This is a genomic window from Dyadobacter sp. CY323 (assembly GCF_021390245.1).
In the GTDB taxonomy this organism is placed as follows: Bacteria; Bacteroidota; Bacteroidia; order Cytophagales; family Spirosomataceae; genus Dyadobacter.
Genome location: NZ_JAJUXH010000003.1, coordinates 403,700 through 634,385 on the forward strand (window position 1 = coordinate 403,700; position 230,686 = coordinate 634,385).

209 protein-coding genes and 3 tRNA genes (2 of these 212 cut by a window edge) are annotated in these 230,686 nt (G+C 44.0%); 113 read left to right on the forward strand and 99 right to left on the reverse strand.

The genetic code is table 11. The features are described from left to right. From LZG72_RS07890 to LZG72_RS07915, 6 genes are all read right to left on the reverse strand, one after another. Positions 1-379: the beginning of a toprim domain-containing protein gene (locus LZG72_RS07890; protein WP_233869877.1), read on the reverse strand. 551 nt of this gene lie to the left of the window's left edge; 379 of the gene's 930 nt are visible here — the first part of the coding sequence; its start codon is at positions 377-379; its stop codon lies off the left edge, out of view. A gap of 49 nt (positions 380-428) precedes the next feature. Next, positions 429-623 carry a helix-turn-helix domain-containing protein gene (locus LZG72_RS07895; protein ID WP_310590549.1) on the reverse strand — a complete coding sequence of 65 codons (195 nt, stop codon included), beginning with the start codon at positions 621-623 and terminating at the stop codon, positions 429-431. A 281-nt stretch (positions 624-904) separates the two neighbouring features. After that, positions 905-1,948, reverse strand: a complete 1,044-nt coding sequence (locus LZG72_RS07900) for an adenylate/guanylate cyclase domain-containing protein (RefSeq protein WP_233869883.1) — start codon at positions 1,946-1,948, stop codon at positions 905-907. Between the two features lie 148 nt (positions 1,949-2,096). Beyond that, entirely contained in the window at positions 2,097-3,269 is a 1,173-nt protein-coding gene (locus tag LZG72_RS07905) for a phage integrase central domain-containing protein (protein WP_233869886.1), read from the reverse strand. Positions 3,270-3,966: 697 nt separating this feature from the next. Beyond that, a complete protein-coding gene (locus LZG72_RS07910) occupies positions 3,967-5,238 on the reverse strand; it encodes a Y-family DNA polymerase (protein ID WP_233869889.1) in 1,272 nt (423 codons plus the stop codon). After that, on the reverse strand, positions 5,216-5,653 hold the full coding sequence (locus LZG72_RS07915; RefSeq protein ID WP_233869892.1) for a LexA family transcriptional regulator: 438 nt from the start codon (positions 5,651-5,653) through the stop codon (positions 5,216-5,218). Before LZG72_RS07915 ends, LZG72_RS07910 begins: the two co-directional genes overlap by 23 nt. 409 nt (positions 5,654-6,062) lie before the next feature. On the opposite strand from LZG72_RS07915, the gene LZG72_RS07920 reads away from it, so the two are divergent. Beyond that, the gene (locus LZG72_RS07920; RefSeq protein WP_233869895.1) at positions 6,063-6,542 is read left to right on the forward strand and encodes a hypothetical protein; all 480 of its coding nucleotides are present in this window, start codon (positions 6,063-6,065) and stop codon (positions 6,540-6,542) included. 27 nt (positions 6,543-6,569) lie between these two features. On the opposite strand, the gene LZG72_RS07925 is transcribed toward LZG72_RS07920, so the two are convergent. The 5 genes from LZG72_RS07925 to LZG72_RS07945 form a co-directional block, all read right to left on the reverse strand. After that, complete coding sequence (locus tag LZG72_RS07925) at positions 6,570-8,330, reverse strand: UvrD-helicase domain-containing protein (protein WP_233869898.1); 1,761 nt, start codon at positions 8,328-8,330, stop codon at positions 6,570-6,572. Continuing rightward, a complete protein-coding gene (locus LZG72_RS07930; RefSeq protein ID WP_233869901.1) occupies positions 8,327-10,378 on the reverse strand; it encodes an ATP-dependent endonuclease in 2,052 nt (683 codons plus the stop codon). The genes LZG72_RS07925 and LZG72_RS07930 overlap by 4 nt, the downstream gene beginning before the upstream one ends. Before the next feature lie 70 nt (positions 10,379-10,448). Beyond that, positions 10,449-14,108: an Eco57I restriction-modification methylase domain-containing protein gene (locus LZG72_RS07935; protein ID WP_233869904.1), complete on the reverse strand. Its 3,660-nt coding sequence runs from the start codon at positions 14,106-14,108 to the stop codon at positions 10,449-10,451. Positions 14,109-14,366: 258 nt separating this feature from the next. Then, positions 14,367-15,230 (reverse strand): relaxase/mobilization nuclease domain-containing protein, encoded by an 864-nt coding sequence (locus tag LZG72_RS07940; protein WP_233869906.1) that lies wholly within the window; start codon positions 15,228-15,230, stop codon positions 14,367-14,369. Beyond that, positions 15,208-15,672 (reverse strand): plasmid mobilization protein, encoded by a 465-nt coding sequence (locus LZG72_RS07945; protein ID WP_233869909.1) that lies wholly within the window; start codon positions 15,670-15,672, stop codon positions 15,208-15,210. Before LZG72_RS07945 ends, LZG72_RS07940 begins: the two co-directional genes overlap by 23 nt. A gap of 177 nt (positions 15,673-15,849) precedes the next feature. Here LZG72_RS07945 and LZG72_RS07950 point away from each other — a divergent pair, with 177 nt between their 5' ends. Continuing rightward, positions 15,850-17,574 (forward strand): type IV secretory system conjugative DNA transfer family protein, encoded by a 1,725-nt coding sequence (locus LZG72_RS07950; RefSeq protein WP_233869912.1) that lies wholly within the window; start codon positions 15,850-15,852, stop codon positions 17,572-17,574. A gap of 41 nt (positions 17,575-17,615) precedes the next feature. On the opposite strand, the gene LZG72_RS07955 is transcribed toward LZG72_RS07950, so the two are convergent. From LZG72_RS07955 to LZG72_RS07980, 6 genes are all read right to left on the reverse strand, one after another. Then, positions 17,616-18,398 (reverse strand): DUF6602 domain-containing protein, encoded by a 783-nt coding sequence (locus tag LZG72_RS07955; RefSeq protein ID WP_233869915.1) that lies wholly within the window; start codon positions 18,396-18,398, stop codon positions 17,616-17,618. Between the two features lie 101 nt (positions 18,399-18,499). Continuing rightward, positions 18,500-19,129: a hypothetical protein gene (locus LZG72_RS07960; protein ID WP_233869917.1), complete on the reverse strand. Its 630-nt coding sequence runs from the start codon at positions 19,127-19,129 to the stop codon at positions 18,500-18,502. Positions 19,130-19,674: 545 nt separating this feature from the next. Next, on the reverse strand, positions 19,675-20,262 hold the full coding sequence (locus LZG72_RS07965; protein WP_233869920.1) for a hypothetical protein: 588 nt from the start codon (positions 20,260-20,262) through the stop codon (positions 19,675-19,677). 2 nt (positions 20,263-20,264) lie between these two features. Continuing rightward, positions 20,265-20,603 carry an STAS-like domain-containing protein gene (locus LZG72_RS07970; protein WP_233869922.1) on the reverse strand — a complete coding sequence of 113 codons (339 nt, stop codon included), beginning with the start codon at positions 20,601-20,603 and terminating at the stop codon, positions 20,265-20,267. A gap of 104 nt (positions 20,604-20,707) precedes the next feature. Continuing rightward, positions 20,708-21,568 carry a hypothetical protein gene (locus LZG72_RS07975; RefSeq protein ID WP_233869925.1) on the reverse strand — a complete coding sequence of 287 codons (861 nt, stop codon included), beginning with the start codon at positions 21,566-21,568 and terminating at the stop codon, positions 20,708-20,710. Between the two features lie 179 nt (positions 21,569-21,747). After that, positions 21,748-21,820: transfer RNA gene (locus tag LZG72_RS07980), tRNA-Phe, on the reverse strand. 236 nt (positions 21,821-22,056) lie between these two features. Between LZG72_RS07980 and LZG72_RS07985 the strand changes: the two genes are divergently transcribed. The 4 genes from LZG72_RS07985 to LZG72_RS08000 are packed head-to-tail and all read left to right on the forward strand — an operon-like array spanning position 22,057 to position 25,260. Continuing rightward, entirely contained in the window at positions 22,057-23,397 is a 1,341-nt protein-coding gene (locus LZG72_RS07985; protein WP_233869928.1) for a (Fe-S)-binding protein, read from the forward strand. A gap of 32 nt (positions 23,398-23,429) precedes the next feature. Continuing rightward, on the forward strand, positions 23,430-24,227 hold the full coding sequence (locus tag LZG72_RS07990) for a (Fe-S)-binding protein (RefSeq protein WP_233869931.1): 798 nt from the start codon (positions 23,430-23,432) through the stop codon (positions 24,225-24,227). Positions 24,228-24,265: 38 nt separating this feature from the next. After that, complete coding sequence (locus LZG72_RS07995) at positions 24,266-24,766, forward strand: hypothetical protein (protein WP_233869934.1); 501 nt, start codon at positions 24,266-24,268, stop codon at positions 24,764-24,766. 11 nt (positions 24,767-24,777) lie between these two features. Then, on the forward strand, positions 24,778-25,260 hold the full coding sequence (locus LZG72_RS08000) for a gliding motility lipoprotein GldH (protein ID WP_233869937.1): 483 nt from the start codon (positions 24,778-24,780) through the stop codon (positions 25,258-25,260). Positions 25,261-25,267: 7 nt separating this feature from the next. Here the strand turns inward: LZG72_RS08000 and LZG72_RS08005 are convergent, their stop codons facing one another. Then, a complete protein-coding gene (locus LZG72_RS08005) occupies positions 25,268-26,491 on the reverse strand; it encodes an AI-2E family transporter (protein WP_233869939.1) in 1,224 nt (407 codons plus the stop codon). On the opposite strand from LZG72_RS08005, the gene LZG72_RS08010 reads away from it, so the two are divergent. Continuing rightward, the gene (locus LZG72_RS08010) at positions 26,490-27,329 is read left to right on the forward strand and encodes an esterase-like activity of phytase family protein (protein WP_233869942.1); all 840 of its coding nucleotides are present in this window, start codon (positions 26,490-26,492) and stop codon (positions 27,327-27,329) included. The two genes, LZG72_RS08005 and LZG72_RS08010, sit on opposite strands and share 2 nt — an antisense overlap. Positions 27,330-27,417: 88 nt before the next feature. Continuing rightward, positions 27,418-28,128 (forward strand): response regulator transcription factor, encoded by a 711-nt coding sequence (locus tag LZG72_RS08015; protein ID WP_233869945.1) that lies wholly within the window; start codon positions 27,418-27,420, stop codon positions 28,126-28,128. Position 28,129: 1 nt separating this feature from the next. On the opposite strand, the gene LZG72_RS08020 is transcribed toward LZG72_RS08015, so the two are convergent. Beyond that, on the reverse strand, positions 28,130-30,643 hold the full coding sequence (locus LZG72_RS08020) for an AsmA-like C-terminal region-containing protein (protein WP_233869948.1): 2,514 nt from the start codon (positions 30,641-30,643) through the stop codon (positions 28,130-28,132). 215 nt (positions 30,644-30,858) lie between these two features. Here LZG72_RS08020 and lysS point away from each other — a divergent pair, with 215 nt between their 5' ends. Beyond that, positions 30,859-32,574: a lysine--tRNA ligase gene (gene lysS, locus LZG72_RS08025; protein ID WP_233869951.1), complete on the forward strand. Its 1,716-nt coding sequence runs from the start codon at positions 30,859-30,861 to the stop codon at positions 32,572-32,574. Between the two features lie 62 nt (positions 32,575-32,636). Here lysS and LZG72_RS08030 read toward each other — a convergent pair whose 3' ends face one another. After that, entirely contained in the window at positions 32,637-32,831 is a 195-nt protein-coding gene (locus LZG72_RS08030) for a cold-shock protein (RefSeq protein WP_026629450.1), read from the reverse strand. A 351-nt stretch (positions 32,832-33,182) separates the two neighbouring features. Here LZG72_RS08030 and LZG72_RS08035 point away from each other — a divergent pair, with 351 nt between their 5' ends. Then, a complete protein-coding gene (locus tag LZG72_RS08035) occupies positions 33,183-33,404 on the forward strand; it encodes a PspC domain-containing protein (protein ID WP_233869954.1) in 222 nt (73 codons plus the stop codon). Here LZG72_RS08035 and LZG72_RS08040 read toward each other — a convergent pair. The 4 genes from LZG72_RS08040 to LZG72_RS08055 form a co-directional block, all read right to left on the reverse strand. Beyond that, the gene (locus LZG72_RS08040) at positions 33,385-34,413 is read right to left on the reverse strand and encodes a glycosyltransferase family 2 protein (protein ID WP_233869956.1); all 1,029 of its coding nucleotides are present in this window, start codon (positions 34,411-34,413) and stop codon (positions 33,385-33,387) included. The genes LZG72_RS08035 and LZG72_RS08040 overlap by 20 nt on opposite strands. A 3-nt stretch (positions 34,414-34,416) precedes the next feature. Beyond that, a complete protein-coding gene (locus tag LZG72_RS08045; RefSeq protein ID WP_233869959.1) occupies positions 34,417-34,764 on the reverse strand; it encodes a YbaB/EbfC family nucleoid-associated protein in 348 nt (115 codons plus the stop codon). A 54-nt stretch (positions 34,765-34,818) separates the two neighbouring features. Further along, complete coding sequence (locus LZG72_RS08050) at positions 34,819-36,618, reverse strand: gliding motility-associated C-terminal domain-containing protein (RefSeq protein ID WP_233869962.1); 1,800 nt, start codon at positions 36,616-36,618, stop codon at positions 34,819-34,821. A 282-nt stretch (positions 36,619-36,900) separates the two neighbouring features. Continuing rightward, on the reverse strand, positions 36,901-38,847 hold the full coding sequence (locus tag LZG72_RS08055) for a gliding motility-associated C-terminal domain-containing protein (protein ID WP_233869965.1): 1,947 nt from the start codon (positions 38,845-38,847) through the stop codon (positions 36,901-36,903). A 181-nt stretch (positions 38,848-39,028) separates the two neighbouring features. Here LZG72_RS08055 and LZG72_RS08060 point away from each other — a divergent pair, with 181 nt between their 5' ends. Genes LZG72_RS08060 through LZG72_RS08070 form a run of 3 tightly spaced genes read left to right on the forward strand, consistent with a single transcriptional unit; the run spans position 39,029 to position 41,730 of the window. Continuing rightward, positions 39,029-40,270 (forward strand): bifunctional 3,4-dihydroxy-2-butanone-4-phosphate synthase/GTP cyclohydrolase II, encoded by a 1,242-nt coding sequence (locus tag LZG72_RS08060; protein ID WP_233869967.1) that lies wholly within the window; start codon positions 39,029-39,031, stop codon positions 40,268-40,270. A gap of 2 nt (positions 40,271-40,272) precedes the next feature. Further along, complete coding sequence (locus LZG72_RS08065) at positions 40,273-40,701, forward strand: GNAT family N-acetyltransferase (protein ID WP_233869970.1); 429 nt, start codon at positions 40,273-40,275, stop codon at positions 40,699-40,701. Between the two features lie 51 nt (positions 40,702-40,752). Continuing rightward, positions 40,753-41,730, forward strand: coding sequence for a bifunctional heptose 7-phosphate kinase/heptose 1-phosphate adenyltransferase (locus LZG72_RS08070; protein ID WP_233869973.1), 978 nt, complete (start codon positions 40,753-40,755; stop codon positions 41,728-41,730). A 41-nt stretch (positions 41,731-41,771) separates the two neighbouring features. Here LZG72_RS08070 and LZG72_RS08075 read toward each other — a convergent pair whose 3' ends face one another. After that, the gene (locus LZG72_RS08075; RefSeq protein ID WP_233869976.1) at positions 41,772-42,752 is read right to left on the reverse strand and encodes a hypothetical protein; all 981 of its coding nucleotides are present in this window, start codon (positions 42,750-42,752) and stop codon (positions 41,772-41,774) included. 124 nt (positions 42,753-42,876) lie between these two features. Here LZG72_RS08075 and LZG72_RS08080 point away from each other — a divergent pair, with 124 nt between their 5' ends. Further along, entirely contained in the window at positions 42,877-44,640 is a 1,764-nt protein-coding gene (locus LZG72_RS08080) for a DUF4153 domain-containing protein (protein WP_233869979.1), read from the forward strand. A 138-nt stretch (positions 44,641-44,778) separates the two neighbouring features. Further along, positions 44,779-45,777, forward strand: a complete 999-nt coding sequence (locus LZG72_RS08085; RefSeq protein WP_233869982.1) for a polysaccharide deacetylase family protein — start codon at positions 44,779-44,781, stop codon at positions 45,775-45,777. A 6-nt stretch (positions 45,778-45,783) separates the two neighbouring features. On the opposite strand, the gene LZG72_RS08090 is transcribed toward LZG72_RS08085, so the two are convergent. From LZG72_RS08090 to lpdA, 3 genes are all read right to left on the reverse strand, one after another. After that, positions 45,784-46,383, reverse strand: a complete 600-nt coding sequence (locus tag LZG72_RS08090; RefSeq protein ID WP_233869985.1) for a DUF6036 family nucleotidyltransferase — start codon at positions 46,381-46,383, stop codon at positions 45,784-45,786. A gap of 35 nt (positions 46,384-46,418) precedes the next feature. Then, the gene (locus LZG72_RS08095) at positions 46,419-48,188 is read right to left on the reverse strand and encodes a response regulator (protein WP_233869987.1); all 1,770 of its coding nucleotides are present in this window, start codon (positions 48,186-48,188) and stop codon (positions 46,419-46,421) included. A 145-nt stretch (positions 48,189-48,333) separates the two neighbouring features. Then, complete coding sequence (lpdA, locus tag LZG72_RS08100; protein WP_233869990.1) at positions 48,334-49,731, reverse strand: dihydrolipoyl dehydrogenase; 1,398 nt, start codon at positions 49,729-49,731, stop codon at positions 48,334-48,336. A 210-nt stretch (positions 49,732-49,941) separates the two neighbouring features. On the opposite strand from lpdA, the gene LZG72_RS08105 reads away from it, so the two are divergent. The 6 genes from LZG72_RS08105 (at position 49,942) to LZG72_RS08130 (ending at position 54,616) form a co-directional block, all read left to right on the forward strand. Further along, positions 49,942-50,316: a four helix bundle protein gene (locus LZG72_RS08105; protein WP_233869993.1), complete on the forward strand. Its 375-nt coding sequence runs from the start codon at positions 49,942-49,944 to the stop codon at positions 50,314-50,316. Positions 50,317-50,386: 70 nt separating this feature from the next. Then, positions 50,387-51,461, forward strand: a protein-coding gene (gene prfB, locus LZG72_RS08110) for a peptide chain release factor 2 (protein ID WP_233869996.1) whose coding sequence is annotated in 2 segments (ribosomal slippage) — positions 50,387-50,446 and positions 50,448-51,461 — 1,074 coding nt in all. Because the reading frame shifts where the segments join, the coding sequence is not laid out codon by codon here. 255 nt (positions 51,462-51,716) lie between these two features. Next, complete coding sequence (locus LZG72_RS08115) at positions 51,717-51,983, forward strand: type II toxin-antitoxin system RelE/ParE family toxin (protein WP_233869999.1); 267 nt, start codon at positions 51,717-51,719, stop codon at positions 51,981-51,983. 10 nt (positions 51,984-51,993) lie between these two features. Then, positions 51,994-52,770: an alpha/beta hydrolase gene (locus LZG72_RS08120; protein WP_233870002.1), complete on the forward strand. Its 777-nt coding sequence runs from the start codon at positions 51,994-51,996 to the stop codon at positions 52,768-52,770. Positions 52,771-52,794: 24 nt separating this feature from the next. Continuing rightward, positions 52,795-54,090 carry an MFS transporter gene (locus LZG72_RS08125; RefSeq protein WP_233870004.1) on the forward strand — a complete coding sequence of 432 codons (1,296 nt, stop codon included), beginning with the start codon at positions 52,795-52,797 and terminating at the stop codon, positions 54,088-54,090. Positions 54,091-54,181: 91 nt separating this feature from the next. Further along, a complete protein-coding gene (locus tag LZG72_RS08130) occupies positions 54,182-54,616 on the forward strand; it encodes a DoxX family protein (protein WP_233870007.1) in 435 nt (144 codons plus the stop codon). On the opposite strand, the gene LZG72_RS08135 is transcribed toward LZG72_RS08130, so the two are convergent. The 5 genes from LZG72_RS08135 to LZG72_RS08155 all read right to left on the reverse strand — a co-directional run bounded on the left by LZG72_RS08135 (position 54,617) and on the right by LZG72_RS08155 (position 59,403). Then, positions 54,617-55,492 (reverse strand): AraC family transcriptional regulator, encoded by an 876-nt coding sequence (locus LZG72_RS08135; protein WP_233870010.1) that lies wholly within the window; start codon positions 55,490-55,492, stop codon positions 54,617-54,619. Positions 55,493-55,642: 150 nt separating this feature from the next. Further along, positions 55,643-55,966: an RNA polymerase sigma factor gene (locus LZG72_RS08140; RefSeq protein ID WP_233870013.1), complete on the reverse strand. Its 324-nt coding sequence runs from the start codon at positions 55,964-55,966 to the stop codon at positions 55,643-55,645. A gap of 8 nt (positions 55,967-55,974) precedes the next feature. Beyond that, positions 55,975-56,955 carry a dihydrodipicolinate synthase family protein gene (locus tag LZG72_RS08145; RefSeq protein WP_233870016.1) on the reverse strand — a complete coding sequence of 327 codons (981 nt, stop codon included), beginning with the start codon at positions 56,953-56,955 and terminating at the stop codon, positions 55,975-55,977. A gap of 52 nt (positions 56,956-57,007) precedes the next feature. Then, positions 57,008-58,591: a sodium:solute symporter gene (locus tag LZG72_RS08150; RefSeq protein ID WP_233870019.1), complete on the reverse strand. Its 1,584-nt coding sequence runs from the start codon at positions 58,589-58,591 to the stop codon at positions 57,008-57,010. 125 nt (positions 58,592-58,716) lie between these two features. Continuing rightward, the gene (locus LZG72_RS08155) at positions 58,717-59,403 is read right to left on the reverse strand and encodes a TVP38/TMEM64 family protein (protein ID WP_233870021.1); all 687 of its coding nucleotides are present in this window, start codon (positions 59,401-59,403) and stop codon (positions 58,717-58,719) included. 181 nt (positions 59,404-59,584) lie between these two features. Here LZG72_RS08155 and LZG72_RS08160 point away from each other — a divergent pair, with 181 nt between their 5' ends. Together LZG72_RS08160 and LZG72_RS08165 are read left to right on the forward strand one after the other, a co-directional pair. Further along, a complete protein-coding gene (locus tag LZG72_RS08160; RefSeq protein ID WP_233870024.1) occupies positions 59,585-60,724 on the forward strand; it encodes a cystathionine gamma-synthase in 1,140 nt (379 codons plus the stop codon). Positions 60,725-60,804: 80 nt separating this feature from the next. Then, a complete protein-coding gene (locus LZG72_RS08165; protein WP_233870027.1) occupies positions 60,805-61,161 on the forward strand; it encodes a DUF3127 domain-containing protein in 357 nt (118 codons plus the stop codon). A gap of 85 nt (positions 61,162-61,246) precedes the next feature. Here the strand turns inward: LZG72_RS08165 and LZG72_RS08170 are convergent, their stop codons facing one another. The 4 genes from LZG72_RS08170 to LZG72_RS08185 form a co-directional block, all read right to left on the reverse strand. Further along, entirely contained in the window at positions 61,247-61,900 is a 654-nt protein-coding gene (locus LZG72_RS08170; RefSeq protein WP_233870030.1) for a helix-turn-helix domain-containing protein, read from the reverse strand. Positions 61,901-61,969: 69 nt separating this feature from the next. Next, complete coding sequence (locus LZG72_RS08175) at positions 61,970-62,191, reverse strand: DUF2795 domain-containing protein (protein WP_013927448.1); 222 nt, start codon at positions 62,189-62,191, stop codon at positions 61,970-61,972. Positions 62,192-62,350: 159 nt separating this feature from the next. After that, a complete protein-coding gene (locus LZG72_RS08180) occupies positions 62,351-62,728 on the reverse strand; it encodes a type II toxin-antitoxin system HigA family antitoxin (protein WP_233870033.1) in 378 nt (125 codons plus the stop codon). 3 nt (positions 62,729-62,731) lie between these two features. After that, on the reverse strand, positions 62,732-63,028 hold the full coding sequence (locus LZG72_RS08185) for a type II toxin-antitoxin system HigB family toxin (protein ID WP_310590550.1): 297 nt from the start codon (positions 63,026-63,028) through the stop codon (positions 62,732-62,734). Between the two features lie 143 nt (positions 63,029-63,171). On the opposite strand from LZG72_RS08185, the gene LZG72_RS08190 reads away from it, so the two are divergent. The 4 genes from LZG72_RS08190 to LZG72_RS08205 all read left to right on the forward strand — a co-directional run bounded on the left by LZG72_RS08190 (position 63,172) and on the right by LZG72_RS08205 (position 67,464). Beyond that, positions 63,172-63,900: a copper homeostasis protein CutC gene (locus LZG72_RS08190; RefSeq protein WP_233870037.1), complete on the forward strand. Its 729-nt coding sequence runs from the start codon at positions 63,172-63,174 to the stop codon at positions 63,898-63,900. Positions 63,901-63,937: 37 nt separating this feature from the next. After that, on the forward strand, positions 63,938-66,382 hold the full coding sequence (locus tag LZG72_RS08195) for a penicillin acylase family protein (RefSeq protein WP_233870040.1): 2,445 nt from the start codon (positions 63,938-63,940) through the stop codon (positions 66,380-66,382). 9 nt (positions 66,383-66,391) lie between these two features. Beyond that, positions 66,392-66,778, forward strand: a complete 387-nt coding sequence (locus tag LZG72_RS08200; protein ID WP_233870043.1) for a hypothetical protein — start codon at positions 66,392-66,394, stop codon at positions 66,776-66,778. 68 nt (positions 66,779-66,846) lie between these two features. Next, positions 66,847-67,464, forward strand: coding sequence for an OmpH family outer membrane protein (locus tag LZG72_RS08205; RefSeq protein WP_233870046.1), 618 nt, complete (start codon positions 66,847-66,849; stop codon positions 67,462-67,464). Positions 67,465-67,542: 78 nt separating this feature from the next. Here LZG72_RS08205 and LZG72_RS08210 read toward each other — a convergent pair whose 3' ends face one another. The 4 genes from LZG72_RS08210 to LZG72_RS08225 all read right to left on the reverse strand — a co-directional run bounded on the left by LZG72_RS08210 (position 67,543) and on the right by LZG72_RS08225 (position 72,715). Beyond that, entirely contained in the window at positions 67,543-68,307 is a 765-nt protein-coding gene (locus LZG72_RS08210; RefSeq protein ID WP_233870049.1) for a succinate dehydrogenase/fumarate reductase iron-sulfur subunit, read from the reverse strand. 24 nt (positions 68,308-68,331) lie between these two features. Continuing rightward, the gene (locus LZG72_RS08215; protein ID WP_233870052.1) at positions 68,332-69,924 is read right to left on the reverse strand and encodes a glycosyltransferase family 39 protein; all 1,593 of its coding nucleotides are present in this window, start codon (positions 69,922-69,924) and stop codon (positions 68,332-68,334) included. 65 nt (positions 69,925-69,989) lie between these two features. After that, positions 69,990-71,978, reverse strand: a complete 1,989-nt coding sequence (locus LZG72_RS08220; protein WP_233870055.1) for a fumarate reductase/succinate dehydrogenase flavoprotein subunit — start codon at positions 71,976-71,978, stop codon at positions 69,990-69,992. Positions 71,979-72,043: 65 nt separating this feature from the next. Next, positions 72,044-72,715: a succinate dehydrogenase cytochrome b subunit gene (locus LZG72_RS08225; protein ID WP_233870058.1), complete on the reverse strand. Its 672-nt coding sequence runs from the start codon at positions 72,713-72,715 to the stop codon at positions 72,044-72,046. Between the two features lie 375 nt (positions 72,716-73,090). On the opposite strand from LZG72_RS08225, the gene LZG72_RS08230 reads away from it, so the two are divergent. The 5 genes from LZG72_RS08230 to LZG72_RS08250 all read left to right on the forward strand — a co-directional run bounded on the left by LZG72_RS08230 (position 73,091) and on the right by LZG72_RS08250 (position 79,639). Next, entirely contained in the window at positions 73,091-76,000 is a 2,910-nt protein-coding gene (locus LZG72_RS08230) for a gliding motility-associated C-terminal domain-containing protein (protein WP_233870061.1), read from the forward strand. Between the two features lie 125 nt (positions 76,001-76,125). Beyond that, entirely contained in the window at positions 76,126-77,001 is an 876-nt protein-coding gene (fabD, locus tag LZG72_RS08235; RefSeq protein WP_233870064.1) for an ACP S-malonyltransferase, read from the forward strand. A 66-nt stretch (positions 77,002-77,067) separates the two neighbouring features. After that, positions 77,068-77,138: transfer RNA gene (locus LZG72_RS08240), tRNA-Gln, on the forward strand. 280 nt (positions 77,139-77,418) lie between these two features. Then, positions 77,419-78,024: a TetR/AcrR family transcriptional regulator gene (locus tag LZG72_RS08245; RefSeq protein WP_233870067.1), complete on the forward strand. Its 606-nt coding sequence runs from the start codon at positions 77,419-77,421 to the stop codon at positions 78,022-78,024. A gap of 115 nt (positions 78,025-78,139) precedes the next feature. Further along, positions 78,140-79,639, forward strand: coding sequence for a lipopolysaccharide biosynthesis protein (locus LZG72_RS08250; protein ID WP_233870069.1), 1,500 nt, complete (start codon positions 78,140-78,142; stop codon positions 79,637-79,639). 6 nt (positions 79,640-79,645) lie between these two features. Here the strand turns inward: LZG72_RS08250 and LZG72_RS08255 are convergent, their stop codons facing one another. Next, a complete protein-coding gene (locus LZG72_RS08255) occupies positions 79,646-80,392 on the reverse strand; it encodes an ABC transporter ATP-binding protein (protein ID WP_233870072.1) in 747 nt (248 codons plus the stop codon). 28 nt (positions 80,393-80,420) lie between these two features. Further along, complete coding sequence (locus LZG72_RS08260) at positions 80,421-81,149, reverse strand: ABC transporter permease (RefSeq protein WP_233870075.1); 729 nt, start codon at positions 81,147-81,149, stop codon at positions 80,421-80,423. Between the two features lie 62 nt (positions 81,150-81,211). Here LZG72_RS08260 and LZG72_RS08265 point away from each other — a divergent pair, with 62 nt between their 5' ends. The 4 genes from LZG72_RS08265 to LZG72_RS08280 all read left to right on the forward strand — a co-directional run bounded on the left by LZG72_RS08265 (position 81,212) and on the right by LZG72_RS08280 (position 84,566). After that, a complete protein-coding gene (locus tag LZG72_RS08265; protein ID WP_233870078.1) occupies positions 81,212-81,922 on the forward strand; it encodes an SDR family oxidoreductase in 711 nt (236 codons plus the stop codon). A 72-nt stretch (positions 81,923-81,994) separates the two neighbouring features. Further along, positions 81,995-82,903, forward strand: a complete 909-nt coding sequence (locus tag LZG72_RS08270; RefSeq protein WP_233870081.1) for an ROK family protein — start codon at positions 81,995-81,997, stop codon at positions 82,901-82,903. Positions 82,904-82,953: 50 nt separating this feature from the next. Next, positions 82,954-83,664: a glycosyltransferase family 2 protein gene (locus LZG72_RS08275; protein ID WP_233870084.1), complete on the forward strand. Its 711-nt coding sequence runs from the start codon at positions 82,954-82,956 to the stop codon at positions 83,662-83,664. 125 nt (positions 83,665-83,789) lie between these two features. Beyond that, entirely contained in the window at positions 83,790-84,566 is a 777-nt protein-coding gene (locus tag LZG72_RS08280) for a class I SAM-dependent methyltransferase (protein ID WP_233870087.1), read from the forward strand. A 116-nt stretch (positions 84,567-84,682) separates the two neighbouring features. Here LZG72_RS08280 and LZG72_RS08285 read toward each other — a convergent pair whose 3' ends face one another. The 3 genes from LZG72_RS08285 to murB all read right to left on the reverse strand — a co-directional run bounded on the left by LZG72_RS08285 (position 84,683) and on the right by murB (position 89,023). Continuing rightward, entirely contained in the window at positions 84,683-86,683 is a 2,001-nt protein-coding gene (locus LZG72_RS08285; protein WP_233870090.1) for a T9SS type A sorting domain-containing protein, read from the reverse strand. Positions 86,684-86,755: 72 nt separating this feature from the next. Beyond that, a complete protein-coding gene (locus LZG72_RS08290; protein WP_233870092.1) occupies positions 86,756-88,000 on the reverse strand; it encodes a hypothetical protein in 1,245 nt (414 codons plus the stop codon). A 6-nt stretch (positions 88,001-88,006) separates the two neighbouring features. Then, positions 88,007-89,023 carry a UDP-N-acetylmuramate dehydrogenase gene (murB, locus tag LZG72_RS08295; RefSeq protein ID WP_233870094.1) on the reverse strand — a complete coding sequence of 339 codons (1,017 nt, stop codon included), beginning with the start codon at positions 89,021-89,023 and terminating at the stop codon, positions 88,007-88,009. Between the two features lie 111 nt (positions 89,024-89,134). Here murB and LZG72_RS08300 point away from each other — a divergent pair, with 111 nt between their 5' ends. Together LZG72_RS08300 and gmd are read left to right on the forward strand one after the other, a co-directional pair. Beyond that, positions 89,135-89,698 carry an SPOR domain-containing protein gene (locus LZG72_RS08300; protein WP_233870096.1) on the forward strand — a complete coding sequence of 188 codons (564 nt, stop codon included), beginning with the start codon at positions 89,135-89,137 and terminating at the stop codon, positions 89,696-89,698. Positions 89,699-89,775: 77 nt separating this feature from the next. Further along, on the forward strand, positions 89,776-90,888 hold the full coding sequence (gmd, locus tag LZG72_RS08305; protein ID WP_233870098.1) for a GDP-mannose 4,6-dehydratase: 1,113 nt from the start codon (positions 89,776-89,778) through the stop codon (positions 90,886-90,888). Positions 90,889-90,954: 66 nt separating this feature from the next. On the opposite strand, the gene LZG72_RS08310 is transcribed toward gmd, so the two are convergent. After that, on the reverse strand, positions 90,955-91,422 hold the full coding sequence (locus LZG72_RS08310; RefSeq protein ID WP_233870100.1) for a thioredoxin fold domain-containing protein: 468 nt from the start codon (positions 91,420-91,422) through the stop codon (positions 90,955-90,957). Between the two features lie 154 nt (positions 91,423-91,576). On the opposite strand from LZG72_RS08310, the gene yihA reads away from it, so the two are divergent. From yihA to LZG72_RS08335, 5 genes are all read left to right on the forward strand, one after another. Beyond that, positions 91,577-92,185, forward strand: a complete 609-nt coding sequence (gene yihA / locus LZG72_RS08315) for a ribosome biogenesis GTP-binding protein YihA/YsxC (protein WP_233870102.1) — start codon at positions 91,577-91,579, stop codon at positions 92,183-92,185. 94 nt (positions 92,186-92,279) lie between these two features. Next, on the forward strand, positions 92,280-92,816 hold the full coding sequence (locus tag LZG72_RS08320) for a DUF5606 domain-containing protein (RefSeq protein ID WP_233870104.1): 537 nt from the start codon (positions 92,280-92,282) through the stop codon (positions 92,814-92,816). A 75-nt stretch (positions 92,817-92,891) separates the two neighbouring features. After that, the gene (gene deoC, locus LZG72_RS08325; protein WP_233870107.1) at positions 92,892-93,551 is read left to right on the forward strand and encodes a deoxyribose-phosphate aldolase; all 660 of its coding nucleotides are present in this window, start codon (positions 92,892-92,894) and stop codon (positions 93,549-93,551) included. Next, on the forward strand, positions 93,548-94,666 hold the full coding sequence (locus LZG72_RS08330; RefSeq protein WP_233870110.1) for a glycosyltransferase: 1,119 nt from the start codon (positions 93,548-93,550) through the stop codon (positions 94,664-94,666). Before deoC ends, LZG72_RS08330 begins: the two co-directional genes overlap by 4 nt. 144 nt (positions 94,667-94,810) lie before the next feature. Further along, complete coding sequence (locus tag LZG72_RS08335) at positions 94,811-95,755, forward strand: 3-oxoacyl-ACP synthase III family protein (RefSeq protein ID WP_233870113.1); 945 nt, start codon at positions 94,811-94,813, stop codon at positions 95,753-95,755. Positions 95,756-95,824: 69 nt separating this feature from the next. Here the strand turns inward: LZG72_RS08335 and LZG72_RS08340 are convergent, their stop codons facing one another. Then, the gene (locus LZG72_RS08340) at positions 95,825-97,819 is read right to left on the reverse strand and encodes a M1 family metallopeptidase (RefSeq protein WP_233870116.1); all 1,995 of its coding nucleotides are present in this window, start codon (positions 97,817-97,819) and stop codon (positions 95,825-95,827) included. A gap of 133 nt (positions 97,820-97,952) precedes the next feature. On the opposite strand from LZG72_RS08340, the gene meaB reads away from it, so the two are divergent. Further along, on the forward strand, positions 97,953-98,960 hold the full coding sequence (gene meaB, locus LZG72_RS08345) for a methylmalonyl Co-A mutase-associated GTPase MeaB (RefSeq protein WP_233870119.1): 1,008 nt from the start codon (positions 97,953-97,955) through the stop codon (positions 98,958-98,960). 81 nt (positions 98,961-99,041) lie between these two features. Continuing rightward, a complete protein-coding gene (locus LZG72_RS08350; RefSeq protein WP_233870122.1) occupies positions 99,042-99,524 on the forward strand; it encodes a lipocalin family protein in 483 nt (160 codons plus the stop codon). Positions 99,525-99,577: 53 nt separating this feature from the next. Here the strand turns inward: LZG72_RS08350 and LZG72_RS08355 are convergent, their stop codons facing one another. Continuing rightward, positions 99,578-100,012 (reverse strand): DUF4440 domain-containing protein, encoded by a 435-nt coding sequence (locus LZG72_RS08355; protein WP_233870125.1) that lies wholly within the window; start codon positions 100,010-100,012, stop codon positions 99,578-99,580. 160 nt (positions 100,013-100,172) lie between these two features. On the opposite strand from LZG72_RS08355, the gene LZG72_RS08360 reads away from it, so the two are divergent. Together LZG72_RS08360 and LZG72_RS08365 are read left to right on the forward strand one after the other, a co-directional pair. Continuing rightward, positions 100,173-101,045, forward strand: coding sequence for a diacylglycerol kinase family protein (locus LZG72_RS08360; RefSeq protein ID WP_233870129.1), 873 nt, complete (start codon positions 100,173-100,175; stop codon positions 101,043-101,045). 33 nt (positions 101,046-101,078) lie between these two features. Then, a complete protein-coding gene (locus LZG72_RS08365; protein WP_233870131.1) occupies positions 101,079-101,411 on the forward strand; it encodes a translation initiation factor in 333 nt (110 codons plus the stop codon). Positions 101,412-101,417: 6 nt separating this feature from the next. Here LZG72_RS08365 and LZG72_RS08370 read toward each other — a convergent pair whose 3' ends face one another. Continuing rightward, the gene (locus LZG72_RS08370) at positions 101,418-101,864 is read right to left on the reverse strand and encodes a hypothetical protein (protein ID WP_233870134.1); all 447 of its coding nucleotides are present in this window, start codon (positions 101,862-101,864) and stop codon (positions 101,418-101,420) included. A 59-nt stretch (positions 101,865-101,923) separates the two neighbouring features. Beyond that, positions 101,924-103,165: an ABC transporter permease gene (locus LZG72_RS08375; protein WP_233870137.1), complete on the reverse strand. Its 1,242-nt coding sequence runs from the start codon at positions 103,163-103,165 to the stop codon at positions 101,924-101,926. 127 nt (positions 103,166-103,292) lie between these two features. Here LZG72_RS08375 and ggt point away from each other — a divergent pair, with 127 nt between their 5' ends. Next, positions 103,293-105,059, forward strand: a complete 1,767-nt coding sequence (gene ggt, locus LZG72_RS08380; protein ID WP_233870140.1) for a gamma-glutamyltransferase — start codon at positions 103,293-103,295, stop codon at positions 105,057-105,059. 16 nt (positions 105,060-105,075) lie between these two features. Here ggt and LZG72_RS08385 read toward each other — a convergent pair whose 3' ends face one another. Further along, on the reverse strand, positions 105,076-105,582 hold the full coding sequence (locus LZG72_RS08385) for a cupin domain-containing protein (RefSeq protein ID WP_233870143.1): 507 nt from the start codon (positions 105,580-105,582) through the stop codon (positions 105,076-105,078). A gap of 110 nt (positions 105,583-105,692) precedes the next feature. Between LZG72_RS08385 and nudK the strand changes: the two genes are divergently transcribed. Then, a complete protein-coding gene (nudK, locus tag LZG72_RS08390; protein WP_233870146.1) occupies positions 105,693-106,301 on the forward strand; it encodes a GDP-mannose pyrophosphatase NudK in 609 nt (202 codons plus the stop codon). Positions 106,302-106,340: 39 nt separating this feature from the next. Here the strand turns inward: nudK and LZG72_RS08395 are convergent, their stop codons facing one another. The 3 genes from LZG72_RS08395 to LZG72_RS08405 form a co-directional block, all read right to left on the reverse strand. Beyond that, a complete protein-coding gene (locus LZG72_RS08395; RefSeq protein ID WP_233870149.1) occupies positions 106,341-106,670 on the reverse strand; it encodes a YtxH domain-containing protein in 330 nt (109 codons plus the stop codon). A 95-nt stretch (positions 106,671-106,765) separates the two neighbouring features. Then, positions 106,766-107,497, reverse strand: coding sequence for an SIMPL domain-containing protein (locus LZG72_RS08400; RefSeq protein WP_233870152.1), 732 nt, complete (start codon positions 107,495-107,497; stop codon positions 106,766-106,768). A gap of 222 nt (positions 107,498-107,719) precedes the next feature. Then, positions 107,720-108,154: a MarR family winged helix-turn-helix transcriptional regulator gene (locus LZG72_RS08405; RefSeq protein WP_233870155.1), complete on the reverse strand. Its 435-nt coding sequence runs from the start codon at positions 108,152-108,154 to the stop codon at positions 107,720-107,722. Positions 108,155-108,308: 154 nt separating this feature from the next. Between LZG72_RS08405 and LZG72_RS08410 the strand changes: the two genes are divergently transcribed. The 3 genes from LZG72_RS08410 to LZG72_RS08420 are packed head-to-tail and all read left to right on the forward strand — an operon-like array spanning position 108,309 to position 111,282. Further along, positions 108,309-109,241: a glycosyltransferase family 2 protein gene (locus LZG72_RS08410; RefSeq protein ID WP_233870158.1), complete on the forward strand. Its 933-nt coding sequence runs from the start codon at positions 108,309-108,311 to the stop codon at positions 109,239-109,241. Between the two features lie 21 nt (positions 109,242-109,262). Then, complete coding sequence (locus LZG72_RS08415; RefSeq protein ID WP_233870161.1) at positions 109,263-109,796, forward strand: dTDP-4-dehydrorhamnose 3,5-epimerase family protein; 534 nt, start codon at positions 109,263-109,265, stop codon at positions 109,794-109,796. Positions 109,797-109,818: 22 nt separating this feature from the next. Beyond that, positions 109,819-111,282, forward strand: a complete 1,464-nt coding sequence (locus LZG72_RS08420; protein WP_255700970.1) for a lipopolysaccharide biosynthesis protein — start codon at positions 109,819-109,821, stop codon at positions 111,280-111,282. Here the strand turns inward: LZG72_RS08420 and LZG72_RS08425 are convergent. From LZG72_RS08425 to rpsU, 3 genes are all read right to left on the reverse strand, one after another. Continuing rightward, entirely contained in the window at positions 111,257-113,842 is a 2,586-nt protein-coding gene (locus LZG72_RS08425) for a phosphoenolpyruvate carboxylase (RefSeq protein ID WP_233870166.1), read from the reverse strand. The two genes, LZG72_RS08420 and LZG72_RS08425, sit on opposite strands and share 26 nt — an antisense overlap. 66 nt (positions 113,843-113,908) lie before the next feature. Next, positions 113,909-114,781: a tyrosine-type recombinase/integrase gene (locus LZG72_RS08430; protein WP_233870484.1), complete on the reverse strand. Its 873-nt coding sequence runs from the start codon at positions 114,779-114,781 to the stop codon at positions 113,909-113,911. Positions 114,782-114,887: 106 nt separating this feature from the next. Further along, positions 114,888-115,082, reverse strand: coding sequence for a 30S ribosomal protein S21 (rpsU, locus tag LZG72_RS08435; protein WP_026629542.1), 195 nt, complete (start codon positions 115,080-115,082; stop codon positions 114,888-114,890). Positions 115,083-115,240: 158 nt separating this feature from the next. Between rpsU and LZG72_RS08440 the strand changes: the two genes are divergently transcribed. From LZG72_RS08440 to LZG72_RS08450, 3 genes are all read left to right on the forward strand, one after another. Then, on the forward strand, positions 115,241-116,176 hold the full coding sequence (locus LZG72_RS08440; protein WP_233870169.1) for a phosphatase: 936 nt from the start codon (positions 115,241-115,243) through the stop codon (positions 116,174-116,176). Positions 116,177-116,254: 78 nt separating this feature from the next. After that, positions 116,255-118,834: a zinc-dependent metalloprotease gene (locus tag LZG72_RS08445; RefSeq protein WP_233870172.1), complete on the forward strand. Its 2,580-nt coding sequence runs from the start codon at positions 116,255-116,257 to the stop codon at positions 118,832-118,834. Between the two features lie 57 nt (positions 118,835-118,891). After that, on the forward strand, positions 118,892-119,575 hold the full coding sequence (locus LZG72_RS08450) for a peptidoglycan DD-metalloendopeptidase family protein (protein ID WP_233870175.1): 684 nt from the start codon (positions 118,892-118,894) through the stop codon (positions 119,573-119,575). 2 nt (positions 119,576-119,577) lie between these two features. Here LZG72_RS08450 and LZG72_RS08455 read toward each other — a convergent pair whose 3' ends face one another. From LZG72_RS08455 to LZG72_RS08465, 3 genes are all read right to left on the reverse strand, one after another. Further along, positions 119,578-120,330 (reverse strand): SDR family NAD(P)-dependent oxidoreductase, encoded by a 753-nt coding sequence (locus tag LZG72_RS08455; RefSeq protein ID WP_233870178.1) that lies wholly within the window; start codon positions 120,328-120,330, stop codon positions 119,578-119,580. A 33-nt stretch (positions 120,331-120,363) separates the two neighbouring features. Then, a complete protein-coding gene (locus LZG72_RS08460) occupies positions 120,364-122,067 on the reverse strand; it encodes a S41 family peptidase (RefSeq protein ID WP_233870181.1) in 1,704 nt (567 codons plus the stop codon). Between the two features lie 136 nt (positions 122,068-122,203). Then, positions 122,204-124,153 carry an acetoacetate--CoA ligase gene (locus LZG72_RS08465; RefSeq protein ID WP_233870184.1) on the reverse strand — a complete coding sequence of 650 codons (1,950 nt, stop codon included), beginning with the start codon at positions 124,151-124,153 and terminating at the stop codon, positions 122,204-122,206. Positions 124,154-124,451: 298 nt separating this feature from the next. On the opposite strand from LZG72_RS08465, the gene LZG72_RS08470 reads away from it, so the two are divergent. Beyond that, the gene (locus tag LZG72_RS08470; RefSeq protein WP_233870187.1) at positions 124,452-126,128 is read left to right on the forward strand and encodes a pseudouridine synthase; all 1,677 of its coding nucleotides are present in this window, start codon (positions 124,452-124,454) and stop codon (positions 126,126-126,128) included. A 67-nt stretch (positions 126,129-126,195) separates the two neighbouring features. Here the strand turns inward: LZG72_RS08470 and LZG72_RS08475 are convergent, their stop codons facing one another. From LZG72_RS08475 to LZG72_RS08495, 5 genes are all read right to left on the reverse strand, one after another. Further along, positions 126,196-127,728 (reverse strand): Do family serine endopeptidase, encoded by a 1,533-nt coding sequence (locus LZG72_RS08475; RefSeq protein WP_233870190.1) that lies wholly within the window; start codon positions 127,726-127,728, stop codon positions 126,196-126,198. A gap of 214 nt (positions 127,729-127,942) precedes the next feature. Further along, on the reverse strand, positions 127,943-128,374 hold the full coding sequence (locus LZG72_RS08480) for an Hsp20/alpha crystallin family protein (protein ID WP_233870193.1): 432 nt from the start codon (positions 128,372-128,374) through the stop codon (positions 127,943-127,945). Positions 128,375-128,599: 225 nt separating this feature from the next. After that, positions 128,600-129,346 (reverse strand): ribonuclease III, encoded by a 747-nt coding sequence (gene rnc / locus LZG72_RS08485; RefSeq protein ID WP_233870196.1) that lies wholly within the window; start codon positions 129,344-129,346, stop codon positions 128,600-128,602. Positions 129,347-129,360: 14 nt separating this feature from the next. After that, on the reverse strand, positions 129,361-130,614 hold the full coding sequence (gene fabF / locus LZG72_RS08490) for a beta-ketoacyl-ACP synthase II (protein WP_233870199.1): 1,254 nt from the start codon (positions 130,612-130,614) through the stop codon (positions 129,361-129,363). Positions 130,615-130,659: 45 nt separating this feature from the next. After that, positions 130,660-130,896, reverse strand: coding sequence for an acyl carrier protein (locus tag LZG72_RS08495; protein WP_233870202.1), 237 nt, complete (start codon positions 130,894-130,896; stop codon positions 130,660-130,662). Between the two features lie 219 nt (positions 130,897-131,115). Here LZG72_RS08495 and kdsA point away from each other — a divergent pair, with 219 nt between their 5' ends. The 3 genes from kdsA to LZG72_RS08510 all read left to right on the forward strand — a co-directional run bounded on the left by kdsA (position 131,116) and on the right by LZG72_RS08510 (position 133,138). Continuing rightward, entirely contained in the window at positions 131,116-131,928 is an 813-nt protein-coding gene (kdsA, locus tag LZG72_RS08500; protein ID WP_233870204.1) for a 3-deoxy-8-phosphooctulonate synthase, read from the forward strand. Then, positions 131,925-132,593, forward strand: coding sequence for a phosphatase PAP2 family protein (locus tag LZG72_RS08505; RefSeq protein WP_233870207.1), 669 nt, complete (start codon positions 131,925-131,927; stop codon positions 132,591-132,593). Before kdsA ends, LZG72_RS08505 begins: the two co-directional genes overlap by 4 nt. A gap of 89 nt (positions 132,594-132,682) precedes the next feature. Next, a complete protein-coding gene (locus tag LZG72_RS08510; RefSeq protein ID WP_233870210.1) occupies positions 132,683-133,138 on the forward strand; it encodes a hypothetical protein in 456 nt (151 codons plus the stop codon). Positions 133,139-133,198: 60 nt separating this feature from the next. Here the strand turns inward: LZG72_RS08510 and LZG72_RS08515 are convergent, their stop codons facing one another. Beyond that, positions 133,199-134,005: a glycerophosphodiester phosphodiesterase family protein gene (locus LZG72_RS08515; RefSeq protein WP_233870213.1), complete on the reverse strand. Its 807-nt coding sequence runs from the start codon at positions 134,003-134,005 to the stop codon at positions 133,199-133,201. Positions 134,006-134,107: 102 nt separating this feature from the next. Next, the gene (locus LZG72_RS08520) at positions 134,108-135,025 is read right to left on the reverse strand and encodes a PfkB family carbohydrate kinase (RefSeq protein WP_233870216.1); all 918 of its coding nucleotides are present in this window, start codon (positions 135,023-135,025) and stop codon (positions 134,108-134,110) included. 197 nt (positions 135,026-135,222) lie between these two features. On the opposite strand from LZG72_RS08520, the gene LZG72_RS08525 reads away from it, so the two are divergent. The 3 genes from LZG72_RS08525 to LZG72_RS08535 are packed head-to-tail and all read left to right on the forward strand — an operon-like array spanning position 135,223 to position 138,217. Next, a complete protein-coding gene (locus LZG72_RS08525) occupies positions 135,223-135,609 on the forward strand; it encodes a DUF5618 family protein (protein ID WP_233870219.1) in 387 nt (128 codons plus the stop codon). Positions 135,610-135,639: 30 nt separating this feature from the next. Continuing rightward, a complete protein-coding gene (cysS, locus tag LZG72_RS08530) occupies positions 135,640-137,142 on the forward strand; it encodes a cysteine--tRNA ligase (RefSeq protein ID WP_233870222.1) in 1,503 nt (500 codons plus the stop codon). Positions 137,143-137,188: 46 nt separating this feature from the next. After that, positions 137,189-138,217, forward strand: a complete 1,029-nt coding sequence (locus LZG72_RS08535) for a M28 family peptidase (RefSeq protein WP_233870225.1) — start codon at positions 137,189-137,191, stop codon at positions 138,215-138,217. A gap of 130 nt (positions 138,218-138,347) precedes the next feature. Here the strand turns inward: LZG72_RS08535 and pbpC are convergent, their stop codons facing one another. Continuing rightward, on the reverse strand, positions 138,348-140,648 hold the full coding sequence (gene pbpC, locus LZG72_RS08540; protein WP_233870228.1) for a penicillin-binding protein 1C: 2,301 nt from the start codon (positions 140,646-140,648) through the stop codon (positions 138,348-138,350). Between the two features lie 95 nt (positions 140,649-140,743). On the opposite strand from pbpC, the gene glpK reads away from it, so the two are divergent. From glpK to LZG72_RS08570, 6 genes are all read left to right on the forward strand, one after another. After that, the gene (glpK, locus tag LZG72_RS08545; RefSeq protein ID WP_233870231.1) at positions 140,744-142,243 is read left to right on the forward strand and encodes a glycerol kinase GlpK; all 1,500 of its coding nucleotides are present in this window, start codon (positions 140,744-140,746) and stop codon (positions 142,241-142,243) included. A 315-nt stretch (positions 142,244-142,558) separates the two neighbouring features. Continuing rightward, positions 142,559-143,368 carry a 3'-5' exonuclease gene (locus tag LZG72_RS08550; RefSeq protein ID WP_233870234.1) on the forward strand — a complete coding sequence of 270 codons (810 nt, stop codon included), beginning with the start codon at positions 142,559-142,561 and terminating at the stop codon, positions 143,366-143,368. A 123-nt stretch (positions 143,369-143,491) separates the two neighbouring features. After that, entirely contained in the window at positions 143,492-143,827 is a 336-nt protein-coding gene (nuoK, locus tag LZG72_RS08555; RefSeq protein ID WP_409017681.1) for an NADH-quinone oxidoreductase subunit NuoK, read from the forward strand. Positions 143,828-143,866: 39 nt separating this feature from the next. After that, positions 143,867-145,783 (forward strand): NADH-quinone oxidoreductase subunit L, encoded by a 1,917-nt coding sequence (gene nuoL / locus LZG72_RS08560; RefSeq protein ID WP_233870237.1) that lies wholly within the window; start codon positions 143,867-143,869, stop codon positions 145,781-145,783. Between the two features lie 19 nt (positions 145,784-145,802). After that, positions 145,803-147,251 carry a NuoM family protein gene (locus LZG72_RS08565; RefSeq protein WP_233870240.1) on the forward strand — a complete coding sequence of 483 codons (1,449 nt, stop codon included), beginning with the start codon at positions 145,803-145,805 and terminating at the stop codon, positions 147,249-147,251. A gap of 7 nt (positions 147,252-147,258) precedes the next feature. Then, on the forward strand, positions 147,259-148,656 hold the full coding sequence (locus LZG72_RS08570; RefSeq protein ID WP_233870243.1) for an NADH-quinone oxidoreductase subunit N: 1,398 nt from the start codon (positions 147,259-147,261) through the stop codon (positions 148,654-148,656). Between the two features lie 102 nt (positions 148,657-148,758). On the opposite strand, the gene nagB is transcribed toward LZG72_RS08570, so the two are convergent. Next, positions 148,759-150,699 (reverse strand): glucosamine-6-phosphate deaminase, encoded by a 1,941-nt coding sequence (gene nagB, locus LZG72_RS08575; protein WP_233870245.1) that lies wholly within the window; start codon positions 150,697-150,699, stop codon positions 148,759-148,761. Between the two features lie 351 nt (positions 150,700-151,050). Between nagB and glyA the strand changes: the two genes are divergently transcribed. The 5 genes from glyA to serS all read left to right on the forward strand — a co-directional run bounded on the left by glyA (position 151,051) and on the right by serS (position 156,728). After that, on the forward strand, positions 151,051-152,355 hold the full coding sequence (glyA, locus tag LZG72_RS08580) for a serine hydroxymethyltransferase (protein WP_233870247.1): 1,305 nt from the start codon (positions 151,051-151,053) through the stop codon (positions 152,353-152,355). Positions 152,356-152,497: 142 nt separating this feature from the next. Next, positions 152,498-153,199, forward strand: a complete 702-nt coding sequence (locus LZG72_RS08585; RefSeq protein ID WP_233870250.1) for a tetratricopeptide repeat protein — start codon at positions 152,498-152,500, stop codon at positions 153,197-153,199. Between the two features lie 102 nt (positions 153,200-153,301). Next, positions 153,302-153,805 (forward strand): 6,7-dimethyl-8-ribityllumazine synthase, encoded by a 504-nt coding sequence (ribH, locus tag LZG72_RS08590; protein ID WP_233870252.1) that lies wholly within the window; start codon positions 153,302-153,304, stop codon positions 153,803-153,805. A gap of 226 nt (positions 153,806-154,031) precedes the next feature. Beyond that, positions 154,032-155,390, forward strand: coding sequence for an aspartate kinase (locus tag LZG72_RS08595; RefSeq protein WP_233870254.1), 1,359 nt, complete (start codon positions 154,032-154,034; stop codon positions 155,388-155,390). 45 nt (positions 155,391-155,435) lie between these two features. Then, on the forward strand, positions 155,436-156,728 hold the full coding sequence (gene serS / locus LZG72_RS08600) for a serine--tRNA ligase (protein WP_233870257.1): 1,293 nt from the start codon (positions 155,436-155,438) through the stop codon (positions 156,726-156,728). A gap of 26 nt (positions 156,729-156,754) precedes the next feature. Here serS and LZG72_RS08605 read toward each other — a convergent pair whose 3' ends face one another. The 3 genes from LZG72_RS08605 to LZG72_RS08615 form a co-directional block, all read right to left on the reverse strand. Continuing rightward, positions 156,755-158,098 (reverse strand): MutS-related protein, encoded by a 1,344-nt coding sequence (locus tag LZG72_RS08605; RefSeq protein WP_233870258.1) that lies wholly within the window; start codon positions 158,096-158,098, stop codon positions 156,755-156,757. 62 nt (positions 158,099-158,160) lie between these two features. Continuing rightward, entirely contained in the window at positions 158,161-159,402 is a 1,242-nt protein-coding gene (locus tag LZG72_RS08610) for a hypothetical protein (protein WP_233870262.1), read from the reverse strand. Continuing rightward, positions 159,399-160,670, reverse strand: coding sequence for a hypothetical protein (locus tag LZG72_RS08615; RefSeq protein WP_233870264.1), 1,272 nt, complete (start codon positions 160,668-160,670; stop codon positions 159,399-159,401). The genes LZG72_RS08610 and LZG72_RS08615 overlap by 4 nt, the downstream gene beginning before the upstream one ends. 185 nt (positions 160,671-160,855) lie before the next feature. Between LZG72_RS08615 and LZG72_RS08620 the strand changes: the two genes are divergently transcribed. From LZG72_RS08620 to LZG72_RS08630, 3 genes are all read left to right on the forward strand, one after another. Then, positions 160,856-161,995 (forward strand): acyl-CoA dehydrogenase, encoded by a 1,140-nt coding sequence (locus LZG72_RS08620; RefSeq protein WP_233870490.1) that lies wholly within the window; start codon positions 160,856-160,858, stop codon positions 161,993-161,995. Between the two features lie 172 nt (positions 161,996-162,167). After that, entirely contained in the window at positions 162,168-163,097 is a 930-nt protein-coding gene (locus tag LZG72_RS08625) for an AraC family transcriptional regulator (RefSeq protein WP_233870267.1), read from the forward strand. A gap of 125 nt (positions 163,098-163,222) precedes the next feature. Next, on the forward strand, positions 163,223-164,359 hold the full coding sequence (locus LZG72_RS08630) for a polysaccharide biosynthesis protein (protein WP_233870269.1): 1,137 nt from the start codon (positions 163,223-163,225) through the stop codon (positions 164,357-164,359). Between the two features lie 12 nt (positions 164,360-164,371). Here LZG72_RS08630 and LZG72_RS08635 read toward each other — a convergent pair whose 3' ends face one another. Further along, complete coding sequence (locus LZG72_RS08635) at positions 164,372-165,265, reverse strand: alpha/beta hydrolase (protein ID WP_233870271.1); 894 nt, start codon at positions 165,263-165,265, stop codon at positions 164,372-164,374. Positions 165,266-165,715: 450 nt separating this feature from the next. Between LZG72_RS08635 and LZG72_RS08640 the strand changes: the two genes are divergently transcribed. The 5 genes from LZG72_RS08640 (at position 165,716) to LZG72_RS08660 (ending at position 170,333) form a co-directional block, all read left to right on the forward strand. Further along, complete coding sequence (locus LZG72_RS08640; RefSeq protein ID WP_233870274.1) at positions 165,716-166,489, forward strand: alpha/beta fold hydrolase; 774 nt, start codon at positions 165,716-165,718, stop codon at positions 166,487-166,489. Positions 166,490-166,575: 86 nt separating this feature from the next. Next, positions 166,576-167,247, forward strand: a complete 672-nt coding sequence (locus LZG72_RS08645; RefSeq protein WP_233870276.1) for a CBS domain-containing protein — start codon at positions 166,576-166,578, stop codon at positions 167,245-167,247. Between the two features lie 76 nt (positions 167,248-167,323). Then, positions 167,324-168,199: an NAD kinase gene (locus LZG72_RS08650; RefSeq protein ID WP_233870278.1), complete on the forward strand. Its 876-nt coding sequence runs from the start codon at positions 167,324-167,326 to the stop codon at positions 168,197-168,199. Between the two features lie 32 nt (positions 168,200-168,231). Continuing rightward, entirely contained in the window at positions 168,232-169,254 is a 1,023-nt protein-coding gene (locus LZG72_RS08655) for a dipeptide epimerase (protein ID WP_233870281.1), read from the forward strand. Between the two features lie 146 nt (positions 169,255-169,400). Beyond that, the gene (locus LZG72_RS08660; protein WP_409017679.1) at positions 169,401-170,333 is read left to right on the forward strand and encodes an aminotransferase class I/II-fold pyridoxal phosphate-dependent enzyme; all 933 of its coding nucleotides are present in this window, start codon (positions 169,401-169,403) and stop codon (positions 170,331-170,333) included. A gap of 15 nt (positions 170,334-170,348) precedes the next feature. Here LZG72_RS08660 and tatC read toward each other — a convergent pair whose 3' ends face one another. Both tatC and pdhA read right to left on the reverse strand, forming a co-directional pair. Beyond that, a complete protein-coding gene (gene tatC, locus LZG72_RS08665) occupies positions 170,349-171,224 on the reverse strand; it encodes a twin-arginine translocase subunit TatC (protein WP_233870284.1) in 876 nt (291 codons plus the stop codon). A gap of 135 nt (positions 171,225-171,359) precedes the next feature. Continuing rightward, positions 171,360-172,391, reverse strand: a complete 1,032-nt coding sequence (pdhA, locus tag LZG72_RS08670) for a pyruvate dehydrogenase (acetyl-transferring) E1 component subunit alpha (protein ID WP_233870285.1) — start codon at positions 172,389-172,391, stop codon at positions 171,360-171,362. 128 nt (positions 172,392-172,519) lie between these two features. Here pdhA and recF point away from each other — a divergent pair, with 128 nt between their 5' ends. Further along, positions 172,520-173,623: a DNA replication/repair protein RecF gene (gene recF, locus LZG72_RS08675; protein WP_233870287.1), complete on the forward strand. Its 1,104-nt coding sequence runs from the start codon at positions 172,520-172,522 to the stop codon at positions 173,621-173,623. A gap of 171 nt (positions 173,624-173,794) precedes the next feature. On the opposite strand, the gene LZG72_RS29130 is transcribed toward recF, so the two are convergent. Together LZG72_RS29130 and LZG72_RS08680 are read right to left on the reverse strand one after the other, a co-directional pair. Further along, positions 173,795-173,920, reverse strand: a complete 126-nt coding sequence (locus LZG72_RS29130) for a hypothetical protein (RefSeq protein ID WP_255700976.1) — start codon at positions 173,918-173,920, stop codon at positions 173,795-173,797. Between the two features lie 94 nt (positions 173,921-174,014). Then, the gene (locus LZG72_RS08680; RefSeq protein WP_233870288.1) at positions 174,015-175,082 is read right to left on the reverse strand and encodes a mannose-1-phosphate guanylyltransferase; all 1,068 of its coding nucleotides are present in this window, start codon (positions 175,080-175,082) and stop codon (positions 174,015-174,017) included. A 282-nt stretch (positions 175,083-175,364) separates the two neighbouring features. Between LZG72_RS08680 and LZG72_RS08685 the strand changes: the two genes are divergently transcribed. Further along, entirely contained in the window at positions 175,365-178,445 is a 3,081-nt protein-coding gene (locus LZG72_RS08685; protein ID WP_409017680.1) for a carboxypeptidase-like regulatory domain-containing protein, read from the forward strand. Between the two features lie 7 nt (positions 178,446-178,452). On the opposite strand, the gene upp is transcribed toward LZG72_RS08685, so the two are convergent. Continuing rightward, positions 178,453-179,097, reverse strand: coding sequence for a uracil phosphoribosyltransferase (gene upp / locus LZG72_RS08690; RefSeq protein ID WP_233870290.1), 645 nt, complete (start codon positions 179,095-179,097; stop codon positions 178,453-178,455). 126 nt (positions 179,098-179,223) lie between these two features. Between upp and LZG72_RS08695 the strand changes: the two genes are divergently transcribed. The 6 genes from LZG72_RS08695 to LZG72_RS08720 all read left to right on the forward strand — a co-directional run bounded on the left by LZG72_RS08695 (position 179,224) and on the right by LZG72_RS08720 (position 187,114). Next, positions 179,224-181,002, forward strand: coding sequence for a capsule assembly Wzi family protein (locus tag LZG72_RS08695; protein ID WP_233870292.1), 1,779 nt, complete (start codon positions 179,224-179,226; stop codon positions 181,000-181,002). 14 nt (positions 181,003-181,016) lie between these two features. After that, the gene (nadC, locus tag LZG72_RS08700; protein ID WP_233870294.1) at positions 181,017-181,880 is read left to right on the forward strand and encodes a carboxylating nicotinate-nucleotide diphosphorylase; all 864 of its coding nucleotides are present in this window, start codon (positions 181,017-181,019) and stop codon (positions 181,878-181,880) included. A gap of 24 nt (positions 181,881-181,904) precedes the next feature. Continuing rightward, positions 181,905-184,013 carry a helix-hairpin-helix domain-containing protein gene (locus tag LZG72_RS08705; protein WP_233870297.1) on the forward strand — a complete coding sequence of 703 codons (2,109 nt, stop codon included), beginning with the start codon at positions 181,905-181,907 and terminating at the stop codon, positions 184,011-184,013. Between the two features lie 55 nt (positions 184,014-184,068). Further along, positions 184,069-186,219 (forward strand): DNA helicase RecQ, encoded by a 2,151-nt coding sequence (gene recQ / locus LZG72_RS08710; protein ID WP_233870300.1) that lies wholly within the window; start codon positions 184,069-184,071, stop codon positions 186,217-186,219. A 45-nt stretch (positions 186,220-186,264) separates the two neighbouring features. Continuing rightward, positions 186,265-186,648, forward strand: coding sequence for a RidA family protein (locus LZG72_RS08715; protein WP_233870303.1), 384 nt, complete (start codon positions 186,265-186,267; stop codon positions 186,646-186,648). Positions 186,649-186,796: 148 nt separating this feature from the next. Beyond that, on the forward strand, positions 186,797-187,114 hold the full coding sequence (locus tag LZG72_RS08720; RefSeq protein WP_233870306.1) for a hypothetical protein: 318 nt from the start codon (positions 186,797-186,799) through the stop codon (positions 187,112-187,114). Between the two features lie 10 nt (positions 187,115-187,124). Here the strand turns inward: LZG72_RS08720 and LZG72_RS08725 are convergent, their stop codons facing one another. The 5 genes from LZG72_RS08725 to LZG72_RS08745 all read right to left on the reverse strand — a co-directional run bounded on the left by LZG72_RS08725 (position 187,125) and on the right by LZG72_RS08745 (position 194,290). Further along, the gene (locus LZG72_RS08725; RefSeq protein WP_233870309.1) at positions 187,125-190,907 is read right to left on the reverse strand and encodes a DEAD/DEAH box helicase; all 3,783 of its coding nucleotides are present in this window, start codon (positions 190,905-190,907) and stop codon (positions 187,125-187,127) included. Between the two features lie 88 nt (positions 190,908-190,995). Beyond that, positions 190,996-191,436 carry an NUDIX domain-containing protein gene (locus LZG72_RS08730; protein ID WP_233870312.1) on the reverse strand — a complete coding sequence of 147 codons (441 nt, stop codon included), beginning with the start codon at positions 191,434-191,436 and terminating at the stop codon, positions 190,996-190,998. A 234-nt stretch (positions 191,437-191,670) separates the two neighbouring features. After that, on the reverse strand, positions 191,671-192,264 hold the full coding sequence (gene lpcA / locus LZG72_RS08735; protein ID WP_233870315.1) for a D-sedoheptulose 7-phosphate isomerase: 594 nt from the start codon (positions 192,262-192,264) through the stop codon (positions 191,671-191,673). A 68-nt stretch (positions 192,265-192,332) separates the two neighbouring features. Further along, complete coding sequence (gene mnmD, locus LZG72_RS08740) at positions 192,333-192,989, reverse strand: tRNA (5-methylaminomethyl-2-thiouridine)(34)-methyltransferase MnmD (protein WP_233870318.1); 657 nt, start codon at positions 192,987-192,989, stop codon at positions 192,333-192,335. Between the two features lie 32 nt (positions 192,990-193,021). Beyond that, positions 193,022-194,290 carry an aspartyl protease family protein gene (locus tag LZG72_RS08745; RefSeq protein ID WP_233870321.1) on the reverse strand — a complete coding sequence of 423 codons (1,269 nt, stop codon included), beginning with the start codon at positions 194,288-194,290 and terminating at the stop codon, positions 193,022-193,024. A 298-nt stretch (positions 194,291-194,588) separates the two neighbouring features. Between LZG72_RS08745 and tpiA the strand changes: the two genes are divergently transcribed. Continuing rightward, complete coding sequence (gene tpiA / locus LZG72_RS08750; RefSeq protein ID WP_233870324.1) at positions 194,589-195,350, forward strand: triose-phosphate isomerase; 762 nt, start codon at positions 194,589-194,591, stop codon at positions 195,348-195,350. A 114-nt stretch (positions 195,351-195,464) separates the two neighbouring features. On the opposite strand, the gene LZG72_RS08755 is transcribed toward tpiA, so the two are convergent. From LZG72_RS08755 to LZG72_RS08770, 4 genes are all read right to left on the reverse strand, one after another. Continuing rightward, positions 195,465-196,703 carry an OmpA family protein gene (locus tag LZG72_RS08755; RefSeq protein ID WP_233870327.1) on the reverse strand — a complete coding sequence of 413 codons (1,239 nt, stop codon included), beginning with the start codon at positions 196,701-196,703 and terminating at the stop codon, positions 195,465-195,467. Positions 196,704-196,793: 90 nt separating this feature from the next. Further along, complete coding sequence (locus LZG72_RS08760; RefSeq protein ID WP_233870329.1) at positions 196,794-197,552, reverse strand: DUF5672 family protein; 759 nt, start codon at positions 197,550-197,552, stop codon at positions 196,794-196,796. 14 nt (positions 197,553-197,566) lie between these two features. Further along, positions 197,567-198,553: a glycosyltransferase family 2 protein gene (locus LZG72_RS08765; RefSeq protein WP_233870332.1), complete on the reverse strand. Its 987-nt coding sequence runs from the start codon at positions 198,551-198,553 to the stop codon at positions 197,567-197,569. Between the two features lie 75 nt (positions 198,554-198,628). After that, a complete protein-coding gene (locus tag LZG72_RS08770; protein WP_233870336.1) occupies positions 198,629-199,906 on the reverse strand; it encodes a hypothetical protein in 1,278 nt (425 codons plus the stop codon). A gap of 96 nt (positions 199,907-200,002) precedes the next feature. On the opposite strand from LZG72_RS08770, the gene LZG72_RS08775 reads away from it, so the two are divergent. The 6 genes from LZG72_RS08775 to LZG72_RS08800 all read left to right on the forward strand — a co-directional run bounded on the left by LZG72_RS08775 (position 200,003) and on the right by LZG72_RS08800 (position 206,263). Continuing rightward, positions 200,003-200,554 (forward strand): hypothetical protein, encoded by a 552-nt coding sequence (locus LZG72_RS08775; RefSeq protein ID WP_233870339.1) that lies wholly within the window; start codon positions 200,003-200,005, stop codon positions 200,552-200,554. A gap of 31 nt (positions 200,555-200,585) precedes the next feature. Continuing rightward, entirely contained in the window at positions 200,586-201,374 is a 789-nt protein-coding gene (locus tag LZG72_RS08780; RefSeq protein WP_233870342.1) for a nicotinamidase, read from the forward strand. A gap of 115 nt (positions 201,375-201,489) precedes the next feature. Continuing rightward, positions 201,490-204,354 carry an excinuclease ABC subunit UvrA gene (uvrA, locus tag LZG72_RS08785; protein WP_233870345.1) on the forward strand — a complete coding sequence of 955 codons (2,865 nt, stop codon included), beginning with the start codon at positions 201,490-201,492 and terminating at the stop codon, positions 204,352-204,354. A gap of 51 nt (positions 204,355-204,405) precedes the next feature. Continuing rightward, positions 204,406-204,831, forward strand: a complete 426-nt coding sequence (locus LZG72_RS08790) for an antitoxin Xre-like helix-turn-helix domain-containing protein (RefSeq protein WP_233870348.1) — start codon at positions 204,406-204,408, stop codon at positions 204,829-204,831. A gap of 11 nt (positions 204,832-204,842) precedes the next feature. Further along, positions 204,843-205,310, forward strand: a complete 468-nt coding sequence (locus LZG72_RS08795; RefSeq protein ID WP_233870351.1) for an RES family NAD+ phosphorylase — start codon at positions 204,843-204,845, stop codon at positions 205,308-205,310. Between the two features lie 116 nt (positions 205,311-205,426). Further along, positions 205,427-206,263, forward strand: a complete 837-nt coding sequence (locus LZG72_RS08800; protein WP_233870355.1) for a fumarylacetoacetate hydrolase family protein — start codon at positions 205,427-205,429, stop codon at positions 206,261-206,263. A gap of 55 nt (positions 206,264-206,318) precedes the next feature. Here the strand turns inward: LZG72_RS08800 and LZG72_RS08805 are convergent, their stop codons facing one another. From LZG72_RS08805 to era, 3 genes are all read right to left on the reverse strand, one after another. Further along, entirely contained in the window at positions 206,319-206,699 is a 381-nt protein-coding gene (locus LZG72_RS08805) for a hypothetical protein (protein WP_233870358.1), read from the reverse strand. Between the two features lie 325 nt (positions 206,700-207,024). Beyond that, positions 207,025-208,335: a ribosome biogenesis GTPase Der gene (der, locus tag LZG72_RS08810; RefSeq protein ID WP_233870361.1), complete on the reverse strand. Its 1,311-nt coding sequence runs from the start codon at positions 208,333-208,335 to the stop codon at positions 207,025-207,027. Between the two features lie 61 nt (positions 208,336-208,396). Beyond that, the gene (era, locus tag LZG72_RS08815; protein WP_233870364.1) at positions 208,397-209,320 is read right to left on the reverse strand and encodes a GTPase Era; all 924 of its coding nucleotides are present in this window, start codon (positions 209,318-209,320) and stop codon (positions 208,397-208,399) included. Positions 209,321-209,504: 184 nt separating this feature from the next. Between era and LZG72_RS08820 the strand changes: the two genes are divergently transcribed. The 7 genes from LZG72_RS08820 (at position 209,505) to LZG72_RS08850 (ending at position 214,991) form a co-directional block, all read left to right on the forward strand. Beyond that, a tRNA-Met gene (locus tag LZG72_RS08820) sits at positions 209,505-209,577 on the forward strand. 260 nt (positions 209,578-209,837) lie between these two features. Continuing rightward, the gene (locus LZG72_RS08825; RefSeq protein WP_233870367.1) at positions 209,838-211,253 is read left to right on the forward strand and encodes a hypothetical protein; all 1,416 of its coding nucleotides are present in this window, start codon (positions 209,838-209,840) and stop codon (positions 211,251-211,253) included. Between the two features lie 69 nt (positions 211,254-211,322). Continuing rightward, complete coding sequence (gene rpmH / locus LZG72_RS08830; protein WP_015813300.1) at positions 211,323-211,481, forward strand: 50S ribosomal protein L34; 159 nt, start codon at positions 211,323-211,325, stop codon at positions 211,479-211,481. 94 nt (positions 211,482-211,575) lie between these two features. Then, positions 211,576-211,992 carry a ribonuclease P protein component gene (rnpA, locus tag LZG72_RS08835; protein ID WP_233870370.1) on the forward strand — a complete coding sequence of 139 codons (417 nt, stop codon included), beginning with the start codon at positions 211,576-211,578 and terminating at the stop codon, positions 211,990-211,992. Between the two features lie 6 nt (positions 211,993-211,998). Then, complete coding sequence (locus LZG72_RS08840) at positions 211,999-213,651, forward strand: S41 family peptidase (RefSeq protein ID WP_233870373.1); 1,653 nt, start codon at positions 211,999-212,001, stop codon at positions 213,649-213,651. Between the two features lie 36 nt (positions 213,652-213,687). After that, positions 213,688-214,380, forward strand: a complete 693-nt coding sequence (gene tsaB, locus LZG72_RS08845; RefSeq protein WP_233870376.1) for a tRNA (adenosine(37)-N6)-threonylcarbamoyltransferase complex dimerization subunit type 1 TsaB — start codon at positions 213,688-213,690, stop codon at positions 214,378-214,380. Between the two features lie 77 nt (positions 214,381-214,457). Further along, positions 214,458-214,991 carry a DUF2480 family protein gene (locus LZG72_RS08850; protein ID WP_233870379.1) on the forward strand — a complete coding sequence of 178 codons (534 nt, stop codon included), beginning with the start codon at positions 214,458-214,460 and terminating at the stop codon, positions 214,989-214,991. On the opposite strand, the gene LZG72_RS08855 is transcribed toward LZG72_RS08850, so the two are convergent. From LZG72_RS08855 to LZG72_RS08870, 4 genes are read right to left on the reverse strand one after another with little or no spacing between them, the layout of a single operon-like run. Then, positions 214,952-215,578 (reverse strand): ribonuclease HII, encoded by a 627-nt coding sequence (locus tag LZG72_RS08855; protein WP_233870382.1) that lies wholly within the window; start codon positions 215,576-215,578, stop codon positions 214,952-214,954. The two genes, LZG72_RS08850 and LZG72_RS08855, sit on opposite strands and share 40 nt — an antisense overlap. After that, positions 215,578-216,594: a VWA domain-containing protein gene (locus LZG72_RS08860; protein WP_233870385.1), complete on the reverse strand. Its 1,017-nt coding sequence runs from the start codon at positions 216,592-216,594 to the stop codon at positions 215,578-215,580. The genes LZG72_RS08855 and LZG72_RS08860 overlap by 1 nt, the downstream gene beginning before the upstream one ends. Positions 216,595-216,602: 8 nt before the next feature. Next, positions 216,603-217,505: a hypothetical protein gene (locus LZG72_RS08865; RefSeq protein ID WP_233870388.1), complete on the reverse strand. Its 903-nt coding sequence runs from the start codon at positions 217,503-217,505 to the stop codon at positions 216,603-216,605. A 1-nt stretch (position 217,506) separates the two neighbouring features. Next, entirely contained in the window at positions 217,507-218,397 is an 891-nt protein-coding gene (locus tag LZG72_RS08870; protein WP_233870391.1) for a DUF58 domain-containing protein, read from the reverse strand. 85 nt (positions 218,398-218,482) lie between these two features. On the opposite strand from LZG72_RS08870, the gene LZG72_RS08875 reads away from it, so the two are divergent. Continuing rightward, positions 218,483-218,842, forward strand: a complete 360-nt coding sequence (locus LZG72_RS08875) for a DUF4296 domain-containing protein (RefSeq protein WP_255700977.1) — start codon at positions 218,483-218,485, stop codon at positions 218,840-218,842. Between the two features lie 54 nt (positions 218,843-218,896). Continuing rightward, on the forward strand, positions 218,897-219,634 hold the full coding sequence (locus LZG72_RS08880; protein ID WP_233870397.1) for a polyprenol monophosphomannose synthase: 738 nt from the start codon (positions 218,897-218,899) through the stop codon (positions 219,632-219,634). On the opposite strand, the gene LZG72_RS08885 is transcribed toward LZG72_RS08880, so the two are convergent. Further along, positions 219,624-220,817 (reverse strand): M20 family metallopeptidase, encoded by a 1,194-nt coding sequence (locus tag LZG72_RS08885; RefSeq protein WP_233870400.1) that lies wholly within the window; start codon positions 220,815-220,817, stop codon positions 219,624-219,626. The genes LZG72_RS08880 and LZG72_RS08885 overlap by 11 nt on opposite strands. Positions 220,818-221,004: 187 nt before the next feature. On the opposite strand from LZG72_RS08885, the gene LZG72_RS08890 reads away from it, so the two are divergent. The 5 genes from LZG72_RS08890 to LZG72_RS08910 are packed head-to-tail and all read left to right on the forward strand — an operon-like array spanning position 221,005 to position 225,338. After that, on the forward strand, positions 221,005-221,886 hold the full coding sequence (locus tag LZG72_RS08890) for a class I SAM-dependent methyltransferase (RefSeq protein ID WP_233870403.1): 882 nt from the start codon (positions 221,005-221,007) through the stop codon (positions 221,884-221,886). Between the two features lie 37 nt (positions 221,887-221,923). Beyond that, positions 221,924-222,859 (forward strand): hypothetical protein, encoded by a 936-nt coding sequence (locus LZG72_RS08895; RefSeq protein WP_233870406.1) that lies wholly within the window; start codon positions 221,924-221,926, stop codon positions 222,857-222,859. A gap of 22 nt (positions 222,860-222,881) precedes the next feature. Continuing rightward, the gene (locus tag LZG72_RS08900) at positions 222,882-223,700 is read left to right on the forward strand and encodes a phytanoyl-CoA dioxygenase family protein (RefSeq protein ID WP_233870408.1); all 819 of its coding nucleotides are present in this window, start codon (positions 222,882-222,884) and stop codon (positions 223,698-223,700) included. A 3-nt stretch (positions 223,701-223,703) separates the two neighbouring features. After that, positions 223,704-224,534: a glycosyltransferase gene (locus tag LZG72_RS08905; protein ID WP_233870412.1), complete on the forward strand. Its 831-nt coding sequence runs from the start codon at positions 223,704-223,706 to the stop codon at positions 224,532-224,534. Positions 224,535-224,573: 39 nt separating this feature from the next. Further along, the gene (locus LZG72_RS08910) at positions 224,574-225,338 is read left to right on the forward strand and encodes a glycosyltransferase family 2 protein (protein WP_233870415.1); all 765 of its coding nucleotides are present in this window, start codon (positions 224,574-224,576) and stop codon (positions 225,336-225,338) included. 2 nt (positions 225,339-225,340) lie between these two features. Here LZG72_RS08910 and LZG72_RS08915 read toward each other — a convergent pair whose 3' ends face one another. The 3 genes from LZG72_RS08915 to LZG72_RS08925 are packed head-to-tail and all read right to left on the reverse strand — an operon-like array spanning position 225,341 to position 228,481. Next, complete coding sequence (locus tag LZG72_RS08915; RefSeq protein WP_233870419.1) at positions 225,341-225,790, reverse strand: hypothetical protein; 450 nt, start codon at positions 225,788-225,790, stop codon at positions 225,341-225,343. Further along, complete coding sequence (locus LZG72_RS08920; RefSeq protein WP_233870422.1) at positions 225,791-226,951, reverse strand: 1-deoxy-D-xylulose-5-phosphate reductoisomerase; 1,161 nt, start codon at positions 226,949-226,951, stop codon at positions 225,791-225,793. Between the two features lie 27 nt (positions 226,952-226,978). Further along, the gene (locus LZG72_RS08925; RefSeq protein ID WP_233870426.1) at positions 226,979-228,481 is read right to left on the reverse strand and encodes a GH3 auxin-responsive promoter family protein; all 1,503 of its coding nucleotides are present in this window, start codon (positions 228,479-228,481) and stop codon (positions 226,979-226,981) included. Positions 228,482-228,655: 174 nt separating this feature from the next. Here LZG72_RS08925 and LZG72_RS08930 point away from each other — a divergent pair, with 174 nt between their 5' ends. The 3 genes in view from LZG72_RS08930 to LZG72_RS08940 are tightly spaced (at most 46 nt apart) and all read left to right on the forward strand, a layout consistent with a single transcriptional unit that may run on beyond the window. After that, the gene (locus LZG72_RS08930; RefSeq protein ID WP_015813280.1) at positions 228,656-229,681 is read left to right on the forward strand and encodes a rod shape-determining protein; all 1,026 of its coding nucleotides are present in this window, start codon (positions 228,656-228,658) and stop codon (positions 229,679-229,681) included. Positions 229,682-229,727: 46 nt separating this feature from the next. Further along, positions 229,728-230,570 (forward strand): rod shape-determining protein MreC, encoded by an 843-nt coding sequence (mreC, locus tag LZG72_RS08935; protein WP_233870429.1) that lies wholly within the window; start codon positions 229,728-229,730, stop codon positions 230,568-230,570. Continuing rightward, a protein-coding gene (locus LZG72_RS08940; protein ID WP_233870432.1) for a hypothetical protein crosses the window boundary here: on the forward strand, positions 230,567-230,686 show its beginning. It continues 384 nt past the right edge of the window; the window shows 120 of its 504 coding nt (coding positions 1-120); its start codon is at positions 230,567-230,569; its stop codon lies off the right edge, out of view. The genes mreC and LZG72_RS08940 overlap by 4 nt, the downstream gene beginning before the upstream one ends.

A 230,686-nucleotide genomic window follows, 5' to 3' on the forward strand; every position in this document is an offset into this window, starting at 1 on the left:
GAGCTGGATGCTTTAACGGCTTCACAGAACGAATTGACAGTACTGGATCAGTTTCGACCAGGTCAACATGATTGAACTGCATCGGAGAAATACCGGAATGAACAGACATGTTCTTGATCCAGCGTAATGCATCAGCAGTAGTATGATCTTCCCGATTGGATTTGAGATAGTGTCTGACGAAATCAATCAGATCACCCCCAGCAGCTTCGCCATAGTCGTACCAAGTGTTTGTTTTGAGATAAACCCAAAAGCTGGGTGTTTTTTCGTTGCGTAATGGTGAGAGGTACAAGGCCTTGTCTCCGCTAATACGTTTCGGATGCCTGTCTAGTTTCGCCAGAATTTCAGGCATAGGGATAGATTTGGCATGATCGATGTTCATGTCAGTCTCCGTACAAAAATGGAAAAGGATGGCTTGACGTTGCTAATGATTACCGGATCAGGCGATCTTCAAGAAATTGGTCGAGATCGGAACGGCGGTACCGCACTGCTCGTCCCACTTTTATCGGTTTGAGGTTGTAGCGTTTGGTACAGTCCCAAACAGCAAGGGTGCCAGGGGAAACTGATAAGTATCTGGCTGCGGCTTTACGGTCGAGAAGCGGTTCTTGGTTTAAATCCATTTGCATGATGATCTCCCTGTGAGTATTACTCCCATCTGTTGAACTTACTTAATAGGAATATATTCATGATATAAGGAATTAATACCTATGGTCAAGCAAAATCGGATTACGTTAATAACAAATAAGAAGGGAGAAATTGGGTTTATTCCAGTCTATGGATTATCTAAAACGCCCTGTTGATGCGGAAATAGAGCGAGAATTTGATTGTAAGGCCAAGTATTAATGCAATAAGGGCCTAATGAAAATAGTTGGAAAGCATAGATTTTCTGGTAATTCTTAAATGGGCATTATTTTTCAAGTAGGGAGTACCATTCTGGACTCCGAACAGAATTATGTTCTTCATTTGACAATTTTATCTCGTAAGCTGCAATTTCTCCCTCATGTTTCAAATCAATAACTACCTCCTTGATCATTATTGATGACAATGTCTCGATAGTGAGCTTTTCGAGAGCAGGCTGGTTTAGCAATGTTGTGTTCGGGGATGCAGATGATAGCCTACAAGCGTAAACGACTGGAATTCCAACAACCGTTAACTCGCTTCCATTGTTTATCAATGTCACCATACCATAATCGACACCTATTCCCAATCCAACATTCTTTAAAACGACATTGAAATCTCGCCGATGTGCATAATAATGATCGTTGAATATTTGGTGACATGCTTCGGCCGCTTTCAGCGCAAGCCTCACTGAATCAATTCCACTAAAAAAATCGGGAAAAAACGCCAAAATTCCATCACCCGTAAACTTGTCCACAATCCCAAAATTGCTTTTTATAGTACTAGATAACTCTTGGGATAATTTAGTAATAAAAGTTGCGTAGCTTGATGCGGTTCGGGCGTTCAACATCAAACTTGTAGATCGCCTAATGTCAATGGATATTACTGTCGATTTTAGTTCTGAGAGATTTTGGAAATTATCTTTGAAAATTCCATCTCCACGAATTAAATATTCAGCAGCTTCGGTCCTGACGCGTGGTAAGATGTTTGCTAACTCAAGCTTTCGAAGAAGTTCGTCTAGGTTTCGTTTTAATTGCTCTAGTTCCTTTTCCTTTTTCTCTGATTTTCTCTTTTCAGAAACATACTTATTGACCTGTGAGGAAAAATCCGTCTTTAACTTGCCTATCTCGGTATATAAATTAGATATTTTCTCTGCATTTTCGAAATAATAATCGGAGAGAAATGGATGTCGGGGCCGCGCTGCCTCTACTACCTCCGATAATGCTTTATCCAGTATTTCGTTGTCTCGATAACCTGGCATTCCATGCAGGAAATCGCGAAGTTTTTCTGGAGATAATATATAATCCTCAAAATTATCACTTTCTGAAGCCATTGGTGAATCGTATTATATTGCAAATTATTTTCGCAATCTCACTCTATAGTTTTGAAAATCCTATCTGCTATTTTCGGTTATAGTCTTGAGAATCAACATATGCTATAGCGAGTATTTAGACGAGCGAATAGTCATGAAGTTTAACAACCTAAACTTTGTCGATGTAATCAGCGTAATTCTGCATCATTTTTATACGCTGAGGCAAAAATAAGGCTCGATCATACGCACGGTCAATTCCGCTTTTTGGAACGTGCGCTAGTTGCCTATCTGCAATGTCATGAGAATAGCCCAACTTTTCTTTTAGTATTCCTAATGCGAGAGATCGAAATCCGTGGCCGGTCATTTTACCGCTGTAACCCATTCGTTTAATAGCAACAAGCATCGTGTTCTTGGACATATGCGTCCTGGTATCGTAGTAGCCTGGAAAAATTAATTTATTGTTTGAATGCATGTTCTTCAATTCTCGAAACATAGCCAACGCCTGGCGCGATAGCGGCACGACATGTGGAAGCTTCATTTTCATGCGCTCGGCAGGTATAACCCACATCGCTCTATCAAAATCAATTTCCTTCCATTCTGCTTCCACGAGTTCGCATGTACGGACGAAGGTGAGAAGCAGCAGCTTAAGAGCAAGGAAGGTTTGGCGATGTACTTTGCTTTCGTAATTATTGAGACAGACTAAAAATTCGGGAAACTCATCAACAGAAATTGAGGCATAGTGCCCTCGCTTAAATTTTCGCATTGCTGCCTCTAACCCATATGTCGGATCATTATCTGCACGACCTGTAGCAATGGCGTATTTAAAGATGTGACCACACAACGCTTTCATTCGGCGCGAAAGGTCGGGAGCAGTCTTTTCTATTTTTTGAAGGCAGCTCAGCATCATCAGTGGCTTTATGTCTGCAAGCGGAAAACTACCCAAAGAAGGGAATACATATTTTTCAAGCCGATGCTTTACGATGGTGGAGTGTGTTGGCTTCCATAGAGAAATTTGCTTCGAATGCCATTCCATTGCCATTGATTTAAAATCAAGTTGTGAGATAAATGACTGCATTTGAGCCGTCTGCAGACGCTTAGAGACAGGATCAATACCGTCGCGTATGTCCTTCTTGATTACTTCTTTCGCCTTACGAGCTTCCGCAACTGAAGTAGAAGGATATGCTCCGATTGATATCCGCCTTTCTTTTCCGTGAAGCCTGTATTTTAACCGCCAAAATTTTGTGCCGTGCGGAGTGACTTCCAGATATAAGCCTTCACCGTCTGAAATTTTGTATGGCTTTGTTTTTGGTTTTGCTGACTGACAGGTTAGATTGGATAACATTACTATCGACCTCCCTGATTCGCGAAGCGAGAAACTTGCTGCGTTGCTACACGTTTCATGCCCCCAATCATGCCCCCACTTTGTCTTAGTATGGGTGAATGATAGGAATATATTGATAAGGTCAGTTTAGCGTTAACCGGCTGCGAAAATTGAATTTTTCGCGTTTCGGTAACAACAAATAATGTCAGTAAAAAAAAGAGTGGTGCCGGATGTCGCATCGCATTTTTCCTTGTAAGTAATTGAGTTCATTGCCATTTTTACGGATTATCTCTCTGAGTGCCCCCAACTATGCCCCCATTTACACTTAACGTCCGTATAGACAGTATATCAAATCTCAGATTCAGGTGCAACTTATCCGTTGCGCCACAATCGTGGCTGGACGGACTAATTATTGTGAAAAAGATATGCTTGTTAAGCGGCCTGCAACTCCGTAACCACCAAAACTCAAACCAGGTAATGCCTAATTCTGGCTAGGGTGCATCACTTCATCGTTGCGCCTGAGGGTATCCAAGGTGTGCTTTGAGATATCGACTCCGGCAATAAGTTTTGGTAGTCGTTTCATTGGCCTGAAGGTCAGCTAATTACAAGCTAAAATAAAAAACGAATCGCAATTAAACCAAATCATGCCTTCACTATTAGTAGTTCGTTCCAGTCCGTCGTGAATTAGCTGATTTCTTATTCACTTGGATTTGCACATTTAACCCCTCACCGGCATTAAGTCAGTCCAAGATGTTGTGTACTGGGGTGATCTATTATCAACCCTCGTCCCCCAGTCCCTCTTAAAACCTGCACTGCCTAATACCACCGTCTCGCGTCCATACCGGTTATTGAGTTTATCCAAAGTCTGCATTAGCACTTTCGCTCGTTCCGAATCTCCACAACTGAACAGATCGTCCTGAACTGAATCTTCCGGTCTTAGGAATGAGAGCATAATTCCGGCTTTGTGATAACGAATTCCTGGGCGAAATGTCTTTTCAAGCGATCTTAAAACAGCTGATGTCAGCTTGCATGTATTACTAGTTGCGACTGGTAGTGTTATCGACTGACCAGTTGAAAAGTATGGGTAAGTTTTGCTGAAGGGGTTGCTATGGATGAAGTAGGATATCTGCTTGGCTATCGACCCTTCTGCGCGAAGCTTAGCTGCACCCCGCGCCGTGTAGACTGACAAAGCTTCTGCTAGTTCATCTTTTGATGTAACAATTTTGCCAAATGCCCTGGTGGCAGCGATATTTTTCTTAGGCTCTTGAATTAATTCAAGCGGTAAGCAGGAAAGACCATTTAACTCGTGGACTAACCGAACGCCAACAATACCTCCCAGGTTTTTTTGAGCCCAATCCTTGCGTACTGTTGAGAGGTCATATGCTGTGTGTATCCCAACGGCATTCAGCTTTGCTAGATATTTTCTTCCAACTCCCCATACGTCATCAACACCAATTGTTTTGAGAACTTCAATTCTCTTTTCAGGGCTGTTGATAAAAAACACCCCGCCATACTCCGGATACTTCTTGGCAATCTTGTTTGCAATTTTCGCAAGCGTCTTCGTACTGCCAATTCCGACGCCGCAGGGTATACCAACATTCTGCCTCACCGTCTTTTTGATCAATTGCCCATAATCATTAAGATTAAAGTGATCGAATCCTGACAAACTAAGGAAGCACTCATCAATTGAGTATATCTCCATTTCAGGTGAAAACTCTCCCAAGGTTTGCATCATTCTTGCAGACATGTCGCCATACAAAGTGTAGTTACTTGAAAAAACCTTTACGCCGTTCGCAGTTATAATGGATTTAACTTTATGCAGAGGAACACCCATTGGTATTCCTAATGCCTTTGCCTCACCGCTTCTCGCAATGATACATCCGTCATTATTTGAGAGTACAACAATTGGCTTTCCTTCAAGCCTAGGATTGAAAACACGTTCACAGGAGGCGTAGAAGTTATTTCCATCAATCAAAGCGAACACGACCATTCTCCCAGTGTTTACGAACCACGCCGATGACCACTCCCCAGATAGCAAAATCTAAGTGTTCGCCAATATGAATAGGAGGATACTGAGGATGCGCAGCTTCAAGCCACACGCCATTCGGGTCAATGCGAAGCCTTTTGACTAGACATTCGCCGTCAATACAAGCAATGATGACACTACGATCAACTGCCTTTTCTGATCTATCAATGACAAGCACATCGTTATCATAAATGCCAATTCCTCGCATGGACTTCCCCTTCGCTCTGACCAGAAAAGTAGCTGCAGGTTTTGTTACTAAAAATTCGTGCAAATTTAAATCATGGTCCAGATAGTCATCAGCTGGCGAAGGAAAGCCCGCAGAGACCTTGGACATGGATAAGGGAATCGTTTGGCTGTGGAAGTCGGATGAGTGGATCATAACTATTAGGATTATGATTCTTTTCCTAAAAAGCAAGAACAAAATGAGAACATATTGCTAAGTGTAGGAATTAAAACGGATATTTAATCCTTTGGAATAAGTCGCCTCAAATCGGATGTCGCATCGCCATTTCCTTCCCAAGTAGTTGAATTGTTTATTAGTTGAATGGATAATTGTTCTAGGTGCCCCCAATTATGCCCCGGACCCCATTAATATCCGTACAATTCATCTGACCCTTTGGGTATTCATAATGCACTAAATTTGTGCAGGATTTGCGTTTGGTGTTCCGCCCGTACACACATTGACCAGGAAATACATGACAAAAAGTAACAACCAGGACTTGTACGGTATCATCTGAGATTAATTCTCTATAAATTGCTTTGAATAATATATCTAAGGAGGCGACAGTATGGCACTTTCAAATAAACAGGTTGAGTTAGCCCGTAGACTTAGACAAGAAAATCCTCTTTTCGATGAATATTCTCGTGAGTGGAGAAGTTTTAACGCCTGCTATAATGGAATGCCTGGCAAAAGTGAAAGACTACGTGTTATGAACACGGTATTCGCAAATATCGCTGAAGACTCCGCTGCAGGAATATTAGCGGCTTTGCCAAACGAAATCAATTATTTTACCTATCTCCCGCCGGGTAATTTGTTCCTAGGCGCTGCCGATCCAAAATTCCGATCGACAACTACCGCTGATCTACAAATCATTAATGACCCGAATAGCACCGCTGTTAAGCGGCTTTCTCATTTCGCAGCAGTCCTTTATCAAATTCGATGCAATATCACACATGCTGGGAAAGATCCGATTGATGCAAGAGATAATGATTTACTTAGGTTCGCGCTCGCCGGTCTTAAGTTAATTTTAGCAATTCTTTTAAAATAAATAAGCAGCCGAATGGGTGCTAAGAATTCACAGTTCAATCGGTGAAATTACCTTTCCAAACCAACCCTCAAGTGCGAGTAAGGCATTTGGCGATAATTGTTGGGTGAATAAAACGCATAACCGTTTCCTTGGCCTTGAACAAGCAACATAGAACAAATTTCGATTTCGTTCGTATGCATCTCGATTTGCATCTGTAATGTTTCCGGATTGTACCAATTCTAGAAACTGGTTCCAATTATATTGATTCCATCCTCGTCCTAACACAACGATCACATTTTCAAACTCAGCGCCCTTAACTCCATGCTTCGTCGAATAAAGAGTTTTGTCATCAATATACTTGGTCAAATTTGAGATCTCAGGATACGGGATTGATCGTATGTTCTGAATTTTTGTTGCAAAACTTCTGTCGCCGTCTTCAAGGTCTGCCTCAGGTATGTTATTTATGCTCGCGAAACGTTGTTCTTTTTCTTCTAATTTTCTCGGCAACCTTGGCTTATTTGTAACTTTAAGTAAATCTATAACTGTCCCAACCGTTCCATTTTGGCGAGCGGCATTCAATTGTATCATACAATCGTGCCAAGTTTGCTTGTCCGCATGTTTGCGTATGCGGGTAGTATTTATTCTAAATGCTTCAATCATCGCACCATATCTACGTTGCTGAAAGGCATCCGAGCCGATTTCTACAACATCTGACAAGAATGAAATATAATCATCGTTCTTTTTGAGATAGTCATCATTTTCGGAGAAAGTTCTGGCAATATTCTGATAACCCTGCTCCGATGCTAGGACATTATTTGTAAGCATAAGAACTTTCGTCGTTTTAGACGATATATCCCACCCTTCTGCTGTCAGTTTTTTCTTGGTTGTTTCCAAGAATTCATGTGCGACATCCTCGGGTAAATCACCGTTCCAATGAGCGCCAGTACGACGCACTCCAACCCAATTATTTGTATGAAAAGCGACAACATCACCAGATGACGCCGGCTCATATTCAAATTGTTTCAACTCTGGACGCATCCGATTTAGCACTTCTACAATATTCCTATCTGAACGGAAATTTGCCTGTTTTCCAATGAGGACTAACTTTCCGGCAGTAGCCTGAATTAACCCGCAGGAATCGGTCCCATAAATTTTTTGCCAGTGATCACCGAAGAACCCAATGAGAGAACCACTTGCAGGTTCAATAAAATTTCTCACAAGTGCATCCGCTAATGCCTTATTTGTATCTTGATACTCATCAATTAAGACAATGGGATACTTGCCTGAAAATATTCTTCGAAACTTTCCGTCTTGTAATAAAGATGTGAATAGTTTTATCACGTCATTATGATGAAGAAATATTTCGTTGTCTGTTATTTTTGGATAACCTAGGTTATAGATAACCTGTTGGTGGGTTATTCCGCCAGCATCGGCAATACGATCTACCCATTTATCGCCCAAATCACCCATTCTCTCACGCAAAGCACTTTGAAATCCTTGTATGACTTCCCATGCAAATGCATGAATGGTATCGGCAAGTACAATTGGGTGATTGTCAGTCCTAGACCTGATCTCATCCTTAGCCACATTTGTATAGGTAATACAGGCGATTTTCTTGCCAGTCTTTTCGTATGTCGTATCATATTTACCAATCAAGTACTTTAACGCCTTAATAAGGGTATACGTTTTTCCAGCACCGGCTCCGGCCTCAACAAGAAAGTTTTTCTTCTCATCAATTGCTTTGTAAACCTTGGCAAGACACTCTACCGAGGCAAGCTCCGCAGGATTGACTTCAATTTCAGACATCATTTATCTCTTAATTCAATAATTGCTTCTTCCACTACATCAGACGGTTTGTTTGGTTTTTTGGCTAACCATTGTAATCCTTCAACAATATACCTCGGGGCGACCCATCCTGTATCAATCAGGGCGTACTTGAGAGCAAATTCCGTTTTTCCTTTATTGTCCGGTGCTAAGTCCTCAGCTAACTTTTCTATTGTTCCGGGCAAACCGTCCGTGATACCAAAATGTTTTCGATTTGCTAAAATTAACGCCTCCTCAAAACTACGGCCAGTGCCCTTCTCACCATTCTCCGGTATTTGATAAGCAATTCTTCTTGATCCAGCGACCTTCTCTTCTGAAGTTTTCGCAACGCATTCAGATAAGCCGTAATGACCATCAGTACCCTTGGAAAACCAGTTTTTTATTCCAGCATTTGATGTGTGGGATCCAGCAGCAACCAAGGAACTATCATATGTAGTAGTCTTTTCCTTCACTGTTTTAAAAACTGAATCTATGTCGGTGATTATTAGAGATCTAAGTTCTAAAAAGTCCAAAAACTTGTAAAAATGATGTGCATATGCTCCTCCAACCTCAATTGTCGTAACATATTGTACTCCTAATGGCGGGTTCTTAGCATCTGCGGCGTCGCTTTTTTGTATTAGTAGCGGGATCATTATTCGCTCAACCGTGCCTTCAATAAGAATTGCCTTATCAGCAAAGTAAAGATCGCACTTAGTCAATGTTAAGTATTTGTGTAAAAAGTCTTTGTCTTCCTTTAACTCCTTAGCCTTAAATTCCTTTCTAAGATCTTTAACGGTTGTTTCCCGTTGCTCGTTATTAGATGTGAGGAAATATCTTATTGCCTCAAATTCAGCTTCATTGGCGATGTGGGTAGAATGAGTAGTGACCACAAATTGTACTGTCCATTGTTTCCCACCATTTAATTTAGCAGAAAACTCATTTGCAATTTCATACAGTTTTTTTATAAAAATTTGCTGCATCTGTGGATGCAAATGCGCCTCAGGCTCTTCAATAAAAATAATATCTAAACTATTGGACAAAGTTCTGCTTTGATACCCACGAAAAAATTCAAAAAGCTGAAATAAGATGTAAATCAGATTTCTCGACCCAAGACCGTTATACGTTTCTGGTAAAAATAAATCATCTCCCTGCTTGTACCGTATCTTTGTATGGCTATCTAAAATGTTAGAGATGTTCAAAGTCGTCTCGGTGCTGAGATTAGGATCTGCAAGGCCTGGATAACCAAATAAAGCCAGAGCGGGCAATAATTTGTCCAAATGCGAATTGAAGTCCGTATCAACTTTCGCCTGGATTTCTTCTATTATCACTTGCAAGGCATCAGATCTTTCCTTCATATCCACAGGGGCAGATTGCGATTTTGAAGTCTTGAATAATTGAGCGAGAACTTTCCCCAGCACATCCTTTTCGGCATGTGTGATATCGTCTAATCCTCTCTGGGCATTAATAAAGCCCGCACTTATGACGGATTTAAACTTAGAATATTCCATCAAGCTAATGTTGGATGGATCGTTAGGATCTTGCGCTAAAATTTTGGTTTCAAAGAGGCTGGGAATTCGATCACTAAGGGATTTCATGAAGACCTTAACACTCGAGGCACTTTCGTCAAGAATACCCTCAAAAAGAGCCTCAATTTTCCCGTCGCGGAGAGAATACTGCACTATAATTACTGCTGTGTTACAATTGATATCGAGATCTATAACAAAATCTCCAAGTGCACCAAGATCCTCTGCGTCAGTCGGATACTCAATCGTAATCTTTATTTCAATGGATGGGATAACTTCGCGGATTTCCGCATCCCCTTTACCTTCTAACTTTCTTTTTAAAGCAGTTTTGAATCCACTTATTGAGGGAATGCTAAAATCATATAATGAAAAAGAGGGATTTTTGTCGCCAATCAATCTTCGAAAGACTTCAGTCAGTGACGTCTTGCCAGAATTATTTCTTCCGACAATCACAGTCGTACTGTCTTCTAGCGAAAGCGTTACATCTTTCAGTAGGCGAAAATTCTTTATATCAACAGATTTGATTTTCATGAAGTTTTCCGGAAGGTAAGAAGAAAATATGTCCTAAATATTTGAAAACTGTAACTTAACGAGTTTGTACTTAGCCAGTTAAACTTTTAACTAATAAAATCTCATCGGGCGTTAACCCGAAAATATCATAAACTAAACAATCCAGTTCATCCTGGTACTTCAGTGCATTTACAGTATCATCAACCTTTTTAGATTGCATGATCATATCTACCAAGTTGACAATAGGCGACTGTAAATCGGAGGAGATAATTGGAATGGGAATATTTTTGACCGAAGCCAACTTAATCTCTATATCTGTATCATAGTTTTTGTACCATATATTAATCAAATGGGAATTTAACAGTGCCACGACGTATTTCAGATTCAATGTCGCATTGGCTTTTGGATATATCACAGAACAAGTGTATAGTCCGTGAAAAGTCTCATCATCGTAGGCAGCAACAATTCTAGGAAACAGCGAAATTTTTCTCATTCTTTGAAAGTAGATCTTTGGACTACTTACGATGCTCTGTTCCAAGCAAGAGTGTAAATCTGTACTCCTCAACACAAAATCGTGCTCCCAATTTATACTAAACGGAGCTAGATTACGACCATTTAGTGCGCGTTCCCAAGGGTATCCTTTATCAGTTTTTGACAAAAGCAACTTTTCCTTATTGTCTTTCTCGCCATATGGTTTAGTACCCTGTTTAAGTAGGAACTGATCATCAAGTCGCGGATAAGTATTCATCTTAGTTAGAATAAAATCCAACCGAAAATCACGTCGCAAGTTAATTTTCTTTTCCTCGTCCTGGGCAAATGTTGATATGGGGATATTCTGGTCGATCATCCACTTGCTACCGTCAATATCTGTATATTTAACATTTGGGAAGGCTACTTTTACTGGAAAATTGTATGAATCATTTCTGGAATATTTAAGAATTAAAATAACCGTCACAACGTCCGGGGCATCTTCAAAAATATTCTTTCTCAGTTCAACGGCTTTTTTAATAGTTGTGTTGGCAATAATGGATGAACGAAGGCTCTTCGACTGAACATTATATAAAAACGTATTAGGTGCTATGAAAGCCTGAAAATAATTCTTCTTTAAAAGTCTGAAGGATTGTTCATAAAACAATTTATACGAATCCATTTTTCCAATACTAGAAATCGGGAAAATCGACTTAAGATAGGCTTTTTCACCATCACTAAAATCCACTCCATAAGGAGGATTAGCGATAACGATATCAAATCCAACAAACTTCCCCTTCTCGTCAAGAACCTCAGGAAATTCAAAAAGCCATTCAAAAGCGTTCTCAAAAATCTTATTGGACTTTATTTCATCTATTTCCGTCTCAAGCTTATCGACCTCATTTTGAAGTTTTAGAACAAGCAAATTCTTACTTTTCTCTTCTGCTTTGGACAATTCAAAAAGGATGCGCTGATTGAGGATATTATCTAACTCTCCTCTTTTAGATCGCAATTTTCTGACCTTAGGGTCACTATTACTAATCTCTGTACGGAAATTATTCTTAATCGTAGATATCAAGTCCTCCATATCATCACGCTCTTCCTTAGACTGAGCATGTTGGTAGTTTTGGACGGCCTGTTTGTAACTTGATATCGTAATCTTTGCTTTTTTTAAAGCATGACTCAAATCAGTACCCAGCTGATTTCTGCTTATCAACGAGTTTCCACATTTAATATTGATGTCGATATTAGGCAAGGTCTCAAGCTCGCTAAAATCTCGATCTGCCTTGTAGTAGGCACTTTTTAGTAATTCAATCCACAACCTAAGCCGGCAAATTTTAACCGAATTAGAATTTATATCGACACCGAAAAGACAATTCTCAATAATCGTCTTTTTTTCATTGAAGAGTGTTTCTTGAACGCGCTGGCTCTCAGGGTTTCTCGAACTGTATTCAAAGAGAATTCCATCGGAATGAATTGAAAGTTCATCATTATCAACTTCAATTTGATAGTCTCTTAAAGTCCGACCATCCTTATCCATCAAAATTTTCAAGTCGGACTTTAACGCTATTATCTCATTCAGGGCAGATACCAGAAAATGTCCTGAGCCGACCGCTGGATCACAGATCCTCAGACTATTAATGATTGCGTTAGCTTCCTTTTTATCGGTAATTTTATCATACAATTGATCGATAGTTTTACATTCCCACCCTTTAGCATCATAGAATTTTTGCAATACAGCTCCGCGGATGGTTTCCCGACACATGTACATTGTTATAAATCCAGGTGTAAAGAATGACCCATCTTTATAACCATTAATTTTTTCAAAAATAAGTCCTAGTACTGAAGCGTTGATCAAGGTCTTATTTTCCTCTTGGATTGCCTCGGATCCTTCGCTACTGAAATCAAAGCTGTCGAGGAATGTAAATAGATAGTCCAAAGTTTTCATCTTGCCAGATTTTCTCTGACCATTGCTGTCTTTTAAAACTGTTTTTGAAAATATTGGAATTTCTTTATTGTCTTTCAATTGACTAATAGAAAAACATCGCTGCTCCAGCTCAGTTGGTACAAATAGGGAACTGTTGAGGTATGGGACTTTACTAAAAGGCTTCTTGTAAACGTCCTCTCTATGCTCAACTCTCATTGCCAAGACATCAAAGAAAAGACTATCTAATTCATCATAACTTTTGATCCGGTCACTATTTAAAAATTTAAAATCGTTATCGCCTTTATTATAAGTTAATAGTTGAGCTTCAAGCAATTTCAGAAAAAGAACACGATTAATCCAGGTGATCGACAATTCAAGACCAACATTGAAATACCTCTCGACATTATTTGCACCAAAAAGACTTGGTTTATCTAGACGTTTTAACTTATTAAGAGACTCCAATAAATGGATAGTATTCTCAATAAGAGATCCGTTATCCCGTTTACTCTCCTCCTTTCGATCTATTAATTTCTTACCACCATCACTTACCTCCGTGAGGCCTATGATATGTAATAATTCTCCATAAAACCCTTTATCGAGGCTATTGCTATCATTTTTAAAGGGTTGTTTTAGTAAATGCTCAGGCGAGAATATTTTATATAGGGCAATCAGCTTATTATCATCATCTGGGTTATTATTACGAAGGATCTTATCATATTTGCTAACATCGAAATGAGTGTAATAAACTTCTTTTCCGGCTTTTGATAATCCAGATAAAAATTTGTCTATTGCGGGTGCTGCGATAGACTTGTAGAAAAATTCGGTATTATTATTTACTAGACGCTTCTCTTCGAAATTCTTAAATTGTCCGACAAGATCATGATCCTCAGCAAAGGCTTTTTCAAATGTTTTTGCATCAAAAATAAACCACTCATATATATTAGTAGCAACAATATATTTTAATGAAATGTTATTAAGCGTTATTCTTTCGCGCAAATAATATAAAAGTAGCTCATGAAAGGCTTTCGTATTTAGATTGGTAACCTTAAGCATTTCATTTTTATTCGTAGGCTTTTTTGCTTCTATAATAACTGCAACCGGACTTTTGTTATCTTCCAGATGAATTACTAAATCTTTCCTGTCCTTTGTATTAATATAATGTTTTCCATCATAATATGTTTTTTCTAAGAATTTAGAAATTATAAATTTGTGATGCTCTTCACTTTCTTTTTCATTAATACTGTCCAGGAGGTGAATTAAGTGTAGTTTGAATTTTTCAATATCTTTTCTGTTAGGTTTTACCTTTAGGAAAGATTTATTCAAAGAAACTCTTGGTTCGCGTGGTAAAACGATCATAAAATTCATTCTTGTTGTAGCCTACCGAGTACATTTAATGTACTAGTAAACAAGGATTATTGCAATATCCCGTTTATTCAATCAGTAAGCCGTATTTACGTGAAAAGTTTATTAAACGGGTGGCTAAGAATCCCTTCAAGAAGTATTCTTCCCTCTATACAGTAAAGTCGCTTTTACAAGGTCTTTACCGCTCCTACGGTGTAATCCTAGGATTACTTAATAACAGTAGACTGAATAACTGTCGGTTACGTTAGCCAACTAATATTCCATTTGCCTATTCCGCCTTTGTTGTTTCATCTCGTCGAGTTGTTTTTGTAAGCTTTCGAAGACACTCTGAGTGTTTTTTTGTTCAGGTAAAATTTCTATATATGTCCCAAAACGTTGATGATGCATTCTCAGGGCAGCTGCTTCGGTTGGAAGAACATATCCGTTAAATCTGGCTTCAAAGTCTCGCTTTTTGTATCCTTCAAGATTTCGAATTAAATCTATACTTTTACCCTCAGGCGTAATGGCTCGGTATGGCCTTCTATCAAGCCCTTGCCCTATCTCGTATCCAGAAGCCTTTGCGCTTGCAACAAAATCCGAAGCGTTGTCCGTTAGTTTCCAAAGATTGGTCAGCTGCTCTTTATGCCAGGGTTCCAAATCTTTGTTGCGCTTGAGACTCGTGCGATTATGGTCAAACTTAATTTCTAAATCAGCGCGAGCCGAATTGTGCTTATAATAATTGTATTTATCAGCCCGCAGTTTGGAAGTTTGATAATCGAACCGCGACCAAACAACATGTAAGTGAGTTCGACCATTTTTTGTATGCAAAACCATCAACCGAGGTAATTCATCAAACTGCATCCATTTCTCCAGGATATTGGCGGCCTGCTCCCAGTCATCCTGGGACATATCCAGGGCTTCGTTTTTGCGTGGATTTAGAATACAGTGGTAAAATGGCTTCGTTGATTTACTCAGAAGTGCTACGTCCAACGAAGTGTTAACCAATGATGCAACCGGATCGATATCAGCAAAACCACGAGTTTGCAAAACCAGTGGCTGAATATCATTATCCCTTTTTGCAAGAAGATAAGCTGCTAACTGCTTCCCGTTCCCCCTACTTTTTCCCCGAATGACCATGCCGTAACATATTTAATACCTCGGTATTTACTTCCTGAAGCTGCTCAATAACAGTTTTTGCCTCCAAAATTGTTGACGCAGTTTGAGTGTCCCTTAAACTTATAATCAGATTTTGTAAGTTGTTTCCAGTCCGGCCAATTTCACCCCTAATGAAAACCAAGAGTTCCGCATCCCCTAATCTGGGATGTGGAATAAACTTCCGGTTCAAGCAAATTGCTCTAATGAAGTCACTTAAGTTCATCCCTGCTGCATCTGCCCTTTCCACAAGTAGCTGATCTTCGGATTCAGTTAAACGGATCAATCGCATGATTTTTCGCAATTGACCGTCAGTCTTTCTTGGTCGTGCCATTTTTAATTTTGTTATGATCTGGTTGAAGGGGTGCAGGGGATTTGTCCCCTGCCAAGACTCGTTTCTGATATACAGAAACATGTCTTGCATCATTTTGTTTATTGTTGTGGAACTACTGCTTGCATAGTGTTCACATTTTTCACCAAATGACGGATTAAAGGGCCATCAGAAACATGAAATTATTACAAGATAAAATATTGTCATTTCACATTTGTGTTACAATGGCATATTCTTAAATTGCAGATACTCAGTTACTCAATCCCCTCCTCTATGTACCACTTTATATTCGTGCTTTGTGCAGCATTCTTCGGCTACAACTTTTATCATACCATCAAGGGCACTTTGCCAAGATACATTGAAGTGATGGTCTTTAATTTAAGAAAAAGAGGCACAATAAAAGACTATCTTGAAAGAAATGACTCTCCTATTGGATCGTTCACAAAAACATATGGTCTGCTTAACATGTTGACGTTATTTGTTATACTCATTTATTTCATTGGATGGTCAACACTCTCAAATAACATATGGCTGTTCGGAATTGCTTCCTTTGGAAGCCTGGGAGTTGCCATATTAATGAATCGCAATCTAGGCAAGTGGATAAATTACTATACAGGCGAATTCAGCCACGAAGAGAAGAAGGTCGAAATTAAAAAAGCCTATGGTGTTAAAGGCTGGGCAAATCCAGAGCAATTGAGAAGAGCTCTTGGGGATGTAGAAACGGATACCTCTTTCCACTTGCACATTGGCTCAGGCTTTTATTGGAAAAACCAAGGTCACATCATGACAATTGGTGGTTCCAGGGGTGGTAAAGGGGTAAACTTGATATTACCCGCCCTGCTTAATGATGGAATTGAAGAACCTGATGCGTCCTCCTTCGTTATACTTGATCCCAAAGGGGAAAATCTAGCTGTTGCGGGAAACTACCTAAGAAAATCAGGCTATGATGTTCTTGCGGTCAATCCGTTCTTGATTCCAGAAATATCCTCCTTTGGGAACGCGCGGTTTAATCCTTTTGATTTATTCTCAGGCAATGACCCCGATTTTGACAAGTACGCTGATATGATTTCTTATGCCCTTATTCCTCCAACTACACATTCTAACGACTATTTTGATCAGGCAGCGAGAGGATATATTTCACTGTATATCCGACATATGATGACTCAGAACGTTGAACCGAAAAATTTTCGAACATTATACAAATGGCTTCGCTTGGCTGGATCTGAACGAACTGGATTATTGCTTCAAATGTCCAAAAATGAATCTTTTGACGGTGACGTCAAAGATGAAGCAACAGCAATATTTGGCCAATTAGTCAATGACGGCGGAAAAACGGTGGAAAGCATATACTCAACCGTTCGCAATGCTACGGATGTATTTAAGGATTTACAGCTTCGTGAATCTGTATCAGGGTCAGATCTAGACATTAAAACCATTGCACACCGGAAAACCGCAATCTTCGTATGCTTAAGTCCGTCTGATTTAGAGAGATGCCAAACCTGGCTTCGCCTCTTTTTCGGCTCTGTAATGCGAGGATTAACGAAATACTACAATCCTGCAAGGAAGGTCGTGCTTCTTATGGATGAATTTCCAACATTGGGAACCTTAAAGGAATTTGAGCAAGGTGCGGGCTTTCTGGCCGGATATAACGTCACTTTGTGGCCTGTCATGCAAGATTTGACCCAGCTCAAAAATCTTTATCCAAATAGTTGGGAAACTTTTGTTAATAATGCAATTATTCGGCATTATCTGGCGATAGGGGATAATTTTACAGCAGATTATATTTCGAAACGTATGCCCTCTGATATACGCTTTGTTGGTAATAATGCAGATGGAAGTCCTCGTGAAATTCAAAAACCACTACTAGAACCTTCAGAAGTCATGTCATTTCCGGATATTATATTGGAAGTAAAAGGAATGGATCGTCCCACACATCTTAGTAAGGTGCCGTATTGGGAAATAAACAGTAATGCCAGTCCAAACCCCTTCCGATCTTAAATTTAATAGAGACCTGTCGGTTGAATAAATCTGGCAGTTTATTACATGAAGAATAATTCTATTGCCGACACACTTACTAGCTTGTTGTCGTTTTTTATAAATACGTCGCCAATCTTGTTGCCTTGTTTAGTTTTTGAAGATGAATGATTAAAGATGTGTTCAAAAATATCTCTATAAAACAGTTCTAATGAACTAATTGCTTTATCCGTATTATCACGATAGTTATATGATGTGTATCCCATCATATCTCTTTCAGAAAAAGTCACGTAGTCCTTTTTCAGATGGTACGATGAATTGATGCCGGTTATAGCATCCGGCAGATGATGGAATGTATCATGATCAAATTCTTGATAGCTTCCAGAGTGTTTAAATGACCTAAAATATGAATCCAGCTTTTGCACATCCGCTGAATTGTATATAAATAGATATTTAGCAATACTTGGATTTAATTGTTTAGATATTGAATAGAAGTATTCAATGATTTTATGAAATTCGGTTTTACCTATGACAGTAGTTTTTACTTCGACTACAGCCAATACTGCTTCATTCGGAACTACAACAATATCATTAATTCTATAATACGGGGCGTATGACTGGCTATCATAAATCAATATATCAACTTGCTTTGATAATTCACCGTTACTTCCAACTACAAAACCTTGTTCAACAGATACACTTTTAGGTAAAAAAGTCGATAAAAACTTTCTCAGAATTTCCTCAGTTAAAATACCAATAGTAGGATTGTGCTTTTTTATAAACGTTTTTACTTGTGAAAGCTCATTAAGCAACTCTTCCGCCTTCAAGCGATAATATTCGTTAAACATATTTAGAGTGCTATTTGGTTAAACTGCCTGTGTGCCAACCAGAATTATGATGATAATTCATTGATGCAAGATCCTTTAAAATGACTTTAGCAAAGCAATGGTCAACGTTCAGGCTCTTGGCGCTTTGTAAGTTGTTGAGCATTTTGCCTCATTAATTCCTCCATGATATTTTTTTCCGTTTGCTTCGCTGCCCTCGCTTCATCCATGACCCTTTGCTCAGCCGCTCGTTGCTGTTGAATAAATTGTTCCATCGACGGTTGTTCTTTCGGGGTGATTGCCGGCGACAGTTGACCATTTAAACGCTCTATCTCTTCCTTCTGATCCCGCTGATAGGCCGCTTCACTAATTGTCTGATTAATTCGTTCCGTTTCTTGCTCGGGTGTTTCAACTGGTGCATCCGCCATCAAATCATTTGCCAACTTAATTTCATGTGTATCGTATAGTTCACCGTTTGCTCCTTGCTCTCGGAGTGCTGTTTGGCGTTCGATATAATCTTCATTTCTTAAAAACTCTGGACAATCAGGATGCATCTGGGCTTCGTGAAAATGCTTTCCTCTTAACCAATCAAGGTGCGCCTTATCATTAATCTCCGCCTGATAGGCGACTGCGATAGGAACATTGCCGCCCCCGCCCCAGGCATTTTGTAAGTCGCTAAAATATGTCTCGCGCGCCTTCATTGTCTGTTCAACCTCAAGTTGTTGTCTTGCTTCAAGCTCTTTCCAAGTTTCCATGAAAAAATATGTTGATCATTATGAAAATGTATGATATGGTCACAACATGGAGCCTAAAAAGCCAAATTTTGCTAATGACAACTGTCATGATCCATTTGAATGGAACTTCCTCCATGATTTCCTAGGCTTTTGGCTTGACTGCCAAAATATTCCTTTTAATAAATGGCCACACGATCGCTCTATTCATAAGATGTATGAAATGATGAATAGACCTTGGCTCGATAGAGCAGTCCGGCAAGACGATGTACTGACTTGGCTCCGTAGAGAAGCTAGATCACTAGGCTACTCTCCGCGTTTCCTAAACGACAGCGATTTAGTTCGGATGTAACGCTTTGGGATTTTTAAACTGCACCTTTAATGGTGAACTTACGCAACAAAAATAACACTACCAGGCAGCACTAAAACATCACCGGCTAAGTCATGAAAAGTCATTTCGTTATATGATTCAATTGTGCTTGAATCTTCGTATCACCGAGTATTTGAAAAAAACGATGCTAAAGAACTTAAGTAAAGTGCTCTCTTGCATAAGCTAAACGAGAAAATTCTCATGTTGTTCCCAAAAGTCCACGATTTACGGTAAGGATGTCGTTATCGCCTCCTTTAAAATCTCCATCATCTGTGACAATCACGAGCTGGTTGTCCTTCGCCAACTTCGATATTGTATAATCCGTGAAATCAAGTTGGGTTGGAGGGTTGTCCATAATATCATTCAAAGAGGTTCCAGCAAAATTATCGGACACTGTAACAATATGCTGCCCATAAGCATTCATATCCGCTAACAGCATTCCAAAATCTTCATCGTATTGACGGTGAGCTCTATAAGAATGCTTGTATAATAAGTTTGGCTTAGAGGCAAACCTAGGATCTATTGCGGTTGGAAACTTTCTAGCAAATTCATTCATGAAAACGTCCTTCATCATCCTATTGACTACCTCAGACAATATACATGACGGCAAAATTATTTTCGATCGCCCATCAGCATTCATTCGAGGAATCTTACCCACGAAATCAATATAGGACTGTTGATATGACTTCTCGGTTCCCCCGAGTAGGAATATCCAAACATTTGCATCTAACAAATAATCCGTATGCTTTTTAGGGGAAGCTCCTCGTAAATTAGTAATGGAAGCCATTACTATGCGATTTCAAGTGCTGAGGAAATTATTGCGGAATAGGCTTGAGGATTTAATGACCTCTCTATCACACGATTTAACATCGATCCAAGATAACTACCTGCTTCGATACCATCATAAGTAAGCAGCGCCTCAATCTGGTTTTGAGGGAACTTCTTATATAACCTACCAATACTCGCATTTAAGAATAGGGTAGAACAATTTTCGATTCCTACAAAAGATAAAACCGTCCTATGGCCTTGTACAATTTCAGCTTCAAGCAATAAGTACACTTGATTCCCCTCGTCCTGAAATGCCGCAGTCTTACTTTGAATCACGTCAAAGATTTCTATCGTGTTCATATTCAAGGAGCTAATGTTATTTATATTCAAAGTCAAAATTTATGTGAACTTACTAATAAAACGAAATAAAAAAACAAATAGTTTGTCCATTTGTAAAACGGTAATCAACAAGCGAAGTGTATATTGATCACTGTCCCCATTGTATTTCCGGTAAAATTCATGCCAATATGTTGGTTGCTATTTACGCAACTTGTTTCCCAGTATCCGTCTCCGGTAGCGATTTGAAGACAACCCTTATTAGTCAGGCAATAATCCTTAATGCCTTCCAAGCCCAATCCAGCAGGCATCTCCTCTTGATTAGGCTTAGTTGAATTTCCAGCAACAGCCCACCGGATAGAGTCCAGCGCATCGATTACTTTTCCTTCAGTAAACTTAGATATTGCCGGCAAAAATCCTACCCCCAAATCTGACATCGTAAACATTAGCTTTTTATCTCTCGGAAAATATTGACCACAAACGAAGAAGGGATAAGCCGACTTTGAGTGCTGAATGTAGTTGTTGAACACTTCTAAGAGGTCGTTAACTACCGCCTGTTTTACATCTGGAAGTATTTTAGCAAATGCTCTGTGCTGAAACAAATCTACCTCCACATAGTCCTTAAACTCAGTCAGCTGCGCACTGGTAAAATATTTGCATGAAACAGTGCTTTTACGATCATCAAGCACTTCCGAATTTGTCTTAATTAAACCATTTCTGATCAGCACATGAAGATCTTTCTTAATCTGACTAGCATCTACATGAAAACTCAGCCGGTTTTCAGTAGAGAGTTTATAGATCATTGCCAGTAATAGTGATGACAAATTTGCGTCAAAAAATGTCGTGCAAGAGAAATCAAGAAGAATGTGTTGGTCTACCTCGTCTTTCCAATGGTGATAAAACGAGTTCAATGCACGGATACCGGAAAAGCTAGTATGTAATTCAGATGGGAATTGATAAGATTTTGCCCTTAGATCATAAGTCAACACTAGAACGAGAGTTTGTTAAAAACTACCAAAGATGTCGACAAAACTTAGATTTTACAACATTTATCCAAGATACGAAATTGACACCTTGTTAGTGAAATGTTGTTTTCTATATGTTTACTAATAGTTTACGATAAAAAAGAGGCTGTCACAAATTGCTTCGTAACAGCCTCATATTCAGGTGGTGATGGACGGAATCGAACCGCCGACACAAGGATTTTCAGTCCTTTGCTCTACCGACTGAGCTACATCACCAGGCTCAATTGGTTCCTTTCGGGAGTGCAAAAATAGAAACCTGACTTGGTTTTACAAATAATTTCAGAAAATATTTCTTAATTCACTTTCTCGCCGGCTTTATTCGCCTGATAGCCTTAACCTTACGAAAACTGGCTCATTAATTTTATTTCCAAAGCATTTGCAGCAACATCCTTTTTTGCCATATTTGTTTATGGTATGCTTGCATACTACTTGACGAAAAAGCAAAATTATTCATGGCAATTGTTCAGCAAATCCTATTTATCGGCATCCTTGGGTTCACCGGCTGGTTCGTGTTTCGAAGGGTTGCTATCATTCGCAAGACGATTTTGCTGGGCAAAGATGATGACAGAACGGACCAGCCGCAAAGAAGGCTTTCGGTTATGCTCCGCGTCGCATTTGGTCAGAAGAAAATGTTCGACCGTCCATCGATTGGCGTTTTGCATCTTGCTGTTTATCTGGGATTTATCCTCATCAATATTGAGATTCTGGAAATTGTTCTGGATGGCGTGCTCGGCAAACACCGGATTTTTGCTCCGCTTTTAGGTTCATTTTATCCGCTTTGGATCAGTTTTTTTGAATTTCTGGCACTCGCCGTGTTAATCGCTTGCGTTGTTTTTCTGCTAAGACGCAGCATCGTAAAAGTTGAGCGACTACAACCGGAGAGACATCGCGAAATGGCAGGCTGGCCGCAGCTGGATGGGAAGCTGATCCTGGTTTTGGAGATCGTGCTAATGATTGCAATTCTGACCATGAATGCCGCTGACTCGGTTTTACAGGATCGAGGAAATGCGCATTATACGATTACCGGCGCATTCTTTTTCAGTCAGTTTTTGAAACCGGTTTTCAATGGAGTTAGCGAACCGGCGCTGGTTGTAATTGAGCGAATCGCCTGGTGGTTTCACATTCTGGGTATTTTTGTTTTCGCCGTTTACGTGACTTACTCCAAGCATTTGCACATTATTCTGGCATTTCCGAATACGTATTTTGCGAGGCTCTCGCCGAAAGGTGAGATGAACAATATGCCCGAGATTACAAAAGAAGTGCGGATTATGCTCGGGTTGGAAAACCAGACCGGCGAAGCTTCGGAGGTTCCGGAACGTTTTGGAGCAAAAGATATAACGGATCTCAACTGGAAGAATCTCATGGACGCATACTCCTGCACCGAATGCGGCCGATGTACTGCGGCCTGTCCGGCGAACATTACCGGTAAAAAACTTTCTCCACGCAAGGTCATGATGGATACGCGTGACCGGCTCGAAGATGTAGGACGCATTATGCTGGCCAACAAAGGTGAATTTATTGCAGATGGAAAAAGCCTGATCGGGGACTACATTCTGGAAGAAGAGATTCTCGCGTGTACCACGTGTAATGCATGCGTGCAGGAATGCCCGGTACTGATTAATCCGCTGGATATTATTTTGCAATTACGCAGGCATAAGGTAATGGACGAGGCGCACGCGCCAGGTTCCTGGAATGCGATGTTTCAAAATCTGGATACCAATCAGGCTCCGTGGAAATTTTCTCCGGCGGACCGGTTTAACTGGGCATCGGGTTTGAAACAGGATGAAGTTTAATGTTGATCTTCATGTGATTGTTTGAAATAAAAATGGCAGAACTAACATATAAAGTCCCGACAATGGCGGAAATGGCGGCCGTAAATGAGTCTCCGGAAGTGCTTTTCTGGGTGGGATGCGCAGGGTCTTTTGATGATCGTTACAAAAAGGTCACGGTCGCATTTGTCAAAATCCTGAACAAGGCCGGGATCAAATTTGCAGTGCTCGGAACAGAGGAAAGCTGCACAGGTGATCCGGCCAGACGTGCAGGAAATGAGTTTACCTTTCAAATGCTGGCGATGTCCAACATTCAGGTCCTGGATATGTATGGGGTGAAAAAAATCGTCACGGCGTGTCCCCATTGTTTCAATACACTCAAAAATGAATATCCTGAACTCGGCGGAAATTATGAAGTGATCCACCATTCGGAATATTTGCAGCAACTTATCCGGGAAGGCCGGGTCCGCACAGAAAAAGGGCAGGAGTTTAAAGGAAAAAAAATCACTTTTCATGATTCTTGTTACCTGGGCCGGGCAAATGACATTTATGAAGCACCTCGGCATGTCCTGGAATCGCTGGATGCGGACCTGGTAGAAATGAAACGTTGCCGCACCAAAGGACTTTGCTGCGGGGCTGGCGGGGGACAAATGTTTAAAGAACCCGAGCCAGGAAAAAAAGACATTAATATTGAGCGCATCGAGGAGGCATTGCAAACAGGCGCCGATACCATTGCGGTTGCCTGTCCGTTTTGTATGGTAATGATGACGGACGGGATCAAAAACAAGGAGAAGGAAGATTCCGTCAAAATTTATGATCTTGCTGAACTGATTGCACAAGCCGACGGGTTATAAAAAGACGTCAGACTTACGTTTTATATCGCAAACATATCATGTACATACCTTTCAGTAATATCGATCTTCAATCCCGGGTTTGGATTTATCAGGCTAACAGGAACTTAACTGACGAAGAAACAGGAATCATAACCGAAACTTTAAAAGCATCTCTGGATTCGTGGGAAGCTCACGGCAAAAAACTCACTGCTTCCGGAAAGATTTTTGAACATCGTTTCGCCGTAATTGCAGTAGACGAACGGTATGAACTACCCAGTGGATGTTCCATTGACACGTCGACGCATTGGTTTAAAGAAATTGGCCAGCGGATGAACATCGACTTTTTCGATCGGTCGATGGCTTATCTGGACGAGAATGACGAAGTTCAGACAATTCCCGTTCCCAAGATCAAACAGGCAGTAGCCGACGAAGTTATTCAGCCGTATACGACGATTTTTGATAATCAGGTAAGTACCAAGGCTCAATGGATGAAACGTTGGAAGATTCAAGCGTCAGATTCCTGGTTAAATCGTTATTTTACCGAACAAACCAGCTCATAACCCCGATTTTCATGAAGTTTTTCCAGGCTGCTGCCGCCTTTTTATTTTGCCTGACACTGTCAGCTTGTGACGAAAATGTGGTTTACAAAGCCCATGAAGATATTGATGACGGCTTGTGGTATATCAAAAATCAGCCGACCTTCAAAGTGGAGATTACAGATACAACTCAGACTTACAACCTGTACTACTTATTGCGAAATGCATTGCAGTATCCGTATTACAATTTATACCTGACAAAGCATTTCACCGGCCCCGACCAGAAAGTGATTTCCCATACATTGGAAGAGGTTTATATCTCCAATGAAACCACAGGCAAGCCTTATGGGAATGGATTAGGTGATCTTTTTGACCATAAAATTCCTTTTCAGAAAAATTATCGTTTCCCAAGATCCGGGACTTACACATTCACGATTTCGCAATCCATGCGCCAGAATCCGTTACCGTTTATTTTGAGCATCGGAATTAGTGTAGAGAAGGTCCCTGTCAACAAATGAGGCAGTACTAGATCGCCGGCGGAGGTGGTATTTGCGGAGTTGTACCTTCCGGCCTTTTTCTTGGCTTGTTGCGATAACGGCGATAGGGTTTCTTTTTAAACTCTTTTGTTTCTTCGTCTTCTTTCAGACTCTCAACTTTTTCCGCTTCCAATTCATGTACCGGTTCGCCCAGTAAAAAACCGTATGGTTCCAAACTTGGAATGGTATCGAGGATTACTTTCAATATCGCGGTAACGGGTAATGCCAGAATCAAACCCGACAAACCCCACAGCTGGCCGCCCAGAAACAATGCGACGATCGCAGCAAGTGGATTTACACTTACTTTCGAACCGACGATATTGGGTGTGATAAAATTACCTTCCAGAAACTGCACGAAACTCATTATACCGATCACACCTACTGCATACCAGGGAGAATCCATAGTGACAATGCTCAGCAAAGCCGGCAGGATAGAGCCTATTAAAATACCTATATAAGGAATCAGAATCAGAAATCCGGCAAGAAAACCGAAGAAAATCGCGTGCGGAACGCCGAGTAACAGTAAACCAATGCTGTTTAAAACCCCGACAATTAAAATCACTAAAAATAATCCCGACAAGTAGCTCTGTATTACGTCATAGATTTTTTTAAGCAGGATATTCAGGTCTTCGTTCGGGACATTTTTAATGGCTTTATGAACGAACATCCTGAAAAAATCACGGTAAAGAAGGAAAAAGAAAATGTACAGTGGGATTAAGACAAAAGTCGAAAGTGCGCCGGTTGTCGTTACTAATGTGCTCAAAAGAAATGCGCGACCTTCTGTAAGTGCATTGATCAGGTATTTTTTACCCTCGCTCACCTGCTGAGTACGGCTGATGTTCAGATACCGTTCGCCCATTGTAAGTGTCTGATCCAAAATCACTTCGGCTTTTTCCGTAATCCTGGGTAACTCCTCGGCAAAACTTCCGATTTGAAGGGAAACCACATATCCCAGTATGACGATCACCGTAAACAAGGTCAGAATGCTCAGCAGAATCGCGCCAACCCTAGGAACTTTATGCTTTTCCAGCCAGCCACAAACGGGATAGAGCAGAATTGCTAGCAAAATGGAGAATGCGAGCGGGATAATCGTTTCCCGTAACGTAAAAAGAATGTACACCGTGGCGATCACGGCGACAAGAACGCTGGCCAATTTCTGGTAAACAGGTGTTTTTCTATCTTTGTCTGGAAGCGGACGTAACGTTGAGTTCATGAATAAATTGATGTATCTGTGGTTTGCTGTCAAAACCGTATTCTGCACCTGCGCGCCTGACCATAAGGCGAATGATTTCAAGAAAGTTAGGTCTCAATACAAAATTAATAAAATAGGCAAGCTTCCCGCCGTTGCTTCCGAAAGTTCAGGGCTGGCGGGAGCCAATGCATCCGGTACTTTCTGGACAAACAATGACAGCGGTGGAAAACCGGAGTTATATGAATTTGATCTGGCCGGGAAACTTGTTTCGACAAAAAGCATACCTGATTCCAAAAACCACGACTGGGAGGATCTTGCCAGAGATAGCGATGGTAACATTTATATCGGCGACTTTGGTAACAACTCCATGCCGCGGACACAGTTTGAGATCTATAAATTTAATCCCTCGAAATCTGCGACTGAGAAGATCACATTTAAATATGCTAACCAGGGTGAACAGGCTGGATCTCCCGAAAAACCGCTGTTCGATTGTGAGTCATTTTTTTATCACGAAGGCCAGCTATGGCTTTTTTCGAAAAACTGGGGCAAAGACCACATTGTAAAGTTATACCGGTTGTCGGCTCAGCCCGGCGATTATCAGCTCACGCCTCTGGATAGTATTGGCATTACGTCGCAGATTACATCCGCAGACATCAGTCCCGACGGGAAGACTTTCGCACTGTTAACTTACGGGAAGGTGTTGCTTTTCGGCGTCACCGGGAAAGACATTAATTTCAGGAAACCACTCGGGTGCTTCAGGCTGGTAAAAAAACAGAATGAAGCCATTGTATTTTTGAACAATACCGATATGCTTGTTACAAACGAGCAGGGTAACATTTACCGCATTACCCGTCGTTGATGTTATGTTTGTGTTAACAATTTATTATCTCATATCATGTGATTGTCACATCCGCTAATTTCGAATCGTTTTTTAATCAATAAAAACAATGAGCACTAATAAATCTGCTGCGACAGCCCCGAAAGTATTGGTTGTTGATGACGATTCGGACATTGTAGAACTCCTCGAATATAACTTAACCAAGGAAGGCTATTCTGTATTGACCGCCTCAAATGGCAAGAAAGCCATCGAAATTGCCAAGTCATTTATCCCTGACCTTATTCTGCTGGACATTATGATGCCTCAACTCGACGGCATCGAAACCGGCCGTTTGCTGCGCCAGAATCCTGATATCAATCACACTTACATTCTGTTTCTCACCGCACGATCGGAAGAGTATTCGGAGGTTGCGGCATTTGACGCCGGCGCCGATGATTACATTACAAAACCCATTAAACCGCGGGCATTGATGAGCCGGATTAATGCATTATTCCGGAGAGAGGCGCAAAAAGCGGAATCGGGAGATACGATTGAAATCCTTGATCTGTCCATTAACCGAAAAAATTATACGGTGACTCAGGCCGGAGAAAAGTCGGTCATTTTGCCAAAAAAGGAATTTGAGTTGCTGTTTTTTTTAGCTCAAACCCCAAACAAGGTATTCAGCCGGGACGAGCTTTTGCAAAAAATCTGGGGGGTAGATATTTACGTTCTCGAAAGGACCGTAGACGTTCACATCCGAAAACTTCGTGAAAAATTGGGAGAAAAATACATTAAGACGCTAAAAGGCGTAGGTTATATGTTTAGTAACGAGAAGGAATAGACTATTTCTGGATCTCTTCCGTCGTTAATCCCTCTTCCTCACGCTTTGCTTTATCCTTGTCTTTTTCCTTATCCTTCGAGTCTTTTTTCTTGCGGAATGCAAGCTTGATATTCACTTCCCCATTCTCGTCGATCGCCCGGAGAAAGATTTTTGAGCCTTCTTTCTTTTCGCGATTGTTCGGGTCGAGAACATAAGTTGAGTCGCGCTTTTTAAGGTTACTTAGCGGAATCTGGATATTCATATCTGTTTTTCTCCCGAAACTGTAAATACCATCGAGGTAAAGTGTCAGGACATTTGATTCGATTTCCATCGGCGCGATTTCAATTTCCTGGCCTTTCAATTTAACCTCATTATGAATGGGTGCAAACTTGACCTCTTCAAAATTTCGCCTTTTAAAAATCAGTTTTTTCATTTTCATAAATGGCTCAAAATTACTGATAGAGCCATTCCTAAGATTGAAATGCAACACGCCTCGCATGGTTGATGGGATAAGCCTCACATTATTGTTCAGGTGGGACTGAAAGTCGAAATCGGTGGAAAGTATCCCATTCAGATTTTCATGCGTAATGGTTTTTTGTCCAAAGTTGTCGAAGGAATAGAAAACGGAATGTACGTCCGCATTCACAATCTTACCTCGTAACGCCATTTGGGGGAACTGACTCTTCCCCGAATTGTCCATTTCGCCGGAAATTCTGAAATTTCCTCCACCAAATGCCTTCATCTGGAAATACTCAATATTCACCGCATTATTTTTGATTGTAAACTGTCCCTTCACATCTTTCCCCGTAAAACGACGGTAGGTAAGTTTTTTGGAATCGAGCTTAGCGGTAATTTCCATCTTGTCGATCGCATCGTCCAGCAACTCCGAGAGTTTCAGCTTTTTCTTGTTTTTTCTGGCAATATTAGCCCGGGGTGCGAGCAAGGTTTCGAGCCAGTTAAGCTGCCAGCTTGGGATGTTCAGGTCCACACTTGCCCGCAGTGGTTTTGGAGAACCAAATAAGTACGGAATCAGGTCAACCAGTTTTCCACGCAGATAAAGCATATTTACCCCGTCGTAAAAATGCAGATCAGGAAATACTACCGCCTTTTCATTAAATGTAAAATCACCTTTGATTTTCGACAGCCGCACCTTTCTGGGCAGATAATCCATTCCAATGTCATTCAGAGAAACCTTCCCGAGAATCTTACCGTCAAACTGATCTGTATCGGGGTTATAAAAATTTTTCAAACTCCCGTTAAAATGGAAATCGATCTTCGCGGTTCCATTCTTGAACTTGTAACGGGACGGATCGAGCAACTGGCCCAGGTTGGTAGAATCTGCCACAATCCGGCCATCCAGATTTGCTCTCGGATTACGAAAGTCATTGACTACCAGATCCAGAGTAAAAGGTATCGTCTCAAAAAACCCAGTCACTTTCGGCGCAGTCAGCCGAGAATTGAATACACTGGGAATCTGCGTGGTATCAGCCTGATTGGTGAATGATCCGTCCGCCTTCATATTGCGAAGTACACCGACCGGCAGTTCGTAATTAAACGTATCTGTTTTAAAAAAGACAGCCACATGGGGTTGCTGCCCGGACAATTGTCCGGCAACTTTAACACGAGTTTCAACAGAAGTCTGAATGCCGAGCGAGTCGATCTGCTTTTGTAATCGCTTTGTAAGCAATGGCAGCGCATTCTTCACTTCAATGCCGTTAGCTTCAAAATTGAGTTTGAAAGTTCTCAGAGTATCCGAAAAATCAAATTCGCCATGGATCCCGATTTTATCGTGAGTCGCACTTTCCAGAATGGAGGGATAAATTTTCAGCTTTTTCTCATCTTCGTCAAACCCCATCGCCATGCTTAAAGTTGTCTCCTGATTGACCAAAAAGCCTCCTTTATCAAGTTTAAATGTAAGTCCATTAAAGAAGACAGAGCCCGTAAGCGTTGAGTTAATGGTTGAGTCGGTTTCAGACACGATATTCGTAGCGTCTCTGAAAATGGCACCATAGTACTTCAGTTTCAGTGAATCCGCATAATTGACCCCAAAATTGATGAACCGAATGTTACCCAGCTTTTGAAGAACAGAGTTATTACCGCCACTTTTCTTTTTCGTCGAATCCTTTGTTGATTTAAAAATGCTGAGATTGGAATAACCATCCCGCCGAACGAACATTTTCAGGTTTCCATTCTGTAAAACAAGGTTCTTTACTTTGATATCACCTTTGTAAAACCCTCTCAGGTCGAGGGCAACATGCATGAAATCCGCTTCTAAAAAGGGCTTTTTATGCACATGATACAGGCTGTCTGTCAGTTTCACATTGGACATTGTAAAATTGAGCCCCAGCCCGCCGTAGAATGGCCTGAACTTAAAATCTTCAATTTCAAGATTCCCGTTAAGGTTTTCATTTACAGCATTTTGAACAGTCCGGAATATCCTGTCTCTATTTTTGTATACCCAAAATTCAACTGCGCCGAACATGAAAAAAGCGCAAAGGGCAACGATACCAAAGATCTTCAAAACTCTTGCAAACATGAACTGTAAGGGTTTAACGCTTTCGTGTTGATAGAAAAATTAGGGACTTCGGTGGCGCATATGTTACATTATTAATAACGTGCCAGCATATACCTTACTAAACCCGGTTCGGTATCTTAATGGTTTCCGTCTTCGCTATTCACGTCAAAATATAGTAGTTTTGCGCACAATTTCAGGTCAGAGAAAATTTAGTTTCTACTATTACTGGTTACCAAATGCTACTTAGCGAACAGGAAATATTACGCCGCCAAAAGCGTGAAGAATTGATCAGAATGGGCATTGAGCCTTATCCTGCCGAAGAATTTGTAGTGAACACTTACACTGCGGACATTCTAAAAAATTACGAGAATAATAAAATAGATTATAAACATGTGACCATGGCCGGAAGGCTTATGGGCTTCCGGATCATGGGAAGTGCGGCTTTCGCCGAATTCCAGGATAGTACCGGACGCATTCAGCTTTACTTTCGCCGGGACGATCTTTGCCCTGGAGAAGACAAGACGCTTTACAATACTGTTTTTAAGAAGTTACTGGACATCGGAGACATCATCGCTGTAACCGGGTTTGTTTTTACTACCCAAACCGGCGAAATCTCCGTTCACGTTCAGGAGTTTAAGATATTGAATAAATCACTTCGCCCGCTGCCCGTTGTTAAACGCGACGAGGATGGGAATGTTCACGATGGTTTTACCGATCCTGAATTACGTTACCGTCAGCGATATGTCGACCTGATCGTTAATCCGGAGGTTCGGGATATTTTTATCAAACGTGCGCGTATCATTACTACCATGCGGTCGTATTTCGATTCCAATGGCTGGCTTGAAGTGGAAACGCCGGTTTTGCAATCCATTCATGGTGGGGCCGCCGCAAAGCCATTCACGACGCACCATAATGCACTGGACCTGGGTTTATATCTGAGAATTGCTACGGAACTGCATTTAAAAAGGTTAATTGTAGGCGGTTTTGAAGGCGTTTACGAGTTCGGAAAATTGTTCCGAAATGAAGGTATGGACCGCACCCACAATCCTGAGTTCACTACCGTTGAACTTTATGTAGCCTATAAAGACTACATCTGGATGATGAAAATGACCGAAGATGTTTTGGAAAAAGTGGCGCTGGCAGTGAATGGAACAACAAAAGCGAAATTCGGCGACGTGGAACTCGATTTTGCCGGACCTTATCCAAGACTGAGCATTACGGATGCCATTCATCAATATACGGGTCTCAATGTGGAAGCACTGGACGAAACGGCGATCCGAGAACAATGCCGGGCGTGGGGTATGGAGGTGACAGAAAGCATGGGAAAAGGCAAGTTGATCGATGAGATTTTCGGTGAAAAAGTGGAAGCACATATCATTCAGCCTACTTTCATTATCGATCACCCCGTTGAAATGTCACCGCTGACCAAAAAGCACCGCACGAAAAAAGGAATGGTAGAGCGATTTGAGCTTTTTATAAACGGACGGGAAATAGCAAATGCATATTCAGAGTTGAATGACCCGCTGGAACAGAGAGAACGATTTGAGGATCAGCTTAAACTGAAAGAGCGTGGCGACGATGAGGCAATGGAAATGGACGACGATTTTCTTCGTTCCCTGGAATACGGAATGCCGCCAGCTTCGGGAATCGGCATCGGTATCGACCGTCTGACTATGCTTTTGACAGATAATGCAAGTATTCAGGAAGTGATTTTCTTCCCACAGATGCGGCCAGAAAGAAGAGTTGAGATTGCCAAAGAAACCGACTATATGAATGCGGGCGTACCTGCGGTGTGGATTCCGGCATTACAAAAAATGAATATCCTGACAATTGAGCAACTTAAAGCAGCGAATGCGAATAAGATCTTTAATGACCTTGGCGGAATGCGCAAGAAGTTGAAGATAGACGAAAAAATGCCTCAGTTAGACGACATTAAGACCTGGGTGGAATAGCTTGAAAACGAAAAATGCCACCCGATTGAGTGGCATTTTTCGTTCCTGCAAAAAAAATATAACTATATCTTTTTTACCTGTACAGCGTTCAGTCCTTTTTTACCTTCAACGACTTCGTATTCTACTTGGTCATTTTCACGGATAGTAAGTCCTCCCAATCCTGTCACATGGACAAAGATGTCTCTGTTTGTGTCGTCTTCAACGATGAAGCCGTATCCCTTAGCTTCATTGAAAAATTTTACAGTACCTGTTGGCATAATGGTTGAAATAAAAAAATTGAAATAAGGTGAAAATACAAGAGAAATATAAGCGTTTCAGTTAAAAGTCGAAATTACTCTGCCAAATAATTGAGGGAGGCTCAACAAATTGACAAAAGAAATTTTGGCAATTCGCATCAAGACATCTTGATTATAATGAACAACTTACAAAATCTTTAATCACAAAGAAACAAAAATTGTTTGTAAAACAATTTTTTTGTTAGAAGAATTTGCAAATTTACGATTTAGCGGTATTTGCCGTTTTCAGCATCCCTAAAAATAAAAAAAAGTCACCCCGATTGTTAATCCCCTCGAAAATCGCTAATTATGAGGTAATTATTAAAAAACGGCATGAACAAATTTCGGTATTTTGTTGAAGACCAAATCTTTGGAGTTTGCGCGAAGCTAGGTGAGAAGCTTAATTTTCCGGCCAGCAGCATCCGAAAATACTTCATTTATGCCACTTTCATGACGTTCGGGTCACCCATAATCCTTTATCTTGTCCTGGCATTTTGGATGGAGATCCGCCAGCATTGGAGAAAACACAACAGTCCTACGATTTGGGAGCTGTAGCTGAATCGACACCTGTTAATTGCTTAAATCTGTGCTTTCCCAGCACGAAATATTCCCAAACAACACTTCTATAATACAACGGCGCCCTGAACGTGCTGCGTGGTTTTTGTTTCACCATCCTTGGGATCATCTTATAGAATGCAAAATGAGCCCTGACAATGGCAATCACATCGGGCCAGGCACCTGCTGCCATAAAACGAACGCTGGACACTCCATCCAGCATCAACCTGATCAATACAGTTTTCCACCTGCGCCCTTTTGGCAGGTTTTTGAATAGCATGATGAGATTATTCCGATAATTCAGGAAAGTTTTTCGAGGATTCGACTTATGCAGCGTTCCTCCACCAACATGGTAAACGACTGATTTTCCGCAGTAAGTAATGCGGTATTTCAGATTTAGCAGCCGCCAGCAGAGGTCAATCTCCTCCATATGTGCGAAAAAAGACTCGTCGAAGCCAGATGCCTCATGAAAAGCGGATGATTTTATAAAAAGACATGCTCCCGTTGCCCAGAAAACGTCTCGCTCATCATCATACTGCCCCAGATCTTCTTCTCGCGTGTCGAATATACGGCCCCTGCAAAAAGGGTAACCGAGATAATCCATGTAGCCACCTGCTGCTCCGGCGTATTCAAAGTGTGTAGGCAGGTCGTAAGCTCGTATTTTTGGTTGACATGCCGCGATTCTGGTGTCCGAATCCATGAAAGAAATGACGGGTGCAATCCAGTTGGGCGTAACCTCAATATCCGAGTTCAGGAGAATGTAATAGTCAGCGGTAATGTGCTTTAATGCTTCATTATAACCTCCGGCATATCCCTTGTTTTCTGAAATTACAAGCGTATTCAGGGAAGGATAATGTTCACCGACCCATTCCAGGGAATGGTCCGTAGAAGCATTATCTGCTATCCAGATCTCATGACCGTCTGAATATTCGAGAATATTGGGAAGAAATTTTTCGAGGTAGTACCGACCGTTATAATTCAGGATGACGATCGCAACAGAGGAAGCCATATGTTATTTCATAAATCCTCCCAAATCCAGTCCTGGAATGTTGGGAAGCACACCATCTGTCGCTTTTTGTAAATGTTCCTTAATTTTTGGTTCGATGTTTTCAAATGCCTTATTCACGGCTGCAACAATTAAATCCTGCAGCATTTCCTTATCATCGGGATTAACCAAATCCTGATCTATGTCCAGACTTATCAGCGATTTCTGTCCATTCACGGTGGCTTTCACCAATCCTCCGCCTGATTCTGCTGTTTCCTTAATTGTGATTAACTGATCCTGAGCTTCTTTCATGCGTGACTGAAGGTCTTTCATTTTACCCATCAACCCCATCATGTCAGCCATATTTCCAAACATATCTGCTTTTGTTAAGTTTTGGCTTTTATAAAACTTATTTTACGGAAATGGTTCCTACCGTAAAAGCATAAAAGTACCACTTTTTTCAACGGTTTGGTTGATATCATCTACGAAAGTCATTTTGTAAACGTATGATCCCACAGGCGCATTCATGCCATTGACCATCCCATCCCACCCCACTGCAATGTCTTCTGAATGAAACACCACTTCACCCCAACGGTTCATAACAGAAAAGTTAAATGATTGAAGCTGTGACGATTTAGCTTCCAACACATCATTATACCCGTCACCGTTTGGAGTAAATGCGTCAGGCACAAAAACGCCCGCGCTCCTTTTAAAATTGATAATATTTGAAAGACTTTCGAATGCACCATCCGTGGATGCGGCCCGTATTTGAAAATTATATTCCAGGTCACTCTGCGCATTTAGCCTGACCGTATACTGCGTATTCATTTTGACCGGAATAACATCTGCTGTACTTGTGGATCCGGTTTGCATGACGTCGTAACCGGTTATTCCTCCCAGCACGGGAAGTGGTGTGGTCCATGACAGTGTCGTCCGGTTTTTCTGTAAAAGCATGGTACAGATAGGCTCCGAGGGGGGCAACTTTTGTCCGCAGGAATTTTCATAGCTGATCCGATAGCAATACGAAATATCATTCGTTTTCACATCGATATCAGAATATTCACTTTGATTGAAAAGCGTAATGATTTTCTTGAAAGTAGTCGTCCCCGCATCTGCTTTTTCGATTGTCATATTGTAAGTACCATTGCTACCCGATCCTGGAACGTTGGCTTTTATTAAAACGACATTACTACCCAAGACAGAAACAGACGCCGCGGAAATCGGTTTGGGAGAGGTAATTTCCGCCTTTATTCCAATTGGCGCGGAAGTGGATACCACATCACCAATTTTCGCAACAACCTGATATTCAGAGTAACTACCGCATTGCACATCCTTGTCTGTATAGGTGATTTCGGAAATGGATGTAAAGCTTTTGATAACGGTCCCGTCCCTCAAAAGATCGTAACCTGCAAAACCATCCGCATCGGGATACCGGCTCCATGAAAGAACGTTTTCACCTTCGCTGGACTGTCCGGAAAGCGTCATACTACTATAAACTTTGCTGTCCCTGGTTCCCTGGCATAAATCTGCAGACGACAATTTGAGGTTATAAACCTGGTTTACATTCTGGTTCTTAATATCATAAGGTTGTATTCCGCCGGAAGATCTTTTCCCGTCTACAACATAATTTCCTGCGTTGGGTGCATATTTGATTTCAGTAGGAATCCCTACTACACCCTGATAATTGATCCTCAAAGTACCATCGCCCCGCATTTCAACCGATTTTATCTCGATTTCATTAAGCTGGGCTTGTTGGAATGAGATTGGAAGTTGGAACGGAACACCTTTTTCGCACGCGGTGCCAGCTGCGTACAACCCTGTTATGCTTACTGTAGGAGAATTAGCTGTACTGGCATACATATGCTCCAGCGCCATTGAGTTTCCTTTGGTCCAAATCTCGGATTGACCATCTCCCCATTTGATTTCAACCTGGTCGTAAGCTCTGCTGATGATATCGTCCGTCAGGGTTAGCGAAATCTTGCCGCCCCCACAGGAAGAATATTGTGCCGTGACCGGCCTGGCTTCGTAGACTCTGACCGTTTTACAAGCATAAACCTGCCCCGAACTTGTTACAGCTTGTTGCAATACAATGAATGTTCCCGGGGTCGGGATAGTAACGGTTGATAAATTTTGGATAACCGGATTTTGAGACTTTCCATCGTACCCAATGCTATAAGCCAGCGATAAAGCATTCTGAACATTATTGGTTAATGTAAAGGTCAGTGGCATACACCCCGCCGTAACATTAAGGTCGAAGCTACCTCCCCCACGGTCACAAAGGCCTTGACCAAAGGAATTACTTAAAGTACATAGAAAGCATAATACAAGTATTGTTAATCTCATAAGTGTGCAATTTTTAAATCATGACTTATCGAAAGGCATTTTACGTCGGGTAGTAGTTATGCGGAAGTAAATTTAAAATTAACGCAGTCGGATGACTATTTCGGGGATAAATAGTTAACGGTTCACATTAAAAAGTATTATCCAGATTTTTAACCCATTGAAAAAAACCTATCTGATCAGTAAAAAGCTGCCGTTTTTTGAAATTATGTCCCCTTCTACATTCGTAGCCTCAATTTTATAAAAATAATAACCGCCCGCCGCCTTCTCATTTTCTATCTTCCCATCCCATCCTTCGGTCACATCATTCGAATGAAAAACAACTTCACCCCAGCGATCGAAAACGGACATTTTGAAATCAGAAATAAAATAGGCCTTTACCTCGAAACGCTCGTTATATGCATCTCCATTTGGCGTAAATGCGTCTGGTACAAGTAGTATGGGTTTACTTTTAAAATTTAGAATATTAGAATAGCTTGAAAAACTTCCATCCTGAGATTTCGCTTCGATCCTGAATGAGAAATCGGATTGAGATGCCAGATCCAGCGTGTGGGTAGTTCCTAATTGCTTAGGAATCACGTCGATAATGTTACCCTGCAAATCCATTCTTTGTAAGTCGTAAGAGTCAACTGCATCTGTAAACGAAGACTGGCCGGTCCAGGCGATATCAGGAGTTTGCGTTTTTAAAAGTATCGAACAAATCGGCGGGTCAAATAGCGGCGACTTCATATTGCACGCATTTTCATACGTAAAACGGTAACAATATGCATTTTCGGAGGTATTCACACCGGTATCTTCAAATTGAAGGCTTTGATTGTCGGTGGCCGATACTTTCTGAAAATTTGTACTTCCCAGCAAAGCTCTCTCGACTATGAGATCGAATGAGCTGGTCAGCCCCTCGCCCGATAATTCGACCTGGGTTGAAATCGCACTGTTATCTTTCACCGTGACGCTGGCGCGTTCTATTCGTCCGGGGGAAGAACTTTTAGGCTCCGTACTATAAGAGGTGGAATATGAACGAACATCGTTTTCGATGATCGCGACGATTTCGTATTTATAAGTAACACCGCATTTAACATCTGTATCCAGGTATGATAGTTGGTCCACAGAAGTGAAAATAACCGCTCCGTCCCGTTTCAACTGGTACTCCATGATACTTTCAGTGTTTGGGTAATGTTCCCAGGATACCGAAATGATCTCATCCAATGCAAATGTACCTTCTTTGATAGTCATACTGCTGACCACCGCACTTTCGATGATTTTATCGCAAAAATCTTTGGATGCTAACATAAACCGATAAATCTGCTGGGGGTTCAAACCACCGATAGTTACCGCCTGGGTGCCGCCACTCTGCCCCGACTTACCCGTCGAAACAAACTGTCCGTCCCCTTTGTCAATCAAAACCTCCGTCGGAACATTTTCCATTCCTTCGTAAAGTACCTTCGCTTCTCCGGAGGCAAGCATTTCCACACTCCGTATCCGGATGCCTTTCAGAAGCTGGCTGGTACTGGTTCCTGTTAATGTCGTAACCTGCAAACTTTGCTGGCACGCCGCATTCGAATATCTGCCTTGAATCTTAACTGTTGAACTAGCGCCTGCTGCATAAAAATGATCCAGATAAAGTATGTTCCCGTTTTTGGTATTCACACTTTGTCGTGATCCGTCACCCCAGTCGATGTCGATCCCATCGTAGGAATTGGAGATGCTGTCGCTGATAAGAGTGAGCCTGGCCCTGCCATTCTGACAAACCATTAATTCCGCATTTGGCGCCCTGGTTTCCCGCACTACAACATCCTGACACTGGCTGAAACCAGTCCCGTTTGCACTTCCGAATTGAAGGATGGTGTATGTTCCGGGTAAAGTGTAGGTAAAAGAAGAATCCTGAGTAAATTCTCCCGGACCAGGAACGGTCGTTGCCGACCGGTTGAAATTGAATGCATAACTGACGTTTTCCGACTTGGGAAGCAGATTTTTTACATTCACCTTTAATGGCGCGCAACCTTCACTCGGAGTAATGGAAAATGCGCCGGTATTTCCACAAAAGCTTTGGCCTGAAACATTATTTTGAAAAAGCAGAACGATGCCTGACAAAAATGCGATCAATAGCCTGATGTTCATATGTGAGTAAAATAGTCGTCGAATAGTGCTTCCCGATTTGCTTGAAAACCATTGAAACGGATCAGGCATATCCGGTGTTAGTATGCGTAAGGTTCAAAAATAGAACTTTCAACATTAACAATATACCTTTGCAACTTAAAAACGAGTTTTGTCTCAAAACTATTTTTCATCAACCCGATTAATGGACACGAATACGAATCCTATTTTACTGGATACCATAGAAGATGCTATTACAGCAATAAAAAATGGCGAATTGATCATCGTGGTAGATGATGAAGATCGTGAAAATGAAGGTGACTTTATTTGCGCAGCCGAACTGATCACGCCCGAAAAGGTAAATTTCATGGCTCGTGAGGGGCGCGGACTTATATGCGTGCCGGTTACAGAGGAGCGCTGTTCGGAACTGGAACTTGAAATGATGGTAGGCAATAACACGGCCCTGCACGAAACCGCATTTACGGTTTCGGTGGATTTGCTGGGTAATGGCTGTACGACCGGGATTTCCGCCAGCGACCGTTCCAAAACGATCCAGGCATTGGTTAATCCTGAAACAAAACCCGCAGATCTGGGCCGACCTGGACATATTTTTCCTTTAAAAGCAAAAAAAGGCGGCGTACTTCGTCGGACCGGCCATACCGAGGCGGCGATTGATTTTCCGCGTCTGGCAGGATTAAAGCCCGCCGGGGTTCTGGTGGAAATCCTGAATGAAGATGGTTCAATGGCCCGCCTGCCGCAGCTTCGGGAAATAGCAAATCGATTTAATCTTAAACTGGTTAGTATCAAGGATTTGATCGAGTACCGGCTGCGAGAGGAGTCATTAATTAAAAGAGAGATCGGCGTGGATATGCCGACGAAATGGGGTCATTTTGATCTCATCGCGTACCGCCAGGTGAATACCGGAGATTTGCACCTTGCATTGGTAAAAGGAACGTGGGAAAAAGATGAGCCGGTACTGGTGCGCGTGCATTCTTCATGCGTTACGGGTGATATTTTCGGCTCCTGCCGCTGCGATTGCGGGCCCCAGTTACATGCCGCGATGGAAATGGTCGATAAAGCTGGTAAAGGTGTGATCGTATATATGAATCAGGAAGGACGCGGAATTGGATTGCTCAACAAACTGAAAGCCTACAAATTGCAGGAAATGGGTCGTGATACCGTCGAGGCAAATCTCGAATTAGGGTTCCCAATGGATGATCGCGATTACGGGGTCGGCGCTCAGATCCTACGTGATCTGGAAGTCACAAAAATTAAACTGATCACGAATAATCCTAAGAAACGTGCGGGACTGATCGGTTACGGCCTTGAAATTGTCGATTCCCTGGCCATCGAAATTCCTTCAAACCCATACAATGAAAAGTACCTTTTAACCAAAAGGGACAAAATGGGCCATAATCTGAGCAACCTGACATTTCCCGTAAAATAAGAATGGAGATAATCAAGATTGCGGAAACCAATGAGGACATTCTAAAATGCCGGCGGGCTATCCAGGCTCTCCGACCGTCTTTGTCTGACGCTATTTATCTGACAGAGGTTGAAAAAACACTCGCCGATAACCGACAAATGATCTTCATTGAAGAAAATCTGGAAGCAGCCGCAGTCACCATTTTTGAAACCGGTTACAATTTGTTTCGGGGGAAGTACATTTATATTGACGACCTGTCAACCCTGCCTGAGTATCGTGGAAAGGGTTATGCCGGAATGCTCGTCGACTGGGTTCTCGATTATGCTAAAAAAGAAGGGTTTGATCAGGTACATCTCGATTCGGGCGTGAATGAAGCCAGGACGGATGCCCACAGACTTTATCTTAACAAGCGTTTTCAGGTTGCGAGCCTGCATTTTGTGACGCAGGTCTGATTTTTTTAACCGGCACAATCTTACCGCCATTTTTAAAGTAGTTGCATTTAAATGAATATAGATCAGGTATTCGACGCATTTAATTCTCTGCGTGTATTGGTAATCGGAGATGTGATGCTGGATTCATACGTTTGGGGAAAAGTAGAACGGATTTCTCCCGAGGCGCCGGTTCCTGTAGTAACAGTCCAAAAACGCGAATACCGTCTCGGAGGTGCAGGTAATGTACTTTTGAATGTGCAATCGCTTGGTGCCGAAGCCATTATCTGTTCCGTGATCGGTACGGATAGTTCCGGGGATTTACTGGAAGAAAGCCTGACAAAAAAAGGATTGAATTGCGAAGGTCTGATCCGGAGCGAGCACCGCATTACCACCATTAAAGAGCGTATTATAGCAGGCACCCAGCAGGTTGTTCGCATTGATACGGAGACGGATAAACCTATTTCAATTTCAGAAACGCAAAAGCTGGTTGACAAAGCCAAAGAGTTGATTCCGTCCTGCCAGGTTATTATTTTTGAAGATTATGACAAAGGTGTGCTGACACCAGAATGCATTGCCGAAATCACATCTTTTGCCAATGAACACAAAGTCCCGACCGTTGTTGATCCAAAAAAACGCAATTTTCTCGCCTACAATCATACCACACTCTTTAAGCCCAACTTAAAAGAACTTCGGGAAGGTTTGAAAATTGAATTCAATGTCGATAATCGTGAAGAATTGCAGGCAACCGTTCAGCATTTGAAAGATACACTTCAGGTAAAAGGAGCGCTCATCACTCTTTCTGAACGCGGCGTTTTTATCGATTATCAGGAAGAAATTCACCAGCTACCAGCGCATATCCGCCAGATTGCCGATGTTTCGGGAGCCGGTGATACGGTGATCAGCATCGCCGCATGTTGTGTGGCATTAGGCTTGTCTCCACAGAGAATCGCCGCAATTTCCAATCTCGGGGGCGGACTTGTTTGCGAAATGGTAGGTGTTGTCCCAATTGATAAAGAATTGCTGAAAAGAGAAGCCCGGAATCTAAGCTAAAAGCTTTTAGCTGTTAGCGATTAGCTTTTAGCCTTTTGCTTTTACCAATTTATCCCAGCCTCTCCTAGCCCCATTTTCCTGGTAAATTTCGAAGACAGCTTCGATCTGCTCGTAATGTAACGTACGCTCGCACCGATGTATGGAGTAGTCGCGGGTGTGTAGGAAGTCAGGTTTTGCCGCGCGCTGTTGAATGTGCGCAATTGCCGAAAAGTGGTTACACCGGCTTCGAGCGAAACATTAATGGCGGTGAATAAATGGGCATTCGCCGAAACACCCACTTTAATATTCCTGTAATTCTCTCTGCGAAGTATCTTTTCTTCAGGCGTCTGAACCTGAAAACCACCACTGTATCCATTCAATCCGGCCAGCATATCTACATTAAACCATTTGGTCGCTTTGTAATTTACATTCGCCACAAAAGGTAACAGCGCAGATGCCCGCCAATGTCTTCCCAAACCTTTATTAATCCCGAATACAGGTACAAACCGCAGCTTTTGATTATATGCCAACACCGAACCATACATGATCTGTGTTCGCAAGCCCAGAATGTGCATTCGTGCCGCACCTCCCCAGAAAAAGGGTTGCGGACTGAAAAACGTCTCATTTGTTTCGGTTATTCCCAAACCGCCACCATATACCCAAAGCCGGTCTTTAATACTCGCCTGCAGCCTGAGTATGCCCAGTGAAAGCGTTTTGTAGCCATTCTCAGGAATATTCTTGTCGTCAATCGTAGGTTGAATTTGTGTGTACTGAGCGAGCGCAACGGTATGCACCGCGCGCAGATCGAGCTTTTTTCGCAGGCTATATCCCAACTGCACTTCACTTTGGATTGGGATGATCCCGAAAAAGCCGGTTCGAGAAACTCCGTAATCCTGCGTTCCATTCAGCGAAGATGGCACCGAATAGTCGGCTTTCAGGGTGAGATTTGGGTAAAAAAGGCGGCTTAATCCAAAATGCTGGGCCGACGCCGGAACAAAAATGAATGAGAATTGCAGGATGAGCAGGTTGCGGAGATTTGCCATTCAAAAAATTTGGGGTCCGTTAATTTGGCAAATAACGCCAAAATCCAAAGCCTATTGTATAATCAGCAATTGCAAAATTCCGGGCAAAACTTCGTTGATTTACGGGCACGATATCCATTATATCATGATCAAACTAGCTTCTCTCCAAACAATATCCGACGATTTCTTCAAAACAATTTCCAGATTTAAATGGGTAGCGGCCGCAGCCATCTGTAAAACTGCGGTGCTGTTAAGGTTAGCAGAAACGACTGGAGACTTGCATGAACAGCAACTCATGGTCAGGCTTTCATTTGTGGTTTTCCTTGCAGTTCCGCTGACATTGGCAATTCAACTTTTGTCGGAAAGAAAGCAATGGAAACCGGCCATTAACCTCGGGTTGAATATTTCAGTCATCCTGATTTTAATTGCATATTACTTCTCGATCGGGGAAGATCCGAATCTGGCGGATACCTATGTATTTGGGTTGTTCATGGTCGGCGCTCACCTGATTGTAGCTTATGCTCCGTTTCTTGCTTCTGCAAACACGAATGGGTTCTGGCAATACAATAAGACTCTTTTTCTACAATTTTTGAATGCGTCGCTTTATTCGATAACCTTGTTTATCGGACTTATTATCGCAGTCGAGACTATTAAGTTCCTGTTTAATGTCACCTATCTTTTCAAGGCCCAGCAGGATTTGTTTATCGTAATTTCTGTGTTTTTCCATACCATTTTCTTTTTAAGCAAAATCCCAGAAAACCTGGATTCTCTTGAAAATGAGGATAGTTATCCGTCCGGTCTTAAGATATTCACCCAGTATGTGCTGCTGCCGCTCGAAGTGGTGTATATGGTCATTTTGTATGCCTATACCATCAAGATTATTTTTGAATGGAAACTGCCCGATGGCGGAGTGGCTTATCTGGTGATGGCTTTTTCCATTGCAGGGATACTAGCGTTGCTCCTGTTACATCCGCTCCGGGAAAATGCCAAAGAAAAATGGGTCAGACTGTTCAGCCGGAGATTTTATATCGCTTTGCTGCCGCTCATTTTCCTGCTTTTCATCGGTATTTTCCGCAGGATACACGATTATGGGATGACCGAAAATCGCATCATTATAGCGGTTCTTGCATTCTGGCTGGCGGGCACTACCCTTTATTTTTTACTCCATAAACGTGCCGATATCAGGTGGATACCGCTCTCGCTGTCGGCCTTGTCGATCGTGCTGGTAATCGGACCGTGGAATATTTTTGCGGTAAGCCGGAAAAGCCAGTTAAGGCAGTTTCAGGAGATTCTGGCAAACAACAAATTGCTTGATAAAAAGAATCAGATTGCGGGGAAAGCGACAATTTCCAATGATGATTATAATCGCCTGACATCCATCATCCAGTTTCACAGAACCAGGGAAATATACGGACTGGAACCCTATTTCGTCAAGCTAAAACCGAAACTGGGTACAACCTACCAGCATTACGTAAACATGGAGGAAGTACTGGCCAAGCATATTACCTCCAATGGAAAATCGAGGTTTTCGAATGAAAACTATGTGAATTTTTCTTCGAAAGGTTTAGGCGATTTCAACCGCTCGATAGAAATCGACAGTCTTACTCAAATGCGATTTTTTAACCTGGTCAATGGTACTGAATTTACAACCGAAAAATACAAAGTTACCACCCAGGCAAATGGCCGTTTTATTCATATTCATAAAAACAATAAAAAACTGGTAACCTGGGACTTGTCTAAAACAACTGCCCGGCTGAGAGATGATTACGGTTCGTTTTCAGATCGGGTCCCAGTCAAATCACTGACGGTGACTCTCAAAACCGATTCGGATCATATTGTGATCCTTTTCCAATACCTAAACCACAGCGGGGAATTTTACAGCGGGGAAGCTATCATGATGTACAGATAGAAGACTATCCGTCAATGGTATGTTTTTGGCCGAATGAGCAGGTCGCGCAGAAAACCCGTATAACAGCTAGTACTAATTCCTTCATATGATGTATAGAATACTAGAGAAGTTTCGAGACAAACATAACCAAATGATTCTATGAAAAAAGCACTTTTAGGGTTGCTGATTTTAATTCCCGGCATCGCTTTTTCACAAGCTGCACAACAGACCTATGCTGAAAAACTTGGCTACCCGAAAGGGAAAAAGGTTCTCATCATCCATGTGGATGATGTAGGAATGTCATACGAATCGAATCAGGGTGCCATTAAAGCGATCCGCGAAGGTGTTGCCAATTCCCTCAGCGTCATGATGCCATGTGGCTGGGTACCCGGTTTTGTAAATTATTGGAAAGAAAATAAAGACATTGACGCCGGTCTGCATTTGACGATGACCTCGGAGTGGAAAGATTATCGCTGGGGACCATTGGCCGGAAAAACGAATGTAAAAGGGTTAACCGACAGTCAGGGAGCAATGTGGCGCGGCGTGGCGGATGTAGTTAAAAATGCGTCGCCGGATGAAGTTGAAACGGAAATCCGGGCACAGCTGGACCGGGCCAGAACAATGGGTTTTGAGCCCACCCACCTGGACTCGCATATGGGTACGTTATTCGCGACGCCCGAATTTTTGGAAAGATATCTGAAAGTAGGAATGCAGGAAAAAATCCCGGTGATGTTTCCCGGCGGGCATAACACTGCCATCAAGGCTGAGGAAAAGATGATCGCAGACCGATTTGAAATGACTCAAAAAGTCGGGAAGCAGCTTTGGGAGTCCGGGCTACCTGTATTGGATGACCTCGAAAATAGCAGCTACGGCTGGAAAGGTCCTGAAAATGGCGATAAATCTGAAAAAGCTTTGCAGAAATACAAAACCGCCAAGTACATCGAGGCATTAGGCAAGCTAAAACCCGGCTTGACGATGGTCATTATGCATTGCACGATCCATACCGAGATTTTTCCGAAGATCACCGATTCCTGGCCAACCCGCGAAGGTGACTTTCTAGCCATGATCGATCCTGAATTGAAAAAGTATATTGAAAAAGAAGGAATTGTGCTGACAACCTGGCGGGAAGCAATGCAGCGAAGACAGAAGGTAAAGTAAGGTTACTTAATGCGATTGCTGACTTTCCCAAATGCTTTGCAGTTCTTCAACATCAGCCAGATCTTTTGCTCTGGCTGTTGCTTTTTTTTCTATTATTAAATCCCTTAAATGAATAACAGAAAACGAAACTCCTTCAAAATCAGCAATTAATGCTCTCTCATAACAGGAATCAAAATCACTTTCCTGAAATGCTTTCAAAGAATGCCCCAGGTCCAGTTCGAATCCCGACAGACCAAATCTGACGGATGTCCAGCCAAAAATCAATGGCATATCACGCAGCAAATCTGCGCCGGGAACATCATTTTCGTTTAACGCGCGGACGAATGCAATGGCGTTATCCGGATCTTTTTTTATCCATAAATCCATATCCTGAGTCGTTCTGATATGTCCATGAACCACACCGGCCATTCCACCAACCAATAAATATTTTACACCATATTTATTTAAACTTTTCAAAAGGTTCAGTACGTCATCGCTGCTTATATCCATAAAAACCTTTTTTTTATTGAGCGGGTTGGATCGATACAATTTACCGGCCAGATTATTAAGTCGGACAAGAGCTTCGATATTTTCAGCATAACGTTCCTGTAATTCGCTGCCTGACATGATATTGCAGAATGGACTTTATAAAAATAGGCAAATTACTTGAAATCAAATCCGCCATCGACCTCAATCTGAGCATATACGATTTTATAAAAATCATCGGGTAAGAACGGTTTTACGAGGTAATCGCTGAATCCGTTTGCCAGTGCCCGCTCACGTTCGTCTTCAAATGCGGAGGCTGTTAATGCTACAATTGGAATAGTCTGATCGCGCTCGCGAATACGTTTCGTGGCTTCGAAACCATCCATAACCGGCATTCTCAGATCCATAAAAATCAGGTCGTAACGAGTCGAAAAGTACATTTCAACCGCTTGCTTTCCATCAGAGGCAAGATCAAATGGGATGTTTCTTCGTTCAAGAAGTCTGGTAGCCAGCATCAGATTGGTCGCATTATCGTCCACGAGCAGTATCCTTGCTTTCGGGCCAAATGTTGGGTCTGAAGTCCGCTCAACCGGTTTTTGGGCAACAACCGGTCTATTTGAATAAGGCAGGTCGATTTGAAATGAAAATACAGATCCTTTTCCAACCTCGCTTTTTAGTTTCAATTCCCCTCCAAACAACCGCACCAGTTCCCTGGAAATGGCCAGCCCAAGGCCGGTACCGCCATCCTGACGTTTCACCAGACTTTTGACTTGTGTGAAAATTTCAAAAACATGGGATTGCTGGTCATCGGAAATACCGATTCCACTGTCGGAAACAGCGAATTCTAACTTGATAAACTTATCTGTCCTGCTCAATTCATTTACCGAAAATTTGACAAAACCTTTATCGGTGAATTTAATGGCGTTATGGACCAGATTGGTGATTATCTGACTGAGCCTGATCTGATCCGCGTAGAGTTGTGGAAGTGCTTGCGAGGTCTCCAATACAAGTTCGAGGTTCCTTTCCCGGGCTTTGAGCTGGAAACTGTTATAAAGATTTTTGAAAAGTTCTTCCGGATCGAAATGAGCAGCATGCAGTTTCACATGATTGGAATTGATTTTATTAAAATCCAGAATATCGTTCACCACAGCCATCAGGTGTGTCGATGAAAATTTTAACGTTTCTATCAGTTCCTTTTCGTCTTCATCGCGAGCTTTGTTTTCCTCCAATAAATGCACGATTCCAACAATTCCGTTTAATGGTGTACGGATCTCGTGGCTCATTGTGGACAAGAACTCCGATTTGGCTAAAGTTGCATTTTCAGCGATTTCTTTCTGTTTTTCCAGCTTCTCATTTTGCTCCGTTAACGAATACCGATAATAGAATTCCCGCTTGTTCCTCTTCTCAGTAAAGTACATTATAAAGGGGAACAACAGCTGTCCAAGAAAAAAAAACAGGCCACCCTGCCCCATAAATTGATAGAAGTATGCCGGATGACCGATATACAGTGCGGACGGAAAAAGAAGAAAAACCAAGAGTGTTGTGATGAAAGCGTCCCGCCCGGGCCATTTGAGCATGATAAATGAGAAGATCAGCCCAAGAGTCATGTTAAATGTCGCGCGATCGTAGGAAGGATGTGGAACGTTGGCTAGAATATAGGCATGGACAGGCAGCAGGGCCATATAAACTAAAAATGAAGCTTTTTTGGCAGTAATGTACCCGCGAAAATGAAGACCCAGCACAATCACGACGAGCGCACTGAAAAAAAGCTCGGCTTTAAATACCAGTGAAAAAGCAGGATCCTTTCTCAGAAAGTAGAGGAAAGCGGTTGCTGGATAACCAATGAGGTATGCAAAGCAAAAAGTGAGGTTACTCCAACGGTATTTTATCTCACTTTCTTTTTCCCACAATTCATTAAAATCACCTGTATAGTTGGCATTATTCAAGTAACTAAGTTTTAAACGCTGGTAAAGAAGAACATCCAGGATATATAACCTCTGGTTTACATAGTTCAAATTTACATAAAAGCACAAAAAAATAGGGTATCCAACAATTTGAATACCCTATTTTTTGTAAAACTATCTCGACAGGTTATAAATCGATAGCCTCGCCATAAGCGGCCTCTGTTGCACCTTTCAATGCTTCTGACATCGTTGGGTGAGGGTGGATAGAGCGAAGTATTTCGTGTGACGTTGTTTCCAGTTGACGGGCTACAACCACCTCAGCAATCATTTCGGTAACATTGGCACCGATCATGTGCGCACCAAGGAACTCACCGTATTTTGCGTCGAAAATTACTTTTACAAAACCATCGGTAACACCGGCACCAACCGCTTTACCTGATGCTTTAAAAGGAAACTTGCCCACTTTGATATCGTAACCAGCTTCTTTTGCTTTTTTCTCCGTGTAACCTACTGACGCGATTTCGGGCTGGCAGAATGTACATCCCGGGATGTTGCCGTAATCGAGCGGCTCCGTTTTGTGGCCTGCGATTTTTTCAACACAGATAATCGCCTCAGCAGTAGCAACGTGCGCCAATGCAGGGCCAGGAGTACAGTCACCGATTGCGTAAAAACCCGGAACGCTGGTTTCGTACCATTCGTTTACAGTGATCTTACCTTTATCTGTTTTAATGCCTGTTTCTTCCAGACCGATGTTTTCAAGATTCGCAACGATTCCGGCAGCCGAAAGCACGACGTCTACTTCAAAAGTCTTTTGTCCGTCTGGTGTTTTTACAGAAACAACACAACCTTTTCCCGCGATGTCGACTTTTTCAACGGTTGAGTTCACGTAAGTTTCAATACCGATCTTTTTGTACTGTTTCGCGATTTCTTTCGAAATGTCCTCGTCCTCAACCGGAACAAGATTTGGAAGGAATTCAACAACGGTTACCTTGGTACCCATTGAAGCATATACATACGCGAATTCCATTCCGATCGCACCTGAGCCGACAACTAAAAGTGAACCTGGTTGCGTTTCGAGGCTCATAGCCTTCCGGTATTCGATTACCTTCTGACCATCAATTTTAATATTCGGCAACTCGCGGGCACGGGCGCCGGTAGCGATGATAACTCCTTTTGTAGCAGTATAATCAGCTTTTTTACCATCCTTATCTGTCACCTCAACCGTCTTCTGGCCTTTCACTTTTCCGGTCCCCATGATGACGTCGATTTTATTCTTTTTCATCAAAAAGGAAACTCCTTTACTCATGGTATCAGCGACGCCGCGGCTGCGTTTGATCACGCCGGCAAAATCCGCCGATGATTCTCCTACATTGATACCGTAATCTTTTGCGTGCTTAATGTATTCAAAAACCTGTGCACTTTTCAATAGGGCCTTGGTGGGAATGCAACCCCAGTTAAGGCAAATTCCACCTAAACTTTCTTTTTCAACAATAGCAACTTTAAGTCCTAATTGGGAAGCACGAATAGCTGCGGGATAACCCCCGGGGCCGCTACCAATTACAATCACATCATATGTTTGAGCCATTTTCTGGTATTTTTATTTTACAAAATGGGTTGAAAAAACTTTGCTGCAAAGGTAATAAATTATGGTTGGGAATGGGCATCTTGGTGATTAGTCATTTATAGTCAATCATTGTCAATTGTGGTCATTTATTGCTTAGGCGGGTAGAGAAATCTAGTGGCTGGTTGTTACTTCTGGAAGTATTTACGTCTAAAACAGAAACTTCAATAACCTATGAAATTGGAAGACTTACAAATTTATCAGCTAAGTATGGAGTTATCAGACAGGATCTGGAATGTGGTGCAGGAATGGAGCTTATTCAGTAAGGATACTGTCGGAAAGCAGCTAGTGCGTGCAGTAGATTCCATTGCGGCAAATATTGCGGAGGGTTTTGGCAGATATCACTTCAAAGAAAATTTGAACTTTTGCTTTTATTCCAGAGGTTCTCTATACGAAACCAAAACCTGGCTAACGAAAGCAAAGAGTCGGAACCTTGTAGATCCAGATAATTTCAAGTATTTAATTAATCTTTGTGAAACGCTTGCCTTAAAGCTTAACAATTATATTAAGACGATAGGCAAAACAAGCACGTCATCACGCAGTCATTAAAACAATAAATGACTACCAATGACAATTAATGACCATTTAAATAAACATTCACAATTTCATTCAAATCGCTATGACAGCAGAGCAATTGAAAGACTTGAAGGCCCGTGTAGAGGCTTTGGGGAGGTATCTTTGACTACGGTAACCGAAAAAAACAGCTAGAAGATCTTGAACAGCAGACTGTTCAACCGGAGTTCTGGGGAGATTCAGAACGTGCCGAAAAAACAATGCGGGAAATCCGCGGATTGAAATTCTGGACCAATGGGTATGAGGAATTGTCCCGGTTGAGGGATGATCTGGATACGATCTGGGAATTTTATGAGGCCAAAGAAGCTACCGAAGAAGAGGTAGACGAAGAAGGTAAAAAGCTCTCAGACAAACTGGATGAAATTGAATTCCGGAAAATGATGGGAGAAGAAGGTGACGAGCTGCCGGCCGTGATCGAGATCAATGCAGGCGCAGGCGGTACCGAATCTCAGGATTGGGCATCTATGCTGATGCGGATGTACATTATGTGGGCGGAGAAAAACGGCTACAAAGTTCGTGAGGTAGATTTGCAGGATGGTGATGTCGCCGGTGTAAAATCGGTAACATTAGAAATCGACGGCGAATATGCTTATGGAAACCTGAAATCTGAAAATGGCGTGCACCGGCTCGTCCGCATTTCGCCATTTGATTCAAATGCGAGGCGGCATACTTCATTTACTTCGGTTTATGTGTACCCGCTGGCGGATGATAACATTGAAATCGACGTAAACCTGGCGGACATTACCTGGGATACGTACCGTTCTGGCGGAGCTGGTGGACAGAATGTAAACAAGGTCGAGACTGCGGTTCGTCTACATCACAAACCTTCCGGCATTATCATTGCCTGCCAACAGGAACGTTCTCAGTTAATGAACAAAGAAGTGGCGATCCGTCTTTTGAAATCGCGGCTTTATCAGATCGAGCTCGAAAAACGGAATTCAGCCCGCGCAGAAGTGGAAGCTTCCAAACGTAAAATCGAATGGGGCTCGCAGATCCGCAGCTACGTTCTCGATGACCGTCGCGTGAAAGATCACCGGACAGATCACCAGACTTCTAATACGGATGCGGTTTTGAACGGTGAGATTAATGATTTTATTAAAGCTTATTTGATGGAATCGTAAATGAATATTGAAAACCTCCGGCCGTAAGAGCTGGGGGTTTTTCTATTTTTTGTAACTTACCGTAAAATTTATGTATGACTGGTATTCGGTACATCACAAATGACAAAGGTCAAAAGACGGACTTGATCATAAGTCTGAAAGAACACGGACAAATCGTTGAGGACCTACTAGACGCTTTGATTGTAGAAGAAAGACGAAACGAAGAAACTATTCCATTCGAAGATTTTGTCGCACAATTAAAGTTAGAAGGCAACCTTGATAAATGATAGTTATAAAATCGTCATTACAAATTCTGCTCAAAAAGAGATTCGTGATCTCCAAAAAGCTGATGCGCAACGGGTAGTCTCTGCCATCAGCTCACTATCAATTACTCACCGACCATCAGGTTGTAAAAAACTGATTGCCTCCAAAAACACGTATCGAATCAGAATCGGAAATTACCGGGTCCTTTATCTTATAGAAGACAGCATCAGAATTGTGGAGATTTCCGGCGTAAAGCACCGCCGGGAAGCATATGAGTAATTCTTCTGTTATGAGCCTCCACTACCACAAGCTCGGCCGCGGCCCGAACATCCTCCTCGCATTTCACGGAGTCGGACAAAATGGTGAAAGTTGCTTTTTGCCGTTTGCAGAAACATTGGGCGAACACTACACCATTTACGCATTCGACCTTTTCTTTCATGGGAAAGACAAAAACGCTGATCTCGACCTGATTACCAAAAGCTTCTGGAAAGAAATCATCCAGAATTTCATAGATCAAAACTCCATTTCCCGTTTTGATATCGCCGGTTTCAGTATGGGCGGCCGGTTTGCACTGGCTACGCTTGAAGCTTTTGCCGAAAAAATTGAAAATCTGTTTCTGATCGCGCCCGATGGCATTTCGGAGCATCCGGTCTATTCCATTGCTTGTCGTTTTCATCCCGGACGTCAGTTATTTAAATGGAGTATGGAACGTCCAGAAATATTTTTCAAAGCAGCTGATGCATTCAACAGCATTGGATTACTTAATACAAGCTTAGTAAGATTTACGAAACATGTATTAAACACTCCCGAAAAACGACAGACCGTTTACAAATCCTGGCTCGCATTCAGGCAATTACGATTTGATATGAAGTCCATCCACAGCCAGGTAAAATCTCATAACGTTCGCATATACCTCATTACCGGCAAGTTTGACAAACTCCTGACATCCAAATCTGTCAAGCCATTAGCCGACCTATTACCTGAAAACCAAAACATAATTTTAAAAAGTGGTCATACGCAATTAGTTGCACAGGCCGGTGCATGGATTTCTTCATTATTTGAGTAACTTGTCAGACACCATTTTCGATGTATGGAGCAGGTTTTACCCAAAGATGATACAAGCTGGAGACTCAAAGCAATTATCGGAGGCTCCGCCGGAAACCTCGTTGAATGGTATGATTGGTACGCCTATTCCGCATTTTCCCTGTATTTTGCCAACACATTTTTTCCTGATTCAAACCCTACCGTTCAACTGATCAATACAGCCGGCATTTTCGCCGTAGGTTTTCTGATGCGGCCGATTGGCGGATATGTTTTTGGAAAACTCGCTGATACCCGTGGACGGAAAGTGGCAATGACATTATCGGTGCTCCTCATGTCTTTCGGCTCACTGCTGATCGCATTTCTGCCTGGCTATAATAGCATTGGCATTGCTGCACCCGTACTTCTTCTCGTCGCGCGACTGTTGCAGGGACTAAGTGTTGGCGGTGAATATGGAACTTCGGCGACTTATCTGAGTGAAGTAGCGACGGAGAAAAGGCGCGGCTTTTTTTCCAGCTTTCAATATGTTACGCTCATCGGTGGCCAGTTAATCGCACTTGGTTTGCAGCTAATCTTGCAAAATATCTTTCTGACTGATAAGCAAATGCATGATTGGGGCTGGCGGATTCCATTTATTTTGGGGGCGTTTCTTTCGTTGATCGCATTGTACCTTCGCGCCAATTTAACCGAAACGCAGGCATTTAAAACAAAAAACGTAACCGAAAGAAAAGAAGGCTCTCTCACCGAATTGCTCAAACATCCCCGGGCGATCCTCGTCGTAATCGGGCTTACACTCGGCGGAACTCTGGCGTTTTATACATACACAACGTACATGCAAAAGTTCCTGGTCAACACAGTAGGATTAACTAAATACCAATCTACCATTCTGACATTTTGTTCGCTATTGATTTTTGCATTGCTACAACCTGTTTTCGGCGCAATCAGTGACAAAGTGGGTCGCAGGCCTTTGTTGATTTCTTTCGGTGTACTGGGTACGATTTTCACTTATCCATTACTGAGTACGCTCGCACATACTACCGGCATGTGGCAGGCATTTGGGCTGCTCATGGCTGCGTTAATTATTGTCAGCGGGTATACTTCCATTAATGCAGTTGTAAAGGCCGAGTTGTTCCCGGTTGAAGTACGTGCATTAGGAGTCGGATTACCGTATTCCCTCACCGTTGCCATTTTTGGAGGTACTGCCGAATACTTCGCTCTTTGGGCCAAAAACCTTGGTCATGAGAGTTATTATTACTGGTACGTGACCCTTTGTATCTTCATATCCCTCATTATTTATCTCAATATGAAAGATACCAAGCATAACTCCCTGATTGAAAATGATTAGCCCGGACTGGTTTTCTTAGAAAAGATTAATTCTCTCTTGACATAGTCCATTTACTTTTATAACTTTCTGGAAACCAAACCATTTGAGAGTTATGAACATGATGGATCGAGTCGAGCATTGGGGCGATACACATCATCCGGCATGGATGGATTTCGTTCGTATCGCATTGGGAGTATTTTTGTTCGCGAAAGGCATCAGCTTTATCAGCGACACCACGCAGCTATCCAGGCTGGTTACCGGACTGGATTTCCATCTCTACACTGTCACGGCCGTTCATTATGTGGCTTTTGCACACATTTTTGGTGGATTTATGATTGCGCTCGGTCTCCTTACCCGGATCGTTTCCATCATTCAGATCCCAATTCTGCTCACTGCGGTTTTCTTTGTGAATTTCCGTCTGGGGTTCTCTTATCTAAATTCCGAGCTCTGGATTTCATTCATTACACTGATCCTGGTCGTCACGTTCTCCATTATTGGGTCTGGACGGATGTCGATGGATGAATGGATGAAAAATCACGATCACTAATCAGATCAGTTCGGGTGCGGTTTTATAGAGATATCTCCTTTTGTACTCCATGGGCGTCATATCGGTCACTTTTTTGAAATGCCGGTAAAAATTAGAGACATTATTAAAACCGCACTCAAAACAAATTACTTCCGTCGCCATTTTATCTTCAATCAAAAAGCGACATGCCTGACTGATCCGAATTTCGACCAGGAAGTCGTTGTAGGTTTTCTTTGTCATTAATTTAAAATACCTGCAAAAGGAAGTAATCCCCAGGTTTGCAATGTTTGCGACATCCTGCAACGAGATATCATTGCGGTAATTTGCCAGCGTGTACTCATAGATTTTATTCAGCCTCAATGTTTCCGCATCGTTGGATTTGTAGAATGCGTGTGCCGAAGCAATGGTTTTGTATTCCGACGTTTCGGCAAGGATTTTCAGTATCGAAAGCAGAGCTATAAGCCTGTCAAGATTTTGGGCATTTACTGCTGAATGCATCAGCCTGATGATTTCCTCCCTCGCTTCCCCGTCGATAATAAGTCCCCGTTTTGCTTTTTCGTACAGTTTAGGGATCAGATACGCCTCTGGCAATTGCAACAAATCGTTACCCAGACAATGCGGAAGAAAGTGGATGATGATTACCTCGACGGACGTGTTACTGGCACCCTCCTCCACCCGCCAGGTATGTGGGAGATTTTCACCGAGAAGGATCAGTTCGCCATCCGAAAAATTACTGATGTTGTCGCCGATAAACCGTACGCCTTTTCCCTTTACAAGGTAATGTAATTCGAGCTCTGGGTGATAATGCCATACTGTTCCAAAAGCGGAATCTTTATCATGGCGTATACTAAATGAAGTTCGCGACGGGATCGGAACTTTGTGGAAATGCGGTTTCATTTTTAACGAGTCCCCGACAGGGTTTAGGATCGGACTGTCAGTTCATAGATAAAAAGAAAAACCAACCCGTATCTATCTAACTTTATTTAAAAAGTTTATAAAATACTATTTTCTCTTAATAAAATATAAGTAAAAATGCTAAATAAGATCTTAGCTGTGACTTTGTGCATTCATCTTGTCCAGATATTGCTTGCGGGACGCTGGGTCTGAATATTTCTGCATTTGCCCGAAAATCTGGTTTTTAAGATTTATAAAAAGATATGACTGGAAATTATCGTTTGGTTTGAGTTCAACTCTTTCATTCCAGATTTTAGCAAAAACATCCTGTATAATGTTCTCCGCTTCCTTTTCATCTTTTAATATCACTGAGCAGAATTTGAATGCAGGATCTTGAAAATAGGAACAAAGCTGTGAGAAAGCAGCCTCGTCTCCCTGCGTTACCCGATAAAGAATCTGTTGATTTGGAAAGGCCATAATGGTCATTATTTCAAAGGTGCTACCAAATACTTCCTAAAAACACTCTCAATTCCCAGGTCATTTTGCAACTCGTCGACTTCCACAAGAAGTTGATCTGCCCGTTCCTGTAAGTCTGGACTTAATTCTCCGACATCACGTCTTGTATAAAGTGAAATGGGGAAACCGCGTTTACCGAGGCAATATTTGGCGATGGTTGGATAAGCTAAATGCACGATTTCCATTGAATCCACAAAGAATTTTTGCAGCCTCGCTACATCCTGCGCCTTTTCCGGATTATCGTAATGCTTACAGATCCAGACGATCAGCTCGGGATAAATGTTACCCTGAATGCAGGAAAGTCCCGCAGCTCCCGCGCGCAACGATGCGGTCGCATTAACCATATAAGCATCATAAAGCCCGAAATGATAACCTTCACCCACCTGAATCCGGCGAATTACCTCGTCAAGATCCAGACAAGTATCTTTATGGTAAACAATGCGTTTCGTCTTCACGAGCGCAGCCAGCAGATTACTGTCAACCAGCCTTTTATACGGAACCGGACATTCGTAAAATCCAAGCGGAATATCGTCTGTCAAAGCGATCAGTTTTTTCGCCCGGTCAAGAAAGACGTCATCGGATTCATTTTCATCCGCCAGCAGGCTTGTGATCACAATTACTGCCTGAACGCCGGTTTGATATATACGTTTTACAAAATCAGCCTGTTCCTCGATGGGCCCGCCAAATGTCCCGGTTGCGACCACTGGCACCCGTCCGGCGACTTGATTCACCACGGTCTGCGTCACACTGATCCGCTCGGCGTCACTTAGTTCATACATTTCGCTTGACAGGCAGTTGGCAAAAAGCCCGGCAGCGCCAGCTTCCAGGTACATGTCTGTCAATGCTTTCAATCCCTCATAATCCACTTCTCCTGAATCAGAAAAAGGGGTTAACATCACGGGAATGAATCCCTGGGGTAAAGAAACGGACGATTCGTTAACGGACTTCATAGTCAGGTCTTATTTAATGCATTGTTAATGTTGCACTTTTGTATTCCGATGCTTACTCTTTGTCGAGCACCATTTCTTCCTGATCCGGAACCTGTTTTTTCAATCGGGTCAATATTAATCCGATCAGGAAAATGCTGAGAGTTCCTACTACCATAATCATATTCTGGTGCAGCGGATTTCGCAGAGAGGCATATTCGTCTGGCAGCTGCGACGAAAAAGTCATCCAGATAATCACGAGAATACCTATGATAGTCGCAGTGAGCGCCTCCGTATTTTTTGTGTTTTTTGAAATAATCCCCAAAAGGAACAGCCCCAGCATACCCCCGGCAAAAATTCCGGAAAGCATCCACCAAACATCCAATACACTTTTTACACCGATCATCGCGATTCCGGTGACCATCCCTAGTAATCCAAAAACGGTCGTAGCGATGTATAAAAGCCTCAAAGACTCTTTCGGCGAAAGGTTTGACTTAATGTATTTTTGATAAATGTCGACTGAAAAGACAGTAGCCGACGCATTCATTCCCGAGCTAATGGTACTCATGGCCGCCGACATGATCGCTGCGATGATTAGTCCCAGCAAACCAACCGGAACTTTGTTAACCATAAAATGCGGCATTACTTTGTCACCATAGTCGGCCGGGGTAAGTGTCGATGCCAGATTGGTAATGGCGGCAGAAGTTCCGCCCGGCAAACGCTCGGCCGCAACCTGCATTTTAATGGTTTGAAGCAATTCTGGATGTCCCTGATAATAAGCATATAAACAGGAGCCCAGCAAGAAAAAGATCAGCGAAACGGGTAAATAAAGATACACGCAAAGCCAAACCGAACTTGCAGCTTCTTTAATGGACGAAGTAGTGTGATAACGCTGAACATAATTCTGGTCCATCCCAAAATTATTGAGGTTCATAAAAAATCCGTAAAACAGCACGACCCAAAACGAAGCCTGCGTAAAGTCAGGCGCAAAAGTGCCCAGGCTGAATTTATCATCTACTTTTCCAACTTCGATAATCTTCGACATGCCACCGTCTACCCCCACAACAACCAGATACAATATCACTAATGCCCCGACGGTCTTGATGACTCCCTGAACCACTTCTGTCCAGATTACAGCTTCCATTCCACCCATTACGGTGTAAAGAACAATGCAAATGCCGACGACAATCATGATCGTTGACATGGGATAGCCGGTCAAAGCCTGCAAGCTTAATGCAATCCCGAAAAAAATGGAACCCATTCTGGCTAGCTGCGTCAGTAAGAAGCAAATCACGGCATAGGTACGTGCCCACGCCCCAAACCGGTGTTCAAGGTGCGTATACGCGGATACAGCTCCGGAATTCCGATAAAAAGGAATGAAATATTTTGTAGCGATCCAGGCTGCAAAAGGCATTGAAAGACTAAAAACAAATGAATTCCAATTGCTGCCAAATGCTTTTCCCGGAACCCCGAGAAATGTATTACTGCTTAAAAAAGTCGCGTAAATGGAAATACCGATCGCCCAGCCGGGAATACTTCCCGATGCCTTTGTAAACTGATCCGCGCTGGTGTTTTTTCTTGAAAAGTAAATACCGACCGCAACCATCCCGACCAGGTAGGCTATCACAATGACGAGGTCAATGAAAGGTAAGGATTTCATTCTACTTTTGAGATAAGTATAACTTTACCACAAAGAAACAGGATGAAGCTTATGATTTTCTATTGTTTCATATCGTATTATTGTACGATATTAGCAAAGAAGCGGATCCAATGAAAGAAATGCCTTTATGATTCTACTATATCTTTATCCTTAAAGAAATAGCCGATGCCGATGGTGGAAATAATGATCAGGACGATCAGGATGATTTTTGTTGCTAAACCTTCATTCGGATGTTCCAGAAGGTAGCGTATATCCTGCGCTTCTTTCCCGGCCCAAACTGCCAGTACTGTACGTGGTATCATGCCCAGCGTCCCCCCGATCAGTACTTTTTTGAACTTGGCGCCAGCCATGGCGAAGAAAAGATTTGTGATTGCAAATGGCAAAACAGGGGATAATTTGGCAAAGAAAATAAGCCTTAGTTCATTCCGGTAAAATCGCCGGAGCAATGAGCCAACTTGTGGATAAATCTGTGTCAGATAGCTTCGTACAGATTCTGCATGAAGGAAGTGTGCTGATACATAAATGATAGCGATCGCTCCAACATTTAAACCGAAAAGCATCGGAATGGAGGACCAGCTGAGAAAATATCCGTAAACCAGTGCCAGAAATGTTGGGGGCGTCAACGCAGCCGAGGAAGCCAGTGTTAGGATAAATGTGATCCCGAGCCACCATTCAACCGGCAAAGCGCGAAGTACTTTTTCATTATTGATCGCCCAGGCAGTAAGGATCGACGTGGTTACCAGCGGAACAACCGTCATCAGAATGCTGACAACGACTGGCAAGGACAATTTTTTAGGTGTAGAAGTTTCCAAGACTAACTATTTGATACTCTATCTTCATTCCGCTACCTGAATAACCACTTGATTGGCTAAAAGGTTTTTTGTTATCTTACCTTTATTGTACATTTTTTCTTGCCACGAATACACCAATGGGCACGAATATTAAATATCAATTCGTGGTCATTCGTGTATCCGTGGCAAAATAAGTCTTAAAATGAAATTCGGAACAAAAGCAATACACGCGGGCGTAGAACCCGACCCGACAACCGGTGCCATCATGACGCCCATTTACCAGACTTCCACCTACGTGCAGGAAAGTCCGGGGAAACACAAAGGCTACGAATATTCCAGAACGCATAATCCAACCCGGACTGCTTTGCAAAATGCATTGGCTGCACTCGAAAATGGAAAACACGGCATTTGTTATGCTTCCGGGCTCGCCGCGACCGATGCTGTTTTGAAACTCTTTCGTCCCGGCGATGAGATTATAGCTACAAACGACATTTATGGAGGGTCTTACCGGATCATGAAACGCATTTTTGAGCCATTCGGACTTGTGTTTCATTTTGTGAATATGACCGACATCAACGAGGTAAAATCCGCCATTTCGGATAAAACCAAATTGATCTGGATGGAAACGCCAACGAACCCACTACTCCGGCTTATTGATATTGAACAAATCACCGCGATCTGCCGCGAAAAAGGCATTCAAAGTGTCGTAGACAATACATTTGCGTCACCTTACCTTCAAAATCCACTCGACTTGGGTGCAGATATCGTCATGCATTCAGTAACCAAATACCTCGGCGGACATTCCGATACGGTTATGGGCGCATTGATGACAAATAACGACGAGCTTGCTAAACAACTGGCCTTTATCCAGAATGCAAGTGGGGCAGTACCTGGTCCGCAGGATTGTTTTTTGGTGTTACGAGGCATTAAAACCCTGCATATCCGAATGCAGCGGCATTGTGAAAACGCCTTCAAAGTGGCGCATTGGCTGGAAACGCACCCAAAAGTCGGCAAAGTATACTATCCCGGACTCGCGTCACATCCCGGCCACGATCTGGCACGTCGACAAATGCGGGATTTTGGTGGAATGCTTTCGTTTGAGCTAAAAGGTGATATTTATGAAGACGCAGTTAAAACCATGGAGCGTTTGAATGTGTTTTCACTGGGCGAATCGCTGGGTGGCGTAGAATCTTTGTGTACACATCCTGCCAGTATGACCCACGCAAGTATTCCGAAAGAAGAAAGAGAAAAGGTGGGCTTAAAAGATACCCTGATCCGTTTGAGTGTCGGTATCGAGGATGTGGAAGATCTGATCGAGGATTTGGCGCAGGCGATCGGCTAGCAAGAGTCTCTTTGCATTCAAAAGCAAAAATCTTACTTTTGGAATTACCTTTTTGAGACACTAAAAATCAATATTATAAAATGGAATTAACAGGAACAGTGATCGCTTTGTTGCCGGAAGTAAATGGCCAGGGCAAAAACGGAACGTGGCGCAAACAAGAATTCATTCTTGAAATACCTTCACAATACCCTAAAAAAGTATGCATTTCACTCTGGGGAGACAAAATCGATCAGGCGGATTTGAATGTGAACGATTCGGTAACCGCTTCTATTGATGTCGAGAGCCGCGAGTACAATTCCCGCTGGTATACCGAGGTGAAAGCCTGGAAAATAGACAAGAATGGTGCACCAGCCTCCTCAGGATCTTCCAGTTCCGGAAGTCCGCTGCCTCCAGTTACCACATTTACCGAGGACGAATCCGACGACCTGCCATTCTAAATACGATAATCCAGCTCCTGCGATATGAATGACATTGTACTCATTTTCGTAGGGGGTGGATTAAGAAGTATGGTGTAAACCAGCTCTAACCGGATTGGTATGCCATCGACATTGTAAATTTGTCGATCATTTCCTGCGGATGAACTTCAAGAATCCGAGCTAAGACCATCACTACTAAGGTGTTGGATGCAATTTTCCTTGGGATACCGGCAACCGTAGCGAACAGATCAACAGTAACCGATTGTTTTTCATCCAGAAGCTTCATCAGTTTCTGTTCTTTATCCCCATACTGAAACCGGATATCGCGTTCTCCCCTACCCCGGCGCATGATCTCTTTCATTTCCCGGCTCGCCTGAATGGATTTGTCCGCAACCCGAATGTAAGCCTGGCGGGTTCCCGAATCGTCGACCACATAATGCGGTTTATCTACACTTTTAGGAATGGTGATAACGAGCACATCCCGGTCCGAGCTGACGGGAATAAGTTCTTTTTTGTAACTGATTTTGGGATAAATATACTTGTCTATGGCGCGGGTGAGCGTAAACTCATCTTCCTCCGCATCTTTTAGACCTTTGATCGTTTTGTCGTCGCCCACTCCGACGAACAGTTTGCCGCCACCGGTATTAGCGAAAGCTACCACTTCGCGGACAATCTTTTCGGGATGACTGGATTTCAATTTGAATTCCGTATGCTCACCCTCGCCTTTCTTCACCAGCTCTTTCAACAATCGAAGTTCCATCTTTTGGAATGGATAGATTTATGAAACAATATAAAGAAAAAAGACGACACTGTTGGTGCCGTCCTTCTATTAGTATTCGTCTTCGTTGAAAAAGAAATCATCTTTGGTCGGGTAATCGGGCCAAATCTCCTCAATGCTTTCATAAGGCTGACCGTCATCTTCAAGCTCCTGTAGGTTTTCAACTACTTCTAACGGAGCGCCTGTTCTGATTGCAAAGTCAATTAGCTCGTCTTTGGTAGCTGGCCAGGGAGCATCTTCAAGGTACGATGCAAGTTCGAGAGTCCAGTACATAATATTTTCGCCTATTAATAGTTACTTTACTTTTTTTGCAAAAGTAAAAAATTTGACATCTTTTAAAAGCTTAAAGCGAAAAAAAAGAAAAATAATTGCTTAGCGAAAAATTTTAATTTAATTTTTAACATAATCTTCTACAAATCAGTAACTTAACTTTTAGCCAGCCAACAGTGTTTCTGCGGAAATACCCAGGCCTTTGTGAATTTTCCGCATCATTTCGAGAGTCAGAGGTCTTTTTCCATTCAGTACTTCTGAGACCCGGCTTGGACTTCCGAAATAAGCTACCAAATCTTTCCGTTTCAGGCCGAACTCCTGAATTTTTAGTTTAATTGCGTCTACGGGGTCAGGAGGTTCGATAGCGAAATGCCGTGACTCGTAATCCTCCACCAATAAAGACACTAATTCCAGTAATTGTTCCTCTGGGCTGTTTTCGTCACAGTCAACCAATGAATCAATAATTTTCAGGTATTCCCTATATTCTGGATCAGAATGAATCGCCCTCAGTTCCGATTTTATCTCCACGATCGTCTTCATATCTCAAATATTCTTTATGTCAGTAATCTTATCGTATTCTTTATGAGTTCCTAAAAACCGAATGTAAACCCGTTGCATATTATATCTGAACAAGGCTATTAGCCTGTACTTGTTGTGACAGATATTAAATACAATTCTTCTATTGCCGACAGTATCGGATCGCGGGTTAGATTCTATCACTTCGTTCGGTGACTGGTATGAGGCATTTTTCATTCGGTCATGCCAATATTTCAGTTCCGTTTCTGAGTCCGGATATTTTTTCCAAAAATCCTGTAGTGTGCCTTTCGTAATTATTCTCACATTCGATTTTATTATTCCCAAAATGGTAATTAATGTACAAATATGGGAATATTTTAATTTTTTTTCAACTTTTTAAAACCAAACTTCCTTTCCCGTCCCTTATCGTTTTTGTAATTTCCCTTTTTATATCAATATAGGTAAAGATGACTATTGAAGTTTGTGCGTATTCGCTTGAATCGTGTATTAATGCCCAGGCCGGCGGTGCTGGCCGAATCGAACTTTGCGGCGGGCTCGGAGAAGGTGGTACCACACCAAGTGCCGGAATGATTGAAATCGTTAGAAAGCACGTTGATATCGATCTTTTTGTGATGATCAGGCCACGCGGAGGCGACTTTGTTTACGACTTTTTTGAGGAAGAGATCATGCGGAAAGATATCGATCTTGCCAAAAAACTCGGTGCCAATGGAGTCGTTCTGGGTGTTCTCACCGCAGACGGACAAGTGGATGTTCCGCGCACCAAAGCATTAGTGGATTACGCAAGTCCAATGAAGGTAACGTTCCACAGAGCTTTTGATCTGACCCCGGACCCGGTGAAAGCACTGCAAGCCGTAATCGAAACCGGTGCAGAACGTATCCTGACCTCCGGACAAAAATCATCCGCAATTCTGGGTATTGAACTTTTGAGAACCTTGGCTCAGCACGCAAACGGTCGCATTGAGATTATGGCTGGCGGCGGTGTTAATCCAGGTAATGCAGCCGAATTAGCCTCAGCCGGCGTTCATGCATTGCATTTGACAGCCAAGGCATTCCGGCCGGCACGTCAGAAGTTTTTCCGGGACGAAATTTCAATGGCCGGCGAGGTGCCCGACGAGCGTATGGTATTATATAGTGACCTGAACCTGATTGAAGAACTCGTACAAGTAGTTTCATAATCAGGCAGTTCTTTTACTTTGATTAACCCACCACTCTATGCGTTTCGTCAAAGCGATTCTTTCTCTGATCGTTACCATTGGTCTTGTTTATGTTTTAAATAATCCACTTGGCCCGGCTCCCGCTTTGGGACCATTTCTGAGTCCGTTCTCCGGGTTTTGGCAAAACAGCATTCGATCGGTCGGTTCCAATGAGGAACAGGTTCTTAAAATACCCGGGCTTAAAGACGAAGTAATCGTCCGGTTTGACGATACTGGGGTGCCTCATATTTTTGCCAAAAACAACTCCGACCTTTTCTTCACGCAGGGTTACATTACCGCGAAAGACCGGCTTTGGCAAATGGACCTGCAAACGCGGGCAGCATCCGGCAGATTATCCGAGATCCTTGGGAAGGCAACACTGCAAATGGACCTGCAAAGTCGCCGGCTGGGAATGGGATATGGTGCGGAAGTAAATTTCAAAAAGGCAATGACCGATCCGAGATCCAGTGAGGCGCTCCTCGGGTATACTGCGGGCGTTAATGCATTTATCCAGCAACTGGAACCGAAAGATTACCCGGTAGAATTCAAACTTTTGGGGTACAAACCTGAGCCATGGAAGCCGATCAATACCATGTACATGCTGGAACAAATGACACTGACACTGGCTGGCCGGTCCAATGAAGTTAGTATGTCCGAAATGTTGAAAAAGTTTGGGAAATCGGTAGTGGACCAGCTTTTCCCGGATTACCCCATGCTCCTGGAAAGTCCGATCATACCAGCTGGCACAAAATGGGATTTCACACCTCTGGCGATCCCTGATTTCATCCCAGCATCCAGGGGCGGGGATAGTATCGCATATTTGAAAAAACCATTAAATGCGCTGTCAGACCGCATTCCGAAAGAAGAAGGCATAGGAAGCAATAACTGGGCGATCGGGGCCGAAAAATCCATTACCGGATATCCGATCCTCGCAAATGACCCCCATTTGGAACTGTCGTTGCCATCCATATGGTACCAGGTACAGCTGCATTCACCTGACTTTAATGTATATGGCGTGTCGCTACCAGGGATTCCGGGTGTAATCATCGGGTTCAATCAAAATGTGGCATGGGGCGTAACCAATGTGGATGCGGATGTTTTTGATCTGTATAAAATCAAATTTAAAGACGCGTCCAGATCGCAGTACTGGTATGATGATCAATGGAAGGCAACCCTTAAAAGGCTAGAGATCATCCACGTCAAAGGAGAACCGGAACCCGTTCGAGAAGAAGTTATTTATACACATCATGGCCCGGTGACGGATTCAGATAACACTTCGGATGCCAGCCCTAACCTGGCAATCCGCTGGATCGGTCACGAGCCGGGCAACAGTTTCATTACTTTTTATGAGCTGAACAAGGCAAAAAATTATGACGATTATCGCGCTGCATTAACACATTATGTAGGCCCGGCACAGAACTTTGTCTTTGCCGACAACAGCAAAAATATCGCACTTACCGTGAATGGAAAACTGCCGTTGAAATACAAAGATCAGGGTAAATTCCTGCTGGACGGCTCATTAAAAGGAAATGACTGGCAAGGCTGGATTCCTGTGGAACAAAATCCGTACGTCAAGAATCCGGCAAGAGGTTTTGTGAGCAGTGCCAATCAATCTTCTACTGATACTACTTTCCCCTACTATATCAATTGGTCATTTGCGCCTTCTGAACGAGGCGTTCGCATTAATGAGCGGCTCGAAGCAATGTCAAAGGCCAATGCAGATAGTTTGAGATCATTGCAAAACGACAATTTTAGTGTGCAGGCAAGAACAATTCTGCCAAAGCTGCTGAGTATCCTCGATACCATACCATTAAACCCGGCACAAAAAGCAGCCAAAATTATGCTTGCAGACTGGAACTTTCAGAATATACCAGAATCCATCCCCGCGTCCATCTTTGAGGAATGGATGCCGGCGCTGCGCAAAACGATCTGGGAAGATGAGCTTAATTCAATGGACTTGCCAAGCCGTGATCGCACCATGTACCTGATCCTGAAACAACCGCGGGAGAAATGGTTTGATAACGTAAACACGCCGGAAAAAGAAACGATTCGCGACGCTGTCTTTAATAGTTATAAGGCTGCGTTGGACACACTCACGTCAAGACATGGTGCTATGAGCGAGGCCTGGCAATGGTCCAAAGTAAAAGCCACTGAAATCCGTCATCTGAGCCGCAGTATCAAGCCTTTCGGCTCTGGTCGTTTGAAAACAGGCGGAGGAAACAGCATTGTTAACGCAATTACGAGATACAACGGCCCATCCTGGCGAATGGTGGTGGAGCTCGGTCCGACACCCCGAGCTTATGGTATTTATCCCGGCGGACAGTCCGGCAATCCGGGTAGTCCCTATTATCTCAACCTATTGAAAAAGTGGGAAAATGGCGAGTTGAATGAGCTGGTGTATCTGACAGCCCCTGATCAGGCCAATCCGCGTTTGACTTCCAAAATCACGTTTCAGAAAAAATAGCTATCCAATATGAACGTTGCTATCATCATCATTCTTTCAGTTATCCTTCAGCTCGCGGCGCCGTGGTGGGTGATTGCAATCATTCCGTTTGCTGTACTTCTCTGGCGACCTACCAATTCCGCCAAAGCATTCTGGAGTGGCTTTTTAGGTATTGGAATGTCGTGGCTGCTTTATGGCTATTATTTCCACTTCATTTCGGACGGCGCAATTTCCGACCGGGTAGCTGGTATCTTCTTTCTTCCGAATGGGATTTTACTACTTCTTTTGGCTGCGTTAGCCGGGGGATTAGTAGGTGGATTTTCAGGTTTGTCGGGATTTTTTATCCGGCGGCTTTTTAAGGATGGGTCGTCTGGAATTTCTTCAAGGTCCCGGAATGTGCCGATAGGCAACGCTTAATCCATTGTACTTAAACACAAATCATTATCTTTGCGGCTCGTTAAAAAAACCAATAAAACCTTAAAAACGTGAACAACAATACTTCGTTAATCTGGAACATCGTGCTTTCACTTGCAGTTGCGGTGTTATTCTTTTTACACTTTTCAAGCGGGCCTTCGGCCGATTCAGGCGCAGTATCAGATGGTGGTGTGGTAGCAGGCCGTCGTACCGTTTACGTTCAGGTCGATTCACTTTTGAAAAACTACGAATTCTTCAAGGATACGAGGAAAGAGCTTGAAAACAAAAACTTCCAGTTAGAAAACGAATTGAATACAAAAGGCCGCTCATTGCAAAACGAAGTTGCTTTTTTCCAACAAAAAGCACAAACAATGACGCCGGAGCAAGCTCGTTCTACCGAGGCTCAATTGATGAAAAAACAACAAGATCTGGTTGCATATCGTGATCAGTCGGCTCAGGCACTTGGTCAGGAAGAAGCTAAAAAGAATGAGGAACTGTATAAAAACATCCGTTCTTACATCGAAAAATATAACAAAGAGAATGGTTTCGAATATGTACTAGGCTATTCTTTGGGAGGCGGCATTCTGTTTGCAAACCCATCCCTGGATGTTACCCAGAAAATTCTGGATGGTCTGAACAAAGAATATAAAGGGGGAAAACCGGCAGCCGCTGATTCGACTAAGAAATAATTAAATCAGCATATAAGAAATAAAATTAGCCGCACTGGAATCCAGCGCGGCTAATTTTATTATAATGGATAAGTATTTCTAAACTGCCGAAGAAGAGAACTTCGCGCCGAGATACTCCCGGTTCATTCTCGCGATATTTATCTGCCCGATCTCTTTTGGACATTCTGCTGAGCAAGCACCTGTGTTAGTACAGTTTCCAAAACCTTCTGCATCCATTTGAGCTACCATTTTCTCTGCGCGAATGCTCCGCTCTGCCTGGCCTTGCGGCAATAATGCAAGCTGAGAGATCTTGGCAGAAACAAAAAGCATAGCCGACGCATTTTTACAAGCTGCCACGCAAGCGCCACAAGCGATACATGCCGCCGCCGAAAAAGCTTCGTCCGCAGCTTCTTTTGGAATAGGCAGACTGTTGGCATCCTGCGCATTACCTGTATTCACCGAGATAAAACCTCCGGCAGAAATAACGCGGTCAAATGAGTCACGGTCTACCACCAGATCCTTGATAACCGGGAATGCTTTCGCTCTCCATGGTTCCACCACAATGGTATCCCCGTCGTTGAACGAGCGCATGTGCAGCTGGCAGGTAGTTACACCTCTCAGAGGCCCGTGCGGACGCCCGTTGATGTACATCGAACAAGCCCCGCAAATACCTTCACGACAATCGTGATCAAATGCGACCGGTTCTTTTCCTTCCTCGATGAGTTGTTCGTTTAACACATCGAACATTTCTAGAAACGACATATCAGGGGAAACGTGATCCAGTTTGTAGTTCTCAAAGCCTCCCGCTGTGTCTTTATTGCTCTGTCTCCATACTTTGAGAGACAAACTCATATTTCCTTCCATATCTGTATTCTTTATTTCCTGAAATTACTTTTTCTTATAAACTAAAAACTCACTGTCGTATGCAAGATAATTTCTACCATACACATTCAATTTTTGAACACTATCTTTCTGACTAAAAGTACGGGCCAGGTCATAATGTTCGGCAAAAGCATTCGCTTCTTCTTTCGAAGCAGTATTTAAATCCCACGGGCGGAAAACAACCCAATTTGGTTGGATGTAATTGATCAGCTGCACGTAGGATTCGGTTTTTAATTTCTTCCTAGCATTCGTTACGGTGGTATTACAAAGTCCGGGATAATCGTACATGGTAAGCCCCGAGTAAAATCCGATATAGCCTAACGGTTCAAGAAAAACAGTTTCCTCCGGCGTATTCGATTCTTCTTTGAGCCAAAGCCCGATTTCCTTTCTCAACCCATTTTCGATCACATCCTGTTGCGACCGCATCTGGATCAACCCACCAAAATAGACCCATAATTGTGCAACAAGGATTACACTTAATACGCCCACCGGCACCCAGTTTTTGTCTGCACGGACCATTGGCTTTACAGGTTGGGCAACCGCACATCCGATGCTTGTCAAACAGATCACCATCACCGCCGGAATGTACCAAGGATAAATGGTTGGCGAAAAGATATTCAGATAGGAAGCCACCAAAAATGCTGCGAACGATAAAAATCTTGCATTCGAATTCACTTTTGGTATAACCCAAAGAAATACCGAAACATACGTAATGACCTTCATCACAAACAACAACACGACCGGCCATGTCGCATAATAATAGTATGCCGGAGCAAAAATCCACAAATAAGGTGCCTCAGATGAAACCAGCCCCATAAATACTGATTGCACATAAAGCGCCCCGCGATTGACAATACTTTCCAGCGTGATTGTAAAACCTTTTGCGAGAATCGTATTCGGAATGGGATTTCCGTAGTACCACCAGGCAAACAAAATCCAGGGTGCATAAAAAAGAATCCCCAGCATTCCACCTTTGAAAAACACATTAAAATGTTTCCAGGTCCGGTTTTTAAATAACAGGTAACCCAGTAGCAGTGACCCGATATGAATAAATGCATCGGGCCGGCTCCACATTAAATAAGCAAAGATCAATCCCAACCTCAAAGGATCGGGTATGTCTGATCTGAACAACTCTCTGATCAGCAGCACAATTCCTAAAAGCATAAAGGCTGTTTCCATGCCATTAATGCTGTAATCAATGCTTTTTTCATCAAAAACAAGCACAAATGCGATCAGCAGTGCAGGCCAAACGGGGGCCTTGATGGTTTTCGAAAACAGATCAAAAAGCAGTTTTACGACGACTCCGATCAGCACCATATTAATCACACGGAATGACCAGATCACACCTTCGTCGTCATGCAGAATAAAATTAAGGAGTGCAGGTATCAACGTCCCGATCGGGGAAGTAAATGAATGCACTCTTTCATTCAGATTAAAGGTAAAACCCAACCCCTCCGACAGATTTTTTGATGCCCGGAATGTAATGTACCAATCCTCCCAGCGATGGTCGGTGTAAACAGCGAAAAACAACGCAGATGCTATGCCCAGGGCAAAAACGATCCAGGAAATGCTTTTTTGGCTAGAACTGGAAATGGACATAGGCACTGGACAAAGCGTATAACATGCTTAACTATTAACACAGAATGAATCTGCATTGAAATTGATTATTTGTAACTTCTCTGGGCGATTTTAATGTTTTCATAAACGAGGTCTTCTCTGTGAAGCTCCCATTCCTCGGTTCCTTTATTTTCCCAGGCCGACACATACATATAGTTCTCGTCATCGCGTAGCGCCTCTCCTTCTTCCGTCTGATACTCCTCACGGAAGTGACCTCCACACGATTCGTTGCGGGTTAACGCGTCGAGGCACATAAGTTCTCCCAATTCTATAAAATCGGCTACACGGTTTGCTTTGTCCAGTTCGGGGTTGAAATAATTGGCAGTACCCATTACTTTCACATCCGACCAGAACTCTTTGCGAAGCTCACGGATTTCAACGATCGCTTCTTTCAATCCCTGCTCGTTACGCGCCATTCCGCACTTGTCCCACATGATTTTTCCCAACCGGCGGTGGAAAACCTCAGGCGACGTGTTACCCTGAATGCTCATTAACTTGTCAATCCGGTCTTTTACTTCCTTCTCTGTGGTCACAAAAGCCTCGTGATCGGTAGAAATTTTCCCAGTCCGGATTTCATTGGCCAGGTAAGAACCAATGGTATAAGGAATTACAAAATATCCGTCGGCCAGTCCCTGCATCAATGCAGATGCTCCAAGCCTGTTTGCTCCGTGATCGGAGAAATTTGCTTCCCCCAATGCATATAAACCTGGTACGGTCGTCATCAGGTTGTAATCGACCCACAGCCCGCCCATTGTATAGTGAACCGCAGGATAAATCCGCATCGGAACCTCGTAGGGATCTTCGCCGGTAATCTGTTTGTACATGTCAAACAGATTACCATATTTCTCTTTTACAACTGCTTTACCCCAGGCGATAATGTCGGAGTCAGAGGCATTGTGAATGTTATTCTTATTTGCTTCCGCCTTTCCGTAACGTTCTATTGCTGCCGCGAAATCCAGGAAAACAGCCAGTTTTGAAGCTCCCACACCGTATCCTGCATCGCAACGTTCTTTTGCAGCACGAGATGCAATATCACGCGGGACGAGGTTACCAAAGGCAGGGTACCGACGTTCCAGATAGTAATCACGCTCGCTTTCAGGTATTTCGCTACCCGGACGTGTATCATTTTTTCCCTTTGGAACCCATATCCGGCCATCGTTACGCAGTGATTCCGACATCAAAGTCAGCTTAGACTGATGCTCACCGGAAACCGGGATACACGTTGGGTGGATTTGCGTGAAACATGGGTTTCCGAAGAATGCGCCACGTTTATGTGCTTTCCAGGCGGCAGTAACGTTGCTTCCCATCGCATTTGTGGAAAGATAGAAAACGTTTCCGTAACCTCCTGTGCAAAGTAGTACCGCGTGTGCACTATGCCTTTCCAGCTCACCAGAAATAAGGTTTCTTGCAATAATACCCCGGCATTTGCCATCGATATTTACAACATCCAGCATTTCGTGACGGTTGTACATTTTTACGGTACCCATTCCCACCTGGCGCTGCAATCCTGAATATGCCCCTAATAACAACTGCTGACCCGTTTGTCCGGCTGCGTAAAATGTACGCTGAACCTGCGTTCCACCGAAAGACCGGTTGGAAAGCAAACCACCATATTCACGAGCGAAAGGTACACCGGCAGCCACACATTGATCGATAATATTCCCGGAAACTTCTGCCAGCCGGTGCACATTACCTTCTCTCGCACGGTAATCGCCACCTTTGATCGTATCATAAAAAAGACGGTAAATAGAATCACCGTCGTTCTGATAATTTTTTGCTGCATTAATTCCTCCCTGTGCGGCGATCGAGTGCGCGCGGCGGGGTGAATCCTGAAAACAGAATGCTTTTACACTATAACCAAGCTCAGCCAGAGTAGCGGCTGCGGAGGCTCCCGCAAGTCCGGTACCTACCACGATTATTTCCAGATTACGTTTGTTGGCAGGGTTAACCAATGGTACGGATGAACGGTATTTGTTCCATTTCGTTTCCAGCGGGCCTTGCGGTATTTTGGCATCCAAACGGGAAGATGTTGCCATATTTATTTTTATTTAATCAAAAAGTTAAATTGAAAAGATTTGCCGGAAGAGTCCGCCTCGCTCATCTACTGGATCCAACCCAGATAAATGGAAAGCGGCATCAGAGCAAAAAGGATCGGGATAATGAATGAGAACGCAGTTCCAACAAATGAAATGATCCCATTATACTTGACGTGATGTAATCCCAGGGATTGGAAAGCACTTTTAAACCCGTGAAGCAAATGCCAGAAAAGTGAAATGCACCCAGCAATGTAGATCAGCACAACCCAGATATTCTGAAAAATATCCAGCATCATCTGATACAGATTAAGCTCCTCGCCGGTCTGGAATTGATTTGTGCGGTTTGGTATCCAGAAATGAGCTGTATGGATTACCAGAAATATCAGCAACAAAGTCCCCAGAAGCCCCATGCTTCTCGAATACCAGGTACTGTTCGCAGATCGATTATTTACTTCATAACTGATTGGCCGGGCCTCCCGGTTATTTTTCCATAATATAAGACCGTCTGCGATGTGGATCAGAAAACCAGCAACCAATCCGATTTCAAGCGTGCGGATAATGGGATTGGTACCCATAAAATGCCCCCAATGCGTAAATGTCTCACCGCCGTCATTGTAAAAAATCATGGCGTTGATGGTCGCATGAATCACCAGAAAACTTATCAAAAATAGTCCGGTAAGAGCCATCAGAAGCTTTTTTCCGATCGAACTGCTTATCGTTTGTGAAAACCAAGACATATAGAACCCGAATGGTTTTAGTGCAAAAAAATGAGGTATATTTAGAACCTTTCAAAGGTATATCACAAACCCATGCAAGGCAAAAAAAGCCACTTTTTTTTCCCCCCACCATACCAATTTATAATCATTATTAAGAATTATTTAGACTGAATAGCAGTTGAGGAAGTCCGCATTTTTTAGAGCTGAGGTTGCAGTTCTCCTACCATTGAGGCCCGCGCTTCTGATGAGATTTATGCGGTAGTTTTGTATGTTTACAAAATCTCATATATTCATTCCCACGCACACATTTTTATTTAAATTTTCGTTGATTTAAAGTTGACAGACCATATATCGTCTTTCTCAACCTCTATCTACTATTAGCTCGATTTTATATTTATGCGATCTGTTTTACGAATCTTAGGAATTTCATTTTTTCTGGGTTTACTGAGTTCCGGTTTTGAGGTAATGGCGACGCACATCCGTGCGGGTGAAATTACAGCCAGAAGAATCTCCGCAACAACCCTCACATACGAGTTAAAGCTCACGGCGTATTTTGATATATTAACAGGAGAAGGTGCTGCAAACGCTCAGAATAGTATATTTTTTACCATCGGAAATGTCAATTCCACTGGCCAGCCCGTAGTGCTCGAGGCACCCCGCATTGAATCTCCGCCACCAAACATTGGTAACGGCACGACCCGGAATACCTACATCGTTAGCTATACTTTCCCGTCCACTGCAGCTTACCGGATTTCATTTGAAGAAGACAACCGGAACAATGGCATCCTCAACATTGGCCCTCCGCCGACACTAAACCTGAACTTCTATGTAAGTACCATTTTGGAAATCAATGCTAGCTTTGGTTCCAATCAAACGCCAGTATTGTTGAATGCGCCTATTGATCTTGCAGCCGTTGGACAACGGTATATCCACAATCCGAATGCATTTGACGCAGACGGTGATAGTCTGGCTTACCGTCTTTTTATACCTCAAAGAAGTGGTGTGAATGGTGCGGGTATCAATTTGCAATATGTTAATCCCAATCAAATCGGCGCTCCGGGCCAAACCGAAGCCGGTGCGTCTCCAGCTACTTTCAGCTTAAACAAAATCACAGGGGACTTGATCTGGGACGCGCCGGTTACAAAAGGATATTACAACGTAGCATTCGTGGTAGAAGAATGGCGTGACGGCGTACTGATCGGCCAAATTGTGCGGGATATGCAGATTATCGTCGAAGATGCACGAAATGACCGGCCACTTATGGACCCATTGCCGGAAATTTGCGTGGAAGCCGGGACGCGCATCAACCAGCAGATCAGGGCAACGGATAAAAATGGCGATAGGCTTACTCTCACCTCGACGGGCGGCGTGTACCAAAGCACACTGGTCTCACCAGCCCTGGCAACATTTAATGTAGCCCAACAGGGATCACAAAATACCGTTATCGGCCAGTTTGTCTGGCAGACTTCCTGCAATCACATCCGGCAGGAACCCTACGATGTACTGTTTAAGGTGGAAGATGCGGCAGGCCCGGGCGTACCCAATCCTTCCCTTTTTCGGAAACTGGTGGACATGACGACACTTAATATCCGTGTTTACGGCCCCAAACCTACCGGGTTAGTAGCTGTGGCGGCCACAGACCCGGCAGGAACTGCGTATCGCCTCAACTGGACATCGTACAAGTGTCAGGTAGCCGGAGCTAAAATCGTAATCTATCGGAAAGAAGGATGTACTGATATTCCGGAGGATGTTTGTATTACAGGTATCCCGGCGGGATCTGGCTATGAAGAAGTAGGTCGCGTGAATGTAAATGAAACGACTTATCTGGATAATAATAATGGCACTGGTTTGAGGCCAGGAGTCTCTTATAGCTATCGTATAGTGGTAGAGTTTCCTCGCCCGGGTACAGCTGTGAACGAGCCCGGCAGTCTTATCGGTGGAGGTGAAAGTGTCGCTTCCGATGAGTTTTGCCTTAAATTACCTATGCTGATGCCGGTGATCACCAATGTAACTGTGGACTCAACCAGCGAAACGAGAGGTGTAATCACTGTTAAATGGACCAGACCTGCGGCTGCAACCGGAACACCTGCTCAGTACCGCCTTTTCCGGGCTGTGGGTCAAAATGGAACTGCATTTACACTGATCGCGACGATCCCTGTCAGTCTCACGCCAGGAACTCCTGATACTATTTTTGTAGACAGAGCATTGAATACGTTGGTAAATCCATATAACTACAAACTGGAATACTGGACTACTCAGGCTGGCCAGCTCACCAAGTTTGATGAAACAGAAACGGCAAGCAGTGTAAGACTCGAACAAGGTGCAGCTGAACCTAACAAGGTCCGTGTAAACTGGTCGGCTCTGGTTCCATGGGATAACAGAAACCGTACTCACAGAATTTACCGGGAAGATAAAACCAGGCCCGGCACTTTTAATATCATTGCCGAAAAACCGGTGACAGGCCCTCAAACATTTACTTATACAGACGATGGTACCGACCAGTATGCCGCCGACGGTACAATCAACATCACGATAGTCGACGACTCCACTTATTGCTATAAAGTAGAAACCGTTGGATCTTACAACAACAGCCAGATCAGGCCGGCGATCTTATACAATTTCTCGCAAATCCTTTGTGTATCATCTTCCGATACAACAAAACCATGTCCTCCCGTACTGGCGATCGATCCATTGAATTGTGATTCGCTCAATGCACATCCGGAGGCATTCTGTGATTTGCCTGGCTTTACAAATCATTTAACCTGGACTTATCCGGACCAGGTTGGCGGAAAGGAATGCGATGCCAACGTATCGGCCTACAAAGTGTATTATGCACGGTATGAGGGAGACGATCCGACATTGATCGCCACGGTTACAATCCCTCCTGCACCATTGGCTACCAAATTTGATCACGAGGGGCTGACTTCGTTCGCCGGGTGCTACTATGTGACGGCCGTCAACCGGTTTGGGGCCGAGAGTGCACCAAGTAATATTGTTTGCAAAGACAACTGTCCGATGTATGTCCTGCCAAATGTATTTACACCGAATGGTGATCTGAAAAACGATATTTTCCAGCCTTATGAATGCCCTGCATTTGTACAGTCACTTGAATTCAAAGTATTTAACCGATGGGGAGCGCAAGTGTTCTCAACAAACGATGTGAACATTAACTGGAACGGGAAAACAAATGGCGGGAAAGACCTTGCTGCCGGACAATACTATTATGAGGTCAAAATCTATTTCGAATCCTCAAAAAGAGAAAGTACGCCAACCACATTGAAAGGCTGGGTACAGCTTCTCCGATAAGCATTTATAATATCCGCCGTAAGAAAACGACACCTTTTTTCTTTCCGATCGAAGTATTTCCTTTGTAGCCCGGTCAGCAGACCGGGCTTTTTATTTTATTGTCAACAATCTTAAATTCATGATATATGAAGGCATACATTTTTCCTGGTCAGGGATCCCAGTTCAAAGGAATGGGGTTCGACCTGTATCAATCTTCGGATTCAGCGAAAGTGCTTTTTGAAAAAGCCAATGAGATATTGGGATTTGAAATAACAAAAATCATGTTTGAGGGCACCGACGAGGAACTTAAACAAACCAATGTAACCCAACCAGCCATTTTCATTCATTCCGTCATCCTGGCGAAGATCAATCCCGTTTTCAGTCCTAATATGGTAGCCGGGCACTCACTGGGCGAGTTTTCAGCTTTGGTAGCAGCCGGCGCATTGTCATTTGAAGATGGATTATCACTGGTTGCCAAACGCGCCGATGCCATGCAGAAAGCCTGCCAGATACGTCCATCCACTATGGCTGCGATACTTGGTCTGCCCGATTCGGTGATTGAAGAAGTCTGTGCGGGTATTACGGATGAAATCGTGGTACCGGCAAACTACAACTGTCCGGGCCAGGTAGTGATATCAGGAACGGTAGAAGGTGTTGAGAAGGCGTGCGAATTGCTAAAAGCTGCGGGCGCGAAAAGAGCGTTGATTTTGCCCGTGGGAGGTGCGTTCCATTCACCTTTAATGGAGCCGGCGCGTGAAGAATTAGCCTCCGCGATCCATGCCGCGCAATTTGAACCACCAATTTGCCCGGTTTATCAAAATGTAAATGCAAAACCTGCGACCGAAGTTTCCGTGATCAAAGACAATCTCATTTCACAACTTACCGCGCCCGTAAGATGGACGCAATCCGTTGAGCAGATGGTCGCTGACGGTGCTGACACCTTCATTGAATGTGGCCCGGGCAAGGTTTTACAAGGCCTTGTAAAGAAGATCGCCAGCCAGGTAGAATTGCAGAGTATTTAATTTTTTTTCAGAAAAGCTTGACAACTTAGGCCAGTCACATTACTTTTGCACCACTGTTTACGGTTTTGGCCGATGGTGTAATGGTAACACAGGACATTTTGGTTGTCTTATTCAGGGTTCGAGTCCTTGTCGGCCAACAGTAAAGTTAAAAGGAGCTCCGCAACGGGCTCCTTTTTTATGTCTGTACATTCTGCAAAATTCACTGGATTCTGGTCGCTTTTTTAGACTTTCTTTTTAAGAATCAGTACAAATTAACCGACGAAATCGCCTCTTTTCTCTTCGAAACACCCGATTTTATCTACAAATGCATTTTTAGGTTCCTAAACTCAAAAATTGGTGACTTATTATATTTTGGCCCTATAAAATTTCCAGACGAAATATTACATTTACCATGTTTTAACCTAAACAAGCACCCAGATGAAAGTTGAAAAAATTAAAAAGCGTGATCGCGAACGCACTAAGAATAAAATACTTAAAGCGGTCGGTGAAGTGATTGAGCAGCACGGAACCGAAAAAGTTGGGGTCAACCTCATTGCTCGTACTGCCGGAGTAAACAAGGTTCTCATTTACCGGTATTTTGAAAGTGTGGACGGACTCATGGAACAGTATGTAAAGTCCGGTGAATACACATCGACGATGGGTACCGAATACATCGACAACATTCCCGTACTCAGCCCGGATGAAAGAGGAAAAGCGTTAAACAGCCTGATGCAGACCTTCATGCACGACTTGCGTGAACGCAAGGCTACCCGCGATTTACTGAGGTGGGAGATTGGTACCGGCAAGTCTATGCTCTCTGACGCCCGAAATCAGGTCGCGGCTCGCATTATGAGTAAAATAGGAGATCTACCCCACTACAACGACACCAACGCGCTCGTCGCCTTTCTGACCGCCGGCATTTACTACATGACCATCTCGGCCGATTACCGGGAAAAAATGATTGACGTCGACCTGCACTCCGAGGATGGCTGGAAAAGGATCGATAGGTTGATCGAACGAATTATCACTGACGTAAGAAGCTAACAATAAATAGCGTTACAGGAGTCCTTCCAAATCCACCGGAAGGACTCTTTTTTGTTATTTCGCAAATAGCTTCGTCCAACGGTTATATTTGCGGAAAAGCAGGTGTAACCCAAATATGAGTGTATTAAAAAAACTGGCGAGTGAGACGGCAACTTATGGCATTAGTACCATGCTTGGCCGCTTTTTAAATTATCTACTGGTTGCACTTCACACCAAACTTTTCGAGCCCGAGCAAATTGCGGTTCAAGGTCAGCTTTACGCTTACGCCGGTTTCGCTACCGTACTTTACACATTTGGGATGGAAACGGCTTTCTTTCGTTTCGCCAGGCAGGAAAAAGACCGGAATGCATATTATAATCTCATATTAAGTGCCGTAATCGTAACCAGTCTGTTCTTTTCAGGCATTCTCTTCATTTTCGCCGGTACTGCCGCCGAGCTCATCACCTATCCGGAAAGCGTTTCTGTCGTGCGGATGTTTGCCATCATCATGGCGATTGACGGAATTGTAGCGATTCCGTTTGCCCGGCTGCGTCTTGAAGGTAAAGGGAAGAAATTCGTGGTTGTCCGCGTGGCTAATATCCTGATCAATATATTCCTTAATATCTTCTTCCTGATCATTTGCCGCGACATTCATGCGGGAGAGTATCTGACATTTCTGCAACCCGCCATCGACCTGTTCTACGATCCGTTGCACGCCCCGGACTACATCATCATGGCTAATCTGATCGCCAATCTGATGTTTTTCTGGCTGTTGCGAAAAGAATTGCTTGATTTCCGGTTTGTCTTCAACAAAGAACTTTTCAAGCCGGTGTGGGTATATGCTTTTCCGATCCTCATCATGAATGCCGGTGGCGTTTTGAATATGCTTTTCGACCGTGCATTCATTCAGTTTTTACTTCCTGAAAATTTTTATCCGGGCCGCACTACCAAGCAGGCGATTGGTATTTATGTGCAATGCTACAAGCTTTCGATTTTCATGAACCTGGCGATACAGGCTTTCAAATACGCTGCTGAGCCGTTTTTCTTTTCCAAGGGGGAGGATAAAAATGCGCCGCCGGTTTTTGCGAAGGTTACCAAATACTTTATCATCATTTGTGTACTAATGTGGGTCGGCATTTGTCTCAACCTGGATCTGTTTGCCGAGCTATTCCTGAAACAAAAGATTTATCATGAAGGTCTGGTCGTGGTTCCGTGGTTACTGGCCGGCTATCTTTTTCTTGGAGCGTACTACAATGTCGCTACGTGGTTCAAGCTTACCGACAACACGCAATATGGGACCTGGTTTACGTTAATCGGTGCATTCATTACGATTACATCAAGCTTTCTTTTGGTACCGAATATCGGTTATCTCGGATTTGCCATCGCATTTGCATTGTCGGGCTTTACCATGCTCGCGCTTTGCTATTATTTTGGACAGAAGTTTTATCCCGTCCCGTATGATGTGACGTCCGCGCTGGGATATATTGGGATTGGAACGTTGGTAATCTACGGCTCTTCGCTGATCAAGATCCAGGATCTCTGGATTTCTGTGCCGGTTCATATGGCTGCATTTGCAGTGTTTGCAGCGATCGTTTTCTTTCTGGAACGGAAAAATATTCCCTTTTTAAAGAGATAAAGCAAATTAAGGCTCCATTTCCCGGAGCAGCTTATTGGAGAATAAAAACTCTTTCAGTTCCGGGACATCCGTTTTGATGATATCTGTATTAACACCCTCCCACAATTTATCTCCCTGATACAGAAACATAATATTCTGCCCGATTTCCATGACAGAGTTCATATCATGGGTAATTATAATGGTGGTAATCTGATATTCCTCCGTGATCTCTTTGATCAGTTCATCGATTTTGACAGAGGTCAACGGATCCAGTCCGGAGTTAGGTTCATCGCAAAACAAGTATTTCGGGTTCATCACAATGGCCCTGGCAATACCGACGCGCTTTTTCATCCCGCCACTTATTTCGGAAGGCATTCGTTTTGCGGCAGCTTCGAGACCGACGCGCTGCAAACAGAATGCAACCCGCTCCCGCTTTTCCTCCACCGACTGGGAAGTCAGCATATCTAATGGAAAACGGACATTCTCCTCAACGGTTTTTGAATCAAATAATGCCCCGCCCTGAAAGAGTACGCCCATTTCTCTCCGGAGTGCCTGCTGGGTTTCCTTATCACAATGGTAAAAATCGCGGCCATCGTACAGCACATTACCCTGGTCGGGTTTGACCAGGCCAATCATACATTTCAGTAAAACACTCTTGCCGGTACCACTACCCCCGATAATGAGGTTTGTTTCGCCTTTTTTGAAAGCAGAAGAAATTCCTTTCAAAACCGCTTTACCATTAAAAGACTTGCTGATATTATTTATTTCAATCATGGTTTTAACAAAATGAGCTCCACAATCGTCACAGAAGCAATTGTGCAAGCAGATAATCCGCAATCAAAACAGAGATACAGCTACTTGTAACCGCGCCCGTGCTCGCCTTACCTACTTCCAATGCCCCGCCTTGTGTAAAATAGCCTTTGAATGAAGATATCGTAGCAATTAAAAAACCGAAAACGAACGGTTTTACACACATAAAAAAGATGTTATACGGAACAAACGAATCCCTGATCCCATTCATATAATCTCTTTCCGTGATTACCCCAGTCAGTGTTCCCGCCAGGTAGCCGCCGAAAATATTCAGAAATCCGGCAAAAATAACGAGCATCGGAAACGTGATCATTGCCGCAATAACCTTCGGCAACACCAGGTACGACGCCGAATTGATCCCCATTACCTCCAATGCATCGACCTGCTCGGTGATCCGCATGGTGCCCAGTTCACTGGCGATATTAGATCCAACCTTTCCCGCCAGAACGATACAGGTAATGGTCGGCGCGAGCTCAAGAATGGACATATCACGAACGATCAACGCGACAGTCGAGATCGGGATGATCGGACTTACCAGGTTATAGGCCGTTTGAATACATGAAACCGCCCCGATAAACGTAGAAACGATCGCTACAATAAAGATCGAACTCACCCCGATGCCCACACACTCCTCCATCAGACGCCGCCAATAAACGGACAGCTTTTCGCCTTTCGAGAATAATGTCCCTAAAAAAATAAAGTATTTCCCTAATACAGACATGATATCTTAATTGTATTCAATATTTTCGGGAAAATTAGGCAAAAAAAGAAGTAATCAGAAAAATGAATCCATTAGTGGTTGTCACCGGCGGGACAAAAGGAATTGGAAGAGCGGCGATTGAACGATTTATGTCCGGCGGTTTTGACGTAATCACCTGCGCAAGAAATCCGAACGATCTTCTGGACTTACAAAGTGATCTGAAAAGTCAATTCCCTTACTCTGAATTACATTGTTTCCCGGCAGACCTTTCAATACGAAAAGAGCTGGATGCATTTCTTGAATTCATAAAATCAAAAAACCGATTTCCGGAAGTTCTCATCAATAATACCGGGGTTTTCATACCTGGACAGATCCATAATGAAACGGAAGGGACATTGGAAAAAACCATGGAGACGAATTTGTACAGTGCCTACCATCTCACCCGGGGGATCATCCCGGCGATGATGGAAAATAAAAAAGGCCACATTTTCACCATTTGCTCCACGGCCAGCATCATTGCCTATCCAAACGGAGGATCTTATTGTATTTCAAAATTTGCATTATATGGCATGACCAAAGTGCTCCGAGAGGAAATGAAGCCATACCATGTAAAGGTTACCGCGGTACTTCCCGGAGCAACGCTTACCGATAGCTGGAAAGGTACTGATCTGCCCGAGGAGCGGTTTATTGACGTAAAGGATGTTTCCGAAGCGATCTGGTCCACTTATTCACTTTCGCCGCGTGCGGTTGTGGAGGAAATTTTGATCCGGCCCCAGTTAGGTGATTTGGATTAGGTAGTGAATCATATAGCAATTTTATTAAATTGCGCCATTTTTAAAATTATTTATTAAACCCATATTTCTTTCATGGAACAATACCTCGGTATAGACGTAGGCGGTACTAACGTAAAAATGGGGATCGTTGACGCTACGGATGGACGAATCTCAAATTTTTACAGTCATGATACCGCCAGCTGGCGCAGTTCAGGCCATTTTATCGACCGATTAGGTGATGCCATCTCACTCCAGCTTGTTGAATATCCCGAGGTTAGGAAAGTAGGAATTGGTGTTCCGGGCCTGACAACCAGAGACCGGACCACGTTGCTCGAAATCACCGCGATCCCCGAAATCGATGGCATTGCGATTGTTCCTGACTTGAAAGCACGGTTTCCAAACCACGAATTTTATCTTGAAAATGATGCTAATGCGGCTGCATTGGGAGAATATTATTTTGGAGAAGACAAACTTCCGGAAGATTACATTTTCGTAACGCTCGGAACCGGCATCGGTGGCGCGGCGATTATCGACAAGAAGGTTTTCAAAGGCGGGGGCGGTAATGCAATGGAACCCGGGCACGTTCCCTCAAAAAACGGCAAAGTACTTGAACGCAACATCGGTAAAAAAGAACTGCTTGATCTGGCCAATACCATGCGTGCAGCCTATACCGGCCAAACGCAGCTACCATCCGACGGTACTATTTCTACCACCGGGCTTGTAGCTGCTGCGTCGGGAGGTGATGAACTTGCCAAGCAGGTCTTTTATGAAATGGGCTACCTGTTGGGCGAAGGTCTGGTATCAATGATCCGCATCCTGGATATCACAACCATTCTGATCGGCGGCGGGATTTCGGCATCATTTGAATTCATTTTACCGGCGATCAACGATCGGTTCAAATATTGGTTGACACCTTATTATATTAAAACAATCAGTATTAAACGGGCTACACTTGCCAATGACGCCGGTCTGTTGGGTGCAGCTTCTTTGTGCTTTGATTGATCCCTGACATTTCGTAATCACTTTAAATTAGCCATATCTCAACCTTCCTGATGAAATTATCAGTTATTATTCCCGCGTATAATGAAGAAAAAACGATCTGGAAAGTGCTTGAAAAGCTCAAATCCGTCGAATTGATCGGTGACTTTAAAAAGGAATTAGTAATTGTTAACGATTGCTCCACGGACAATACCGAGTCCGTTGCGAAAAGGTTTATTGCCGAGAACCCCGAATTAGAAGTAAGTTATTTCCGTCACGAATACAACCAGGGTAAAGGTGCTGCGCTGCATACCGGTATCCGCAAAGCTACCGGGGACTACATAATCGTTCAGGATGCTGATCTTGAATATGACCCGGAAGAGTTCAATATTTTGTTAAAACCTGTTATTAACGGCTATGCCGATGTAGTATATGGCTCCCGTTTTATGGGCGGGAGACCTCACCGCATTCTTTTTTTCTGGCATACCATCGGCAATAAATTTCTGACTTTTCTGAGCAACATGTTTACCAACCTCAACCTGACAGATATGGAAACATGTTACAAACTATTTCGCTCCGACCTGCTTAAAGGCCTGGTACTTCGCGAAAACCGTTTCGGCTTCGAACCCGAAGTGACTGCAAAAATTGCCAAAATCCCTAAAATTAGAATTTACGAAGTCGGCGTTTCCTACTATGGCCGGACTTATGAGGAAGGTAAAAAGATCAACTGGAAAGATGGTTTCCGCGCACTTTACTGCATTGTCCGGTACGGTCTCGGCAGCTAATCTGCATCACCAAAAAGGGGCATTTTGTTTCCTTGATAATTGACACCTGCCTCAGGATAATGCGTTTTGCGAATGATTTGGATGAAATCCAATTTGATTGGATTATCATCTAAAAGTATTTTGCAATGAGCAACCAAACTATTGTCGAAGCCCTCATCTCCGATTCTGTTCTAAAAAATAAGATCTGTGCTACCCAGATTAACACAACTGTTTCGGCTTACGACGAAATGTATGTGCAAGGTGCTGAAAAACATTACTTTCAGACGGGTTTATCAGCTTTGATCAATATTTCCGCGGCACTGCAGCTTTCGGGGAGAACTCCGGAAGAAATTAAAAGTGTTCTCGATTTTCCCTGCGGGTATGGAAGGGTTTTGCGGTTTACAAAAGCATTATTCAAAAATGCCACCTTTTCTGCCTGCGGACTGGAACAGCGTTACCTCGACTTCTGCGCGGAACATTTTAACGCTGACACATTCTTATCAGAACATAAATTCAGCCAAACCAACATTTTAAGAAAATTCGATCTGATTTGGGTCGGATCTTTATTTACCCATTTATCCAGTGTAAGATTTAAGGAATTATACAAGTTCTTAACTGCGCATTTAAATGATAATGGCCTGTTGGTATTCACCGTTCACGGACGTAATTGTTATGGAAAAGTGCAGAAAGGAAGCAAACGGAAATTGATCATTGATTTCGGTTATACCTTGACTGGCTATGGATATTGTCATCAGCATGGTACCAAGAAGTTTGGCGATTCGCTGATAAGCCCGGCCTGGCTTCACCATTTTATTGAACAAGAGACTTCGGGCAAAATTGTGATGTGGTCAGAACAGGGCTGGGGCGATTGGCAGGACGTGATCGCTGTTACGAATAAAAGTCCGGTTTCCTACTTGTTGTGAAAACAAAATCCTTCTGATATCCTCCGCCTATAATGTTGAAAACCCGGAATTCCTTATTTGCCTAAAACAAAAAGCCGATGATAATCACCGGCCCAAGTTATTTAAATAAGCTGCAATTACTTTTTAAGTATTTTCTGATTCATCACACTCCCGTCTGCATTGGTGAGTGAAAGTATATAGATTCCCGAAGGAAGTGTTGACACATTGACCCGATGGTATTTCTGGGCTTCCAGATTTCCGGTTAGCAATTTTTGCCCCGAAACATTTAAAAGGTTAAACGAACCAGTTACTGCATTTTTAAATTCAATGCGGATTTCGTCGGAAACCGGGTTGGGATACACATTCCAGAAAAGCTCCCGCGCATTTGGTTCAATAGCAAGCAGAGGAACTGTTTTAATGGATACCGTTTTCGCAACTGACTGGGAAGTATTGCTGAATGCCTGAATGCGATAGTTGTAGGTTGCATCCGGTGAAACATCTTTGTCCTCATACGATAAGGTCTTCCCGTCCAATGTCTTTACCGGCTTAAAATCAGTATCGGTTTCCGTTTTCCTTTCGAGTACATAGCTTTCAGCTCCGGCAGACGCCCAGGAAACAATTACTGTCGCAAGATCTGATTCTTTGACCTCAAATGGATTTACGACCAATAAATCGGCAATGGGAACTTCCTGAAACGAAAATGCAGGCAATCCGCGGATATTTTTTAAAAACGGCCCGTAGTAGGACCGAACCTGCTCTCCTTTGTAGGCAGGCAGGTAAGTCAGTCTTTTCGCGTTCGATGCGGCCGGCAGTTTCAGTGTAAGCATGTTTCCATTCGCAGTTCCGGTAGTTATTCCGGCGGGTTTTGTTTCATCCGCATCGAAAAAGAACACGTCTCTCAGGCTTTTGGTAAATTTTACCCCGTTCACATCGTCCATGAGCGTATCCTTTGGCCAGACCAGCTTCTGGTCCTGGTTGAAAAGAAGGGTAATCTCATCCTTTTTTTCTGAGGAGTAAAATACCTTTTTTATATCCGGACAATCCACATTGCTGCTGTCCGTTGATCCGTACAGTTTTGGCCTAATGAAATTGTAAATGCGGCGCCCAAATTCCTGATAGCCGGCCAGATTGTAATGGATTCCATCAAAGCCAGGTAAATCCGAAGCACTGAAAGTATCCGTTTTGGGATAAATGTATTTGGTCCGTCGCTGGAAGTCGCGGATCTTTCCAGCCTCGTAATAAGGCATGAACAATACCGGGATCTGGATCACCACAAACTTCTCAACCTGTGGATAGTCGGTTTGCCAGTACTTAAAAAGCTTATCGTATTCCTTGTCGTAGCCAGGAATGTTTTCAATCGCTTCCTGCTCGCCCTGATACCAGAAAAATGCCCGTATCCGTTTGGGTTTGGCCACTTTGATCCTTCCGTAAAGCAACCCATACAGCGACGTCGTCGCCGGGTTGGGTGCATTTCGTTCGCTATGGTATATAATGTAGGATCCGGGTAAACTTCCGTTGATCACGCAGGTTGGGATCCCCTCATTTTCAAGAATATATCGCTGCATTTGCACGCCCCAGGCGCCGGCATAAGGCCAGGACCAGGATGACCCTATCCAGAGTGAATCACCCTGGCCGATTCCCGGGTTGTCGTCAGGTGTCCGGGCGATCGTGCGGGCATACTTGCTACTCCAGTTTCCGAAATGGATCGCCGATGCATTGGATTGCCCGCTGATCACATAAAAGTCGCCGGCAACCACGTCGCTCCGTTTCACAACCAGTAGAGAATCAGTCGTTTTGCAGGCATATACCTCAAACTCGTAGTCAGCCATTTCGGCTTTAATTTTTGGCTTAAAATCAAAACTGGCCGACGTTTTCCCGGCATAATCGAGCACTGATTTCATGTATCCGACCCGCTCTTTATTACGGTAAGTAACAACCGAAAAGTGATTCCAGCCAGCAATTTCAATCACACCCGATATTGGTACTTCGGCCGTATTGTCATCCTCCCGGGCATACAACTGCATGTCTTTCGGGAGATTGTTGAAAACCACGGAATAGAAGCGTTGCGCATCACTTTCGAACCCAAAACTGCAAAGCAGAACAAGAAATATCAGAACCTTTTTAACGGTAAAATTCATTTCATTCAAAAATCTTTATTGTGATTACTGTCTCCGGATACCTTAAAACAAAAGCGTATAAATATATTGTTATTATTTTGGATTTGCTGATCCGTCAGCTTCGGCCGGCTGACTTTGTAAAGACCATTGTTTATCGAACATCGCCAGAAACCAAAGCCCCATAATCAACGGCAGCGAATATTTGTCCCACGATAACTGCGCTTTCCCAAGTAAAAAAACATTTACCAAAACCATCCAGCTGGCCAGATTGATGTGGGGAACTACAAATCGCATTAGCGTGATCAGCATGAATATCCCGAAAACAAGCTGCTTTACGAAACCTGTAACGCCAATGGACATCAGCGCCTGATCCACATATCCGAGGTACGGCCAGGTGAAATAAGGATTGTGAGCCTGTTTGGCCGGAAAGATAACAACCAGCGCAGCAACGATTATCAAACAGGCAATAAAAGGTTTAGGGTACTTTTTAGGATATGTGAGCAACAGCTTGATCTTACCGCTAAAAACCATTTCCGGAATCACATAATATACGGCAATCACCACCGAAGAGTACAGCACATACCCGAAGTTGTACTGGATCAGTTTATCGGAATCGTAATGCTGCTCAGCCATCACCGGGGCCGGGGCCGGACCACCCCAAAGTACTACCCATGGTACAATGCTTAGAATCGCCGCGGCATAATAGATCCATGTTTTGTTTTTGAAACCATTGGCACTAAACGTTTTTAAATCAGTTGATCGCTTAAAAATCTCAACTATCTCAAAAGCCGCGACTGCTGCCGGAAAAGCGAGCATGTACTGGCGACAGCAAATCGCCGCCGCGAAGCATAACAACCCTGCCCAATGCGCCTGCTTCAAATAAGCAACGATCCCGCCGAGCACGAAAAACATAGCGAATATGTCAGTATAGTAATAAACGCTGCACAGGTAATAGTTTGGGAAAATCATCAATCCGGCCAGGCAAAGCCAAAAACGCTTTGAGTTTGCGGGACTGTTCCAGATAAAAAGCATTAGCAATGAGAAACTGACAAAAAAAGTCAATAGCCTTAAATGCTGGATATTTTCACCGAATACCCGTACAACCCAGCCGCCCAGAATGAAAGGAATGGGCGTATTTAACTCATTATAGCTTTTTAATAGATCGACCGAAGGAATGGGTTCCGTGCTGAAAAAGACGGCGGTAGGGAGGTAATGAAATTCATCCTGATAAAGGCTGACGGTAAATCTTTCTTTTAGGAAAAAGATGAATACAAATAATAAGAGTACAAATAGCGATGCGTATAACTTTCTCTGCTGCATAATTTCGGAGGGGATCATTTAAAATTAGACAAAGTTGACTTCTGCATTCAAACGGATGCCGAATTTAGCTTCGACAGAATCCTGGATTCGTTCGGATAATAATTTGATTTCGCTTCCGGTACCTCCGCCGTAATTTACCAGTACCAGTGCCTGCTTTTCATGTACCCCGATATTCCCCTCGCGAAATCCCTTCCAGCCCGCCTGTTCGATCAGCCACCCCGCCGGAACCTTCGTTTTTTCGTCATTTACAGGATAGCCAGGTACACCCGGAAATACGTCTTTAAGTAATTCGAATTGTTTTACAGGTATTTCAGGGTTTTTGAAAAAGCTGCCTGCATTACCGATCACCGCCGGATCCGGAAGTTTACTTCTCCGGATTTTCATAATCGCCTCACTCACATATTTTACTGATGGTTCAGTCGCATTCATCTCCTGCAATGTCCGCTGCACATCGCCATATCCCACATTCAGAACAGGGTTTTTGCTCAAAATCAATGTCGCGCCGGTAATGATGTATTGATTTTTCGCTTCTTTTTTAAATATGCTTTCGCGATAGCCAAAATTACATTCTGCCTTTGAAAAGATACGCACATCCCCCGTTTCTATCTCCACAGCCTCCACAGATTCGATAATGTCTTTGATTTCAGCACCATAAGCACCGATATTTTGCATGGGCGCTGCGCCGACCGTACCTGGGATCAATGCGAGATTTTCGGCCCCCCCGTAATTTTTCTCTACGCAATACATCACGAAATTGTGCCAAATCTCTCCCGCGCCCACTTTCAGCCATACGTTCAATTCATCCTCTTTTATTTTATGGATTCCTTGGATCTCAGGATGAATGACCAATGCGTCGACATTTTTGGTAAACAAAACGTTGCTTCCCCCGCCCAGGATAAATTTTGGAGCAGATTTCCATACCGGATCCTGCAAGATTTCTGTTAATTCCTGTACAGACTGCGCTTCTGCGTAGTAATCGGCTGTTGCTTCAAGTCCGAAAGTATTATAATGTCGAAGAGAGAAGTCCTTTTGAATCTGCATTGAAAATCGGGATAGTGACAGTAAAGTTAGGTATTACATTCAAAAATAAGTGGTATGGTGATTCATCCATTTTTGATTAAGTTTGTGAGTTCCGTCATAACAGAATAAGGTATGAGACTGAAAAACAAAGTTTTATGGGCATTCCATATCGGAATAATTATAATTTCAGGTTGCAGCAGGAAATCCGTTGTGAGTTCTTCCGGCTCTGAATACCGGGAAGACCTGGCGGGTGTCCGCCCACGTTACGAATACGTTGAGCCTTCTTTCGACAAGCCGGAGGCAGTTACTACCCCCAAAAACAACCCGGTCCCAAAAGCAAATGCCGACAAACCTTTGTATGTAAATAAAAGACTGGAAACGGTTCTGGATACATTGTCGAAGCACAACAAATCGATTCGATACATAAACGGTTTCCGGATTCAAATTTACGTTGGTAATGTGAGACAGGAGGCGGATGCAGCGAAGTCATATATTTATCAGGCTTTCCCGGACCTTAATCCATATGTGTCTTACACACAGCCTACTTATCGGGTAAAAGCAGGTGATTTTATGTACCGCAGCGATGCAGAACAGTATTTGGATCTGATTCGGGAACAATACTCATCCGCAGTAATTCTATCCGACAGAGTGGATATTAAAAGAAGTTTGACATTGAGCTCATCGTCAGAGAATTAATTCGATAACCAAAATTGCTTTTTGAACGTATATAACTTATTTTTAGTCAATACCATTTACATACCATCACTTAAAGAATGAAAAAAGCCCTAATTACCGGAATCACCGGCCAGGATGGTTCTTACTTAGCTGAACTCCTTTTAAGCAAAGGATATGAAGTTCACGGTATCAAACGTCGCAGTTCATTGTTCAACACGCAGCGGATCGACCACATCTATGAGGATCCACACGAAAAGAATATTCGGTTTCACCTGCATTATGGTGATCTGAGCGACTCTACCAACATCATCCGGATTATCCAGGAAGTTCAGCCTGACGAAATTTATAACCTCGGTGCCATGTCGCACGTGCAGGTGAGTTTTGAAGAACCGGAATACACAGCCAATGTGGATGGTATCGGGACTTTGCGCATTTTAGAAGCGGTACGTTTATTGGGGTTGACGAAGAAAACGAAAATATACCAGGCTTCCACTTCCGAACTTTACGGATTGGTGCAAGCTGTACCTCAATCTGAAACAACGCCTTTCTACCCTCGTTCGCCATACGCCGTTGCGAAGCTATATGGCTATTGGATTACTGTGAATTACCGCGAGGCTTACGATATGTTTGCGGTAAATGGTATCCTCTTCAACCACGAGTCTCCATTGAGAGGCGAAACGTTCGTAACAAGGAAAATCACCCGCGCAGTTGCCCGTATCGCATTAGGCCTGCAAGACAAAATATATCTCGGAAACCTGGACGCTCAGCGCGACTGGGGACATGCAAAAGACTTCGTGGAAGCAATGTGGCTGATTCTTCAGCAGGAAGTTGCGGAGGATTATGTAATTGCAACCGGTGTTACTACCCGCATCCGCGACTTCGTTAAAATGGCATTTGCCGAAGTTGGTATTGATGTGGAATTCACAGGTGAAGGTGTAAATGAGATCGCAAAAGTGGCTGGTTGCTCCAATCCTGAATATCAACTGGAAATCGGTCGTGAGATCGTTGCGGTTGATCCACGTTACTTCCGTCCAACCGAGGTGGAATTGCTGATTGGAGATCCTACCAAGTCAATGACCAAATTAGGCTGGAAACCAAAGTATGATTTGAAGGCTTTGGTAAACGACATGGTCACTGCCGATGTAGCATTATTCAAGAAAGACAGATTACTGGAAAGCAGCGGGCACCGCGTTCCAAACTATTACGAATAAGAGTCTTAACAAAGAAAAATCCCCCGCAGAAACATTTTTTCTGCGGGGGATTTTTCTTTGTTATTCCTAAGCGTCAACCGGCGTCTTTAAGACCGACTTAGCAGTTTTGATCAACGCCTCGGGTTGCTGATAACCTAATACCTGTTTCACAATATTCCCTTTCGGGTCAATGAAGAAAAGTGTCGGGTACCCTTGTATTTCGAATTTTTTGGCAAGTTCAGGGCCCTCGCCGCTTTCCATATCAAATTTTACATTGATAAAATTCTTGTTAAAAACGTCCGCCACATCTGTACGGGTGAAAACGTTTTTCTGAAGCAGTTTACACGGTCCGCACCAGGTAGTATATGCATCAAAAAAGATGACTTTCTTCTCTTTTTTTGCTTTTTTAAGAATAGCAGCCCAGGAGCCTTCTGTAAACTGGATGCCCTTTTCCGCTGCTTTTTCGTTCTTTCTATCTCCCTCTTTTGCGAATGTAACCGAAAGAGATAGGGCAAAAACTACAATCAGAAAGCTTAATTTCCTTAGACTCTTCATCTGTTCATGTTGATTATGATGACTTAACTCCGTTGTAACGAAAGTACTTAGTTGTTTTATTTTATCCAATACGACCGAAACATCCCGATCCGGTCAAAAGTGGTGCCTCCATTCAAAATCGGTACCTTTGCATTTTAATAAACATCAAAAAAATATGAAAGTTCAGGAAGCCAGATATGTAATGAGCAATTCTGACTACAGGAAATGTCCTGAGCCGATCATGCCGGAGTATGCGTTCATCGGCAGGTCCAATGTAGGCAAATCGTCACTGATCAATATGTTAACCGGAAAAAAAGCATTGGCAAAAACCTCGCAGCAACCGGGAAAAACGCAGCTGATCAATCATTTTATAATCAATAACCTGTGGTACCTGGTCGATTTACCAGGTTACGGATATGCGAAAGTCAGCAAAGTGGAGAGGGAAAAGTGGGAAAAAATGATCGACGATTATCTCTTTAACCGCGAAAACCTGATTTGCACATTTGTTCTGATCGACGTAAGGCATGCTGCATTAACCGCCGATCTCGAATTCATGGCCAGACTTGGTGAGGCCGGAATTCCGTTCCATATTATTTTTACCAAAGCCGATAAATTAAAGCCGGGGCAGGTCGCAAACCAGGTCGAAGCCTATAAAATGAAATTGACCGAGATCTGGGAGGAGGTACCGCCGACATTTGTTACTTCGGCAGAGAAAAACCAGGGAGCTGATCCCATTTTAGGAACAATAGATACTTATAACCAGTCGTTTCAAAAGACAAAGTAACTTGTTTACCGGATAATCTTTCCGTTATTTTGCGCAAAAACGAATTGGTAACTGCATCAAGATCATAACTAAAATAAACTAATACTAAGGAAGGATGAGTGATAAAGTAGAGTCGACCGGAATGGATTTGTTGAAGGAAATAGCAAATGTTTCAGGTAAAGGCGGGTTGTTCCGCATTCTAAAACCAAGCCGTGCGGGTGTAATCGTAGAAAGTCTGGACGAAAAGCACGAAAAAACTTTGATAGGACCAACTGCCCGCGTTTCCGTTTTGAAAGATGTTTCCATTTTCACGGATGGCGAAAAAGAATCCGTTCCTCTGGAGGACGTATTCCTTACAATACGCGAATTGCACGGAGAACAGGTTGACCTGCAAACTAAAACAGCATCTGATAAAGAACTGATTGAATTTCTTGTCAAAATCCTGCCTGATTTCGACAGATCGAAGGTTTACGTATCCGATATCAAGAAGATTATTGCATGGTACAACATCCTTTCGAAATATGTTCCCGAGATTTTTGTTGTAAATGCAGAGGCAACGGAAGAAGCTGAAGTACCGGCGGCAGAAGAAGTTGAAGAACCTAAAGAGGCTGCTGCTAAAAAGTCTTCGAAAAAAGAAAAAAGCGACGCTTAATCAGCATTGTAATGCATATTCAAAACCCTGTCTACCCGGCAGGGTTTTACTTTTTTTAAGTGCCAGAGCAAATCTATGAACAATCTTTCCAGCTACATTGATCACACATTGCTAAGTCCGGTTGCAAGCGAAACGGACATCCGGAAAATTTGTGAAGAAGCATGGATACATGAGTTTAAAGCAATCTGCATTGCGCCCACTTATGTGCCATATGCAGTTGAAATGATGGAATTTTGCCCGGTAAAAATTGAGATTGCGACAGTCATTGGTTTCCCGCTCGGCTATGCAACTACTAATACCAAAATCGCGGAAACGCAGCACGCATTGGCAAATGGCGCTACCGAGCTGGATGTGGTAATGAACATTTCGCAATTCAAATCCATGGCATACATGAGTGTGAGAGAAGAATTGCAACAATTGGCGGCGATTTCCCGCAGCAATAATGCATTGCTGAAAGTAATTATCGAAACAGCTTATCTCGATTCTTTCGAGCTTTATACTGCCTGCGAAATCTGCGCCGAAGCCGGTGCAGATTTCGTAAAAACGTCAACAGGATTTGCTCCGAAAGGCGCCGAAGTAGAAATAGTCAGAAAAATGCGCTCCATTCTTCCATCAAATGTGAAGATTAAAGCGTCCGGCGGAATACGCGATTATGAGCAAGCCATGGCAATGATCGACGCCGGAGCTGACAGGATCGGTACTTCCGCGGGAATCGCCCTTGTCGGCCGGGCATGAAACCACGTGTTTTGTTAGTAAGTACTGTCCATCCCGCAACAGATCCGCGAATCTTTTACAAAATAGCATCTTCAATATCAGCCGACTATGAGGTCTTTTGTGTATTACCACGCGCAAATGAAACAGTTAACCATCCATTCAGGAATATCTCACTTCCCTATTTCCGCAGATTAGTCTGGAGGCTGTTTGTTTCGCATCCCGTGATGCTCTGGAAATGTCTCCGCTTGAAACCTGACGTAGTTCACATTTTCGTCCCTGAACTGATTCCCGCCGCATTATTATTCCAATTCAGAGGTGCGAAGATTGTTTACGAAGTCCAGGAGAATCTGTTTAAAAAGTTTAGTATCAAGCGTTTCAACAATGCGTTCTTCTTTCAGTATTTCTTCAAACTTTTTGACAGCACTGCCAGAAAAAGATTCAATTGCATTTTCACTGATGAAGCGTATCTAACTGAGTATCGGATCCTCAGTAAGCCGTATGCGATCGTACGTAATTTCGTTTCGGTCCCTTTTATTGACGCAATTCCCGACCAGAAAGGCAATCCCCAGGCCCGATATGAATTCTTTTATGCGGGCGTTATCTCATTGGAACGATGTTTTGATGTATTGCTGGAAGCATTGTATTTATTAAACCAGACCTACCCCGAATTCCATGTCCACCTGTTCGGCCCGATACGTGTCGATCTGAACAAATGGAAGGAGAACCCACATTATCTGTCTGTTTGTGAACGCATCACCTTGTATGGCTACCGGGACCAGAAATTTGCATTCAGCCACGCAAGGAGATGTATTGCCGGAATTGCATTACTGAAACCAGTTGCTGATTATCAGGAATCCTACACAACCAAATTGTTTGATTATATGTCCCTGAATTTACCGGTTATCACATCCGACTTCCCGCTTTACCGGCAAGTTGTGGAACATTCGCATTGTGGCTTTTGTATTTCACCTTACAATGCCCAAACATTGTGTGAAAAGTTTGTCTGGTTAATTGAAAATCCGGAGGACCGGAAACGGATGGGACGTAATGGCAGAAAAGCAATTATTGATACTTACAATTGGGCCCGGGAAGAACTCACACTTTTTTCATTTTACAAAAACTTGTTAAAGCATTGAAAGTGAATTCAAAAGACTGCCATTTAAGTATAATTTTATAACTTTAGTATTGAATTGTTCAAATATTTAGTGCTATGATTTCTATGAAATATTTAACTTTCGGAATCAAAAAGAATCGTAGCTTGCGAAGTCAACTTCTCAATCATGTATATTAATACGGTAAGTCATTATTTACCAAGCGAAGTTATTGGTAATGAATATTTTACAAATATTAACAATCTGTCCAATGAGTGGATTGTAGAAAGAACAGGAATTTCAGAAAGAAGAAAGGCATCACCGGAAGAAAATACTTCCACCATGGCAGTAAAAGCGGTCGAAACCTTACTTGAAAGCATCCCTTACAGCAAAAATGAGATCGATTTGATCATAGGTGCAACTTATACGCCCTACGATACCATAGTCACACTGGCCCACGCGGTCCAGTATCAGCTACAGATTCCGGACATTCCGGTTGTAAGCATTTCATCCGCCTGCTCATCCCTTTTGAATGCCATTGAAATTGTGGAAGGTTACTTCGCAATGGGAAAAGCGTCGAAAGCGTTGGTGGTCGTCTCGGACCACAATACGGCCTATTACAATGAAATGGATACGGTTTCTGGTCACCTCTGGGGCGATGGCGCCTCTGCCATGCTCATTTCAAAAGAGCGGCAAACCGAGTCTGACATGGAGATCAAGAAACTCATTACAGGCGGTGCAGCGACAAGCGGAAAAGCGACGGAAGCAGTTGTATTACGACCGAATGACCGGGGAGTGATCATGCCTTACGGCCGGGATGTATTTCAAAATGCGTGCGTGTATATGCCAAAAGTAAGCCAGCAGGTGTTACAGGCATGCGGCTTAACGATCAGTGATCTTGACTACTTGATCCCGCATCAGGCGAATCACCGCATCAGCTTGAATGTAATCAATACGCTTGGAATTTCAGCGGAAAAACTGATATCAAACATCCAGTATCTTGGTAATACGGGCTGTGCTGGTTGCGCGATTGCACTTTCAGAGAATAAGGATAAGTTTAAAAAAGGCGACAATATTGTTATCACCGTTTTCGGAGGCGGCTATTCCTACGGGGCAATGCTGGTAACGATTTAAGTTATACCAACAAAAAAGTAAAAGCGGCTGACGTGATATCAGCCGCTTTTACTTTTTTATAAGATCTATTTAGTTTACTTCCGGTTCCGCGAACATCGCCGGTCTCCACACATTGTTTTCCGGGTTTATATCAGGTAAACGACGTTCCGGGTCGATGGTAACAGCACGAATCGGTTGCTGCGTAGCCGCTTTGAAGGTCCATGAACCTCCACGCTGCCAGATTTCAACGGGCAATTCAACACGTGTCTTTTTCCCACTCACTTCTTCGATATCGATCTGCGCCGGCATTGCCCACTGATCCAGGTTCTCAATCGTTATAAATGAGCCTTTTTGAGGGTTTTGCTCTACGTAGCTTACATCTTTTACACCCTGGTCCAGTTTGTAGTTTTCAAAAAACCAGCCTTTCCAGAACCAGCCAAGATCCTCACCAGCTGCATCCTCCATGGTACGGAAGAAATCGTATGGTGTCGGATGCTTAAATGCCCAGCGCTGCACATACAGTTTAAATGCATAGTCAAACCGTTCTTTGCCCAATACCTGCTCGCGCAGCATTTTTAATCCCAAAGCCGGCTTATAATATGCTTCCCAACCGAGGTTAACTGCCTGAACTACATCCGGAATGGTCATAATCGGATCTGCTTTCGGGCGGAAGATGATCGGAGCCAGCCTGTGCAGGTCGTTCATCTGGGTCGTTTTATATTCCCCATTATTGAAATTATCTGCCGAGAGAAAATTAATGAACGTGTTGAAACCCTCGTCCATCCATGCATATTTCCGTTCATTATTGCCAACGATCATCGGAAACCAGTTGTGCCCGAATTCATGATCGGTCACACCCCACAAATCGTCTTTCCGGCTCTTACTGCTGCAAAATACGATTCCGGGATACTCCATTCCACCCACGATCCCAGCGACATTGGTAGCAACCGGATACGTATATTCGTGTACATATTGCGAATAAAATTCGATGCAACCTTTTACATATTCAGTAGATCTTCCCCAGCCGTCCAGTCCGCCATCTTCCGCCGGATAAGCCGACTGTGCCAATGCGGTTTTCCCTTTAGGCAGGTTCATACGTGCCGCGTCCCAGACAAACGCTTTGGAAGTTGCCCAGGCAATATCACGCGCCTGCAGGCAACGGAAACGCCAGGTGAGAGTACCTGATTGTTTTGGACGGGTCGATGGATTCGTTACCTCTTCTGCGCTACGGATCATTACAGTCTGATCGCTTTTCGCTGCATCGGCAAGCCGCTTTCTTTGTTCCGCCGTCAATACTTCGGCGGGATTCAGCAATTCTCCCGAGCCCACAACGATATGGTCCCAGGGAACAGTAACATTGTACTCGAAGTCACCATATTCGAGGTAAAACTCGCCTGCTCCCAAATAAGGCAGTAGATTCCAGCCTTCTATGTCATCAAAAACAGCGACCCGCGGGTACCATTGAGCCATTTCATACACAATCCCATTCTTGGTCTCCAGCGTTCCCATCCGATCCGATCCGTACTCAGGAATTTTGAATGAATACGCAATCTTTATTTTGATCACATCTCCATTTGCCTTTACCGGAGTCGCAAGACGGATCTGCATACGTGTGTCTGTGACCTTATATTCAGCCTCTACAAACTTGTCTTTTCCCTGCTGGATCGTCACCGATCGGAGTGAATCCCCGCCTGAGAATCCCGTATTACCGAACCGTCCGCCGGTAACCGGTGTAGTTTTTCCTCCGCGTGACTGATCATTAAATGCATTCTGGTCCAGCTGCAGCCAGATGAACTGAAGATTTTCCGGGCTATTATTTTTGTAGGTCAATTCGACGTCGCCACTCACAATGCCTTTCGCCTCGTCCAAATTCACATTAATCTTATAATCGGCCCGGTTTTGCCAATATTTGGGTCCCGGAGCCCCACCACCTGTCCGATATTCGTTCCCCGGCTGAAAGTTAAACAATGGATGAAAAAGGACGTGCGCATCATATGCCCCCTTGCCTGCCTCCTGCGCAACGGTAGTGAAAAAGCTCAGGCTGCTCCATGCCAGCATACCCAAACGGAATATTGAAATTTTCATTCTGTACATTAAAAATGGAAAATATAGGATTGTAAACGAGCAATATACACCTTTTAGCCTTTTTCAAAATAAAAAGTTTAACTTTTGGCGGGGAAAATACCCCTGGTGTAAACCAGTGCCATTTTATTAAAACATGCCGAAAAGACTCACCGCGGACGCTTATATCGATGGAATTCTGAACGGTGACCGGGTCATGCTGAGCCGGGCGATAACCGTTATCGAGAGCCGTCTGCGCGGTGATAAAAAGCTTGCCAGCGCCATTCTTCAGGGTATTTTGCCTAAAACGGGAAATGCGCTGCGAATCGGGATCACGGGGGTGCCTGGTGTTGGTAAAAGTACTTTTATCGAGGCATTCGGTCAGTATCTCACATCGTTAGGCAAACACATCGCGGTGCTCGCGATCGATCCTTCCAGCCGGATATCAGGAGGCAGTATTTTGGGGGACAAAACGCGAATGGAAAACCTGGCGCACGATTCACGTGCCTACATCAGACCATCATCCACCGGATTGTCTTTGGGAGGAGTTGCCCGAAATACACGAAATGTCATGTTGTTATGCGAGGCGGCAGGATATGAAGTAATCCTGGTCGAAACTGTGGGTGTGGGGCAATCGGAAACGCTCGTGAAAGGCATGACCGATTTCTTTCTCCTGCTTATGCTGGCCGGTGCGGGAGATGAACTTCAGGGGATCAAAAAAGGCATTATGGAAATGGTGGATGCGATTGCAATCAATAAGGCGGACGGTGTCAATGAGTTGCTTGCGAATCAAGCCGTATCCGACTATCAGAGCGCATTACATCTGATGTCACATTCTACCTCGGGTTTTACAGCCCGGGTTTTGTCTTGTTCTGCATTGGAGCGCCGCGGCATGGATACCATTTGGGAAACGATCGAAGAATATGTTAAGCTCACCAATAGTAACGGATTCTTTGTCAAAAACCGGCAGTCACAAAACATGGATCAGTTGCACAGTTCCATTCAGCAGGCATTGCAGGATCGCTTTTACGAAAACAACGCTGTAAAATCACGCCTTTTATCGTTGGAAAAAATGGTAAGCGAGGGAAATGAGCTTCCTGTTAACGCCGCAGAACATTTGATCGATTTGTATCTGAATAGCCAAACTTCATTAGACAAATCATAAATATTTCAGTAAAAAGCATTTTTGAACTAAGTTTGAGCGTTAAATGTAACGTGTACTAACAGAACAATTTTACTCAATACTATGAAAATCAACTTTGCCCTCACCAAACTCTCCTTTCTTGCATTTCTGATCATGGCCGTCGCGACTCAGGCCTGTAAAGATGATGACGAACCAGATCCAGGGACAGAGGATAAAAACCCAATTGTTGGTACCTGGCAATTGACTGCGTTCACTCCTGAAACAGCAGGTACGGTTATTCCTGCGCTCGATTTTATCAAAACCGTCGCGCCCTGCATATTGGACCTAAAATTGACATTTAATGCAAATAACACGGTAACAACTGCCGGTTGTCCGGCTGCGGTTACTGCAATAAGTCCTTTCGTTCCGGTAGGCACGGATGCAAAATGGAAAGTAAATGGCGACAAGCTTACATTATCGACAGCTACGGCCAGCCAGGAATTCAAGATTACGCAGACAGATGCAAACCTGACAGTGGTTGTGAATACGAATACCGACACCACAAAGCCACCAGTCAATGTCCTTTTGCAATTCAAAAGAGTTTAAGCGATATTATCATTAACAAACGAGCCCCGCTAATCTGGCGGGGCTCGTTTGTTTTATCCACTGGTGTGATCACATACGATCACCCATTTACCTTTGATCTTCTTCCATAATAAGGTGTAATGGCCTTCCAGGTCGCCTTTTTCAGGCCGCGTCAGGTGAAACTTGCCCACTACAAAAGCAACGCCCGGGCCAGGGAAGGAAAAGTTAATGTAAGTGAATTTCAGCTTCCCCATTGTGGCGCGGTCCGGATATCGTTTCAGATAGCCTTTATAAGTTGCATTATAGCCGTAAGTAACGCCTGTTTTTCCTACAAACATCAGCGAGTCGGATTCCCAGTAACCGTTCATGAACGACCTGATATTTCCAGTGTTCCAGTCGGTGACCTGGCGGTTCAGAATAGCCAGAACATCCTTTTTATCCTGCGCAGACTGTGCATGCCCCATTGCCGTTGAAGCCATCACGAATGCAATGAAAAGCCAGTTTCTCATATTTTTTTTGGATTTTTGTAAATGTAAAAAAACCATATGAGCAAAATTGATAATCTTTTTAAAAAGATGGACCGTCAGAAATATCCATTTATAGACGGCCTGTATTATCTGTTCATCATCGTTTTTCTTCTCATTTTGTTCTTATTATTTGCCTGACCTGGTGGATCCGTATCTATTTATTTTAAATCCCAAATCGGGCACTTCCATCGGGAAACGGATCGAAACGGTGGAAAAGACTATCCATGTTTTTGCCAAAAAATACCACAGTTCTGCAAAAATCCTTTTCACCGAGGAAAGATCACACGCTACGGAACTTGTTAAATCCAATCTTACTCAGGGAAACTGGAAGGCGATTGTGGCGGTCGGAGGCGATGGTACCGTCAACGAAATCGCACAGGCACTTGTAGGATCGGATACGCCAATCGGAATTTTGCCGCTGGGTTCAGGAAACGGGCTCGCGCGCCATCTGGGCATTCCGCTCACGTTGGAATCTTCCCTCGAAAAGCTGTTTGATGGAATCCCGATTACGATAGACAGCGCACAACTCAACGACATCCCGTTTTTCTGCACGGCCGGAATGGGCTTTGATGCCTATGTGGGTTATTTGTTTAGCCAGCAAAAGGAACGCGGGCTGGCAACTTATGTCAATGTTTCATTTAAATCATACTGGAGTTACGTGCCGCAAAAAATGCTCGTAAACGGAGAGCAGACTAATGCGTTTTCTCTTTCCTTCGCAAATGCCGGCCAATTTGGCAACAATGCCTGGATTGCACCACACGCCAATTTGCAGGATGGTTTTCTGGATGTTTGTACCATTAGTCCGTTTCCGAAATGGTACGGAACATCGCTGGCATATCAGTTGTTCACGAGACAAATGCGGCCATCACGTTTTATCGATTATAAAAGTGTAAAAGAGGTAATAGTAGAAACGGAAAATCCGCCGCTGATCCATTACGATGGCGAACCGTTTCAAATGGATACCACTCATATTAAAGTTAAAGTGAAGCCGCAAAGTTTGCGGGTAGTAGTCTGAAAACCTTGTTCAAAGAATCTGATACGCTTTTTTATGTCTAAAAAGAACCACTCAGGAATTGTTTATTCTACAAATCCGGATTTCGAGTTTGACAGCTCGGATGATGAGCCAGAAACATTGACTCCTTCTCAGCAAGATCTGAGAATTTGGCTGGACCGTAAAGGAGGCGGCAAGGTAATTACATTGGTAAAAGGCTTCACCGGCACTAACACCGACCTGGAAGCATTAGGCAAACAATTGAAATCACTTTGCGGTACCGGCGGAACAGTGAAGGATCGGGAAGTCCAGATTCAGGGAGATCACCGGGACAAAGTGATTGCCTGGCTGGTTTCAAAAAACTATAAAGCAAAAAAAGCCGGAGGTTAGTCCGGCTTAAAGTACTTTGGTTGTATCGATTTCGGTGGGTGCAGGTATCGGTGGCGGAGGTGGCGCCAGATTCGTTCCGCGGCCACTTTCCAATACTTCCACGTTCGTTACAAAGTATTTTGTGTCGCCATTCCAGGGTAATGCGAAGAACTTTTCTTCGTAGGTGAGCGAAACCCGGTGACCGCTTTTTATTGCTTCTTCGAGTTTGGCAATCGCATCTTTGTTTTTTCCACTCACCGAAAACACCCATTCGGACGAGTTCATGGTACCATCTCCCTCGTAAAGCCCTCCCATTCGCAACTCGCCCTCATAGGTTTTGAACAAATAACCTTTGTTGCTGAGCCGGGTGACAAAACCTCCGCGTTTTCCTTCGCTGTAATAGCCGAAGGTCAGGTAGTACAGTATTCCGAATACAATGGCCAGAAAAATGGCGAATATGACCCATTTACGCATAACAGTATTTTCAGGTTTGTGAAAGAAACGAACTTCGGAAAACCGTTTGATTTTTCCTACTATTTTGCCCGTATTGCGATAACCGGATCCATTCTGGCTGCCAGCATCGCCGGGATGATCCCCGAAAGTATGCCGATAATGCACGAAACCCCCAGACCTAACAATACATTTCCGGGTGTCAGCAGGATTTCAAGTGACCCTAATTGCATAAAGGACAAAAGGTATACCAGGAATATCCCCACCAGCCCGCCAACCAGGCTTAGCATAACCGCTTCAAACAAAAACTGGAAAAGAATGGAATAGTTTTTTGCTCCCAACGATTTTTGAATGCCGATGAGATTCGTGCGTTCCTTCACCGATACAAACATAATATTGGCGATCCCAAACCCACCGACGAGAATGGAAAAGCTGCCGATCACCCAGCCGGCCAGAGTGAGTACTGCAAACAAACCGGCAATGGCCTGGGCAGCAGCTTCGGGGCGGTTTAATGAGAAATTATTGCCGTCCCTTGGTTTAATGCCCCGTTTTGTGCGCATTAAACCCGTAATTTCTGCCTCAACTTCCTGCATTCCCTCATCGTCCGGCAATGCTTTCACCACGATATCAGCGCTCCTGCGACCGGATTGGAATAGTTTGGAAAAGGCTGAAAACGGAATAATACAGCTTTTGTCGGGGCTACCGCCGAAATTGACAAGGCTTTCCCCCTTTTTGACTTGCACGCCAACGATCGTAAACTTATTCCCCGCCAGCTTAAATTCCTTCCCGACAGGTTCCTGGCCCGGAAATAGTGATTCCGCAATGTCCGCACCTACTATCGCGACGTTCCTCGCATTGTTGGTTTCCAGCGGGATAAAGTACCTCCCGTACTGGATGGGGATATCGGATATCTGATTGTATTCGTAAGAAACACCCTGAACCTGTGCTTTAATGCTGTTTGAACCATTTTTCAGAGTCGTATTTCCTTTGAAATCCATGACCGCTACTGCGCTGGCATTCTCCATATTATCATAGAGAAATTTATATTCCGCATAGGTAGGTTCGGGCCACTGGAAATACTTCCACCATTGATACTCCCCTCCAAAACCCCACGGCCACTTCTGAACGTAGATCACTTTGTCCCCGATGAAGCTCAAACTCTCCTTAATACTGCGTTCGAGTGAATCTACAATGGTAAAAACGGCGACAATGGCGAAAATGCCGACTGTAACTCCCAGAAGAGATAAAATAGTACGGGTAATGTTGGATCTCAAAGCCTGCCAGGCAAACCGGAAACTCTCTAATACTTGGCGTAAAAACTTCATATGCTCCTCAGGATAAATGGAATCTAAAAGTTAGCAGTAATGTGTTTTGCTTTGAAATAAATTAGTATAAAAGGTAAGAAAAACAGCTCGATTTGATAAATTACAAAATATAAACAGATCACTCCTTATGTCGTTACGCTACCAGTATATCTTCTTTTTAAGCCTTTTAGCGGGTTTTTCTCATGCCCAAACGCCGGTGAAAGAATCAATCGGCTTCTACCAGTTTGAATCCGACGATCCGAATCAGAAACCGTTTTTCAGCGACCAGAAAGGTGTTATGGCCAAAAATGGGATTGTCGCTTCGGCACATCCGGCGGCGTCCCAGGTAGGTGTTGATATTCTGAAAATGGGTGGGAATGCGATTGATGCCGCGGTTGCCGTGCAGTTTGCATTGGCGGTTGTGCATCCTTCCGCCGGAAACATCGGCGGCGGCGGATTTCTTGTTTTAAGGGATAAAAACGGGAAAAGTCATAGCATCGATTTCAGGGAGAAAGGCCCCGGGAAAGCTTTTGCAGATATGTACCTCGACAAAGACGGAAACATTATGCCGAAGTCGAGCACGTTGGGAAGGTTGGCATCCGGAGTACCCGGCTCCGTGGACGGAATGGTTGAGGCACACAAAAAATTTGGTAGCCTGCCATGGAAACAACTTTTGCAGCCGGCGATCGACCTGGCAGAAAAAGGGGTAACGCTCACAGAACGAGAGGCACGCGGGCTCAATAATATAAAACAAGATCTCACCGCTCAGAATCCAGGCACAAAATACTTCCTGAACCCAACCGGTAAAGAATGGGCTACGGATGACCAGTTGGTCCAGAAAGATCTGGGAAAAGTGTTGCGCCGTATTCAGAAAAAAGGCCGGAATGGATTTTATGCCGGGAAAACGGCCCGAATACTTGTTAAAGACATCAATAAAAACGGGGAAGGAATTATCAGTAAAAAGGATCTTGCCGATTACCACGCACAATGGCGTGAAACGATTTCGGAAGATTACAAAGGGTACAAAGTCATTACCATGGCCCCGCCTTCGAGCGGAGGTATCGCATTGATCCAGTTGATGCGTCTGACGGAGCCATTTCCACTTCAAAAGTGGGGCTGGCATAGCGACTCTACCATTCAGGTGATGATCGAGGCCGAGCGCCGCGTATATGCCGACCGCGCCAAATTCCTGGGGGATCCTGATTTTGTGAAGGTGCCGAAAGAAACTTTGATGAGTAAGGATTACCTGAAAAACCGCTGGTCAGATTTCGATTGGAACAAAGCTACGGACAGCAAAAATATTCAGGGAGGCGTTTTCCCGGGTTATGAAAGTCTGGAAACCACTCACTTTTCGGTTGTGGACAAAGAAGGAAATGCGGTTTCGCTCACGACTACATTGAATGGCGGCTACGGGAGCCGGGTGGTGGTAAAAAAAGGCGGATTCTTTATGAACAATGAAATGGACGATTTCAGCGTGAAGGCGGGCGCACCCAATATGTATGGATTGATCGGAAACAAAGCAAATGCCGTGGCTCCCGGCAAACGGATGTTATCCTCGATGACGCCGACGATCATTGAGAAAAATGGAAAACTTTTGATGGTTGTGGGCACGCCCGGCGGATCGACCATCATTACGTCGGTTTACCAGACCATTCTCAATGTGCTGGAACATGGTATGACCATACAGCAATCGGTTAATGCATTGAAATTTCACCATCAATGGCTGCCGGATAAAACGACTTTTGAAACCAATGCATTTTCCGCGGGAGCTGTCAAAAAGTTGCAGGACAAAGGTTATATTCTTGAACAACAACGCAATACGATCGGCCGGATGGATTGCATACTGGTTCTGCCCGACGGCTCGCTGGAAGGTGGCTCCGATCCGCGGGGGGATGATACCAGCATTGGTTATTAATTAAAGATGCATTGATTCAGGATCGTGTGAGTTCCTGGATCAATTCTTTATGTTGGGGAAAAAGCATTTGTAGTTCCTCTCTTATCGCCATCTCAAAATCTTCAAAATCAAATCCGGGCGCTACTGTGCAGCCAACCAGCGAATAAGTACTTCCTGTCGCCGGCCGTGAACCAAACCACGCACCAGCAGGCACTACCGCCTGGAAAGTTTCTCCATGATCAGGATCTGCACCAAGTTTGATGACGCTCAATGCTCCATTTCCGGGATCGATCACAAAAATTTCCAGCGTATCTCCCGCATAGAAATGCCACATTTCGTCGGACTGGATTTTATGAAATGCTGAAAAATGCAGGTTTTCCATTAGGAAATAGATGCCGGTACTAAACGCTCTTTCTCCCACGAACCTGCCCGGAAGTGCATCTTTTTTAATCGTTTCCGCAGCCCGGTAGGTTTCTGCATAAAAACCTCCTTCCGGATGGGGTTGTAATTCATATTGATTGATCCAGTAAGATGCAGGCTTCATTTATAATCCGTTTGATAACTAGTAACGATTAATGTAAAAGGATTTTGGAAGATTCAAATACAGAAGTTACTTTTGATCAAAATTAATCATTACTAATCATAACTAATCACATGCAAAACCGGGTTAAAGTCGTCAATGAAGAAGTGTTATCCAATAATTGGTATACACTCCGCAAGTATACGTTCGATTATCAGCGTCAGGATGGCAGCTGGGAACGACAAAGCCGGGAGGCGTATGATCGCGGAAATGGTGCAACAATCCTTTTATATAGCACTGAAAAACAAACTGTTATACTAACCAGGCAATTCCGTCTCCCGACTTATACCAATGGAAATACGACCGGAATGCTGATTGAAGCTTGCGCGGGTTTGCTGGATAAAGACAATGCGGAAGATTGCATTAAACGGGAAACGGAAGAAGAAACGGGTTATCAGATCAAATCCGTCAAAAAGATTTTCGAAGCTTATATGTCACCTGGGTCAGTCACCGAAATACTGTATTTTTTCGTGGCCGAATATTCGGACGAAATGAAGATCGGCGATGGTGGTGGCTGCGAGACGGAGCAGGAAAATATTGAGGTAATGGAGATACCCTTTGACGAAGCTGTACAAATGATCGCAACCGGGGAGATAAAGGATGCCAAAACGATCATGCTCATCCAATATGCGCAGCTTCATGGATTGCTAACTCCAATCCTACAAACAACAATGTCACACTGATCTTGCGATTCGTGTGACATTGTTGTTATATCTGTTTAATTACGAAATCGGATCCGGCACCGGCGCAACTTCGGTATCAGCAGACGAAGTGCCTTTACTTCCTACAAACTTTTCGTACAGGTCTTTAAAAAATGCCTCTGCGTCAGGAAAACTGCTTTTTAGTGTGTCGGCACCTTTTGCTTTCAGTTCTTCGAAATATTCCGGGGCTTTATCGATGGCACCTTCGGCATCTGCTTTCAGATTATTCGCTTTTGATTTCAAATCTTCCAGAAGCTTCTCTCCTTCTTCGGTCTGAAGATATTTATGCGCGGCAACTCCGGCTGCGGCTCCAAGGATAAATGTGGCAAGGTGTTTCGAATTAATTCCCATGATTTCCAGTTGCTTATGTTTAAGTAAATTCCTTTGAACACTCCAACCTACTTCTGAAAAAATTGTGCCTGCACTAAACCTGACTCGTTGGCTAATTATTTAATTTCAAAAGCTGCCTGCATTCTGTAACTGATTTTGATCTTCTGATACTGAACGTCACTGTCCTGAACGGCATCTGCTGATTCCGCCTGTGCAAATGCGCGCACATTCGCTTTCGCAAACACAGGTTGCGGGAAATACAGATTCTCATCAAGTTCTTTTATTTCAAGCACTTTCCCAAGCTTTTGGTCCAACGAAGCGACAAGATATTCTGCTTTTACTTTCGCAGCTTTCAATGCGTCGATCTTCACCTGCTTTTTGAATTCTTCCTTTTTCGAATGATCTACCCGGGCTACATTCGCATACTGCACGCCTCTCGCCTCGATCTTGGAAAGAATGCCGTCAAGTTTATCGGGGCCGCTCACTTTAAGCTCGTATTGTTTGCTTTCCAGGAACGTGGCGGGCTTTTTCTTTTTATCATAATAATTCTGGTAGCCTCCCAGTCCGCTAACTGACAACGCGTCTTTTGCCAATCCCGCATCACTAATGGCTTTAAGCAACTGTTTTTCAAGCGTACTGATATTGACTTTGTTTTTCTGATTCTTTTCGTCCTCGAAATATTCTCTCAGCGAGATGGAGAAATAGATTTCGTCGGGTACAACTTCCATTTCTGCAAATCCGGCGACCTCGATATTCGGGGTGAGAAATGCCTGTTCTTTTACCTGAGAAAATGCGGGTACAGTTGCGAAAATGGCTAAAACAGAAGCGAACAAATGAGTGATTTTCATGACTTAATAAAAATTAAATGAATGTAATAATACTGCTGAGATCAATTCGACAATCGTTTCAACGAAAAATTAGATTGAGAAATTTATCAATGGTTTAATAACCGATAGAACCGCCCCAGCATCATATAGATGCATTCTGCTTTAAAATTCCATAAAAAAAAGCGAAAGATTTTGCTAAGTAGTTGCTAATCTTTCGCTTTGGTATTTCCAGACAGTTCAGTATCAGGTGAAGTTCTGATAAATAGAATCCATGATCCGCACAAAATGCTGGTAGTCCGAATCGCTCAGGCTGCCCCAGCCTTTTCTTCGGATATCCGCAACGATCGGAAAAGCCTGATTGTAGGTTGATTCCCCGATTTGGGTAAGAAAAAGATTGAATTTTCGACGGTCCCCAGCTGCTGCCGCCCGTTTCACCAGGCCTTTTTTTTCAAGCAGATCAATAATGCGGGTTACCGTTGGCGGATCTTTGAACGTCATTTCGGCAAGTTCATTCTGACTGATTCCCTGTTTCCTGAAAATGTGATCGATCAGCACCCATTGGTCAACGGTAAGATCAAAACCTGCTTCCGTCAATTGTTTTTGCAAAGCGTTACGAATCTTTTTTATAGTCGTGTCTATCTTAAAAAAATAGGCACGATGGTCGGAATGATGTGTCATGTGGAGTACGTTTGAAAAGTGAGCGGTCAATTCGGTATTCCAATATAAGGCTGTCCAACTATTCGTCTACTAACAATTGGGACAAACTTATTCGCATTAATTCACACGACGTGGTGGGATTTTCAGTACCCGGCCTCAACAGTAGATGCGCCTAATGTGGCCTTTTCAGCGTATGAGCGCACCGGTTATCTCCATTATTACTGCGACCTACAACAGAAGTAATATCTTGGTTTTTTCAATCCAATCGGTATTGCGTCAGACTTTTTCAAACTGGGAGCTGATCGTGATCGGGGATCATTGCACCGATGATACCGTAAGTGTCGTTGAGGATTTTGGTGACCCGAGAATCACTTTTATCAATCTTGAAAAAAATTTTGGCGAGCAATCAGGACCTAATAATGTGGGATTGAAACAGGCGAAAGGAACGTATATCGCTTTCCTAAATCACGACGATCTCTGGTTTCCGGATCACCTGGAAACAGCTCTTGAAACGCTGAAAACAAGTCGGGCCGATCTCGTTCTCGCTGCCGGATTTATCGACCATCAGCATGAAACCCATTTGTCGTCCCTGAGCGGAGTAGTATCCGAAAAGCATGGTTATCATCCGTCACGTGTTTTTGTTCCAGCTTCTAACTGGTTGTTCCGCAGAGAATTAATCGACGAAATTGGCCTTTGGCGAAAAGCCTCGGACTTGTACCTTGTTCCGTCACACGATTGGTTGAGGCGTGTTTACGATGCAGGTAAATCCATTGTACCGACCAGGCAGTTTACTGTGATCGCAGTCCCGTCGAGTTCACGAAACAATGCATATAAAACACGGCAGTCCGATGAAAATCACTACTATGCCGATCAGCTTGCTAAAAATCCGAATTTCCGTGAGCAAATGCTGACAAAAAGCCTTTACAGTTGTTTTGAACATCTGTATTATGATGAGAACACCTACTACTGGCGCTTTTTTACAAAAAAACTCAAAACCATATTTATAAAACTCGGCTTGAATACCATCGAATTTCACTTTATGCGGAAGTTCGGAAAGGGTGGCGTTTTACGAAGTTATCGTAAAAAAAGAGGTTTAGAAATCAGTTAGTTCCTTTACAAATCACTCGTTATGTTAGAAACTCAAAAATGGACTGTCGCCAACTCCATTAAAGACTCAAAAAGTATTACGGCTCAATGGAGCCTGACCAATTTCGCACTGATTGATGGTGTATCGGTTAAAGAAGTGAAGAATGTGCTTAAAAATAACGGACATCTTACCGAGATATATCGTCAGGATTGGGAGTTAGACGATCTGCCGGTTGGGCAAATTTTTCAGGTTTCGCTCAACCCGAATGGGATTTCTGCCTGGCACGCGCATGAGATCACGACCGATCGGATTTTTGTAAATACAGGATCCATTAAGGTGGTACTCTACGATGCGCGAGAAGATTCTTCGACCTATGGAATGGTCAACGAGTTCAGGTGCGGTGCATTAAGACCGATGCTGATCATTGTCCCTCCGAAAGTTTGGCACGGCGTTCAGAATTATACGAGCGAACCGGCTGCATTACTTAATATTGTAGACAAAGCATATCAATACGACGATCCGGACCATTGGAGAATACCTCTGGATTCGCCGGAAATTCCGTACAAGTTTTCTTGATTTAAATTGAATAGCTAACAAATTGGCCGACGAGGGTTCAGATCGTTTTGAAAATTCCGTTTTTAAAAGCATCCGATGGAATTTGATTCTGTCTTTTGCGGGGCAACTTGCAAACATCGGTATCACATTGATTCTGAGCCGCCTGCTAAATCCTGACGATTTTGGAATGCTGGCAGCGGCACTTGCATTAGTAGTACTGATTGAAGTGTTCGGGTCGCTGAGTAGTGCTTCTGCGCTCACTCAGCGACAAAATCCTTCCGACCAATTTTATTCCGCCGTCTTGGTTGTCACGGGGTGTTCAGCTTTACTAATGATGCTGATCATCTGGTGTTTATCTCCCTACCTCGCGAATTTTTATCAGAGGCCAGATCTTGCAAAAGTTTTTTTTCTATTAAGCCTGTCCATTCCCTTTCAATTTCTGGAAACATTTCCATTATCCGAGTTGCAGCGGCGTTTGGCATTTGATAAAATTGCTTTCACTTCCTTTTTTGGCATTGTCCTCGCTGGCGGAATATCACTTTACATGGCTGCCGAAGGTTATGGCTGGATGGCGCTGGTGGTTCGGCTATTTTTGTTACAGGCAATCCGGACAGTCTGGTTCTGCATGATTGCGTGGCCAAAGTTCGCGTTTAAGCCCCGTTTGCAGGAAATGAGAGACTTGCTGCATTTTGGGGTACCGCAGTCATTAGCTCAATTCATGCTTGTATTCGGCAGACGGATTGATGATATTTTGATTGGCAAATGGATGGGTACCAGCGTACTAGGCATTTATAGTCTCGCATATAGCCTGTATATGTGGCCCGTTTCGAACATTAAAGGCAGAATTTCTCAGGTTATTTTCGCAGCCATGTCCAAGGTTCAAACGGACGCTGCGGCAATGGGATCGTACTACCTGAAAACCGTTTCACTCACAACACTCATAGGTTTTCCGGTAATCATCGGTTTTGCCTCCGTTTGTGATTTGGCGGTTCCCGTGATTATGGGTGAAAAATGGATATCGGCAGTTCCGGTTCTGCGCATTTTGGGAATTGCATCTTTATTTGAAATCTGCGTGTTTCCGGGAGCCATTTACCAGGCAACCGCGCGCACGCGCACCTACCTGAAAATGACCCTTATCACACGCATCGTCGCTGTCGCTGGGATTCTAGTCGGGCTGAACTTTGGCCTGCAAGGCGTTTCATTCAGCATTGTTGCCAGTAGCTTTGCCAGTTTTTTTATCTACAACTACTTCATTAACAAACTCATACCCGTGACCAATCTGGATGTGTTCAAAGTTATGGGCAAAAGCAGCATATCCAGTATGGTTATGCTGGCTGCCATTCTAGCATTCCGGCTTTTATCGGGCAATCATTTTTCAGCCGTTTCCGAACTGACCGTTTCATTACTAGTCGGCATTACAACCTACGGGATATTGATCTTAAAATTTCATCCCGAAGTATTGGGCAAGAACCGGTTCAGCACTATGCTGAATTCCGGGCCGCATTGATAATACCAAACATCGCTCTCATAATCAACTGATTATACGTCTCCACATCGACTGGCAGCGTTGCCGGATCGGACGCCAGCATTTGCAATGCATACTGTTGAATGGTAATCAAAGGCAATACAATCCGTTCACGGGTTTTAATGGAAACTTTGGTGACGTTATTGCTGTCAAGCAACTCTTTTTGTCCCGATACTTCGAGCAACAAATCACGCGTCAGTACAAACTCATTGTACATTTTGTCCCAAAACTCTGTATAATCTTCCTCCTCGCGAAGGTATTTTGTCGCGGGGAAAAATGCTTTCGACAGCGATTGCATCGAGTTTTCGATGAGGGTACGGAAGAAAAGCGATCGTTTATATAAATGTTGGATCGTCTCCATTTTACCATTGTCAGCCAGCTGCTGAATGGCAGAACCGAAACCGTAAAACCCTGGCACATTCTGTTTCATTTGTGCCCACGAGCCTACAAATGGAATAGCCCGCAAATCTTCGAATTTCAAACCTTCATCGTCGTTACCCCGTTTAGTCGGCCGACTTCCGATATTCGTTTGTCCGTAAAAACGCAATGGTGTTTTCTTATCCAGATATTTCACAAACATCGGGTGGTTTTTGAGGTCGAGATAGGCATTATATGCACTTTCCGCCATTTCCTCAATCAGCACCTTATCGTCCGGACTGAGCTCATCTTCAACCCGGTTTCCACGGAATAAGTGGTTTTCCAAACCGGCTGTAAACAACCTTTCCAGGTTATACATTGCAGTCGTCACCGTTCCGTAATTCGAACTGATTGTCTGCCCCTGAACCGTTAACTGAATCTCTTTGTCTTCGATATCGGTTCCTAACGAAGAATAGAAATTATGGTTATTTCCACCCCCACGCGCCGGCGGACCTCCCCGTCCGTCGAAGAAAGTGACCTTTATTCCAAATTCTCTCGAAACTTTCGTCAATTCCTCTTTTGCCCGGTAAATAGACCAGTTTGCCCGAAGGTAGCCGCCATCTTTCGTACCATCCGAAAACCCAACCATAATGGTCTGATGGTTTTCCCGATTCTGCAAATGCGAATGGTAATACTCATTTTCGTACAAGCTGCGCATAATTTCCGGCGCATTTGCAAGGTCATCCACGGTCTCAAATAGCGGGACAACATCCAATGCAAGTTTCCCGTCTTCGTCGGCGATCAGGTTCTTGGCAAGTGCCACTACCTGCATTACATTCAATGCAGACGTATTATTGCTGATCACATACCGGTGCGCGCCTTTTTCGCCATTATTAGCCTGGATGGTTTTAATGGCGCGGATCGATCCCAGAATGTCTTTGGTCAGTTCATCTTCATAATCTTCGTCGCGTAATGGAATATTCAGCGAAAGCAGCAGCTCGATTTTCTTAGCCTCGTCCCAGCTTTCATAATCACTGTATTTGAGCAACGGAACCTTCTTTTCCAGACGTCTCAATATATCTTCCCAGGCTTTAGCATGTTTCCGGCTATCCTGGCGCACATCCAGACTGGCGAAAAAGAATCCGAAGAGGTTAAGTTTCAGGATAAAATTATCAAGCAGCTCCACAAAAAGTCCCTGATGTTTGGTTACCAGCACTTCTCGGGCTTTCAATAATTCATCAATCAACTCTCCTGCATTGGCATAACCTTCTTCGAAAGGTCCGAAGATGGTGCTGTTCATTTTTTTCTCTGCGAGCGAAATCGCCTCGTCTACGCCTTTGAATGTCAACCTGCGTTTCAACTGACGCAGATCGCGGTAATATCCTCTCAAAAGCGTTTCCCGCAATCTCGCAGCAACCTGCAGGGTCGTTTCCGGATTTACGAAAGGATTTCCGTCACGGTCACCTCCCGGCCAGAAACCAAGTCTGAAAACATTTGGATATGGCCAGTCATGAACGCTCATTCCCAAGCCGTTTATCAACTTTTCAAGAATGGCCGGAATGGCATCGTAATATACATTTTCGAGAAACCAGCAGAGGCTGACAGCTTCATCGAAAGGCGTTGGTTTTTCGTGATTAATGAATGCAGTTTTACCGAGTTGCAGCAATAGCTGGTTTACTTCGGTAAAATCATTGATCTTGATCGCATCTTCCAGGTCATTGATAATCCCTAAAACCTTACCTGAATAAAACTGTGTCGGGTGAGCGGTGAGCACGATCCGGACGCTGTAATCTTCCAGTTTAGTCAAAAGCTTTTTCTTCAGATCATCATTATCCAGCCTGTCTGTTAAATAAGTCACCGAGCCCTTTCCTGTAAGCTCATGCGTTTGATCAAATGCGGCATCTTCTACCGAATCGAACAAAACTACCTGTCTTTCAATATATTGGATAAAAGCAAAAAGGAGATCCGCCCGTTCCTTGGGAGTAGCGGTTTCCAGGAGTTCAGTAAAAAAATGCTCGATGATCTCCTTCGGCGACTTTCCTTCCTGAAATCCGGTCTCACTTTGTTGTGTAAGAATAGGTAATAACGAGCCAGTCTGAAAAATCCCCCGGTATGGCAAACTCAGGAAAAGACTGTTGAATATATTGTACTTCGTTACAACTGCGTCCTGGAAACTGTTATTCATATACAACTGACGAAATTATATTTTGAGATATGCAAGGCTGACAAATATAGCCCTAAAAAATGGCTTTCAGGCTTTGGGATGTGCCTGCTGGTGTGTTTTTTTAAGCTTTTCGATGGAGTTATGCGTGTATATCTGAGTCGCTGCAAGGTTTGCGTGACCCAGTAATTCTTTAATCGCATTGAGGTCCGCGCCGCGGTTTAGCAAATGCGTGGCGTAAGTATGGCGGAGCACGTGCGGGCTTTTTTGGGAAAGCGTTGTAACCGCAGTGAGATATTTTTTTACAATGCGCTGAATGAAAACCGGATAAGCTGCTTTACCCGAATCCGTAATAATAAGACAATCCGTATCTTCTTCCGGCGAGCGCAATTGCAGGTATTTTTTTAGAAGAAGTACCAAAGACGTAGAAATGGGTACAATGCGTTCTTTGGACCGTTTTCCAAAAACGCGGATCGTCCGGCCAGACAGATCAATATTTTTGAGTTCAAGGTCGATTAATTCGGCTAAACGGATTCCGGTGCCATACAGTAATTCCAGAATGAGCCTGTCGCGGACACCCGGAAAGTCCTCGGTGAACATTTCTTCCCCAAAAAGCATTTCCATGGATTTTTCTTCCACAAATGCCGGAAGCTTTTTCCGGGTTTTTAATGCAGACAGAATCTTGGTCGGATCTTTATCGATCTGTTTTTTTCTTCTCAAAAACCCATAAAATGCACGGAGCGTTGCGATTTTTCGATTGATCGAAGAGGGGTTCAATCCTTCTTCCATCAGACTCACGATCCAGGATCGCAGCATGGGAGACTGCGCCGTTTCAGGGTTACTCAGTTCATACTGAACCAGAAGATATTTTTGAAACTGGTCAAGATCGGTCTCATAAGACTTGACCGTATGGACGCTGGCGCGCTTTTCAAATTTCAAAAATTCCAGAAATGTGGTTATCATCATTCTAACATACAAAAAAGAGCCGTCTAACACAAGACAGCTCTTTTTTGCAAAATTGCGGATACGATGATCCTATATTTTTCTTTCAGAAAACAATTCGAGAGAACTAGTCTTCTAAATGACCGTACGTTTTTTCCTTGTAAACTGCACGCAAAACTTCGAAACGACGTCTTACAGATGGTTTTTCAAAAGCTGTACGCGCACGTAGCTGGCGCATTGTACCAGTTCTTTCAAATTTTTTCTTGTAACGTTTTAAAGCGCGGTCGATCGATTCGTTGTCTTTGATGTTAATAATAAGCATGCTTGATAGTTATAATGTTCTTTGAACTGATTTCTGAAAAATAGGACTGCAAAGAAAAGATATATCTGACAGAAAATCAAGAAATAAGTCTTCAAATTTAGGTTATTTTTGCAATCATTGCGATGACAAGAACGCCATAGACCGATTTAAATGCTTATATGAGTACGCGACTGGGGATAATTGATCTGGGAACAAATACCTTTCATCTGTTGATCGTTGAAAAACAGGGCAGTGACTTCACCACATTATTTCACGAAAGCAGGCCGGCGCGAATCGGGTTGGGCGGGATCAATAAGAAACTTATTACGGCGGAAGCGACCGAACGGGCAATTGATGTATTGCTATTCTTTCGTGAAAAACTGAACTCTTACGAAATTTCATCAGACAACACCTTTGCATTTGGGACCAGTGCAATCCGGAATGCTGACAATCAGGCTGCATTCTGCGAAGAAGTTTTGACCAAAACCGGTATTCAGATCAATGTGATTGACGGCAATCGCGAAGCTGAGTACATTTATTACGGCGTTCGCAGAGCTGCCGATCTGGGAGATTCGAATTCACTGATCATGGATATCGGCGGCGGGAGTGTTGAGTTTATCATTGGAAACAAATCACAGATTTTCTGGAAGCAAAGTTTTGAAATCGGCGGCCAGCGGCTGATGGAAAAATTCATGCGTAAAGATCCGCTATCCCAGGCCGATCGAAAAAATCTATATAACTATTTCGAGGAAAACCTGATTCCGCTCTGGAATGCAGTTCATCAGTACGCTCCAGTAAAACTTGTCGGTTCATCAGGCACATTTGACACATTGGTAGACATTGATTTTCACCACAGAACAAAGAGCTGGCCTTCCAAAAACCAGACTGATTTCGATCTTCCGATCGATGAATTTTACCGGACTTATGCACTTGTTCTTTCCGCAAACCACGATGAGCGAATGCGTATTCCCGGAATGATCGAGTTGCGCGTAGATATGATCGTTGTCGCGGTTTGCCTTATCGATTACGTACTCAAAAGTTTTGGGATCAAACAGATACAGGTTTCCAGCTATGCTTTGAAAGAGGGCGTACTGGCACAATTACTAGCCCGATAATTCGCTTTTCTTATTAAATTACTTCGTTATTCTCTATTCAGTTTCATCCATTACATTCTTAACATCCAAAAAAGGTTTATGAGATTATTCCGCTACCTCCTTCTAACGGGATTGGCCATGATGTGCATGAATAATGCGCAAGCACAAAAGAAAAAAAAGAAAGAAAAACAGGAAGATGTAAAGATTGACAAGGCAGTTGACGCGATGGCTACTGCTGTAAAAGACAAGCTGAAAGACGACAGAAAGAAAGGCCCCAAAGCCTTCAAAGATCTGATTGATACTAGCGCCGTTAGTCAGAAAGGTATGATTTCCGTCCATAAAATGGATGATAAATGGTATTTCGAGATTCCCGATTCGTTACTTGGCCTGGATATCATGGCCGTAACACGTTACTCCAAAACGGCGGCTGGCGGAGGGATTTTTGGTGGTGAAGAGGTAAACAGGCAAATGATCCGCTGGGAAAAGGGAATGGACGATAACCTTTTGCTGCGATCTGTAACCGTACTTGTCACCAGCCCGGATAGTACCAAACCGATTTTCCAGGCAGTAAAAAATTCCAGTTCCGATCCCATTATCGGTGTTTTTGACATTAAGGCTATCAAAAAAGCACCGGAAGCAAAAACATCTGTAATTGATGTTACCGATTTCTTTAATGCAGACAATCAGGTATTCTCGTTAAGTTCTGTGAGCAAGCAGCTGCTTAAATTGACTTCATTCAAAAAGGAAGCTTCTTACATTGAAAAGATCAAAAGTTATCCGATCAATACGGAAATAAGGACGGTAAAAACGTTCAGCGTTACCCCGCAGATGCTCACGACAACGCCGGTGCCGACAATTGGACAGTATCTTCCGTCCGGGCTGGATGCCGGAGTGGTAACTCTGGAAATGAATACATCGCTGATCTTGCTTCCAAAAAGCCCCATGCGGAAACGCATTTTCGACAGCCGGGTCGGCTATTTTGCAAATCAATATGCGATATTCAGTGAGGAGTCGCAGCGTTCCGACAATGAAGTGTTTGCGGTTAGATGGCGACTTGAACCCAAGCATGCAGAAGATGCAAAACGTCAGAAAAACGGTGAATTAATTGAGCCGAAAAAACCGATTATCTACTATATCGACCCGGCAACTCCCGAAAAATGGCGTAAATATCTGAAAGCAGGGGTAGACGACTGGCAGGTTGCATTTGAAAAAGCAGGCTGGAAAAACGCGATCCGCGGCGAATATTGGCCCGAAAAAGACACAACGATGAGCCTGGAAGATGCCCGGTACTCGGTAATACGCTATTTCGCGGCAGACATTCAAAATGCATATGGGCCAAATGTGCACGATCCTAGAAGCGGCGAAATTCTGGAAAGTCATATTGGCTGGTATCATAATGTAATGCGCTTGTTACGTAACTGGTACATTATTCAGGCGGCAGCGGTAGACCCGAATGCTCGTAAAAAGAAGTTTGACGACGAGTTAATGGGCCAGCTGGTGCGTTTTGTATCGTCACATGAAATCGGCCACACGCTGGGTTTGCGTCATAATATGGGAGCAAGTTCGGCAACCCCCGTTGAAAAATTGCGGGATAAAGCCTGGGTCGAGGAACATGGACATACCTCGTCGATCATGGATTACGCACGGTTTAATTATGTGGCCCAGCCCGAAGACGGCGTTACCAATCTGTTCCCAAAAATTGGGGATTATGACAAATGGGCCATTCAGTGGGGATACAGCAATTTCCCCGACGCCAAAGATGTAGCGGGTGAAAAATCATTACTGAATGCATTGACGAAAGAGGCTTACAAGGATAATCGTCTGCATTTTGGAACGGAGATCAGTCCGTATGATCCGCGTTACCAAACCGAGGATTTGAGCGATAATGCCATGAAAGCTTCTGAATATGGTATTAAAAACCTGAAAAGAATTCTTCCTAATCTGATTGAATGGAGTAAGGAAGATGGCGAAAGTTATAAGGAGCTGGATGAGATTTACGGGAATGTAGTAAGTCAGTACCGCCGTTACCTGGGTCATGTGATCAAGAATGTGGGTGGGATATACGATACGCCCACAACGTATGATATGGATGGCCCAACCTTTTCATCCGTGCCAAAAGCTACTCAGAAAGAAGCGGTTGCATTCCTCAACAACCAGCTTTTCAAAACACCTTCCTGGTTATTGGACCAGAATATCTTAAATAAAATTAAACCGGAAACCGGTGTAGAAGCGGTGAAAGCATTGCAGGAATATGCGATAACTGCGCTTTTTGCCGGCGACCGGGCCGTGAGGTTAATGGAAACCGGAACTTCTGCCCAAAATTTCACATTGGACGACCTTTTCACGGACCTCGAAAGTGGGATATGGTCAGAAGCCAGAACCGGAAAAGCTACTGATCTGTACCGGAGAAATTTGCAAAAGGTCTATGCCGAAAAATTGATCGATATGTTGAAGCCGGGCAAAGCCAATGTGCAATCGATTCCAGTGGGAATTACATATGGTTACTCCACACGTGTTGTTGAATTGGAGAAAACGGATCTGCCTTCGATTGCCAGGGCGCATTTGGAGAGTTTGAAAACGACCTTGCAATCGGCGATCGCAAAAAATCCGGATAAGCTGACAAAATATCATTTGCAGGATGTTTTACAGAGAATCAAAATCGCGTTAGATCCAAAATAATTAAGATTTAAAATGCCAGGCTTCGGTCTGGCATTTGTCTTTTAAATGCAAATCCAAATGTCAAACCTGGAAATTGTTCTTGGCGATCAAACGAAATTTGAGCCTGTAATCCGCAGTACTAAACCATACAGGAAGCTCGACTTTTCAGAAAGTAATGCGGCGCTTTTAAGCCGGGATTTGTCGGAAACAGACATCTTTTCGAAGTATGTTTTCGACGAAATGCTTTCAGATAACAGCTACATTGGGATCGGAGGGTATGACGAAAACCGCGTTATTTATAGCCAGCGAAAGCATTTCGCACAAGACATTGAAAATCCAAGAAGCATTCATTTGGGTACCGACATTTGGGCGAGTGCCGGTGAGCACATTTATGCTCCGTTAGATAGTATCGTGCATAGTTTCGCATTTAATGATCACTACGGAGATTATGGGCCCACCATTATACTCCAACACGAATTGAATGGGATCACATTCTTCACATTATACGGTCATTTGTCGCTGAAATCTTTGGATGGGCTATATAAAGGAAAAAGCATTCGTTCGGGAGAAGAGTTTGCTTCGATAGGTCCATTCCCGGAAAACGGTGACTGGCCTCCGCATCTGCATTTTCAAATTATAAATGATATTGGAGCTTATTCGGGCGACTTCCCCGGCGTAAGCAGCATCCAGGATCGCGAACACTATCTTTCTATTTGCCCGGATCCGAATTTGATAATGCGGATTGCAGAGAATGCGAGATAAATCTACTTCCGGTGAATAACCGTCGCAGCCGATTGAGCCCCAGCCAAAATGGTGATATCTGCAATCGTAACCCGGCCAGGCGCATTTACGGCGTAAAGTATGGCGTCCGCAATGTCCTCAGGTTGTAACGGATCAAATCCATCGTAGACTTTTTCAGCCCGGCTTTCGTCTCCTTTGAAACGTACCAGTGAGAATTCCGTTTCTACCGCACCCGGCGCGACGTTGGTTACTTTGATGCCGTGTTGTGTAAGTTCAAGACGCATTCCTTCGCTGATCACCTCCACTGCCGCTTTCGAGGCACAATACACGGCGCCATTCGCATACGTTTGCTTCCCGGCGATGGAACTGATATTGACGATGTGACCCTTTCCGCGTTCAAGTAGGAGTGGGATTACCACTTTGGAAACATATAACAACCCTTTCACGTTTCCATCAATCATCGCGTCCCAATCGTCCGTATCGCCTTCGTCCAACGGGCCTAGTCCATGTGCATTACCTGCATTATTAACCAGTATATCAATCTCCTTCCAATCGTCTGAAAGTGAGCCGATCATACCTGCGACGGAACCTTTGTCGCGAACATCGAAAGACAAGGTAGTTGTTTTGACTTTTGAGGACAGTTTCCTGGAAATTTCGTCGAGCTTTTCCTGGCGGCGGCCGCAAAGAATAAGATCGATTCCAGCGTCGGCGAAACTTTCTGCAGTAGCTTTTCCAATGCCGGATGTAGCTCCGGTAATCAATGCAATTCGGGACATTCTGATCGTTGATTCGTTACTAAAATGCAGTACTTACTTGTTGTTTTTGGGGATATTCAGACTGCTGAACTTTCCTTTTTCCAGCTGGGCCGCCTGGTTAAAAAGCTGAACGGCTTGTGCATACACATTGTCCGTAGGGTTAAGAACCTGGAAGACTTCATTGTTCAAGCCACTTTTTTGCTTTCTTCCCCAGACATAACGGGCGATTATGGCCTTGGTTTGAGAAGTAATCAACGGTTTTGAAAGCGCCAGTTCTTTTTCATTCGGTTTGATCCCGGATTTCGTTGCATCTTTCACCAGCTCGGAGAGCATAGCATCAGAAATTTCAAAGTTTGTTACAAATTCTTTAAAAGGCTGCTTTTCAAGCTTTTTCTGATTTTCATTTGCATACCGTAATGCGTACTCGCGAATGATGTTTTTGGAATATAGCTCAAACAAATATTTACTGTTGAGCAACGTGTCTTTCGGTACAAAAATATCAGGTGTAATGCCGCCACCGCCATACACAATCCTGCCGCCGTCGGTTTTATACACTTTGCTTTTATCGAACTTAATACTGTCTGCATTAAACAACTCGCCGCTTTCGTAACGGTGCGACAGGTCAAGACTATAATCTTCTCCCTTCCCAAGTTCATATGGTTTCTGGATACTACGGCCACTTGGCGTATAATATCTCGAAATAGTCAGACGAAGTTCCGAGCCGTCGGTCAGCTTGATCGGCATTTGAACCAATCCTTTTCCATACGATCTTCTGCCGACTACCAATGCGCGGTCGTGATCTTGTAATGCTCCCGCAAGGATTTCAGAAGCCGATGCGCTGCCTTCGTCTACCAGTACGATCAACGGGCCCTGCTCGAATAATCCATCCACGTGCGATCGCGTTTTTCTATCAAAGCGGCTGTCTTTTCCTTCGGTATAAACCAAAAGTTTATCTCCGGCGATGAATTCATCCGCCATACTCGTGGCACGCTCCATGTATCCGCCCGGGTTTCCACGAAGGTCCAGGATCAGGTTTTTAAGCCCGTTTGCCTTTAAAGTTTTCAATGCGGATTTGAATTCATCAAAGGTTGTTTCAGAAAAACGGCTCACCTTGATGTACCCGATTTCCTGGCTGACCATGTAGGCGGCATCCACGGAATAAGTCGGTATGCGATCACGAACCACCGAGAAATTCATTTTATCATTCAACCCGATACGCTCGATTTTCAGATCAACCTTTGTACCTCTTTTCCCCCTCAACAGCTTGTAAACCTGAGCATTAGTCACGCCAGGCCCTGATAAATTCTCTTTATTAACTGAAATAATGCGATCGCCACTTTGAATTCCTGCATTTTCAGAAGGCCCGCCGCTGAGCGGGGTTACCACATAAACGGTATCATTGTAAATATTAAACTCCACACCAATTCCATCAAATCCCGATTCCAGTTGTGAACGCGCGGCCGATGCTTCCTCCGAATTGAAATAGGCTGTGTGAGGATCCAGTTTTTCCAGCATTTTTGCAATAGAAAAATCAACCAGCTCGTCCGTATTCACCGAATCGACATAGTTATTTTCTACCAGCATCAAAACCTCCCTGTATTTGGCAAATCCTTTTGCGACGTCGGAAAGCTTTTTACCGCCACTGAAAAAAGTGCTTCCCAAAAAGACACCCGCAGCCAGTGTGATGCCTATAATGATCGGCAGGCGCACCACTGATTTGGAATTTTGAATAGGGGTTGAGGATTTTTCTTGATTCATCTGCCAGGTCGTAATTAAAGGAGTTAGCTGTATCCGCAGAGCGGAATTCTCTAATGTGAAGTAAACGATTTTGAGTGCTTAATGCAAATGCATCGGCTGCTGTTCTGCAACCAATTGTTTGAAAATTAAAGTCTTTCTACACAAACGCTTTTAACGATTCAGGATTACGCATTGTGTCTATATTAATGACCTTTGAAGGATCCTGGCCCATTAATATCCTTTTCATAGGCGCCTCCATTTTTTTCCCGTTTATGGTATAAGGAATATCATCCACCTGCTCGATGGTATCGGGGACATGCCGCGGACTATATTGAGATCTCAGAACGTCTTTAATCTGCGACTTCAATTCGTCGGTCAGTGACTTGTCTTTATACAAAACGACAAACAGCGAAATGGTACCTTCTCCATTGCTTTTTTCCAAATAAACGGCCAGGCTGTCTTTTACATCCGGGATACTTTCGACTGCACGGTATATTTCCGCAGTACCAATGCGGACACCTCCGCGATTCAAGGTCGCATCGGAACGTCCGTAAATGATCACCGATTTCCGGTCCGTAATCTTGATCCAATCGCCGTGCCGCCAGGTATTCGGGTACATTTCAAAATAGCTTTCCAGGTATTTCTCATGATGCTCATCGTTCCAGAAATAAATAGGCATGGATGGCATCGGCTGTGTGATGACCATTTCACCGAGCTCATCTGAAACCGGTTTCCCGTTTTCATCAAATGATTCGATCCGGCAACCCAGCATGCGACATTGAATTTCTCCGGCATAAACGGGTAATATCGGACACCCGCCGACAAATGCGCTGCACACATCCGTTCCGCCACTCAAAGAAATCAGCCAGACGTCTTTTTTAACTTGTTTATATATCCATTCATACACATCGGATGGCAGCGGCGAACCTGTTGATCCGATTGTTTCCAGGCTCGATAATCGTTCGGAAGTGATACTTACCCCGTTTTTCATGGATGAAATAAAATAGGCTGCGCCGCCTCCGAAATGCGTAATTCTTGCTTTTTCCGCCAGAGTCCAGAGTACTTGTGAAGAAGGGTAGGCTGGTGCGCCGTCGTAAAGAACAAGTGTCGCTCCGCAGAGCATGGAGCCTAATGCATAATTCCACATCATCCAGCCCGTGGTGGAATACCAAAAATACCGGTCGCCTGGCTTCACATTCTGATGCAGCGTTAATGCTTTCAAATGCTCGATCAGGCAGCCCCCGACTCCATGTGTGATTGCTTTTGGCCGGGCAGTAGTGCCCGAAGAGTACAAAATCCAGATCGGATGATCAAATGCGACCGGCTCAAATTCCAGTCCAAAATTTTGTAGATGCAGGATATCTTCCCAGGAAGTGAACCGTTCGGGCTTGATTTCAACATCAATATAGTTGATCAGAACCGTGTCTTTCACGGACGGTAATGCGGCTGAAAGTTCTTGGGCGAACGAGGTAATGTCGTACTTTTTACCATTATAAAGGTACCCATCGGCTATGAAAAGGACTTTCGGCTCGATCTGTGAAAAACGCTCGGAAATGGCTGGTTTTCCAAAATCCGGCGAACACGACGACCAAACGGCACCCACTGCATTCGTCGCAAGAAAAGCAACGACCGTTTGCGGAATATTTGGTAAAACAGCCGCTACGCGATCACCAGGCCTTACTCCTCTTTGTCTCAACCAGGTTGCGACTGCCGCCACTTCTTTTTCCAGACTCTCCCAGGATATTTCCGTTAACTCCGTTCCCTCGGATTGAAATAAGATAGCCGGGCGATCTTTTGTTTTGTTTTTGAAAATATGTTCGGCATAATTCAGCTTTGCGCGGGTAAACCATTTGGTCCCGATCATTCCGCTTTGCGGGTATTGCAGAACTTCAAGATACAGGTCGTGTGATTTGATATTGAAATAATGCCAGAGACTTTCCCAGAAATCTTCAAGATCTGTAACCGACCATTCCCACAAGTCGTGATAAGACCGGAAGTAAAGTCCTTTTTTCACGAACAACCAATCCATATACTTTTTAAGATTCGATTGTTCCAGCAACGTCCTTCCCGGCTTCCACAATGGCTGAACTTGCTCCTGAGCTGACATATTCAAATGATTATGAAGGTTTAGTTAGATCCAAACAGCCCGAAACTGGCCGCCCGGCAGATAGTACTAATAAACGTTAGGTTATGACTTTTGGCATAAAATGAGGCGGAAATATTTACTCCGGAAATTACCGTATCTTTGTCGTCAAATTTTTAAAATCATAAATACTCTGATCATCAGATACGTTAGTTAGCTGATTTTAGTGGCAATTCAATATTCCAAGTAACCACAAAGTCACTCAACTTCCACGGTAAATTTGCTAAGAGGAACCAAATCCAGTAGTGATACTGCATTCCTAATGAGAAAAAGAACAAACAATTCGAAGCCCGCGAGTGCATCTCGCCCTTCCAGCGGTGGGTCAGGAAACTTCCGCAACAGTAGTGACAGCGCCAGCCGTCCATTCAAAAGAGCTAAGCCAGAGGTGGAAAGCCGATTCAGCAAGCCAAGTATCAAAAAGTCCAGCCTGAGAGCAACGGGACCGTCAGACAACCAGGGACAAAAAGCAAGACCTAGTTTCGACCATGAAAAATCGTCGTCTGAACGCCCGCGTTTTGACAAACCTGATTTCAAAAAATACGGAGCTTCAAAATCCGATTTTCAAAAGCCACGTCCATTCAAAAGAGATGACGACTCTCGTGGTGGTAATGACCGTAGAGACGCCGGGAAGACCGGAGCTGACAGGGATACGCGTTCATTCCGACCGAGAGAAGATTACAGGCCGCGTGAAGAAAAACCGCGAGGCGAATTCAGACCGAGGGAAAACGATCGGCCGAGAGACGATAACCGGCCAAAAGGTGTAAGAAGGGCATTTGGTGACAAACCGGAACGCCCACGTTCTGACCGGGACAATGAGTCTCGCGAATTCAAACCAAGAACAGATTCTGACCGCAGTGAGCGCTCATTTCCACCGCGTGAAAGATCTGAAAGGTCAGAACGTCCCGATTTCAAAAGAGTCGATCGCCCCGGATTCAAATCGGAAAGACCTGGCTTCAAGTCGGAAAGACCTGCATTTAAATCTGATAGGCCTGATTCAAGATCAGACAGACCTGATTCGAGATCCGACAGGCCAGACTTTAAAAAAAAAGACGATACTGACCAGCCCGGGGAACGCAGTTTCAGAGAGAGGGCACCGAGAGACGAGCAATCAGCGCCGTCGGAAGACCGCAGCGGACTAGATCGCCGGGTTGGAAGATTTGAAACTGCACCGCGTTATAACTTGTCGGGATACGAAAAAAAGAATGCCCCCGCCAAAAAAAAGGAAGAAAGTAACGAGATCCGTTTGAACCGGTACATTGCCAACGCAGGCATTTGTTCCAGACGTGAGGCGGATGACTTGATTTCTTCTGGCCAAATTTCTGTAAACGGAAAAACGGTTACTGAAATGGGTTACAAAGTGAAGGCTGGTGAAGTTGTAAAATATGGTAAGAAGGCATTGAATCCGGAAAAGATGGTTTATGTCTTAATTAATAAACCAAAAGATTACATCACGACGACCGACGATCCGGAAGAGCGTAAAACAGTACTTGATCTCATTAAAGGAGCTTGTTCGGAACGTGTCTATCCAGTTGGACGATTGGATAGAAATACTACCGGACTATTGCTTTTGACAAATGATGGGGAATTGGCTGAGAAGCTAACCCACCCTTCTGGCGGCGTGAAAAAAATCTACCAGGCGGAACTTGATAAGCCAATTACCACCGAAGATTTTGAACTCCTTCAACATGGATTGGAACTCGAAGATGGTTTTATCCGGCCTGATGAAGTGGGAATCGTAACTCCGGATGCTATGGTTGTCGGTCTGGAAATTCACAGTGGCCGGAATCGCATTGTGAGAAGAATGTTCGAACATTTGGGTTATGAAGTCCAGAAACTGGATCGCACCGTATTTGCGGGGCTCAATAAAAAAGACCTGCCGAGAGGGAAATGGCGGTTTTTGAGCGAGAAAGAAGTGATCAAGCTTAAATTTATGCTTTAATATCATTCATTAAAAAACCGGCTGCGAGATGATCGCAGCCGGTTTTTCTATTTCTGATCCATTCAGATTACAATCTGAACCCGAATGAATACACATCGTATGGAGCATCGGGATAAAGACCTTCGAACGTAACCATCGATTCCTCTTTACCTGCAATCGCAGCTTCGAAATCTTTGACCGTTTTAATCGCCTTTCCATTGATCTTAGTGATAATGAAACCTTCTTCAACTTGCGAGCGGGCAAACTTGCCACCCTCAATGGACATTACTTTCACACCACCGTCGATTTTGTAACGAGACAGACGTTGTTTTTCTGCATCTGTCAGATTACCAAACTGTGCACCCAAAGCAGTCATGATTGCAGCTGTTTCATCACGTTTGATGATATCCGAGCCACCAGTTCTGTTGCGCAAGGTAATGCTCAGATCTTTTTCTTTTCCATCACGATTCACAGTGAGTACCACTTTGTCGCCAGGCTTATGTAGGCCAATGGATTGTTGAAGCTCAGGAACAGAATGAATATCCACTCCATCAACTTTTACAATCACATCTCCTTTTGTTACGCCACCCGCTTTTGCCGCGCTGTTTTCAGTAAACTCGCGAACATATACGCCGTCATTTACTTTCACGCCATACTCTTCCGCTTTCCTGCTGTCCAGGTTGTCGAGCGAAATTCCAAGATATCCGCGCTGTACATTTCCGAATTTGATCAGATCGCTGGATACTTTTTTAACAATGCTGGAAGGAACTGCAAATGCATATCCAGCAAAGCTTCCGGTTGGACTGGCAATCGCGGTATTAATACCGATCAATTCGCCTTTCAAGTTCACCAATGCACCACCACTATTTCCAGGGTTCACAACTGCATCCGTTTGGATAAATGATTCCAATGGAGAATCACCGGAAGTTGCAGCCGCAGGAGTAACTCCGTTGCGACGGCTGCTTTGGCCAATTATTCCCAAACCACGTCCTTTCGCACTCACGATCCCAGCGGTAACAGTAGATTCCAGGTTGAATGGATTACCAACGGCAACTACCCACTCCCCTACTTTAACTGCATCAGAATTACCCAATATCACTGCTGGCAGATCTTTCGCTTCAATTTTGATCACGGCAATATCTGTAGAAGGGTCGGTGCCTATCACTTTCGCCCTGAATTTACCTTTGTTATGAAGTGTAACTTCCAGTTCCTGAGCTCCTTCCACAACGTGGTTGTTTGTCACAATGTATCCGTCGCCCGAAATGATCACGCCTGAGCCAGAAGCTTCCTGAGACTGTGGACCACGTGAGCTGCCACCGAAATCATCCCCAAAGAAATCTCTGAAAATATCCGGGATTTGTTGCTGGCCACGCGAAGTCTGACGCGTCATCGTAGATTTAATATGGACCACAGTTGGTGTCGTGGCTTCTGCTGCATATACAAAATCTCCTGGCGCACCCACCGGAGAACCGGTTGAAGTAAATCGTGCAATGGATTCGCCCGGAGCCTCTTTAAAAATTACATCTCTATCATTATCTGTGCCTAATAGTTTAAAGCCGGCGAGAGTTGATGCACTTGAAATCAACCCAACCAACACTAAACCTTTCCAATTTGTTTTCATAGACATATGTTGGGGTTATATTTTGTGAATGAATAACGCAAATCAATAAATATTATATTCCCGTAGCAGGCTCATTTAACATATTTTAACAAAGGTATTCAATTACCAATTTACAAAAATATCCTGCCAGGGGAATCTCACAATTTATAGAATTGCTTTACCATAAAAAAGTCGTTATCCACGAGAATAACGACTTTCATTTTCTCTTATTTAATTAAGCAATTTCGATCTGGCGGGCAGGTTTTTCTTTTGCCTCCTCACGTTTTGGCAAAGCCACGCTCAGTATTCCATCGGCATAGGTGGCTTCAATTTTGTCGCCATCTACCGAATTAGGTAAAGTGAATGTCCTCTGGAAAGAGTTGTATTTGAACTCACGGCGCGTGTAGTTTTCCTTAACTTCTTCTTCCTTCCTCTCTTTCTGCGCTGAAATGGTAAGCTGGTTCTTTTCTAAATTCAGTTTAAAATCTGATTTTTGAAGACCAGGAGCTGCAACTTCAATGCGAAAACCTTCTTTGTTTTCAATCACATTCACAGCTGGAACACTTCCTGAAAAAGCGGGTGTGTTCAATTCGTTCAACAGATCTTTACCAAAAAATCCATTCAAATACGATGGGTTTGCGAAATGGGTTTTAACTAATGTGCTCATTGCTATAAAGTTTATGTTTTAGTTTCTGTTTTACCCTTGCGGAATGCTTAGGTTATAACAACTAGCGTTCCGATGGATAAAAACTGAAAATTAGCAGACAAATTGGCCGATTAGTTAACAATCCGCAGAAATGCGTGACAAAAAGTCATATTTTAGTAAGACTTAAGATGTCACCTTTTCCATTTGAATGAAGGTTCAGGCAAGTCCAGGAAGATTGTTTTGAGGTTAACGGAGTTCTAAAATACCGCAGGCTTGTTCTGATGCAGATTGCTCGGCTTTTTTCTTGGTAAACCCATTGCCGGTAGCGAAAGGCTCGTCATTAACGAGAATCTGAGAAATGAATTCACGGTGATGGCGGGTACCTCTTTCTTCGAGAATTTCGAAACGTATTTCCTTGCCTTCCCGCTGTGCCCATTCAATGATGAGGCTTTTGAAGTTTGCATTGTTCTGGATAATGTTATCCAGATCATAATGCGTGATGAGTTTACTGATGATAAAAGTCCGGGTGAACCTAAATCCTTTATCCAGGTAAATGGCTCCGACAAAAGCTTCCAGCGCATCTCCGTACATCGATGATCTCGGAGACATACCACGGCGGTTGCCATCATATTCGATCAGGCGATCGAGTCCGAGCTTTCGGGATATTTGATTGAGAGATTCGCGGTTTACAATCCGTGAGCGGATTTCTGTGAGAAATCCTTCGTCTTTATAAGGATATTTGGTAAAAAGGAATTCGGCTACTACCATTCCCAAAACCGCATCGCCCAGGTATTCCAGCCGTTCATTAGACTCCCGGAAACCTTTAATGGCCGTTTCCTTCGAAGCTGATGTGTGACGAAATGCGAGCTGATAGACACCGAGATTAGAAGGACGGTCACCAATTACGTGAGCAATCGATTCCTTAAATTTTTTATCCTCAGCACTTCCGGTCCTGAAAAGAGAAAGTATCGGTATAAGAATTCGCTTTGCCAATTGTAAAAAGTTAATCAGTCTTCATACTTCTTAAAAATGACTGACGCATTGTGCCCACCAAAACCGAAGGTATTGCTCAGAGCATAATTTATCTCTCGTTTTTCAGCCTTATTAAATGTGAGATTGAGCCGCGGATTGATCTCAGGATCATCTGTGAAATGATTGATCGTCGGAGGTACGACCTGATCGCGGATTGCAAGAATGCAAGCTGCCGCTTCAATAGCCCCGGCACCTCCCAGTAAATGGCCCGTCATGGATTTCGTCGAACTGATATTCAACTTATATGCATGTTCACCAAAGAATTTTTCAATAGCCTTGATTTCCTGCGGGTCGCCAATTGGGGTTGATGTACCATGTGTGTTGATGTAATCGATGTCTTCCGGTTTGATCCCAGCGTTTTCGACTGCATTTTTCATTACAATGTAGGCACCAAGTCCTTCGGGATGCGGAGCGGTAATGTGGTAAGCGTCAGACGACATGCCTGCACCCGTCATTTCCGCGTAGATTTTGGCACCTCTGGCTTTTGCATGTTCCAGCTCTTCAAAAATAATCGCGGCGCTGCCTTCTCCGAGAACAAAACCATCACGGTCTTTATCATAGGGACGTGAGGCCGTTTCCGGAGAATCATTGCGTTCGGATAATGCTTTCAATGCGTTGAACCCTCCCACCCCGGCGATAGATACCGCTGCCTCCGAGCCTCCTGAGATACAAACATTCATCATACCTAATTTGATATAATTAAATGCATCGATCATTGCATTGGTAGCAGAGGCACAAGCCGAAACCGTAATATAATTAGGTCCACGGAAACCGTAACGGATCGAGAGAACCCCCGATGCACTGTCTACGATCATTTTTGGAATAAAGAAGGGATTGAAGCGGGGCGTTTTGCCGTTTTCGGCGAAGTTCATAACTTCTTCTTCGAAGGTTTTGAGACCACCGATTCCGGTGCCCCAAATTACGCCAGCTTTGTCAAGATCAAGCTTATCTTTGTCAAAGCCGGCGTCCTTCATCGCTTCGTCTGCAGCAATTACAGCATACTGCGCAAACGGGTCCATTTTTCGAGCTTCTTGCCGCGGAATGTAATTGGTGACGTCCAGGCCCTTGATTTCACAGGCAAACTTGGTGCGAAACTTTTCAGCATCAAATCGTGTAATTGGCGCTGCTCCGCTTACACCTGCAACCAAATTTGTCCAAAAGGTAGAAACATCGTTCCCGACAGGTGTCAATGCACCCATCCCTGTAATCACAACTCGCTTAAAACTCATAAATAGGGACAGAAAATAGAAGATGATACTGGTATAAAAACCGAATTACTTCACGTTTTCTTCCAGATATGCAACAGCCTGACCAACTGTACCGATGTTCTCTGCCTGATCATCTGGGATAGATAGATTGAATTCTTTTTCGAATTCCATAATCAATTCAACGGTATCTAGAGAGTCCGCTCCCAAGTCGTTCTGGAAGTTTGCTTCCGGTGTAACCTCCGACTCTTCAACGCCGAGTTTCTCGACGATAATTTGCTTAACTCGATCTGCAATTGCTGACATTTTATATTCACTTTTTGGTTAAAATCGCCACAAAGAAAGATATTTCAGTTCACTTTTTCAAAATTTTTTTAGTCCCTTCGTTTTATTAACCGGTACGCCTCGAAATTGAAAAAAGCAGGAAATCAATACCTTAATGGATATCTTCCTAATGAATCACAGTGATCGGCGGGAGAACACTACGGATAAGCTTACATTCGTAAAACTTTTACTCTTTGCAAGATGATTTTTATACCAAATATTAAACACACCGATTCCAACCAGTTCTTTTTAATGGCCGGCCCATGTGCCATTGAAGGAAGAGATATGGCGCTCAGGATCGCAGAACACATTATATCCGTCACCGACCGGTTAAAAATCCCATACATCTTCAAAGGTTCCTACCGCAAGGCCAATCGTACCAAAATCGACTCATTTACAGGGATTGGCGACGAAAAGGCATTGAAAATTCTCAAAGAAATCGGCGATACATTTGGTGTCCCCACGGTAACCGACATTCATGAAACGCATGAAGCTGCCCTGGCGGCGGAATATGTGGATGTACTTCAAATCCCAGCTTTTTTATGTCGCCAGACGGAGTTGCTGGCCGCCGCTGCAAAAACCGGGAAAGCCGTGAATGTCAAAAAAGGGCAATTTCTTTCCGGTGCTTCGATGAAGTTCGCTGCCGAGAAAATCCATGAGGTTAACCCGGCCTGCCAGGTTATTCTGACGGATCGCGGCAATAGTTTCGGATACGGCGACCTGGTAGTAGATTATCGCAATTTACCTGAAATGGCATCATTTGGGGTCCCGATTGTGATGGATTGCACTCATTCTTTACAACAGCCCAACCAGAGTTCGGGCGTCACGGGTGGAAAGCCAAAACTGATTGAAACAATCGCCAAAGCAGCTATCGCCGTGGGTGCCGACGGACTGTTTATTGAAACTCATTTTAACCCCGCCGAAGCGAAATCAGATGGTGCTAACATGCTGCCCCTCGATCAGCTGGAGGGACTTTTAGAAAGATTGGTCCGTGTGAGAGAAGCTATTCTATGATCGTAAATTTCGCGAAAAAGCGGCTTTGCTGGCTTTTCTTTTGCTTTTCGTTTTTACCTCAAACATCCTCTGCACAAAAGGATTCCACACTTTGGGTGGTTAAATCCGGTGACGTGATCGCGCCGGTTTCACTGGGGATTGCGGCCCTGGTAGTACAAGGAAAAATCAGCCGGCATTTACAGGAACGGGTGGTTTCGACTTATCCGAATTTCCATTCCAAAGTGGATGATTATCTTCCTTATGTACCCGGAGTGGTGAGTTTGGGACTGGCGTCTGCGGGAGTAAAAGGCAGACATTCACTCGGTGATCAGCTCATTCTGGCATTACTATCAAATGTTGCTGCCCAGGCCGCGACGCAGGGAATGAAGCGCATTATCAGGTATCCAAGACCAAATGGCGAAGATTATTACTCATTTCCCTCCGGACATTCTACCACGGCTTTTACAAATGCGACCTTACTTCATGAAGAGTATGGCGGGCGCAGTGTTTTATATAGTATTGGTGGTTATGGCACGGCGACTGCGGTGGGGACACTCCGCGTTTTGAACAATAAACATTGGGTGGCGGATGTGCTCATGGGTGCCGCAGTGGGCATTGGAGCTACCAAAGTGCTTTATATCAGTTATCCGTGGCTGCAACGAACCGTCCGGAAGATGAAGCATTAAAAACTATTTTTTTGTGCTGAAAAAGTTGTTGACACACTGCTGTCACAACCCATGGCTTACTTTGAATAACAAAACTAAACGCCATTCAAATGCAAGCCAAAACCATCGAACCAATCCATGTCCTGTTCTACGAAACCCGGACTTCTTTAAACCGGATATCCGAACATGTACGAGTAGTCGCGCGCCGACTTTACATTGATGCCGTCAAACATGACCTGGAAATTACGGGACCTGTTTACTGGATTTATGAAGGAGCGGATGGAAATCCGGACACGGTCTTTACACTCACCATTGCATTGCCGACAACTCCAGCCACCAACTATTCAGGCTCAGAATTCAAGACTAAATATCTCAATGCATTTGACTGTGTTACCGAGCAGCTTTATGGCGACTGGAACACATTGAGTAGTGTTTACGGATCTTTGATTTCGGAGATTATGGCGAAGAATAAAGCCATGTCGGGCGAGAATCGGGAGATTTATATCAATATGGATTTTGAGAACCCGGCGAGGAATATCACCGAGGTTCAAATCGGGATACTTTAATTCGTGTTGATTGGTGTATTAGTGGCTAAAACCTGCCACGGATACACGAATGAACACGAATTATAAATGTGTATTAAGATATGTCCGCAATTCGGCGGGTTTATCGGTTTGCAGACCTTGTACACCTTTTTCCAAAACAGCTTTCCATGAAACCGGACCTTCTGCCGGATTTTGAACATCAAGCCAAACCGAAACGCCATTTTCATTAACAACTTTGACCAGTTCAGGTGCAGTTACATTGTCCAGGACCTGAACATTTATTTTTGCCAAAAAAGCCTTTAAATGCTCGCTGGTCGACACTTCTTTGGGCAAACTCGTCATTAATGGAACGTGCGGGGCCGCTTCTTTCCATTCTCCATACTGCGTTTCCTTATTCAGGTAAACGATCACTTGCTTCTCCATTCCCAAAGCCTTGATCTGGCTCCATGTTTGGGCAACATTTGCGTCTTTGAAATCCAGATAAATATTAATCTTGCCTTTACAGACTTCCAGTACCTCTTTGAATTCGGGAATGCGGTGTGTTTTTTTATTTTTATTGAATACCTGTAGTTTTTTAATGTCTGCCAGAGTCATTTCCGCAACTTTACCTGATCCATTCGTTGTCCGATCCACCGTGGCGTCATGAAGTACGACCAAATGCCCATCTTTAGTGGTTCTTAAATCGACCTCAGCATAATCTGCACCAGCCGTTATCGCTTCCCTGAATGCGGCGAGCGTATTCTCCGGAACGTTCACGTGGTTTCCCCGGTGAGCAATCACCACCACTTTGTTTTCAGAATGCGGCAGCGTATTAGTTTGAGACATTCCAGGAATTGCCAGGAACAGCAGCAGCGCCAGGCTGGTGAAATTTGTTTTACGTAAAATCATTTTAACTCAAATAAATACCTTTTCTAAACTAATTGTGGCATTAAAAAGTCTGTAAATCAAAGGTTAACCTCTAATCTACAGACTGCATTTATTTCATTACCGTTATTGTATTTCAAAACTTGACAGGTTTACAAATTCCTGTACACGTGCATTGATCTCCTGCTGAGAAAGATTGACCAGACGTTCAGTACCAAACTTTTCAACACAGAATGAAGCCATCGCAGAACCGTAAATGATCGCTCTTTTCATATTATCAAAAGAAATATCGTCGGTGCTGGCCAGATAACCGATAAAACCACCTGCAAAAGTGTCTCCGGCGCCGGTCGGGTCGAACACTTCTTCGAGCGGCAATGCCGGTGCAAAGAAGATGCGGTCGCCCTGGAACAACAATGCACCATGTTCCCCTTTTTTAATAATAAGTGTTTTTGGCCCCATTTCCATGATCTTGGCGGCCGCTTTTCTCAAAGAATATTCCCCCGAAAGCTGACGTGCTTCCTCATCATTAATGGTAAGAAGGTCAACGAGTTTCAAAACGGCTTTCAGATCATCCATTGCGATGTCCATCCAAAGGTTCATGGTATCCAGCATGATCAGTTTCGGACGTTTGGCCATTCGCTCGATCACTAATTTTTGAGTCGCCGGAACGGTATTTCCAAGCATCAGAAACTCGGTTCCCTGGAAAGATTCAGGAATGGTCGGGTCAAAATGCTCCATAACATTTAATTCGGTGATCAGCGTGTCGCGGCTGTTCATATCTTCATGGTATTTGCCAGACCAGAAAAAGGTCTTACCATCCTGTACAATTTCAAGTCCCTCAGTATTAACCCCGTGATCTTCCAGCAAGTCGATCATTTCTTTTGGAAAATCACCGCCGACAACGGCAACCAGGTTATTTTCTTTGGTAAGATAAGAAGCGGCTAGTGTGATGTAAGTGGCGGCACCGCCAATAATTTTATCTGTTTTTCCAAAAGGTGTTTCGAGTGCATCGAATGCAACAGATCCTACGGTTAGTAAACTCATAAATAAGTACTGTGTTGATTTTAAGTAAGTTTCAAACGGTTTTGTTTTTTCAAAAACGCTGCGAAGATAGTCAAATCGGCTGAATAGCATATTTTGACTTGCTTCAATATCGGTGTCTTTGCGAATCTATCTTAGGTTATTTCTTATTTTTGTTTCTTATACATTTTATCTCTTCACTATAAACACATACTAGTATTATGGAAGCAATTTCCGAAGCAAGAAGACACATTGATAATGCCAAGTCATTTCTAAGTGTAAATGCGAAAAAGCAGGATGGACTATATCAGGATAAAAAGTATGTCAAGATTGCAGGCCACACCGCTTACACTGGCATTTTGTTGGTGTTGAACGAACTACTGGGAGAGAAAAACAAGAAAACTCCCAAAAGCGTCGAGTGGTATCAGTATGAACTGAGCCGCATTGACAAACGTCTTTTGTCCAGTTTTACTACGGCCTACGAGGTATTACATATTAATATGGGCTACCAGGGAAGCAAAAGCGTCAAAGTCGCGACTGTTGGACTTGCTGAGGCCGAAAAGATTATCAATTGGGTTGAAACCCGTTTGGAGAAAACGCAGCATTAAGTAGATTCAGTTTTAGAAAGTAAAATATAAATGACTTCACAAACATTCCAGCCTCTCAGAATTTTCAATACACTTACCCGTAAAAAGGATGTATTCATACCGATTGCCCCTCCCTATGTTGGAATGTATGTCTGCGGCCCTACGGTTTACAGTAATGTCCATTTAGGAAATATCCGCACATTTTTGTCTTTTGATATACTCTTCCGGTACCTCACTCACATTGGCTACAAGGTAAGGTATGTGCGAAATATTACGGACGTGGGCCATTTGGTGGGCGATGGCGAAGAAGGCGAAGACAAAATCGGTAAAATGGCGAAGTTGCAAAAACTCGAACCCATGGAGATCGTGCAGCGATATACCAATGATTTTCACGACGTTTCCGCCATTTTTAACTTGCTTCCTCCCAGCATTGAACCTACTGCCACGGGACATTTGATCGAGCAGATCGAAGCTGTTCAAACGCTGATCGATAAAGGTGCTGCCTATGAATCCAATGGATCCGTTTATTTCGATATTAATAAATACCAGGAAGGCGGAAATGAATACGGCAAACTTTCGGGCCGTATTATCGAAGATCTGCTGAATGAAACCCGCGAGCTCGACGGACAGTCTGAAAAGCGCAATCCACTCGATTTTGCACTTTGGAAAAAGGCAAGCCCGGAACACATTATGCAGTGGAACTCTCCGTGGAGTATGGGTTTCCCGGGCTGGCATCTTGAATGTACCTGCATGAGTGCCAAGTATTTAGGCAAGCAATTTGACATTCACGGCGGCGGAATGGATTTGAAATTCCCACACCACGAATGCGAGATCGCGCAAGGTAAGTCATTGACAAATGAGGAACCTGTTCGCTACTGGATGCATACCAATATGCTGACAGTGAATGGACAAAAAATGTCCAAGTCACTCAATAATTCGTTCCTCCCTGCAGAACTTTTCTCGGGAAACCACGAATTGCTGGATCAGGCTTACAGTCCGATGACGGTTCGTTTTTTCATGCTGCAAAGCCAATACCGCAGTACGCTTGATTTTTCAAATGACGCATTAAAAGCAGCTCATAAAGGATACAAAAAGCTGGCAAATGGATTACGGAATGCTAAACTGCTGACCTACATCCATGAAGAGGACGTAAACCATGACGAGGCGAAAAAGGCTGATATCGAGAAGTCTATCGACGGTTTTTACGCCGCGATGAACGACGATCTTAACACCGCGGTTGCATTCGCTAACCTTTTCAACCTGCTGAAATACGTCAATATGCTGAATATGGGGCAGCTGAAATCGGCTGCTTTGGGTGAAGCTATTTTCACTTCTCTGAAAGACAACTTCATCGTTTTCTTTGAAGATGTTTTAGGTTTGAAAGAAGAATTAACCGAAGGCCAGGAGATTTTGGACGGCATGCTAAAACTTTACCGGGAATTTAAACTATCCCAGAACTACGAAAAAGTAGATGAAATCCGTTCTTACTTCAAAAATCAGGGGCTGGTAATACGCGACACGAAAGTTCGCATTGATTGGGCTTACGAAGAATAGTCACGTGCCGATCCCGACTGACCAAACACAACAACGAAACCAGGTGATGCAATATATTTTTAAAGGTTTGTATTCGAAACAGATATACTTTGTTCTTTCTCTGGCATTTCTCATCTACGGGTGTAATTCCAAAGACCGGTCCGAACAAACTAGTGAGCAGGCTGCCCCGAAGCTGGTTAAAAGCCCTGAGTTTAACGCAGATTCGGCTTTTAATTTTGTTAAAAAACAGGTTGAATTCGGTCCACGCGTACCTAACTCCGCACCTCACAAAGTTTGCGGCGATTACCTGATTTCAACGTTGAAAAAGTATGGCTGGCAAGTTATTGAACAACCATTTAAAGACACCACCTTCGACGGAACAATTCTGAATGCACGAAATATCATAGGTAGTTTTAACCCGGCTGCTGCCAAACGCATTCTATTAACGGCACACTGGGATTCGCGTCCGTTTTCTGATCAGGATTCACTGGTTAAGAATAAACCCGTAATTGCGGCGAACGATGGCGCAAGTGGCGTGGGAATTTTGCTAGAAGTTGCCAGAACACTTTCATTACAAGCTTCCAAGCCGGATATCGGCGTGGATATTATCTTCTTTGATGCCGAAGACTGGGGAACTACGGAACAAACCACAGAAATGCTGCACAGTGGTTTTTGCCTCGGCTCGCAATATTGGGCTGCTAACAAGCATATTCCTAATTATACCGCATACTTCGGGATAAATTTGGATATGGTAGGAGCCAAAGGCGCTACGTTTTTGAAAGAAGGCAACTCGGTGCAAATGGCGGAAGATGTGGTGCGGGAAGTATGGGCCACGGCAAGCCGCATTGGGTACAACAACTATTTTATCGACGAAAGAGGCGGCGCCATTACGGATGACCATGTACCTGTAAATCAGATCGCCCGAATTCCAATGATCGACATCATTCATACAAAAAACAACCTGACACACACATTCTTCGACCAATGGCACACCACGGATGACACTATGGAACACATTGATCCAAAAACATTAAAAGCAGTCGGTCAGACACTCATTCAGGTTCTTTATCAGGAAGCAGAAGGGGTTGCGTTGTGATTTATGTCAAAAGTGGTCACTAATAGTCATAAATGGTCATTAATTGTATGTAAGGCGGAACTGAGTGACCGTTCCTGGCAATAAATGACTACTAATGACTATCTGGACTATGAATGACCATAACTCTCAGTCACATCCGTTTCACCACAACCCAAATATTCGAATTTCGACCTTTGTCATCGCTGCACGAAATTTTCACCCTGCCTAATGGCGGGCTGATGAAGATTCCTTCGTGCGGTGGCGCTTTTTTGGCGAGCTTATCATTAACATACCAAAAAACCTCCTGCACATCGCTGGCCGTCTGGCAAGCCAGCTGAATTTGCTGCGGCTCATCTTTCCGGATAAAATATTCACTTCCCTCTACCGGGCTGACGATCAATGGCGCACCTTCATGAAAAACGCGTTCGCAAGCCGGGTTGTGTGGCGGGATTTTCGAGTAGGGGATTTTTTGCTGCTCATTAAAGGCGACCAACTCCGGGGAAATGTTGGGATATGCTCGTTTCTCAAAGCCTTTTTCAGGAATGCAATACGTACAATAAGATGTTTTTCCTTTCAAATCCGTGAATACCCAGCGCAGGTGATTGCATTTTTTGTAAGCCGAAACGCCGACAATATATTGAGCAGGAATCTGATGTTCACAAAACTCCGATGGAATATCCCCGCTTTCCGGACAGACATTTCTTAATGCGATATTCGCCGGAGATTGGTACCAGCCTTTTGGCGAATTATAATCTAATGCATTAAAAATGGAGAATAACAAGGGAGTAGCCGTGTTCGCCCCGCTCAATTCCGGGACACCTTCCCCCGAAAAATTCCCTACCCACACGCCGATCGTATATCGTTTATTATAGCCAATGCTCCATGCATCACGCTTTCCATACGAAGTGCCTGTTTTCCATGCTATTTTGGGTAAATGATAGGTGTTATCAAAATTAGTAGGAAGATCCGGGCGGGTGATTTGGGTTAAAATATTGGTGACTAAAAAGGCAGCCTCAGAGGATACAATGGCTTCTCCTTTATTTACTGAATCTCTTCCTGGTGTATAGTTGAGGTTTTTGAAATTTCCTTCATTGGCAAAAGCAGCAAACAATCCCGTCAATTCTTCGAGTGTCACACCGCAACCTCCCAATATCATGGATAAACCCAATCCTTTTGATTGTTTTTCAATGGTCTTAAAACTCGTCTTTCTCAATTTCTCGATCAATGCGGGAGTACTTACATCTTTCAGGATTTTCACGGCCGGGATATTGAGCGAGTTCGCCAGCGCGAATTCCGTGGTCACTGCCCCATTAAAATGCTTGTCGAAATTCTCGGGTTCATATCCGCTGAAATTGATCGGAACATCATTCAGAATCGATTTTGGAGTAATAATACCTTTATCAAATGCAGTTGCATAAAGCAATGGTTTCAGCGTACTACCGGGTGAACGAACTGCCTTCACACCATCCACCTGGCCCCCGTCATACGGATTGTCAAAATCCGCGGAACCGACGTAAGCCTCCACTTCCATGGTTTCGTTATTGACCACCAAAACCGACGCATTGTGAATATTCATCAATTTCCGCCGGTTAATGTAATTCCTAACCTGCTCCTCGATCTGGTTTTGCACCTGCAACCGCAGAGAAGTTTGAATAACCGGCTGATCGGGAAAACGTTGTTTTAACCTGAGCGACAAATGCGGCGCCTGACGCGGGGCTTGACGGCGACTTACTTTCAAAGGCTCATTCAATGCGTCGAAAATGACATTTTTATCAAACAAACCTTCTTTTTCAAAACGCATTAACCATTGGTTTCGGGCATTTTTCAATGCGTCGTTCCTGGATCCTGGCCGCAGGCTCGATGGGCGGTTTGGAACAATGGTCAATGCGGTAATTTCGGCCAGGCTCAGCAATTGGGGAGGTTTTCCAAAGTAAAGAAGTGATGCGGCCTTAATGCCTTCAATATTCCCACCATACGGAACGAGATTGACATACATCTGCAGAATTTCGTCTTTGGAATAATGCATTTCCAATTGCATCGCCTTCCATACCTCGATGACTTTATTGAAATAGGTCCGGTTCCTCGGCTCTACCAGCCTCACTACCTGCATGGTAATGGTGGAAGCACCAGATGTTCGCCTGCCCGAAAAAATATTCCGGGTAGCGGCGCGGATCATCGCAAAAGGATTAAACCCGAAATGAGAATAGAAATATTGGTCTTCTTTATAAACCAAGGTTTTGCGAAGCAGCGGCGTGATTTCAGAAACATTTGAATACAGTCGCCATTTATCGTCTTTGCTCAAAAAAGCATGTATGACCGTCCCGTTTTCATCAGTGACCTGAGTAGCATATTGAATGTGAGGGCGAAACGGAAAAATGAGGTCCAGAATGACAAAAAGAAGAAAAGCGGCAGCAATTGCGATAAGTACCACTTTGACCTTAAACCGTTTCATTTCCGAGGGTGTGTCCTTTTTTTTAAAGTTATAAATATCATTAATTTTCATTACTTACTGACTTTCTTTCAAAGAAAGCCAATCATAATCCCATTATGTCCAAATACATTGCCGCCATTGACCAGGGAACGACCAGTACCCGCTGTATCCTTTTCAACCACCAGGGAAATATCGTTTCCGTTGGTCAGAAAGAGCATGAACAGATTTACCAGAAGCCAGGCTGGGTAGAACATAACCCCACCGAAATCTGGAAAAACACACTGGAAGTGATTGCGATAGCCAGGATCAAAGCATCGGCGACCGCGGCGGACATTGCGGCGATTGGCATTACAAATCAGCGGGAAACCACCGTTGTCTGGAACAAACGGACCGGGAAACCGTACTATAATGCATTGGTTTGGCAGGATACGAGAACGTCTGATCTCGTAGCTAAATACGAAAGTGAAGGTGGAGTTAATCAGTTTCGGGACATTACCGGTTTGCCGGTTTCGACATATTTCAGCGGGCTTAAATTAAAATGGCTGCTTGAGAATGTAGAAGGTGTGCGTGAAGATGCCGAGAAAGGTGAAGCGCTGTTTGGAAATATCGACACTTTTTTAATCTGGCATTTGACGGGCGGGATCAATGGAGGATTGCACGTAACCGACGTAACCAATGCAAGCCGGACGCAACTGATGAACCTGAGGACTTTGCAATGGGATTCGCAAATGCTTTCCGCCTATCATATTCCCGAAATTATGCTGCCAGCTATCAAGAGCAGCAGCGAGGTTTACGGACATGTTACCAACGAAATCCTGCCGGGCGTTCCGGTTGCCGGAGATCTCGGGGACCAACATGCGGCTCTCGTCGGGCAAACTTGCTTCGAGCCTGGAATGGCAAAAAATACCTACGGTACCGGTTGCTTTTTGGTAATGAACACAGGTAACGAGTTGAAAACTTCCGAAAACGGAATGCTGACAACCGTTTCATATAAATTTGGAAATGAGCCTGTTAAGTATGCGTTGGAAGGAAGTGTGGCTGTTACAGGCGCATTGGTTCAGTGGGTGAGGGATAATTTGGGATTGATTCAAAACAGCAGTGATATCGAAAGTCTGGCTGCGACCGTGGAGGATAATGGCGGCGCCTATTTTGTACCAGCATTCTCCGGACTTTATGCACCGTACTGGCGCAACGACGCCCGCGGCACAATCGCCGGACTAACCCGATATGTAAACAAAGGCCACATTGCCCGGGCGGTGTTAGAAGCTACTGCCTATCAGACCGTTGACGTGGTACGGGCAATGGAGCAGGATTCGGGAATCAGGCTTTCATCGCTCCGGGTCGATGGCGGAATGGTTGCAAACCAGCTTTTGATGCAATTTCAGTCTGATATCCTCAACACGCAGGTGGTGGCTCCGGCAGTAGCCGAAACCACTGCATTAGGTGCAGCTTATGCGGCTGGGCTGGCGGTTGGATATTGGAAAAATACCGACGAATTGAAGAGCAACTGGGCAATCGCGCACACCTGGAATCCTGACATGGAGGAAGAAAAACGAGCCCGATTTTACAAAGGCTGGAAAAAGGCAGTTACAAAGTCGTATGATTGGATTGATTAGGCAGGTACTTTTGGCGTAGTTCGGAATGGTTCTGAGGAGTCAGGGGTTGTCACTTATAGTCAGGGATTGGTCGAGGTTGTTCGGAATGGTTCGGGCTCGTCTAGGTAGTCATGAAAGGAAATGTAATTTTCAAAGTCAGCGCTTACGCCAACAATAAATGACTACAAGTGACTATAAATGACAAAACCACCCCGAACAATTACGAACCATCCCGAACCCATTCCCTTTTTATAATCGGTATAAACTGCCTTCCTTCTTGCGCTATCTGCCGTTTACACTTAACTTCGCGCCCTTAAATCATCTACGAGTAGCCTTATGCATACCCTCCATCTGAAAAAGCCTATTGCTTTTTTTGATCTTGAGACTACGGGAGTCAATATTGTCCGTGACCGGATCGTTGAAATCTCAGTCGTGAAGGCCCTGGTAAATGGAGAGACCGAAATCCGCACCCGGCGGATCAATCCCGAAATGCCTATCCCGCTCGAAAGCAGTCTGATACATGGCATTTACAACGAGGATATAAAAGACGCCCCTACCTTCAAAGGCATCGCCAAAAACCTGGCAACTTTCCTGGAAGGTTGCGATCTAGCCGGATTTAACAGCAACCGTTTTGACATTCCGATGCTTGTCGAAGAGTTTCTTCGGGTAGGTGTTGAGTTTGATATAAAAAACCGCCGCACCGTGGATGCGCAACGCATCTATCACATGATGGAGCCGCGCAACCTGGCTGCCGCTTATAAGTTTTATTGCGGCAAAACCCTCGAAAACGCACATAGCGCCGAAGCTGACACCATCGCCACATTTGAGGTTCTTCAGGGACAAATCGCCCGGTATGAAGGAGTTACCGTCACTGATTCTCACGGAAAAGTAACGGAACCTATCAAAAACGACATGGCAGTGCTTCACGAGCTCACTGCGTCCAGGTTAATAGACTTTGCTGGCCGCATGGTCTACAATGACAAAGGCGAGGAGGTATTTAATTTTGGTAAACATAATGGTAAAAAAGTAGCCGACATTCTCAAAAACGAACCATCCTTTTTTGACTGGATGATGAAGGGAGAATTTCCGCTTGATACCAAAAGAAAACTCACAGAAATCAAACTCAGGGCATTGACGCAACGCTGACAGAATCCTGCGGAAACCGGTTTGAGTAAGTGGTATTTATGTCTATTTTTGCCTGAAATCTATTTTTGACTATTTTAACAGAATATCCAATAAGGTAACCCTGCTATGATTCCAGATCCAAGTATGCCGGCGGTCGATATACCCTCGGTTATTCAAAATATACCTCTCCAACATTACCTTATACTCAGCACCTTACTATTTGTAATCGGCATCATAGGTGTTCTTACCCGCCGCAATGCGATTATCATTTTCATGTCCGTGGAATTGATGCTGAATGCGGCTAATTTGCTGCTTATCGCCTTTTCCTCATACCGGTCCGATGCATCAGCCCAGGTTTTTGTATTCTTTATCATGGCGGTTGCAGCTGCGGAAGTTGCGGTTGGTCTGGCTATTATCGTAATGATTTATCGCAATACAAGAAATACGGATATTGGTTTTCTCAACAAACTCAAATGGTGAGATAATCAAGCGATTAAAGATTATTAGATTAAAATAAACATGTCTGAAACATTACTTATCCTGATCCCGCTGTTACCGCTTCTCGGTTTCCTGATCAACGGGCTTGGGTTTCCTACTATTCCAAAAGGTGCTGCCGGAGTGATCGGAACATTGGCCGTTGTTGCCAGTTTCGTACTTTCCGTCATGACTTTCAATGCATTCCTGGCTTCGGGAAGTCAGCCGTACATCCTACCCCTTTTCGACTGGATTACCGTCGGCGATCTCAACATTCCATTCTCGTTCCAGATCGACCAGCTTTCACTTCTGATGCTGATGATCATCACCGGAGTTGGCTCGCTGATCCACATTTATTCCATTGGCTACATGCATCACGATGCCGGTTTTGGTAAGTTTTTCGCTTATCTCAACCTGTTTTTGTTTTTTATGCTGCTGCTGGTACTGGGTTCCAATTACGTGATCATGTTTATCGGCTGGGAAGGTGTTGGATTGTGTTCTTATTTGCTGATTGGTTTTTGGAATAAAAACACAAACTACAACAATGCGGCACGGAAAGCATTCATAATGAACCGTGTAGGTGACCTTGGCTTTTTGCTGGGGATCTTCACCATCATTGCCACATTTGGTTCCGTAGAATATTCAGAAGTTTTCAGCAAAGCAGCTGGTTTTGAAATCGGAGATCCCGTGATCATCACCATTACCCTGTTTTTGTTTATCGGAGCAATGGGGAAATCAGCCCAGATTCCATTATATACCTGGCTACCCGATGCGATGGCTGGCCCGACGCCCGTTTCCGCATTGATCCACGCGGCGACGATGGTTACTGCGGGTATTTACATGGTGATCCGCTCGAACGTCTTGTATTCTCTGGCACCGTCGACACTGGAAATCGTCGGCATAATCGGTGCGGCCACGGCTTTATTTGCCGCCTCGATCGGCCTTCTGCAAAATGATATCAAGAAAGTACTGGCGTATTCCACTGTAAGTCAGTTGGGTTATATGTTCATGGGTCTTGGTGCAATGGCTTACTCCGCGTCGATGTTCCATGTGATCACCCACGCGTTCTTCAAGGCATTGCTCTTCCTTGCTGCGGGTAGTGTTATTCACGCGATGTCCGACGAGCAGGATATTCGTTCAATGGGTGGTTTAAGAAAAAAATTACCTGTTACCTTTCTGACGTTCCTGATCGCTACCATTGCCATTTCAGGTATTCCGCCATTTGCAGGTTTTTTCTCCAAAGACGAAATTCTTGCCCATGTTTTTGAGCATAATAAACTCTTGTGGGTGATCGGTGTACTGGGTTCTCTGATGACTTCTTTTTACATGTTCAGGCTGCTTTTCCTTACTTTCTTCGGGACATTCAGAGGTACCCACGAGCAGGAGCATCATTTGCATGAATCACCCGCGTCGATGACGATTCCGCTGATTATTTTAGCTGTTTTATCAGCAGTTGGCGGATTTATCGGGGTTCCGGAAGCATTACATGGAACACATCATCTGGCCGAGTTCATGAGCCCATTGTATGACGCAGCCCGCCAGGCTAATCCCCTCGCCTTTGAGCCTACTACCCTTTCGCATTCAGAAGAATATCTGTTAATGGGCGTTTCCGTTGCTGTTGCATTGGTTTCGGCGATTGCTGCTTATGTGATGTACGTACAGAAATCAGCAGTTCCGGCAGCCGACACCGTAGAAAAATCAGCATTGCAGCGATTGGTTTACAACAAATACTATGTTGACGAGCTTTACGACACTGTTTTTGTGAAATCGACCAAAACACTGTCTAATATCCTATACAGTTTCGGTGAATTTTTCATTGATCTGTTTGTGAATGGTACCGCCAGGCTGATCAACTTTTTTGCCGGCCAACTGAAAAAGACGCAAACGGGCTCGACCGGAGATTATGTGTTCGCAATGGTTCTTGGAATCGTCGCCATATTGTTCTGGAAGCTCTTACTTTGATCCGTATTGACCTGAAAATATGCTTACTCTTCTTTTAATACTTTTACCCATAGCCGCCGGTGTGCTAACCCTTTTATCGGGAGAGCGCCTTTCAAAACAGGTTGCTTTGGTCGGCGGACTTGCATCATTGGGTGTCGCCATTTTTACCTGGCTGCAATTTGATCCAGCAGCAGGCACTCAATTTGGCTTTAAATATGCATGGGTAGCTTCCGGAGGAATCTCATTCGCAGCTGGCCTCGACGGAATTAGTCTGGTACTGGTTTTATTGACCACATTTCTCACGCCGCTGATCATCCTTTCCGCATTCAAACATGAATACAAAAACGCAGCTTCTTTCTATTCCCTGATCCTTTTCATGGAAGCCGCATTGATCGGTGTTTTTACAGCGACCGATGCATTTCTGTTCTACCTGTTTTTTGAAGCTGCACTGATTCCGGTTTATTTTCTTGCTGCAATCTGGGGTGGTGAAAATCGCCTGAAAGTCACATTCAAGTTCTTTATCTATACCATTTTCGGTAGCTTATTCATGATGGTCGCACTGGTGTATTTATATTACCAAACACCCGGCACCCATACTTCCGAAATAACGGCATTCTACAATCTTCAACTGAGCCCGGCGGTTCAGGGATTCATCTTCTGGGCGTTTTTCATTGCATTTGCGATCAAAATGCCATTGTTCCCATTCCATACCTGGCAGCCTGATACTTATACCGAATCCCCTACCCCGGCTACGATGCTGCTTTCTGGCATTATGTTAAAAATGGGGGTATATGGTCTGATCCGTTTTCTGCTGCCGATTGTACCGGCAGGAATGCAGGATTGGGGAATACTGGCAATGATACTTTCCGTGATCGGGATCATTTATGGTTCAATTATCGCAATTCAGCAGAGCGATATGAAACGTCTGATCGCTTATTCCTCCTTTGCTCACGTCGGTTTAATGGCGGCTGGCGTCTTTTCTTCTTCCGTAAATGGGTTACAAGGAGCTCTGATTCAGATGCTTGCGCACGGAATTAATGTTATCGGATTGTTTTTTATCATCGATATTATTTATTCGAGAACAAAAACCAGGTACCTCGACCAACTTGGAGGCATTACGCAAAGTACACCTCATTTGAGTGTCTACTTCATGATTTTGCTGCTCGGAAGCGTTGCATTACCGCTGACAAATGGTTTTGTAGGTGAATTTCTTTTGCTATCGAGTGTATTTGCTTATGATAGCTGGCTCGGCGCCATTGCTGGCCTTACCATCATTCTTGGATCCGTTTACATGCTGCGGCTTTTTCAGAAATCGATGTTTGGCCCAAAATCCAAATGGGTAGAAGGATTTCAGGACCTTACTGCAAGTGAGCGGGCGGTGCTCCTACCCCTTGTCATTATGGTTTTCTGGATTGGAATTTATCCAAATACGTTTCTGAAAATAACCGAACCTACTGTAAGCCAGCTTTTGCAATTGGTCAATAACTAGTAAAAATATGTATCCCATTATATTGTTGTCGTTTTTTGGTATCGTAACGCTTTTCCTGGGCTTTTCGAAATCAAAGAACATTCTTCTTCCCGCCACACTTTTATTTCTGGTCATTACCCTGATCAGCAATTTTATCGATTGGAACCAGGGGCCATTGTTATACTTCTACGACATGTTCCGGGTGGACAACGTTACATTGGCATTCAGTGGGATCGTATTGCTTTCGGCTTTCATGATCTTTGCGATTTCCGGTGGATTTCAGGATAATCCGGACTCTGAGCCGGCAGAGTATTACGGCTTAATGCTGTTTTCACTGGTTGGTGCCATTATGATGATCGGTTTCGAACATCTGATCATGCTGTTCATTGGTGTTGAAATACTGTCTGTTGCGATGTATGTACTGACGGGAAGTAACAAGCGTAACCTTCGTTCGAATGAAGCTGCCCTTAAATATTTCCTGATGGGTGCATTTGCGACCGGTATTATGCTTTTCGGAATGACGCTGATTTACGGAGCGACCGGTTCTTTTAATCTGATGCAGATTCAAGGCTTTTCGTCTAATATTCCGGCGGGATCGCAGCCTTACATTCTCTACGCAGGATTCTTATTACTGCTGATCGGAATGCTTTTCAAAGTTTCAGCAGCGCCTTTTCACTTCTGGACTCCCGATGTGTATGAAGGTGCGCCTACGATTTTCACGACATTCATGTCGACCATTGTAAAAACGGCAGGATTTGCAGCTCTTTTCCGACTTTTAAATACCTCATTTACCGGCATTTATAATTTCTGGTGGCTCGTAATCGCCGCGATCGCCGTTCTTACCTTATTGGTGGGCAACATCGGCGCCACAAGCCAGAACAGTTTCAAAAGAATGCTTGCCTATTCCGGTATTTCCCATGCTGGTTATTTGCTCATCGCATTAACCGCCCTGACGAAGCCCAGCCAGAACGCCATCATCTTCTACTCACTGGCCTACTCACTTTCTACCATCTCCGCATTCGGTGTGTTGATGCTGGTATCCAAGGAAAAAACCTTCGAAGGACAACCGAACGAGCGTTATGAGGCATTTAATGGATTAGCAAAACAAAATCCGCTCCTGGCGTTTATTTTGGCGGTTTCGATGCTTTCGCTGGCTGGGATTCCTTTGACAGCCGGATTTTGGGGTAAGTTTTTTATCTTCACAAGTGCCGCTGACAGAGGTATTATCTGGATTACTGTGATAGCTGTCTTAATGTCGACAGTGGGTATTTATTACTATTTCAGGGTCATTATTTCTTCGTATTTAAAAGAAGGCGACCTGATCAAAATCCGGGTTGCGCCATTTTATCAGGTGATCCTGGTACTCGCTACATTCCTGACCATTCTGTTCGGTCTTGCACCTGGTATTTTTGAGAGCTTTATGTAGGTCAATTTTGACTGGCCCAGTCAGCAATTAATCCTTAATAAAAGAGAAGGCCGTCGTAAACTGATCTACGACGGCCTTCTTTATTTTATATCAATCAATGGATCAGAACTTCCATCTTACGAACGCTTCCATTGCCTCATATTCAGCAAGTCCCAGTGAATCGTAGAGCTGGGCAGTGCCACGGTTACGTTCCTCTGCACGTTGCCAGAACTCGCGGGAATCTTCTCCCTGGAACACCACTCCATCTTTTTGTGACTGGTGTTTGAAAATTCCCTGACGTTTCTTCAATACCTGGTCAGGGCTCATCGGTACCGCCATTTCAATTTCATAAATATCCCACTCAGCCCATGCACCGCGGTACAACCAAACCCAGCAGTCTTTCATGAAATTCTTATGTTTTGATCGCTGTAAAGCGGCTTCGATAGCGTCCCAGCATACTTTATGGGTACCATGTGGATCTGCAAAATCGCCGGCTGCATAAATCTGATGTGGCTTCACTTCCTCGATCAGATTTTCGATGATTTTGATGTCAATTTCACCGATTGGCTTTTTCTGGACTGTTCCTGTTTCGTAAAACGGCATGTCAAGGAAATGCGCCTGGCTCGTCGGGATACCTACGAAACGGCAGGTAGCTTTGGCCTCACCCCGTCTCAGCAAACCTTTCACTTTGCGGATTTCAGGCGTATCGATTTCGCTGTCTTTGGTATGCCTCAAAAAGTTTTTAGCGTCAAGAAAAAGCTGGTTTGCCTGTGGGCTATCAAGGCCAAAACCATTATTGAAATCTACTACGAAGTCAATAAAACGGAGCGCCTCATCATCGGCAACCGCGATGTTACCGGAAGTCTGATAAGCAACATGCACTTCATGGCCCTGATCTACCAGTCTCTGGAACGTACCTCCCATGGAAATAATATCATCATCCGGGTGTGGACTGAAAATCAGTACGCGCTTCTTGGCAGGCTGCGCACGCTCCGGACGATGTGTATCGTCTGCATTCGGCTTACCACCCGGCCAGCCGGTAATGGTATGCTGCAGCTGATTAAATACATTAATATTGATCTCATAACCTGCACCGTATTGTGCAAGTAAATCGCTCATCCCATTATCATTGTAATCTTTATCCGTCAGTTTAAGGATTGGTTTGTTCAATGAGGCTGACAAATGGGTCACCGCCTTTTTGATCATTTTATTATCCCAAACCACCGAATCAACTGCCCATGGTGTTTTAATGCGCGTCAGCTCCGAAGCAGCACTTTCATCCACTACGAAGGATACATCCGGATGCGCCTGTAAGTAAGATGCCGGGTTTAATTCAGTAACCGGCCCTTCCACAGCCGCGCGGATCACAGAAGCCTTTCTCTCGCCCCAGGCCAGCAGCACAATCCTGCGCGCATTTAATATGGGCGCAACACCTAATGTAATGGCTTTGCGAGGCACGTTATGCAACCCACCAAATTCCATTCCGGCCGCAACGCGGGTAGAATGGTCGAGCGTGATCAGACGTGTACGGGAGTTGATCAGAGAACCCGGCTCATTGAAACCCACGTGCCCATTACCTCCGATACCAAGCAATTGAAAATCGAGACCACCTACTGCGTTGATTTTATTCTCATACGAAGTACAGTACTCACGCAGCAATGCAGTAGGCACCGTTCCATCGGGAATGAAGTAATTTTCTTTCGGAATATCCACATGATCGAACAATTGTTCTTTCATGAAGCGGTGGTAGCTATAAATCGAATCCGGCTCCATTTGATAATATTCATCCAAATTGAATGAAATCACATTTTTGAAGCTCAATCCTTCTTCCCTATGCATCCGAACAAGGATCGCGTACACGGTTTTGGGCGACGATCCGGTTGCCAGTCCTAACACGCAAGATTTTCCTTCCTTTTGTTTTTGACGGATCAGATCAGCGATTTCACGCGCAACTGCATTCGATGCCTCTTTGGAATCCGCGAAGATTTGTGTAGGGATCTTTTCGTAGGTGATAGGCTGGCCGATCGTTCCGGCTGTGCCTTTGCCATTGTTGGAAGCTTGCATCAGAATTGTTTGGGGACTCACCGTTTGATGGCTCATAATTTGCTTAAAATTATTTTTAAGGGTTCGTAAATGAATTAAACCGAAAATTAAGGATTATCGGCGAAGTGTTCGACCACGCAACGTTATTTGGTCGCAAAAGTACGGTTCAAAACTGAAAATTATTAAAATAATTTAAAAAATAATCTCCATTAAAATTACTGTTTTTCAATCGAATGCGACTAGCTGCGGTTCCTGGATTATGGCATTTCCAGCATTTAACATAAAGTAAGTCTTATTTTTTTATTCCAAAAGAATTGCTCGTATTTTTGCGGCTTATTCTACAAGCATCACACCATTTTTCTGACAAAGCCCATGTCTGCACTTACAAGCGTTGAACGTGACACCACCATTTTTGATCTGATCAATAGAGAAAAGCATCGCCAGGAATCTGGAATCGAGCTGATTGCCTCTGAAAACTTCACTTCCCGTCAGGTAATGGAAGCATCCGGCAGCGTACTTACCAATAAATATGCGGAAGGCTTGCCGGGAAAACGCTATTATGGTGGTTGCGAGGTGGTTGATGAAATTGAGCAAATTGCGATTGACCGTCTGAAAGAACTTTTCGGCGCAACCTGGGCGAATGTCCAGCCACATTCCGGCGCACAGGCAAATACAGCCGTATTCCTGGCCTGCCTGAATCCGGGTGATAAAATTATGGGTTTTAACCTGGCCCATGGTGGTCACCTCACCCACGGTTCGCCGGTTAACATTTCGGGTAAATACTTCCAGCCTATATTCTATGGCGTAGAAGCAGAAACCGGTCTGATCGATTGGGATAAGGTAGAAGAAACTGCTGTAAGGGAAAAACCAAAGTTGTTGATCTGCGGCGCATCCGCGTATAGCCGCGACTGGGACTACGAACGTTTACGGGCAATCGCAGACCAGGTAGGTGCACTTTTAATGGCCGATATTGCGCATCCGGCCGGACTTATTGCAAAAGGTTTGTTGAACGACCCATTCGATCACTGCCACATTGTAACGACCACAACACATAAAACGCTTCGCGGGCCACGCGGCGGCGTCATTATGATGCGCAATGATTTCGAAAATCCATTCGGCATCAAAACGCAAAAAGGACAACTTCGTACCATGTCTTCCTTGCTTGATTCCGGTGTTTTCCCGGGAACACAGGGTGGTCCGTTGGAACATATTATCGCTGCGAAAGCAATCGCTTTTGGAGAAGCTCTGAGCGAGGGTTATTACAACTATGCGACTCAGGTGGCTAAAAATGCGCAGGCAATGGCGAAGGCATTTGTTGAAAAAGGATACCGCATTATTTCCGGTGGAACAGATAACCATTTGATGCTAATTGATTTACGGACAAAAAATGGCATTGATTCCGGCCTGACAGGGAAATTGGCAGAAAATACATTGATCAAAGCGGACATTACCATTAACAAAAACATGGTTCCGTTTGATGACAAATCGCCGATGGTAACCTCGGGAATCCGTGTGGGAACTGCGGCCATGACAACAAGAGGTTTACTCGAATCGGACATGGAGCGTATCGTTGATCTGGTCGACACCGTTTTGGCAAATCACGATCAGGATGCCAAAATCGCAGCTGTTAAAGAAGAGGTTAATACCTGGATGAAACAGTTTCCTTTATACATTTAAATAATATCACTCAAAAAGAGCGTGACGGGACCGATCCATCACGCTCTTTTACTTGAAATATTGACACTAATAATTGTAACACAACTTGTTTCGACTTAGCAAAGTTTTCATAACTTTGCACTCCAAAATCGAATTATTTGATATGAGCAAGAAAATTACGGGTGAATCCGGACTTGAAATTATTGAAACTCCGGAAGCACTAGCAGGCCAGATCAATAAAGCTGAGGTTTTTTTCCTTAAAAACCGCAAAGTGTTATATGGTGTTGGGGGGGCGATATTGGTGGCAATCCTTGCTTTTGCAGGATACCGTTTTTATATAGATGGCCAGGAAGGAACCGCGCAAAATGCACTTGCAAGTGTCGTTTACGATTTCGAAGCAGATTCTCTACAAAAAGCATTGAATGGCAGTGGCGGAAATGAAGGCCTTCTTTCCATTGCGGACAGCTACAAAGGAACCGATGCCAGCAACCTTGCAAATTTCTACGCGGGCGTGGCTCTACTCAAACAAGGTAAATTCGACGACGCAATCAGTCATCTTCAATCTTTCAGCTCTTCAGATCTATTGATCCATGCGCGTGCGCAATCATTGATCGGAGATGCTTATCTTGAAAAAAATCAACCGGCAGAAGCCATTTCTTATTATCAAAAGGCTGCTGACTACGAGAAAAACGAATATTTTACGCCTGTCTATCTCATGAAACTTGCAATCGCTCAGGAAAAAGCAGGTAAACCTGCTGATGCGTCTGCTTCATATAAACGTGTGATCGATGAATTCCCGCTTTCCTCGGAAGTGGTGAATGCAAAGAAATACATGGGATTGTTGGAAGGACAGGTCGGCAAATAATGGTTCAACCATTTCTGTTCCTAAAAGGATAAAGCCGACACAGGTTTTATCCTTTTTTTATTCACTTACTGGTCACTTTTCAGATTTCGAAAATTTATAAAAATGTCAAGCGCAGATAAAAATTTAAGTGTTTTTAATACAGAGGGATTGCCTGATATCAGTTTAAAGCGGTTCGCCATTATTGTCGCCGAATGGAACTCAGCAGTAACCGAAAAGCTCTTTGAGGGAGCTTACAACACATTGATTCAATATGGTGCATTGCCTGAGCACATCGAAAGAGGAAATGTGCCCGGAAGCTTTGAGCTGACTCTTGCGTCGCAATGGTTTGCACAGCGTCACAATATCGATGCAGTCATTGCATTAGGCGTGGTAATTCAGGGTGACACAAAGCATAACGATTATATCAATCACGCAGTAGCCCAGGGCATCACAAACGTGAACCTTAAAACAGACAAACCCGTCATCTTCGGGGTCTTAACACCTAATACGATGGAGCAGGCCCTGGAAAGAGCCGGTGGAATTCACGGAAACAAAGGCGACGAAGCGGCTATGACAGCTATTAAAATGCTGGGACTATACGGACAAGTCGCGCAGGGGTACTTATAAGTCAAGTATTGTCATTTTTAGTCATTAATAGTCATGAGTTGTTTGGAATGGTTCAGTGCAGATCGGGATGGTTTAGTTTTGAAAATGAATATCTGACAAAACACAACCTAACAAAACTCCGACCTGTAAAGAACAATTAATGACCACCAATGACAACACATGACCATTTTTAGCCAGGGGAGTGGCGCATTCAATCATTCAAAACTTATCATTCAAAATTAACCATATGCAAGTCTGGAAATTTGGCGGGACTTCGGTAGGGAAACCCGAACGTATGCATTCGATCCGCGAACTTCTTAATAGTGATCCCAGCCGTAAGATTGTCGTTTTGTCGGCATTATCAGGCTCTACAAATGCATTGATCGCAATAGGAGAGGCTGCAAAAGCTTTCGACGATTCAAAAGCGGCGACGCAGATCGATGATCTGAAAACGCATTACATGCATTTTATTAAAGACTTGTATTCCACGCCTGACGGTTTGGCAAAGGGTCAAAAGATAGTCGATACAGAATTCGGGTTTATAAAATCGCTTGTTGGCATCAAGCCTTTTACTTTAAAGAAAGAAAAGGAGCTGGTTGCCGAAGGTGAGATATTGAGTACCAAAATGTTCCAGGCATACCTGGAAGAGAAAGGCGAAAATTCTGTTTTGCTTTCCGCCCTGGATTTCATGCGCATCGACGCGGATGGAGAACCGGAATTAGCTACCATTGAAGATAAGCTGGTAACCATTTTAAACCAGTATACGGACAAGCAAACGATAATCACACAAGGTTTTATCTGCCGAAATCCACGTGATGAGGTTGATAACCTTAAAAGAGGTGGTTCTGATTACACTGCGTCATTAATTGGCGGGGCGATCCGGGCCGACGAAATTCAGATCTGGACCGATATCGACGGAATGCATAACAATGACCCGCGCATTGTGAAACGTACTTTTCCGATACGCGAGCTGACATTTGAAGAAGCTGCCGAACTAGCTTATTTCGGAGCGAAGATTTTGCATCCGAGTACCATTACTCCGGCCAAGCTGCGCGGCGTTCCGGTGAGATTAAAAAATACCATGCAGCCGGAAGCTCCCGGAACGTTGATCGCAAATCAAACGTCAGATCGCGAGATTAAAGCTATTGCCGCGAAAGACAACATTACCGCGATTTACATCCATTCCACCCGTATGCTGAATGCCTACGGCTTTCTTCGTAGAGTGTTTGAAGTATTCGAGAAATACAAAACTCCGGTGGACATGATCACTACTTCGGAAGTGTCGGTTTCGGTGACGATCGATAATTCTGAAAACCTCGATAAGATCAGTGCGGAATTGCGTGAATTCGCTGATTTGGAGGAACATGACCGCGACCAGAATATTATTTGTATAGTAGGGAATTTCAGTGCGGATAAGGAAGGGATCGCATTAAAAGTCTTGGATGCATTGAAACATATTCCAATACGAATGATTTCGTATGGCGCTTCGGAGCATAACCTTTCACTGCTGATCCATTCCAAATATAAAGCGGAAGCATTGAATGTCCTGAACGAACGTCTCTTCTTTTATGAAGACGCGATGAAAGACATTTTCACAGCTCCGTGACCAGAAGACTTAAAAAATTGCTAAAAGCTAACAGCTAAAAGCCAGATGCTACAAACGAATTTTATCCGCGACAACAGGGACCTGACCATTGCGGGGCTTATAAAAAAGCATTTCAAAGATGCAACACAAGCGATAGACCGGATCCTCGACCTGGACAAAAAACGTCGTGATGTACAGCAAGAACTCGACGACACGCTGGCGCTCTCCAACAATAAAGCAAAGGAAATCGGAGCATTGCTTAAAGCGGGACAAAAAGCCGAGGCCGAGGCGGCCAAAGCAGATACGGTTGCGTTGAAAGAACGTTCTAAATCACTTGATGAGGAGCACAAAACGATCGAGGCATCTCTTCTGGATGAGTTGGTAAAATTGCCTAATCTGCCCCACGAAAGTGTTCCAGAAGGCAGGACTGCGGAGGATAATGTGACGGTGATGGAAAAAGGTGTAAAACCAGTTCTGCCCGCCAATGCGCTTCCTCATTGGGAATTGATTAAAAAATTGGGGAAAAATCAGGCGCCTATCATTGATTTTGAGCTGGGTAACAAAATTTCGGGTGCCGGTTTTCCAGTATACAAAGGAAAAGCGGCACGTTTACAACGGGCGATGATCGCATTTTTTCTCGATGAAGCAGGAAAGGCTGGTTATACCGAAGTTCAGCCCCCGATTGTTGTCAATGCAGACTCTGGTTTCGCGACGGGGCAATTGCCTGATAAAGAAGGCCAGATGTACCATGACGCCGCAGATGATCTTTACCTGATCCCAACTGCGGAAGTGCCGGTCACCAACCTATATCGCGACGTGATTGTTGCTGAAAACGAGCTACCCGTAAAAAACGTGGCATATACTCCTTGTTTTCGTCGCGAGGCAGGAAGCTGGGGCGCGCATGTGAGAGGGTTGAACCGTTTGCACCAGTTTGACAAAGTTGAAATTGTCCAGATCAACAAGCCTGAGGATTCGTACAAGGCATTGGATGAAATGGTCGGTCACGTCAAAGGTTTGCTTGAAAAGCTTGAATTACCTTATCGCATTTTGCGGCTTTGTGGCGGTGATATGGGCTTTACCTCAGCACTAACGTATGACTTTGAGGTGTGGTCTGCCGGCCAGGAACGCTGGCTCGAATGCAGTTCCGTCTCAAATTTTGAGACTTACCAGGCCAATCGTCTGAAATTGAGATACAAAACCATTGAAAAAAAGACTCAGTTGCTGCATACGTTAAATGGGTCTGCACTCGCATTGCCACGGATTGTAGCGGCTCTTTTAGAAAACAATCAACAAGCCGACGGTACGGTGAAGGTTCCGGAAGTACTTGTTCCCTATTGCGGTTTTGATACAATTGAATAGATTAAAAAAAATTACGAAAGCGGCTTTCAGATATCTGGGAGCCGTTTTTGTTTTTTTAGCAATGCTTCAACTCCAGATTTTATCATGATCAGCCGCCCCACTTTTTCATAAGCAACTCCATCTTCGATCCGGTAGGAATTTTCAAACTGCATTCCGGTGATCCGGGTTTTGAAGCATTTAAATGAGACTTGGGGAGATGTACTATAGTTTTTTATCAATTCCAATAAATGGGTGGAAACGATAAACAACGACCCTTTAAAATTCGAAAAACCATCCACAGCTGTTCTCGAACAATGCAGCGCATCGTCCTGATTTGTGCCCCTGAAAAGCTCATCGATGATTACAAAGCACTTTTCGTCCTCATTTAATGCGGTCGCGATACTTTTAATGCGCATCATTTCATTGTAAAAATGACTATAACCCAAATCCAGATCGTCGGACAAATGAATGGACGTGAATAGTCGGTCTACATATGGAAGTTTCACCTTTTCTGCCGGAACGGGCCATCCCAAATGCGCCAGGTAAACGACAATGCCACAGGTTTTTAGGAATGTCGTTTTACCACTTGTATTTGCTCCTGTCAAAATGCAAACCGGTTTGGCACTGACTAATTCAAAGTGGTTTGAAACCGCATTTGCAACCAGCGGATGCCAGACCGATTCAGCATTAAAATCTGCTATATCCGCACGGATTTCAGGAAACGACAAATTATTCACAACTGCCGTTTTCGCAATTGCCAGGTATGCGTCGAACTTGTAAAATACATCCAGAAAATGCCTGAGTGCCTTTTTATGTTCCACTCTAAAAAAATAGTCGAGATGAAAAACGGATCTGTTTGACAGGTTTTCGTCTTTTTGAGTTAAAAGCGATTTGATAGCCGCATGTGACAGAAATTTTCGCATATCACTTATTTCTCCGGCAATCTCTCTCGGGATTTCTGTTTCTTCCAGTGCTTTCAACATCTTGTTAACCGCTCTGATCAACTTCAAAACAGCCATTAATCCACTTTGAATGCGTGAAAATTCGGCCGGATTTCGAAATGAAAAAATGAGCGTGTCGAACCAATGTTTGAAAACATCCTGTGACATGGAATGCGCGATATTCAGTGTATAATAATTCTCAGCGGCCATGACATAGGCACGTGGAATGTCGATTTCCCAGCTTATAGGATTAGAAACAATGGTTTTTAACAAATCCTGGAATGATAACAATGCAGTCAATGTCGCCGGAGGCTCACAAATCATTTTTTTGAGATAATCCCGGCCTCCGTAGGTTTTTGTCTGATCAAAATAATTAAGTATGCCCGCCGACCGGTGGTGCTCGGAAACAATCTGTAGCTCGGACAATGTGTGGGGATCGACCGGGTTCATTTTGAAGATTTAGTCATCTTCAAATGTAGGCAGGTGCCTGAATGAACGGGCGTTAAATAAAGTTAAATGATCCTTTTTCTCGGAAATGCAAGCCAGATAAAATAAGCTGTCAAGAATACAATGCTTACCTGCATCGAATAATCAACAAGCAAATCGGATGAGGCAAAAGTATCCGCAGGTGTCATGTAGCAAGGCATTCCAAGCCGCCACCAGAATGACGGATGTACAACGCAGAGGAGATTAAAAACGAAAAACAGAGCTACCTGCGTTTTATTTCGCCAGTTTATCACATCAAACACCAGCGGGATCAAAAAGAGAAAAATATAATTGCTATATGCACTTTGCTGGACAATCATCATTGAGGCATAAAGCACGATCCAGACCCGGGAAAGCATGATCCTGAAATCGGCATTGCGGAGCCGCCACGCAGCCAGACAAGCAAGTCCGACCGAAATGGCCAAACCAATCCAGTTCCAAAACTTCTCCCCAACTCCAATCTGATTAAAAAACCATGGATTCAGTACCGAAGGAATATTAGGCGCTCTCAATGTTTGGGCTTCGCCGAGCGGCTGTAAAAATTCCAGTCCCACGATTGGGTACAGGATAGCCAGCGAAACAACTCCAATAATGGCAATAGGAATAATGAACCGGATCTTTTCTTTTTCCAGAAGAAATAACGGAATGAAGATCAGGATAAAGATCGCTTTGGTCATTAACAACCCAATGGCGAGAATGGCCGCAAACCATTCGGTCCGTAAGGTACGCTCTCTCACCAGGTATGCGAGGATTACAAAAAGCCACATCCATACATCCTCCTGGGCCCCGATCACGCACAGGATCAGTGATCCGGGCAGTATCAGATATATGATCGCATTAAAGAGCGAAATGCCACGCGATTGAAAGGGACGGAAAAAATGGTATGACAATATCAATGCAACTGCATCCACCACGATCATCGCGAAAACCACCATTTTGGGGCTATACCAGATCTTAACCCAAACTGCCAGAAAATAGGAATAAAGCGGGGAATATGGGGACCAAAAATCCCGATAGACAACCTGACCCTGGGATGCTTTGCTGGCCATATCCCAGAACCCATTCACATCCGACGTAGGTTCCATTCCAGCAATGAGGTAGATAATCACGAACGGAACCAATCGCAGAAGAAACCAGCCCGAGAAAAGTGTCGTCGCAACCGACTTGCCTTCCAGCCAGTTTGAAAATGATTTTTTTGTAAAAAGTAAAAGTGCAGTCGCGAGCAGGCAAAAAACGCTGATACCTAATTTGGCAAGGACAATACTCATATCAATGCCGGTTTTCCTGAAACAGCAACTTTGCGATACGTCTCCCGAAGTACCCAGAAGAAACAAAGCACATTTAATATCTGAAGAACATATTCGAATAAAAACGAAGGATTTTCGAACATTCCCAGGGATTTATACGCAGGTTGCTTTATATAAACCCAAATAAATGGCTGGACGACGGTCAGCCAGTTGAGCGCTAAAAGTATCAGTACGTGAGCGGTTTTGCGAATATCGATGATTTCAAATAACACAGCCATTAAATATGCGATCACATACGCTCCCATTGCACTGGCCTGGAATATCATCATGCACACAAAGCAAGCAATGAAAATGCCCGGCAGAACTTCATTCACATGTTTATGGCGGCCTTTAAATGCAATGAATGCAGGAATGAAAACGGTGAACAAAAGTCCGAACCAGTTGATCAGCGTCGATTTCTTCTCGTCGATCGGGAACATTATTTCAACAAATGGTCTTGTTATTGAAAACAAATTAGGTGTCATGAGTTGCTCGGTGTGCTGGATCGGCATTAAAAACAGATCTCCTATTTGCCAGTATAAAAATCCAACGGCAGGTAGCCCGATCGCAGCCATGACCAGAAGCATTTTTACTGGTTTTTTTACACTGATAAGTAATGCAGGCAAAAGAAATATGAAAGTGACCTTAATGGTAAGCAACGCGAGCGCATAGAGCAGCCCCACACCTACTTCATAATCCACTGTTTTTTTCAATGTGTATCTCCAGATCAGCAATGCCGCCCCCCAAAACCAGACTTCCTCCTGGCCATCCACCAGAATATACATGAAACCCGCCGGTAACAAATAATAAATGATCGCCAGCTGCAATGCATTGGGTATTCTCTTTTTGTAGGTCTGATAGGTCAGCCACAAAATTCCGGACTCCATCAAAACCATAAAAAGCACAATGGCGCGGGCGTTGTGCCAGATCCAGACAGGCAGACTTATAATGTAAGCATACAAAGGCGCGTGATATGACCAGAAATCCCGGTACACAAAACCGCCCGCCTTCGCGGCCTCGGCTTTATAAAAAAAGAAAGGAATATCGCCCCTGGGATCTTCGTTGATAATGAGGAAAATGCCTATCCAGGGAATGAGACGAAGTAAGACAAAACCAAGTCCGAAAATCAACCTTTCATTGTCTTGCTGCCACTTTGAAAAAAGATCTGAACGTTTGACAGTCCAGAAAATTCCGAGTGTTAATCCAAGATTAATGATCAGCTTTATATAAAAGACGGTAAGAACGGGCATAGTCAGATATTCACAATCAGGCGCAAACTTAAGACAAGTTTTCCTGAAAGTGGGTAGCAAAACCCAAAGTTTTAATCGGTTAGCAAACTGTATGCTTGCATACTTTTTCTCAAAATTATATTTTTGAAAAACGTCATCAACGATAATCAATGTTGCTTATGGCATCCGCTGCACTATTGAACGGAATGGATTTCAACCTGAGTGAAGAACATGAAGCAGTGCGCGAAGCTGCCCGTGATTTTGCACAAAATCAACTTTTGCCAAGTGTAATTGAACGGGATAATGACCAGAAATTTGATATAGCCCTCACCCGCGAAATGGCACAGCTGGGTTTCATGGGCATGATGGTATCCCCGGAATATGGCGGCGGCGGAATGGATACGCTGGCTTACGCGATAGCGATTGAAGAAATTTCCAAGATCGATGCGTCGGCTGGGGTAATTATGTCCGTGAATAATTCTCTGGTATGCTGGGGGCTAGAAGAATATGGAAGTGAAGAGCAGAAACAGAAATACCTCACCCGTCTTGCGGCCGGCGATATTATCGGCGCATTTTGTTTGTCCGAGCCGGAAGCAGGCTCCGACGCAACTTCTCAGCACACAACTGCAATCGATCACGGCGACTACTATTTATTAAATGGAACAAAAAACTGGATCACCAGCGGCAATTCTTCTTCGGTATGTCTCGTGATCGCACAAACAAACCCCGAGTTGAGACATAAAGGCATTAATGCGTTCATTGTCGAAAAGGGATGGGAAGGTTTTAGTGTTGGAAAAAAGGAAGACAAAATGGGAATCCGGGCATCCGACACGCATACACTCATGTTTTCGGACGTGCAAGTGCCAAAAGAAAACCGCATTGCGGAAGACGGCTTTGGCTTCAAGTTTGCGATGAGCACGTTAAATGGCGGGCGCATCGGTATTGCAGCGCAGGCACTGGGGATAGCAGCAGGCGCATTTGAACTTTCCTTGAAATATTCAAAAGAAAGGAAAACATTTGGCAAGCCCATCAGTGAGCATCAGGCCATTCAATTTAAACTCTCAGAAATGGCAATGAAAATTGAGGCCGCGCGGTTACTTGTTTACAAAGCCGCCAGAATGAAGGATGAAGGAAAGGACTATATCAAGGCTGCCGCGATGGCCAAACTCTATGCATCGGATGTGGCGATGTGGGTGACCACGGAGGCTGTTCAGGTTCATGGAGGCTATGGATACGTGAAAGAATATCACGTGGAGCGCATGATGAGAGATGCCAAAATTACCCAGATTTACGAGGGTACCTCCGAAATACAAAAACTCGTTATTGCCCGTGAACTACTAAAATGATCCCGTTCAAAGGATTAAATCCATTTTATTCTAAATGTTGGATTAAAGTCATATAAAAATATCACTTTTTTTCACTTTTTTGTCAATCTATTGTTGTATTAGTTTTGTACAATTTATTAGATTTGTACAAAATTAGAAACATAGGTCGCAAGAGCCTTTAAATATATCAAGCATGGAAGACTATAATAAGATTATTGAGTCGCTTGGGGTGAAGTTCGTGAAAGCCCGTCACATCCGGATTTTACAACCCATCACAATTAAAAACTTTTACGATGTCCAAAATTCACTTACGATTTTGTACGACGGTGAAGTTTCGTTCGGCTCAGAGGAATCGCATCGGGTCGAAGAGGGAGATATGCTTTTCATTCCGGGAGGAAAGCATGCCACCGTTACCTACGGAAATACGCAAACCGCTAAAACGGTATCCAATGAGGAGTTCATGACAAACCGGGATAATTACATTGATGCGGGCCACGATCCTGCATTAATCGGCAAGCTTCCCAACTCATTCGGTCTGATTTCCTTCGAAGCAAAAGTTTTTGACACGGTCAATTTCTTTACTTCCCTGGATGTACCTCCGTTCCTGATCAAAAGAGACGATCAGATTGCTGCTACCATTAATCAGATCCTCACTGAGGATATGCTTGATACGCCGGGTAAAGGTCGGATCATCAAGATCAAAACAGAAGAAGTCGTTATTGAGATCATCCGTTACATTCTGAAAAACAAACTGTTTGTTGAGCAACTTGTCACCAACAGTACCTATTTTAAAGATCCCCGTCTGATCGATATTTTTGCTTATATCAAGGATAATCTGGGTGGAGACCTTTCAAACAAGGTTTTGGCGAACGTAGCGAATGTTTCCGAAGATTATGTTGGTCAATACTTCAAAATGCTGACCGGTATCAACCCTCAGGATTACATCGAATATCAGCGTATGGAGAAAGCCGTTGATTTACTTCGTACTTCCAAGAAAAGCATTCGCGCCATTGGTTCTGATGTGGGGTACAAAGACACTGCGTATTTCTGCCGTCGTTTTAAAATGATGTTTGGAATTCCAGCCGGTAAAATGCGTCGTCGTGAATCGTTGATGAATGTTTAGGATTTAAAATTCCTTGTTAATAAATTATTGAAGGAGCTGTATGTAAAAAATACGGCTCTTTTTTTGTGACCAAATGAATGGCCCCGCGTATCAAAGATATCCTCACATTCAAGAGGTATCTTATCATGCTACCCAATTTAAGTAACCCGTTTGTCTCAGCAGAACACCGTTTTCCGTACGAAACCTTGTTGGAGCGCGATCCGATTGTTTTGGATCAAAGGAATATCCGAAACCAGATACGAAACAGCAAGATCCTGATCACAGGTGCCGCAGGTTCGATCGGAACTCAGCTTGCTTTGCAAATCTGCGACTATCAACCTCAGTTACTCATCCTGCTCGACCAGTCTGAGACAGCTCTCGGCGACGTTGAAATGCATATTCGTTCCGCCTACCCTACTATCAATGTTAACGCTTTTATAGCCAACATCACCGATCCCGTACGGATTGACAGCATTCTCCGGCAATTCAGACCCGATATCGTTTTTCATGCGGCTGCATATAAACACGTTCCGATCATGGAAAAGCATCCCTACGAAGCGATCAGGACGAATGTGCTTGGAACCCAGATCCTGGCAGATCTGGCCATAAAATATCGGGTTAGTAAATTCATTTTCATTTCTACGGACAAAGCTGTGAATCCATCGAGTGTTATGGGAGCCAGCAAACGATTGGCCGAAATGTATATCCAGCAGACTTTACATTCCGGCACTCAGTTCATTATCACCCGGTTTGGCAACGTATTGGGCTCAAATGGATCTTTTATTTCTGTTTTTCAAAAACAGATCGCCTCGGGTGGGCCTGTAACCGTTACCCACCCGGATGCCAGCCGTTACCTGATGACAATCCCGGAAGCTTGTCAACTTGTGCTGGAAGCTAGTGCGATCGGGACTGGTGGGCAGGTTTTGTATTTCGATATGGGAAAGCCGGTACTGATCCGTACAATTGCTGAAAAAATGATCCGATCACTTAACCTCAGACCGAATAAAGTCATCGAAATTATCTTCACCGGTTTGCGACCCGGCGAAAAGTTGTCGGAGGAGCTACATCAGCCAGACGAGCTGGAATGTTTTTCCATTCACCCGAAAATCAAACTAATGAATGCAGCTTGTCCGGCAAATGCCGATTTCGAGGCATTTAATAAATCCCTTGCAGCAGTACTCAGCAGTAGCTGTTCCGATGAAATGGTAAGCTTCCTGAAACGGATGGTTCCGGAATATGTCAGTTGTAACTCGGATTTTGAGCGGCTCGACCTGGTCACATAAGTTGTCCGAACATTATTTGGGTAGAAAACCAGTTGATTGCATCCAATGTTTACATCTTCCAAACCATTCATCAAACGAAGGCACTTTAAGATAACCATGTTCTCCTTTCGAATAGATATGCATATCTGCGAGCACTCCTTTTTCCGTCAATGCCTCATAAAACTTGATGCTGTTTGAAACCGGGACAACGGTATCGTCGCTGGCGTGTGTAAGATAAGCTGGCGGAGCGGTTTTCTTGACTTGCAATTCATTTGAAAAGTATCTCACTTTCTCAATTGTCGGCGTCGCCCCCAGCAGGTTAGCCGCCGACCCTTTGTGTCCGATCCGATCCAGAAAACTGATTACGGGATAAACGAGGATCATGAAGTCGGGACGTAAACTGGTTTTCTTCGGATTACTGATGAAGCTGCTGTCATAATGCGTGCCGGCAGTGGCTGCAAGATGCCCGCCCGCTGAAAATCCCATAATGCCGATTTTCCCGGGATCAACTTTCCATTCGGATGATCTTTCTCGCACCGTTTTAATTGCCTGCTGCGCATCCTGGATCGGTCCGATAGACTTATCGTCCATGATCCGGTCATCGGGCAACCTGTATTTGAGGACAAAAGCAGCAATGCCGAGCTTATTCAGTTCCTTTGCAACCTGATAACCTTCCCGATCCATTACCAAAACTCCATAACCGCCCCCCGGACAAACGATCACAGCCGTTCCATTTGCTGAAGCCGCAGGTGGCAGATAAATGCTGAGCGTCGGTTTTGACACGTTTCTTGCTACACCATCTTTCGTATTTCCCCGATCTTCCACCTCGATTGCATTTGGTACCTTGCCATTATACAATGGAATCTCAGTCTGTGCCTGCACTTTCAGTACCAGTGACATAAGTAACATAAGTACTGTTATTCTCATTTGAGCCATATTCGGGGAGTTTCAAGGTCGGTTTGAGAGAAGATGTTCTAATTTTTTTCTAATCCCACAGCAAACATATTCTAATTAAATTTCGGTTACTATATCTGAGCAATGCAGGACGATTTTTAATAGCTGCTTTCCCAATATGGATCCAAATTGATTAAGTCAAAAACCAAAGTTATTTACCTCTACAAAAATTGACTTTTGGGAGGAAGATTACCAAAGAATTGTATCATTCCGTGCTGGTGCATTAATTCTTTTTATATTAATATAATATTTACAAGAAAATCGAATCTGCTTTGTTACTTTACATCAATAACCGATTAAAAAAATAGCTAGTTTTGCAGATATCAGAATCATGCATAACTTTCTTTGATACGTTCTAATGGCTTAATTGAACTCTTTTACAGCGTTAAGGCTTCATTATCCATATAAATCCACCACAGAAGAATGAAATATCCAGTACATGCAGAAGGCAGGTTTCAATTTATCGATGAAGGAAAAGGCGAAACATTACTGCTTTTGCATGGCCTCTTCGGCGCACTAAGCAACTGGGATGGCATTATCGATCATTTTTCAAGTCGCTATCGTGTCCTTATACCCCTCCTGCCGATCTATGAATTGCCCCCGCGTGAGGCTGGGCTCGAAGCTCTGCTGGCGTTTCTGGAAGATTTTGTTGCATTCAAAAACCTCACTAACCTTACCGTCATCGGCAATTCGTTAGGTGGTCATATCGGATTACTTTACACACTCAAAAATCAGGATAACGTCCATAAGCTGGTTTTGACCGGCAGTTCAGGGCTTTTTGAGAATTCAATGGGAGGTTCGTTCCCGAAACGCGGAAGCTACGATTACATCAGGGAACGCGTGGCCTACACTTTTTATGACCCGGAAGTTGCGACCAAAGAATTGGTGGACGAAGTATTTGAAACAACTTCGAGCATCCCGAAATGCATGAGCATTGTGGGGATCGCAAAATCCGCCCAGCGCCACAACCTCGCCAAAAACCTTCACGAGATTACGGTCCCTACACTTTTGGTCTGGGGATTGAACGATACGATCACACCTCCACACGTTGGATACGAGTTCAATCGTTTAATAGCAGATTCAGAACTGCATTTTATAGATAAATGCTGCCACGCGCCAATGATGGAGCGTCCAAATGAATTTAATGTAATTCTTGAAAGCTTTTTGGAAAAACACATCCCGGTACCGGTTGTCTGACGAATTAAATGGCACCAATTCTTTTGGTACGATAGTTGATACATACTCAGTTTTTTTATAGCTTCGAAAAATGACGTCCTGAATATATGCTCGCTTCCTCGCTCATTAATCCCATGGTACCCGTACTGAAACCGACTGATTCGGTGAGCACGGCATTGGATTGGATGGACGAGTTTGGGGTTAAGCAGCTCATCGTAGCGGATTCAGGCGTATATCAGGGAATTGTTTCAGAAGATATTTTATTCGATGTCGTCGATAGTTCCGATCCGCTTTCCCGCATTATTATCCTGCATAAAGATATTTTTGCTTCCGAAGACCAGCATCCTTACGAGCTTTTACGACTTGTTAATCAGTTTGGTTTACGCATTGTGCCCGTTTTGCATGACGACAGAAGTTTTGCCGGAAGTATTCTGGTAACGGATCTGATCGAGCATTTTGCCAATGAGCTGGGTATTCAGGAAAAAGGGGCAGTGATTGTATTACGAATTCCCGAACGGAGCTACTCACTTTCCGAAATCAGTCGTTTAATCGAATCGAACGGCACCAAAATTCTCAGCAGTTATTACTCCTCCGGAGAAGTTTACAATCCGACCAACGAAGCCCGGCTTACACTTAAACTAAACCGGACCCACATTACGCCACTCATTGCAACCCTGGAACGTTTTGGGTATGAAATCGAAGAAGCCCATGCCAACGATCCAATAGAAAGTCTCGACCAGGAACGCCTCGATATGCTTTTACGCTATCTGGCCACTTAGTTCCGGTTACGACTTTTGAATCAGCCTTTTTGTCCCGTATCTTTCGGAGGAAACCATCTGTTTTAGCCATTTTTGCATGAAAATAGCCATTCATGGACGTAACTTTAATGAGTCCGCCCGCCCGTTTATTGAAAACATGTTCAATGAGCTGGCCCGCAAAAAAGTGAGAGTCCAGCTTTCCGGTTCATTCCGGATCTTTCTCGACCAAACCGGGATCCCCCATTACTCAGAGCTGGTTTACGAACGTCCCGAAGATCTTTTCGATGCCGAACTGGTGTTGAGTATGGGTGGCGACGGCACACTTCTGGAAACCATATCGCACATTGGCAGCAGACAAATCCCGGCGATTGGCATCAATGTCGGACGTCTCGGTTTCCTGGCAACCGTGTCCCCGGAACGCATTGCAGATATGATCGCGGCGCTGGAAAATAGTGATTACCGGATCGATGAACGCACTTTGGTGGAAGTCGAGTCTAATATTGATTTGTTTGACGGATTGAATTTCGGGCTGAATGACTTTACGATCACAAAAACCGACACTTCTTCGATGATCACCGTTCATACCTATCTCAACCAGGAATTTCTGAATTCCTATTGGGCAGATGGTCTGATCGTTTCAACGCCAACAGGTTCTACCGGATATTCTCTCAGCTGCGGCGGGCCTGTGCTAATGCCTCATTCCCAGAATTTTATCATTACCCCCATCAGTCCGCACAACCTGAATGTTCGTCCGCTCATTGTAGAAGATACCGCGATTGTTCGGTTGGAAGTGAAAAGCCGGAGCAATAATTTCCTGGTTTCACTGGATGCCCGATCAAAAGTAGTCGATGAAAATACCCAGCTTACAGTGCGGAAAGCCGACTTTACAGCCAGACTAATCAAGATGAAAGACGACAGCTTTCTGAATACATTAAGAAGCAAATTGTCGTGGGGACTGGATATGCGTAATTAACTGACATTAACCCTTTTCAAATACATGATATAATGCAGCTTACCTACCACACTTTTGACCTTCAATTAAAACATACCTTCACCATTGCCCACGATTCCAGGGACATCCAGCCCACACTTATTGTTGAGCTGAGCGATGGATTCACCAGTGGTTTTGGAGAAGCAACTTCCAATCCCTATTACGGCATTACGATCGACAATATGATCGCCGCCCTGGAAACAGTCCGCGACTTGGTCGAATCCGGAAATTATAACTCCGCAGAACAACTTTGGGATTTGGCGAATCCATATCTCACATCCAATTCCTTTTCACAATGCGCATTGGATGAAGCTGCGCAGGATTTTTTCGCTAAAAAGAAAGGTGAAAAATTATATCAGTCCTGGGGACTTTCTCCCGAGAACAATCCGTTGACAAACTTTACGATTGGAATTGATACCGTCGAAAAAATGGTATCAAAAATGAAAGAACTTCCATGGCCGATTTACAAAATTAAGCTGGGTACGAATGAAGATCTCCGCATTGTTCAGGAACTTCGTAAGAATACCAATGCCATTTTCAGGGTGGATGCGAATTGCGGCTGGACCGCGGCTCAGACAATCGATCTGGCACCGAAATTGAAAACTTTGGGAGTTGAGTTTATCGAGCAGCCGTTACCGGCAGACGATATTTCGGGTATGAAAAAGGTTTTTCAGGAAAGTGCATTACCTGTCATCGCCGACGAAAGCTGCATCATTGAAAGCGACGTCGCAAAATGCGAGGGGCTTTTTCATGGCGTAAATGTTAAGCTTACAAAATGCGGCGGCCCCACTGCTGCAAAACGGATGATCACAGAGGCGAAGTTTCTGGGCATGAAAACCATGGTCGGCTGCATGACTGAAAGCAGCGTTGGAATTTCAGCAATCGCACATTTGCTGCCACTTCTTGATTACGTGGATATGGATGGTTCATTGTTGATTACAAACGATCCTGCCACGGGCGTTACGTTCGATTACGGCAAGGTAATCTATGCAAACGAAAATGGGAGCGGCGCTTCACTTAATGTAAAAAACGGGTGAATGCCTTCTCGACCAACAAACTTCCAGGCAGAACTGTATCAACGCAAAGTACTGAATACCTTTGGTTTAGCGGAACAGACTACCTTGGAATGGCTCACAACGAAGCCTTTCGTAGTTATTTGCAAGAGGGTTTATCAAAGTTCGGAATGCATTTTGGAAGCTCCCGCAATGGCAGTCTTCAGCTAAGTATTTTTGAAGAAGCCGAACGCGCCTTTTCAGCATTCACCAATACCCAATCAGCATTACTTGTGTCGTCCGGGATGTGGGCAGGCCAGTTAGTGATGAAAGAAATTGAAAATATCGTCCATACGTCCGTTTCATCTCAATCGTTCAAATACCACTACGCTCCAAAAGTACATCCGGCTCTTTGGGGGAAAGATTATCTCTCCAACAAACAAAGCTGGAACGAATGGACGGCAGAAACGGTGAGCCATATTAATGAAGGCACAACCAATATCACTCATATCATTTGCTCGGACGCCATAGGTTCACCACTGGTCGAGGCATTCGATTTTTCTTTTTTTGGCCAAATTGAGAACTTATCGAATGTTTGGCTGATCATCGACGAATCGCATAGTCTGGGCGTACTGGGAAGCAAAGGTGACGGCATTGCAAGTGGGTTACCTCCAAATATCCGACACAAAACCATCTTTGTTTCGTCGCTTAACAAAGCCTTGGGTATTCCCGGCGGAGCCGTTTATGGTAGTCAGGAAGTGATCGATACGATTCGCCGGTCGCCCTGGTTTGCCGGCGCATCGCCAACAGCGCCCGCCTACATATCTGCATTCAATCAATTACTTGCACACGATATTTACATTGTTGCAAATCGATATTTGAAAAGCCAGATTAGTTATTTCTCGCAAAAGCTGGGGGAAAGCAGTCTTTTTAAAACCGTTGCGGATTATCCTGTCTTTTGCAGCCAAAACCTGAACTTGTTTGAATATTTACTGGATAATGGAGTCATGGCCTCTTTTTTCTCATATCCCTCGCCCACCGATCCACCCATTACCCGCATTGCAATCAGTACGCTACATCAAAAAGAAGACCTCGACCATTTGGCCGAAGTCTGTCTTAAATAATCTTAGAACTAAATCTTACAAATCCCCAGTACGATTCGCCAGCGCCTTTTCTTCACGCAATTTTTCTCTTTCCACTCTGCCAGCCACCAGGATACTTACTTCGTAAAGAACAAAAAGTGGGATGGCAACAATCACCTGGCTATAAATATCCGGAGATGGAGTAATCACAGCAGCAATGATCAGAATCACAATCATGGAATGCTTTCTGTATTCCCGCATGAAAGCAGGTGTAAGTACGCCCACTTTCGCTAATACAAAAACCACTATGGGAAGCTGAAATGCAATTCCACAGGCGAGTGTAAGTGTAGAAACGAGTGAAATATACGATGAGATACTAAACTCATTTATAATCGTCGGATCGAGCGTAAAATTGGCCAGGAAGTTGATTGCCAGCGGAGTTACGATGTAATATCCGAAGAATATGCCCGAAAAGAAAAGCATGGTAACATAAAAAACCGCTCCCCTCGCCTGCCTTCTTTCAGATGGTTTGAGGCCCGGTTTGATAAACCGCCATATCTCCCAGAATGCATATGGAAAAGCAAAAACCAATCCTGCGATCACCGATGACGTCATACTCATCGTAAACTGATCGCCCATTCCAATCGCCTGCAACTTGAAATTGAGCGCTTTGATACACAAATCTTCGTATTGAACTTTCTCTGCAAGCAGGCAAAGCATCCGGTATGTCCAGAAATCCGGCTTGGCAGGCGCTATAATGACGTATTGATAAATTTCTTTTATATAAACGAAAGCGAGTATTGCAAATACAAGTATAGACCCGCCTGCACGGATCACGTGCCATCTTAATTCTTCAAGATGCCCGATAAACGACATCTCTGTACCTTCGCTTCCTTCCTCTTCTTCGTTCTCAAATTCCTGATCCAAGGGCATATTATTGATGTAACTAAAATTCTATCTACGTGAAAAATCAAATGCAGGATCAATATCCGAATGCAAAAGCTGAAATTACTTAAAAAACCCGTCGAAGTACTCCGGCGGGTTTTTATAAGAATGACTTTATCGAAACTAATCCATAACAAATGGATAGTCATTTTCCACATACACATCCGTGTATGCTTCTTTTGGGTCGGGGAACTCTGACTCCTCGGCAAACTGCACCGACTCCGCCACAATGTCCTTTACTTTCTTATCAATATTTTCCAGCTCTTCCTCTGTCGCCAGGTTATTTGTCAAAATAACGGCACGGATCTGTTCGATCGGATCTCTGTGCTTGTATTCTTCAACCTCTTCTTTTGAGCGGTATTTCTGAGGATCGGACATCGAGTGTCCCCGGTAACGATACGTACGGAATTCCAGGAATGTCGGACCGTCACCTTTACGCGCACGCTCCGCAGCACGGGAAACAGCCTCATGGATCGCCTCCACGCTCATACCGTCAACCGGCTCGGAAGGAATGTCATATGCTTCTCCCAAGGTGTAAAGTTCAGTCACATTGGAAGAACGGGCAACCGAAGTTCCCATGGCATAACCATTGTTTTCAACGACGAAAATGACCGGAAGTTTCCAGCTCATCGCCATGTTCAGTGCTTCGTGGAAAGCTCCCTGACGGATTGCGCCATCGCCGAAGTAGCAGATGCAAAGGTTATCCGTCTTGTTGTATTTCTCGGCAAAAGCAATTCCTGCTCCCAGAGGGATTTGGGCACCTACGATACCATGACCACCAACAAAGCCTTTTTCTTTATCAAAAATGTGCATCGAACCACCCTTTCCTTTGGTAGTACCTGTCTTTTTTCCATAAAGCTCGGCCATGATCGCATTCGGTGAAGTTCCCAATGCTAATGGAATGCCGTGATCTCGATATGCAGTAATGTATTTGTCGCCTAGTTTCAGAGCGGTAACCGCACCTGAAGAACAGGCTTCCTGGCCGATGTATAAGTGGCAAAAACCACGTATTTTCTGCTGACCGTAGAGCTGTCCGGCTTTTTCTTCAAATCGACGTTGTAAAAGCATATTCTCGAACCAGAACATGTAACGGTCTTTTGAATGCTGTAATTTCTTGGGGGATGAAGATTTCTTTTTATCCGTAACGGTGGCCATGTATTTGGTTCTCGTTTATAAAGACAGAACTTTGTCTTAAAGTTAGTGGTTTGAACAGAGTCTGTTTTTTGCCGTACTCACGCAAATGATTTGCGAAAATAAGCATAAACTAAATAACAAAGAAGTCCATGTGGCTAGAAAAGCTCCGTCTTACCTACTTTAAAAGTTATGACGAGAAAGCCTTTACATTCGGGGAACACGTAAATTGTTTGGTTGGGGAGAATGGAAGTGGCAAAACGAATTTACTCGATGCCATATACTTCCTGACACTTACCAAAAGTGCCTTTCACAATCAGGATGCCCTCGGTATTCGCCATTCACAGGACTTTTTTGTTCTTGACGGGGTTTTCAAAGACGCTGTCAGAAATACGCAGATCACCTGCAGTTTCCAGCGCGGGCAGCGTAAGGTTTTCATGGCTGACAAAAAGAATTACGAAAAGCTCAGCGATCACATCGGCCTTTTTCCATTGGTGCTTATCGCCCCGGACGACACCGACGTGATCCGTGAGGGAAGCGAGGAGCGGAGACGATTTTTTGATGGTGTATTGTCCCAGGCCACACCCGGTTACCTCAGCGATTTTTTACATTATAATAAAATCCTGAATCAGCGAAACGGGTTACTAAAACTGTTTGCCGAACGAAATTACCTGGACGAAGATCTCCTGGAAACCTATAATGAGCCGCTGATCATTCTTTCTCAGAGAATTTATGCGCACCGGGCTTCATTCATGGACCGGTTTGTCCCATTATTCAATAAGTACTACGATTTTCTCAGCAGCGGGTACGAAATCGTGGATGTGATTTATGAAAGCGAAGTTGCCAGCGAGGACTTTCCGACTGAATTCAGGAAAAACCGCAGCCGCGACCTGCACGCCCAGCGGACAGGAAAGGGAGTTCATAAAGATGAATATGTATTTGAGATCGATGGGGTTACCTTAAAAAAGTTCGGCTCCCAGGGGCAACAAAAGTCATTTCTGATCGCATTAAAGCTTGCTCAGTTCGATTTATTGAAACAAGAAAAGGGAAAAACGCCGATCCTGTTGCTGGATGACATATTCGATAAACTCGACGACCGCCGCATTCAGAAACTCATTGAATTAATCGATACCGGCTTCCTCGGCCAGGTTTTCATCACCGACGCCCGCCCCGAACGCTCCCAGAAAATACTGGAACACGTAAAAGCAGATGTAAGGTTTTTTGAGATTGAGAAAGTATTGACCGCAAAAGACTAGCTCTGCATTCTTGCGTCAATTATGTTTAAGATCAGGACCCCACAGAGTCCATTTTATTTTGTAAGACACGCTTTACTTCTTTTTCGACGTCGTTGCTGGAAATCAATTGACCTGTTTCTGCCTGAAGTAAAGACTGGTTGAGCATTTTGAGGAATTCAGTGGAATTTGCATCTATGTCTGTTTCCATATTTGCTGTTCCATGAACGAACGAATAGAAGACAACAAGTCTTCCATGCGGTTTTCATCCACTTCATTGACAAGTCGGATAACTTCTGTTTTTAAGTCTCGATTAGACATAGATAGCATTGTTTTTATTTCGACACTAAAATAAATTTACACAATTACGAACAACAAAGCCAGACCTTCCAGCCTGGCTTTGTTGTTAATGTTTCTAAACATACTTCGGATTCAGCGACTTGGCTTCCGCCACAAATTCTTTCACTTTTTGCTCTTCATCTTTTTTACAGATCATCAACACTCCGTCATATTCAGCCACGATGTATCCGTCGAGCCCGCTGATTACCACCAGTTTATCTTTTGGCGTTTTGATGATGGAATTCGTCGTGTTATAAAGAAGCAGATTTCCGTCCGTTACATTCTGATTATCATCTTTTTCCGAAACTTCGTAAAGCGATTTCCAGGTTCCGAGATCCGACCAACCAAAATTACTCAACACAACGTGTACATTGTCAGCCTTTTCCATGATCGCATTATCTATTGAAATGCTCCCACAATGCTGATAGGCTCTCTGCACAAAGTGATCTTCCGTTTCCAGGTAGTAATGCGGGTTGCCTCCGCCAAAAATCTCCGCCAGGTCGGGTTGGAATTCAACCAATGCCTTTTTAAAAGCATTGATGTTCCAGACGAAAATACCTGCATTCCACACAAAATCACCACTATCCAAAAATTGCAATGCTAATTCAAGATGAGGCTTTTCTGTGAACGACTTAACCTTCTTAACGGTCATTTTGTCCGGCAAATATTGAATATAGCCATAACCCGTGTCAGGGCGCGTGGGTTGTATCCCGAGCGTAACCAGAATATCCTCGTTACGGGTTGCACCCAACGCTACCCGGATCGTATCCTTAAAAACTTCTTCCTTTAAAATAATATGGTCCGCCGGAGCTACCACAACATTCGCGGCAGGGTTTTTGGCGGCGATTTTGTAGCATGCATAAGCAATGCAAGGTGCTGTGTTTCTACGGTTTGGTTCAAGCAGGATCTGATCGTCGGTAAGAGCAGGGATTTGTTCTTTAACCAGCTCTTTATATTCCTGGCTTGTGACGATGTAAATATTTTCAATTGGGCAAACGCCATCAAATCGTTCGACAGTCTGTTGCAAAAGTGTCTTGCCCGTACCAAGCACATCGTGAAACTGTTTTGGGAAATCTGTTCTGCTAAAAGGCCAGAACCTGGTTCCCACTCCACCGGCCATGATAATTACATACGTATCCTGCATTATGAAAGGTATTTGTTATAGACGTTTGGAAAACGCTCCAAAACTAACGATAAACTGCCAGTATGATAAATTTTGTAACCTTAAACGTTCAGAATTTCGGCCTTTTAGCCTGAATAAAATAAAAAGAGCAGGCTTTGAGGCTTTTCAGTGGAGGGATTTGGTATTTTTAAAATGCATGATATTTTTTAAAAATAACTTTAAAATATCAAGATTAAATTGCATTATTAACATTAATATATCCCTGCCGTTTCCCGACTTATTCTATCCAAACCCACTATCCATATGAAAGGTAACTCTACAATTATAAGAATCGCTCAGCTGGGAATCGTCGCGATGCTGAGCTTCCATGCAGCTGCACAAACCACCATTCAGGGGAAAGTATCGGAATCGGTTACCAAAGAACTACTGGCCGGCGTCAGTATTCAGGTTAAAGGAAAGGTAACCGGCACGATTACAGATACAAAAGGTCGTTTTAACCTTACCACAACTTCGAATCCGCCATTTGTGCTCGTTGTTTCTTCAGTAGGATTTCAAACGCAGGAAATCGAAGTGAAAGGCGGCGTTTCCACGCTGGATATTACGCTTGTTGAACAGGCTGTCATGGGCAGAGAAATCGTTGTTTCGGCCTCCCGGGTAGAAGAAAGCGTACTGAAATCCCCTGTTGCGATAGAAAAATTGGACATTCGCGATATCCGGAATTCACCTTCCGCCAATTTTTATGATGCGTTGATCAACCTGAAAGGCGTTGACATGACCACGCAGGGATTTCTTTTCAAATCCGTCAATATGCGCGGCTTTGGCAGCACGGGTAACCCGCGAACTGTTCAAATGATCGACGGGATGGATAATCAGGCACCCGGACTTAATTTTCCATTGGATAATATCATCGGAATGTCGGAGCTGGATGTGGAAAGCGTTGAAGTATTACCAGGAGCGGCATCTGCATTATATGGCCCAAATGCCATTAACGGGCTTATTTTGATGAATAGTAAAAATCCGTTTTTGTATCAGGGATTAAGTGCGAATGTAAAGACTGGTATTATGCACGAATCGAACCGGGATAAAGCTACTACTCCTTTTGTCGACGCCACCATTCGGTATGCAAAAGCTTTTAATAATAAAATCGCATTTAAGGCTAACCTTTCTTACATCCAGGCAAAGGACTGGGAAGCAACGAATTATGCCAACCTGAATGTGGGTGGAAATGCGGATCCAAACCGTGGCGCAGGAACAGATCTCGACTATGACGGTGTCAATGTATATGGGGATGAAATTCAGACCAACATTAATGCAGTGGCTCAAACATTGGCATCCAATGGGCTCATTTCACAGCAAACCGCCTCACTTGTTCCTAATACATTTGTGAGCCGGACCGGTTTTAAGGAAAGGGACATTGTGGATTATAATACCAAAAGCTTCAAAGCCAATGCAGCGCTGCATTACCGGATCAATGAAAAATTGGAAGCGATTGCCCAGGTCAATTACGGCTACGGAACCACCGTATATACCGGCACGGGACGCTACTCACTCCGGGAATTCAACCTGACTCAGGCTAAGATCGAATTGCGCAGCGATAATTTCACCGTCCGCGCATACACGACTCAGGAACGTTCCGGAAAATCCTACCTGGCCGGGTTGGCGGCAGTTTCTATGCTAAACGAATTTAAGCCTCACGCAACCTGGTTTGGCGAATATGCGGGTGCATTTGCTACCGCTCGGGCAGCTGGTGCGGACGAAACCAATGCACATTTGCTGGCAAGACAAACTGCCGACAAAGGCATCCCAACACCTGGTACTGCCGCATTTGAGCAGCTTTTGGATAAATATAGAAATAGGCCGATCGTAGACGGCGGAGGTGGTTTTGCAGATAAGACGAACCTGTACCATGTAGAAGGGTTTTATAATTTCAAAAACCAGATCAAATTTGTTGAACTGCTGGCAGGCGCTAATTACCGTCAATATCAGCTGAGATCAGGTGGAACGTTGTTTGCCGATAATAAAGAAGGAAGAAACGGCACCATACCGATCAACGAGTTTGGTGCATTTATGCAAGCCGGAAAAACCATTCTTTCAAATCATCTCAAACTGACCGGGTCGATACGGTACGATAAAAACCAAAACTTTGAGGGGCAATTTACCCCACGAATTTCTGCCGTAACATCTTTCGGCGAGCATAATATCCGGTTGTCATATCAAACCGGTTTTCGCATTCCTACCACTCAGAATCAGTACATTGATTTGAGAACACCTTCCGGAACACTGATTGGCGGTTTACCCGAATTTGACGCCCGGTACAACTTGTCAAATGGGATTTTGAGACAAAATCTATCCGAAGAAGCCGTTTTACAAATGGTCAATTCTGATCCATCCATTTTACAAAGTGCTACAACTTATGCAAAAGCAGCTGTTACCCAGCAGGCAACTACGGCAATAACCCAGGCGGTAACTAGCCAGGTCACGGCTGGCGTAAACCAGGCGGTGGCCGCGGGTCAAATCCCTAATGTACCCTCTGCAATCCAGGCCGCGATTACTGCCGGTGTGAATCAGGCATTGCCCGGCGTTCTTGCTGCACAATTACCCGGGATTTTAGCGACCCAGGTACCAGCGTTAATACCAAATCTCGCAAAAGCATATGCTCTCGCAAAACTTCCGAAATACCAGCCAGCAAAGCTAAAACCGGAGCGCATTGCTTCTTATGAAGTTGGTTATAAAGGGGTTATTGCAAAAAGGTTGTTTGTTGATGCCTACTATTATCTCAGTAAATACAAAAACTTTATCGGCGGTACTGTCATTGTTGTCCCCACCGCCGCGGCTGCGCCGGGACTTCCCATTGAATCGGGCATTGGTGTGGGTAACTTTAATGGATTTGCCAGAACCGTGAATACCCATGAAACCATTACGACCAGAGGATTCGGCATCGGTTTGAATTATGGTTTACCAAAAGGCTTTAATGTGGGCGGGAATGTTTCCAACAATGTGATCGACAATTTCAAACCCTCGCCCGAAGTTCAGTATTCGCAGTTTAATACGCCCAAATACAGATATAATGTCAATTTTGGCAAACGGATCACCAGTAGTAGTGCGTTCGGATTTAACATCGTTTTCCGGCACCAGCAATCGTTTTTATGGGAATCAAGCTTCGTTTTGCCTACTTCTACGGATGCTCCTATTTTCTCAAACACAACGGTCCCGGCAGTAAACAACCTTGATGCGCAGGTAAGTTTGAAAGTCAGTTCGATCAAATCGATTATCAAGCTCGGAGGTACGAACCTTTTCGGAAAGTCTTATATACAGTCGTATGCAAGCCCGAATATTGGCTCAACGTTCTATGTATCAATCACATTTGATGAATTGCTGAACTGATCGTCCGCTACTTTTCTCCGTACGCCAAATCGCCCGCGTCTCCCAGGCCGGGCACAATGTAATATTGCTCGTTCAGTTTCTGATCAACCGCCCCTAGCCACAAACGGCAATGGGGAATGCGTTTTTGCAGGAAATCAACACCTTCCGGACTTGCAATCACAGATGCGATGTGAGTTTGGGAAGGAATGCCAAAACGCAATAATGCATGGTACACTTTTTCCATCGATCTGCCCGTCGCGAGCATCGGGTCGATCAGGATCAGGATTTTCCCGGTGAGGTCCGGACTCGTAATGTAATCCATTTCCACCTCGAACTCTTCTTCCGCATTGATATGATGACCTCGGTATGCACCGATAAAAGCATTATCCGCTTTATCAAACATATTCAAAAACCCCTGATGTAATGGAAGTCCCGCCCGCATAATGGTTGCCAGCACGATGGGCTGAAGCAGCGACCTTGAAGCTGCCTGACCCAGTGGTGTTTCCACTTTCTCGGATCGGAATGTCAGCGATTTTGACAGTTCATAAGCCAGTAATTCGCCAATCCGCTCCAAATTCCGCCGAAATCGCATGCGGTCATTTTGACAATTTACATCTCGAAGTTCGGCCAGATAGTGATCTGCAATGGAGGGTTTTTGGGAAAGTAAAAACATCGGTCAGTCAGTTTTTTAAACTACTCGATGCAAGATAATACAAATTCATTGACGTAATTTGGAAGAGTTATTCGAAAAATTATCCGCAAAAGTTCGATTTGTGTGAATCGTAGATTTTTTTTTCCTATGTATCAAGGAATTATCCGGTCTTTCAAAATCTTCATTCTAAGCCTGATAACCCTGTCATACATACATGCACAAAGCGCATTTATTCCATCTAACGACGATTACTACCACCTGATCGACCGCCTCGAAATCAAGAGAGGCAAGTTTACCGAGGGCTTTCATTTCAATGTCAAACCTTTTGAAAGAAAGGCCATTGTCGCTCTTACAGATTCCATATTAAAAGAAGGTACCATCAATCTGACCGACCGCGACTGGGAAACGATCGATTACCTGCGGGAAGATAGCTGGGAATGGACCAATGGCATGATTTCTACGGACTCAGCACAATATAACCGACTGGCGCGGCTAGGCTGGTTCAAAGCTCCTCCACCGGGCAAGAAAAGACGCTTCTTCGACCATCCCGCCGACTTGTATAGCATTCATAATAAAGACTTTGACCTTCACTTTAACTTTGTTACCACCAACTTCATAGGAAAAGATAATAGCTACGATACCACTCGTTTTAACAATTTGTGGTTCACGGGCCGGGGCGTGGAGATCAGGGGAATGATCAATAATAAATTCGGCTTTTACACATATGTTGCTGACAATCAAGGACATTTTCCCAGATATGTCAATGATTTCAGCACACCCAACGGAACCTCCGCGAATTTTCCTGGCGAAGGACTTACCAAGTATACCCCACGCAATCGTGCCGTCGATTATCTTTCGGCCCGCGGCTATGTCACCTTCCGTCCTTTGAGGAGCGTCAATATCAGGTTTGGGCATGATTACAATGTTTTTGGGAATGGCTATCGCTCGCTAATCCTTTCGGATAACAGCAGCCCTTATCTTTTTCTGAGGATTGATACCCAATTGGGAAGGTTTCATTATACCAACCTCTGGACCAGCATGATCAACACCGGTAAAGATTCGTTCATCGAGCATTTGAGAAGGAAAAAGTTTGCTGCGATCCACCATTTAAGTGTTAATCTCACTGAAAAAATCAATATCGGTGTATTCGAAGCCGAAGTTTTTAACCGGGATTCCGTCGGGGGTGGTTATGACCTGAACTATCTGAACCCGATCATTTTTTACAGATATGTCGAATCCTACATCGGTAGCCAGGATAATGCATTATTAGGTTTTGACTTTCGCTGGCTGCTGGGGAAAAAGGCATCTATTTACAGCCAGTTTGTACTGGATGAATTTCTTACCAGATTTCTTTTCAACGGAAGCGGCTCATGGACCAATAAATACAGCTTACAGGTCGGTGCCAAATATGTAGATGCATTTGGGATACCAAACCTGGATTTGCAGGCTGAATACAACATGGTTCGACCGTATACCTATTCCCATAAAGATGGCGGACGGAATTACCAGCATTACGGGCAATCGCTCGCGCATCCTTTGGGCGCTAATTTTCGGGAGTATCTGGGCATTATCCGGTATAAGGTCAGTTCGAGGCTTACGGCTTACGGCACAGTTATGATGGCTGAACAAGGAAAAGATCCTACAACGGGGCCTTATATGAACTTTGGTGGTGATATTTCGAAAAGCTACGAGGAGCGCAGCGTAAACCGGGATGGTGAACTGAACCAGAAAATCGGTCAGGGTATCAAAGCTTCTACCTTATTTACAGACCTTCGACTCTCCTATTCGCTTGCTCATAACCTATTTCTGGACGGTCGTTACCAGATCCGGAAAATCACCTCGCAAGATGTGAACGTCGCTACGAATTCGAATGTATTTACATTCGCAATTCGCTACAATATGGCATACCGCCAGCAAACCTTCTGATTAATTTTAAGAAAATGGAAACTAACCCACATGAAATGCGCAGTCTGATCAGGCTGGCTTTACTTGAAGACATTGGTGACGGAGATCATTCGGCCCTTTCGTGCGTACCCGAAAATGCTACCAAACGAGCGAAGCTGCTTGTAAAACAAGACGGGATTCTTGCGGGTGTTGAGGTCGCGCAAATCATCTTCGCGGAGACTGCTTCATTTTATAATAACCCTCCTTTGAAAATTGATGTGTTACTTTTTGACGGTTCCGACGTCAAAATAGGAGACGTTGTATTTACGGTGGAAGGAAGTGCGCAGCTGATCCTGAAATCTGAAAGGCTTGTTCTCAATATCATGCAGAGAATGAGCGGGATAGCAACCTATGCGAGGCAGATGTCCGACCTGATTTCGGACTTGCCCGTAAAGCTGCTGGATACCCGTAAAACGACGCCAAATTTCAGGCTGTTTGAAAAAATGGCGGTAAAAATTGGCGGCGCGGTGAATCACCGGATGGGATTGTACGATATGATTATGCTGAAAGACAATCATGTTGACTATGCCGGCGGAATTGAACCCGCGATTACCAGAGCGAAGAAATACCTGGAAGAAACCGGGCGAAACCTGAAAATTGAAATTGAGACCCGCAATCTGGCTGAGGTAGAGGAAGTTTTGCGCATTGGCGGAGTGGACATTATCATGCTTGATAATTTTTCGCTGGACGATATGCGTGAGGCCGTGAAACGAATCGGCGGACGGTATGAGACCGAAGCTTCGGGAAATATTACAGAAAAAACACTGCGTGCAGTCGCTGAAACCGGCGTGGATGGCATATCCAGCGGTGCATTGACGCATCAGGCGAAAAGTTTGGATTTAAGTTTAAAAGCCTTCTAACCTCCATTTAAATACCCGACGCGTATGCCAACATCTACATACATTGCATACGCTGGTTCTTCGGGCCCCGCTGGTCTGCGATTATTACAAATCGCACTTTTCTTCTTCCTGTCTTTCAAAAGCCTTCGCGCTCAGGAGCCTCCGCGCGAAGAAACCGACATTAATAAATTCATTTCTGACCTTTTTCCAGTCCCAACTGAGGATAGCGACAATGCTGAGCTATACGAGTCCCTCTATCAGCTGTATGCCAATCCGCTGGATCTGAACAACGTAAGCCGGGAAGAATTAGCCACAACACTGATCTTATCAGAAACCCAGCTGACGTCATTTTTCGATTACCGCGAAAAATTAGGCTCGCTGATTTCTCTTTACGAATTACAGGCCATACCGGATTTTGATCTTCCTACCATTCGGAGACTGCTGCCATTTGTGATTGTCAATGCAAAATCGCTCTCATTGAAAGAATCACTCAAAAGCCCCGGACAACATTTCCTGATGTTCCGGACGGCTAAAATTCTTGAAAGACAAAAAGGCTTCTCCCCGCTCGATAGCACTTCTCAATCCAAAACCCGGTATGCAGGTTCGCCATTCAATGGATATTTAAGGTATCGTCATGCACGGGCGGGTGCATATAGTTTTGGTATATCAATGGAAAAAGATGCTGGAGAGGAACTTTGGGAATGGTCTGCCAGAAAGCAGATCTTAGGCATTGACTTCACCTCTTTTCACGCTCAAATCATGAACAGAGGCAAGTTGAAAAGCTTAATTGTTGGTGATTATCAAATGCAATCCGGCCAGGGAATGATCATGGGATCGGGTTTTTCACTTGGAAAAGGTGCAGAAGTGATCAGAACGACTTACCGTAGTAATCTGGGAATGCGGCCGTATACTTCCGTCATGGAAGCCAACTTTTTCCGGGGCGCAGCAGCTACCTTATCCGTTTTCAAAAATACCGACCTGACTGTTTTGTATTCAAAAGTAAGACGAGATGCCACCCAGGATTCAGATGAAAATATCACGACTTCCCTTCCGGTAACGGGTTATCACAGAACGCCCACCGAACGTGAGAAACACCATGTATTTTCCGAACAGAACTTGGGTTTTCATTTGATCCATAGATTTCCTTTACAAAAAGGACAACTGGGTTTTACTGCGTTAAACACGACTTACAGTTCCTTTTTCCGCAAACGAAAAGCGGCTTATAACGAATTTGAATTTGCCGGGAAACAAAATCTGATCGCTGGAATTCACGGGGATTATCACTGGCAGAACATTCATTTTTTCGGTGAAGGTGCCATGTCTAAAAGCCGGGGAACCGGCGCCGTCGCCGGAGTGATCGTCGGATTGGGCAAAAAGCTCGATTTCTCGATGTTAGGCAGACATTATGCACGGAAGTTCCATTCGTTTTATGGGAATTCGTTCAGCGAAGCATCCCGGCCAATCAACGAAACCGGAGTTTATTTCGGCTCAAGATATACTCCTCACCGGCACTGGCAGTTCAGTGCGTATTACGATTATTACCGATTTCCATGGTTGAAATACCAGGTGGATGCGCCTTCAAAAGGCAATGATTATTATCTCCATATTCTCTGGAAACCAAACAAGAGGTTAAATGCATATGTATTGTATCATGAAAAACGCAAGCAAACCAATGAACCGGGAAATAAAGAGCCCATCTCACCTTTGGTTAAGTCCGCAAAACGTACAACCATGTTCAATTTCGAATATGAGGTTCCGCTCCGCTTTTCCATTCGCACGCGGTTTCAGTATGGAGAATCTGCAATTAAAAATTTATCGAAATCAAAGGGATTTACTGTTTTACAGGACATTACCTGGCATTTTTCAAAAGTCGAGCTGAGCGCCAGGCTGGCCTGGTTCAAAACCGATGATTACGACAGCCGACAATATGTCTATGAAAAAGACATGCTTTATGCATTCTCCATACCGGCCTATTCAGATGTCGGTACGAGGCATTACCTGATGATGCGTTATGCATTTTCTAAAAAAATAAAACTATGGCTGCGATGGTCGCAAACGAGGTATAAAGACCTGGATACCATCAGTTCAGGCCTGAATGAGATCAATGGCAATAAACGAAGCGAGATGAAAGCGCAGGTGATGTATCAGTTCTGAAGCCCTACTTTTGTCCCGCTAAATTCCTATTTAGCACCTTTTCCACACTTATAACATGTCAGACAACAAACTAGAAGCCCTCAAAAAATATTTCGGATACGATACTTTTCGTCCGCAACAAGCGGAAATCATCGATACGGTGATGGACGAAAAAGATTGCCTGGTACTGATGCCGACCGGCGGCGGTAAATCCGTTTGCTTCCAGATCCCGGCCATTCTTCGGCCAGGCCTCACCATCGTCATATCGCCATTGATCGCATTAATGAAAGATCAGGTGGAGGCATTGCGCGGAAATGGCGTCAATGCCGCATTCCTGAACTCCACGCTTTCGGGCGCGGAGCAGGATCAGATCATGTGGCAGGCGAAAGTGGGCGAATTGAAACTACTCTATATCGCGCCCGAAAGGCTTTTTTCCGGTAATACCTTCGAGTTTTTGAGAGAGTGGAATGTTTCCCTTTTCGCCATTGATGAATCGCATTGTATCTCTTCCTGGGGCCACGACTTCCGGCCGGAATATCGTCAGCTGAAACACATTAAACAACGTTTTCCAAATGTTCCGATCATCGCATTAACGGCCACTGCCGACCGGGTAACGCGGCGGGACATTCTGAAACAGCTCAATATCGAGCATGCCAAAACCTACGTCGCAAGCTTTGACCGTCCCAATCTGCATTTGAGCGTTTTGCCCGGACGAAAGCGTCTGCAGCAAATACAAAGTTTCATTAGCAAACATGAATCTCAGTCCGGGATTATTTATTGCCTCAGCCGAAAAGGGACTGAAACCGTTGCTGCAAGTCTGCAAAATGCCGGTTTCAAAGCCGAGTATTACCACGCCGGGCTGGCGGCAGACAAGCGTTCGAAGGTTCAGGAGAAATTCCTGAGGGACGATATCCAGATCATCGTTGCGACCATCGCATTTGGAATGGGTATCGACAAATCCAATGTGAGATGGGTAATACATTATAACCTTCCATCGAATGTCGAAAGCTTTTATCAGGAAATAGGCCGCGCCGGGCGAGACGGATCTCCGTCGGATACGGTGCTGTTTTACAGCTACATGGACATCATTACCCGGCAGGATATGATCAATAATTCGGATCAGTCGGCTGAACAAAAGGAACTGCTTCATGCCAAACTGAACAGAATGAAGCAATATGCAGAAGCTGACATTTGCCGGCGCAGGATTTTACTGAGTTATTTCAATGAAGCTGTCGAGCGCGACTGCGGGAACTGCGATGTTTGTCAAAATCCGAGAACCCGTTTCGACGCCACCATTGTTGCGCAAAAAGCGCTTTCAGGAATTGCCCGGACCGACGAGAAAATCGCGATGGGTATGCTCGTCGATATTTTACGGGGAAGCCGCAACCGGAATGTATTGCAACACGGTTATGACCGGCTCCCCACCTTTGGAGTAGGTAACGAGCTCCGCAATGAAGAGTGGGTGGAATACATCGGCCAAATGCTGAATTCCGGGGTAATGGACATTGCATATGACGAGGCGCATTCGTTTAAACTGAATCCGGCCAGCCGACAAATCCTGAAAGGTGAACGGAAGGTTGAACTGGTCAAATTCATCCCGCTCAACGAACGAAAAGCGAAGGAAGAGGAATCATTTCCGAAAGAAAAGGCAAAACAGGAGATCATTAAAGATGCGCTATTTGAGCGACTTCGATTACTGCGAAAACAAATGGCGGATGCGCTGGGTGTGCCACCATATGTTGTCTTTACCGATGCAACACTGTCTGAAATGGCACAGAAAAAGCCCGTTTCAGAAGCCCAGATGAAAGCTATTTCCGGGATCGCGGATGAAAGGTTCAGGAGATATGGGGAAACTTTTATCAAAGAAATCGTTGCTTTCGCGAAAGAAAATACAAAGCCCGGCACACGGATAGCCAGGGGTTTGACTTTTGTCGAGACATTGGAATTGTACAAACAAGGCTATTCCATGAAAGTAATAGCGGAGAAACGCGGACTCAACCCGGTCACCATCATTTCGCATTTGATAAAATTGAAGGAGGAAGGAAATGACATTGACTTAATGTCTCTACTTGACAAAAAGGCGTACGAAACCATTATAAAAGCTGCTCAGGAGATTCAAATCGCCAAAAATGATCCATTAAAGCCTCTTTTTGAAATGCTTAATGAACAATTTGACTATGGTCAGATCAGGCTTGCACTTGCTATTTGGGAAGAGAAGCAACGCTGAATCATTTAACCTGTGCTATATTTGCATGAAATCAAACCCTTGAAAATGGCAAGACAAAATATACTTTCTGGTTCCCCATGGGAAGACAAAATGGGATACTGCCGCGCGGTCCGCATTGGAAATATTATAGAAGTTGCAGGGACGGTGGCAATTGTCGATCACGAAAAAGTAAAAGCCGACGATGCTTATGCGCAAACCAATAACATCATCGAGCGAATTTCGAAGGTTCTGGAAGAAGCTGGCGCGAGCCTGAACGATGTGGTCCGCACACGGATTTTTACGACCGACATCACGTGCTTCAATGACATTGCCCGGGCGCACGGTTCCTATTTTGGGGATATTAAACCCACAACTGGTATTTACGAAATCAGTAAGCTGGTAGCGCCGGAATACCTTGTTGAAATCGAATTTACAGCAATACTTCAATAATTAACGGAAAAATGAAAAAGCGCCTTGGTATATCACAATGGCGCTTTTTTCCGAAAAAAATTTCTCCGCTTTCCAACCGTTTGGCTCAAAATTTGCTCTTTGTTTCGTAGGTGTTTGACAAAGACGCTAACAAGTAGCCATAAAACATATGAAAAACTTACGTATACTTACCATTGCCTCATTTTTACTTGTCCTGTGTGTATTTGAAAAGGAAGCACGTAATAAAGCAGTGCGAGCCGGGAATGTAGAAAAAATATACAATATTCTGCAATCGAGCGACACTATCGATCCAACATCAACTCAAAACGGCAGCGAAATAACAGAAGGAGCAAGATCATTATACGATCCTTCATCGACATTCCGGTTTGCTTCCATGGACACAACCACGAATCTCAACGGATCTTCAAAATTATTTAGCCAGAATTTGGCGGATGTATCCGGCGAGAATAAGACCTTAAACTATTAAATGGGATTGTTTAGCTAAACAATCCCATAATGTCTTCCTGGCTGAGTTTCTTGATAAATCCCGATTCTCCACCCACCAAATCTTCTGCCAGGTCCTGCTTTCTTTGCTGAAGAAGCAGAATCTTTTCTTCAATCGTATCCTTACAAATCATTTTATAAGCAAACACCTTCCGCGTTTGCCCGATGCGGTGTGTCCGGTCTATCGCCTGACGTTCCACTGCGGGGTTCCACCATGGATCGATGAGATACACATAATCCGCCTCGGTGAGATTAAGTCCTACCCCGCCGGCTTTCAGGCTCATTAAAAACACACGGCAGCTTTGGTCACTCTGGAAACGGTTTACCCTGCCGGCGCGGTCAACAGTCTGTCCGTCAAGATATTCGTACGGAATGTTGACCTTTTCCAAATGCTTTCTGATCAGATCGAGCATTCCTAAAAACTGACTGAAAATCAATATCTTATGATTAGACGCATTTTCCGTGATCTCGCGGGTGATTTCTTCCAGCTTCGCAGATTCATTTCCAAAATCTTCATCACCGGATAAAATCGACGGCGAATCGCAAATTTGTCTCAGTTTCAAAAGTGCCTCCAGAATCAGGAAACTACTTTTATTCAAGCCCTCTGTCGCCAGTTTCTCGGCGATCTGAACACGATATCTTTCCCGGAACGTCTCGTATACTTTACGCTGCGGATTCCCCATTTCACAAAACAGGATCGTTTCCGTTTTATCAGGAAGATCCGTCGCCACTTCTTCTTTGGTACGTTTGAGCATGAAAGGATACACCAGTTTCCTCAGCTCCTCCGCCTTTTCTTTATCCTGATATTTATCGATCGGCGTCGCATATTCACTCCTGAAAAAGTCCGCATGGCCCAGCATTCCCGGGTTCAGGAACTCAAATTGGGAGTACAGATCGAACGTATTGTTCTCTACCGGCGTACCCGTCATCGTAAGACGGTTTTTGGCCCGAAGTAACCGGGATGCTTTTGAAGTCAGCGAATCCGGATTTTTAATGGCCTGCGCTTCATCCAGAACAATGTAGTTGAAATCAAAATGACGCAGCAGCTCCACATCACTCCGCATGGTACCATACGTCGTGAGAATGATATCGTATTCTGAGAAAAACTCAATGTCTTTCCGGCGCGTCATTCCCCGGTGCACGTATAATTTGAGGTCCGGAGTAAATTTTGCTGATTCGGCCTGCCAGTTGAAAATCAGCGTAGTAGGAACTACGACCAAGTTCGTATAGGCTGGATCGAGGTTTTTTTGCTGTTGTAAAAACGTGAGCATTTGCAACGTCTTTCCGAGCCCCATATCGTCCGCAAGACAACCGCCCCAGCCAAATTCATCCAGAAAATGAATCCATTTATAACCTTCTTCCTGATATTGCCTTAATGTCGCATTTACATTTCCCGGAAGAGGTACATTTGGTATTTGCTTAAAATTAAGCAACTTATGCTTCTTCTCTTGTAACTCTCTAAATACTTCCTCATTGTCAACCTCTGACACCAGTTCGTCGATCAGCGAAAAATGAATTTTAGATAAAAGGATCTTATCGTCATGCAGCCTTCCGAATTGTAACAATGGTTCCAGTTTGCTGATCCATTCATCGGGCAGCATTCCAAGCGAGCCGTCGCTTAGCTGCACATAATTTTGTTTCTTAAGCAATGCTTTTTTGGCATCTGCGAGCGACACTTTCTGGTCCCCGAAACTGATTTCGATCTTCATGTCGAACCAGTCGATGCCGGAAGATGCATTTACTTTAACTACACCCCGATTCGGGTTGAAGCGCATTTTTTTGAGGTTATTAAAACCCAGCAATTCATAATGCTTCTTTCGCGTGGCTTCTACGAAATTGAAAAGCCAGCCTTCTTTCATTACCTGATCAAACGGAATGTAAAGGAACGGTTGACCGGATTGGTTTTTAAAGATCGGATTTAATGATTTCAGCCAATCCCAAACCGCATTCTCAGCGGTCATATCACGTTCCAGCATGGTAATCTGGTTGTTTTCAAAGCTGGTTTTTGTGCGGCGCTGGTCGTGATTAAACTCAATTTCCTCCGTTCCGTCCACGGAAAGATAGGTATATGAAGGTACGATCAGCAGGTTTGCATCGTCTTCTTTTAAATAAATTTTTGGCTTTTGAAACGTCAGTTCCCTGGAACTTATCTGATGTCTCGTCTGAAACATCACATCGAACTGCTCCGAAATCGGAATGATCCAGCCTTTCAGGAATTCCTCGCCAAATTCTTTTTTAACCCGGATCTTAAACCCATTTTGACTGAGATATGCAACCATTTCAGCCTCACTCAGCCCTGCCCAGCGGAACAATGTCTTCTCATTATAAACCCCCAGCCAGAAACTGTCGAACGACATTACCTTCTGCAATTCCAGCGGAGTACCGGCTTTCAGCTCCACATACGGATTGAGGGTGATAAATTCCTTATCTTCTGTGAGCACAAAAAACAACTTTACAGGTTCCCGATGCAGATTGAGCTGCGTGAGCTGGTTGTTGCTCGTGATGTAATCGCCATCCGATAAGTACAATCTTTCAGGATCAAGGTCATTGAAAACCCGATTGATCTGCTTACCCACGTAATTTCTCGCTTCATACCTCTGCTCCGCGCCCACATCATCGAAATGCAAATACGCATTATATGCCCATCCCTGTTTACGGATAAACTTCTGCAATCCTTCTTCCCAATGCTTGGCAACCCGAACCAGCCTCGCATCGGCCTCAGTCAGCACCGGAATTTCGTCTGCAGAGTAATAGTGACTTGATCCCCCCGCGATGTTGCGGATGTTGGTAGCCTTATCGGATTTTGCGCTGTATTTAACTGAAAATACACCGAAACCGACATCCAAAAGGTGGTTTTTTCCTTTTGGCCAAAAAACAAAAATGGAAATGCGATCGTCGTCATCTTGTCCATTATCGATGGCGGCAACGTTAAATGCGGCATTTTGATCGGGTAGTATTCTTTGTCTGAGGCTTTCCCAATCCTGGTAAACACCTACCTTCTGAAGTGACGGATCGAGCTTGATCAGTTGCAGTCCACCGTCCTCATCCAACCGGAAATCGAACTTATCCTTGAACTGATCATCCAGCGAATAGCCATATTCTGCGAGAAGGCTGTTCTTCTCAACAGTCAGGTCACGCATTACCTCAAATGCTTTTTCTCCGAGCTCCTCGCGTAATTTGAGCAGGGCGGCAAGCTTGTGTTCGCATAATGGCACCCACAATTTCTGCCCGCATGTGCAGGAAGTATGTATCTGCCTGGTATTTTTAACCCGCTGAAAACCAATGTGAAATTCCTGGCTATCGACCTTTACCAGGCATTCGGCTTCACCTTCTTTTGCCGAAACGATCTCGACTTCTGTGATCGTTTCTCTGTTTTTCCAGGTATCGTCCAGAACCAGACTTCTCAGCTGATATTCCTTTATTTCAGGAAGATCGACCGTGGTGCTTTCCATTTCATGCACAACCTGTTTGATGGTCGGCATTTTATCCAGGATATACAAAATGGCGGCTACCCTATGCTTGCAAAGTCCGTTTTTATCCGGGCAAGAACATTCGGTCGTGATTTGTGGGGTGAGAAAGTCTTTGATGTAAATCTGGTAAAACTGAATGGAATAGTCGCTTTTGACCTTGAATTCAGCACTACCCGGGCCATTATAATCCAGCTTGGAAACTTTCAATCCGCCACTGCTATAAATGGAACGCCCTCTTGACAAAACATCCTTATCCGCCCGTCTTAATAAGAAGTTGGATAATTTCTCCTTCTTTTCGTTTTCCATTTACCCTTCAACCTTTTAAAAATGCAAAAGTACGGTATGTTTCTCTTTTATAGAAACTCCGGAAAGATATATAGCGACCTGGTTAATTTCAGGAAATGTAAGGTTGCGAAATGGGCCCGATATGGACACTATTTAGTGTTTGGGACAAATAATCGGCAATTTCTTTTCCAACATTGGGATACAAAAGCTTACTCTGTGCTTCGCAGATCGATAGCCAGACAAGCCCGAGTGCAGTAGTATGTTCCGGATTCAACACCGGAATTTGATCCCCTATTTCCGCCTGAAAAAGAATGTGCAACGTTTCCTTTTTGATCTCAGGCCAGATCACCTCGCCGCAGCAAACCATTTCCCCGATCGCAGCATTCACTCCGAGTTCTTCATTCAACTCGCGCCGGAGCGCCTCTGTGAGGCATTCGCCCGGATCGGGATTGCCGCCTGGGAGGGCATATACTTCCGTGTTTCCATAGCAATAACGTAATGTTAAAATCGATTCGTTTTGGAGGATAATCGCAGAAGGGCGTACGTTCATGGGATAAATCGTGAGATGTTAGATGTGAAATGTGAGATGTTGATGGTGGTTTGGACTTGTTCGGGATGGTTCGGTTTAGTCATTTATTGTCATTTGTGGTCATTCGTGGTCATTTGTTGTAGTGTGGTCACTGAACAATTCCGAACCAACCCGAACAATATCAAACAATCCCAAACTACAAATGACAATAAATGACTACCCTTGACTACAAATGACAATAAAACGCCCAAGTACCTACAACTCCCCATTCCCCAGTACCATTTTCTCGATCAGGAGCATGAAAATGTGGATTACCTTAATGTGTATTTCCTGGATCCGGTCGGCGTAGCCGAAATGCGGGACGCGGATTTCAATATCGGCCAATCCTCCCAGTTTACCACCATCTTTTCCAGACATGATAATCACTTTCATGCCTTTGGCTCTTGCAACTTCTACAGCCCGGATGATATTTTCAGAATTTCCACTGGTACTCAGTCCAAGCAATACATCGCCTGGCTGTCCCAATGCTTCAAGATATCTTGAGAATACATACTCATAGCCAAAATCATTGCTGACGCAGCTTAAATGACTTACATCCGAGATCGCGATGGCTGGCAATGCCCGCCGGTTGTCCCGGTATCTTCCGGTCAGTTCCTCCGCAAAATGCATGGCGTCACAATGCGAGCCGCCATTTCCGCAAGAGATGATTTTTCCATTATTCAGGATCGCGTCGGCCATTATTCCTGCCGCTTTTTCAATTTTCTCAATCTGGACAGGATCTTTAAGAAATTGATCAAGGACACTCTGGGCTTCCAGTAATTCCTGGCTGATGATATTTTGGTAGGTCATATTTAGATAACGTATCTCGGAAAATCGGTTTATAAAAATCGTGCGCAGTTTAAGACGGACGCCTGTTTTCAGGTTTTGATGGCTTTCAAAACGTGTGTTTTCCGGCCAGGGCCTTTATGCCTTTCCACCGAAAAGCCTGCTGCCCGTAATGCTCTTTTTACAATTCCTTTGGACGAATAGGTAACTAATACCCCGCCGGGACGTGTTAAGGCCGCTATTTTAGAAAATATTTCTGCAGTCCAGAGTTCTGGCTGCGCCCGCGGATCAAATGCATCATAGAAAATCACATCATGCATTACATCAGACGTGAAATGTTCGAGCAACGTATGCTCTTTTTGGAAAATAAAATATTCCGAGAGATGATGGGGTTCCGACCACGGACTGTCATGAAGCTGCAGGAAACCGGATGCATTCAGTAAGGTTTCGTAATTCAACGCTCCGGCTTCTTCCAATGTAACCGGAAATGCTTCCACAGTTTTAAATTGAACGGGCTGTTGAAGAGAATCCGCCAGTTTCCAGGTTAGAAAAGCATTAAGACCTGTCCCGAAACCCATCTCAAAAACCTTGACGGGTTCCGAGGCGTTTTCCAAAAGAGGTCTTAATCCAAGATCGATATAAATGTGCTCCGATTCAATCAAAGCACCTTGTAAAGAATGATACTGCTGGTTAAACTGCGGGCTGAACAGAGAATGTGAGCCGTCTTCGGTTACAATAAGGCGTTCCAATCAAGCCTGATTTTAGTTTGGCTTAAAAGTAACTAAATCATTCTTTTCAGTGTAAGCTGGGTGAAGAAAATATCTCCTTTGCGTTTTACGAGCAAATCAATATTCTTACCGTCTCCTCGCTGCATCAGTTTGTAAATATCCGTCACATTCAGATCGGAGGCGGCATGATCGTCGATGAACAGTAGCTGGTCACCTTCCATTAACCCGGCCCGTGAAGCCGGCGAATCATCTTGTATATGGTTCACAATATATGAATGGAAATCTCTGCCCTCGGCGCGAATTTCCATCCCGCTCATGTCGTGTTCGAACTTCTCACGAAGACGGCTTTTGATCGGTTTCAAAACCATGTAACGGTCCTGATAATTCATCGTGACCTTAAACCGGCGCAGAAGTTCGCAACCGATATTCCCCTGACGTTCTGTTCCGGCGCGCAACTTGGAGCCGAACGAAATGCTGTCAGGAAACGAAGCAACGATGTTATCCATTTCGAACCGGCCTAGCCGCAGCCGGTCAATTCGCCCCAGGTTTCCGTTTATTACCCCATTCAAACCCCGGCCGAGCTGCGCACGGATTACTTTTTCAGGCAAACGGAAAGATTCTTTTTTCGTATTGTTGAGCAGTAATGCATGACCTGCACCTGTGTCGATCAGAACCCGGATCGGATGTTCCCGACCATCCGCAAACAGTGTCACCGCGTCTGTAAACGGTTTAGTATCCTCGATGATCAATGGATGTTTATCGCCTTTGCTCGTCTTGTAACGGTATTTGTCGGGAGCCATCAGGATCAGTTCTTTTCTTGAAAAGTCGATGGTTACCACAAAATTGTTGAAGATCTCATAACCAAAAATGCCATGAACGGGAACGCCCACATATTCCGAAAGTCTGAGGAAATCTTCTTCTAAAACAACGATATTCTGGTGATTGGCCCGCAGCCTGCCCATTTCAAACCGGTTGTCGATGGCAACATGCGCCGAAATGGACTTTCCTTCGCCAGCACCAGTAAGGTTTACTTTCCGTGTTAAACGAAGTTTGTCGGGCTTTAAAATGTAGGGATCTGTAATGATAATGGAGCTTACTCCGGTGTCCAGGATAAACCGCAGCGAGTCGGTTTCATTGATCTTGGCATACAACAAAATCAGGTTTGAATGCAGCTCGAATGGTATGCGTGTCGTTTTGCGGTTTTTTTCTAAAAAGTACCCGTATCTCTCCTCTGAAACCTTGGGAATGTCGGGGGTATTGGCGAATGTAAAGCTGGTGGTAAAAAGTGTTGTCGCTAAAAATAACCACTTAGACGTTTTCATCGTGGCCTCCTTTCTTTAAATGCTATGAATCAAATCTCTCACAAATTACACATAACACGCTGATCATAAATGGCTAAACTCTGTCTTTATTATCTTTTGTGTACACCTAAGTATCAAAAATCACCTTATCGGTTAATAAGTAAAATTAACGCATTTTGCCTCAATTAAACACAAAAAAATCTTTATATGTAAAAACTTTTTGACATTTTATTTATCATTTATGTTTAATCATGCAAATGATGAAAATATGGTAATTTTGTTGCGTAAAAAGACCTTTTTTCACAATAAAAATTTTCTCATGCGAAAAAAAATTGTTGCCGGTAACTGGAAGATGAACAAGCTTATGGATGAAGCAGTTGCGCTGACATCTGAATTGGTAAATATGGCCAAAGATGAAGTCACAAACGATGCTAAAATCATCCTCTGCCCGCCTGCCATCTACCTTACCACGATTAAAAAATATATCGAAGATTCTCCCAATTTTTCACTCGCTGCACAAAATTGCTCGGATAAGGTTTCAGGCGCATTTACAGGTGAGATTTCGGCACAAATGCTGCAATCGATCGGTGTTGAATATGTGCTGATAGGACACAGCGAGCGTCGCCAGTATTTTAATGAGACAAATGCGCTTCTTGCGGAGAAGGTAAATACTGCGCTGGCTTATGGCGTATCGCCTATTTTCTGTTGCGGCGAATCGCTCGACCAGAGACAAAATGAAGATTTTATCGGGTTCGTGAAAAACCAGATCACAGAAAGTCTTTTCCATTTAACAGAGGAACAATTGCTTTCCGTAATCATTGCATATGAACCGATCTGGGCCATTGGAACCGGCCTGACAGCCAGTTCTGAGCAAGCACAGGAAATGCATAAAGCATTACGTGAACACATCGCTTCGAAGTACGGTGCGTCTGTTGCTGACGAAATTTCGATTTTATACGGTGGAAGTGTTACTGCTGCAAGTGCACCCGAACTTTTCGCCAGCCCGGATATCGACGGCGGCCTGGTAGGAGGAGCTTCTCTGAAATCGAGGGAGTTTACGAATATTATTAAGGCGAGGTGAGACTCGTCACTCTTAACAACTTTGTCACCCTGAGCGGAGTCGAAGGGGCGTTATCCTAGCTGAGTAGCGCCCCTTCGACTCCGCTCAGGGTGACAAGTATTCAAGGTGACACCGCTACATCTGCGTAACGACAAATTCCACCCGGCGGTTTTTCTTGCGTTCTTCTTCGCTTCCCTTTGTCAGCGGGCGGGTTCCTCCGTAGCCTTTTGCTTCAATGCGTTCAGTCTCAATACCTTTTTCAGTCAGGTATGTTTTGACCGATTCTGCACGTTGCCTCGACAGTTCCAGGTTTTTGTCAAAATCACCTACATTGTCGGTGTGGCCTTCCACCCGGATGCGGATGCCCGGATTTTCCTGCATCATGGAAACCAACCTGTTCAGCTCGGAGTAAGATTCAGGCAGCAATGTAAACTTTGAAGTTTCGAAGTAAATATTCGGAAGTACGATGGCCTCGCCTACTGCCAGGGGGTTCAGATAAAAATCCTGATCAAATGCATTCTCACCAGTAGAATCGCCAGGTGTTATGCTAAATGACGAGCCGTAATATCCTTTTGCAACAACACGAAGGTCATACTTCTCGGAAGGGTCCAGTCCAATGCGGTACTTGCCGGACGACGATCTTACTTGCAACGTATCTCCTTTTTCCTGATATGAGATCTCCGCCGGGATCGGCTTTTTTGTTTTTGCATTATATACAGTCCCTCTAATCACCGCCATTCCTGTTGGTGCTTTCTCCGCAACAGGTTCCTTCACTTTTTCCGCGGGCTTTTCTTCAACCGGCTTTTTAATGGGCGGGATGTTTTTCGGAGCGGCTTTCGCAGTACCTGTTGCCGTTTTTTTCAGCGGATTTTTAATATGAACGCCATAAAAATTCCAGGATTGAGATCCCTGGGAACTCCGGCCTTCGTAAAAGTCAAACTCTTCGATACCGGGTGTAAGTCTTTCAAAATAAGCCACAAAATTGACCTTCTCTCCACTGCTTACTTCCCTTTTCGCCGCAGTCGGTATATTTTCGGCTTTAATCAGCTTGAATTTCTTCTCGATCTCACCGGGTTTATACAGCCGGGTTTCGGGATCCAGCCAGATCTGATTACCGATCGATTTCTGTTTTTGGTCAGGGAACTGCTGATCCGGGAGTGGAAAAGGAAGCGACCGGGGAATCGACTGACTACTACCCTTCTCCGTAAATTCCAGGTAAACAATGGTGTAAGAATCAGTGAGTTCCACCTTTTTTATTTTTACGTAAGGCGCAGACTGTTCTTCGACTTTGGGGTTATCAGTAATTTGTCCGAAGCTGGTATTTAATGAAAATACGATGGCAGTAAAAAATGCCAATAGCAACTTGAAATTCATGATCTTAGAATTATTAATATTTAACAAAACAATTGCAAGAACGCCCGAAAGATCCTCATAGTTTGTTAAAAATTGTTAAAGTACCGTAACCTACTGAACATCAGGAATAAAACGCGCCCAGAATGCGGGATCGTAACGCTCCCAGGCATGGCAGGCGAAAGGCAGTTGATGCTTGGTCAGCTCGTAGGTGGCAGCCGGACTTTTTTCAAATGAGAACCGCAGTGCGTCGCGCCAGGATGGCAATTTCATGAACATTTTCATTGGAATGAGCCGGGTTGCTTCCTGCGAGAAAAGCATATCCTCATTTCCTGTCCAGGCAGGGTAAAAGGTATTTAATATTTTCAGATAACGGATAAAAGCCGGAATGCGACGAAGGGAAAGTCCGCCATTCAATACAAAACGACGGTTCTTTAAGGCATTTTCAAAAACAGAATGTGACCCGGCAGGCAGCGCATCGAATTCCTCATGATGAAATGAAGGCGCTCCAATGTAATCATATCCTTTTTTACACCAGTCGAGGAGCTCGTCCCGAAAAACAAATGCGTCCAGCTGGTAAATCAGTATGTATTGATATTGCTCAAATGCTTTGTAGAAGTCAATTGAAATGAGCAATTTATTATATGCATCAATTCCTTTAAAACAATGATCGTCGAAGGAAACGAGCTCGATGTTTGGGTATTTTGCCAGGATGGAATCGAGCGTTAATCCGCGCGGCTTCGCGATTTTTATTGGGTAATCGGACAAAACGCTCACGCATTGCGCGAGCGAAATCTCCTCATATTCGGTCAGGCTTGACTTATAAACCGGAATGACGACGGCTACAGTCGGATCGCTTTCGTTACGTTTCACGCTTGACTTTTCATTTATTCCAATAAATCTCCGATTGCAGGCAACCACCAGTCTTTGCTGCTGAAACGGTAATATCCTCGCACGAGCTGGTTTACGATCGGATTTAGACGCTGATACCGTCTTTCGGGAAGTGAGGCGCGCCTGTAAAAGTGCTTTTGGGCCAGATATAGCTTTATAAGCTTTTCACGCGGCACAAATCCGATTGCTCGCAGCAACAGGTACATCTCATTCAATTTGTGCGCCTTCTCTTCCAATGGAACCAGCTTCAACTTGCGGTCCCGGACGAAACGGTCCTTCAACTGCACTTTTTCCACTTTTGCTCCGAAACCTACCTGCTGACTGGCATGCATACGATACCAGATCAGCGTATCGGCTATGAAATCGATTTTATTCTGCAGACTCAAAACCATCGCGATCCAGGCATCATGGATTAAATCCGGAACATGCGTAGGAAACGGCATAAGTCTTTCGAGACAAGATTTTCGGATAGCCAGGGTGGCTCCGGTCACGACAAACCCATTAAATAAAATTTCATGCGGTTTTCCTCTTTTCCATTTATTCTGGCTTTTCACATCAAATTCGATTTCCTGCCAAATGGTACGCCCAATGGGTTTCGAATCGTCGTCCATCATCATCCCGTCAGAAAAAACAGCATCCACCTCCGGCTTGGCATTCAGATAACTGAGTTGCTTTTCGACCCTGTCCTCTCTCCACCGGTCATCCTGATCAGATAAAAAAATAATTTCACCCTGGCACAAAGACAGGCATTTCTCGAAGTTTTTTGTGGAGCCCAGATTTTGCTCGTTCACATGAATATGAACTGGAAATTTGCTTGTCGCCGCAAAGGACTTAAGAATCTCAATCGTGTTATCCTTTGACCTGTCATCGCACACTATCAACTCATCAACCTCAACTGTCTGATCAGCAATGCTCTTCAACTGCTCAGACAAAAATTCCGCTCCGTTGTAAGTGCACATCGCTACTGAAACCAAAATGTGCATAAGATTTAATTAACTCGCGCAATTTAACATTTAAGGCATGCGTTTCGCAAAACGTAATGCCCTTTTCACTTAGATTCATTGGTTATTCTTCCCCTTTGGAATACTGACGACGTTATGTTTTACCGCCCACGTCATTATTTCTGAATATTCTTCCGTTTGCTGGTAATAGATCAAAGGTGTATGCGGATCTTTCTCCCATTTATTAATTGTCGCAACGATCTCCGCGTTTGAGTCCACAACAGCACGGTGATTATTGTAAAAAACCACCGACCACAATGCAAGTCCCGCACCACATAAAACCCGTAAATGTTTGGTTTTCAGCAGCTTCATATCTAGTAGCACCATTACTACAAATATGGGAATGAGGCTTGTGAAAAACATATATCTCGGCGCGACTCCACCCGCTGCTTTCGTTTCAAACCGTGCAATCGCAACAATTATTCCTGTAAGTACGGGCAGGGACAGCAAGCAATAGAAAAGGGGATTTTTAAATGCGTAACCATTGAAAAATAGCCATATCCAGCCCAGTAGTACCAAAAACCCTGCAAACATACATACGATGATATTGAAATACTGCCCTTGTGCCGGGTTCATATATAAACAACTTCCAAGAAACGTGAACAATAAACGAACCACCCATTCCGGGTTGATTGCCACTACATTCCTGGTCACAGCCGCAGGATCTGAAAAGAAGGTGTAAAAAAGAAGCAAACAAGCTACTAGGGTCCAGGCGATTAACATTCGCCATTTTTTCTGAACGATAAGGATAAAACCTCCCAACACCAACGCAATGAACCCGTTACCAAAAGATAAAACTCCAAAAACAACTGAGAATAGCGCTATTATAAATGCTGCACTGCGCACATCGCGGGCCCGATCAAGAGAGATGAGGCTCAGAATTGAGAAGAAAATTACCGTATAATGCTGAATTCCTCCCCAGTAGTAAAATGTGACCTGCCAGAAAGCCAGACTAAATGTGAATAGGGTTACCCAGAGTATTGTCTCCGGGGAAAGCAGGTTGTTTCTTTTTAATAAATTGAGTGTCAGTACATAAAATCCGAGGAGCATCAGGTTTTGAAGAAGTACGAGATTCCTGAAACTGATTTGATGAAACAGATAGTAGTAGCTCGCCGCGACTATTTTGGAGAACAGAATCCGGTGTTCATTGTGCCGGCTGAGGAGAATGTCTTGCCTAATCTCAATGGAATGGTTTTCAAAAAAAAACCGTCGGATGAAGTTTATAGTGGTGTCGTAATCGTCGAAAGACGGCGCGTTGAGTGCATTTTGAAAGAGTGTTAATAAAAAGATTAAAAATAGAGCGATGCTTAAACCTATTGGAATAAATTTAGCCATATCTGATATTTTTGTCAAAAACCCGACGGTTTCTGACTTCTTTATGGAACATTGAGATAGATGGAATCAGGGCAAAGTTACCAAAAATGCATTTGAATGGCCTTACCAGATCAGCTTAAAAAGGCGATTATCCAGATGCCTTCCAAAGAAAAGGATAAATTATTACTCAGGCTTATCACCAAGGATAAAACGCTGACCGACAGGCTCCATTTTGAACTGATTGAAGATAGCTCGACCATACCTGAGCGGCGGGAAGATATCATGGCGACCATTGTCCGGACTTCGAAATTCAACCAGAATACGCCCGGCTGGATTTTAATGGACCTTCGAAATCTGAGCGGCGACATTGCTTATCATGTAAAAGTGACAAAAGACAAAATAGGCGGCATTGAACTTAGCTTATTCATGATCAACACATTTCTTGAAAGATATCCGGATATTTTAAAAACATACTCTTCACGGGCAGATACCTGTGCTTTATACATTGCCAAAAAGGCGCAGACCATTCTGAATAATGTCGAAAAGCTGGGCGAGGATTATCGGGTGGATTACGTGAAAGATGTAAATCGGATGTTAGGTCTCGTTTACAGCCTTTGTTCCAAAATGTATGCGCGCCAGCTTGGCCTGCCGCAGCAAATTGACTTCTAAAAATTCTCTGAAACCTGATGTTTCGAAACTCATGAAGAAGACGGCTCTGTTGATCATCGATGCACAATTTGATTTCTGCAATCCTTCGGGCACATTGTATGTACCGGGAGCAGAAAAGGATATCGAACGCATTACGAGGCTGATCGCGCTGGACGGCGAGAAAATTGACGGTATTTTCGTCACGCTCGACACACATAAGGTTCTGGACATTGCACATCCATTGTTTTGGGAGGATCGGAATGGCAATAGTGTCGCACCTTTCACGCTCATAACTGCCGCTGCCGTGAAAGCTGGTAAATGGATTCCGCGCTACGAAAAAGAATACGTGCTCACATATCTTGAAACCCTGGAAAAGCAGGGTGAATTCAAGCATTTTATCTGGCCGGAACATTGTCTGGTAGGTTCAAAAGGCGCTTCCCTGGATGATACTTTAATGGAATCTATTCTGGCGTGGACGCATCGGACCGGCCGGGATTACACCGCGATTTCAAAAGGCATTCATCCATTAACGGAGCATTTTGGAGTCTTCAAAGCGCAGGTACCGGTTGAAAATGCTCCGGAAACAGCACTTAATCAGGCATTTCTAGCTGAACTGGCGGAATTTGACCGGATCCTGATTGCCGGGGAAGCTCGTTCGCATTGCGTGGCGACCAGTATCAATCAGATTCTCAAATACGCCACAGGCCTCATTCCGAAGATCATTGTCTTGTCAGATTGTATGTCTGACGTGACAAACTGGGGGCATTTGGCAGATCCTATTTTTGAAGATGCCAAAGCAAAAGGGATGACTTTTTTAAATGCGAATTCCGTCAGTATTTGAGCGGCTGCACATGTCTTTTCGTACCAGCCAGACCAAACTAAATACCACAACTTTTGGTTTGCATTAAGATCGGTACATTACAAACTTGTACGCGATATCCACTTCATTACTTTCTATGATGCATTTATCTGTACCTCGGATTGAGGCTTCCCAATTCGACGATCTGGATCCGAGACAATACATTCTGATTAAAGGCGCCCGAGTTAATAATTTAAAAAATGTCGATGTCGCAATTCCGCGCAACAAGCTGGTAGTCATTACCGGTTTGTCCGGTTCGGGAAAATCATCGCTTGCATTTGACACTCTTTTTGCGGAAGGTCAGCGCATGTACGTGGAAAGCCTGAGCAGCTACGCGCGGCAGTTTTTGGGGAGAATGGAAAAACCGGAGGTGGAATACATTAAAGGTATTTCTCCCGCCATTGCGATCGAACAAAAAGTAAACACCCGCAATCCCCGCTCGACGGTTGGTACATCTACGGAAATTTACGATTATCTGAAACTGCTTTTTGCCCGCATCGGTCACACACATTCTCCCATTTCGGGCGATTTGGTCAGAAAAGATTCTGTTACCGACGTGGTAAATTACATGTTGAGCCATGATGAGGGCACCCGCGTGTTGGTACTTGCACCATTGCTGATCCGCGAGGGCCGGTCTCAGGCAGAAGAGTTGACGATTTTGCTTTCAAAAGGCTATAACCGCATTGTTTTGAACGATGAGGCGGTAGCCATTGAAGATATCCTTGAAAATCCGGATAACTATTCACAGTCTGGTAATCAGGTTTTTATATTAATAGACCGCGCCGGAATCAGGCACGATGATGAAGATACCCAGTACCGTTTGTCGGATTCTGTTCAAACGGCTTTTTTTGAAGGAGAAGGAGTCTGCATCGTGCAAATCGTAGGTGCGGAAAAGCGTGTTTTCTCGGATAAATTTGAGCTGGATGGCATGTTATTCGAGGAGCCAAGTGTCAACCTTTTTAGTTTCAACAATCCGTATGGTGCGTGCAAAAGGTGTGAAGGTTTTGGTAAAATCCTGGGTATAGATCCTGATCTGGTCATTCCCGATAAAAACCTTTCCGTATACGAAGGTGCCATTGCTCCCTGGCGTACCGAGAAAATGAGTGAATGGCTGGTGCCCCTCGTGCGCAATGGGATCAAGTTTGATTATCCCATTCACAGACCTTACAAGGAGCTTACTACCGAACAAAAGGAATTGCTTTGGACAGGTAACCAATATTTCCAGGGCATTAATGACTTTGTAGCCGACCTGGAATCTCAAACACATAAAATCCAGTACCGCGTGATGCTTTCGCGTTTTCGCGGCCGCACAACCTGTCCGGATTGCCGCGGGTCGAGGCTGAGAAAAGATGCATCTTACGTGAAAGTCGGACGCAAATCCATTACCGATCTGGTGTTAATGCCAATCCGGGACGCATCCGTTTTCTTCCAAAACCTCGAAATCAGTGACCATGACCGGCAAATTGCGAAACGGGTACTGACCGAAATCGAATCCCGGCTGGATTACATGAATCGGGTCGGACTTGGCTATCTGACCCTCAACCGATTAACAAGTACTTTATCCGGAGGGGAATTCCAGCGCATTAAGCTTGCTACCTCACTGGGAAGTGCATTGGTTGGCTCGATGTATATTCTCGATGAGCCAAGCATTGGTCTGCATCCCCGAGATACGCAGCGACTGGTGGGAGTACTTCAATCGTTGCGGGATCTTGGAAATACTGTCATCGTGGTCGAGCACGAAGAAGAGGTTATGCACGCGGCCGACCAGATCATCGACATTGGCCCGGAAGCCGGTACTGGTGGCGGACACGTTGTTTTTCAGGGGAATAAAGAAGATATCGAGGGCTTGCGCGATGGCAGTACCGATCGGAATGAAGAGCTGGAAGTAAAATCGCACACTCTTAATTTCCTTCTCGGAACCGATTCGATTGAAGTGCCGAAAGCGCGGAGAAAATCTTTGCACCATCTCGAAATAAAAGGCGCGAGAGAAAATAATCTCAAAGAAGTTGACGTAAAAATTCCGCTCAATACACTCACCGTGGTAACCGGTGTGAGCGGTTCGGGAAAATCCACGTTGATCCGGAAAATCCTTTATCCTGCATTAATGCGGGTAAAAGGCGAATTCAGTGAAGAAGTGGGAAGATTTGATGAACTCACCGGCAGTATCGATCGAATCGAAGCGGTGGAAATGATCGATCAGAATCCAATTGGAAAATCTTCACGCTCCAATCCGGTTACTTACATTAAGGCATACGATTACATCCGTCAAATGATGTCGGATTTGCCTCTTTCCAAAGCCAGAGGGTACAAACCTTCGCACTTCTCTTTTAATGTGGATGGCGGGCGCTGCGAAATTTGCCAGGGTGAAGGCCAGGTGAAAGTTGAAATGCAGTTTATGGCAGACATTTACCTGACCTGTGAGGGCTGCAATGGAAAACGCTTTAAGCAGGAAATCCAGGAGGTACGGTATCAGGATAAAGATGTGGCTGAAATCCTGGATATGACTGTGGATGAGGCTATCGAGTTTTTCAGATCGTCGGAGCCAAAGCTGGCGGATAAATTACTTCCTCTGCAGGAAGTTGGTTTAGGGTATGTGGGTCTCGGCCAATCGTCCAACACGCTTTCGGGCGGTGAAGCCCAGCGTGTTAAGCTGGCTTCTTTCCTCGGCAAAGGTTCTTCGAATAAAGGGAAAACGCTTTTCATATTTGACGAGCCTACAACCGGACTTCATTTTCACGATATTAAAAAACTATTGAAGGCCATTAATGCATTAGTCGAACAAGGTGACAGTGTGATCATCATCGAGCATAATTTGGAAATCATTAAAAATGCCGACTGGATCCTGGATCTCGGGCCGGAAGGTGGCGATGGGGGCGGATATCTTACATTCGAAGGCACGCCGGAGGAAATGGTGAAAATAGACGGGAATTATACGGCTGAATTTTTAAAGGGAAAGATATAATTCGAAGAAAGTCACATACATTTGTGACATAGGTCACTTAATGTTTGTGTTATGGCTTTGCGCATTTTTCAAGAAGATTTTGTTCCATACGGAAAAACTCCCGTCTCGGACTTCAATGTCATCAACATTTCCCGTGCGGGGGTTTTAAGGTCTGCTGCTGATGAAGTCGCAAAGCTGGTCGGCCTTACCGATAATGAAATCGCATATGTGCTGGGCATGACGCCCCGTAACCTTCACCGGATAGCACCTGACAAAAAACTTGGGACGGAAGCCTCAGAACGGTTGCTGCTATTGAGAAATATCATTATTCACGCCCTGGATAGTTTCGAAGGTCGTGAAATTGTAGCTCGAAATTGGCTTCGAACTGCGATCCCCGAGCTCAATGATCAATCCCCACTTCAATTGATGGATACGATTACAGGCTTTGGCGTAGTTGACGACGTACTAGGTCGTTTGGATTATGGCTTACCAGCCTGATCATTCCCGATATGCCCATCGTATACAGGATCATCCGGGAAAAATTCCGAAATCAACCACTCTCTGCAGAAGGTAGCCGACTATTCGGTGCTCGCTGGAACCCAAAAGGTATCGGTGTACTGTATACCACATCCACTGCGGAACTTGGGCTTGTTGAAACGCTGGCACATGCACCCGGTGTGCGGTATGAAGATTTGCCCACATATTGGTTATCAGCGATTAAAATCCCCGACGACATCCGCGTTTATTCCAGGTTAGAAATGCCCGGCTACTGGCAGGCAAAAAGCTATGAACGTACACAATACTGGTTGAAAGAATGGCTGGTTGAACCGGACGTGCTTGCCGTTTCACTACCCTCTGTGATCGTTCCTTTCTCACAAAATATCATCATTCATCCGCAACATAAGCTCTTTTCGGACATCGCATTAGTTTCCCAGGAACGGATCCCGATTGATCCGCGGTTGTGGCACGCTGAATAACACATTCCGTTGGGGTTGAACGCATTCAAATAGCCCGAATACGGGTCGCCATCGTAGTTATTTTGAGTAAACACAACTCGCAAAAGACTTATTGTGCTAAACCAAATCCACATTCGATGAAGCTATACAAAACAGGAAATGGCATTATTCTTGACAACGACGATGTTTTTTATCGCTTGCACGAAAGTGATTGGGATGTTGTGGTAAATCGCGACGACCTCTACGACTGGCTTGAACTCCAGATCGAAAGCCTTATACCCGTGATATTCACAGATGACCTTCCAATGCCTGAAATTCTTGCGCCAATTGGTTCTCAGGAGGTCTGGGCCTCGGGAGTAACGTATTTCAGAAGCCGCACAGCCCGGATGGAAGAATCGGAAAAGGCTGGCGGCGGAAGTTTTTATGACCGCGTCTATGAAGCAGAAAGGCCAGAATTGTTTTTCAAATCAACCGCATGGCGCGTGGTTGGAAATCATGGAACTGTGCGGATCAGAAGAGATTCTACCTGGGATGTTCCCGAGCCCGAACTGACACTGTTTGCTTCTCAATCAGGCGTTTTGGTTGGTTATACCATTGGGAATGATATGAGTTCGCGAAGTATTGAGGGTGAAAATCCATTGTATCTGCCGCAAGCTAAATCTTATACAGGAAGTGCTGCATTGGGACCTTGTTTGTATGTTCCCGAATATCCTTTAAGTGACGATACGCTGATTGATCTGTCCATTATCAGAAGTGGTGAGGAGGTATTTAATGGACAGGTTACATTGTCCCAGATGAAACGGAAACCGGACGAACTTCTTCACTATCTTTTCCGGGAAATGGCTTTCCCTCATGGTTGTTACTTAATGACCGGGACGGGGATAATCCCGCCATCGGATTTTACGCTTCAAAAGGAAGATATTATCCACATCACCATCGAACCGATCGGAACACTCACAAATACAGTAGGTTAGAAAAACAAAAAGCTGCGATCACTCGCAGCTTTTTAAGTATAAATAGAAGTTATGGTTACGAATTGCCCAGGTGAGGTGTTCCAACAAAAGCGTAGATCACGCAGCGTACAACACTTACCAGCTTTGAAACCATTGATTCATCGCTTTCTTCTTCTTTCTCATTAGTAAAGAAAGAAACCGGGCCTTCTTTCAACATACGCTCATTAAGCGTTATGCTTTCTGAAATTTGGCTGTTCTTAAAAAATGACGCCTGCTTAACCTGCGCATTCTTTACCTTCATCACAGGAGCAGCTTTTTTTGCCACTACTTTCTCGATGCCAATTTCTTTTCCTGCCTGAAGTTTTTTGTGGGCGACAAACATGTTATGTACATAACCCGTTGCTCCGGCATGAAGGCTTAAAAGTGTGAATATGAATAAAATCTTGATCGTTTTCATGGCTTGTATTTTTCAGTCGTTCAGAAAGTCCAGTCAGAATTTGTTGTAACTAATTGACCCTACAAATATATATGTTTTGTTAGGTATCTTGCAATACATAGTACCTTGTTTTTAACAAAAATTATGAAAAATTTTTTTTCACACACTTTGTTGCAAGCGGCATTATGTTTCGATTAACAGATGTAAACTTAGTTTAAAAGGTTGCAGCTGGGTAGACAAAAAAGATGAACTGCAACTTTCACGTGTTGAAGTGGGATTGACAGCCGATAAAACGAAAAACGCCAGGATCTCAGATCCTGGCGTTTTCTATTCAACTAGATCTTTTTTACTTCTCTCTGAAGAAAATGGTGATCGGAGCCCCGGAAAAATCGAAGTTTTCACGTATCCTATTTTCCAGGTACCGCAGATAAGGCTCTTTCACATGCTTTGGATTGCTGCTGAAAAACACAAACGTCGGCGACGGTGTAGGAAGTTGGATCATGTATTTAATATTGATATACTTACCACGATGTGCCGGCGGCGGATATTTTTCAATTTCAGCCTGCATCACTTCATTGAATTTCGAAGTTGTGATTTTTTTGGTTTTGTTCTTATACACTTCCATTGCCTTCTCCATTACCTGAAGAATGCGTTGCTTTTCAACCACGGAGGCAAAAATAATCGGCATGTAATTCATCGGTGCCAATTTCTCCATCAGGGCTTTCTTGTAAGCGTCGGCAGTTTTAGAATCCTTTTCAACCAGGTCCCACTTGTTTACCATGATTACAATGCCTTTTTTCGCTTTGTCTGCTTGTCCGATGATGTTCATATCCTGTCCTTCGAGGCCGAGCGTGGCGTCGAGCAGGATAATGCATACGTCCGATTCTTCCATTGCTTTCACCGAACGCAGGGTCGAATAAAACTCAATATCTTCCTTAACCCGTGACTTACGTCTTATACCCGCAGTATCCGTGAGAATAAACTCCATTCCGAATGCATTGTAATGCGTATGGATCGCGTCCCGGGTTGTACCTGCGATGTCAGTCACAATACTACGGTCTGTTCCTGTCAGCACATTCAAAAAGGATGATTTGCCGACATTAGGTCTCCCCATAATCGCAATACGCGGAATCCCTTCTTCCGGGTTTTCGATACCGGCAGTTTCAAAGTGACTAATCACTTTATCAAGAAGTTCTCCGGTTCCAAATCCGGTTTGGGCTGAAATAGCGAAGATTTCATCCCCCAATCCCAGCTCGTAAAACTCGGCTGCCGATTGGTAACGTTCGGTTGTTTCCGCTTTATTGGCAACCAGATAAACCGGTTTATCAAAGCGTCTCAGCACATTTGCAAAATCCTTATCCAAATCCGTCAGGCCCGTCATGGTATCCACCATAAACAAAACGACCGTTGATTCCTCAATGGCCAGCTCTACCTGATCACGTATCGCACCTTCAAAAATATCGTCTGAACCGACTACATAACCACCGGTATCTATTACTGTAAAATACTGGTCTGTCCATTCACCATAACCATAATGACGGTCACGTGTGACGCCACTTTGGTTGTCCATAATCGCCTTCCGGCTTTCAGTAAGTCGGTTGAACAATGTGGATTTGCCCACATTCGGACGACCTACTATTGATATTATATTTGCCATTTCTTAAAATTAATGTAATCCAAGTGGTTTAAAATGACCACTTTTCGTTCGTTTGTTAAATTTACTCCTGGTACCCCAGCTGACGCAGTTTGTTTTCTTTGCTTCTCCAGTCCGGTTCTACCTTCACATGTTGTTCCAGAAAAACCTTTTTTCCGAAAAATTCTTCCAGATCCTGCCTGGCCTGAATACCTACTTTTTTAAGCATTTCTCCTTTTTCTCCGATAATAATGCCCTTTTGACTTTTACGTTCCACGAGAATCTCAGCCCGGATCACGATCATATCGTCCCGTTCCTTAAATTCCGTAATCACTACCTCGGAGCTGTATGGAATCTCCTGGCGGTAATTCAGAAAAATCTTTTCGCGGATCATTTCGGAAGCGAAGAAACGCTCGGGTTTATCGGTAAGTTCATCCTCATCGAAATACCTGGGATGAAATGGAAGGCGGGTAATTACAGCATCGAACAGTGTTCCGATGTTCGCATTCTCAAGTGCAGATATAGGTACAATGGCAGCCGGACTGATTTCATTTTCCCACTCGGCCATTTTTGATTTTACCTGCTCGTCATTCGATAAATCGATCTTATTCAGTACAAGAACAACGGGCGCATCTGCTCGTTTCAACAAAGGTAATACCTCGTGTTCTGCGGCTTTCTCCCCTACTTCTACTACAAACAAAACCACGTCTGCGTCCTCGAGTGAGCCTTTTACAAAGGTCATCATCGAATCATGAAGCTTGTAGGCTGGCTTTATTACACCTGGCGTATCGGAGTACACGAGCTGAAAAGGGATGTCTTCGTACACTCCATTGAGGATACCAAGTATGCGATGCCTTGTAGTTTGCGCTTTTGAGGTAATTATTGACATTCTCTCACCTACCAGCACATTCATGAGCGTCGATTTACCAACATTCGGCCTGCCTATAATGCTGACAAAGCCTGCCCGCTGATTCCGTAAAGGTGGATTTGCTTCCGGTTTTTCTTCCATATTGTTACTATTTCAAAGCTTGCGCTTCTAATTATTCTGCAAAACTACGGTTTTCCCGCCATGAAATTGCAATTTCATAATGCGCTGACTCACACTCCGGTTCATATTTATAGAAGAAATTTTTTCAAGAAAAGTTGTTTTTTGCGAGATATCCCCGTATGTTTGCACTCCAATTCAACGACACCGCGGGATGGAGCAGTTGGTAGCTCGTTGGGCTCATAACCCAAAGGTCGCTGGTTCGAGTCCAGCTCCCGCTACACAGAAAGGTCACTATCGAAAGTTAGTGGCCTTTTTTCTTGTCTGGATAAAGCAATCGATGGCTCGTTGGGGCCGATCGCGGCTCCGGAGTGCGACTCGCGATCATATCCCAAAGGTCGTTGGTTCGAGCGGCAGGCGATCCTGTCCAGCTCCCGCTACACAGAAAGGTCACTATCGAAAGTTAGTGGCCTTTTTTTATGTCTGAAAAATTATCTTATGTTTGAACATCTGGTTCAACATTCAACCGAAATGCTTATCTATGATTAATTCTGCCTGGCTTAGGAGCCCGGACAATCGTCTGAAGCTGCTGGTTCTTGCTTTCGCAATCCTCCTTCTCCCATTTATTGCACTTTCATTCTTCACCTTCCCCACAACAGATGACTATTGTCACACACTGACGGTCAATGATATGGGTTACTGGGCTTACCAAAAACACTACTGGCTTACCTGGTCGGGGCGGTACATCGGCACACTGATATCTTCCACCCAGCCTCTGACTTACGGATCATACTTTGGTTACAAGCTTGCACCGGCAATCCTGATATTAATTTACGTTCATGCGTTCATCACGTTTGCGAAAGCAATTACGAATAATAGGTTTCCTGCCTGGCAAACTACATTACTGGCCTTCCTCTTATTATTCGTTTTTATAGCTGAAATGCCGTCGGTCGCCGGCTACTTTTATTGGTATACTGGCTACTACTACACGATCGCTGACATTGGCACCCTTTATTTATTATCGTATTTCTTCCGGCATTATAATACGCTGAGCACAAGGGATATCGCATTGCTTTCAGTAGGAATTATCTTATTAGTTGGAATGAATGAATATACGCTCGTATGGCTGGTCATTCTTTCCGGTTCCTTGTTCTTTTTCAAAAGTATTATTGACAAAAAACTGCAATCCAGGCTGTTGATTTTATGCCTAATTGCTTTGGCATTCGGTATTCTTTCTGTGACGGCACCGGGAAATGCAGCCAGGGCCGATTCGGGGCTTTACCCAACGCCATTAAAGTACAATTTGCTTTTTGCGATCAAAAATAGTTTTGTCTGGGAAATGCATAATTTCTCGAAAATGGCGCCTGCATTATGTGTACTGACGCTGGTCCTCATCCCATTTGCATGTCAGCTTTATAATTCAAAAAAAGAAGGTGAGTTTGTTTTTCTTTCCGTTCACCCGGCGTTATCTCTGCTTGTTTTTGCAGGCTGTTTGTATCTGAGCTATTTTCCGTCGTATTGGTCTATTGCTGAGCCACCTAATCTTCGCGGCCAATGCGTGATAAACTTCTGGACTTTGATAGGCTGGACATTTAATGTATTTGTTTTAACCTTTTATGCATTAAAAAAAGGGCTCATCACACCAGTTATAAACCTCGGTGCGCTGGGCTGGGTTGTGGGGCTTTACTTTCTTAGTCTTTATATGAGCAATTTCAATTACCGCTCGGCCTGGTCCGATTTGCTTACTGGCCGCGCAGCCCGATTTAACAAAGAAATGGTTGCCCGCACCGCACTCGTTCTCAATACAAAAGAAGCGCAGGTAACCGTACCAAAACTTAAAAATGTCCCCTACACCATTCTGATTGCAGGAGAAGAGTGGGATCCGGCCTGGGCATCCATGGAAGTTAACAATGGATGTGCTGAGTGGTATTTTAAGAAAAAGTTTTTCTATAAATAATTTTTGTCTACCTTTGCAAGCCAAAATTAGAGATCGACAGAGATTATATCGCAATAATTTGATACTGAGATGAAACGTACCTTTCAACCATCGAATCGCAAGAGGAGAAATAAGCACGGATTCCGTGAAAGAATGTCAACAGCCAATGGTCGCAAAGTAGTTGCTGGCCGTCGCAAAAAAGGCCGTTGGAAATTAACAGTTTCTGACGAAAAACGTCACAAGCAATAATCCAGGTTTTAAGGTTTGTAGAGGACGCCTAGTCTTTCATAGTCTGATAAGTTCGAAATTCTCAAACTTATCAGACATTTTTTCTACAAGAAACTTGAAACAAACATTTGGTAAAAATGAGCGTTTATGTAACCCCCGATTAATCGGACGGGTTTTTAAAAGAGGTAGCACGGAGGTCCACACGTTCTACCTTTTTCCTTTTCGGGTGTTGTACGTTTACGAACTGCAAAACCCTCCCACACATCCCCAGGTGCTTTTTTCCATTCCCAAAAAGCAGTTCAAAAAGGCGGTTGACCGCAACCTGATCCGGCGACGTTGCAAAGAAGCTTATCGGCTGAATAAAGAAAATCTCCTTTCATTGCCGATTGATTCAAGACCTTCCTACATTGCTTTTTTATTTCTGGCAAAAGAAATAACTTCATATGACGTTATTGAAACGGCAATGAAGCAGTTACTCAAACGACTTGAAAAGTTGCCCGCCTCTCATTCGAAAAATCAATCTAATTCCTGAACATAGATGAAAAAGTATTTTCGCTCCATTTTGCTTGCTGCACCTGTTCTCGGCGGGCTGGCATTTTTCTCATTTCGTCAGGATGACCGTCTGTTCGAAATCGCCCGCAACCTGGACATATATGCAACGCTTTTCAAGGAGTTGAATGCTTATTATGTGGATGAGATCAATCCTAATCTGCTCATCAAAACCAGCATTGACAACATGCTGCGTTCGCTGGATCCGTACACGGTTTACTACGCGGAAGATGACATTGAGGATTACATGACCATGACTACCGGAAAGTATAATGGCATTGGCGCGATCGTCAATTCCGCCGATGGGAAGCATACCGTTATGATGGTGTATGAAGAAACTCCTGCACAGAAAGCGGGGCTGCAACTGGGTGACGAAATCACAAAAATCAATGGAATTAATCTTTCTGATCGAGAAGACTTTGACACCGGGAAGTTGCTGAAAGGTCAGACGCAGACCAGCGTGACACTTACGGTAAAACGTTATGGTATTACTAAACCACTCGACATTACCTTAAATCGTGATATCGTTAAGGTCACGAATGTACCTTACTATGGTATGCTCAACGAGTCTGTCGGATACATTGATCTTAAAGACTTTACAGCCACAGCTTCCCGGGAAGTTCGTAATGCATTTCAGGAGTTGAAAACAAAAGGAATGAAGTCAGTCGTTCTCGACCTCCGGGACAATCCGGGTGGATTGTTGAATATGGCGATTGAGATATCAAACATTTTTATCGCCAAAGGAGAAGAGATTGTTTCGACTAAAGGAAAAGTAAGTGAATGGAACAAAACGTATACCGCGTACAATCCCGCTCTCGATACCGAAATACCGGTTATAGTACTGACAAACAATCGCAGTGCTTCTGCCGCAGAAATTGTTTCAGGGGTTATTCAGGATTATGATCGCGGCGTATTGATCGGTCAGCGTACATATGGGAAAGGTTTGGTGCAGACTACGCGGGATCTTTCTTTTAATACAAAAATGAAAATCACCACTGCCAAATACTACATTCCCAGTGGCAGATGCATTCAGGCAATTGATTATAGCCACAGAAATGACGACGGAAGTGTTGGTAAAATCCCGGATTCGCTCATGACCGCATTTAAGACACATAATGGCAGACCTGTTTTCGATGGCGGTGGAATTTTACCCGATATTCTGACAGAAAAAGAGACTTACTCTCCATTAGCTACGTCACTGGGACGCAACCGGCTTTTCTTTGACTTCGCGGTCAAATATCATTTCGAACATCCGACCATTAAGCCGGCAAAAGAATTCCATATAACAGATGCGGATTATGCTGCTTTTGTCAAATGGCTTGGTGACAAAGAATACGATTACACGACTCAGGTCGAACGTGACCTGAATGACCTTGAAGCTTCTGCAAAGAAAGAAAAATCGCTGGAAGTAATTGAAGATCAACTTAAAGCATTGAAATCAAAACTGACACACAGTAAGGATAACGATTTGCAGATTTTCAAACCTGAAATCAAAAAAATCCTGGAAGAAGAGATCATCAAACATTATTATCTTGAAAAAGGAATGCGGGAAGCTTCGTTCAATGAAGATCCCGAAGTAAAAGCTGCGATTGCGCTTTTTAAAGAACCGGCCAGGTACAACGAAATTCTGAAAAAGAAATAATTTTCCAGCCCGTCCCATTCGACGGGCTTTCGCTTTATGCTCATAGTAAGTATTGATACATCCATTCGTGGCTGTTCCGTGGCTGTCCACGGAGACAAAGGCATTTTATCTTCGTATGACTTGCATACCGACAAATCATCGTCGTCGATGCTGACAACACTAGTCAAAAGCGCTGTTGAACAGGCGGGCTATCAACTTTCGGATCTGGATGCGGTCGCAGTTGCAAAAGGGCCTGGTTCTTATACCGGCTTGCGCGTAGGTGTTTCTACTGCGAAAGGACTTTGTTATGCGCTGGAAAAACCACTGATTGCCATCAATACATTAGAAGCGATGTCGCTGCAACTCAGCCCGATTTTTAAAAGGCATTTACTCTGCCCGATGATCGATGCGAGGCGAATGGAAGTTTATACAGCCGTTTTTGACGATCAGAATCAATTTGTTCAGCAAACCCAGGCAGTGATCTTAAATGAAGAATCGTTTGCTGATTTACTAAAAGATCATCCGATCGTTTTTTTTGGAGATGGTGCTGTTAAATGCAAATCGTTGCTGGGCAGTCACTCCAATGCGATTTTTTCCGAGGTTGACATCTACCCTTCGGCCCGGACCATCGGGGAACTGGCGAGATCTGCATTTAGCCGAAACGAGTTTGTGGATGTACCTACATTCGAGCCTTATTATCTTAAAGATTTTATGTCCCCGGCCCTGAAAAAGGCCCGCGTATTTGCGTAAAGAATTGCGTTTTCTTGATTCGTGATAAACAAAGCCGCCATTTTTCGTGTTAACCTTAATGCAAATCACATTTTAAAATGGAAACTGAGGAAATTGTAAATAAGGTTGCGAACAGTGGCATCGTTTCGCTGGATCTTGAAGAGCTTTATCCGGTGGGCGAGCGTATACTTTTTGATATAAAAGACAATTTGTGGCAAGGAATGATCCTGCGTGAGAAGGATTTCAGGGAATTTCTCAAAACGCATGACTGGGCACAATATCAGGGTAAAAATGTCGCTGTTACCTGTACCGAAGATGCCATTATTCCTACCTGGGCATATATGCTTCTGGCTGTTCAGCTTGAACCTTATGCTAATGTAATCGTTTTCGGAGATTTAAATGCTTTGGAAGACAAGCTCTTTGCGAATGCAATTACCCAAATAACGATTGAAGAATTCCGCGGAAAACGCGTTGTCGTGAAAGGTTGCAGCAAAGTTCCTGTGCCCGTTTCGGCTTATATGGAAATCAGCCGGTTGCTCAAACCCATTGTACAAAGCTTAATGTTCGGTGAACCGTGCAGTACAGTGCCGGTTTATAAGAAGCCCAAATCTTCTTCCATCTCAATCGACTGATCACAATCTTCTTTCAATAATCGGAATGTCATCCGGTGGTAGGAACACGGGCCATGTGTGCCTATTGCTTTGCGATGATGGATTGTCGGGTAGCCGACATTGTGGTCCCAGCCGTAATGTGGAAATAGGTTGGATAAGTTCGCCATTAGCTCATCCCGATAATTTTTAGCCAAAACCGATGCCGCCGCAATCGACAGGTAATGTGCATCACCTTTGATAATGCAGGTGTGCGGGATCATCGGATAGGGCGTAAAACGGTTTCCGTCGACAAGCAAATGTTCCGGCTTCATCCGGAGCTTATCCACCGCCCGGTGCATGGCGAGAAAGCTGGCTTTCAGAATGTTAATTTTATCAATCTCCACATTATCCACCTCAGCCACGGCCCACGAAAGTGATTCGCGGATGATTTCTTTTTCAAGTTCCAGCCTTTGAACTTTTGTAAGTTGCTTTGAATCTGTGAGAAACGAATGCTTGTAATCGCGTGGCAAAATTACCGCTGCCGCCACGACAGGTCCGGCCAGACAACCTCTCCCTACCTCATCCAGGCCCGCCTCAATTACCTCAATATTATAATATGGTCTCAGCATCAATCTTCAAGAATATTGGCCATAAAGGTGCTTTTGGTACCGATCGCCAGTAATAAAAACGTCACTGCCCAGTAGAGATAAACCCGGTAAAAATCTTTAATATCCCGGGAAAGTACATCTCTGGACTTCACTTTTTCCAGCTGGTCTATTTGTTTAAAAACACTTTCAAGCGCAGTATTATCCGTTGCACGAAAATACTTTCCATTACCCAAACCTGCAATATTTTGCAACTCTCCTTCATCAATTAATGCACGTGCGAGAGTACTGTCGGTGCTGGCCGCCTTCTTAATCCGTCCGACAGAAATGGTATACACTTTTACCCCAAAAGCATTGGCAAGCTGGGCGGCTGTCGTCGGTCCCAGATTGCCCGAAGTGTTATCGCCATCACTGATCAATATCGCCACTTTACTCTCACCCTTTGTTTCTCTCATCCGGTTCACGGCCACTGCCAGCGCACTACCAATCGCCGTTCCCGCAGTCGGGATCATCTTTGCATTAATTTCATCAAGAAATCCATTGAGCAGCTCATAATCCGTAGTAAGCGGACAAAGCGAAACGGCTTCCCCCGCAAAAACGATCAGCCCGATGCGATCCTGAAAACGGCCTTTAATAAATTGTCTCGCTACTTTTTTTGCGGCCTCCAACCGGTTTGGGCTAAGATCCTTTTCTGTCATGGAATCAGAAATGTCCAAAAGAAGCATAATGTCAATTCCCTCGGAATACTGGTCGGTACGCTCCGAGATGATCTGAGGCCGGGCCAATGCCATCAGGATCAGGCATAATGCGAGGCCGACACAGGCTGGCTGTACAAAACGCAAAAGGGTAAGCCATTGAACCGTATTGCTTTGCGGCGTATAGGTGATTGCCAGGCGCTGTTTGTGCTTTCGGTGCAATACCTTTCGGAGCAGGAAAAGCACGGGAATAAATGGAATCAGATACAGAAAATAGGGATATACCCAGTCATAGGATCTCAGGACCTCGAAACCAAACCATCTGGGTGAAAACCAATTATCCATGTGCTATTTCAAATTTCCGGACTATCGAGGATAAATCTTCTCTTATTTCTGTAAATCCGTGTCGCCCCGGTTTTCAGTACTTCCAGATACACATCCATGTTACTGGACTTTCCTTGTCCGTAAACAATGCTGTCCATGTTTTTCAATGCATCTGCCAAATCTTCATCCGGCATATTATCCATGATTTCACGAGTGGTATAGGTAGCAAAAGGTTTTTTTTCCAGCCTTTCCAGATAATTTTTCCAGACGATAATGGCCTTTTCAGCATCCTTGATATTGTTACGTTCCCGCGCATTCCGCATTAATCTGTTGAAGGAGCGCACATATTCCAAATGCCTTCTTTGTAATTTGATGAGCTGCCATTGTTTGTAAATATCCTGCCCAAAAACCCAGTAAATACTTCCCACAACTCCGATAATCAGAGCCACTGATCCTATGAGGATCGAAAAGTTGAACTGCCTGCTTAAAGGTAGTAGCTGTGTTTCCGCAATGAGGACTGGGTCTTGCTGGGTACTTAGAAAATTGCTTTTAACTAAGAAAACAGAATCGGGAGACGTAAAAACCGCCGTGCAGTCTTTTTTAAAAAATACATAGACCGGCAGTTTCAGTGATTGTACCCGAGAAACATCAAAGGATGCCAACTGGTATACGGCGCTATCCAAACTGCCGCGTTCGTCGGTACTGGAAACGAAACTTCTTTGGGAGATCAGCTCGAAAGGTGAAAAATTATAGGATGAGTCCGGAAAGAAGACTTCGGTCTCGGGCTTATGCCGGATGCTGAGTGAAAAATAAACCGGTTTACCTACCTCAATACTATCTGCCAGAAAAACGCCGGTAGGTTTGATACCCTGACCGAATGCATTGCCGGCCAACAGCGTGATTAAAATAAGCAAACGTTTTACGATATCCATTTTAAGATTGGGCAGAAGAACTTTTGGTATAACGCCTGACCTTGAACAAATGGATGAGTGCCGGTACATAATCTTCCTGCGTATTGATCGCAATGTAATCTGCCCGATTCTGATGGCAAAGTCGCCTGAGCTCCGTACTTCGGTTTTCGAACCGGCTGGACATTTCTTCGCGATATTGCTTTGACGAAGTGTTCACCCAAACCGTACTTTGCTTTTCGGCATCATAAAGGGGGATAATGCCCAATCCCGGCAAATTAACTTCCCTGGAATCGTATAAGTGAATGACGATCAGATCATGTTTGCGGGCCAGCGCTTTGAGGTTGTGGTGATAGTTTGTATCGATAAAATCCGAGATCAGAAATACCAGGCTTCGGCGTTTTACAACATTTAATGTTACAAGAATCGCCTCGGCAATGTTCGTTTTAGACGATTCAGGGACTAGCTTATATAACTCTGAAATCAATCCATAGCCATGTTTCATTCCATCGGAAGGCCGGATGTAGCGTTCGCTGCGGTCAGAAAAACAAAGTAACCCAACCCGGGAAGCTTCCTGAATGGCTGATAATGTCAATACCCCGCAAATCTCTTTGGCTATATCAATTTTTAGTCTTTTCAATTCGCCAACCTGCTGCGACGCACTCACATCGAGCATGAAGAATGCGGTCTGCTCCTTATCTTCCTTAAATATTTTTACGAAAGTGCCGTGTCCTTTTGCCGAAGTATTCCAGTCAATAGCCCGCACATCGTCACCGTATTGATAAAGCCGCAGGTCGTCGAACTCCAATCCCGAACCTTTGAAAACCGAATGGAAATTCCCCTGCCGCTCACTCGTAACTGCTTTTCGCATACGGATTTCATATTTCCGAAGTTTGCCCAAGAACTGCTCAAACATAAGTTTTGCAAAAAAAATTAGCACCTTTGTTACCAGGTGTATCTAAACAAAGATATACATTTTGAAACTTAAGCGGCGTCGAGACATGAATTTCCGGAACGGAATAATCCCCTTTCTGATCCTTAATTTACTGTTTTCCAGTTGTTCGGAAGATGAGAAACCGCCGCAGGGTACTTTTACGGAAGAACAAATGGCAACCATTTTAACCGACATTCACCTCGCCGAATCCAGGGTTAACCGGTTACAATTGAGATCACTTGACTCGTCATTAATGATTTTTAACAAACTCAAAAGTGACATCTGGAAGAAAAACAAGGTCGATACGCTGGCTTACCGGGAAAGCTATAACTATTACATGTCGCGGCCGGAGATCATGACGCGCATTTATGAAAAAGTAACCAAGAAGATTGAGATTCGGGAGAAAAATAATAATATTAAGCTGTAATTTTAATGTTATACCCCTCTTTTTCACACATTTAACTTTAACCCATCATTCCCTGTGAACAATTGTATTGTAGTTATACCAACCTACAACGAGATTGAAAATATTGACGCAATCATCCGAAAAGTATTCAGTCTGAATCATCCGTTCGATGTATTAATCATCGACGACGGATCTCCCGATGGGACTGCTGGTATTGTAAAAGATTTGATGAAGGAGTTTCAGGGAAATCTTCATTTGGTTGAAAGAAAAGGCAAACTTGGTCTTGGTACTGCCTACATTCATGGGTTTAAATGGGCGCTGGAACGGGGATATGAATATATTTTTGAAATGGACGCTGACTTCTCGCACCCGCCGGAAGATCTGATCCGACTTTACAAGGCCTGCGCCATCGATGGTCACGACGCCGCCATCGGCTCACGTTACATTACGGGTGTCAATGTCGTTAACTGGCCCATTAACCGGGTGTTAATGTCTTATTTTGCAGGCTACTACGTGCGAATGATCACTGGAATGCAAATCATGGACCCTACCGCAGGTTTCATTTGCTATACCGCCAAAGTGTTGAGGACCATCAATCTGGACAACATACGTTTTATCGGTTATGCATTTCAGATTGAGATGAAATTCAACTCATGGAAGTACGGATTCAGCATTGTTGAAGTACCGATCATTTTTACCGACCGCACCAAAGGTGCATCCAAAATGTCGCGGGGAATCTTTAAAGAGGCGATACTTGGCGTGATTAGTTTGAAGGTCAATAGCTTCTTTAAAACCTATATTCCTAAGCCCTGAGCTCCGAAATAGCAAGCCAGCTCATTAATCCGGTCGATATTTCCAATGAACTTTCGTCGACGTCGAATGTAGGTGTATGAACGCCTGAAACGATTCCTCTCGCTTCATTTCGGGTACCCAGCCGATAAAAACAGGAATCTACTACCTGCGAGTAAAAAGCAAAATCTTCGCCTGCCATCCATAAATCCAGGTCGATTACATTTTCCGCGCCCATATAGCCGGTAGCTGCGGTACGCACTCTTCTTGTCAGTTCAGGATGGTTTTTGAGAAACGGATATCCTTTTACAATATCAAAATCACAGCTGCCTCCCATTGCCTCCGCAATGTTTTCAGCCATTTTTTTCATTCTTTTCAATCCATCTTCACGCCATTCCTCGTCCATGCAGCGCCATGTTCCCTGAATGGTCACTTCATTTGGGATCACATTGGTGACACCGTCCGCAATGAATCTTCCGAAAGACAAAACGGCAGGATTGGCGGGATTTCGGTTCCGGCTGATGATCTGCTGTAATGCAACGATAATATGAGAAGCCATTAAAACCGGATCAATGAGCTGATGCGGCGCCGCCGCGTGTCCACCCTTTCCTTTTACGGTCAGGTAAAGTTCGTCGGTGCTGGCCATATACATTCCCTCGCGAAAGCCGATTTTACCGGTAGGGATATTCGGTGCCACATGCTGACCGATCATGCTGGCAGGTCGGGGATTTTCCAGAACACCTTCTTTGATCATCAAAGATGCGCCGCCTGGTGCCTTCTCCTCGGCAGGCTGGAAAACCAGTTTAATCGTTCCTTCGAATTCTTCTTTCAGTTGATTCAAAATCCGCGCAGAACCAAGTAACGACGATGTGTGCACATCGTGCCCGCATGCATGCATCACACCAGGAACAGTCGATTTATAAGGAACATCATTTGCTTCAAAAATGGGCAATGCGTCCATATCCGCGCGAAGACCTACTACCCTTTTCTCCGGATTTCTGCCTTCAATGATCGCAACAACACCAGTTCCGGCAACTCCTTCTTCCGGCTGTAAGCCAATGGATTGAAGCTCGGCCGCGACATATTTTGCCGTTTTAAACTCTTCGAATGACAATTCAGGGTTACTGTGCAAATGACGGCGATGAGCTATGATATCTGCGGACTGTTCTTTGGCGAGCGCCTTGATCTTTTCCTGAAGCTGGGACATATTGAACTGAACTTTTTCTCTTTACAAACAATCTGGTGTTACAAAACGCTCAAAGGTAAGCATAAATAGGTAGACGTTTGGCAGTGACATTTTCGCTTTCCATTTGCTAAGAAGCATATTTGCATTGGGTAATGTTCCGAAGAAAAAAGTAATTTTGACCAGATATGAATCAATCAGCACAGCACAAATGAATCAAAAGGAGTTTTTAGAATCGTTGGTTTGTCCGATTAATGGAACCCCGTTAACAATAGCTGAAGACGGTAAAATACTTACAAGTGAGGACGGTACTGTTTACGAAGTGGGTGACACAGGCATTGTTAATTTGCTATATCCCAAGGAATTGCTTCCCGAGGATGCCCGCGAGCAATACTTGTACGATCAGGCTTTTTTGAGATATGACAAAGGTGTTTCCTGGGTTTTTGAAACGCTGAACCATTCAGACGAAGCGGCTACCCGAAAATTCTTTATTGATTTAATGGAGCTGAAACCGGGTATGAAAGCATTGGAAGTTGGTGCCGGAACGGGGAAAGATTCTGCATTGATATTAGACAAGGTAAGACCGGGCGGTACTGCGGTACTCTCTGATCTTTCACCAAATATGCTCAAACTGGCTCAGGAAAAGCTATCTGCCGAAGACATTAACGTGCATTACTTCCTCGGAAATGGTTCTTATCTGCCTTTCCCCGATGATACATTTGACGCAGTATTCCATTTTGGCGGAATTAATACCTTTTCAGAGCGTAAAAGAGCATTTGACGAACTTACCCGCGTCGTGCGACCAGGAGGAAAGGTGGTTGTAGGAGATGAAAGTGTGGCGCCGTGGTTACGGACCACGCCAACTTATGCTACATTATTAAAAGCCAACCCATTATTCCGGGCCGAGGTGCCGCTGGAAGATGTTCCTGCCAATATCGAGAATTTCAAATTGCATTATGTGTTTGGTAATGCGTTTTATGTAATGGAATACAGGGTTACTGCAAAGGCACCGGAAGTAGACATCGACCTGCCGATTCCGGGTAAGGATTTCGTTGACAACTGGCGGTTACGTGCCGAAAAAGCGGTCGACTAAGTTTACGCTTTTGTTCACTAATTAATGGTAATGATTCATGTGGGTTAAAAAAGGAGTTATATATAAGCCGGACGGAAGTTTGCCACACAGCCTTTCGCACGCTCAGGTTCCATTCGCTTACAAGCATAAAGATTTTCTTCGTATCTATTTTTCGTCCCGGGATGCCAATGGCCAATCGCGTCCGACCTTCCTGGACGTGGATTATGACGATCCCCAAAAGATCCTTTATATCCATGATAAGCCTATTTTAGAACTAGGGGGACCGGGTGAATACGACGAAACCGGCGCAATGCCTTCCTGGTTTGTAAACCGTCCGAATGGAGACATCTGGCTTTATTACACAGGCTGGAACCGCACCTGGAATTCGTATCGACTTTCAATGGGCCTGGCTGTAAGTACAGACGGAGGTCTGTCATTTAAAAAAATGTTTGCGGGCCCGATCATGGACCGCAGCATTGAAAACCCGCTCTGGGCTGCCCAGCCCTCAGTATTGATCGATGACGATGGTACCTGGCGGATGTGGTATATTTCAGGCCACAAATGCGAGTACATTCACGATTATCCCGAACCTTACTACCGCGGACAATCGGCTACTTCCAAAGATGGCATCCGATGGGAAATCAGCGATATTCCTACACTTGATTTTGACGATTTCCTTCACGCAGTGGGACGTCCGAGTGTTTTCAAGGAAGACGATATTTACAAAATGTACTATTCCTACCGTCACACCCGCGACTATCGTACCGACCGGAATCAAAGCTATCGCCTGGGTTATGCTGAATCGAAAGACGGCACAAACTGGGAGCGAAAAGACAACCTGGTAGGAATTGCGAAGTCAGACAATCCGGAAGATTTCGATTATCAAATGATTGATTACGCTAATTTTTATCAGCATAATGGTAAAAAATACCTGCTCTATAATGGAAACGGATTTGGCGCGGCAGGATTTGCATATGCAGTCTGGGAGGATTAATACTTAAACATCACACAGCGAAATGAGTACACTTCGGGAACAGTTCAACAATCAGGGTTACGTTCTTTTGAGAGGTTTTCTCGATAAAGACATAGTCAATGGAATATACAGAGAAGCGAGAGAGATTTTTAATGCACAGATCAAGCGAGTTACCGGGAAATCGGTTGACATTGATGATCGGGATGCCTTTGAAAATGCGATGTTTGAGTTCTTCGAAAAAGACTTTAATGCATTTGTAAATACCGGTAAAACGGTCCAGCATACCTTTTCACTTCACAGGCTTGGGCTTGATCCTCAGATCGAAGGTCTTTTAAAAGAAGTTGGCTTATCCAACCCGATCATTGGCGCGCGGGCAGCCATGCAGTTTAACAGTCGTTTTCTATCAAAAGACGGCAGCAAACACTGGAAACTCGATGCGCATCAGGATTGGCGGACAGGTCAGGGTTCACTCGATAGCGCGGTAATCTGGTTTCCAATGGTAGATGCCGGGGCAGATATCGGTGCATTGCAGGTGATTCCGGGCAGTCATAAGACGGGTCTACGTGAATCCTCAACTTCTGGCTATCAGGGTGGCATTACCTCCTCGTTGCAGGATACGGATTTTGTTCAGACTGAATTTCAGGTCGGAGATATCCTTATTTTTTCCGCTTTCCTGATCCACCAGTCTGGTAACAACATCACCAACAACATTCGTTGGTCGGTGCAGTTGAGATACAACAATCTCGACGAACCTACATTCATCGAGCGCGGCTATCCGATGGCTTATATTTATAAGCCTGAAACGGAGTTGGTTACGCCAGATTTTCCTAGTGTGGACCAGTTGAAGGAAGTTTTTAGTTAATCAATGAAAGTTTCTGTCTGCGTTCCTACTTACAATCATGAAAAGTATATTGCTCAAATGCTCGAAGGCGCATTGATGCAACAGACGGATTTTCCTTTTGAAATTGTGATCGGTGACGACGCCTCCACGGATTCGTCACCGACTATTATTCAGAAATATTCAGACAATAACCCCGGGCGCATTCGCGCCTTTTTGCATTCAGAAAATCAGGGGCCAAAAGAACCGAGAGAATTTGCCGGCCGAAACAATGTATTACAGCTCCTGAAAGCTTGTAAAGGAGAATACGTAGCACTTTGTGAGGGCGATGACTACTGGACCGATCCATTAAAACTTCAAAAGCAGGTCGATTTTCTCGATAACAATCCTGACTTTTCCATGTGTCACCACAATATGCTGGTGACTTACGAAGACGGTTCTCCCGAACATTTCTTTAATAAACCTGATCAAAAACGAATCTCTACCATTGAAGATCTTTTGGAAGACAAATGGTTTATGGCAACGGCCAGCTGGTTATACCGAAACCATTTTCTAAACCATGATTTCGCAGAATGGCATTCCAAAGCCGCAGCTGGCGATTGGGCGATTATGCTCCAAATCGCCGCGCAGGGTAAGCTGGGATACATTCCCGAAACGATGGGTGTATACCGAAAACATAGTGCGGGTTTGAGCAATATTCACACTCATACGAATCAAAATTTTTTAGCCAACCGGAAACAAATGTTTGAGAATGTAGATGAATGGCTTGATTATAAATATACCGACACCATTCAGAAAACAGTGGCGCGCTATGATGAACAGTTATCAGCATTCGGAAAAATTGGCAGTTCGAATTAATAATCTTTAATTTGTACTGTTTTCAACATTCCACATTATATGAAGTTAAGCATCGTAATACCAGCTTATAACGAAGAAGAATCGATCACGGACACGCTGGTGTCACTGCACGGCACATTGAATAAGTACAATATCCCGCACGAGATATGTGTTACCAACGACAATTCAAAGGATGGTACACTGCGGGTTTTGGACGAGCTTTCTTTACAGATCCCGACACTTGTTTATTATACCAACCCCGGCCCGAATGGTTTCGGTTACGCAGTCCGTTACGGATTGGAACGGTTCAAAGGCGACTGCGTTGCAGTTTTTATGGCCGATATGTCCGATGACCCTGAAGATCTTGCTAAGTATTATTTCAAAATGCTGGAAGGTGACTACGATTGCGTTTTCGGCTCCCGTTGGGAAAAAGGAGGAAAGGTGATCGATTATCCCGCTTTGAAAAAGGTTATCAACCGCGTTGCTAACTTCATTGTGCGGATTTTGATGGGTATCAAATACAATGATACCACCAATGCATTTAAGCTGTATAAACGAGAAACCATTGAAGGTATCAAACCTTTTTTGTCCCCACACTTCAACCTCACGATTGAACTTCCATTAAAAGCAATGGTTCGCGGCTACAATTATGCCGTGGTTCCAAACAGCTGGACAAATCGAAAATATGGCGTTTCCAAGCTAAAAATAAAGGAAATGGGAAGCCGGTACTTTTTTATCCTCATGTACTGCCTCATCGAAAAGTACTTCTCGCAAGGTGACTTTATGAAGAAAACGGTCGCTCCAAAGAAAGAAGTCAGCAGATAAATTTATTCAATCCAGTCCTGGATGAAATGCACTTTGTGGGCAATGTAAGAAATGCCTAGTCCCCAGATAATTGCGCTGATCGCCATCCACAAGAAAATGGAGCCACGTGGTACCTTAAATGCGACAGCGAGTATAGGTCCGAAAAGGGGTGTAAATAATGGTGGCGTAAGAAATGCGATGCCGATTATCCCAAATTTTCTCCAGATGTTAACCGCGATGCGATTCGTTCTGGTAAACTTTTTAGGCTTGGACTTTCTGTATCTCTTAATCAATGCTTGAATTCCGCTTCCTACATACGTCAGCAGCAGAACGCTAAACATCATACCTATCGCGGAGCAAATGGCGGTTTCTATCCAGGTTAGTTTAAGAATTACGCCGGTAATGGGCCCTCCGAAAAATTTAAGCGTACTTGCAAGTGCAACGGACAAGTATTTAAGAAAGATGGTTTTCATTTATACTTTTACCTGGATCAATTCGGAAGCAAAACGTCTTGTGGCCTCGTTTGTTTGAACATAATCAAAATAGGATGGATTCCCAACATATTCGATTTTGGCGAGGCTTTCAACAATAACGTCTGAAATGTCCAGAAATCCAATCTTGTCGTGTAGGAATGCCTCAACAGCAATTTCATTTGCCGCATTTACGATACAAGCTGCGTTTCCTTTTTTTTCCAAAGCCTCGTATGCAATCGCAAGGTTTCTGAAAGTTTCCAGATCCGGTTTCTCGAAAGTGAGGCAAGGATAATCTGTGAAATTTAAACGCGGAAATGCAGATTTAAGGCGGAAAGGATAATGTAATGCATATTGAATCGGCAGTTTCATATCAGGCAATCCCATTTGTGCTTTAACGCTGCCGTCTTCAAACTGTACCATCGAATGAATAATGCTCTGGGGATGGACGATAACATCAATTTGTGAGGCTTGCAGATCAAATAACCATTTTGCTTCGATCACTTCAAGACCTTTGTTCATCAACGTAGCCGAGTCGATCGTGATCTTCGCGCCCATACTCCAGTTCGGGTGTTTCAAAGCCTGTTGTTTGGTAACATTGGCCAGGAAAGCATGATCTTTCCCCCTGAAAGGTCCACCGGATGCAGTCAGGATGATTTTCTCAATGGGATTGTTTTCTTCACCTGCCAGGCATTGGAATATCGCGGAATGCTCTGAATCCACGGGATAAATCTTTACTCCGAATTGTTTTGCCAAACTTGTAATCAGCTCTCCGGCAACCACCAGCGTTTCTTTATTTGCCAGCGCGATGTCTTTTCCTGCTTTAATGGCATGTATCGTTGGCAGTAGTCCCGCGTAACCAACCATGGCGGTCAGGACAATATCGATATTTTCTTTCTCGACAACGGAAACGAGCGCCCCGGCACCGGAATACACTTTTATATTAAATGAGGATAATGCTGCCTTTACTTTTTCGAAATGCGCATGATTACAAATTACGACTTCTTCAGGTCTGAACTTCACTGCCTGTTCGATCAGCAGATCGGCATTTTCTCCCGCAGTAAGTACGGATATAGAAAACACTTCCGGATTTGCTTCAATCACTTCGAGAGCCTGCGTCCCGATTGAACCGGTTGACCCTAAAATCGCTACATTCTTTTTCATCTTACAATCTCTGTTCTGGATCAGTTGTTACGACCGGTTTATTTTAGTCAGCTCATCTGCGATTTTACGATCATTGGATAATCTGGGTACTTTATTCTGGCCTCCCAACTTACCGTTTGCACGCATATAGTCAATAAATGAATTTCTGCGCAATGGCGACAGCCGTAGTTGCCGCAAGATATTTCCTTGAATGAGATCCTGATAGTACACATTCAATTCGGTAAGCCGTTTGTCAAGATCTGCCGCGAATTGTTCCGGGTTAGCAGGCTTATTCGCAAATTCAATCAGCCATTCGTGGTAAGGAAGTCCGCCGTCCGCCGAACTTACCATTGGTGCAACCGTAAATTCTACGACTTCTACCTCCGGATGACGTTCCATTGCATAACGCAATGATTTTTCGATTTCTTCTCCGATCACATGTTCGCCAAATGCAGAAATGAAATGCTTAATCCTGCCTGTTACCAGTATCTTATATGGATTTACAGAAACAAATTTTACGGTGTCACCGAGCGAGTAACCCCATAATCCCGCATTATTATTGATAATCACAGCATAATTACGTCCAACCTCTACTTCCCCGATCGATAACCGTTTTGGATTTTCGTCAAAAAAATGTTCGACAGGTATAAATTCATAGAAAATACCGGTGTCCAGGAGAAGCAGCAGCGCGTCATCATCCTGCGCATTCTGATAGGCGAGAAAACCTTCCGAGGCTGGATAGAGCTCAATGGAATCAATACGTTTTCCAATTGATTCGAATAATTTCGACTTGTAGGGTTCAAAATTGACACCGCCATAAATGAACAAAGAAAAGTCAGGAAAAACGTCTTTGATCTTCTTGCCGGTGCGCTCGATGATTCTGTCAAAATACATCTGAACCCACGGTGGAATACCGGAAATCAGCGACATCGGCTGATCAATTGTTTCATCAATGATCTTGTCGAGCTTAGTTTCCCAATCTTCCATGCAATTGGTATCGTAGCTCGGCATTTGATTGGCCCGGAGATATCCGGGCACATGATGGTTGGAAATACCTGACAACCGGCCTGTCAGTACCCCACCGGTCTCTGTCAGTATCGGGCTTCCTGAAAGAAAAATGAGTTTTTTATCCAGAAATGACGCTTTCCTGGTCTCATCGATATACGTCAAAATGGCATTGCGTGCCGAGTCGATGTGGTTGGAAATGGAATCCTTTGAAATAGGAATGTATTTGGTACCGGAAGTGGTACCGGAGGTTTTGGCGAAGTACAAAGGTTTACCTGGCCAAAGGATGTCATGTTCTCCTTCTTTGATCCTTGAAATATAACTTTTCAAATCTTCGTAATCACTTACCGGAACCGCTTCTTTGAAATCCTGGTAGGTATGAATGTCACGAAAAAAATGGTCTTTCCCGAACTGGGTTCCGGCTGCCTTTCTGACCAGCTCTGACCTCCATTTGTCCTGCACTTCGATGCTTCGTGCGATCCAATCTTTTTGCTGTTGAACGATGTACCGAGCCAGCGGCTGACTAAAAAGTGCTCTGATTCCCATAGTAAAACAAAGGTACACAGGTTTTGTAATTTCTACGCTCCGCGACCCTCAGAGCGTCCTTTTTGAGCGTTAAACAGGCATAAGCCGAAATTTTTTAAATGCCTTTGTTTGTGGGTAATAATCTGTAATTTTGCCAACCTGAAATCAAAGGGAGCGCAAATTTTAACAAATTATATGGGATTGTTTGATTTTTTGACTAGCGATATAGCGATTGATTTGGGTACTGCAAATACGTTGATCATTCATAAAGATACAGTAGTAGTTGACGAGCCATCCATCATTGCGATGGACAAAACAACCGGAAAAGTTTTGGCGATTGGCCACACGGCCATGCAAATGCACGAAAAGACGAATGAAAATATAAAGACGATCCGACCACTAAAAGATGGTGTGATTGCCGACTTCACAGCTGCCGAAATGATGATCCGGGGGATGATCAAAATGATCGATACCGGCAGTCGTTTTTTCACGCCTTCACACCGAATGGTGGTTTGTATTCCTTCGGGAATTACGGAGGTTGAAAAACGTGCCGTGAAGGATTCTTGCGAGCATGCAGGCGCCAAGGAAGTGTATATGGTGCATGAGCCGATCGCAGCTGCGATCGGTATCGGAATCGACATTACCCAGCCAAATGGCGTTATGATCGTCGACATTGGCGGAGGTACTACTGAAATCGCCGTAATTGCTTTGTCAGGTATCGTTTGCGAGCAATCTGTACGGATCGCAGGTGATGTATTTACCCGCGACATCGTTGATTATATGCGTCGTGAGCACAATTTGTTGATCGGGGAGCGTTCGGCTGAGTTGATTAAAATGGCCATTGGTTCGGCTTCGCCCGAACTGGAAGTCCCTCTCGATGATTATCAGATACGGGGACGTGATTTGATGACTGGTATTCCAAAAGAAATCCGGGTTACGTATAGTGAGATAGCGTACTCTCTCGACAAGTCTATTTCGAAAATTGAGGAAGGTGTCATGAAAGCCTTGGAAATCTCTCCTCCTGAGCTTTCGGCGGACATTTTCAAAAACGGGATCTACCTTACCGGTGGAGGTGCGCTCATTCACGGACTGGACAGACGCATTGCCCAGAAAACGAAATTACCTGTACACATCGCCGATGATCCATTAAAGGCAGTTGTGAAAGGAACCGGCGAAGTCCTCAAAAATCTTGAATTATACAAGCCCGTACTGATTTCATAGTAGCGGGCCGTTAACAGTTCATCAATCAGCATGAACATTGTAACCCATGCTCCAACTAGTTGATTTCGTTGTTAGGAATCGTTTTTTTCTGGTTTTTGTATTGCTGGAAGTGCTCAGTGTCTGGCTTATTGTGCGCAGCAACAGTTACTGGGGCGCAACTTATTTCAATACTTCCAATTATTACGTTGCCAAAACACTGGCGTTTTCTAATTCAGCCAGAGAGTTTACAAAACTTGACGAGATCAATTATGATCTTGCAAACGAGAATGCCCGGCTTCATGCCATGTTGACTGCAATTAATCAAAAGAAACCGGTTGATTCCCCAACAGGCTACATTCCCGACTCTGCATTCGCATCGCGTTTTGTATATACAGTCGCAAAGGTTGTGGACAATGAGACAAACAAACCAAACAATGTACTTACCATTGATAAAGGCATCGCAGACGGCATAAAACCGGGTATGGGAGTCATCTCTGCGACCGGTGTCGTTGGTAAGGTGCGGTTCTGTTCCACCAACTATTCAGTGATTACTTCCATTCTGCATTCGCAGTTTATGGTATCTTCTAAATTGGTGAGAAGCAAGGAGATCGGCTATGCAAAGTGGCCTGGCAAGGATCCAAATTTGGTAGATCTGATTGATGTTTCAAAGTACACCAAGATTTTCAAAGGCGACTCCGCAGTGACTTCCGATCAGAATTCTGTTTTTCCGCCGGGTATCATGGTTGGCCGGGTTGAAAGCGTTACTGTACATCCAAATCAAACCTTTTATAATATCACGCTACGTCTAGCGACCGATTTCAGGAACCTCTCTTATGTTTATGTGGTACAAAATCAACAACTTGGGGAGCAGGAAAATCTTAAAAGTCGTATAGTAGAAACCCGCCGATGAGTTTACGAGAAGCAATACAATATTCCCTGATGATCCTGCTCTATTTATTTTTGCAGATCTTCTTCATGCGCAATATTGTTTTATTCAATTACGCATTCTGTTTCATCTACATTGCC

Bases quoted from the DNA above. Each gene is read 5' to 3' on its own strand.
- LZG72_RS07895 (WP_310590549.1), bottom strand. From the start codon at position 623: ATGCAAATGGATTTAAACCAAGAACCGCTTCTCGACCGTAAAGCCGCA.
- LZG72_RS07900 (WP_233869883.1), bottom strand. From the start codon at position 1,948: ATGGCTTCAGAAAGTGATAATTTTGAGGATTATATATTATCTCCAGAA.
- LZG72_RS07905 (WP_233869886.1), bottom strand. From the start codon at position 3,269: ATGTTATCCAATCTAACCTGTCAGTCAGCAAAACCAAAAACAAAGCCA.
- LZG72_RS07910 (WP_233869889.1), bottom strand. From the start codon at position 5,238: ATGGTCGTGTTCGCTTTGATTGATGGAAATAACTTCTACGCCTCCTGT.
- LZG72_RS07915 (WP_233869892.1), bottom strand. From the start codon at position 5,653: ATGATCCACTCATCCGACTTCCACAGCCAAACGATTCCCTTATCCATG.
- LZG72_RS07920 (WP_233869895.1), top strand. From the start codon at position 6,063: ATGGCACTTTCAAATAAACAGGTTGAGTTAGCCCGTAGACTTAGACAA.
- LZG72_RS07925 (WP_233869898.1), bottom strand. From the start codon at position 8,330: ATGATGTCTGAAATTGAAGTCAATCCTGCGGAGCTTGCCTCGGTAGAG.
- LZG72_RS07930 (WP_233869901.1), bottom strand. From the start codon at position 10,378: ATGAAAATCAAATCTGTTGATATAAAGAATTTTCGCCTACTGAAAGAT.
- LZG72_RS07935 (WP_233869904.1), bottom strand. From the start codon at position 14,108: ATGATCGTTTTACCACGCGAACCAAGAGTTTCTTTGAATAAATCTTTC.
- LZG72_RS07940 (WP_233869906.1), bottom strand. From the start codon at position 15,230: ATGGTCATTCGGGGAAAAAGTAGGGGGAACGGGAAGCAGTTAGCAGCT.
- LZG72_RS07945 (WP_233869909.1), bottom strand. From the start codon at position 15,672: ATGATGCAAGACATGTTTCTGTATATCAGAAACGAGTCTTGGCAGGGG.
- LZG72_RS07950 (WP_233869912.1), top strand. From the start codon at position 15,850: ATGTACCACTTTATATTCGTGCTTTGTGCAGCATTCTTCGGCTACAAC.
- LZG72_RS07955 (WP_233869915.1), bottom strand. From the start codon at position 18,398: ATGTTTAACGAATATTATCGCTTGAAGGCGGAAGAGTTGCTTAATGAG.
- LZG72_RS07960 (WP_233869917.1), bottom strand. From the start codon at position 19,129: ATGGAAACTTGGAAAGAGCTTGAAGCAAGACAACAACTTGAGGTTGAA.
- LZG72_RS07965 (WP_233869920.1), bottom strand. From the start codon at position 20,262: ATGGCTTCCATTACTAATTTACGAGGAGCTTCCCCTAAAAAGCATACG.
- LZG72_RS07970 (WP_233869922.1), bottom strand. From the start codon at position 20,603: ATGAACACGATAGAAATCTTTGACGTGATTCAAAGTAAGACTGCGGCA.
- LZG72_RS07985 (WP_233869928.1), top strand. From the start codon at position 22,057: ATGGCAATTGTTCAGCAAATCCTATTTATCGGCATCCTTGGGTTCACC.
- LZG72_RS07990 (WP_233869931.1), top strand. From the start codon at position 23,430: ATGGCAGAACTAACATATAAAGTCCCGACAATGGCGGAAATGGCGGCC.
- LZG72_RS07995 (WP_233869934.1), top strand. From the start codon at position 24,266: ATGTACATACCTTTCAGTAATATCGATCTTCAATCCCGGGTTTGGATT.
- LZG72_RS08000 (WP_233869937.1), top strand. From the start codon at position 24,778: ATGAAGTTTTTCCAGGCTGCTGCCGCCTTTTTATTTTGCCTGACACTG.
- LZG72_RS08010 (WP_233869942.1), top strand. From the start codon at position 26,490: ATGAATAAATTGATGTATCTGTGGTTTGCTGTCAAAACCGTATTCTGC.
- LZG72_RS08005 (WP_233869939.1), bottom strand. From the start codon at position 26,491: ATGAACTCAACGTTACGTCCGCTTCCAGACAAAGATAGAAAAACACCT.
- LZG72_RS08015 (WP_233869945.1), top strand. From the start codon at position 27,418: ATGAGCACTAATAAATCTGCTGCGACAGCCCCGAAAGTATTGGTTGTT.
- LZG72_RS08020 (WP_233869948.1), bottom strand. From the start codon at position 30,643: ATGTTTGCAAGAGTTTTGAAGATCTTTGGTATCGTTGCCCTTTGCGCT.
- lysS (WP_233869951.1), top strand. From the start codon at position 30,859: ATGCTACTTAGCGAACAGGAAATATTACGCCGCCAAAAGCGTGAAGAA.
- LZG72_RS08030 (WP_026629450.1), bottom strand. From the start codon at position 32,831: ATGCCAACAGGTACTGTAAAATTTTTCAATGAAGCTAAGGGATACGGC.
- LZG72_RS08035 (WP_233869954.1), top strand. From the start codon at position 33,183: ATGAACAAATTTCGGTATTTTGTTGAAGACCAAATCTTTGGAGTTTGC.
- LZG72_RS08040 (WP_233869956.1), bottom strand. From the start codon at position 34,413: ATGGCTTCCTCTGTTGCGATCGTCATCCTGAATTATAACGGTCGGTAC.
- LZG72_RS08045 (WP_233869959.1), bottom strand. From the start codon at position 34,764: ATGTTTGGAAATATGGCTGACATGATGGGGTTGATGGGTAAAATGAAA.
- LZG72_RS08050 (WP_233869962.1), bottom strand. From the start codon at position 36,618: ATGCCACTGACCTTTACATTAACCAATAATGTTCAGAATGCTTTATCG.
- LZG72_RS08055 (WP_233869965.1), bottom strand. From the start codon at position 38,847: ATGAACATCAGGCTATTGATCGCATTTTTGTCAGGCATCGTTCTGCTT.
- LZG72_RS08060 (WP_233869967.1), top strand. From the start codon at position 39,029: ATGGACACGAATACGAATCCTATTTTACTGGATACCATAGAAGATGCT.
- LZG72_RS08065 (WP_233869970.1), top strand. From the start codon at position 40,273: ATGGAGATAATCAAGATTGCGGAAACCAATGAGGACATTCTAAAATGC.
- LZG72_RS08070 (WP_233869973.1), top strand. From the start codon at position 40,753: ATGAATATAGATCAGGTATTCGACGCATTTAATTCTCTGCGTGTATTG.
- LZG72_RS08075 (WP_233869976.1), bottom strand. From the start codon at position 42,752: ATGGCAAATCTCCGCAACCTGCTCATCCTGCAATTCTCATTCATTTTT.
- LZG72_RS08080 (WP_233869979.1), top strand. From the start codon at position 42,877: ATGATCAAACTAGCTTCTCTCCAAACAATATCCGACGATTTCTTCAAA.
- LZG72_RS08085 (WP_233869982.1), top strand. From the start codon at position 44,779: ATGAAAAAAGCACTTTTAGGGTTGCTGATTTTAATTCCCGGCATCGCT.
- LZG72_RS08090 (WP_233869985.1), bottom strand. From the start codon at position 46,383: ATGTCAGGCAGCGAATTACAGGAACGTTATGCTGAAAATATCGAAGCT.
- lpdA (WP_233869990.1), bottom strand. From the start codon at position 49,731: ATGGCTCAAACATATGATGTGATTGTAATTGGTAGCGGCCCCGGGGGT.
- LZG72_RS08105 (WP_233869993.1), top strand. From the start codon at position 49,942: ATGAAATTGGAAGACTTACAAATTTATCAGCTAAGTATGGAGTTATCA.
- LZG72_RS08120 (WP_233870002.1), top strand. From the start codon at position 51,994: ATGAGCCTCCACTACCACAAGCTCGGCCGCGGCCCGAACATCCTCCTC.
- LZG72_RS08125 (WP_233870004.1), top strand. From the start codon at position 52,795: ATGGAGCAGGTTTTACCCAAAGATGATACAAGCTGGAGACTCAAAGCA.
- LZG72_RS08130 (WP_233870007.1), top strand. From the start codon at position 54,182: ATGAACATGATGGATCGAGTCGAGCATTGGGGCGATACACATCATCCG.
- LZG72_RS08135 (WP_233870010.1), bottom strand. From the start codon at position 55,492: ATGAAACCGCATTTCCACAAAGTTCCGATCCCGTCGCGAACTTCATTT.
- LZG72_RS08140 (WP_233870013.1), bottom strand. From the start codon at position 55,966: ATGGCCTTTCCAAATCAACAGATTCTTTATCGGGTAACGCAGGGAGAC.
- LZG72_RS08145 (WP_233870016.1), bottom strand. From the start codon at position 56,955: ATGAAGTCCGTTAACGAATCGTCCGTTTCTTTACCCCAGGGATTCATT.
- LZG72_RS08150 (WP_233870019.1), bottom strand. From the start codon at position 58,591: ATGAAATCCTTACCTTTCATTGACCTCGTCATTGTGATAGCCTACCTG.
- LZG72_RS08160 (WP_233870024.1), top strand. From the start codon at position 59,585: ATGAAATTCGGAACAAAAGCAATACACGCGGGCGTAGAACCCGACCCG.
- LZG72_RS08165 (WP_233870027.1), top strand. From the start codon at position 60,805: ATGGAATTAACAGGAACAGTGATCGCTTTGTTGCCGGAAGTAAATGGC.
- LZG72_RS08170 (WP_233870030.1), bottom strand. From the start codon at position 61,900: ATGGAACTTCGATTGTTGAAAGAGCTGGTGAAGAAAGGCGAGGGTGAG.
- LZG72_RS08175 (WP_013927448.1), bottom strand. From the start codon at position 62,191: ATGTACTGGACTCTCGAACTTGCATCGTACCTTGAAGATGCTCCCTGG.
- LZG72_RS08180 (WP_233870033.1), bottom strand. From the start codon at position 62,728: ATGAAGACGATCGTGGAGATAAAATCGGAACTGAGGGCGATTCATTCT.
- LZG72_RS08190 (WP_233870037.1), top strand. From the start codon at position 63,172: ATGACTATTGAAGTTTGTGCGTATTCGCTTGAATCGTGTATTAATGCC.
- LZG72_RS08195 (WP_233870040.1), top strand. From the start codon at position 63,938: ATGCGTTTCGTCAAAGCGATTCTTTCTCTGATCGTTACCATTGGTCTT.
- LZG72_RS08200 (WP_233870043.1), top strand. From the start codon at position 66,392: ATGAACGTTGCTATCATCATCATTCTTTCAGTTATCCTTCAGCTCGCG.
- LZG72_RS08210 (WP_233870049.1), bottom strand. From the start codon at position 68,307: ATGGAAGGAAATATGAGTTTGTCTCTCAAAGTATGGAGACAGAGCAAT.
- LZG72_RS08215 (WP_233870052.1), bottom strand. From the start codon at position 69,924: ATGTCCATTTCCAGTTCTAGCCAAAAAAGCATTTCCTGGATCGTTTTT.
- LZG72_RS08220 (WP_233870055.1), bottom strand. From the start codon at position 71,978: ATGGCAACATCTTCCCGTTTGGATGCCAAAATACCGCAAGGCCCGCTG.
- LZG72_RS08225 (WP_233870058.1), bottom strand. From the start codon at position 72,715: ATGTCTTGGTTTTCACAAACGATAAGCAGTTCGATCGGAAAAAAGCTT.
- LZG72_RS08230 (WP_233870061.1), top strand. From the start codon at position 73,091: ATGCGATCTGTTTTACGAATCTTAGGAATTTCATTTTTTCTGGGTTTA.
- fabD (WP_233870064.1), top strand. From the start codon at position 76,126: ATGAAGGCATACATTTTTCCTGGTCAGGGATCCCAGTTCAAAGGAATG.
- LZG72_RS08245 (WP_233870067.1), top strand. From the start codon at position 77,419: ATGAAAGTTGAAAAAATTAAAAAGCGTGATCGCGAACGCACTAAGAAT.
- LZG72_RS08250 (WP_233870069.1), top strand. From the start codon at position 78,140: ATGAGTGTATTAAAAAAACTGGCGAGTGAGACGGCAACTTATGGCATT.
- LZG72_RS08255 (WP_233870072.1), bottom strand. From the start codon at position 80,392: ATGATTGAAATAAATAATATCAGCAAGTCTTTTAATGGTAAAGCGGTT.
- LZG72_RS08260 (WP_233870075.1), bottom strand. From the start codon at position 81,149: ATGTCTGTATTAGGGAAATACTTTATTTTTTTAGGGACATTATTCTCG.
- LZG72_RS08265 (WP_233870078.1), top strand. From the start codon at position 81,212: ATGAATCCATTAGTGGTTGTCACCGGCGGGACAAAAGGAATTGGAAGA.
- LZG72_RS08270 (WP_233870081.1), top strand. From the start codon at position 81,995: ATGGAACAATACCTCGGTATAGACGTAGGCGGTACTAACGTAAAAATG.
- LZG72_RS08275 (WP_233870084.1), top strand. From the start codon at position 82,954: ATGAAATTATCAGTTATTATTCCCGCGTATAATGAAGAAAAAACGATC.
- LZG72_RS08280 (WP_233870087.1), top strand. From the start codon at position 83,790: ATGAGCAACCAAACTATTGTCGAAGCCCTCATCTCCGATTCTGTTCTA.
- LZG72_RS08285 (WP_233870090.1), bottom strand. From the start codon at position 86,683: ATGAATTTTACCGTTAAAAAGGTTCTGATATTTCTTGTTCTGCTTTGC.
- LZG72_RS08290 (WP_233870092.1), bottom strand. From the start codon at position 88,000: ATGATCCCCTCCGAAATTATGCAGCAGAGAAAGTTATACGCATCGCTA.
- murB (WP_233870094.1), bottom strand. From the start codon at position 89,023: ATGCAGATTCAAAAGGACTTCTCTCTTCGACATTATAATACTTTCGGA.
- LZG72_RS08300 (WP_233870096.1), top strand. From the start codon at position 89,135: ATGAGACTGAAAAACAAAGTTTTATGGGCATTCCATATCGGAATAATT.
- gmd (WP_233870098.1), top strand. From the start codon at position 89,776: ATGAAAAAAGCCCTAATTACCGGAATCACCGGCCAGGATGGTTCTTAC.
- LZG72_RS08310 (WP_233870100.1), bottom strand. From the start codon at position 91,422: ATGAAGAGTCTAAGGAAATTAAGCTTTCTGATTGTAGTTTTTGCCCTA.
- yihA (WP_233870102.1), top strand. From the start codon at position 91,577: ATGAAAGTTCAGGAAGCCAGATATGTAATGAGCAATTCTGACTACAGG.
- LZG72_RS08320 (WP_233870104.1), top strand. From the start codon at position 92,280: ATGAGTGATAAAGTAGAGTCGACCGGAATGGATTTGTTGAAGGAAATA.
- deoC (WP_233870107.1), top strand. From the start codon at position 92,892: ATGAACAATCTTTCCAGCTACATTGATCACACATTGCTAAGTCCGGTT.
- LZG72_RS08330 (WP_233870110.1), top strand. From the start codon at position 93,548: ATGAAACCACGTGTTTTGTTAGTAAGTACTGTCCATCCCGCAACAGAT.
- LZG72_RS08335 (WP_233870113.1), top strand. From the start codon at position 94,811: ATGTATATTAATACGGTAAGTCATTATTTACCAAGCGAAGTTATTGGT.
- LZG72_RS08340 (WP_233870116.1), bottom strand. From the start codon at position 97,819: ATGAAAATTTCAATATTCCGTTTGGGTATGCTGGCATGGAGCAGCCTG.
- meaB (WP_233870119.1), top strand. From the start codon at position 97,953: ATGCCGAAAAGACTCACCGCGGACGCTTATATCGATGGAATTCTGAAC.
- LZG72_RS08350 (WP_233870122.1), top strand. From the start codon at position 99,042: ATGAAAATCAACTTTGCCCTCACCAAACTCTCCTTTCTTGCATTTCTG.
- LZG72_RS08355 (WP_233870125.1), bottom strand. From the start codon at position 100,012: ATGAGAAACTGGCTTTTCATTGCATTCGTGATGGCTTCAACGGCAATG.
- LZG72_RS08365 (WP_233870131.1), top strand. From the start codon at position 101,079: ATGTCTAAAAAGAACCACTCAGGAATTGTTTATTCTACAAATCCGGAT.
- LZG72_RS08370 (WP_233870134.1), bottom strand. From the start codon at position 101,864: ATGCGTAAATGGGTCATATTCGCCATTTTTCTGGCCATTGTATTCGGA.
- LZG72_RS08375 (WP_233870137.1), bottom strand. From the start codon at position 103,165: ATGAAGTTTTTACGCCAAGTATTAGAGAGTTTCCGGTTTGCCTGGCAG.
- ggt (WP_233870140.1), top strand. From the start codon at position 103,293: ATGTCGTTACGCTACCAGTATATCTTCTTTTTAAGCCTTTTAGCGGGT.
- LZG72_RS08385 (WP_233870143.1), bottom strand. From the start codon at position 105,582: ATGAAGCCTGCATCTTACTGGATCAATCAATATGAATTACAACCCCAT.
- nudK (WP_233870146.1), top strand. From the start codon at position 105,693: ATGCAAAACCGGGTTAAAGTCGTCAATGAAGAAGTGTTATCCAATAAT.
- LZG72_RS08395 (WP_233870149.1), bottom strand. From the start codon at position 106,670: ATGGGAATTAATTCGAAACACCTTGCCACATTTATCCTTGGAGCCGCA.
- LZG72_RS08400 (WP_233870152.1), bottom strand. From the start codon at position 107,497: ATGAAAATCACTCATTTGTTCGCTTCTGTTTTAGCCATTTTCGCAACT.
- LZG72_RS08405 (WP_233870155.1), bottom strand. From the start codon at position 108,154: ATGACACATCATTCCGACCATCGTGCCTATTTTTTTAAGATAGACACG.
- LZG72_RS08410 (WP_233870158.1), top strand. From the start codon at position 108,309: ATGTGGCCTTTTCAGCGTATGAGCGCACCGGTTATCTCCATTATTACT.
- LZG72_RS08415 (WP_233870161.1), top strand. From the start codon at position 109,263: ATGTTAGAAACTCAAAAATGGACTGTCGCCAACTCCATTAAAGACTCA.
- LZG72_RS08425 (WP_233870166.1), bottom strand. From the start codon at position 113,842: ATGAATAACAGTTTCCAGGACGCAGTTGTAACGAAGTACAATATATTC.
- LZG72_RS08430 (WP_233870484.1), bottom strand. From the start codon at position 114,781: ATGATAACCACATTTCTGGAATTTTTGAAATTTGAAAAGCGCGCCAGC.
- rpsU (WP_026629542.1), bottom strand. From the start codon at position 115,082: ATGCTTATTATTAACATCAAAGACAACGAATCGATCGACCGCGCTTTA.
- LZG72_RS08440 (WP_233870169.1), top strand. From the start codon at position 115,241: ATGAGTACGCGACTGGGGATAATTGATCTGGGAACAAATACCTTTCAT.
- LZG72_RS08445 (WP_233870172.1), top strand. From the start codon at position 116,255: ATGAGATTATTCCGCTACCTCCTTCTAACGGGATTGGCCATGATGTGC.
- LZG72_RS08450 (WP_233870175.1), top strand. From the start codon at position 118,892: ATGTCAAACCTGGAAATTGTTCTTGGCGATCAAACGAAATTTGAGCCT.
- LZG72_RS08455 (WP_233870178.1), bottom strand. From the start codon at position 120,330: ATGTCCCGAATTGCATTGATTACCGGAGCTACATCCGGCATTGGAAAA.
- LZG72_RS08460 (WP_233870181.1), bottom strand. From the start codon at position 122,067: ATGAATCAAGAAAAATCCTCAACCCCTATTCAAAATTCCAAATCAGTG.
- LZG72_RS08465 (WP_233870184.1), bottom strand. From the start codon at position 124,153: ATGTCAGCTCAGGAGCAAGTTCAGCCATTGTGGAAGCCGGGAAGGACG.
- LZG72_RS08470 (WP_233870187.1), top strand. From the start codon at position 124,452: ATGAGAAAAAGAACAAACAATTCGAAGCCCGCGAGTGCATCTCGCCCT.
- LZG72_RS08475 (WP_233870190.1), bottom strand. From the start codon at position 127,728: ATGAAAACAAATTGGAAAGGTTTAGTGTTGGTTGGGTTGATTTCAAGT.
- LZG72_RS08480 (WP_233870193.1), bottom strand. From the start codon at position 128,374: ATGAGCACATTAGTTAAAACCCATTTCGCAAACCCATCGTATTTGAAT.
- fabF (WP_233870199.1), bottom strand. From the start codon at position 130,614: ATGAGTTTTAAGCGAGTTGTGATTACAGGGATGGGTGCATTGACACCT.
- LZG72_RS08495 (WP_233870202.1), bottom strand. From the start codon at position 130,896: ATGTCAGCAATTGCAGATCGAGTTAAGCAAATTATCGTCGAGAAACTC.
- kdsA (WP_233870204.1), top strand. From the start codon at position 131,116: ATGATTTTTATACCAAATATTAAACACACCGATTCCAACCAGTTCTTT.
- LZG72_RS08505 (WP_233870207.1), top strand. From the start codon at position 131,925: ATGATCGTAAATTTCGCGAAAAAGCGGCTTTGCTGGCTTTTCTTTTGC.
- LZG72_RS08510 (WP_233870210.1), top strand. From the start codon at position 132,683: ATGCAAGCCAAAACCATCGAACCAATCCATGTCCTGTTCTACGAAACC.
- LZG72_RS08515 (WP_233870213.1), bottom strand. From the start codon at position 134,005: ATGATTTTACGTAAAACAAATTTCACCAGCCTGGCGCTGCTGCTGTTC.
- LZG72_RS08520 (WP_233870216.1), bottom strand. From the start codon at position 135,025: ATGAGTTTACTAACCGTAGGATCTGTTGCATTCGATGCACTCGAAACA.
- LZG72_RS08525 (WP_233870219.1), top strand. From the start codon at position 135,223: ATGGAAGCAATTTCCGAAGCAAGAAGACACATTGATAATGCCAAGTCA.
- cysS (WP_233870222.1), top strand. From the start codon at position 135,640: ATGACTTCACAAACATTCCAGCCTCTCAGAATTTTCAATACACTTACC.
- LZG72_RS08535 (WP_233870225.1), top strand. From the start codon at position 137,189: ATGCAATATATTTTTAAAGGTTTGTATTCGAAACAGATATACTTTGTT.
- pbpC (WP_233870228.1), bottom strand. From the start codon at position 140,648: ATGAAACGGTTTAAGGTCAAAGTGGTACTTATCGCAATTGCTGCCGCT.
- glpK (WP_233870231.1), top strand. From the start codon at position 140,744: ATGTCCAAATACATTGCCGCCATTGACCAGGGAACGACCAGTACCCGC.
- LZG72_RS08550 (WP_233870234.1), top strand. From the start codon at position 142,559: ATGCATACCCTCCATCTGAAAAAGCCTATTGCTTTTTTTGATCTTGAG.
- nuoK (WP_409017681.1), top strand. From the start codon at position 143,492: ATGCCGGCGGTCGATATACCCTCGGTTATTCAAAATATACCTCTCCAA.
- nuoL (WP_233870237.1), top strand. From the start codon at position 143,867: ATGTCTGAAACATTACTTATCCTGATCCCGCTGTTACCGCTTCTCGGT.
- LZG72_RS08565 (WP_233870240.1), top strand. From the start codon at position 145,803: ATGCTTACTCTTCTTTTAATACTTTTACCCATAGCCGCCGGTGTGCTA.
- LZG72_RS08570 (WP_233870243.1), top strand. From the start codon at position 147,259: ATGTATCCCATTATATTGTTGTCGTTTTTTGGTATCGTAACGCTTTTC.
- nagB (WP_233870245.1), bottom strand. From the start codon at position 150,699: ATGCAAGCTTCCAACAATGGCAAAGGCACAGCCGGAACGATCGGCCAG.
- glyA (WP_233870247.1), top strand. From the start codon at position 151,051: ATGTCTGCACTTACAAGCGTTGAACGTGACACCACCATTTTTGATCTG.
- LZG72_RS08585 (WP_233870250.1), top strand. From the start codon at position 152,498: ATGAGCAAGAAAATTACGGGTGAATCCGGACTTGAAATTATTGAAACT.
- ribH (WP_233870252.1), top strand. From the start codon at position 153,302: ATGTCAAGCGCAGATAAAAATTTAAGTGTTTTTAATACAGAGGGATTG.
- LZG72_RS08595 (WP_233870254.1), top strand. From the start codon at position 154,032: ATGCAAGTCTGGAAATTTGGCGGGACTTCGGTAGGGAAACCCGAACGT.
- serS (WP_233870257.1), top strand. From the start codon at position 155,436: ATGCTACAAACGAATTTTATCCGCGACAACAGGGACCTGACCATTGCG.
- LZG72_RS08605 (WP_233870258.1), bottom strand. From the start codon at position 158,098: ATGAACCCGGTCGATCCCCACACATTGTCCGAGCTACAGATTGTTTCC.
- LZG72_RS08610 (WP_233870262.1), bottom strand. From the start codon at position 159,402: ATGAGTATTGTCCTTGCCAAATTAGGTATCAGCGTTTTTTGCCTGCTC.
- LZG72_RS08615 (WP_233870264.1), bottom strand. From the start codon at position 160,670: ATGCCCGTTCTTACCGTCTTTTATATAAAGCTGATCATTAATCTTGGA.
- LZG72_RS08620 (WP_233870490.1), top strand. From the start codon at position 160,856: ATGGATTTCAACCTGAGTGAAGAACATGAAGCAGTGCGCGAAGCTGCC.
- LZG72_RS08625 (WP_233870267.1), top strand. From the start codon at position 162,168: ATGGAAGACTATAATAAGATTATTGAGTCGCTTGGGGTGAAGTTCGTG.
- LZG72_RS08630 (WP_233870269.1), top strand. From the start codon at position 163,223: ATGCTACCCAATTTAAGTAACCCGTTTGTCTCAGCAGAACACCGTTTT.
- LZG72_RS08635 (WP_233870271.1), bottom strand. From the start codon at position 165,265: ATGAGAATAACAGTACTTATGTTACTTATGTCACTGGTACTGAAAGTG.
- LZG72_RS08640 (WP_233870274.1), top strand. From the start codon at position 165,716: ATGAAATATCCAGTACATGCAGAAGGCAGGTTTCAATTTATCGATGAA.
- LZG72_RS08645 (WP_233870276.1), top strand. From the start codon at position 166,576: ATGCTCGCTTCCTCGCTCATTAATCCCATGGTACCCGTACTGAAACCG.
- LZG72_RS08650 (WP_233870278.1), top strand. From the start codon at position 167,324: ATGAAAATAGCCATTCATGGACGTAACTTTAATGAGTCCGCCCGCCCG.
- LZG72_RS08655 (WP_233870281.1), top strand. From the start codon at position 168,232: ATGCAGCTTACCTACCACACTTTTGACCTTCAATTAAAACATACCTTC.
- LZG72_RS08660 (WP_409017679.1), top strand. From the start codon at position 169,401: ATGCATTTTGGAAGCTCCCGCAATGGCAGTCTTCAGCTAAGTATTTTT.
- tatC (WP_233870284.1), bottom strand. From the start codon at position 171,224: ATGCCCTTGGATCAGGAATTTGAGAACGAAGAAGAGGAAGGAAGCGAA.
- pdhA (WP_233870285.1), bottom strand. From the start codon at position 172,391: ATGGCCACCGTTACGGATAAAAAGAAATCTTCATCCCCCAAGAAATTA.
- recF (WP_233870287.1), top strand. From the start codon at position 172,520: ATGTGGCTAGAAAAGCTCCGTCTTACCTACTTTAAAAGTTATGACGAG.
- LZG72_RS29130 (WP_255700976.1), bottom strand. From the start codon at position 173,920: ATGTCTAATCGAGACTTAAAAACAGAAGTTATCCGACTTGTCAATGAA.
- LZG72_RS08680 (WP_233870288.1), bottom strand. From the start codon at position 175,082: ATGCAGGATACGTATGTAATTATCATGGCCGGTGGAGTGGGAACCAGG.
- LZG72_RS08685 (WP_409017680.1), top strand. From the start codon at position 175,365: ATGAAAGGTAACTCTACAATTATAAGAATCGCTCAGCTGGGAATCGTC.
- upp (WP_233870290.1), bottom strand. From the start codon at position 179,097: ATGTTTTTACTTTCCCAAAAACCCTCCATTGCAGATCACTATCTGGCC.
- LZG72_RS08695 (WP_233870292.1), top strand. From the start codon at position 179,224: ATGTATCAAGGAATTATCCGGTCTTTCAAAATCTTCATTCTAAGCCTG.
- nadC (WP_233870294.1), top strand. From the start codon at position 181,017: ATGGAAACTAACCCACATGAAATGCGCAGTCTGATCAGGCTGGCTTTA.
- LZG72_RS08705 (WP_233870297.1), top strand. From the start codon at position 181,905: ATGCCAACATCTACATACATTGCATACGCTGGTTCTTCGGGCCCCGCT.
- recQ (WP_233870300.1), top strand. From the start codon at position 184,069: ATGTCAGACAACAAACTAGAAGCCCTCAAAAAATATTTCGGATACGAT.
- LZG72_RS08715 (WP_233870303.1), top strand. From the start codon at position 186,265: ATGGCAAGACAAAATATACTTTCTGGTTCCCCATGGGAAGACAAAATG.
- LZG72_RS08720 (WP_233870306.1), top strand. From the start codon at position 186,797: ATGAAAAACTTACGTATACTTACCATTGCCTCATTTTTACTTGTCCTG.
- LZG72_RS08725 (WP_233870309.1), bottom strand. From the start codon at position 190,907: ATGGAAAACGAAAAGAAGGAGAAATTATCCAACTTCTTATTAAGACGG.
- LZG72_RS08730 (WP_233870312.1), bottom strand. From the start codon at position 191,436: ATGAACGTACGCCCTTCTGCGATTATCCTCCAAAACGAATCGATTTTA.
- lpcA (WP_233870315.1), bottom strand. From the start codon at position 192,264: ATGACCTACCAAAATATCATCAGCCAGGAATTACTGGAAGCCCAGAGT.
- LZG72_RS08745 (WP_233870321.1), bottom strand. From the start codon at position 194,290: ATGAAAACGTCTAAGTGGTTATTTTTAGCGACAACACTTTTTACCACC.
- tpiA (WP_233870324.1), top strand. From the start codon at position 194,589: ATGCGAAAAAAAATTGTTGCCGGTAACTGGAAGATGAACAAGCTTATG.
- LZG72_RS08755 (WP_233870327.1), bottom strand. From the start codon at position 196,703: ATGAATTTCAAGTTGCTATTGGCATTTTTTACTGCCATCGTATTTTCA.
- LZG72_RS08765 (WP_233870332.1), bottom strand. From the start codon at position 198,553: ATGCACATTTTGGTTTCAGTAGCGATGTGCACTTACAACGGAGCGGAA.
- LZG72_RS08770 (WP_233870336.1), bottom strand. From the start codon at position 199,906: ATGGCTAAATTTATTCCAATAGGTTTAAGCATCGCTCTATTTTTAATC.
- LZG72_RS08775 (WP_233870339.1), top strand. From the start codon at position 200,003: ATGGCCTTACCAGATCAGCTTAAAAAGGCGATTATCCAGATGCCTTCC.
- LZG72_RS08780 (WP_233870342.1), top strand. From the start codon at position 200,586: ATGAAGAAGACGGCTCTGTTGATCATCGATGCACAATTTGATTTCTGC.
- uvrA (WP_233870345.1), top strand. From the start codon at position 201,490: ATGATGCATTTATCTGTACCTCGGATTGAGGCTTCCCAATTCGACGAT.
- LZG72_RS08790 (WP_233870348.1), top strand. From the start codon at position 204,406: ATGGCTTTGCGCATTTTTCAAGAAGATTTTGTTCCATACGGAAAAACT.
- LZG72_RS08795 (WP_233870351.1), top strand. From the start codon at position 204,843: ATGCCCATCGTATACAGGATCATCCGGGAAAAATTCCGAAATCAACCA.
- LZG72_RS08800 (WP_233870355.1), top strand. From the start codon at position 205,427: ATGAAGCTATACAAAACAGGAAATGGCATTATTCTTGACAACGACGAT.
- LZG72_RS08805 (WP_233870358.1), bottom strand. From the start codon at position 206,699: ATGAAAACGATCAAGATTTTATTCATATTCACACTTTTAAGCCTTCAT.
- der (WP_233870361.1), bottom strand. From the start codon at position 208,335: ATGGCAAATATAATATCAATAGTAGGTCGTCCGAATGTGGGCAAATCC.
- era (WP_233870364.1), bottom strand. From the start codon at position 209,320: ATGGAAGAAAAACCGGAAGCAAATCCACCTTTACGGAATCAGCGGGCA.
- LZG72_RS08825 (WP_233870367.1), top strand. From the start codon at position 209,838: ATGATTAATTCTGCCTGGCTTAGGAGCCCGGACAATCGTCTGAAGCTG.
- rpmH (WP_015813300.1), top strand. From the start codon at position 211,323: ATGAAACGTACCTTTCAACCATCGAATCGCAAGAGGAGAAATAAGCAC.
- LZG72_RS08840 (WP_233870373.1), top strand. From the start codon at position 211,999: ATGAAAAAGTATTTTCGCTCCATTTTGCTTGCTGCACCTGTTCTCGGC.
- tsaB (WP_233870376.1), top strand. From the start codon at position 213,688: ATGCTCATAGTAAGTATTGATACATCCATTCGTGGCTGTTCCGTGGCT.
- LZG72_RS08850 (WP_233870379.1), top strand. From the start codon at position 214,458: ATGGAAACTGAGGAAATTGTAAATAAGGTTGCGAACAGTGGCATCGTT.
- LZG72_RS08855 (WP_233870382.1), bottom strand. From the start codon at position 215,578: ATGCTGAGACCATATTATAATATTGAGGTAATTGAGGCGGGCCTGGAT.
- LZG72_RS08860 (WP_233870385.1), bottom strand. From the start codon at position 216,594: ATGGATAATTGGTTTTCACCCAGATGGTTTGGTTTCGAGGTCCTGAGA.
- LZG72_RS08865 (WP_233870388.1), bottom strand. From the start codon at position 217,505: ATGGATATCGTAAAACGTTTGCTTATTTTAATCACGCTGTTGGCCGGC.
- LZG72_RS08870 (WP_233870391.1), bottom strand. From the start codon at position 218,397: ATGTTTGAGCAGTTCTTGGGCAAACTTCGGAAATATGAAATCCGTATG.
- LZG72_RS08875 (WP_255700977.1), top strand. From the start codon at position 218,483: ATGAATTTCCGGAACGGAATAATCCCCTTTCTGATCCTTAATTTACTG.
- LZG72_RS08885 (WP_233870400.1), bottom strand. From the start codon at position 220,817: ATGTCCCAGCTTCAGGAAAAGATCAAGGCGCTCGCCAAAGAACAGTCC.
- LZG72_RS08890 (WP_233870403.1), top strand. From the start codon at position 221,005: ATGAATCAAAAGGAGTTTTTAGAATCGTTGGTTTGTCCGATTAATGGA.
- LZG72_RS08895 (WP_233870406.1), top strand. From the start codon at position 221,924: ATGTGGGTTAAAAAAGGAGTTATATATAAGCCGGACGGAAGTTTGCCA.
- LZG72_RS08900 (WP_233870408.1), top strand. From the start codon at position 222,882: ATGAGTACACTTCGGGAACAGTTCAACAATCAGGGTTACGTTCTTTTG.
- LZG72_RS08905 (WP_233870412.1), top strand. From the start codon at position 223,704: ATGAAAGTTTCTGTCTGCGTTCCTACTTACAATCATGAAAAGTATATT.
- LZG72_RS08910 (WP_233870415.1), top strand. From the start codon at position 224,574: ATGAAGTTAAGCATCGTAATACCAGCTTATAACGAAGAAGAATCGATC.
- LZG72_RS08915 (WP_233870419.1), bottom strand. From the start codon at position 225,790: ATGAAAACCATCTTTCTTAAATACTTGTCCGTTGCACTTGCAAGTACG.
- LZG72_RS08920 (WP_233870422.1), bottom strand. From the start codon at position 226,951: ATGAAAAAGAATGTAGCGATTTTAGGGTCAACCGGTTCAATCGGGACG.
- LZG72_RS08925 (WP_233870426.1), bottom strand. From the start codon at position 228,481: ATGGGAATCAGAGCACTTTTTAGTCAGCCGCTGGCTCGGTACATCGTT.
- LZG72_RS08930 (WP_015813280.1), top strand. From the start codon at position 228,656: ATGGGATTGTTTGATTTTTTGACTAGCGATATAGCGATTGATTTGGGT.
- mreC (WP_233870429.1), top strand. From the start codon at position 229,728: ATGCTCCAACTAGTTGATTTCGTTGTTAGGAATCGTTTTTTTCTGGTT.